The organism is Microbacterium hydrocarbonoxydans (assembly GCF_900105205.1).
Classification (GTDB): Bacteria; Actinomycetota; Actinomycetes; order Actinomycetales; family Microbacteriaceae; genus Microbacterium; species Microbacterium hydrocarbonoxydans.
The window spans coordinates 789,881-1,012,962 of sequence record NZ_FNSQ01000005.1; the positions used below are offsets into that span (position 1 = coordinate 789,881).

The 223,082-nt window shown below is 68.8% G+C and carries 232 protein-coding genes, 2 tRNA genes and 3 pseudogenes; 148 read left to right on the top strand and 89 right to left on the bottom strand.

Going from position 1 to position 223,082, the window contains the following annotated elements; all coding sequences use genetic code 11:
• Positions 1-24: 24 nt before the first annotated feature.
• Positions 25-1,755 carry a cation:proton antiporter domain-containing protein gene (locus BLW44_RS04025; protein ID WP_060927997.1) on the top strand — a complete coding sequence of 577 codons (1,731 nt, stop codon included), beginning with the start codon at positions 25-27 and terminating at the stop codon, positions 1,753-1,755.
• Positions 1,756-1,818: 63 nt separating this feature from the next.
• Here BLW44_RS04025 and BLW44_RS04030 read toward each other — a convergent pair whose 3' ends face one another.
• From BLW44_RS04030 to BLW44_RS04045, 5 genes are all read right to left on the bottom strand, one after another.
• The gene (locus tag BLW44_RS04030; protein WP_060927996.1) at positions 1,819-3,246 is read right to left on the bottom strand and encodes a dicarboxylate/amino acid:cation symporter; all 1,428 of its coding nucleotides are present in this window, start codon (positions 3,244-3,246) and stop codon (positions 1,819-1,821) included.
• A 139-nt stretch (positions 3,247-3,385) separates the two neighbouring features.
• Complete coding sequence (locus tag BLW44_RS04035) at positions 3,386-3,739, bottom strand: hypothetical protein (protein ID WP_060927995.1); 354 nt, start codon at positions 3,737-3,739, stop codon at positions 3,386-3,388.
• A 110-nt stretch (positions 3,740-3,849) separates the two neighbouring features.
• A complete protein-coding gene (locus tag BLW44_RS04040) occupies positions 3,850-4,080 on the bottom strand; it encodes a helix-turn-helix domain-containing protein (protein WP_060927994.1) in 231 nt (76 codons plus the stop codon).
• Positions 4,077-4,214, bottom strand: a complete 138-nt coding sequence (locus BLW44_RS17950) for a hypothetical protein (RefSeq protein WP_157519612.1) — start codon at positions 4,212-4,214, stop codon at positions 4,077-4,079. The genes BLW44_RS04040 and BLW44_RS17950 overlap by 4 nt, the downstream gene beginning before the upstream one ends.
• The gene (locus tag BLW44_RS04045) at positions 4,214-4,834 is read right to left on the bottom strand and encodes a DUF2975 domain-containing protein (protein ID WP_167347488.1); all 621 of its coding nucleotides are present in this window, start codon (positions 4,832-4,834) and stop codon (positions 4,214-4,216) included. Before BLW44_RS04045 ends, BLW44_RS17950 begins: the two co-directional genes overlap by 1 nt.
• A 214-nt stretch (positions 4,835-5,048) precedes the next feature.
• On the opposite strand from BLW44_RS04045, the gene BLW44_RS04050 reads away from it, so the two are divergent.
• From BLW44_RS04050 to BLW44_RS04065, 4 genes are all read left to right on the top strand, one after another.
• Complete coding sequence (locus BLW44_RS04050; protein WP_060927992.1) at positions 5,049-7,574, top strand: ATP-dependent Clp protease ATP-binding subunit; 2,526 nt, start codon at positions 5,049-5,051, stop codon at positions 7,572-7,574.
• A 290-nt stretch (positions 7,575-7,864) separates the two neighbouring features.
• On the top strand, positions 7,865-8,368 hold the full coding sequence (locus tag BLW44_RS04055; RefSeq protein WP_060927991.1) for an amino-acid N-acetyltransferase: 504 nt from the start codon (positions 7,865-7,867) through the stop codon (positions 8,366-8,368).
• Positions 8,369-8,377: 9 nt separating this feature from the next.
• Positions 8,378-9,034: a hypothetical protein gene (locus tag BLW44_RS04060; RefSeq protein ID WP_060927990.1), complete on the top strand. Its 657-nt coding sequence runs from the start codon at positions 8,378-8,380 to the stop codon at positions 9,032-9,034.
• A gap of 370 nt (positions 9,035-9,404) precedes the next feature.
• Positions 9,405-9,815 carry a hypothetical protein gene (locus BLW44_RS04065; protein ID WP_060927989.1) on the top strand — a complete coding sequence of 137 codons (411 nt, stop codon included), beginning with the start codon at positions 9,405-9,407 and terminating at the stop codon, positions 9,813-9,815.
• A gap of 562 nt (positions 9,816-10,377) precedes the next feature.
• Here the strand turns inward: BLW44_RS04065 and radA are convergent.
• Positions 10,378-11,745 (bottom strand): DNA repair protein RadA, encoded by a 1,368-nt coding sequence (radA, locus tag BLW44_RS04070; protein WP_060928742.1) that lies wholly within the window; start codon positions 11,743-11,745, stop codon positions 10,378-10,380.
• Positions 11,746-11,845: 100 nt separating this feature from the next.
• Between radA and BLW44_RS04075 the strand changes: the two genes are divergently transcribed.
• The 5 genes from BLW44_RS04075 (at position 11,846) to cydC (ending at position 18,521) form a co-directional block, all read left to right on the top strand.
• Positions 11,846-12,490, top strand: coding sequence for a helix-turn-helix transcriptional regulator (locus tag BLW44_RS04075; protein WP_060928743.1), 645 nt, complete (start codon positions 11,846-11,848; stop codon positions 12,488-12,490).
• Positions 12,491-12,597: 107 nt separating this feature from the next.
• Positions 12,598-14,013: a cytochrome ubiquinol oxidase subunit I gene (locus tag BLW44_RS04080; RefSeq protein ID WP_060928744.1), complete on the top strand. Its 1,416-nt coding sequence runs from the start codon at positions 12,598-12,600 to the stop codon at positions 14,011-14,013.
• Between the two features lie 14 nt (positions 14,014-14,027).
• Complete coding sequence (gene cydB, locus BLW44_RS04085) at positions 14,028-15,050, top strand: cytochrome d ubiquinol oxidase subunit II (RefSeq protein ID WP_060928745.1); 1,023 nt, start codon at positions 14,028-14,030, stop codon at positions 15,048-15,050.
• Positions 15,051-15,153: 103 nt separating this feature from the next.
• Complete coding sequence (gene cydD, locus BLW44_RS04090) at positions 15,154-16,857, top strand: thiol reductant ABC exporter subunit CydD (protein WP_060928746.1); 1,704 nt, start codon at positions 15,154-15,156, stop codon at positions 16,855-16,857.
• A complete protein-coding gene (cydC, locus tag BLW44_RS04095) occupies positions 16,854-18,521 on the top strand; it encodes a thiol reductant ABC exporter subunit CydC (protein WP_074731587.1) in 1,668 nt (555 codons plus the stop codon). The genes cydD and cydC overlap by 4 nt, the downstream gene beginning before the upstream one ends.
• 239 nt (positions 18,522-18,760) lie before the next feature.
• Here cydC and BLW44_RS04100 read toward each other — a convergent pair whose 3' ends face one another.
• Complete coding sequence (locus BLW44_RS04100; RefSeq protein WP_060928244.1) at positions 18,761-19,537, bottom strand: hypothetical protein; 777 nt, start codon at positions 19,535-19,537, stop codon at positions 18,761-18,763.
• A gap of 128 nt (positions 19,538-19,665) precedes the next feature.
• On the opposite strand from BLW44_RS04100, the gene BLW44_RS04105 reads away from it, so the two are divergent.
• Together BLW44_RS04105 and BLW44_RS04110 are read left to right on the top strand one after the other, a co-directional pair.
• Positions 19,666-20,712, top strand: a complete 1,047-nt coding sequence (locus tag BLW44_RS04105; RefSeq protein WP_060928243.1) for a hypothetical protein — start codon at positions 19,666-19,668, stop codon at positions 20,710-20,712.
• An 84-nt stretch (positions 20,713-20,796) separates the two neighbouring features.
• Positions 20,797-20,887 (top strand) — tRNA-Ser (locus tag BLW44_RS04110).
• 153 nt (positions 20,888-21,040) lie between these two features.
• Here BLW44_RS04110 and BLW44_RS04115 read toward each other — a convergent pair.
• Entirely contained in the window at positions 21,041-22,060 is a 1,020-nt protein-coding gene (locus BLW44_RS04115; protein WP_082724629.1) for a LacI family DNA-binding transcriptional regulator, read from the bottom strand.
• 126 nt (positions 22,061-22,186) lie between these two features.
• On the opposite strand from BLW44_RS04115, the gene BLW44_RS18070 reads away from it, so the two are divergent.
• From BLW44_RS18070 to BLW44_RS04130, 3 genes are read left to right on the top strand one after another with little or no spacing between them, the layout of a single operon-like run.
• Positions 22,187-23,677: an MFS transporter gene (locus tag BLW44_RS18070; protein ID WP_060928241.1), complete on the top strand. Its 1,491-nt coding sequence runs from the start codon at positions 22,187-22,189 to the stop codon at positions 23,675-23,677.
• 5 nt (positions 23,678-23,682) lie between these two features.
• Positions 23,683-24,699, top strand: coding sequence for a Gfo/Idh/MocA family protein (locus BLW44_RS04125; RefSeq protein ID WP_060928240.1), 1,017 nt, complete (start codon positions 23,683-23,685; stop codon positions 24,697-24,699).
• The gene (locus BLW44_RS04130; RefSeq protein ID WP_060928239.1) at positions 24,696-27,146 is read left to right on the top strand and encodes a glycoside hydrolase family 2 TIM barrel-domain containing protein; all 2,451 of its coding nucleotides are present in this window, start codon (positions 24,696-24,698) and stop codon (positions 27,144-27,146) included. The genes BLW44_RS04125 and BLW44_RS04130 overlap by 4 nt, the downstream gene beginning before the upstream one ends.
• A gap of 57 nt (positions 27,147-27,203) precedes the next feature.
• Here BLW44_RS04130 and BLW44_RS04135 read toward each other — a convergent pair.
• The 9 genes and pseudogenes from BLW44_RS04135 to BLW44_RS04175 form a co-directional block, all read right to left on the bottom strand.
• A pseudogene (locus BLW44_RS04135) lies at positions 27,204-27,461 on the bottom strand (DUF1214 domain-containing protein); the annotation flags it as partial.
• Between the two features lie 16 nt (positions 27,462-27,477).
• The gene (locus BLW44_RS04140) at positions 27,478-27,840 is read right to left on the bottom strand and encodes a hypothetical protein (protein WP_139305236.1); all 363 of its coding nucleotides are present in this window, start codon (positions 27,838-27,840) and stop codon (positions 27,478-27,480) included.
• A 45-nt stretch (positions 27,841-27,885) separates the two neighbouring features.
• Positions 27,886-28,470, bottom strand: coding sequence for a DUF6036 family nucleotidyltransferase (locus BLW44_RS04145; RefSeq protein ID WP_060928236.1), 585 nt, complete (start codon positions 28,468-28,470; stop codon positions 27,886-27,888).
• Positions 28,470-29,045, bottom strand: coding sequence for a helix-turn-helix domain-containing protein (locus BLW44_RS04150; RefSeq protein WP_060928235.1), 576 nt, complete (start codon positions 29,043-29,045; stop codon positions 28,470-28,472). Before BLW44_RS04150 ends, BLW44_RS04145 begins: the two co-directional genes overlap by 1 nt.
• A 125-nt stretch (positions 29,046-29,170) precedes the next feature.
• On the bottom strand, positions 29,171-29,824 hold the full coding sequence (locus tag BLW44_RS04155) for a hypothetical protein (RefSeq protein ID WP_060928234.1): 654 nt from the start codon (positions 29,822-29,824) through the stop codon (positions 29,171-29,173).
• Positions 29,825-29,930: 106 nt separating this feature from the next.
• A complete protein-coding gene (locus tag BLW44_RS04160; protein WP_060928233.1) occupies positions 29,931-31,565 on the bottom strand; it encodes an MFS transporter in 1,635 nt (544 codons plus the stop codon).
• 146 nt (positions 31,566-31,711) lie between these two features.
• Entirely contained in the window at positions 31,712-32,065 is a 354-nt protein-coding gene (locus BLW44_RS04165; protein ID WP_060928232.1) for a hypothetical protein, read from the bottom strand.
• Positions 32,066-32,131: 66 nt separating this feature from the next.
• A complete protein-coding gene (locus tag BLW44_RS04170; RefSeq protein ID WP_060928247.1) occupies positions 32,132-32,449 on the bottom strand; it encodes an NIPSNAP family protein in 318 nt (105 codons plus the stop codon).
• 25 nt (positions 32,450-32,474) lie between these two features.
• On the bottom strand, positions 32,475-33,488 hold the full coding sequence (locus BLW44_RS04175; protein WP_060928231.1) for a LacI family DNA-binding transcriptional regulator: 1,014 nt from the start codon (positions 33,486-33,488) through the stop codon (positions 32,475-32,477).
• Positions 33,489-33,624: 136 nt separating this feature from the next.
• Between BLW44_RS04175 and BLW44_RS04180 the strand changes: the two genes are divergently transcribed.
• From BLW44_RS04180 to BLW44_RS04195, 4 genes are read left to right on the top strand one after another with little or no spacing between them, the layout of a single operon-like run.
• Positions 33,625-34,968, top strand: coding sequence for an MFS transporter (locus BLW44_RS04180; protein WP_082724625.1), 1,344 nt, complete (start codon positions 33,625-33,627; stop codon positions 34,966-34,968).
• Positions 34,969-35,003: 35 nt separating this feature from the next.
• Complete coding sequence (locus tag BLW44_RS04185; protein ID WP_060928230.1) at positions 35,004-37,490, top strand: alpha-L-rhamnosidase; 2,487 nt, start codon at positions 35,004-35,006, stop codon at positions 37,488-37,490.
• On the top strand, positions 37,487-39,781 hold the full coding sequence (locus tag BLW44_RS04190) for a glycoside hydrolase family 3 C-terminal domain-containing protein (protein ID WP_074731592.1): 2,295 nt from the start codon (positions 37,487-37,489) through the stop codon (positions 39,779-39,781). Before BLW44_RS04185 ends, BLW44_RS04190 begins: the two co-directional genes overlap by 4 nt.
• Positions 39,778-41,271: an NAD-dependent epimerase/dehydratase family protein gene (locus tag BLW44_RS04195; protein WP_060928229.1), complete on the top strand. Its 1,494-nt coding sequence runs from the start codon at positions 39,778-39,780 to the stop codon at positions 41,269-41,271. The genes BLW44_RS04190 and BLW44_RS04195 overlap by 4 nt, the downstream gene beginning before the upstream one ends.
• Positions 41,272-41,349: 78 nt before the next feature.
• On the opposite strand, the gene BLW44_RS04200 is transcribed toward BLW44_RS04195, so the two are convergent.
• The 5 genes from BLW44_RS04200 to BLW44_RS04220 are packed head-to-tail and all read right to left on the bottom strand — an operon-like array spanning position 41,350 to position 45,615.
• Positions 41,350-42,306 (bottom strand): carbohydrate kinase family protein, encoded by a 957-nt coding sequence (locus BLW44_RS04200; RefSeq protein WP_074731594.1) that lies wholly within the window; start codon positions 42,304-42,306, stop codon positions 41,350-41,352.
• Entirely contained in the window at positions 42,303-42,611 is a 309-nt protein-coding gene (locus BLW44_RS04205; RefSeq protein WP_060928225.1) for a putative quinol monooxygenase, read from the bottom strand. The genes BLW44_RS04200 and BLW44_RS04205 overlap by 4 nt, the downstream gene beginning before the upstream one ends.
• Positions 42,608-43,408, bottom strand: coding sequence for an ATP-binding cassette domain-containing protein (locus tag BLW44_RS04210; RefSeq protein ID WP_060928224.1), 801 nt, complete (start codon positions 43,406-43,408; stop codon positions 42,608-42,610). The genes BLW44_RS04205 and BLW44_RS04210 overlap by 4 nt, the downstream gene beginning before the upstream one ends.
• A complete protein-coding gene (locus BLW44_RS04215) occupies positions 43,405-44,451 on the bottom strand; it encodes an ABC transporter permease (protein WP_060928223.1) in 1,047 nt (348 codons plus the stop codon). The genes BLW44_RS04210 and BLW44_RS04215 overlap by 4 nt, the downstream gene beginning before the upstream one ends.
• Before the next feature lie 54 nt (positions 44,452-44,505).
• Positions 44,506-45,615 (bottom strand): substrate-binding domain-containing protein, encoded by a 1,110-nt coding sequence (locus tag BLW44_RS04220; protein ID WP_060928222.1) that lies wholly within the window; start codon positions 45,613-45,615, stop codon positions 44,506-44,508.
• 116 nt (positions 45,616-45,731) lie between these two features.
• On the opposite strand from BLW44_RS04220, the gene BLW44_RS04225 reads away from it, so the two are divergent.
• Positions 45,732-46,772 carry a LacI family DNA-binding transcriptional regulator gene (locus tag BLW44_RS04225; protein WP_245647472.1) on the top strand — a complete coding sequence of 347 codons (1,041 nt, stop codon included), beginning with the start codon at positions 45,732-45,734 and terminating at the stop codon, positions 46,770-46,772.
• Here the strand turns inward: BLW44_RS04225 and BLW44_RS04230 are convergent, their stop codons facing one another.
• Together BLW44_RS04230 and BLW44_RS04235 are read right to left on the bottom strand one after the other, a co-directional pair.
• Positions 46,773-46,955 carry a hypothetical protein gene (locus tag BLW44_RS04230; RefSeq protein WP_139305237.1) on the bottom strand — a complete coding sequence of 61 codons (183 nt, stop codon included), beginning with the start codon at positions 46,953-46,955 and terminating at the stop codon, positions 46,773-46,775. It abuts the gene before it with no gap.
• 161 nt (positions 46,956-47,116) lie between these two features.
• Positions 47,117-47,557: a hypothetical protein gene (locus BLW44_RS04235; protein WP_139305238.1), complete on the bottom strand. Its 441-nt coding sequence runs from the start codon at positions 47,555-47,557 to the stop codon at positions 47,117-47,119.
• 111 nt (positions 47,558-47,668) lie between these two features.
• On the opposite strand from BLW44_RS04235, the gene BLW44_RS04240 reads away from it, so the two are divergent.
• Together BLW44_RS04240 and BLW44_RS04245 are read left to right on the top strand one after the other, a co-directional pair.
• Positions 47,669-47,917: a hypothetical protein gene (locus BLW44_RS04240; protein WP_060928228.1), complete on the top strand. Its 249-nt coding sequence runs from the start codon at positions 47,669-47,671 to the stop codon at positions 47,915-47,917.
• Positions 47,914-48,354, top strand: coding sequence for a BLUF domain-containing protein (locus BLW44_RS04245; RefSeq protein WP_060928218.1), 441 nt, complete (start codon positions 47,914-47,916; stop codon positions 48,352-48,354). Before BLW44_RS04240 ends, BLW44_RS04245 begins: the two co-directional genes overlap by 4 nt.
• Positions 48,355-48,374: 20 nt before the next feature.
• Here the strand turns inward: BLW44_RS04245 and BLW44_RS04250 are convergent, their stop codons facing one another.
• The gene (locus BLW44_RS04250) at positions 48,375-49,241 is read right to left on the bottom strand and encodes an alpha/beta fold hydrolase (RefSeq protein WP_060928217.1); all 867 of its coding nucleotides are present in this window, start codon (positions 49,239-49,241) and stop codon (positions 48,375-48,377) included.
• A gap of 98 nt (positions 49,242-49,339) precedes the next feature.
• On the opposite strand from BLW44_RS04250, the gene BLW44_RS04255 reads away from it, so the two are divergent.
• The 6 genes from BLW44_RS04255 to BLW44_RS04280 all read left to right on the top strand — a co-directional run bounded on the left by BLW44_RS04255 (position 49,340) and on the right by BLW44_RS04280 (position 57,023).
• Positions 49,340-50,305 (top strand): TIGR03885 family FMN-dependent LLM class oxidoreductase, encoded by a 966-nt coding sequence (locus BLW44_RS04255; protein WP_060928216.1) that lies wholly within the window; start codon positions 49,340-49,342, stop codon positions 50,303-50,305.
• Complete coding sequence (locus tag BLW44_RS04260) at positions 50,302-51,966, top strand: alpha-amylase family protein (protein ID WP_060928215.1); 1,665 nt, start codon at positions 50,302-50,304, stop codon at positions 51,964-51,966. The genes BLW44_RS04255 and BLW44_RS04260 overlap by 4 nt, the downstream gene beginning before the upstream one ends.
• Before the next feature lie 179 nt (positions 51,967-52,145).
• Entirely contained in the window at positions 52,146-53,459 is a 1,314-nt protein-coding gene (locus BLW44_RS04265; RefSeq protein WP_060928214.1) for an ABC transporter substrate-binding protein, read from the top strand.
• A 2-nt stretch (positions 53,460-53,461) separates the two neighbouring features.
• Positions 53,462-54,424, top strand: a complete 963-nt coding sequence (locus BLW44_RS04270; protein ID WP_060928213.1) for a carbohydrate ABC transporter permease — start codon at positions 53,462-53,464, stop codon at positions 54,422-54,424.
• On the top strand, positions 54,421-55,368 hold the full coding sequence (locus tag BLW44_RS04275; protein ID WP_082724623.1) for a carbohydrate ABC transporter permease: 948 nt from the start codon (positions 54,421-54,423) through the stop codon (positions 55,366-55,368). Before BLW44_RS04270 ends, BLW44_RS04275 begins: the two co-directional genes overlap by 4 nt.
• The gene (locus tag BLW44_RS04280) at positions 55,365-57,023 is read left to right on the top strand and encodes an amylo-alpha-1,6-glucosidase (RefSeq protein ID WP_060928212.1); all 1,659 of its coding nucleotides are present in this window, start codon (positions 55,365-55,367) and stop codon (positions 57,021-57,023) included. Before BLW44_RS04275 ends, BLW44_RS04280 begins: the two co-directional genes overlap by 4 nt.
• 8 nt (positions 57,024-57,031) lie before the next feature.
• Here BLW44_RS04280 and BLW44_RS04285 read toward each other — a convergent pair whose 3' ends face one another.
• On the bottom strand, positions 57,032-57,688 hold the full coding sequence (locus tag BLW44_RS04285; RefSeq protein WP_060928211.1) for a GntR family transcriptional regulator: 657 nt from the start codon (positions 57,686-57,688) through the stop codon (positions 57,032-57,034).
• A 147-nt stretch (positions 57,689-57,835) separates the two neighbouring features.
• Between BLW44_RS04285 and BLW44_RS04290 the strand changes: the two genes are divergently transcribed.
• The 6 genes from BLW44_RS04290 (at position 57,836) to BLW44_RS18185 (ending at position 66,093) form a co-directional block, all read left to right on the top strand.
• Positions 57,836-59,926, top strand: coding sequence for a beta-galactosidase (locus tag BLW44_RS04290; RefSeq protein WP_060928210.1), 2,091 nt, complete (start codon positions 57,836-57,838; stop codon positions 59,924-59,926).
• Positions 59,923-61,329 carry an aminomethyl-transferring glycine dehydrogenase subunit GcvPA gene (gene gcvPA / locus BLW44_RS04295; protein ID WP_060928209.1) on the top strand — a complete coding sequence of 469 codons (1,407 nt, stop codon included), beginning with the start codon at positions 59,923-59,925 and terminating at the stop codon, positions 61,327-61,329. Before BLW44_RS04290 ends, gcvPA begins: the two co-directional genes overlap by 4 nt.
• Positions 61,326-62,942, top strand: coding sequence for an aminomethyl-transferring glycine dehydrogenase subunit GcvPB (gene gcvPB / locus BLW44_RS04300; protein ID WP_060928208.1), 1,617 nt, complete (start codon positions 61,326-61,328; stop codon positions 62,940-62,942). The genes gcvPA and gcvPB overlap by 4 nt, the downstream gene beginning before the upstream one ends.
• Positions 62,939-64,072: an ATP-NAD kinase family protein gene (locus BLW44_RS04305; protein WP_060928207.1), complete on the top strand. Its 1,134-nt coding sequence runs from the start codon at positions 62,939-62,941 to the stop codon at positions 64,070-64,072. The genes gcvPB and BLW44_RS04305 overlap by 4 nt, the downstream gene beginning before the upstream one ends.
• 20 nt (positions 64,073-64,092) lie before the next feature.
• The gene (locus tag BLW44_RS04310) at positions 64,093-64,851 is read left to right on the top strand and encodes an SDR family NAD(P)-dependent oxidoreductase (protein ID WP_060928206.1); all 759 of its coding nucleotides are present in this window, start codon (positions 64,093-64,095) and stop codon (positions 64,849-64,851) included.
• Positions 64,852-64,932: 81 nt separating this feature from the next.
• Positions 64,933-66,093 (top strand): hypothetical protein, encoded by a 1,161-nt coding sequence (locus BLW44_RS18185; protein WP_254775114.1) that lies wholly within the window; start codon positions 64,933-64,935, stop codon positions 66,091-66,093.
• 62 nt (positions 66,094-66,155) lie between these two features.
• Here BLW44_RS18185 and BLW44_RS04320 read toward each other — a convergent pair whose 3' ends face one another.
• Positions 66,156-68,708, bottom strand: coding sequence for a LuxR C-terminal-related transcriptional regulator (locus BLW44_RS04320; RefSeq protein ID WP_060926957.1), 2,553 nt, complete (start codon positions 68,706-68,708; stop codon positions 66,156-66,158).
• A 123-nt stretch (positions 68,709-68,831) separates the two neighbouring features.
• Between BLW44_RS04320 and BLW44_RS04325 the strand changes: the two genes are divergently transcribed.
• From BLW44_RS04325 to BLW44_RS04335, 3 genes are all read left to right on the top strand, one after another.
• Positions 68,832-69,383, top strand: coding sequence for a hypothetical protein (locus BLW44_RS04325; protein ID WP_060926956.1), 552 nt, complete (start codon positions 68,832-68,834; stop codon positions 69,381-69,383).
• Between the two features lie 52 nt (positions 69,384-69,435).
• A complete protein-coding gene (locus BLW44_RS04330; RefSeq protein WP_060926955.1) occupies positions 69,436-69,771 on the top strand; it encodes a DUF7882 family protein in 336 nt (111 codons plus the stop codon).
• A gap of 324 nt (positions 69,772-70,095) precedes the next feature.
• Entirely contained in the window at positions 70,096-71,226 is a 1,131-nt protein-coding gene (locus BLW44_RS04335; RefSeq protein WP_060926954.1) for a carboxylate-amine ligase, read from the top strand.
• 33 nt (positions 71,227-71,259) lie between these two features.
• Here the strand turns inward: BLW44_RS04335 and BLW44_RS04340 are convergent, their stop codons facing one another.
• Positions 71,260-71,463, bottom strand: coding sequence for a hypothetical protein (locus BLW44_RS04340; RefSeq protein ID WP_060926967.1), 204 nt, complete (start codon positions 71,461-71,463; stop codon positions 71,260-71,262).
• Positions 71,464-71,530: 67 nt separating this feature from the next.
• Here BLW44_RS04340 and BLW44_RS04345 point away from each other — a divergent pair, with 67 nt between their 5' ends.
• The 8 genes from BLW44_RS04345 to BLW44_RS04380 all read left to right on the top strand — a co-directional run bounded on the left by BLW44_RS04345 (position 71,531) and on the right by BLW44_RS04380 (position 78,277).
• Entirely contained in the window at positions 71,531-71,905 is a 375-nt protein-coding gene (locus BLW44_RS04345; RefSeq protein WP_060926953.1) for a thiol-disulfide oxidoreductase DCC family protein, read from the top strand.
• 68 nt (positions 71,906-71,973) lie between these two features.
• Positions 71,974-72,267, top strand: coding sequence for a DUF7882 family protein (locus tag BLW44_RS04350; protein ID WP_060926952.1), 294 nt, complete (start codon positions 71,974-71,976; stop codon positions 72,265-72,267).
• A gap of 105 nt (positions 72,268-72,372) precedes the next feature.
• The gene (locus BLW44_RS04355) at positions 72,373-72,678 is read left to right on the top strand and encodes a DUF6098 family protein (RefSeq protein WP_060926951.1); all 306 of its coding nucleotides are present in this window, start codon (positions 72,373-72,375) and stop codon (positions 72,676-72,678) included.
• Positions 72,678-73,016, top strand: a complete 339-nt coding sequence (locus BLW44_RS04360; RefSeq protein WP_060926950.1) for a DUF7882 family protein — start codon at positions 72,678-72,680, stop codon at positions 73,014-73,016. The genes BLW44_RS04355 and BLW44_RS04360 overlap by 1 nt, the downstream gene beginning before the upstream one ends.
• Positions 73,017-73,067: 51 nt before the next feature.
• Positions 73,068-73,928, top strand: a complete 861-nt coding sequence (locus tag BLW44_RS04365) for a glycosyltransferase family 2 protein (RefSeq protein ID WP_060926949.1) — start codon at positions 73,068-73,070, stop codon at positions 73,926-73,928.
• Positions 73,929-73,986: 58 nt separating this feature from the next.
• The gene (locus tag BLW44_RS04370; RefSeq protein WP_060926948.1) at positions 73,987-75,624 is read left to right on the top strand and encodes a sodium-dependent transporter; all 1,638 of its coding nucleotides are present in this window, start codon (positions 73,987-73,989) and stop codon (positions 75,622-75,624) included.
• Positions 75,621-75,755, top strand: coding sequence for a methionine/alanine import family NSS transporter small subunit (locus tag BLW44_RS04375; protein WP_074731596.1), 135 nt, complete (start codon positions 75,621-75,623; stop codon positions 75,753-75,755). The genes BLW44_RS04370 and BLW44_RS04375 overlap by 4 nt, the downstream gene beginning before the upstream one ends.
• 140 nt (positions 75,756-75,895) lie before the next feature.
• The gene (locus BLW44_RS04380; RefSeq protein WP_060926947.1) at positions 75,896-78,277 is read left to right on the top strand and encodes a glycoside hydrolase family 65 protein; all 2,382 of its coding nucleotides are present in this window, start codon (positions 75,896-75,898) and stop codon (positions 78,275-78,277) included.
• Positions 78,278-78,363: 86 nt separating this feature from the next.
• Here BLW44_RS04380 and dinB read toward each other — a convergent pair.
• Together dinB and BLW44_RS04390 are read right to left on the bottom strand one after the other, a co-directional pair.
• Positions 78,364-79,559, bottom strand: a pseudogene (gene dinB / locus BLW44_RS04385) (DNA polymerase IV).
• Positions 79,560-79,609: 50 nt separating this feature from the next.
• Positions 79,610-80,272 (bottom strand): arsenate reductase/protein-tyrosine-phosphatase family protein, encoded by a 663-nt coding sequence (locus BLW44_RS04390; RefSeq protein WP_245647401.1) that lies wholly within the window; start codon positions 80,270-80,272, stop codon positions 79,610-79,612.
• Between the two features lie 116 nt (positions 80,273-80,388).
• Between BLW44_RS04390 and BLW44_RS04395 the strand changes: the two genes are divergently transcribed.
• The 4 genes from BLW44_RS04395 (at position 80,389) to BLW44_RS04410 (ending at position 82,601) form a co-directional block, all read left to right on the top strand.
• Positions 80,389-80,649 (top strand): DUF6458 family protein, encoded by a 261-nt coding sequence (locus BLW44_RS04395; protein ID WP_060926944.1) that lies wholly within the window; start codon positions 80,389-80,391, stop codon positions 80,647-80,649.
• 22 nt (positions 80,650-80,671) lie between these two features.
• Positions 80,672-81,346, top strand: coding sequence for a phosphatase PAP2 family protein (locus BLW44_RS04400; protein ID WP_060926943.1), 675 nt, complete (start codon positions 80,672-80,674; stop codon positions 81,344-81,346).
• Positions 81,343-82,155: a DUF1206 domain-containing protein gene (locus tag BLW44_RS04405; protein WP_060926942.1), complete on the top strand. Its 813-nt coding sequence runs from the start codon at positions 81,343-81,345 to the stop codon at positions 82,153-82,155. The genes BLW44_RS04400 and BLW44_RS04405 overlap by 4 nt, the downstream gene beginning before the upstream one ends.
• 89 nt (positions 82,156-82,244) lie before the next feature.
• The gene (locus BLW44_RS04410; protein WP_060926941.1) at positions 82,245-82,601 is read left to right on the top strand and encodes a hypothetical protein; all 357 of its coding nucleotides are present in this window, start codon (positions 82,245-82,247) and stop codon (positions 82,599-82,601) included.
• On the opposite strand, the gene BLW44_RS04415 is transcribed toward BLW44_RS04410, so the two are convergent.
• Positions 82,598-83,818 carry a multidrug effflux MFS transporter gene (locus BLW44_RS04415; RefSeq protein WP_060926966.1) on the bottom strand — a complete coding sequence of 407 codons (1,221 nt, stop codon included), beginning with the start codon at positions 83,816-83,818 and terminating at the stop codon, positions 82,598-82,600. The genes BLW44_RS04410 and BLW44_RS04415 overlap by 4 nt on opposite strands.
• A gap of 103 nt (positions 83,819-83,921) precedes the next feature.
• Here BLW44_RS04415 and BLW44_RS04420 point away from each other — a divergent pair, with 103 nt between their 5' ends.
• The 9 genes from BLW44_RS04420 to BLW44_RS04460 all read left to right on the top strand — a co-directional run bounded on the left by BLW44_RS04420 (position 83,922) and on the right by BLW44_RS04460 (position 91,405).
• Positions 83,922-84,824 (top strand): helix-turn-helix domain-containing protein, encoded by a 903-nt coding sequence (locus BLW44_RS04420; protein ID WP_060926940.1) that lies wholly within the window; start codon positions 83,922-83,924, stop codon positions 84,822-84,824.
• On the top strand, positions 84,824-85,549 hold the full coding sequence (locus tag BLW44_RS04425; RefSeq protein WP_060926939.1) for an SDR family NAD(P)-dependent oxidoreductase: 726 nt from the start codon (positions 84,824-84,826) through the stop codon (positions 85,547-85,549). Before BLW44_RS04420 ends, BLW44_RS04425 begins: the two co-directional genes overlap by 1 nt.
• A gap of 100 nt (positions 85,550-85,649) precedes the next feature.
• Positions 85,650-87,395: an MDR family MFS transporter gene (locus BLW44_RS04430; RefSeq protein ID WP_074731598.1), complete on the top strand. Its 1,746-nt coding sequence runs from the start codon at positions 85,650-85,652 to the stop codon at positions 87,393-87,395.
• Position 87,396: 1 nt separating this feature from the next.
• Positions 87,397-87,855, top strand: a complete 459-nt coding sequence (locus tag BLW44_RS04435) for a MarR family winged helix-turn-helix transcriptional regulator (protein WP_060926938.1) — start codon at positions 87,397-87,399, stop codon at positions 87,853-87,855.
• 194 nt (positions 87,856-88,049) lie between these two features.
• The gene (locus BLW44_RS04440) at positions 88,050-88,526 is read left to right on the top strand and encodes a MarR family winged helix-turn-helix transcriptional regulator (RefSeq protein ID WP_060926964.1); all 477 of its coding nucleotides are present in this window, start codon (positions 88,050-88,052) and stop codon (positions 88,524-88,526) included.
• A 96-nt stretch (positions 88,527-88,622) separates the two neighbouring features.
• Positions 88,623-89,198, top strand: a complete 576-nt coding sequence (locus BLW44_RS04445; RefSeq protein WP_060926937.1) for an NADPH-dependent FMN reductase — start codon at positions 88,623-88,625, stop codon at positions 89,196-89,198.
• A 16-nt stretch (positions 89,199-89,214) separates the two neighbouring features.
• Positions 89,215-89,841, top strand: coding sequence for a DUF1684 domain-containing protein (locus tag BLW44_RS04450; protein ID WP_060926936.1), 627 nt, complete (start codon positions 89,215-89,217; stop codon positions 89,839-89,841).
• Between the two features lie 74 nt (positions 89,842-89,915).
• Entirely contained in the window at positions 89,916-91,004 is a 1,089-nt protein-coding gene (locus BLW44_RS04455) for an alkene reductase (RefSeq protein ID WP_060926935.1), read from the top strand.
• Positions 91,005-91,060: 56 nt separating this feature from the next.
• The gene (locus BLW44_RS04460) at positions 91,061-91,405 is read left to right on the top strand and encodes a cupin domain-containing protein (protein WP_060926934.1); all 345 of its coding nucleotides are present in this window, start codon (positions 91,061-91,063) and stop codon (positions 91,403-91,405) included.
• 20 nt (positions 91,406-91,425) lie between these two features.
• On the opposite strand, the gene BLW44_RS04465 is transcribed toward BLW44_RS04460, so the two are convergent.
• Both BLW44_RS04465 and BLW44_RS04470 read right to left on the bottom strand, forming a co-directional pair.
• On the bottom strand, positions 91,426-92,826 hold the full coding sequence (locus tag BLW44_RS04465) for a threonine/serine exporter family protein (protein WP_060926933.1): 1,401 nt from the start codon (positions 92,824-92,826) through the stop codon (positions 91,426-91,428).
• Positions 92,827-92,836: 10 nt separating this feature from the next.
• Positions 92,837-93,175: a DUF7882 family protein gene (locus BLW44_RS04470; protein ID WP_060926932.1), complete on the bottom strand. Its 339-nt coding sequence runs from the start codon at positions 93,173-93,175 to the stop codon at positions 92,837-92,839.
• A 197-nt stretch (positions 93,176-93,372) separates the two neighbouring features.
• On the opposite strand from BLW44_RS04470, the gene BLW44_RS04475 reads away from it, so the two are divergent.
• Positions 93,373-94,557 carry a zinc-dependent alcohol dehydrogenase gene (locus tag BLW44_RS04475; protein WP_060926963.1) on the top strand — a complete coding sequence of 395 codons (1,185 nt, stop codon included), beginning with the start codon at positions 93,373-93,375 and terminating at the stop codon, positions 94,555-94,557.
• Position 94,558: 1 nt separating this feature from the next.
• Here BLW44_RS04475 and BLW44_RS04480 read toward each other — a convergent pair whose 3' ends face one another.
• The gene (locus BLW44_RS04480) at positions 94,559-94,996 is read right to left on the bottom strand and encodes an SRPBCC family protein (protein ID WP_060926931.1); all 438 of its coding nucleotides are present in this window, start codon (positions 94,994-94,996) and stop codon (positions 94,559-94,561) included.
• A gap of 160 nt (positions 94,997-95,156) precedes the next feature.
• Between BLW44_RS04480 and BLW44_RS04485 the strand changes: the two genes are divergently transcribed.
• Entirely contained in the window at positions 95,157-96,488 is a 1,332-nt protein-coding gene (locus BLW44_RS04485) for a cytochrome P450 (protein WP_060926930.1), read from the top strand.
• Positions 96,489-96,581: 93 nt separating this feature from the next.
• Positions 96,582-96,755, top strand: a complete 174-nt coding sequence (locus BLW44_RS17955; RefSeq protein WP_157519582.1) for a hypothetical protein — start codon at positions 96,582-96,584, stop codon at positions 96,753-96,755.
• Positions 96,756-96,864: 109 nt separating this feature from the next.
• On the opposite strand, the gene BLW44_RS04490 is transcribed toward BLW44_RS17955, so the two are convergent.
• Both BLW44_RS04490 and BLW44_RS04495 read right to left on the bottom strand, forming a co-directional pair.
• A complete protein-coding gene (locus BLW44_RS04490; protein ID WP_060926929.1) occupies positions 96,865-97,848 on the bottom strand; it encodes a cation efflux transmembrane domain-containing protein in 984 nt (327 codons plus the stop codon).
• A complete protein-coding gene (locus tag BLW44_RS04495) occupies positions 97,845-98,348 on the bottom strand; it encodes a type 2 periplasmic-binding domain-containing protein (protein ID WP_245647400.1) in 504 nt (167 codons plus the stop codon). The genes BLW44_RS04490 and BLW44_RS04495 overlap by 4 nt, the downstream gene beginning before the upstream one ends.
• Positions 98,349-98,483: 135 nt before the next feature.
• Here BLW44_RS04495 and BLW44_RS04500 point away from each other — a divergent pair, with 135 nt between their 5' ends.
• Positions 98,484-99,767 carry a hypothetical protein gene (locus BLW44_RS04500; protein WP_060926927.1) on the top strand — a complete coding sequence of 428 codons (1,284 nt, stop codon included), beginning with the start codon at positions 98,484-98,486 and terminating at the stop codon, positions 99,765-99,767.
• Positions 99,768-100,117: 350 nt separating this feature from the next.
• Here the strand turns inward: BLW44_RS04500 and BLW44_RS04505 are convergent, their stop codons facing one another.
• The 7 genes from BLW44_RS04505 to BLW44_RS04535 all read right to left on the bottom strand — a co-directional run bounded on the left by BLW44_RS04505 (position 100,118) and on the right by BLW44_RS04535 (position 106,326).
• Positions 100,118-100,675, bottom strand: coding sequence for a hypothetical protein (locus tag BLW44_RS04505; protein WP_060926926.1), 558 nt, complete (start codon positions 100,673-100,675; stop codon positions 100,118-100,120).
• Positions 100,672-101,382: a hypothetical protein gene (locus BLW44_RS04510; RefSeq protein ID WP_139305239.1), complete on the bottom strand. Its 711-nt coding sequence runs from the start codon at positions 101,380-101,382 to the stop codon at positions 100,672-100,674. Before BLW44_RS04510 ends, BLW44_RS04505 begins: the two co-directional genes overlap by 4 nt.
• 570 nt (positions 101,383-101,952) lie before the next feature.
• Entirely contained in the window at positions 101,953-102,732 is a 780-nt protein-coding gene (locus BLW44_RS04515) for an endo alpha-1,4 polygalactosaminidase (RefSeq protein ID WP_420811380.1), read from the bottom strand.
• Between the two features lie 29 nt (positions 102,733-102,761).
• Positions 102,762-103,460 (bottom strand): DUF899 domain-containing protein, encoded by a 699-nt coding sequence (locus BLW44_RS04520; RefSeq protein ID WP_174521355.1) that lies wholly within the window; start codon positions 103,458-103,460, stop codon positions 102,762-102,764.
• 77 nt (positions 103,461-103,537) lie between these two features.
• On the bottom strand, positions 103,538-104,944 hold the full coding sequence (locus tag BLW44_RS04525; RefSeq protein ID WP_060926923.1) for an MFS transporter: 1,407 nt from the start codon (positions 104,942-104,944) through the stop codon (positions 103,538-103,540).
• 37 nt (positions 104,945-104,981) lie between these two features.
• Positions 104,982-106,052, bottom strand: coding sequence for a carboxylate-amine ligase (locus BLW44_RS04530; RefSeq protein ID WP_060926922.1), 1,071 nt, complete (start codon positions 106,050-106,052; stop codon positions 104,982-104,984).
• Between the two features lie 7 nt (positions 106,053-106,059).
• Positions 106,060-106,326 (bottom strand): DUF7218 family protein, encoded by a 267-nt coding sequence (locus BLW44_RS04535; protein ID WP_060926921.1) that lies wholly within the window; start codon positions 106,324-106,326, stop codon positions 106,060-106,062.
• Between the two features lie 121 nt (positions 106,327-106,447).
• Between BLW44_RS04535 and BLW44_RS17960 the strand changes: the two genes are divergently transcribed.
• The gene (locus tag BLW44_RS17960; protein ID WP_167347464.1) at positions 106,448-106,612 is read left to right on the top strand and encodes a hypothetical protein; all 165 of its coding nucleotides are present in this window, start codon (positions 106,448-106,450) and stop codon (positions 106,610-106,612) included.
• Positions 106,613-106,660: 48 nt separating this feature from the next.
• Here BLW44_RS17960 and BLW44_RS04540 read toward each other — a convergent pair whose 3' ends face one another.
• The gene (locus BLW44_RS04540) at positions 106,661-106,867 is read right to left on the bottom strand and encodes a CsbD family protein (RefSeq protein ID WP_060926920.1); all 207 of its coding nucleotides are present in this window, start codon (positions 106,865-106,867) and stop codon (positions 106,661-106,663) included.
• Between the two features lie 220 nt (positions 106,868-107,087).
• Here BLW44_RS04540 and BLW44_RS04545 point away from each other — a divergent pair, with 220 nt between their 5' ends.
• The gene (locus tag BLW44_RS04545; protein WP_254775117.1) at positions 107,088-107,474 is read left to right on the top strand and encodes a four-helix bundle copper-binding protein; all 387 of its coding nucleotides are present in this window, start codon (positions 107,088-107,090) and stop codon (positions 107,472-107,474) included.
• Positions 107,475-107,498: 24 nt separating this feature from the next.
• Here the strand turns inward: BLW44_RS04545 and BLW44_RS04550 are convergent, their stop codons facing one another.
• Positions 107,499-107,846 carry a hypothetical protein gene (locus tag BLW44_RS04550; RefSeq protein WP_060926961.1) on the bottom strand — a complete coding sequence of 116 codons (348 nt, stop codon included), beginning with the start codon at positions 107,844-107,846 and terminating at the stop codon, positions 107,499-107,501.
• A 313-nt stretch (positions 107,847-108,159) separates the two neighbouring features.
• On the opposite strand from BLW44_RS04550, the gene BLW44_RS04555 reads away from it, so the two are divergent.
• The gene (locus tag BLW44_RS04555) at positions 108,160-108,645 is read left to right on the top strand and encodes an FBP domain-containing protein (RefSeq protein WP_060926918.1); all 486 of its coding nucleotides are present in this window, start codon (positions 108,160-108,162) and stop codon (positions 108,643-108,645) included.
• Between the two features lie 4 nt (positions 108,646-108,649).
• Here the strand turns inward: BLW44_RS04555 and BLW44_RS04560 are convergent, their stop codons facing one another.
• Genes BLW44_RS04560 through BLW44_RS04575 form a run of 4 tightly spaced genes read right to left on the bottom strand, consistent with a single transcriptional unit; the run spans position 108,650 to position 114,128 of the window.
• Entirely contained in the window at positions 108,650-110,953 is a 2,304-nt protein-coding gene (locus tag BLW44_RS04560; protein WP_082724530.1) for a beta-xylosidase/alpha-l-arabinosidase, read from the bottom strand.
• A 46-nt stretch (positions 110,954-110,999) separates the two neighbouring features.
• The gene (locus BLW44_RS04565; RefSeq protein WP_060926917.1) at positions 111,000-111,872 is read right to left on the bottom strand and encodes a carbohydrate ABC transporter permease; all 873 of its coding nucleotides are present in this window, start codon (positions 111,870-111,872) and stop codon (positions 111,000-111,002) included.
• Positions 111,869-112,852 carry a carbohydrate ABC transporter permease gene (locus BLW44_RS04570; RefSeq protein WP_060926916.1) on the bottom strand — a complete coding sequence of 328 codons (984 nt, stop codon included), beginning with the start codon at positions 112,850-112,852 and terminating at the stop codon, positions 111,869-111,871. The genes BLW44_RS04565 and BLW44_RS04570 overlap by 4 nt, the downstream gene beginning before the upstream one ends.
• Positions 112,833-114,128 (bottom strand): ABC transporter substrate-binding protein, encoded by a 1,296-nt coding sequence (locus BLW44_RS04575; protein ID WP_060926915.1) that lies wholly within the window; start codon positions 114,126-114,128, stop codon positions 112,833-112,835. Before BLW44_RS04575 ends, BLW44_RS04570 begins: the two co-directional genes overlap by 20 nt.
• Positions 114,129-114,294: 166 nt before the next feature.
• Here BLW44_RS04575 and BLW44_RS04580 point away from each other — a divergent pair, with 166 nt between their 5' ends.
• On the top strand, positions 114,295-115,296 hold the full coding sequence (locus BLW44_RS04580) for a LacI family DNA-binding transcriptional regulator (RefSeq protein WP_060926914.1): 1,002 nt from the start codon (positions 114,295-114,297) through the stop codon (positions 115,294-115,296).
• On the opposite strand, the gene BLW44_RS04585 is transcribed toward BLW44_RS04580, so the two are convergent.
• From BLW44_RS04585 to BLW44_RS04610, 6 genes and pseudogenes are all read right to left on the bottom strand, one after another.
• Positions 115,271-116,155: a PaaX family transcriptional regulator gene (locus BLW44_RS04585; RefSeq protein ID WP_082724527.1), complete on the bottom strand. Its 885-nt coding sequence runs from the start codon at positions 116,153-116,155 to the stop codon at positions 115,271-115,273. The genes BLW44_RS04580 and BLW44_RS04585 overlap by 26 nt on opposite strands.
• A pseudogene (locus BLW44_RS04590) lies at positions 116,145-117,433 on the bottom strand (kynureninase). The gene BLW44_RS04585 and the pseudogene BLW44_RS04590 overlap by 11 nt, the downstream one beginning before the upstream one ends.
• 1 nt (position 117,434) lies before the next feature.
• Entirely contained in the window at positions 117,435-118,535 is a 1,101-nt protein-coding gene (locus BLW44_RS04595; protein ID WP_060926912.1) for an amidohydrolase family protein, read from the bottom strand.
• A complete protein-coding gene (locus tag BLW44_RS04600; protein WP_060926911.1) occupies positions 118,535-119,389 on the bottom strand; it encodes a tryptophan 2,3-dioxygenase in 855 nt (284 codons plus the stop codon). The genes BLW44_RS04595 and BLW44_RS04600 overlap by 1 nt, the downstream gene beginning before the upstream one ends.
• A gap of 112 nt (positions 119,390-119,501) precedes the next feature.
• Positions 119,502-121,217, bottom strand: a complete 1,716-nt coding sequence (locus BLW44_RS04605; protein ID WP_060926910.1) for an amidase — start codon at positions 121,215-121,217, stop codon at positions 119,502-119,504.
• Complete coding sequence (locus BLW44_RS04610; protein WP_060926909.1) at positions 121,214-122,254, bottom strand: agmatine deiminase family protein; 1,041 nt, start codon at positions 122,252-122,254, stop codon at positions 121,214-121,216. Before BLW44_RS04610 ends, BLW44_RS04605 begins: the two co-directional genes overlap by 4 nt.
• A gap of 91 nt (positions 122,255-122,345) precedes the next feature.
• On the opposite strand from BLW44_RS04610, the gene BLW44_RS04615 reads away from it, so the two are divergent.
• Complete coding sequence (locus tag BLW44_RS04615) at positions 122,346-122,990, top strand: TetR/AcrR family transcriptional regulator (protein WP_060926908.1); 645 nt, start codon at positions 122,346-122,348, stop codon at positions 122,988-122,990.
• Positions 122,991-122,999: 9 nt separating this feature from the next.
• On the top strand, positions 123,000-124,373 hold the full coding sequence (locus BLW44_RS04620) for a pyridoxal phosphate-dependent decarboxylase family protein (protein ID WP_060926907.1): 1,374 nt from the start codon (positions 123,000-123,002) through the stop codon (positions 124,371-124,373).
• 141 nt (positions 124,374-124,514) lie between these two features.
• Here the strand turns inward: BLW44_RS04620 and BLW44_RS04625 are convergent, their stop codons facing one another.
• Together BLW44_RS04625 and BLW44_RS04630 are read right to left on the bottom strand one after the other, a co-directional pair.
• The gene (locus BLW44_RS04625; protein WP_060926906.1) at positions 124,515-125,570 is read right to left on the bottom strand and encodes an alpha/beta hydrolase; all 1,056 of its coding nucleotides are present in this window, start codon (positions 125,568-125,570) and stop codon (positions 124,515-124,517) included.
• Positions 125,571-125,700: 130 nt separating this feature from the next.
• Positions 125,701-126,228, bottom strand: a complete 528-nt coding sequence (locus BLW44_RS04630; protein ID WP_060926905.1) for a TetR/AcrR family transcriptional regulator — start codon at positions 126,226-126,228, stop codon at positions 125,701-125,703.
• 83 nt (positions 126,229-126,311) lie between these two features.
• On the opposite strand from BLW44_RS04630, the gene BLW44_RS04635 reads away from it, so the two are divergent.
• On the top strand, positions 126,312-127,037 hold the full coding sequence (locus tag BLW44_RS04635; RefSeq protein WP_060926904.1) for an MBL fold metallo-hydrolase: 726 nt from the start codon (positions 126,312-126,314) through the stop codon (positions 127,035-127,037).
• Positions 127,038-127,095: 58 nt separating this feature from the next.
• Here BLW44_RS04635 and BLW44_RS04640 read toward each other — a convergent pair whose 3' ends face one another.
• Genes BLW44_RS04640 through BLW44_RS04650 form a run of 3 tightly spaced genes read right to left on the bottom strand, consistent with a single transcriptional unit; the run spans position 127,096 to position 130,420 of the window.
• Positions 127,096-127,647 carry a cysteine hydrolase family protein gene (locus BLW44_RS04640; RefSeq protein WP_074731603.1) on the bottom strand — a complete coding sequence of 184 codons (552 nt, stop codon included), beginning with the start codon at positions 127,645-127,647 and terminating at the stop codon, positions 127,096-127,098.
• On the bottom strand, positions 127,644-129,089 hold the full coding sequence (locus BLW44_RS04645) for a purine-cytosine permease family protein (RefSeq protein WP_060927646.1): 1,446 nt from the start codon (positions 129,087-129,089) through the stop codon (positions 127,644-127,646). Before BLW44_RS04645 ends, BLW44_RS04640 begins: the two co-directional genes overlap by 4 nt.
• Before the next feature lie 47 nt (positions 129,090-129,136).
• A complete protein-coding gene (locus BLW44_RS04650) occupies positions 129,137-130,420 on the bottom strand; it encodes a M18 family aminopeptidase (RefSeq protein ID WP_060927647.1) in 1,284 nt (427 codons plus the stop codon).
• 191 nt (positions 130,421-130,611) lie between these two features.
• Here BLW44_RS04650 and BLW44_RS04655 point away from each other — a divergent pair, with 191 nt between their 5' ends.
• Positions 130,612-131,013 carry a GNAT family N-acetyltransferase gene (locus BLW44_RS04655; protein WP_245647443.1) on the top strand — a complete coding sequence of 134 codons (402 nt, stop codon included), beginning with the start codon at positions 130,612-130,614 and terminating at the stop codon, positions 131,011-131,013.
• A gap of 384 nt (positions 131,014-131,397) precedes the next feature.
• Positions 131,398-133,020 (top strand): HNH endonuclease signature motif containing protein, encoded by a 1,623-nt coding sequence (locus BLW44_RS04660; RefSeq protein ID WP_060927649.1) that lies wholly within the window; start codon positions 131,398-131,400, stop codon positions 133,018-133,020.
• An 88-nt stretch (positions 133,021-133,108) separates the two neighbouring features.
• Here the strand turns inward: BLW44_RS04660 and BLW44_RS04665 are convergent, their stop codons facing one another.
• A complete protein-coding gene (locus BLW44_RS04665) occupies positions 133,109-133,762 on the bottom strand; it encodes a response regulator (protein ID WP_060927650.1) in 654 nt (217 codons plus the stop codon).
• 266 nt (positions 133,763-134,028) lie between these two features.
• On the opposite strand from BLW44_RS04665, the gene BLW44_RS04670 reads away from it, so the two are divergent.
• Both BLW44_RS04670 and BLW44_RS04675 read left to right on the top strand, forming a co-directional pair.
• The gene (locus BLW44_RS04670) at positions 134,029-135,171 is read left to right on the top strand and encodes a histidine kinase (RefSeq protein ID WP_245647444.1); all 1,143 of its coding nucleotides are present in this window, start codon (positions 134,029-134,031) and stop codon (positions 135,169-135,171) included.
• Positions 135,172-135,691: 520 nt separating this feature from the next.
• Complete coding sequence (locus tag BLW44_RS04675) at positions 135,692-136,825, top strand: alcohol dehydrogenase catalytic domain-containing protein (RefSeq protein ID WP_060927652.1); 1,134 nt, start codon at positions 135,692-135,694, stop codon at positions 136,823-136,825.
• Positions 136,826-136,840: 15 nt separating this feature from the next.
• Here BLW44_RS04675 and BLW44_RS04680 read toward each other — a convergent pair whose 3' ends face one another.
• Entirely contained in the window at positions 136,841-137,350 is a 510-nt protein-coding gene (locus tag BLW44_RS04680; RefSeq protein WP_060927653.1) for a CinA family protein, read from the bottom strand.
• Complete coding sequence (locus BLW44_RS04685; protein WP_060927654.1) at positions 137,347-137,868, bottom strand: FHA domain-containing protein; 522 nt, start codon at positions 137,866-137,868, stop codon at positions 137,347-137,349. The genes BLW44_RS04680 and BLW44_RS04685 overlap by 4 nt, the downstream gene beginning before the upstream one ends.
• A gap of 192 nt (positions 137,869-138,060) precedes the next feature.
• Between BLW44_RS04685 and BLW44_RS04690 the strand changes: the two genes are divergently transcribed.
• The 3 genes from BLW44_RS04690 (at position 138,061) to BLW44_RS04700 (ending at position 140,417) form a co-directional block, all read left to right on the top strand.
• Positions 138,061-138,408, top strand: a complete 348-nt coding sequence (locus BLW44_RS04690) for a DUF7882 family protein (RefSeq protein ID WP_060927655.1) — start codon at positions 138,061-138,063, stop codon at positions 138,406-138,408.
• 152 nt (positions 138,409-138,560) lie between these two features.
• The gene (locus BLW44_RS04695; protein WP_082724578.1) at positions 138,561-139,445 is read left to right on the top strand and encodes an SDR family oxidoreductase; all 885 of its coding nucleotides are present in this window, start codon (positions 138,561-138,563) and stop codon (positions 139,443-139,445) included.
• 21 nt (positions 139,446-139,466) lie between these two features.
• A complete protein-coding gene (locus BLW44_RS04700; protein ID WP_060927657.1) occupies positions 139,467-140,417 on the top strand; it encodes an EamA family transporter in 951 nt (316 codons plus the stop codon).
• A 12-nt stretch (positions 140,418-140,429) separates the two neighbouring features.
• On the opposite strand, the gene BLW44_RS04705 is transcribed toward BLW44_RS04700, so the two are convergent.
• Together BLW44_RS04705 and BLW44_RS04710 are read right to left on the bottom strand one after the other, a co-directional pair.
• The gene (locus BLW44_RS04705) at positions 140,430-141,242 is read right to left on the bottom strand and encodes a YidC/Oxa1 family membrane protein insertase (RefSeq protein ID WP_060927658.1); all 813 of its coding nucleotides are present in this window, start codon (positions 141,240-141,242) and stop codon (positions 140,430-140,432) included.
• A gap of 62 nt (positions 141,243-141,304) precedes the next feature.
• Positions 141,305-141,577 carry a DUF6412 domain-containing protein gene (locus BLW44_RS04710; RefSeq protein WP_060927659.1) on the bottom strand — a complete coding sequence of 91 codons (273 nt, stop codon included), beginning with the start codon at positions 141,575-141,577 and terminating at the stop codon, positions 141,305-141,307.
• An 80-nt stretch (positions 141,578-141,657) separates the two neighbouring features.
• Between BLW44_RS04710 and BLW44_RS04715 the strand changes: the two genes are divergently transcribed.
• Positions 141,658-142,704 (top strand): NAD(P)H-dependent flavin oxidoreductase, encoded by a 1,047-nt coding sequence (locus BLW44_RS04715; protein WP_060927660.1) that lies wholly within the window; start codon positions 141,658-141,660, stop codon positions 142,702-142,704.
• 9 nt (positions 142,705-142,713) lie between these two features.
• On the opposite strand, the gene purU is transcribed toward BLW44_RS04715, so the two are convergent.
• Entirely contained in the window at positions 142,714-143,565 is an 852-nt protein-coding gene (gene purU / locus BLW44_RS04720; RefSeq protein WP_060927661.1) for a formyltetrahydrofolate deformylase, read from the bottom strand.
• A 74-nt stretch (positions 143,566-143,639) separates the two neighbouring features.
• Between purU and BLW44_RS04725 the strand changes: the two genes are divergently transcribed.
• A complete protein-coding gene (locus BLW44_RS04725) occupies positions 143,640-144,119 on the top strand; it encodes a hypothetical protein (RefSeq protein WP_060927662.1) in 480 nt (159 codons plus the stop codon).
• On the opposite strand, the gene BLW44_RS04730 is transcribed toward BLW44_RS04725, so the two are convergent.
• The 6 genes from BLW44_RS04730 to BLW44_RS04755 form a co-directional block, all read right to left on the bottom strand.
• Entirely contained in the window at positions 144,116-144,841 is a 726-nt protein-coding gene (locus BLW44_RS04730; protein ID WP_060927682.1) for a glutamine amidotransferase-related protein, read from the bottom strand. The two genes, BLW44_RS04725 and BLW44_RS04730, sit on opposite strands and share 4 nt — an antisense overlap.
• Positions 144,842-144,897: 56 nt before the next feature.
• On the bottom strand, positions 144,898-145,635 hold the full coding sequence (locus BLW44_RS04735; protein ID WP_060927663.1) for a LysR family substrate-binding domain-containing protein: 738 nt from the start codon (positions 145,633-145,635) through the stop codon (positions 144,898-144,900).
• 43 nt (positions 145,636-145,678) lie between these two features.
• Positions 145,679-146,086: a DapH/DapD/GlmU-related protein gene (locus BLW44_RS04740; RefSeq protein WP_053097570.1), complete on the bottom strand. Its 408-nt coding sequence runs from the start codon at positions 146,084-146,086 to the stop codon at positions 145,679-145,681.
• 81 nt (positions 146,087-146,167) lie between these two features.
• Positions 146,168-146,941 (bottom strand): DNA-formamidopyrimidine glycosylase family protein, encoded by a 774-nt coding sequence (locus tag BLW44_RS04745; RefSeq protein WP_060927664.1) that lies wholly within the window; start codon positions 146,939-146,941, stop codon positions 146,168-146,170.
• A complete protein-coding gene (locus tag BLW44_RS04750; RefSeq protein WP_060927665.1) occupies positions 146,941-147,768 on the bottom strand; it encodes an EI24 domain-containing protein in 828 nt (275 codons plus the stop codon). The genes BLW44_RS04745 and BLW44_RS04750 overlap by 1 nt, the downstream gene beginning before the upstream one ends.
• A 34-nt stretch (positions 147,769-147,802) precedes the next feature.
• Entirely contained in the window at positions 147,803-152,395 is a 4,593-nt protein-coding gene (locus BLW44_RS04755) for an ATP-dependent helicase (protein WP_060927683.1), read from the bottom strand.
• Positions 152,396-152,464: 69 nt separating this feature from the next.
• Between BLW44_RS04755 and BLW44_RS04760 the strand changes: the two genes are divergently transcribed.
• Positions 152,465-152,875, top strand: a complete 411-nt coding sequence (locus BLW44_RS04760; protein WP_060927666.1) for a DUF6157 family protein — start codon at positions 152,465-152,467, stop codon at positions 152,873-152,875.
• Between the two features lie 2 nt (positions 152,876-152,877).
• Here the strand turns inward: BLW44_RS04760 and BLW44_RS04765 are convergent, their stop codons facing one another.
• Together BLW44_RS04765 and BLW44_RS04770 are read right to left on the bottom strand one after the other, a co-directional pair.
• On the bottom strand, positions 152,878-154,584 hold the full coding sequence (locus BLW44_RS04765; RefSeq protein WP_060927667.1) for an ABC-F family ATP-binding cassette domain-containing protein: 1,707 nt from the start codon (positions 154,582-154,584) through the stop codon (positions 152,878-152,880).
• Positions 154,585-154,839: 255 nt separating this feature from the next.
• Positions 154,840-155,496 carry an alpha/beta hydrolase gene (locus tag BLW44_RS04770; RefSeq protein ID WP_060927668.1) on the bottom strand — a complete coding sequence of 219 codons (657 nt, stop codon included), beginning with the start codon at positions 155,494-155,496 and terminating at the stop codon, positions 154,840-154,842.
• A 113-nt stretch (positions 155,497-155,609) separates the two neighbouring features.
• On the opposite strand from BLW44_RS04770, the gene BLW44_RS04775 reads away from it, so the two are divergent.
• Positions 155,610-156,212 (top strand): DUF4916 domain-containing protein, encoded by a 603-nt coding sequence (locus tag BLW44_RS04775; RefSeq protein WP_060927669.1) that lies wholly within the window; start codon positions 155,610-155,612, stop codon positions 156,210-156,212.
• A 76-nt stretch (positions 156,213-156,288) separates the two neighbouring features.
• Here BLW44_RS04775 and BLW44_RS04780 read toward each other — a convergent pair whose 3' ends face one another.
• The gene (locus BLW44_RS04780) at positions 156,289-157,356 is read right to left on the bottom strand and encodes a threonine aldolase family protein (protein ID WP_060927670.1); all 1,068 of its coding nucleotides are present in this window, start codon (positions 157,354-157,356) and stop codon (positions 156,289-156,291) included.
• Between the two features lie 92 nt (positions 157,357-157,448).
• Between BLW44_RS04780 and BLW44_RS04785 the strand changes: the two genes are divergently transcribed.
• Positions 157,449-158,924 carry an MFS transporter gene (locus tag BLW44_RS04785; RefSeq protein ID WP_060927671.1) on the top strand — a complete coding sequence of 492 codons (1,476 nt, stop codon included), beginning with the start codon at positions 157,449-157,451 and terminating at the stop codon, positions 158,922-158,924.
• A gap of 29 nt (positions 158,925-158,953) precedes the next feature.
• On the opposite strand, the gene BLW44_RS04790 is transcribed toward BLW44_RS04785, so the two are convergent.
• Together BLW44_RS04790 and BLW44_RS04795 are read right to left on the bottom strand one after the other, a co-directional pair.
• A complete protein-coding gene (locus BLW44_RS04790; protein WP_060927672.1) occupies positions 158,954-159,595 on the bottom strand; it encodes an SDR family oxidoreductase in 642 nt (213 codons plus the stop codon).
• A gap of 108 nt (positions 159,596-159,703) precedes the next feature.
• Positions 159,704-161,143, bottom strand: coding sequence for a DUF6421 family protein (locus BLW44_RS04795; RefSeq protein ID WP_060927673.1), 1,440 nt, complete (start codon positions 161,141-161,143; stop codon positions 159,704-159,706).
• 72 nt (positions 161,144-161,215) lie between these two features.
• Between BLW44_RS04795 and BLW44_RS04800 the strand changes: the two genes are divergently transcribed.
• Positions 161,216-161,698 (top strand): Lrp/AsnC family transcriptional regulator, encoded by a 483-nt coding sequence (locus BLW44_RS04800; protein WP_060927674.1) that lies wholly within the window; start codon positions 161,216-161,218, stop codon positions 161,696-161,698.
• Between the two features lie 13 nt (positions 161,699-161,711).
• On the opposite strand, the gene BLW44_RS04805 is transcribed toward BLW44_RS04800, so the two are convergent.
• Positions 161,712-162,743: an ArsR/SmtB family transcription factor gene (locus BLW44_RS04805; protein ID WP_060927675.1), complete on the bottom strand. Its 1,032-nt coding sequence runs from the start codon at positions 162,741-162,743 to the stop codon at positions 161,712-161,714.
• Between the two features lie 57 nt (positions 162,744-162,800).
• Between BLW44_RS04805 and BLW44_RS04810 the strand changes: the two genes are divergently transcribed.
• The 4 genes from BLW44_RS04810 to BLW44_RS04825 are packed head-to-tail and all read left to right on the top strand — an operon-like array spanning position 162,801 to position 165,221.
• The gene (locus BLW44_RS04810) at positions 162,801-163,163 is read left to right on the top strand and encodes a cupin domain-containing protein (RefSeq protein ID WP_074731605.1); all 363 of its coding nucleotides are present in this window, start codon (positions 162,801-162,803) and stop codon (positions 163,161-163,163) included.
• A 37-nt stretch (positions 163,164-163,200) separates the two neighbouring features.
• Entirely contained in the window at positions 163,201-163,491 is a 291-nt protein-coding gene (locus BLW44_RS04815; RefSeq protein WP_060927676.1) for a DUF4287 domain-containing protein, read from the top strand.
• A gap of 60 nt (positions 163,492-163,551) precedes the next feature.
• Positions 163,552-164,196 carry a dihydrofolate reductase family protein gene (locus BLW44_RS04820; RefSeq protein ID WP_060927677.1) on the top strand — a complete coding sequence of 215 codons (645 nt, stop codon included), beginning with the start codon at positions 163,552-163,554 and terminating at the stop codon, positions 164,194-164,196.
• Positions 164,197-164,243: 47 nt separating this feature from the next.
• Positions 164,244-165,221, top strand: coding sequence for a 1,4-dihydroxy-2-naphthoate polyprenyltransferase (locus BLW44_RS04825; RefSeq protein ID WP_060927678.1), 978 nt, complete (start codon positions 164,244-164,246; stop codon positions 165,219-165,221).
• A 63-nt stretch (positions 165,222-165,284) separates the two neighbouring features.
• On the opposite strand, the gene BLW44_RS04830 is transcribed toward BLW44_RS04825, so the two are convergent.
• Together BLW44_RS04830 and BLW44_RS04835 are read right to left on the bottom strand one after the other, a co-directional pair.
• On the bottom strand, positions 165,285-165,569 hold the full coding sequence (locus BLW44_RS04830; RefSeq protein WP_060927685.1) for a DUF4229 domain-containing protein: 285 nt from the start codon (positions 165,567-165,569) through the stop codon (positions 165,285-165,287).
• A gap of 37 nt (positions 165,570-165,606) precedes the next feature.
• Complete coding sequence (locus tag BLW44_RS04835; protein WP_060927679.1) at positions 165,607-166,500, bottom strand: hypothetical protein; 894 nt, start codon at positions 166,498-166,500, stop codon at positions 165,607-165,609.
• 154 nt (positions 166,501-166,654) lie between these two features.
• Here BLW44_RS04835 and BLW44_RS04840 point away from each other — a divergent pair, with 154 nt between their 5' ends.
• The 5 genes from BLW44_RS04840 (at position 166,655) to BLW44_RS04860 (ending at position 172,532) form a co-directional block, all read left to right on the top strand.
• Positions 166,655-167,635 carry a glycosyltransferase family 2 protein gene (locus BLW44_RS04840; RefSeq protein WP_174521370.1) on the top strand — a complete coding sequence of 327 codons (981 nt, stop codon included), beginning with the start codon at positions 166,655-166,657 and terminating at the stop codon, positions 167,633-167,635.
• On the top strand, positions 167,632-168,987 hold the full coding sequence (locus BLW44_RS04845) for a polysialyltransferase family glycosyltransferase (RefSeq protein WP_074731607.1): 1,356 nt from the start codon (positions 167,632-167,634) through the stop codon (positions 168,985-168,987). The genes BLW44_RS04840 and BLW44_RS04845 overlap by 4 nt, the downstream gene beginning before the upstream one ends.
• A 5-nt stretch (positions 168,988-168,992) precedes the next feature.
• Positions 168,993-170,186: an acylneuraminate cytidylyltransferase gene (locus tag BLW44_RS04850; RefSeq protein ID WP_082724658.1), complete on the top strand. Its 1,194-nt coding sequence runs from the start codon at positions 168,993-168,995 to the stop codon at positions 170,184-170,186.
• A gap of 85 nt (positions 170,187-170,271) precedes the next feature.
• Positions 170,272-171,144, top strand: a complete 873-nt coding sequence (locus BLW44_RS04855; protein ID WP_060928668.1) for an N-acetylneuraminate synthase family protein — start codon at positions 170,272-170,274, stop codon at positions 171,142-171,144.
• Complete coding sequence (locus BLW44_RS04860; RefSeq protein ID WP_060928669.1) at positions 171,141-172,532, top strand: DUF6716 putative glycosyltransferase; 1,392 nt, start codon at positions 171,141-171,143, stop codon at positions 172,530-172,532. The genes BLW44_RS04855 and BLW44_RS04860 overlap by 4 nt, the downstream gene beginning before the upstream one ends.
• A gap of 132 nt (positions 172,533-172,664) precedes the next feature.
• Here BLW44_RS04860 and BLW44_RS04865 read toward each other — a convergent pair whose 3' ends face one another.
• Entirely contained in the window at positions 172,665-173,438 is a 774-nt protein-coding gene (locus BLW44_RS04865; protein ID WP_060928670.1) for an ABC transporter permease, read from the bottom strand.
• Positions 173,435-174,493 carry an ABC transporter ATP-binding protein gene (locus tag BLW44_RS04870; RefSeq protein ID WP_060928671.1) on the bottom strand — a complete coding sequence of 353 codons (1,059 nt, stop codon included), beginning with the start codon at positions 174,491-174,493 and terminating at the stop codon, positions 173,435-173,437. Before BLW44_RS04870 ends, BLW44_RS04865 begins: the two co-directional genes overlap by 4 nt.
• 61 nt (positions 174,494-174,554) lie before the next feature.
• Here BLW44_RS04870 and BLW44_RS04875 point away from each other — a divergent pair, with 61 nt between their 5' ends.
• Positions 174,555-175,538: a helix-turn-helix transcriptional regulator gene (locus BLW44_RS04875; RefSeq protein ID WP_060928672.1), complete on the top strand. Its 984-nt coding sequence runs from the start codon at positions 174,555-174,557 to the stop codon at positions 175,536-175,538.
• On the opposite strand, the gene BLW44_RS04880 is transcribed toward BLW44_RS04875, so the two are convergent.
• Entirely contained in the window at positions 175,527-176,492 is a 966-nt protein-coding gene (locus BLW44_RS04880; protein ID WP_074732031.1) for a hypothetical protein, read from the bottom strand. The genes BLW44_RS04875 and BLW44_RS04880 overlap by 12 nt on opposite strands.
• Positions 176,493-176,650: 158 nt before the next feature.
• Between BLW44_RS04880 and BLW44_RS17965 the strand changes: the two genes are divergently transcribed.
• A tRNA-Met gene (locus BLW44_RS17965) sits at positions 176,651-176,726 on the top strand.
• Positions 176,727-176,736: 10 nt separating this feature from the next.
• Here the strand turns inward: BLW44_RS17965 and BLW44_RS04885 are convergent.
• Positions 176,737-177,351: a TetR/AcrR family transcriptional regulator gene (locus tag BLW44_RS04885; RefSeq protein ID WP_060928677.1), complete on the bottom strand. Its 615-nt coding sequence runs from the start codon at positions 177,349-177,351 to the stop codon at positions 176,737-176,739.
• A gap of 71 nt (positions 177,352-177,422) precedes the next feature.
• Between BLW44_RS04885 and BLW44_RS04890 the strand changes: the two genes are divergently transcribed.
• On the top strand, positions 177,423-178,724 hold the full coding sequence (locus tag BLW44_RS04890; protein WP_245647488.1) for an MFS transporter: 1,302 nt from the start codon (positions 177,423-177,425) through the stop codon (positions 178,722-178,724).
• A gap of 32 nt (positions 178,725-178,756) precedes the next feature.
• Positions 178,757-179,197 (top strand): alternative ribosome rescue aminoacyl-tRNA hydrolase ArfB, encoded by a 441-nt coding sequence (gene arfB / locus BLW44_RS04895; protein ID WP_074731609.1) that lies wholly within the window; start codon positions 178,757-178,759, stop codon positions 179,195-179,197.
• A 37-nt stretch (positions 179,198-179,234) separates the two neighbouring features.
• Here the strand turns inward: arfB and BLW44_RS04900 are convergent, their stop codons facing one another.
• Positions 179,235-179,987: a hypothetical protein gene (locus tag BLW44_RS04900; protein ID WP_060927256.1), complete on the bottom strand. Its 753-nt coding sequence runs from the start codon at positions 179,985-179,987 to the stop codon at positions 179,235-179,237.
• Positions 179,988-180,101: 114 nt separating this feature from the next.
• Between BLW44_RS04900 and BLW44_RS04905 the strand changes: the two genes are divergently transcribed.
• Positions 180,102-181,172: a PQQ-dependent sugar dehydrogenase gene (locus BLW44_RS04905; RefSeq protein ID WP_074731611.1), complete on the top strand. Its 1,071-nt coding sequence runs from the start codon at positions 180,102-180,104 to the stop codon at positions 181,170-181,172.
• A gap of 24 nt (positions 181,173-181,196) precedes the next feature.
• Here the strand turns inward: BLW44_RS04905 and BLW44_RS04910 are convergent, their stop codons facing one another.
• The gene (locus tag BLW44_RS04910) at positions 181,197-182,174 is read right to left on the bottom strand and encodes an oxidoreductase (RefSeq protein ID WP_060927255.1); all 978 of its coding nucleotides are present in this window, start codon (positions 182,172-182,174) and stop codon (positions 181,197-181,199) included.
• A gap of 48 nt (positions 182,175-182,222) precedes the next feature.
• On the opposite strand from BLW44_RS04910, the gene BLW44_RS04915 reads away from it, so the two are divergent.
• Genes BLW44_RS04915 through BLW44_RS04930 form a run of 4 tightly spaced genes read left to right on the top strand, consistent with a single transcriptional unit; the run spans position 182,223 to position 185,658 of the window.
• Complete coding sequence (locus BLW44_RS04915; protein WP_074731614.1) at positions 182,223-182,687, top strand: MerR family transcriptional regulator; 465 nt, start codon at positions 182,223-182,225, stop codon at positions 182,685-182,687.
• A 53-nt stretch (positions 182,688-182,740) separates the two neighbouring features.
• On the top strand, positions 182,741-183,109 hold the full coding sequence (locus BLW44_RS04920; protein ID WP_060927254.1) for a PLDc N-terminal domain-containing protein: 369 nt from the start codon (positions 182,741-182,743) through the stop codon (positions 183,107-183,109).
• Complete coding sequence (gene menD / locus BLW44_RS04925; RefSeq protein ID WP_060927253.1) at positions 183,106-184,770, top strand: 2-succinyl-5-enolpyruvyl-6-hydroxy-3-cyclohexene-1-carboxylic-acid synthase; 1,665 nt, start codon at positions 183,106-183,108, stop codon at positions 184,768-184,770. The genes BLW44_RS04920 and menD overlap by 4 nt, the downstream gene beginning before the upstream one ends.
• 45 nt (positions 184,771-184,815) lie before the next feature.
• Positions 184,816-185,658: a polyphosphate kinase 2 family protein gene (locus BLW44_RS04930; RefSeq protein WP_060927252.1), complete on the top strand. Its 843-nt coding sequence runs from the start codon at positions 184,816-184,818 to the stop codon at positions 185,656-185,658.
• Between the two features lie 114 nt (positions 185,659-185,772).
• Here BLW44_RS04930 and BLW44_RS04935 read toward each other — a convergent pair whose 3' ends face one another.
• Positions 185,773-187,041 carry an isochorismate synthase gene (locus tag BLW44_RS04935; protein ID WP_060927251.1) on the bottom strand — a complete coding sequence of 423 codons (1,269 nt, stop codon included), beginning with the start codon at positions 187,039-187,041 and terminating at the stop codon, positions 185,773-185,775.
• Positions 187,042-187,100: 59 nt separating this feature from the next.
• Here BLW44_RS04935 and BLW44_RS04940 point away from each other — a divergent pair, with 59 nt between their 5' ends.
• From BLW44_RS04940 to BLW44_RS04965, 6 genes are all read left to right on the top strand, one after another.
• Positions 187,101-187,664 (top strand): DUF402 domain-containing protein, encoded by a 564-nt coding sequence (locus BLW44_RS04940; RefSeq protein WP_060927250.1) that lies wholly within the window; start codon positions 187,101-187,103, stop codon positions 187,662-187,664.
• Positions 187,665-187,720: 56 nt separating this feature from the next.
• On the top strand, positions 187,721-188,380 hold the full coding sequence (locus BLW44_RS04945; RefSeq protein ID WP_245647421.1) for a class I SAM-dependent methyltransferase: 660 nt from the start codon (positions 187,721-187,723) through the stop codon (positions 188,378-188,380).
• A gap of 43 nt (positions 188,381-188,423) precedes the next feature.
• Positions 188,424-189,485, top strand: coding sequence for a polyprenyl synthetase family protein (locus tag BLW44_RS04950; RefSeq protein ID WP_060927248.1), 1,062 nt, complete (start codon positions 188,424-188,426; stop codon positions 189,483-189,485).
• 57 nt (positions 189,486-189,542) lie between these two features.
• The gene (locus tag BLW44_RS04955; RefSeq protein WP_060927247.1) at positions 189,543-190,937 is read left to right on the top strand and encodes an FAD-dependent oxidoreductase; all 1,395 of its coding nucleotides are present in this window, start codon (positions 189,543-189,545) and stop codon (positions 190,935-190,937) included.
• A 64-nt stretch (positions 190,938-191,001) separates the two neighbouring features.
• Positions 191,002-192,045 carry a hypothetical protein gene (locus BLW44_RS04960; protein ID WP_060927246.1) on the top strand — a complete coding sequence of 348 codons (1,044 nt, stop codon included), beginning with the start codon at positions 191,002-191,004 and terminating at the stop codon, positions 192,043-192,045.
• A gap of 28 nt (positions 192,046-192,073) precedes the next feature.
• Positions 192,074-193,093 carry an alpha/beta hydrolase gene (locus tag BLW44_RS04965; protein ID WP_060927245.1) on the top strand — a complete coding sequence of 340 codons (1,020 nt, stop codon included), beginning with the start codon at positions 192,074-192,076 and terminating at the stop codon, positions 193,091-193,093.
• Here BLW44_RS04965 and BLW44_RS04970 read toward each other — a convergent pair.
• A complete protein-coding gene (locus tag BLW44_RS04970) occupies positions 193,084-193,719 on the bottom strand; it encodes a GntR family transcriptional regulator (RefSeq protein WP_060927244.1) in 636 nt (211 codons plus the stop codon). The genes BLW44_RS04965 and BLW44_RS04970 overlap by 10 nt on opposite strands.
• A 431-nt stretch (positions 193,720-194,150) precedes the next feature.
• Positions 194,151-194,639, bottom strand: coding sequence for a YajQ family cyclic di-GMP-binding protein (locus BLW44_RS04975; RefSeq protein ID WP_060927243.1), 489 nt, complete (start codon positions 194,637-194,639; stop codon positions 194,151-194,153).
• Positions 194,640-194,827: 188 nt separating this feature from the next.
• Here BLW44_RS04975 and BLW44_RS04980 point away from each other — a divergent pair, with 188 nt between their 5' ends.
• The 42 genes from BLW44_RS04980 (at position 194,828) to rpsK (ending at position 223,060) form a co-directional block, all read left to right on the top strand.
• Entirely contained in the window at positions 194,828-196,036 is a 1,209-nt protein-coding gene (locus tag BLW44_RS04980) for a sugar ABC transporter substrate-binding protein (RefSeq protein WP_060927242.1), read from the top strand.
• Between the two features lie 67 nt (positions 196,037-196,103).
• Complete coding sequence (locus BLW44_RS04985; protein WP_060927241.1) at positions 196,104-197,708, top strand: ABC transporter permease subunit; 1,605 nt, start codon at positions 196,104-196,106, stop codon at positions 197,706-197,708.
• A gap of 1 nt (position 197,709) precedes the next feature.
• Complete coding sequence (locus BLW44_RS04990) at positions 197,710-198,633, top strand: sugar ABC transporter permease (RefSeq protein WP_060927240.1); 924 nt, start codon at positions 197,710-197,712, stop codon at positions 198,631-198,633.
• Positions 198,634-198,711: 78 nt separating this feature from the next.
• Positions 198,712-199,044 carry a PadR family transcriptional regulator gene (locus BLW44_RS04995; protein ID WP_060927239.1) on the top strand — a complete coding sequence of 111 codons (333 nt, stop codon included), beginning with the start codon at positions 198,712-198,714 and terminating at the stop codon, positions 199,042-199,044.
• Entirely contained in the window at positions 199,041-199,697 is a 657-nt protein-coding gene (locus BLW44_RS05000; protein ID WP_060927238.1) for an HAAS signaling domain-containing protein, read from the top strand. The genes BLW44_RS04995 and BLW44_RS05000 overlap by 4 nt, the downstream gene beginning before the upstream one ends.
• Positions 199,698-199,759: 62 nt before the next feature.
• Positions 199,760-199,912: a hypothetical protein gene (locus BLW44_RS17970; RefSeq protein WP_167347474.1), complete on the top strand. Its 153-nt coding sequence runs from the start codon at positions 199,760-199,762 to the stop codon at positions 199,910-199,912.
• Positions 199,913-200,042: 130 nt separating this feature from the next.
• Positions 200,043-201,056 carry a hypothetical protein gene (locus tag BLW44_RS05005; protein WP_060927237.1) on the top strand — a complete coding sequence of 338 codons (1,014 nt, stop codon included), beginning with the start codon at positions 200,043-200,045 and terminating at the stop codon, positions 201,054-201,056.
• An 8-nt stretch (positions 201,057-201,064) separates the two neighbouring features.
• The gene (locus BLW44_RS05010) at positions 201,065-201,556 is read left to right on the top strand and encodes a hypothetical protein (protein ID WP_074731616.1); all 492 of its coding nucleotides are present in this window, start codon (positions 201,065-201,067) and stop codon (positions 201,554-201,556) included.
• A gap of 60 nt (positions 201,557-201,616) precedes the next feature.
• Entirely contained in the window at positions 201,617-202,264 is a 648-nt protein-coding gene (locus BLW44_RS05015; RefSeq protein ID WP_060927236.1) for a hypothetical protein, read from the top strand.
• Between the two features lie 306 nt (positions 202,265-202,570).
• Positions 202,571-202,939, top strand: coding sequence for a 30S ribosomal protein S12 (gene rpsL, locus BLW44_RS05020; RefSeq protein WP_013584051.1), 369 nt, complete (start codon positions 202,571-202,573; stop codon positions 202,937-202,939).
• Positions 202,940-202,944: 5 nt separating this feature from the next.
• Complete coding sequence (gene rpsG, locus BLW44_RS05025; protein ID WP_050722490.1) at positions 202,945-203,415, top strand: 30S ribosomal protein S7; 471 nt, start codon at positions 202,945-202,947, stop codon at positions 203,413-203,415.
• 84 nt (positions 203,416-203,499) lie between these two features.
• Positions 203,500-205,617, top strand: a complete 2,118-nt coding sequence (gene fusA, locus BLW44_RS05030; RefSeq protein ID WP_060927235.1) for an elongation factor G — start codon at positions 203,500-203,502, stop codon at positions 205,615-205,617.
• A gap of 147 nt (positions 205,618-205,764) precedes the next feature.
• A complete protein-coding gene (tuf, locus tag BLW44_RS05035; protein WP_053097508.1) occupies positions 205,765-206,955 on the top strand; it encodes an elongation factor Tu in 1,191 nt (396 codons plus the stop codon).
• Between the two features lie 175 nt (positions 206,956-207,130).
• Positions 207,131-207,343, top strand: a complete 213-nt coding sequence (locus BLW44_RS05040) for a hypothetical protein (protein WP_060927234.1) — start codon at positions 207,131-207,133, stop codon at positions 207,341-207,343.
• An 885-nt stretch (positions 207,344-208,228) separates the two neighbouring features.
• Positions 208,229-208,537 carry a 30S ribosomal protein S10 gene (rpsJ, locus tag BLW44_RS05045; RefSeq protein WP_017201594.1) on the top strand — a complete coding sequence of 103 codons (309 nt, stop codon included), beginning with the start codon at positions 208,229-208,231 and terminating at the stop codon, positions 208,535-208,537.
• Between the two features lie 8 nt (positions 208,538-208,545).
• Positions 208,546-209,205: a 50S ribosomal protein L3 gene (gene rplC, locus BLW44_RS05050; RefSeq protein ID WP_053097486.1), complete on the top strand. Its 660-nt coding sequence runs from the start codon at positions 208,546-208,548 to the stop codon at positions 209,203-209,205.
• A 2-nt stretch (positions 209,206-209,207) separates the two neighbouring features.
• Complete coding sequence (gene rplD, locus BLW44_RS05055) at positions 209,208-209,870, top strand: 50S ribosomal protein L4 (RefSeq protein ID WP_021201122.1); 663 nt, start codon at positions 209,208-209,210, stop codon at positions 209,868-209,870.
• Complete coding sequence (gene rplW / locus BLW44_RS05060) at positions 209,867-210,190, top strand: 50S ribosomal protein L23 (protein WP_017829206.1); 324 nt, start codon at positions 209,867-209,869, stop codon at positions 210,188-210,190. The genes rplD and rplW overlap by 4 nt, the downstream gene beginning before the upstream one ends.
• 20 nt (positions 210,191-210,210) lie before the next feature.
• Positions 210,211-211,050, top strand: coding sequence for a 50S ribosomal protein L2 (gene rplB, locus BLW44_RS05065; RefSeq protein WP_060927233.1), 840 nt, complete (start codon positions 210,211-210,213; stop codon positions 211,048-211,050).
• Between the two features lie 12 nt (positions 211,051-211,062).
• Entirely contained in the window at positions 211,063-211,344 is a 282-nt protein-coding gene (rpsS, locus tag BLW44_RS05070) for a 30S ribosomal protein S19 (protein WP_017201589.1), read from the top strand.
• 25 nt (positions 211,345-211,369) lie between these two features.
• Positions 211,370-211,768, top strand: coding sequence for a 50S ribosomal protein L22 (gene rplV, locus BLW44_RS05075; protein WP_060927232.1), 399 nt, complete (start codon positions 211,370-211,372; stop codon positions 211,766-211,768).
• Complete coding sequence (gene rpsC, locus BLW44_RS05080) at positions 211,768-212,523, top strand: 30S ribosomal protein S3 (RefSeq protein WP_060927231.1); 756 nt, start codon at positions 211,768-211,770, stop codon at positions 212,521-212,523. The genes rplV and rpsC overlap by 1 nt, the downstream gene beginning before the upstream one ends.
• Positions 212,523-212,942: a 50S ribosomal protein L16 gene (rplP, locus tag BLW44_RS05085; RefSeq protein ID WP_053097481.1), complete on the top strand. Its 420-nt coding sequence runs from the start codon at positions 212,523-212,525 to the stop codon at positions 212,940-212,942. Before rpsC ends, rplP begins: the two co-directional genes overlap by 1 nt.
• Positions 212,942-213,259 (top strand): 50S ribosomal protein L29, encoded by a 318-nt coding sequence (rpmC, locus tag BLW44_RS18415; protein WP_017829202.1) that lies wholly within the window; start codon positions 212,942-212,944, stop codon positions 213,257-213,259. Before rplP ends, rpmC begins: the two co-directional genes overlap by 1 nt.
• Positions 213,259-213,591: a 30S ribosomal protein S17 gene (gene rpsQ, locus BLW44_RS18420; RefSeq protein ID WP_060927230.1), complete on the top strand. Its 333-nt coding sequence runs from the start codon at positions 213,259-213,261 to the stop codon at positions 213,589-213,591. The genes rpmC and rpsQ overlap by 1 nt, the downstream gene beginning before the upstream one ends.
• Positions 213,588-213,956: a 50S ribosomal protein L14 gene (rplN, locus tag BLW44_RS05100; RefSeq protein WP_053097479.1), complete on the top strand. Its 369-nt coding sequence runs from the start codon at positions 213,588-213,590 to the stop codon at positions 213,954-213,956. Before rpsQ ends, rplN begins: the two co-directional genes overlap by 4 nt.
• A gap of 3 nt (positions 213,957-213,959) precedes the next feature.
• A complete protein-coding gene (gene rplX / locus BLW44_RS05105; protein ID WP_056312869.1) occupies positions 213,960-214,319 on the top strand; it encodes a 50S ribosomal protein L24 in 360 nt (119 codons plus the stop codon).
• Positions 214,319-214,909 carry a 50S ribosomal protein L5 gene (rplE, locus tag BLW44_RS05110; protein ID WP_060927229.1) on the top strand — a complete coding sequence of 197 codons (591 nt, stop codon included), beginning with the start codon at positions 214,319-214,321 and terminating at the stop codon, positions 214,907-214,909. Before rplX ends, rplE begins: the two co-directional genes overlap by 1 nt.
• Positions 214,910-215,029: 120 nt before the next feature.
• Entirely contained in the window at positions 215,030-215,428 is a 399-nt protein-coding gene (gene rpsH, locus BLW44_RS05115) for a 30S ribosomal protein S8 (protein WP_060927228.1), read from the top strand.
• A gap of 6 nt (positions 215,429-215,434) precedes the next feature.
• Entirely contained in the window at positions 215,435-215,971 is a 537-nt protein-coding gene (gene rplF / locus BLW44_RS05120) for a 50S ribosomal protein L6 (protein WP_060927227.1), read from the top strand.
• A gap of 2 nt (positions 215,972-215,973) precedes the next feature.
• Positions 215,974-216,333 (top strand): 50S ribosomal protein L18, encoded by a 360-nt coding sequence (gene rplR / locus BLW44_RS05125; protein ID WP_029260926.1) that lies wholly within the window; start codon positions 215,974-215,976, stop codon positions 216,331-216,333.
• A gap of 20 nt (positions 216,334-216,353) precedes the next feature.
• On the top strand, positions 216,354-217,031 hold the full coding sequence (gene rpsE / locus BLW44_RS05130; RefSeq protein ID WP_269454908.1) for a 30S ribosomal protein S5: 678 nt from the start codon (positions 216,354-216,356) through the stop codon (positions 217,029-217,031).
• Positions 217,031-217,216 (top strand): 50S ribosomal protein L30, encoded by a 186-nt coding sequence (gene rpmD, locus BLW44_RS05135; protein WP_042538783.1) that lies wholly within the window; start codon positions 217,031-217,033, stop codon positions 217,214-217,216. The genes rpsE and rpmD overlap by 1 nt, the downstream gene beginning before the upstream one ends.
• Positions 217,216-217,842, top strand: a complete 627-nt coding sequence (gene rplO / locus BLW44_RS05140) for a 50S ribosomal protein L15 (RefSeq protein WP_074731618.1) — start codon at positions 217,216-217,218, stop codon at positions 217,840-217,842. The genes rpmD and rplO overlap by 1 nt, the downstream gene beginning before the upstream one ends.
• 102 nt (positions 217,843-217,944) lie before the next feature.
• Entirely contained in the window at positions 217,945-219,267 is a 1,323-nt protein-coding gene (gene secY, locus BLW44_RS05145; RefSeq protein WP_060927225.1) for a preprotein translocase subunit SecY, read from the top strand.
• Positions 219,264-219,860 (top strand): adenylate kinase, encoded by a 597-nt coding sequence (locus tag BLW44_RS05150; protein WP_060927224.1) that lies wholly within the window; start codon positions 219,264-219,266, stop codon positions 219,858-219,860. The genes secY and BLW44_RS05150 overlap by 4 nt, the downstream gene beginning before the upstream one ends.
• Positions 219,861-219,871: 11 nt before the next feature.
• Complete coding sequence (gene map / locus BLW44_RS05155) at positions 219,872-220,720, top strand: type I methionyl aminopeptidase (protein ID WP_060927223.1); 849 nt, start codon at positions 219,872-219,874, stop codon at positions 220,718-220,720.
• Between the two features lie 152 nt (positions 220,721-220,872).
• A complete protein-coding gene (locus BLW44_RS05160; protein ID WP_060927222.1) occupies positions 220,873-221,541 on the top strand; it encodes a DsbA family protein in 669 nt (222 codons plus the stop codon).
• Between the two features lie 177 nt (positions 221,542-221,718).
• Complete coding sequence (gene infA, locus BLW44_RS05165; RefSeq protein WP_017201569.1) at positions 221,719-221,940, top strand: translation initiation factor IF-1; 222 nt, start codon at positions 221,719-221,721, stop codon at positions 221,938-221,940.
• A 64-nt stretch (positions 221,941-222,004) separates the two neighbouring features.
• Entirely contained in the window at positions 222,005-222,121 is a 117-nt protein-coding gene (rpmJ, locus tag BLW44_RS05170; protein ID WP_005050492.1) for a 50S ribosomal protein L36, read from the top strand.
• A gap of 134 nt (positions 222,122-222,255) precedes the next feature.
• Positions 222,256-222,630: a 30S ribosomal protein S13 gene (rpsM, locus tag BLW44_RS05175; protein ID WP_047524098.1), complete on the top strand. Its 375-nt coding sequence runs from the start codon at positions 222,256-222,258 to the stop codon at positions 222,628-222,630.
• A gap of 31 nt (positions 222,631-222,661) precedes the next feature.
• The gene (gene rpsK, locus BLW44_RS05180) at positions 222,662-223,060 is read left to right on the top strand and encodes a 30S ribosomal protein S11 (RefSeq protein ID WP_045253826.1); all 399 of its coding nucleotides are present in this window, start codon (positions 222,662-222,664) and stop codon (positions 223,058-223,060) included.
• The last annotated feature ends 22 nt before the right edge of the window (positions 223,061-223,082 follow it).

Consider the following 223,082-nt stretch of genomic DNA (forward strand, 5'->3'; position numbering starts at 1 on the left):
ACCGGGCGCAGTACCTTTAGGGGCATGGATGCCGAGATCTTCTACGTGCTCGTCGGTGCTGTCGTGGTGGCGGCGATCGCCCGCTGGCGCGGCTGGCCCGCGCCTCTGCTCGTCACGGTGGTCGCGCTCGCGGCATCCTTCCTGCCGTTCGTGCCCGATGTGGAGATCGACGGCCACCTGCTGCTGAACCTCGTGCTGCCGCCGCTGCTGTACTCGGCGGCGCTGGACGTGTCGTTCGTCGGTTTCAAGCGCAGCCTGCCGCAGATCCGACGCCTGGGCATCACACTCGTGCTGCTCACCGCGCTCGCCGTGGGGCTCGTCGCTTGGTGGATCCTGCCTTCGCTCACCCTCCCCGGCGCACTGCTGCTCGGCGCCATCGTCGCCCCGCCCGACGCCGTGTCGGCCGCAGCGATCGGCCGCAAGCTCAGGCTGCCCCGACGCATCATGACGGTGCTGTCGGGGGAGAGCCTGATCAACGACGCGACGTCGCTCACGCTCTACCGCGTCTTCGCCGCCATCATCGCCGGGGCGACTCTTACCGTGTGGAACGGCATCGGCCAATTCCTCCTCGCCGTCGGCGTGGGCGTCGCGGTCGGACTCGTGTTCGGCATCGTGCTGCACCAGCTGCGCATGCGCATCAGCGACCCCGTCGTGATCGGCACGTTCGGGCTGCTCGCTCCGTTCGGCGCATACGCGATCGCCGAGCACCTGCTCGGATCGGGCGTGCTCGCCGTCGTGGCGATGGGCCTCTACGTCGGCTACAACTCCCCGCGCACCGACTACACGACCCGACAGCAGGAGGCCCCGCTGTGGCTCTCGGCCGATCTGCTGCTCGAGAGCTTCGTCTTCGCGTACATCGGTCTGCAGTTCCCGCGTGTGCTCAGCGACCTCGGGGGAGAGGAGGTCGGCCGCATCCTGTTGCTGTCGGCCGCCGTCCTGGTGGTCGTCCTCGTCGTGCGCCCGCTCTACGTGTACCCCGCGAACCTCTGGGCCAACTTCCAGGACCGCAGACGGCTGCAGCGGTGGGATCGCACCGTCGAATCGGGTGCCTTCGACGAGCGGCGGCGCGACTCGAGGCGCTGGAAGCAGTACAGCGCCGAGGAGCTGAGGTCGAAGATCGTGCGAGATCGGATGGCCGGTCTGCAGCTCACCTGGAAGGACAACGCCGTCATCTCCTGGGCGGGGATGCGCGGCGTCGTCACGTTGGCGACGGCGCTCGCCGCCGCCGACCTCGCAGCACTCGACACGGAGCCCTCGCACGCGATCGTCGTCGTCGCGTTCGTCGTGACCGTCGGCACTCTGCTGCTGCAGGGACTCACCCTTCCGCTGCTCATCCGCCGACTGGGCATCGCGAGCGACGTCGATGAGGAAGAGGACGAGCGGGCGATCGCCGACGTCAAGGCCAAGAGCCGCGAGGCGGGCAAGGCGTTCCTCGCCGAGAAGCGCGTCGAGTGGGAGGCGAAGTACGGCGAGGCCGACCTCAGCGTCTTCGACGCCTTCACCAAGCGAATGACCAGGGTCGAGAGAGACACCGACGAGGCGCAGCAGGTCGAGGATGCCGCAGCCAGGCCGTCCTACGACGACCTGGTCGCACTGTCTCGGGGCTGGTTGCAGGTGCGCCGCGACATCCTGCTCGCAGAACGCGACGCCGGCAACCTCGACGAGGAGGTCATGCGCGAGCTGATGACGGCGATGGATGCCGAGGAGCTGGCGCTCGACACCCGCGGTGCCACGCGGCAGCCGGGCCGCGCGTAGCGCAGCGACGACGAACGCCCCGCCCCGAGAGTGGGGCGAGGCGTTCGATCGATGCGGATCGGGTCAGCGGGTGCTGGCGGGCTCGCTCTCGGATGCCGTGGCATCCGCCTCGGGTGCGTCGTCGTCTCCCGAGTCGTCGGCGAAGGGGAGTCCTTCGCGCGGCGCGTTGTAGAGGTCCTCGTCGAGGATGCCCTCGCGCTTCGCGACGATGGTCGGCACGAGCGCCTGCCCTGCGACGTTGACCGCGGTGCGTCCCATGTCGAGGATCGGGTCGATCGCGAGCAGGAGTCCGACGCCCTCGAGCGGCAGTCCCAGGGTCGACAGCGTCAGCGTCAGCATGACGGTCGCTCCCGTGGTGCCGGCGGTGGCCGCCGACCCGACGACCGACACGACGACGATCAGCAGGTACTGCACGAGGTTCAGTTCGATGCCGAAGAACTGGGCGACGAAGATCGCGGCGATGGCCGGGTAGATGGCGGCACAGCCGTCCATCTTCGTGGTCGCGCCGAACGGCACGGCGAACGAGGCGTAGGAGCGCGGCACGCCGAGGTTGCGCTCGGTCACCCGCTCGGTGAGGGGCAGCGTGCCGATCGACGAGCGGCTGACGAACGCCAGCTGCACGGCCGGCCAGACGCCCGAGAAGTACTGCCCGATCGAGAGTCCGTGCGTCTTGACCAGGACCGGGTAGACGACGAACAGCACCAGTGCGAGCCCGATGTAGACGGCGAGCGCGAACCAGCCGAGCGAGGCGAGCTTCTCCCAGCCGTACTCGACGACCGCGGCGCCGATGAGGCCGAACGTGCCGAGCGGGGCGATGCGGATGATCCACCACAGCACCCGCTGGATGACCTTGAGCAGCGATTCGGTGAAGGCGAGGAACGGCTCAGCCTTCTTGCCCGCCTTGAGCGCGGCGATGCCGACCGCGACCGCGATCACGATGACCTGCAGGATGTTGAAGTTGACGCTCGACGAGAACGTGCCGTCCGTCGCCCCCGGGTTCGTGCTGACGCTCAGGCCCAGGAAGTTCTGCGGGATCAGCCCCAGCAGGAAGTTCCACCACGTGCCGACCGTGTACGGCTCACCGGGCTCGAGGCCTTCGCCGGCGCGGTTGCCCGGCTGCAGCACGAGGCCGAGGGTGATGCCGATGACCACCGCGATGAACGCGGTGACCGCGAACCACAGCAGCGTCTGGCCCGCGAGGCGGGCGGCGTTCTGCACGCGGCGCAGGTTCGAGATGCTCGCGACGATGGCCGTGAAGATCAGCGGCACGACCGCGGCGCGCAGCAGCGTGACGTATGAGCTGCCGATCGTGTCGAGAGTGGCCGAGAGGCCGTTCGGGCTGTCGCCTGTGGCGCCGAGCTGGCGCGCGACGAGGCCGGCGGCGATGCCGAGGACGAGGGCCGCGAGGATCTGGAAGCCGAACGAGGTCAGCAGCTTCCGGACGGGACCGCGGGTGTCTGGCGCCTTGGTGGCGCGGACGGTGGTGCTCATTGGATCGGGGACTCCAGGATCGGTGCGCGCCCTGTGCGCGCTATCCGTCCACGCTAGGAGCGGCGCGGGAGTCCGGAGGCGGAGATGACGAAGGATGACGGATGCCGCGGCATCCGCCATCCTTCGAGGGCAGCTCAGATCACTCGGCGGTGGCGCAGTCGGCTGCGGCGTCGGTGATGGTCTTCTGGACCAGGGCGCCCTCGTCCTCGTCGGTCTGCGCGCTCGAGTCCCCCTTGGCGATCGCGTCGAGCGATTCGTTCGACACCTTCGAGTCGACGAGTGCCTCGGAGAGGCAGAGGATGACGGGCTCGGTGAGGGCGTCGCCCATGCCCTGGTCTTCGAGGACCTTCTGGAGGCCGTCGGAGACCTCCTCGGCGGAGGGCCGTTCGACAGCGGCGCCACCGCAGGCGGCGAGCGAGAAGGCGAGTGCCGCGATAGGCAGCGCCATGAGGAGGCGGGAAGGGGTGCGCAGGTTCCGGTCGTTGAGCTTCATGTCTCCGACGCTATCGGCTCACAGTGGATTCATAGCGCACCGCGCATGGGCAGAAATCCCCACGACCGCGCCGCCTCGGGTCCGAAGACGGCCGGAATCGCGGATCCGGGCTAGGCGAGCACCAGCAGATCCCCGACCTCGCAGTCGAGGGCGTCGCAGATCGCGCGCAGCGTCGAGTACCGGATCGCCCGCGCCCGGTCGTTCTTGAGCACCGACAGGTTCACGATGCTCACCCCGACGCGGGAGCTCAGCTCGGTCAGGGTCATCCCGCGCTCCGCGAGCAGCTCGTCGAGTCGGCAGTGGATGCCCGTGAACTCGTCGTCGTTCTCCGCCGGGCTCATACGAGGCCTCGAGTCCGGCTGCCGCGGCGGCGTCCGATCCAGACGACCAGCCCGATCACGACCGCGACGACGGCGAGTGAGATGCCGATGAGCCGCAGGGAGTCCCAGACCGAGTTCGAGCCGAAGGTGATCATCAGACCAGGCCCTCGGTGTCGCGCTGCAGGCGGTCGCCGATGGAGAAGACCGTGCTGATCAGTGCGATCACGAACGCGGCGAGGATGAAGGCGAACGGCTCGACGCTGATGATCGCGTTGTCGACGCCGTTGTCGGTGATCCGGGCGACCGTCGCGTTCGCGAGCATGTTGTCGAAGAACCGCACGCCGGCGAAGCCCACCAGACCGGTGATGCCTGCCGTCGAGACGAGGGCGGTGTTGCGGCGGCTGAAGACGCGCCCGGTGAGCACGCTCCGCGAGAGCAGGATCAGGCATCCGATCACCACGACGATCGTGATGATCTGCAGCACCTGCCCGATGATGCCGGGTACCGCGGCGATGGCAGGCAGCTCCGGGGCGGTGATCGTGGCGCTGTCGAGGCCCGCAGCGATGCTGCCGCCGCGGGAGAGCGGGAGATCGATGCCGGTGGTGGAGGGGACGAACTCCACCAGCACCGGCACGTCGACGCCGCGGGCGAGTTCGACGATGCGGATGACCGACATCACCGTGATGTAGGCGGCGATCAGAGCTCCCGAGATGCAGAAGCCGATCATCGCTCCCGCATCTGCCCGGGACAGCGTGCGGTTCTTCGTCGAGGTCATCATCCACTCCTTATCGATCTTCGTTATTACCGATAATCGTTAACATATCGACTGTCGATATGACCGTCAACCCCCGTCTGCCGAGCACTCCCGTCGCCGACAGTCACGGCGCTATGCCGACGGCGAACACGGGCATACAGCATCCGCACGGTGGTTACTCTCGATGTACAAGCGCTTCACGCGTCTTCGCCCCGTGCGAATAAGGAGTCACAGCATGTTCGAGAGATTCACGGACCGAGCCCGTCGAGTGGTCGTCCTCGCCCAAGAAGAGGCGAAGATGCTCAACCACAACTACATCGGCACCGAGCACATCCTGCTCGGCCTCATCCACGAGGGTGAGGGTGTCGCAGCCAAGGCGCTCGAAAGCCTCGGCATCTCGCTTGACGCCGTCCGCGAGCAGGTACAGGACATCATCGGCCAGGGTCAGCAGCAGCCGACCGGCCACATCCCGTTCACGCCGCGCGCCAAGAAGGTCCTCGAGCTGAGCCTCCGCGAGGCTCTCCAGCTCGGCCACAACTACATCGGCACCGAGCACATCCTGCTCGGGCTCATCCGCGAGGGCGAGGGCGTCGCCGCCCAGGTCCTCGTGAAGCTGGGCGCCGACCTCAACAAGGTGCGTCAGCAGGTCATCCAGCTGCTGTCCGGTGCACCGGGCCGCGAGCCGGCAGCCGTCGGCGCGCAGTCCAACGACACCCCGAGCGCCCAGGGCGGCTCGCAGGTGCTCGACCAGTTCGGTCGCAACCTCACCCAGGCCGCTCGAGACAACAAGCTCGACCCGGTGATCGGTCGCGAGAAGGAGATCGAGCGGGTCATGCAGATCCTGTCTCGCCGCTCCAAGAACAACCCCGTCCTGATCGGTGAGCCCGGCGTCGGCAAGACCGCTGTCGTCGAGGGCCTCGCGCAGGCCATCGTCAAGGGCGATGTGCCCGAGACGCTGAAGGACAAGCAGCTCTACTCGCTCGACCTCGGCTCGCTCATCGCCGGTTCCCGCTACCGCGGTGACTTCGAGGAGCGCCTGAAGAAGGTCACCAAGGAGATCCGTACCCGCGGCGACATCATCGTCTTCATCGACGAGATCCACACCCTCGTGGGTGCCGGTGCTGCCGAGGGCGCGATCGATGCGGCCAGCATCCTCAAGCCGCTCCTCGCGCGTGGCGAGCTCCAGACCATCGGCGCCACCACGCTCGACGAGTACCGCAAGCACTTCGAGAAGGATGCTGCGCTCGAGCGCCGCTTCCAGCCGATCCAGGTGAACGAGCCGAGCCTGCCGCACGCGATCAACATCCTCAAGGGGCTGCGCGATCGCTACGAGGCTCACCACAAGGTGCAGATCACCGACGGCGCGATCGTCGCGGCGGCCAACCTGGCCGACCGCTACGTCTCGGACCGCTTCCTGCCAGACAAGGCCATCGACCTGATCGACGAGGCCGGCGCACGCCTGCGCCTCAGCATCCTGTCGTCGCCGCCCGAGCTGCGGGAGTTCGACGAGAAGATCGCCGCCGTCCGCGAGCAGAAGGAGCAGGCGTCGGAGGATCAGGACTTCGAGAAGGCCGCATCGCTGCGCGACGAGGAGAAGAGCCTCCTCGCCGAGCGTCTGCGCCTCGAGAAGCAGTGGCGTTCCGGTGACGTCGCGACCGCCGCGGTCGTCGACGAGGGGCTGATCGCCGAGGTGCTCGCACAGGCCACCGGCATCCCGGTCTTCAAGCTGACGGAGGAGGAGTCCTCGCGACTCGTCTTCATGGAGAAGGCGCTGCACCAGCGCGTCATCGGTCAGGAAGAGGCCATCGCCGCCCTGTCCAAGACGATCCGTCGTCAGCGTGCCGGACTCAAGGACCCGAAGCGTCCCTCGGGCTCGTTCATCTTCGCCGGCCCCACGGGTGTCGGAAAGACCGAGCTCGCCAAGGCGCTCGCCGAGTTCCTGTTCGACGATGAGGCCGCGCTGATCTCGCTCGACATGAGCGAGTTCGGTGAGAAGCACACCGTCTCTCGTCTGTTCGGTGCCCCTCCCGGATTCGTCGGATTCGAAGAGGGCGGCCAGCTCACCGAGAAGGTGCGCCGCAAGCCGTTCAGCGTCGTGCTGTTCGACGAGATCGAGAAGGCGCACCCCGACATCTTCAACTCGCTCCTGCAGATCCTCGAAGAGGGTCGCCTGACCGACGGTCAGGGTCGCGTGATCGACTTCAAGAACACCGTCATCATCATGACCACCAACCTCGGTGCTCGTGATATCGCCGGTGGTCCGGTCGGCTTCCAGATCGAGGGCGTCAACGCCACGACCTACGAGCGGATGAAGGGCAAGGTCAACGAAGAGCTCAAGCGCAACTTCAAGCCCGAGTTCCTCAACCGTGTCGACGACATCATCGTGTTCCCGCAGCTGTCGAAGCCGGAGCTGGTGCAGATCGTGGATCTGTTCACGAAGCGCCTCGGCGAGCGTCTGCTCGACCGGGACATGACGATCGAGCTGTCGCAGGCCGCCAAGGAGCGTCTCATCGAGATCGGGTTCGACCCGGCGCTCGGTGCCCGCCCGCTGCGTCGCGCGATGCAGCACGAGGTCGAGGACCGTCTCTCGGAGAAGATCCTGCACGGCGAGCTGAACCCCGGCGACCACGTGAAGGTCGACGCGAAGGACGGCGAGTTCCTCTTCGAGCACGGCCCGCGCGGCGAGAAGGTCGCGGTCGGTGTCGCCACCGGCGGAGCGATCTCCGGCACCCCCGACCTGGCGGTCGCCAGCGGGGAGTGACCTGATCACTGAAGGGGCGGATGCTGCGGCATCCGCCCCTTCTGTGTGTCTGCCCCTTTCCCCCTGCCCCCTCCCCCTGCCCCTTTCCCGGGCACAGCTTCGGAGTGTGGGCGTGACACGCCGGGTTCGGCGCGACGGATGCGGCGTGTGGGGCCGGGTGGTCCGAAGCTGTGTCCGCGCATCCCGTGCATCCCGTGCATGCCGTGCATCCCGTGCATCCGGGGGTCGGATCGAGGGGCCACCGGGCCGGCTCAGCATCCCGGGAGGTGACGGGTTCTAGGCTGGATGCTGTGAGCGACTACATCGTCCGGCCGGCGCGCAGCGCCGACATCGTCGGCATCCGGAGCCTTCTGCAGCCGATGGTCGAGCAGCGCATCCTCCTCGGCAAGGACCTCGCCGTGCTCTATGGCGCGGTGCAGGAGTTCGTCGTCGCCGAGGCCGACGGCGAGCTGATCGGATGCGGGGCGCTGCACGTGTTCTGGGAGGACCTCGGCGAGGTGCGCACCCTGATGGTGCGGGACGACTGGCTGCACCACGGCGTCGGCGGCGCGATCGTCGGACGCCTGGAGGAGCAGGCGCGCGAACTCGGTCTGAGCCGACTCTTCTGCCTGACGTTCGAGGTGGAGTTCTTCGGACGCCGCGGATACACGACGATCGGCGAACAGGTCGTCGATCCCGATGTCTATTCGCAGCTGCTGCGCAGCGGTGACGCGGGTGTCGAGGAGTTCCTCGACCTCGCCCACGTCAAGCCGAACACGCTCGGCAACACCAGGATGCTGAAGAGCCTCAACTAACCTGGAGACATGCCCCGCCACTCCGCCGCCGTCTATCGCCGTCGGAGGCTGGTGCTGCTGGTCGCCCTCATCCTGTTCCTCGCGGCGATCGGCATCTCCGTGTGGCTGCTCGTCGCCCGCCCTTGGGCGAGTGCGGCGGAGCCTGCCCCTTCGCCGACCGCCTCGGAGTCGGGCGCTCCGACTCCTTCGTCGACGCCGGATCCGACGGCGGGAGAGTCGCCCTCGCCCGAACCGACGGGACAGGAGACCCCCGGCATCGTGGCGTGCGAGGCCCGCGACGTCGAGGTCTCCGCGGTCACCGACGCGGACTCGTACCAGTCCGGGGTGCTTCCGAAGCTGTCGATCTCGCTGACGAACAGGGGGGCGGCCGACTGCGCGATCGACGTCGGCTCGACCACCCAGGTGTTCACGGTCTCGAGCGGCTCGGACGTGTGGTGGCGCTCGACCGACTGCCAGGAGAACCCGAGCAGCATGATCGCCACCCTCGCCGCCGGCGCGACCGTCACGAGCAAGGTGCCGGTGGTCTGGGACCGCACCCGATCGAGTGTCGAGACGTGCGAGCAGGAGAACCGTTCCCGCGCTCCTGGTGGAGGCTCTTCGTATCACGTCTCCGTGGAGATCGGCGGTTTCAAGGGTGCGACGACGAAACAGATCCTGCTCTACTGACCGCGATCCGACGCAGATCTGACCTGCGGGCAGAGTCATCTGGCCAAAGGTCTTGAATACAGTCCTGCACTCAGTTTCGGTGCTGACATGACAAGCTCTTTGGGATACCATTGAGGTGACCCTCGCAGACTTGCGGCGCATGCCATCCCCAGTGGCGTCGAGCACAGCGTCCCCAGCGCTTCGACACTGCCGCCCGAGGGTCTGAGGGCCCTCTCGAGTACCCCAGTCCCCAATGGAGGACTCGAGAGGGCCCCAATCTTCTCCCGGCCTGGCTCGGCCCGGCCCGGCCGCGTTCGTTCGGGCCGCGTTCGTCCCTGCCGCGTTCGTCCCTGCCGCGTTCGACAGCTGCGCGGCTGAATATGCTGGACTCATGGCATCGAAGAAGGCGAAGTCCGCGAAGAGCAAGCCCGCGCCCGAGGACTTCCGGTCGGATGCGCTCGCCCATGCGCTCGAGAAGCAGGACATCGCCGCCGTGGCGCTGGCGCTTCGGCACGGCACCACGGTCGTCCCGCTCGTGAAGCCGGGAGCGCGGGACAACCCGCTCGACAGCGGCGAGGTGTGGACATACCGCGACCCGAAGACCGGCGATCTCGCGCTGCTGCTCTTCAGCGACGCGAAGAACAAGCCCGCGAACCTGCCGCCGGGAGTGGGCATCTACACGGCGGACTGGCTGCGGAAGTTCCTGGCCGCGCATCCGATCACCACCGTGTTCCTCGACATCGCAGGACCGCATCCGATGCAGGCGTCGCCGGACGAGATCCTCAAGGCGCTCGACGCCTGAGGCGCGGGGGCGGACCCGCTCGCCCACGCGACCGGCGCAGGTCCCATGGCCCGTGCCGGGTCACTTTCGCATCGGATGATCTGTGCCGGGTCAGTTTCGCATCCGATGATCTGTGCGGGGTCAGTTTCGCATTGGATGATCTCTGCGGGGTCAGTTTCGCATCCCGATCGCCCGTTTCCGGTGCGGAAGTGGCCCCGCTTGTGGTGCGGTGCGGAAGTGGCCCCGCTTGACGGTGCGGGGAGAGTGTGCGCTCGGTGGGGTTGAAAGCGCACCGGATGCGAGCGTTCGGGCGCATTCTCGACCCCGATCGGGTTTCGGAGAGGATGCGGAATCGCTGCGTGGCCGATGCGGGGTCATTTCCGCATCCGAATTACCCGTTTCGGGTGCGGAAGTGGCCCCGCATGACGGTGCGGTGCGGAACTGGCCCCGCGTCGGGTGCGGAAGTGGCCCCGCTTGACGGTGCGGTGCGGAAGTGGCCCCGCTTGTGGTGCGGTGCGAAAGTGGCCCCGCTTGACGGTGTTCGACCCGGCTGAGCGCGGGACAGGCGCTCGTCGCGGTCGACTCAGAACGGCGGGATGTCGGCTTCGTTCCGCCGCGTGGTGTTGCGCGCGCGGACGTCGTTCAGTGCGGCGCGCAGGGTCTTCGACCGATCGTCGACGACCTGGTCGTAGCCGAGACGCGAGGCCTCGGACCGCCGCTGAGCGGATTGGGTGACCGGGCGGATCTCGCCGGCGAGGCTGAGCTCGCCGACGGCCGCGACCGTGCGGGGCACCGAGATCTGCTGGATGGAGCCGGCGACCGCGATGGCGATCGCGAGGTCGGCGGCCGGCTCGGTGAAGCGCACACCCCCGACGGTCGAGACGTAGACGTCGAGGGTGCTCGTCTTGATCCCGGCCCGTCGCTCGAGGATCGCCAGCACCATGGCCACGCGCGACGAGTCGAGCCCGTGCACCACGCGACGGGGGTTCGGGGCGGTGGTGTTGATCGTGAGCGCCTGCACCTCGACGGGCAGGGCGCGCCGCCCCTCGAGCGAGATGGCGACGCAGGTGCCGGGCTCGGTGTCGCCCTGCGACAGGAACAGTCCGGACGGATCGGGGACCTCGGCGATCCCGCCGCCGGTCATCTCGAAGCATCCGACCTCGTCCGTCGGGCCGAAACGGTTCTTCAGCGCCCGGATGAAGCGCAGCGACGTCTGACGGTCGCCCTCGAAGTGGCACACCACGTCGACCAGATGCTCAAGCACGCGAGGACCGGCGACCGTGCCGTCCTTCGTGACGTGCCCGACGATGATGATCGGCAGACTGCGGTCTTTCGCGACCCGGATGAGGGTCGCTGCGACCTCGCGCACCTGGCTCGGCTGCCCGGCGGCGCCGTCGATGAGCGACGACGAGACCGTCTGCACGGAGTCGACGATCACGAGCTGCGGTGCCACCTCGTCGATATGACCCAGGATCGTGGCGAGGTCGGTCTCGCTGGCGAGATACAGCTCGTCGTGGAGTGCGCCGGTGCGCTCGGCGCGGAGCCGCACCTGCGCGGGAGATTCCTCGGCGCTGGCATACAGGACCCGGCGCCCCGATCGGGCGGCCTGGGCTGCGACCTCGAGCAGCAGCGTCGACTTGCCGACGCCGGGCTCACCGCTGAGCAGGATCGCCGCACCGGGCACGATGCCCCCGCCGAGGACCCGGTCGAACTCTCCGACACCGCTGGTCCGCCGCGGAGCGTCTTCGGTCGTGATCTCGGTGATCGGGCGCGCCGCCTTCGCGGCCGTGGGCGCGAGGGGTGTGATGCGGCTGAGGATGCCGGTCTGCACCCCCTGCTCCTGCACCGTGCCCCACTGCTGGCACTCCGCGCATCGACCGACCCACTTCGCCGTGGTCCATCCGCATTCGGTGCACACGTACGCGGGAGGAGCGGGTTTGCGGGTGGCCATGCAGCCAGGCTATCGCCGGGATCAGACATCCCTATCACCCCGGGCATTATTCACGGCCGAACGACCCCACCGCGCGAGAGGGCGGCGGGATACTGGATTCATGGCCAACGGCGGGCCCGTCTGCGGGCCGATCTCCACGTTCTCACGGGTGCGCATCCTGCACCTCGTGCAGAGTCGTGCGGAGCGCACGATCGGCGAGCTCTGCGAGGCTACCGGCCTGCATCCCAACACCGTTCGCGAGCACCTGCAGCGCCTGATCGAGGGCGGCTACGTCATCCAGGCCAGTGAGCACCGCACCACCCGCGGCCGCCCGCGCACCCTCTACAGCGCCGCCACCGGCACGGCCGACGCCTCCAGTCCCATCGCCCGCAACAAGGCGAAGGCGGCAGCGGAGCGCGGAGACCTGCTGCGCCGCGTCATCCCCACCTCCGCATCCGCCCTCGGTCGCGAGGCGACCTACCAGCTGGATGCCCTGATCGAGCACTTGGAGGAGAGCGGCTTCGAGCCCGTCGTCGACGACGAGCAGCTCACCGTCGATCTCAGCCCGTGCCCGCACGCCGCGGGTCGCGCCGAAGACCGTCCGATGCTGTGCTCCGTGCACCTCGGCCTCATGCAGGGGGTGCTCACCGAAGCCGGTGGACCGCTCGCCGCCGAGGCCGTGCGCACCCCCGCCCTGGCGGCGGGCTGCGCTGTGCCTGCGGACTGCGTGGTGCAGCTGCGTCTGACGGAGATGACCGCCGCCTAGGCGACCATCTGACTTATTCACGGTCGGCGGCCCCGCGGGGGCGTCCGGCCCGTGGTCAGCGTGCATCCAGGCGCTGAAGAACCAGAGCACGGAAGAAGGAGTGGCTCATGGAATGGCTCGACCCGCTGGTCCTGTCGCGATGGCAGTTCGGTCTCACGACCGTCTATCACTACCTCTTCGTGCCTCTGACGATCGGCATGGCGCTGGTCGCGGCGATCTTCCAGACCGCATGGGTGCGCACCGGCAAGGTGCAGTACCTCCACCTCACCCGGTTCTTCGGCAAGATCTTCCTGATCAACTTCGCCATGGGCGTCGTCACCGGCATCGTGCAGGAGTTCCAGTTCGGGATGAACTGGTCGGACTACTCGCGCTTCGTCGGCGATGTGTTCGGAGCCCCGCTCGCCTTCGAAGGGCTGCTGGCGTTCTTCTTCGAGGCGACGTTCATCGGTCTCTGGATCTTCGGCTGGGACAAACTCCCGCAGAAGCTGCATCTCGCCACGATCTGGTGCGTCTCGATCGGCAGCATCCTGTCGGCGTACTTCATCATCGCGGCGAACGCCTTCATGCAGAATCCGGTCGGCTACGAGTACAACCCCGTCACGAACCGGGCCGAGCTGGTCGACTTCTGGGCGCTGCTGACGAACCCGGTGGCGCTCGCCGCGTTCCCGCACACCATCTTCGGCGCGCTGATGTTCGCCGCCGGTGTCGTCATCTCGGTCTCGGCCTGGCACCTGGCACGCGGACAGCATTTCGACACGATGCGCATCTCGCTCAAGTTCGGACTCTGGGCGATGATCTTCTCCACCGCCGGCGTCGTGCTCACCGGTGACCAGCTGGGCCTGGCGATGTACGCCGCACAGCCCATGAAGATGGCGGCCGCAGAGGCGACCTTCAACACCGTCTGCGGGCCGGATGCCTCCTTCAGCCTCTTCACGCTCGGCACCCCCGACGGCAGCTCCGAGCTGTTCTCGATCCGCGTGCCGTACCTCCTGTCGCTGTTGTCGACGCACACGTTCGACGCCTGCGTGCACGGCATCAATGACCTCAACGCCGAGTACGCGTCGACCTTCGCCGACACCGGCCTGACCGAGTTCGCCCCGATCCTCTGGGTCACGTACTGGGCGTTCCGCTGGATGATCGGCCTCGGCATGGCCGCCGCCCTCGTCGCTGTCGTCGGCCTCTGGGTCACCCGCAAGAGCGCCAAGAACCCGCCGGCGCCGTGGATGTGGAAGCTCGCGATCTGGTCGTTCCCGCTCGCGCTCGTCGCCAACATCATGGGCTGGGTCTTCACCGAGATGGGCAGGCAGCCCTGGATCGTCTTCGGCCTGATGACCACGCAGGACGGTGTCTCGCCGGGAGTCAGCGGGGTCGAGGTGCTCATCTCGCTGATCGCCTTCACCGCGATCTACGCCGCACTAGCGGTGGTCGAGATCCGCCTCATCATCCGCGCGGCCCAGAAGGGTCCTGACACCGAAGAACAGCCCCACGAGGAGACGGCCCAGCTGCCGTCCGTCGTGTACTGAGAAAGGGAACAGTCATGGAATACATGTGGTTCTGGATCGTCGCCTTCCTCTTCGTCGGCTACTTCGTGCTCGACGGGTTCGACTTCGGCGTGGGCATGTCGCTGCCGTTCCTCGGCAAGAACGACGTCTCGCGTCGGCAGGTCATCAACACGATCGGCCCCATCTGGGATCTCAACGAGACCTGGGTCATCGTCGCCGGCGCCTGCCTGTTCGCGTCGTTCCCCGAGTGGTACGCGACGCTGTTCAGCGGGTTCTACCTGCCGCTGCTGCTGATCCTGCTCGCGCTGATCCTGCGAGGGGTGTCGTTCGAGTACCGGCACCAGCGTGAGGGAGCGCAGTGGAAGCGAGGCTTCGACCGGATGATCGTGATCGGCTCGGCCGTGCCGGCACTGCTGTGGGGTGTCGCGTTCGGCAACATCGTGCAGGGTGTCGCCATCGACGAGAACCACATCTATGTGGGCGGATTCTTCGCGCTGCTGAACCCGTACTCGCTGCTCGTCGGCATCACGACGCTGCTGCTCTTCTTCCTGCACGGCGTGCTGTTCGTCTCGCTCAAGACCGACGGGCAGGTGCACACGGACGCTCGTCGCCTGGTCAAGCTCGCCGCCGGACCGACGGTGCTCGCCGCCGCGGGCACCGTGCTCTGGACCATCGGCATCGCCTGGGATCGCGAGTCTCCGCTGACGCTCATGGTCATCGGATGCGGGCTTGTCGCCGCCCTCGCCCTGATCGCGTCGGTGCTCTTCTCGCTGCGCGGTCGCGACGGGCGGGCCTTCACGGCGGGCGCCGTCACCGTGGCATCCGCCGTCGTGATGCTGTTCGCGGCGCTGTTCCCGTACGTGATGCCGTCGACGATCGACCCGGCCTTCAGCCTCACGATCGAGAACGCCTCGAGCACGCCGTATACGCTGACGATCATGAGCTGGACCGCGCTGATCGCCCTTCCGCTGGTGCTCGCGTACCAGACGTGGACGTACTGGATCTTCCGCAAGCGCGTCACCCGCACGTCGATCGAGGGGGCTCCGGCGCACGCGTGAGAGGGCCCACTTCGCACACCTCGCCGCGGCCTGCACAGGTTCTCACCGATTCCCTGTGCAGACCGGGGCATCGTGTGCACCGTGACCATGGTGAGGTCGACGAATGAAGCCCGTCGACATCCGGCTGCTGCGCTACGCGAGCGCGGCGCGAGGATTCCTGCTGCTCTCCGGCGCGATCGGGGTCGTGCAGACCGCCGTGACGATCGCGTTCGCCTGGATGCTGACGGATGCCGTCACCGGCGCGCTCGCGGGGCGCGATGTCGCGGCATCCCTGTTCTGGCTGCTCGGACTCGCTGCCCTGCGGGGTGTGCTGATCGCGGCCTCGGATGCCGCCGGAACCCGCGCCGCCGCCAAGACCGGGATGCAGCTGCGGGCCGCGCTGATCGCCGCCGTCGGTCGACTCGGACCAGGCTGGCTCGCGCAGCGCAATCAGGCTGGACTCGCCGTCACCGCCGGGCACGGGCTCGAGGCTCTCGACGCGTACTTCGCCCGGTACATCCCGCAGCTCGTGCTCACGGTCATCGCGACGCCGGTGCTGCTCGCGGTCATGTGGTGGCAGGACTGGCCGAGTGGACTGACGGCGCTCATCACGCTGCCGCTGATCCCGCTCTTCCTGATCCTCATCGGCATCGCGACCCGGACGGTGCAGCGCACGCAGTGGCAGACTCTGCAGCGGTTGGCGGCACGGTTCGCCGACACCGTGCAGGGGCTCTCGACGCTGCGCCTGTTCGGGCGCGAGCGCCGGGCCGCCGCGCAGATCGAGCACACGGCGGACGAGTACCGCCGCGAGACGATGAAGGTGCTGCGGTTCTCGTTCCTGTCGGGGTTCGCGATGGAGCTGTTGGCCTCACTTGCCGTGGCGCTGATCGCCGTGGCGGTCGGATTCCGGCTGCTGTCTGGCGACCTCTCGCTCGAGGTCGGGCTGTTCGTGCTGCTGCTCGCGCCCGAGACGTTCCTGCCGATCCGGCAGGTCGGCGTGCAGTTCCATGCCGCCGCGGAGGGGGTCGCGGCGACCGAGGACGTGTTCGAGGTGCTCGATGCGGCGGAGGCTCGGGCGGAGGCTCGGGCGGGGGCTCGGGTGGGGGCTCGGGCGGAGGCTGTTCACGATTCAGCACGAGATGTCGGAGCGCGGGTATCAGGTGGGCTGACAGCCGGTCAGCGTGATTCTCATGCTGAGTTGCGAACGGCCAGCGCGCGAGACCTGGCTGTCGCCGACCTGCGGGTGCGTGATCTGCCGCCCGTCTCGTTCACCGCGACGCCCGGAACCATCACCCTGATCGAGGGCCCGAGCGGTGCGGGCAAGTCGAGTCTGCTCGGGGCTCTGCGCGGGGCGGTCGAGTTCGAGGGCGCGGCGACGGTCGGCGGCGTCGATGTGCGGGCTCTCGCTCCCTCCGAGTGGCTGGCCTGGAGTGGGCAGCGGCCGCAGCTGAGCCGCGGCACGATCGCGGCCAACGTCGCGCTCGGCGACGACGACCCCGATGCCGGCCGCATCCGTCGTGCCCTCGATGACGCGTGCGCGTCCGACCTCGATCCAGGGCTCGAGCTCGGCGTGCAGGGCAGCGGACTCTCCGGAGGGCAGGCGCAACGCGTCGCGGTCGCCCGCGCGCTCTACCGCCATTCCGCTCGACCGGACGTGGTGCTGGCCCTCGATGAGCCGTCCAGCGCCCTCGACCCCGACACCGAGGAACGGCTCTGGCAGTCGCTGCGGGCACGAGCGGATGCCGGGGCGACGATCCTCCTCGTGTCGCACCGCCGCTCGGCCCGGGCCATCGCCGACCGGGTCGTCGAGCTGGGGGTGATCGCATGAGCGCGGACTCCGCCCGGGTGCGTGGCATCCTGCGTCTGGCGCAGCCGCCGATCCGTCGCTTCCTCCCCGGCCTGATCTGGGGGTTCCTGTCGGCGGGTGCCGCGGTGAGCCTGCTCGCGGTCAGCGGCTGGCTGATCGTGAGCGCGTCGATCGTCGATTCCCTCGTGCCCCTGTCGATCGCGGTGGTCGGCGTGCGGTTCTTCGCGGTGTCGCGCGCGGTGACCAGGTATCTGGAACGGCTCAGCGGACACGATGCGGCGCTGCGTCAGCTCGCCTCGACCCGCGCCGACATGGTGCGGCGGCTGACGCCGCTCTCTCCGGCAGGTCTCGGCCGTACTGACCATGGCCGTGTCCTCTCGGCGCTCGTCGACGACGTCGAGAACCTGCAGAACCTTCCACTGCGCGTCGTGCAGCCGCTCGCGGTCGCCGGGCTGGTCGCGCTCGGCGCGGTCGGGTTCCTGGCGTTCGTGTCGGTGCCGGCCGCACTCACCCTCGCCCTGTGTCTGCTGATCGCTGCCGCCGCGGCCGTGGGCCTCGGCTGGCTGTTCGGGTCGCGCGCGGAAGCCGCGGTCTCGCGTCGGCGCGGCGATCTGTCGGCGGCGCTGACCGATTATTTCGGCGCACTGGATGTGCTGCTCGCCTACGGCGCAGAGCCGCAGGCGCGCGAGCGGGTGCGGAACGCGGATGCCGAGCTGCGCCGCGCGGTGGGCACGGCCTCCCTCGCGCAGGCCGTCGCCGCCGGCGTCGTCTCGGCTGTCGCCGGTGCCGCATCGGTGTGGGCGCTCGCCGTCGCCGCTCCCGGACTGCAGACCGGGGCGATCGACGGCCCCTGGCTCGCCGTCGCGGTGCTCGTGCCGATGGTCGTCTTCGAGGTGTTCGGGGCGGTGCCGATCGCCGCGGCATCCTGGCGGAGCGTGCGGTCGAGCGCCGAGCGGATCGTCGATGTCCTGCCCTCGGACGTTCCCGCCGAGCTGCGAACGGACGACGGGGAGGATGCCGAGATCGTCGGTGTGCCCGAGCTGCGCCTGCGCGGGGTGCGGGCGTGGTGGCCCGGCGGGTCACCCGCGCTGCGCGGAATCGACCTCGATCTGCGTCCCGGCGAACGGGTGCTCGTCTCGGGACCGAGCGGTGCCGGCAAGAGCTCTCTCGCGGCTGCGCTGGTGGGATTCCTGCGGGTCGAGGGGGAGTACTCGGTCGGCGGGCGGGATGCCGCCCTGCTGTCGGGGGCGGCGCTGCGCCGCACGATCGGCCTGTGCGAGCAGAGTCCGCAGCTGTTCGACGAGGACATTCGGCAGAACCTCCTCTTCGCCAGGGACAGTGCCACCGACGACGACCTGCTCGCCGTGCTCGACCGGGTCGGTCTCGGTGCCTGGGTGCGCGAACGCGGTGGTCTGGATGCCAGGGTCGGCGATCGCGGCGGTCTCGTCTCCGGCGGTCAGGCTCAGCGGCTTGCCCTGGCGCGGGCGCTGCTCAGAGGCTTCCCCGTGCTGGTGCTCGACGAGCCGACGGCGGGGGTCGATCCGGATGCATCCGATGCGCTGCTGCGGGATCTGCTGCAGGCCGCGGGGGAGCAGTCGGTGCTGCTGATCTCGCATTTCGCGCCGCCGGTGGGCACCGTCGACCGGGTCGTGCGGATCGAAGACGGTCGGACGGTGGCGGGATAGGTCCCGGTGCCGGGACGTCCTCGTCTCGGGGTCCCGCCGGGCGGGCACAGCTTCGGATGCGGCGGGCGGCGCGCCGTGGCATCCGCCCTCCGACCGGCGTGTCCGGGCTGGACTCCGAAGTTGTGCCCGGGGCGTCCGGGGCTGGACTCCGAAGCTGTGCCCGGGGCGGCCGGGTTGGACCCGGTGCGACCCGGTGCGACCCGGTGCGGCTGGGCTGGACTCCGAAACTGTGCCGGCGGTCAGACGTTGAGGTCGGCGCGCGGTTCCATGACGATGCCCTGCGCCTCGAAGACCCGACGGCGTTCCTCGATGCGGCGGTGCAGCTCGACCTGCGCGTCGTCGACGAGCTGCGCGTCGAGGTCGACCGTAGCCGGGTGCGGGTCGCCGTGGTTCGCCTCGATGTAGGCGTCGAGCTCAGGGCCCGACGTCCAGGAGGTGATGAGGGCGTAGCGCGGGGCGGTGCCGCGGTGCCAGACCGCGTGCCAGAAGCGCTGGGTGTCGACGATGATGCGGGATCCCTCGCGAAGCGGCAGACGGATCTCGGTTGCGGGGTCGAAGCGGTCCGAGCGCAGCAGCAGCAGCGAATCTGAATCGTCGGAGAGGTTGTAGTAGCCGCGCACGACCCAGCCGGTGCCGTCTTCGTTGAGGCGGTTGTTGTCGTCCTGGTGCAGGTTGTAGACGGCATCCGCATACTCGTTGGGCTGCAGCTCGATGACGCGGCAGCGGCCCACTCCGGCGCCCGGCTCGAGGGCGCGCCGCTGCAGGGTCGGGGCGATCGCGACCTGCGACTCGATCCACACGCCGTCCTTGTCGGTGCGGGGAGGGGTCTGGTTCCAGAAGCCGTTGCACTCGATCTCGCCGGCATAGCTGGCGAGCGGGGCGAAGCGGGTGACGCCCGACGAGCGCCAGCCGATGTACTCCAGATCGAGCCACTCGGCGGGGTCGGATGCCTGGTCGTGGTCGTCGAGGACGACGTAGCCGGTCTCTGCCAGCGCCTCCGATGTGATGAAGCCCATTGCGTCCCCTCCGTGCCTCGACTCCGTGGCTCATTCTGTGACGGATGCCTTTAGGACAGCCTAACTCGGAGGCGCGGCGTCCGCCGGAGAGGGCGCCGGTGAAAAGGCCGCGCCGATACCCTGGAAGCATGACTCAGCCGCAGGGTGCCCTCCTCGTGGGCAGCGTGAACTTCGACGACGCCGAGACCACGATGCGCACTGCCGCCGAGATGCTCGGCCCGCGGCTGCGTCGCATCCCCGACGGCGAGGTTGGCAAGCGATTCCACTGGATCATGTTCCAGCCCGACGTGCTCGGCGAGGCGGACGGCATCGAGCGCATCGGCGACGAGCCCATCCCGTTCAAAGCCGGGATCGACGCCCGCCCGCTGCGCATCGCCGACGGGGTGGACGCGTCGAGCATCCAGCTCCCGCCACTCGGCTATGCGGATGCCGCGCTCGAGTCGTACGCGGTCTTCACCCGACTCCGCGAGGAGGGTGTCGTGCCCACCGGGACGCGGTTCCAGGTCTCGCTGCCCACGACCGTCGCCGTCGTCTCGTCGTTCTTCTTCGGCGCTGACCGTGCCGCCATCGACCCGGTGTACACCGCCGCGCTGCTGCGCGAGGTCGACGGCATCCTCGCGGCCATCCCGCACGACGACCTCGCGATCCAGTGGGATGTCGCGAGTGAGATGGGTGTGATCGAGGCGGCGCCCGCGTTCGGACGTGTCATGGATGTGTGGTGGGAGGGCGACCCGTTCCCCGGGCTCGTCGCGCGGCTTGCGGCACTGATCGACGCCGTGCCGGCCGATGTCGAGGTCGGAGTGCACCTCTGCTACGGCGACGTCGCGGAGAAGCACTTCTTCGAGCCGACGGATGCCGCGAATCTCGTCCGCTACGCGAACGCCGTCACGGCGGCATCCGCTCGCCCGCTGACCTGGCTGCACCTGCCCGTGCCGATCGAGCGCGACGACGAAGCGTATTTCGCTCCGCTCGCGGGGCTCGAGTACGACGGAGAGCTCTACCTCGGACTCGTGCATCGCGAGGACGGCGCGGAAGGAGCCGAACGCCGCATCGCCACGGCCCGGCGCTTCGCGCCCATGTTCGGCGTCGCGACGGAATGCGGCATCGGTCGCGCACCCGAAGGCTCGACCGAGGGCATCCTGCGCACACACGCCGAGGTCGCCTCGGCCTGGTGACTCCCGGCGGACACCGCGCGCGCGGCTCGATCTGCGCTACGGCTCGATTCGCGCCGTGGCGCGGTGTGTCGTAAGCTAGTCCGCGGTGACGTGTCCGAGCGGCCGAAGGTGCAACTCTCGAAAAGTTGTGTAGGGTAACCCCCTACCGTGGGTTCAAATCCCACCGTCACCGCCATGGAAACCCCCGAGAAATCGGGGGTTTTTCCGTATCCGGGGTGGGGCGTGGCGCCCTTCGGTGCAGGTTTCGAGATGCCTGACGCCAAGTCCCGTCCGCAGGGGGCAGTGAAGACGTCCATTCCCTGCTCGGTGAGGTAGGCGCCGGCTAGAACTACGTCGTCTCCCCGCGGACGAGTTCCAGCACGCGACCGAGGTCGAGCTCGTGGGGCCGGGAGTCCGTATCCGCACGTCGCGTAGAGAGGCCGGCCAGTTCCTGGACGAGTGCATCCATGAGGAGAGGCTGATCGATCGCCACCGTGCTGAGCCGCGGGCTGACGAGTTGACCGACGGCCGTCCTGTCGACGCCGATGACGGCGACATCCTCGGGGACCCGCAGTCCGAGCTCGCGACTGGCGGCGACGACCGCGATCGCCACATCGTCGTTGTAGGCGCAGATGCCGAGAGGACCAGTGCCCGCCTTGTCGCGCACCTCCTTCAACGTCTTCGTGGCGCCGTGGACGTCGAGCGCGATGCGGGGGGTGAGCGGCATGTCGAGACCGTGCTCCCGTGCCTCGCGTCGGATTCCTTCGAGACGCGGCGGCCCGAACGGGTCGAGGCGCTTGTCCTCGAGCGCTGCGTAGACCAGGCGACGGGGGCCGTTCCGCAGCACTTCGCGCACCTGGATCCGCCCGATCTCGATATCGATCGGATCGGGGTCGGCGCCCTCGGAGGCGTACGCGCGCCGAGGGACGACGAGCGTCCCGGATGCCTCGATCCGCTCCCGCTGCTGCGAGGTGAAGACGCCGAAGTCGACGACGGCAGCCGGTCGCAGATCGAGCACCGAGGTGAGAGTCGTCTCGTCCTGCATCCTCGCGAATCGCACGACGACGCTCATGCCGGCGGTCGCGCTGGCGCCTGTGATCCGATCGACGGAGTCCTGCAGGTGAGGTCCGAAGGTCGCGTGGGGGACCACGAGCACGACGATGTCGCTGAGGCCTGTGACGAGCGCGCGCCCTGCCCGCGACGGACGGTAGTTCAGAGCTTCCGCGGCGGCCCGGACGCGGGCGCGGGTCTCGGCGGGGAACCGCTCGTCGCCGTTGAGGATCTGACTCACCGTCGAGCGGGACACCCCAGCACTCGCGGCCACATCTTTGCTCGTGGCTCGTCGAGCAGGCTGCAGGTCCACGGTCATGGCCCCAGTCTGTCACATCACTATTGACACGTGACACCCGCTGCGCTTACCGTGGTGTCGCGTGTCACTGACACGTGACACCACGGTAACTGTGACCGGTCCCATTTCATGACGAAGGAGTCAGCCATGGCCAAGGATTCGACCCGGACCTCGGCGGCGCAGCAGCGCGCCGCAGTGGCCGCGAGCGCCGAGGAGTCGGTGACGGCGTCGCTGGCCGCCGTGGCGGTCGGGGAGACGATCGGCGACCCGAGCGGTCAGAAGCTGAAGGTCCGCGAGCGGCTCGCGTACGGCGTCGGAGACATCGGCGGCAACCTGATCTTCGCGCCGATCTCCGCGTTCCTGCTCTTCTATTTCACCGACACGGTCGGGATCGGCGCAGCGATCGCCGGGACCCTCCTGCTCTTCGGTCGCGTGCTCGACGGCACGATGGATCTCATCCTCGGCACGTTCATCGACCGCACCTCCACTCGCTGGGGGAAGGCGCGACCCTGGATCCTGTTCTCCACTCCGGTCGTGGTCATCTCGTTCATCCTGCTCTTCAACGTGCCTGCCGGGCTCGGCGAGGGGGCCAAGGAGTTCTACGCCTTCGCGATGTACTTCCTCTGCCTCGGCGTCGGGTTCGTCGGGTCGAATCTGGCGTATCACACGCTGCTCTCGGTGATCACGAGCAACTCGAAGATGCGCGTCTCCCTGACTGTGATCCGCACGTTCTTCGCCCTGGTCACCACGCTGGTCGTGAACTTCGTCACGATTCCGGTCGTCACCGCGAACGGCGGGGGCCAGGCGGGCTGGACCATGATCTCGGTCGTCTACGGCATCATCGCCGCCATCACGTTCCTCATCGTGTTCTTCGGCACCAAGGAGCGCGTCAAGGCGACGATGAAACAGGATGACGGGAACAAGCTCCCGCTCGGCAAGTCCCTCCGCATCCTCGCCGGCAACCCGTACTTCTTCCTCGCATTCGGATTTTTCCTGCTCAACTACCTGCTCACGGGCACGGCGGGCGTGGGCATCTACTTCGCCAAAGACGTGCTCGGCGACCCGAACATCTACAGTTTCCTCGGCCTCGTCCAGCTCCTCCCTCTGATCATCGGCCTCTGGTTCATGCCCGCGCTCATCGCTCGCTTCGGCAAGCGCACGCTCATCCTGATCGGCGTCGTCGTCACCGTCATCGGCATCCTCATCTCGCTCATCGATCCGAGCAACATCACCCTCGTGATCGCCGGTGGACTCGTCCGCTCCATCGGAGGCATCCCCGCCGCGGCCGGTCTGTTCGCCCTCGTCGCCGACGTCGTCGACTACGGCGAGTGGAAGAGCGGCTACCGGCTCGACGGCATGACGTACGCCGCCGCGACCGCCGGGCAGAACTTCGGCGCAGGCCTCGGCGTCGCCCTCGTCGGCTGGCTGCTGGCGGCCGGCCGCTACGACGGTCAGGCGACGACCCAGCCGGCGAGCGCGGTCAGCATGGAGATCTTCCTCTACCTCTGGCTTCCGCTCATCGTCGCCGTGCTCATGGGTGTGATCATCTGGTTCCTCAACATCGACAAGAACCTTTCCCAGATCCAGCGCGACCTCGCCGCCCGCCGGGTCGCGACGGAATCCGCCTCGAACGACTGAGCGCTGTGACCACGCACGGTGCAGAGGTGAACTGGGCGGTCATCGGCACCGGCTTCATCTCCCAGTCCATCGCGGACGACCTCCGCCTCACTCCGGGAGCACGCCGCCAGGCGGTGTGCTCCCGGGATCCGGACCGAGCCCGCGCGTTCGCGGCGGACAGAGGGTTCGCCGTCGCCCACGGGAGCGTGGCCGCACTGCTCGACGACTCGACGGTCGACGCCGTCTACATCGCCACCCCGCATTCCACCCATGCGGCGATCGCGATCGCCGCTCTGGAGGCGGGCAAGCATGTCCTCATCGAGAAGCCGATGGCCGTGAGCGCGGAGCAGGGCCGGCAGATCGCGAGGGCTGCAGCAGCGACCGGGCTGTTCGCGATGGAGGCCATGTGGATGCGGTTCAATCCCGCATACCGCGATCTGGTCGCCGCAGCGCGAAGCGGGGCGATCGGCGAGGTCAGGAGCGTGCGCGCGTCCTTCGGACTGCCGTTCGGGCCCGCCGACTCCACCCGCTGGACCGAGGAGCGCGCCAGCAGCACGCTTCTCGACCAGGGCATCTATCCGGTCACCCTCGCGCTCGACGTGCTCGGACGACCCTCGCGGATACGCGCGACCGGTCGCGTCAGGGACGACGGCGTCGACCTCACCGTGCACGCCACCTTCGAGTACGAGGACCATCGATTCGCGCAGCTGAGCGCATCGATGGTCGAGTACATCGAGCCGACGGCATCCGCCAGCGGCTCCGACGGGTGGATGACGGTGCCCGCACCGTTCTGGGCTGCGGATGAGTTCACGACGCGCGTGGGGTCGATCGCTCGCGCCCTCACCGAGCAGCACCGCACGCACCACGAGCGCCGCGGCAACGGGTACGTCCCGATGCTCGAGGCGGTGACGCTCGCGATCGCCGAGCACCGGACCGAGCACCCCACCCATTCCCTCGCGGACAGCATCGCCACCCTCGAGGTGCTCGACGCCGTCCGCCACTCCCTGAGCAGCCCCACCGCACGACCGAAGGAGACCCGATGAAGCGCACGGCATTCAACGATGGCTGGCAGTTCCGACCGAAGCAGAACCCGTTCGCCGAGCTCGGCGGACTCAGCACGCCGTACACGGACGTCACCCTCCCGCACGATGCCCTGATCCACGAGGATCGCGATCCCGACGGAGAAGGCGCCGTCGCGTACTTCCCCGCCGGCGCGTATCAGTACCGCAAGACGTTCACCCCACCCGCCGACCTCGCCGGCCAGCGGATCGTGCTGGAGTTCGAGGGCGTCTACCGCGACGCGACCGTGCACATCAACGGGGCCTTCGCCGGCCAGCGTCCCTACGGCTACTCCCGGTTCACCATCGACGCCGACCGGTTCCTCCGCCCGGGCGAGGAGAACCTCATCGAAGTCGAATCGCGGCACGGCGGAGACTCCCGGTGGTACACCGGGGCGGGCATCTACCGCGACGTCTGGCTCCACGTCGGACCGGCCGTCCACCTCCCGGTCGACGGAGTCCGGGTCAGCGCGACGGACATCGAACCGGACGGCGCCGTGGTCGAGGTCGACGTGATCGTCGCGAGCACGAGCAACCGTCACGAGACGGTCGACGTGGCCGTCAGCCTCACCGATGCCGCAGGAGCCACCGTCGCACGCGGCACCGTCCCGGTGACCGTCGACGTGAACGGACAGTCCCGCAGCAGGCAGCGGCTCTACCTACCCACACCGCAGCTCTGGAGCGCCGAGAGCCCGACTCTCTACTTCGCCGCGGTGGAGCTGATCGTCGACGCAACGCGCATCGACGATGCATCCGCAGCTTTCGGCATCCGCCGGCTCCAGGTCGACCCCGTGCACGGGCTGCGCGTGAACGGCGAGGTCGTGAAGCTGCGTGGGGCCTGCGTCCACCACGACAACGGGATCCTCGGGGCGGCGACGTTCGCCGACGCCGAGGAGCGGCGGGTGCGGCTGCTCAAAGAAGCCGGTTTCAATGCGATCCGCTCCTCGCACAACCCGATGAGCGTCGCCATGCTCGAGGCATGCGACCGGCTCGGTGTGTACGTGATGGACGAGACCTTCGACATGTGGACCTCGACCAAGATGCCCCACGACTACTCCCTCCATTTCGCCGAGTGGTGGGAGCGCGACGTCGAATCGATGGTGGCGAAGGACTTCAACCACCCGTCCGTGATCATGTACTCCATCGGCAACGAGATCCCGGAGACCGGTTCGCCTGCGGGCGGACTCACGGGCCGCGCGCTCGCCGAGAAGGTGCGCGAACTCGACCCGACGCGGTACGTCACGAATGCGGTCAACGGGATGCTCGCGGTCATGGACGACATGAAGAAGCTCGCCGCGCAACGCGGAGACGAGGGCGGTGGCGATGCCGCCGGGATCAACACGCTCATGGCCGGCCCGGCGGAGTTCATGAACCAGATCGGCACCTCGCCGTTGGTCACGGAGAAGACCGCCGAGTCCTTCGGCGTGCTCGACATCGCCGGCATGAACTACCTCGACGCCCGCTACGTGATGGACAAGGAGCTGTTCCCCCATCGCGTGATCGTCGGCACAGAGACGTTCCCCACGCGCATCGACCACAACTGGGCCCTCGTCACCGAGAACGCGCATGTCATCGGCGACTTCACCTGGACCGGGTTCGACTACCTCGGGGAGGTGGGGCTCGGCCGCGCCCACCACCTCGCCGAAGGCGAGACGCCGAGTCTCAGCGGACCGTATCCCTGGATCGCCGCCTGGTGCGGCGACCTGGACCTGATCGGCTCCCGCCGCCCCGCCTCGTTCTATCGGGAGATCATCTTCGGACTCCGCACCAGCCCGTACATCGCCGTGATCCGCCCGGGCAATGAGGACAGGACGTTCTACGCGGGGCCCTGGACCTGGAGCGACAGCATCGGGAGCTGGACCTGGGCCGGTCACGAGGGAGCGCCGCTCGCGGTCGAGGTCTACAGCGATGCGGAAGAGGTCGAACTCGCACTCGACGGAGACGTGATCGGCACGGCCGCTGCGGGTGCCGAAAACCGCTTCAAGGCCGAGTTCACCGTCCCGTACCGCCCGGGCACGCTGACCGCCACGGCCATCCGGCGTGGCGAACGCGCCGAGACGTTCTCCTTCACCAGCGCCGGCGACGCCGCCCGCCTCGCGACGAGAGTCGAGGACGGCACCTCGGAAGACCTGGTCTTCATCGAGATCGCCGTCGTCGATGCGGACGGACGGGTCACCACCAGCGCGGACCGGCTCATCGACGTTCGCGTGGACGGAGACGCCGTGCTCGCAGCAGTGGGCAGCGGGAATCCGGCCCCGATGGACTCCTATGACGGACCGGAGGCCCAGACGTTCGACGGAGTCGCGCTTGCCGTCGTCCGCCGGACAGGGCCTGGGGCGGTGACCGTGACGGTCTCCGCCGGCGATGTGATCGCGCCGGCGACCGTCCTACTCGAGGAACTGGATCATCTCGGAGTGGCAGCCCGAACGTGAGGCCAAGGCGCGGCTAAGGGGGGACGGATGGGGTCGCGGGCGCACGCGCGCGGCCGCTCAGGGCGCGATGGATCCCTTGGGCGATCGCCAGGGCGACCCTTCAGTGCATCGCCTTCCGAGCCAGTTGGCGGTGTCGTCGGGCTGCTCTGCCTGGATGAGGAGCGTGAGACCACCATCGTCGTCGTGAGTGACGCCATCGGTGGCGGAGCCGATGGAGTATCGGCCGAAGTCGTTCGGGATGAAGAACTCGCCGGTGTCGTACATCGACAGGTTCCACAGCACGGAGACGGGAGGCAGCGCGCCCGGTTCGAACCTGAGCCGGTACTGCCGGTCACCCGTGAGCGGCTCTCCGTCGGCGTCGACGGTGGTCGACGGCTCGGACCAAGCCTCGGCGCGTCGCGTCCGAAAGGCTCTGCCACGCGAGACCCCCGCGCACGGTCAGACCGATCTGACGGAGCTGCACGACGAACGGATCGGCGAAATCGACGGACGTGGAGAGGTACTGAGTCATGGCGAACCCCAGTCGCTCGAGCATCCGCAGCTCCTCAGGGGCAGCGGGTTCGAACGCGGCGATGCCCTCCGACTGCGCCAGCCCCTCGTAATTCGCGCTGAGGCGCGCATCCTGGAAGACCGACAGTGGCAAACGGTCCGCCTCGCGGGCTGCCCGCGTTGCCGAGTACGTGGCGATGCTCAACCGGGGTGAAACCCTTCACTGAGAACGTCATCGCCCGCCGTGGCGTCAGAGGTCGATTGGTCCGGGCGAGGGAACCACTGTCGGCAGTCCGCCGTCGAGGATTCGCTCGACCATGCCGATAGCGCGGTCGGTGAGGCCGTCACCGGGATAGAAGTCCTCGTAGTGCTCCTCGACCTCCGCCAGCGTGGTGAGGCTGCACAGGGCGAGCAGTTTGCGGATGTCGTCCACGTCGCGCCCCGGGCGATTGGCGCGGAGCTTCATGGCGAGGAGCGCCTCCTTCGAGGCGACTTGGACGACAACGCTGTCGCGGTCGTAGATCGTCTCCCACTCGACGGGTCGCCGCCCGAACGTGGGCACCGAGTCTGCGTTCTCCACCGCGAAGTTGAACCAGCCGGCGCTCCATCCTCGTCGATCCGCCACACGCTCGGCTGCGGCGAGGATGGCGTCATCGCTTCCGGGGTGAATGTGAAGAGAATCGAGGTCTCCAGTGGTGCGCCGGTCGAAGTACCTGATGACGAGCGCGGCACCGCCGACGAGGCGTATGCCCGCGACTTCACGGGCCTTGTGGAGCTCACCGACGAGGTCGCGGAGGCCGGAGATGATGTCGTCGCGATCGAGCGAGTCGCCCATCAGACGCTCGCCAGAGTGTCTCGCCAGACGAGGACGCCACGCTCGAGGAACTCGGCGGGGACATCCTCGGGCGCCGGGATCGGGTCCGCAGGATCGACATCCAGGGTTCGAGGCGCCCGGAGCTGCCTGTTCGGAGCGTCAACCCATGCGGGAGAGGGGAGTCCCTCCTCGCTGAGACGAAGATCCACGAGTGCTGCAAGGGCCGCATCCCACGCGCGGTCACCAGTCGGCTCCGGCTCGGCGAGGCCGAGGACCCCGCGTACAAGGCCGTGTTCGGAGTCGAGGTTGTCACTCAACTGGATGAGCTCGCGAAGAGCACTGTACTTGTCGCCCGCACGCAGGTACCTACGGATCGCTGCGGCGATGGTCGCCGCGTCGTCCCGCCGCGTGGGTGCGGAATACAGTCGGTGGCCGGTGCCGCTGAGGAAGCGCTCGATGGTGCTGAACTCGGCCTCGCGACCGCTTTCGAATCGCGACACTCGGCCCTGGTCGACGTTGGTCCGTTGGGCGAGATCCTTCTGTGTGAGGCCGCGGCTCTTTCGAGCGGCGCGCAAGAGAACTGATGCGTTCGTCATGTCGCCTCCTCTCAGAAATGTTTTCAGAGCCATATTCTATCGGGTTTCGAGGCCGAGCGGGACCGACGCAGTGGCGCGGCATCCTGAGGGGTCAGGCGACCGGCTCTGACGCTGCGGTCCCGCGCTCAGGCGCAGGACTCGTACGGCGGCTCGTCGAGGGTCGTCGCCGTCACTGCCCAGATGATGTCGGTCCCGGCGGTGTAGGTCAGGAAGACCGAACCGGCACCGTCCTCCGACTCGATCTCGAGGTACCGGCGATCGCCGACGCTCTCGATCTCGGCCGCGTCGGGGTACGCGGCCAGCGCCTCATCCACCCGCGAACCGATGCCGATCCCTTCGCCGGTCACGGGGCCTGTGGTCGGCTTGCCTTCGAGGTCCTCGGGCGAGGCGGACACCTGCACGAGGTCGACCACCGCGGGGTCCTGTTCAGAGACTTCGGGGCGCTGGACGGTGAGCGTGTATCCGTCGGCCTCAACGGTGGCGAGCCAGGGGCACGCTTCCACCGGAGTCGCCCCCGCAGCCGCGACGGCTTCGTCGTAGGGCATCCCCAGTTCCACGTCTCCGATGCCTGACGGACTGGCGTCCGCCGTCGGAACGGAGGCGCTGGGCGACGGGCTCGGCGCGGGATCGGCGGATGCCGTCACCGTCTCCGTGACCGTCGGGGTCGGTGCAGGGGGTCCGGCGCAGCCGGCCAGGAGAGCCACGGCGGCGGCCATTCCGAACAGGGGCGAGAGGATGCGTGCACGGCGAGCGCGGGGTCGTCTGGTGTCGGTATCCATGCTTCGACGCTAACGGTCGGCCCGAGCGCCGCTCGTCGATTCCCCAGGGATTCCCAGATGCCCTCGGCATCCAGGGCTGAAAGGCGTCGTCCCTGTCTGACTCTGCTCAGCGGTGGAGCCTGATGCTCCCGCGGGGCGGCGACGGCTCGGGGAAATAATGCTTCTCGCGGGGCTCGGCGTCGCTGTGCGCCAGGGCGGTCGCCTGGATCTCACGGTCACGCCCGGTCTGTCTCTGCGTCTGCTGCCGTCGATATTCTCCCCAGGAGGGGACCATGAAGGATTCGAGCAGCAGGTCCTCCTCCTCGCCGCTGCGCAGCAGCGTCCAGCGATACCCGCCGGTCCGCCGCCGGGAGCTCTCCACCAGACGCATGGATTCTCGGAACGCGTCGATGTCGTCGGGGCGCACGGTGTAGGCGATCTGCACGAGGACGGGCCCGTCGGTCGGCTGAGGCTCGAGGACGAGCGTCGGTGTGGGCCACGACAGCGAGACGGTCCGGTCGACGGTGCCGGTGCCCGGCAGCAGCGGCAACCACATCACACTGGCTGCGACGACGACCAGCAGCGCCGCCGCCACCGCCAGCGACGTCGCCGTGCCGACGCCTCCGGCCAAGGCACCCCAGCCGAAGGACCCGACTGCCATCGTTCCCATGAAGACGAGGATGTAGATCGACGCTCCTCGCGACCGCACCCACTGCGGGAGGGTCAACTGGAGCGCGGCGTTGAGCACCGTGAGCGTGCCGATCCACGCGACTCCGGCCAGAACGAGAAGCAGCAGCAGGGGGACGAACGGCAGCCACGCCGCGGCGAGAGTGCCGGCCGCGAACAGCAGAGCACTCACCGCGATCACCGTGTTGTCCGAGAACCTCTTCCGGGCGACGGGCAGAACGAAGATGCCGAGCACGGCGCCGGCACCGAGTGCACCGAGCAGGAAGCCGTATCCGCTGGCTGCGAGGTCGAGCCGCTTGGCGGTCACGGGAAGCAGCGCCCACAGCGCGCTGGCGGGCAGGGCGAAGAGAGCGGATCTCAGAAGGATGCGCCGCACGAGGTGGGCGGATGCGACGTACCGAACCCCTGCGCGCAGCGCGGCTGTGAAGGGCTCCCGGTCGTCGAGCCCGCTCTGCGGCGGCCGTCGCCACCACAGCAGTGCGATGACTGCTGCGACGAAGCTGAGCGCGTTGATGCCGAAGACCAGGGGAGCACCGAACAGCGAGAGCAGGACTCCGGCCAGCGCGGGTCCTACGGCGCGGGCTCCATTCACCGTGACGCCACCGAGCGCCGAGGACGCACCGATGAGCGGGCGGGGCACGAGTTCCGGCTGGATCGCCTGCCAGGCCGGGGACGTGAGGGTCGAGGTGATCCCGAGGAGGAACGTGAAGCCGAGGATCGTCCACGGAGTCAGATCGTTCAGGAAGGCGATGACGGTCAGCACTGCGGCGATCACCGCGCTCGCCGCCGACCCCCAGATCAGCAGTCTGCGGCGGTCGAGGGAATCCGCCAGGACCCCCGCGGGGAGGGAGAACAGCACCGCCGGGGCCAGACTCGCCGTCTGCACGAGGGCGATGATGGTCGCGCCGGCCGCGGCATCGACGAGGTACCACTGCGCGCCGACGGTCTGCATCCAGGTGCCGATGTTGCTCCCCAGCTGCGCGAACCACAGCATCCGGAAAGCCGGGATGGCCAGAGGCGCCCAGGCGGAGACGGCGCCGGGTGTCGACGCATCGGCGGAGGAAGTCGCTGACATATCCGGGCTGTCCTTCCTCAGGGCGTATCGGCCTGACGGCTCGATGCAGATCGTACAACCGCCGATCGCTGTATGACGTCGATCGGCCGATGGTCGACTCCGCGATCGAGCAGCGTCAGCCCCGGCATCCGTCCCCGAGCGACCGCCTAGTCGCTGTCGGCGTCGATCAGTTCGAGGAGTTTGCGCAGCTCGTCACGGATCTCGTCGTGGTCGTACTGCCCGGCACGGCTCTCGCCGGAGATCACTCCCGACCGACGCACGGAGCGGAGATCGCCGAAGGGGAAGGAGTACGCCTTCTTCGTCTCGCGATTCTCGCTCTTGTCGATACCCAGGTGCCAATGGGAGAACTCGGTCCACCCGTGCTGATCGATGAAGCGATTCTCGTCGTCTGCGCTGGGGGCCGCTTCCGACCAGTCGTCGCGCTCGTCGCGGACGACCTTGCCGTCGCGGACCAGGGAGCGAGCGTACTCGAGGGCGGGGCGATTCAGTTCGATAGCCATGCGGAGACGCTAGGACCGGCGGCGGTGGCGCCGAACCCCCTTGACGCACCGCCGGGAGCGTCCTCGTCAGTCCGCGTCTGCGGAGAAGACGGGGCTGAGGAAGCGGCGCTCGTACCGACGGATGCACTGGGTCCTGCGCGCCAGCTCGAAGGCCTCCACGCATTCCGGATCGGTCTTCGACGCCGTGCGATAGACCTCGTAGTCGGCCAGCGAGGGGAACGTGAACAGCGCGAACGCTTCGTCGCTGTCGCCTTCGCTCGGCATGAAGTAGCCGTGGTGGGTTCCGCCGTGCTTCGCCACCAGTCGGATCCACGCCCGCCCGTACTCGGTGAAGTCTTCGAGCTTCTCGGGGTCGATCTCGTAGCGCAGGTGAACGGTGATCATGGCGTTCATCTTCTCAGAGCGCGTCTCAGCTTTCCGTCACTGCGGGTCGCACGCGGGTGGAGTCGCGTGGCACAAGAACCGCTTGGAGCTCTGGGCCCGCGCTGGGCGCTTCTCGCTCCTCGACCGCGCTGAGGGCGAGTTGAGCCAGATATCGTCCGAGCCCCATGGTGTTGAGTCTGATGGTGGAAAGGCGCGGCTCGAACATCGACGCGAGCGGAGTGTCGTCGTGCCCGATGATCGAGAGGTCTTCCGGCACGGCGACGCCATGTCGGAGAGCTGCTCCGACGAGGGTGCCGGCGACGTCGTCGTTGTAGGCGACGACTCCCGTCACTCCGGCTGCGCGCCATTCGTCGATCGCCTCCGTCGCTGACTCGTCCGTGAGGTCGATGTCTCTGGAGGCAAGAGGGGGGAGCCCCAGGCTGCTCGCGGCCTCTCTCGTTCGCCGGCGTCGCAACGCGACGAGGTCGGAGACCCGAGGGTCAGCGGAGCCTGCGAAGGCGATCGACCGGTGTCCGATGTCGAACAGGTGCTGGACCTGGAGCACGGGACCGTCCTCCGAATACTCGTTGTCTGCAGGTGATTCCGGATCGGGGATGAGTCGTGTCACCCCCGACGCGCGGATAGCCTCGGCCACGCCGGGCGCAAACTCCGTCATCGAGATGACGACATCCGGCTGAAGCGTCTCCCAGAGCGGTCGAGACTGGCCGGTCGGATGCGGAGTGTAGGTGATGAGTGCGTACCCGGCCTCGTCCAGAGCGAGCGAGGCTTCCTCGATGTTGCGACGCAGGCGAAAATCCAGCGGCCAGTCAGGCAGCACCAACAGCACGATGCGCGTGCGCCCGCTCGCGAGGGCACGCGCGGCGGTGTGCGGGCGGTAGCCCAGACGCTTGGCTTCATCGAGCACCCGCACCCGCGTTGCTTCAGAGATCGTCTGACCCGGGGTGTCGTTCAGCACGAAGCCGACCGTGGCTCGAGAGATCCCCAGTGAACGAGCGATGTCGGACGCCGTGACGCGGCGGGGGCTCGTGGTCGATGACATTCTCACGCCTCTCACTCGGGAACTTGCGCGCGCTAGCTCCTCAATGTAGCATCGTCGACACCCACTAGCACGCGCTAGTTGCGGTCGACCTGCTGCGACGCGAGTGCGCCGCGACCATCCTGACAATGGAGTCCCCATGAACGACGATGCACGGGAGAACGACCCGGTCGTGGTCCCCGTCCCCTCACCTTTCCCTACGGCCACAGTTCTTCCTGACTCGATCGACGCGGCGGAGATGACACCGCCGGAGGCGCCGCGAGTGAGCGCGCGCTACGTGTGGTTCATGGTGCTCGCCCAGTTCGGCGTGTTCATGGCCTTCATCACGCCGATCGCGATCTCACTCGCGGTGCGGCTCGCCGAGCTGGCGCCGAACAACCAGGAGTATCTCGGATTCATCACCGGAGCGGGCGCGCTCTGGGTCATGCTGACTGCTCCGTTCATGGGCATCTGGAGCGACCGCACTCGTTCGCGACTCGGCCGTCGGCGCCCGTTCATGATCGGCGGGATGCTCGTCGGAGTCGTGTCTCTGGTGGTGATGGCGTTGGCGCCATCGGTCCTGGTCCTGGGCGCGGGGTGGATCCTCGCCCAGTGGGGCTGGGGCACGGTGCTGGGCAACCTCCAGAACTCGACAGCAGATCGTCTCCCTGAATCGCAGCGTGGGAAGGTGGCGGGTCTGACCGGCTTCGCCACCCAGGTCGCCCCGGTGATCGGCGTGATCGCGACGATGGGGCTGACCGGAGACCCTCTGCTCCTCTTCCTCGTCCCCGGCATCGTGGGAGTCGTCTTCGTGATCCTGTTCGTCACTCTGGTCCATGAGGACGACAGCCGCGGCCTGCCGCTCGAGCGCATCGGGCTCGCAGGCGTGCTCGGCAAGTACGTGTTCAATCCGCGCAGGTATGCGGATTTCTCGTGGAACTGGTTGGGACGCTTCCTGTTCTACTTCGGCCTCACGCTCAACACGACGTTCACTGCGTACTTCTTCGCCGACCGTCTGGGCGTCTCCGTCACGGAGGTCTCGGGCATCATCGGCATCCTCGGCGCGGTGGGGGTGCTCGCCACGACCGCCGGCGCTCTCGGCGGTGGATTCCTGTCCGACCGGCTGCGCCGCCGCCGGGTCTTCCTCGTCATCGGCGGCTCGATCATGGCCGCGGGCATGGTCACCATGGCGTTGTCGTCAGACCTCGCGTTCCTTTTCGCGGGTTCGCTGATCGTGTCACTGGGTATCGGTCTGTTCTCTGCAGTCGACATGGCGCTGCTGCTCGACGTGCTTCCCGAGAGGCAGACCGACGCGGGGCGGTTCATGGGCATCACCGGTTTCGCGACCTCCATCCCGCAGGCGGCGGCCCCGTTCATCGCGTCGGCGATCCTGCTCATCGGTGTCACTGATGGCGCGAAGAACTACGGCCTCCTCTTCTTCGTCGCTGCGGCTCTCGTGTTCCTCGGCGGCCTCGTCATCCTTCGAATCAAGTCCGTCCGCTGACCCGTCTCCCACTCGAGGAACTGAGGAAAGACCCCATGACCACTGCCACCTTCATCACCCCCGTGACCCCGAGCGGACGGGAGGGGGACCCCGCGCCCTACTTCCGACGGGACTTCACGGCATCCGCCGGTCTGCAGCGTGCCACCTTGCGCGTGACCGCGATCGGTCTCGTGGAGGCATGGCTCAATGGAGCGCGGGTCGGCGATGAAGTCCTCGCGCCCGGCTGGACCTCCTATCGGCATCGCCTGGCGGTGTCCAGCCATGACGTCACCTCGCTCATCCGCGAGGGCGAGAACGCCCTGGGGGCGATCGTCGGCGAAGGGTGGGCTCTCGGACGACTCGGATGGGAGAACCGGCGCAATCATTACAGCGATCGCCCGGCGCTGTGGGCAGAGCTCGTGCTCGAGTACGTCGACCGGGTCGAGACGATCGGGACGGATGACTCCTTCCGGGTGTCGTCCGGTGCCATCCGCAGTGCCAGCATCTACGACGGCGAGATCGTGGATGCTCGACAGGAGCCGATGGGATGGAGCGCGCCGGGCTTCGATGAGAGTTCGTGGGGTCCGGTTGAAGGTCTCGACTGGCCGGTGGAGTCGTTGATCGAGCGGACCGCCGAGCCGATCCGTCGCGTCGAGGAACTCGTGCCGGTGGAGGTTCTCACGAGTCCGAGCGGACGCACCGTCGTGGACTTCGGACAGAACATCTCCGGCTGGGTACGGTTCACCGTGTCCGCGTCCACCGGCGACGTGATCACGCTGCGACATGCAGAGGTCCTCACGAACGGCGACCTCGATTACGAGACGATCCGGACCGCGCGAGCCACGGATGTGTACACCGCGCGTGGCGACGTGTCCGAGACCTTCGAGCCGCGTTTCACGTTCCACGGCTTCCGCTACGTCGATATCGAAGGCTGGCCCGGCCAGCCTTCCCCGGACGACCTGAGGGCGATCGTGGTGCACAGCGACATGACCCGTACCGGATGGTTCGAGACGTCGAGTCCGCTGGTGAACCGCCTGCACGAGAACGTCGTGTGGTCGATGCGGGACAACTTCGTCGGCGTGCCCACCGATTGCCCGCAGCGAGACGAACGGCTCGGCTGGACCGGTGATCTCAACGCCTTCGCACCCACGGCGGCCTTCCTCTACGACGTTCGCGGTGTGCTCGGCTCGTGGCTGGAAGATCTCTCGGCCGAGCAGGAGGAGAAAGGGTTCGTGCCGTGGGTCGTCCCGGACGTGCTGTCGACTCCTTCGTCACCCACCGCATTGTGGTCGGATGTCGCCGTGAGCCTGCCATGGGTCCTGTACCAGGAGTATGGCGACCCGGAGATCCTCCGTCGTGCCTACCCGTCGATGACCGCATTCATCCGCAGTGTGGAGTCGTCGCTCGATGAGCACGGTCTGTGGTCGAGCGGGTTCCAGTACGGTGACTGGCTCGACCCCGATGCCCCGAGCGACAATCCCGCGGGAGGGAAGACGGACCGTCACCTGGTGGCATCCGCCTACTTGTGCAAGACGACGCGCGAGCTGGCCGACACGGCAGCGCTGCTCGGTGAGGAAGCCGATGCCGCGCACTTCGCAGCGCTCGCTGACCGTGTGCGCGCGGCGTTCCGACGGGAGTACGTCACGGCCGCAGGGCGGATCGTGAACGAGTCCGCGACGGCATACGCACTGGCCATCGTGTTCGACATCCTCGACGCTGAGCAGCGGAAGCACGCCGGGGACCAGCTCGCAAACCTGGTGGCCAAGGCGGGGTTCAGGATCTCGACCGGGTTCGCGGGCACTCCGCTGGTGACCGACGCGCTGTCCAGCACCGGCCATCTCGATGAGGCGTATGCGCTCCTCACGGAGACCCAGTGCCCGTCCTTCCTGTATCCCGTCACGATGGGCGCGACGACGATCTGGGAGCGGTGGGACTCGATCCGCCCCGACGGGACGATCAATCCCTCCGGCATGACGTCACTCAATCATTACGCCCTCGGCGCGGTGGCATCATGGCTGCATCGCGTCGTCGGCGGCATCGAGGCGACCGAACCCGGATACCGGCGGATCCGAATCGCACCGCGGCCCGGCGGTGGGCTCACGTCCGCGAAGACCGGCCACACCACCGTGCGAGGCGAGATCGCCGTGTCCTGGCGTCACGAGAACGGGGAGATGGCCGTTGACGTCGTCGTGCCCGAGGGTGCCGACGCCGAAGTGGTGCTTCCGCTCCATCCGGACTCCCTGGCCGAGACCGTGGGAGCCGGCAGCCATTCCTGGCGGTACGAGGTCCCGGTCGCGCAGCGGGCCGAGTACTCGATGGACACGTCTCTGAATGTTCTGGCCGCCGACCCCGTCGTGTGGCGTGACGTCACTGCGGTCTTCGCGGAGCACCTACCGGGGATCCCGATCGACGGCACTGCCCCCGAGGCGGCCGTGATGAGCCTCGACATCGTTCTCGGGTACATCCCCGGAGCCTCCGACGAGCTGCGCGCCGATCTCGAGCGTGCTGTGACCGATTCGAATACACGAGGAGTACACGCATGACTGACACTCAGGCCGGTGCAGGTATCGCCCCGGATTCGTTCGATGAGAACGCCACTGAACCGGCCGCGCTGCTCAGCGGCAAGGACTTCTGGTCCACTCGCGAAGGACACGGCATCCGCTCGCTGGTGCTCACGGACGGACCACACGGCGTTCGTCGTCAGAGTGGCGATGCCGACCATCTCGGTCTCAACCAGAGCGTGCCTGCCACCTGCTTCCCGCCGGGAGCCGGAATCGCCTCGAGTTGGGACCCGACCCTCATGCGTGAAGTCGGTGAAGCGCTGGGTCGCGAGGCGCGCGCGCTCGGCGTCGACGTGCTTCTCGGGCCTGCGATCAACATCAAACGCTCGCCGCTCGGCGGGCGCACGTTCGAGTACCTCTCCGAGGACCCTCGCCTCACAGGCGCGCTCGCTGTCGAGTACGTGCGCGGTGTCCAGAGCACGGGGGTCGGCACCTCGGTGAAGCACTTCGCGGTCAACAACCAGGAGACCGACCGCATGCGCACCAGCGCGGAAGTCGACGCCCGCACCCTGCGGGAGATCTATCTGCCCGCGTTCGAGCGGGTCGTCAAGGAGGCTTCGCCGACATCGGTGATGAGCGCCTACAACGCCGTCAACGGCGTCTTCTCCTCTGAGAATCGATGGCTTCTCACCGAGCTGCTGCGCGAGGAGTGGGGGTTCGACGGCCTTGTGGTCTCCGACTGGGGAGCGATCAAGGACCGGGTCGTCGCCCTGGCCGCGGGTCTCGATCTCGAGATGCCCGGGACGGGTGACGCGGGCACCGAGGCGATTCTGCAGGCGGTGCGCGACGGACGTCTTGAATCGTCAGTCGTCGAAGCGAGTGTCGAGAGGCTGCGGACGATCGCCGAGCGCACCGCACCCTCCGGAGACGCAACAGAGATCGATCTCGACGCGCATCATCTTCTTGCGCGGCGTGCAGCGGCGGCATCGATCGTCCTTCTCCGCAATGAGAACGAGACCCTGCCGCTCCGGACCGGACAGCGGGTGGCGGTCGTCGGTGAGCTCGCCGTGGCACCGCAGTATCAGGGAGGTGGCAGCTCGCACGTGAACCCGACGAGGGTCGACCTTCCGCTCGACGAGCTGCGCGAGGCGCTCGGTGACGAGCACGTCGTCTACGCTCCGGGGTACTCGCGCACGCCGGACGAGGATGCGTCCGGACTGCTCGCCGAGGCACGTACCGCCGCCGCCTCCGCGGACGTGACCGTCGTGTTCGTCGGCCTCTACGAGGAAGACCAGTCCGAGGGGTTCGACCGCGAGCACATCGACCTGCCTTCGCCGCATCTGGCGCTGATAGAGGCCGTCGTCGGTGTCGCGAAGAAGACCGTCGTCGTGCTGTCGAACGGCGGGGTGGTCACGCTCGAGCCATGGCATGACCGGGTGGATGCCATCGTCGAGGGATGGGCCCTCGGCCAGGCTGTCGGCAGCGCCCTCGCCGACGTTCTCACGGGTGCGGTGAACCCCTCCGGACGCCTCGCCGAGACGATCCCCCATGCGCTGGCCGACACACCCGCTTTCCTGAACTTCCCCGGTGAGCAGGAAGTGGTGCGCTACGGGGAGGGCGTGTTCGTGGGCTACCGGTACTACACCAGTGTCGACCGCGCGGTCCGGTACCCGTTCGGCCACGGCCTGAGCTACACGAGCTTCAGTGTCGAAGCCTTCGAGGTCGAGGCCGATGGCGTCGACACCGCGAAGGTGCGTGTGACTGTCCGGAACGCCGGAGACCGAGCCGGATCGGATGTGGTGCAGCTCTACATCGCCCCTGCGCCGTCGCCAGTCCGTCGGCCGATCCGCGAACTCGGAGCGTTCGCGAAGGTCACGCTCGAACCGGGCGAGTCCACCACGGTTTCGCTCGCCCTCGAGCGCCGCGCGTTCGCGCATTGGGATGCCCGCGCCGCACGGTGGTGGGTGGACCCAGGCACATATCGCGTCGAGCTCGGCCGATCGGCCAGCGAGATCGTCGCCGTCCGCGAACTCTCGCTTGCCGGGGATGTCGAGCGCCCGGCCGCGCTGAGTCTCGAGTCCACGGTGAAGGAGTGGTTCGGACACGCCGTCGTCGGGCCCGTCCTGATGCAGAGCATGATGGCCGACGCGACGGCCGAGCAGCAGGCGGCGGCCGAGGCGAACGCGAGCGCGCTCAAGATGGTCGAATCGATGCCCATGGGGCAGTTCGCCCGTTTCCCTGGAGTGGACATTCCCGAGGAAGCGCTCGAACAGCTCGTCGCCCTGAGCGTCTCCGCCGCGATGCCCGATCCGGCGTCGGAGCCGGCGCTATGACTCGCGACCCCGGACGTCGGCGCGTCTTCCTGACGGGCGCGGCGGGAAACTGGGGACGGGCGATCCTGCGTGAGTTCGCGGAGCGGGCCGACGAGTACCAGGTGATCGCGCTCGTGCTTCCCTCGGCGAAGGATGCCGCGGCGATTCGTCACTTCGAGGACATGGAGAATCTCGACGTGGTGTTCGGGGACCTCACCGATTACGCAGCCGTCGAACGTTGCGTTCGGGGTGCCGACATCGTGCTGCACGTCGGAGCCGTCGTATCGCCCTTCGCAGACGAGCATCCAGAGCTCGCGCACCGGGTGAACGTCGGCAGCATCCGGAACATCATCCGTGCGGTCCGGGCGCAGCCGGACCCGGGAGAGATCGGTGTCATCGGTATCGGCACCGTCGCAGAGACGGGAGACCGGACGCCGCCCCACCACTGGGGACGCGTCGGCGACCCCCTGAGAGTGTCGCGGTTCGACGAATACGGTCAGAGCAAGGTCGTCGCGGAGAAGGAACTCGTCGACTCGGGCCTGCCGAAGTGGGCCTGGTTGCGCCAGACCGGCATCTTCCACCCGGGGATGCTCGAGATCCGCGACCCGATCATGACGCACTCGACCCTCGGCGGAGTCATGGAGTGGGTCACAGCCGAAGACGCCGCGCGACTCCTCGTCAATGCCTGCGATCCGGACATACCGGCCGAATTCTGGCGCGACATCCACAACATCGGCGGCGGCGCGGCATGGCGGCTCACGAACTGGCAGCTGCAGACGATGATCTCCGGTGCGATGGGCGTCCGCGACGTGCGGAGGTGGTACGACCGGAACTGGTTCGCCACCAGGAACTTCCACGGGCAGTGGTATACCGACTCCGACCGGCTCGAGATGCTCGTGCCATTCCGCCGTGACACCCCGTCAGAAGCGCTCGCGCGAGCGGTCGCCACGCTTCCCGGAGCCGTACGCTCCGCCGGGCTGATCCCTCCGGCGATCGTGAAGCACCTCGTGTTGAAGCCACTCGCTCACAAGCCCCGCGGGACCATGGACTACATCCGACGAGGAGACGACGAAGGCATCTCGGCATTCTTCGGCTCCCGAGAGGAATGGGAGCGCATCGGTGATTGGTCGACGTTCTGGCCGCCGCGTCCCGATCGATCGGCCACCCTGCTCGATCACGGGTACGACGAGACGAAGCACTCGTCGGAATGGAGTTCTCTCGACTACGTCGAAGCCGCGAGTTTCCGGGGCGGAGAATCGCTCTCGCCGGATGCTGTGCGCGGCGACATCGCGACGCCTCTTCAGTGGCGCTGTGCATTCGGTCATGAATTCGCCGGAAGCCCCCGCCTTGTACTCCGCGCAGGTCACTGGTGCCCTGACTGCATCACAGACGTCGTCGGCTATGCGAAGCAGGCGGAGCGCAACCCGTTCCTCGCGCAACTCGAGACTCTCGGGGGTGACTCGGAACCGGCTGCAGCGGACCTCCGGGCATCGGTGCAGTCGGTCACATGACGCCAGCGCGGGCGATCGGCATCCGCTTCCACCCCGCCGCCCTTCTCACCCAGCCACCCGTGCTTCACACAGCCGCCATCACGCGTCGACGGCGTCGCGGGTGCGCGCAGCCGCCTGATCCGGTCCGCCGAGCTCGCCGAGGAGCGGCGGGTCCGCCCCCGGGCGCGAGACGGTCACGGCGGCGGCGCGTGCGCTGAAGCGAAGCAGCTCGGCGAGCGAGTCGTCGCCGATGCTCTGCAGCGCCGCGCGCGATCCCGCGGAATCGAGGCCGAGATCGAGAAGGCCGTGGATGAGGGCGCTCATGAACGTGTCGCCGGCTCCGACGGTGTCCACGACGTCGACGGAACGTCCTCTGACCTGCGTCACGCCACCGCGGGTCACCCCGAACGCACCGTTCGCGCCCGTGGTGACCACGACCGCCGACGGCCCGCGCTGCAGCCAGGAGCGCGCGACCTCGAGCGGATCGACGCCGGGATACAGCCAGGCCAGATCCTCGTCGCTGGCTTTGACGAGGTCGGCGAGGGCGACGAATCCTTCGACGTCGTGCACTGTCTGCGGATGGTCAGGGAGAAGTGCAGGACGCACGTTGGGGTCATAGGTGACCAGGGAGGTCGCCCGCATCTCCGTGAGGAGGGCGCGTACCGCCGCCGCACCGGGAGTCATCGACGCGGCGATCGATCCCGTGTGCACGATCCCGATGTCGTCGTGGTGCGCCGCGGCGATGCCATCCCCCGACCAGGAGATGTCGAACTCATAGCGCGCCGAGCCGGATTCGTCGAGGTGGGCGGTCGCGGTCGCCGTGTGCGCAGCGGTCGAGGAGACGACCCGGACGCCCGCTTCCCTCAACCACTCGCGTATCCTCTCGCCGCGCGGGTCGTCGCCGAGCTGCGTGAGGAACAGGGCGGCATCCCCGAGGCGGCCGAGCGCGAGTGCGACGTTCGCAGGGCTGCCGCCGGGGCTCTCGTCGACGCGCCCATCTGCGCGATGGACGACGTCGACGAGAGCCTCCCCGACGACGAGGACGGTCCGGCTCATGATCGCCCGAGGGGCGTCAGGAACGAGAGGATGCTGTGCGGTTCGACGATTCTCGGCACGAGCTCGGCATTGAAGGCGCGTCCGGCTTCGGCACCGACATGCTCGTCGAACGCGGCCCGGTCCCGGTAGAGCTCGAAGACGACGAAGCGATCGGCATCCTCCGCCCGGCGGTACACGTCGAACACCCGGTTGCCCGGTTCCGATCGCACCGTCGCCGCGTACTCCGCGATCAGGGCCTCCACCTCGTCCGATGCCCCGGGGAGCGCCGTGAACTCGGCGTAGAGGGCGACGTGCTCGTCGCTCATGCCTGCGCGGCTCCGGTCATGATCGCCACGGCATCCGTCATGGTGTGCGACTGCGGCGTGATGGTCGCGGCGCGCTTGCCGAGACGCTGGATGTGAATGCGGTCGGCGACCTGGAACACGTGCGGCATGTTGTGCGAGATCAGGATGACCGGGACGCCGTTGCCGCGCAGATTCTCGATCAGCTCGAGCACCTGATTCGATTCGCGCACGCCGAGAGCGGCGGTGGGCTCGTCGAGGACCACGACCTTCGAGCCGAACGCGGCGGCGCGAGCCACGGCGACGGCCTGGCGCTGGCCTCCGGAGAGGTTCTCGACCGCCACGGTCACATCCTGGAGCGTGGAGATCCCCAGCTTCAGCACCTGATCGCGGGCATCCTGTCGCATTCCGGCCGTGTCGAGGGCACGGAACACCGAACCGAGGATGCCGGGCTTGCGCCGCTCACGGCCGAGGTAGAGGTTCGAGGCGACATCGAGCGCGGGGGAGACGGCGAGATTCTGGTAGACCGTCTCGATGCCGGCATTGCGCGCATCCTGGGGGCCCTTGAAGTGGACCTCCTGACCGTCGAGCAGCAGCTGCCCGTCGTCGGGGATGTAGGCGCCGGTGAGGCACTTGATGAGCGTCGACTTGCCCGCGCCGTTGTCGCCGATGATCGCGAGGACCTCGCCGGCATGCAGTTGCAGGCTCACGCCGTCCAGACCGACCACGCGACCGAAGGTCTTCACGAGGCGCTTGGCTTCGAGGACCGGCACCCCGGTGGGCGTCGGTGCGGGGGAGAGGGCTTCAGCTGTAGTGGTCACTTGCGTACCTTTCGAATCCACTGGTCGATGGCGACCGCGACGATGACGAGGATGCCGATGGCGAGGGTCTGGTAGAGACCGTCGACGCCGGCGAGGAAGAGGCCGTTGCGGAAGACTCCGACGATGACCGCTCCCAGCAGGGTGCCCCAGATGATTCCGCGACCACCGAAGAGCGAGGTGCCGCCGATCACGACGGCGGTGATGGAGTCGAGGTTCAGGTCGGCGCCCGCGTTGGGGCTGGCTGCGCCGGAGCGTCCGATCTGGATCCAGGCGGCGACGGCGAGGATGGCACCGGCCGCGATGTAGACGCTGAACAGCACCTTCTTGGTCGAGATGCCGGCAAGGCGCGCGGCATCCTCATCGTCGCCGACGGCGTAGACATGGCGGCCCCACGCGGTCCGGCCGAGGATGTAGGCGACGAGCGCGTAGAGCGCGAGCATGATGAGGACGCCGACGGTCAGACGCACATCACCGAGCGGGAGCGAGGTCGCGGTCCAGGTGAGCAGCTCGGGCATGTCGGACTTGCGGATCGTCTGGCCGCCGCTGTACAGCAGGGTCAAGGCGATGAAGACGTTGAACGTGCCGAGCGTCGCGATGAACGGGGGCAGCTTGACCCGCGTCACGAGCAGTCCGTTCAGCGCCCCGGCCGCCAGTGCGGCCAGTAGGCCGGCGAGCAGCGCGACAGGAGCGGGGAGTCCGTTGTTCGCCGCGGTCTGCGCCATCACCATGGACGTGCCGATCATCAGTGCGCCGACCGAGAGGTCGATACCGGCGGTGAGGATGATCAGGGTCTGCGCGATCGCGACGGTTCCGACCACCGACACCTGATCGAGCACGAGCGAGAGGTTCGCGGCCGCGAAGAAGCGAGGGTTGATCGCGCCGAAGACGATGACCGCGACGAGGAGCACCACGGCGGGGCTGATGGCCGGGTATCGGTGCAGGATGCCGCGGAGGCGATCGACCGGTGTGCGGTGGTCGAGGAACTCCGCCGCGAGATCCAGGGAGGATGTGGGGGCTGTATGCGTCACGTTGTCATTTCCCATGTTCGTTCCGGAGGCGCCGCGGGCAGGATGCTGCCCGCGGCGGCCACTGGCTGATTACTCGCCGCCCCAGCAGATGCCGGAGGCTTCGGCGGTGTCGATCGACTCGACGCCGTCGACGGGCTGATCGGTCACGAGCTCGACGCCCGTGTTGAAGAAGTCCAGGCCCTCGGAGTTCTCGGGCTTGGTCCCGTCGGTGACGAGGTCGACGATGGCCTGCACGCCGAGCTCGGCCATCTTCACCGGGTACTGCTGGCTCGTCGCGTCGATGATCCCGTCCTCGACCTGGCCGACACCGGCGCAGCCGCCGTCGACCGAGACGATGAGGACGTCGTCCTTGTCCTTGCCGGCCGCCTCCAGCGCCTGGTACGCGCCGTAGGCCGCGGGCTCGTTGATCGTGTAGACCACGTTGATGTCCGGGTTCTTGGCGAGCAGGTTCTCCATCGCGGTGCGCCCGCCGTCCTCGGCGCCCTGCGACGCCTCGTTGCCGACGATCGTGTAGTCGCCCCCGGCGCCGCCGGCGTACGAGCCCTCGGACTCCTCGTCGCCGTTGACCTGGTCGTCGCCGAGCTCGACGCCGAGTCCGTCGAGGAAGCCCTGGTCGCGGTTGTAGTCGACGCTCACGGCCTTGTCGTCGAAAAGATCGATCATTCCGATGACCGCCTCCTCGCCGTCGAGCTTCGCCGCGGTCCACTGGCCGATGTACTGGCCGGCGAGGAAGTTGTCCGTCGCGAAGGTGATGTCGACGGCATCAGCGGGGTCGGGGGCGGTGTCGAGGGCGATCACGAAGATGCCGGCATCGCGGGCCTTCTCGATCGCGTCGAGCACGGCGGGTCCGTTCGGCGTGATCAGGATGCCCTTGTCGCCCTTGGAGATGGCGGCCTCGATCGCCTGGATCTGCGTGTCCTCGTCGCCGTCCTCCTTGCCGGCGGCGAGGGTGAGCGTGACACCGTCCTTCTCGGCGGCGGCCTTCGCGCCGTCCTGCATGGCGACGAAGAAGGGGTTGGAGTTCGTCTTCACGATGAGCGAGACACCGATGGTGTCATCCGTCGAGCCGCCGCCCGATCCCGTGGCTCCGGAACATCCGGTCAGCGTCAGCGCCAGACCGGCGGACACCGACACCGCGGCGAGAAGCGCGCGGCTGAATCGTGGGGTGAGCTTCTTCATTGAGTTCCTTTCGGCCGTCGTCGCCCGGTTGACAACGATGTCAAGATGCAGTTCTAGTCGATCGCTGAAGTAGAGTCAAGTCACCCTCGACGAAAAGAGATCCAAGCGTGACAACGATGTCGACCCCGGCTGCACAACGACCTCGGGCGACGATGAAGCACGTCGCCGCACTCGCGGGCGTCGGAGTGAAGACCGTGTCGCGTGTCATCAACGATGAGCCCAACGTGACGCCGGCGACCGCCGAACGGGTGTGGAACGCGGTTCGCGAACTCGACTACCAGCTCGATCTGCAGGCGGGCAGCCTTCGCCGCGCAGACGGGCGGACCCGCACTCTCGGGCTGCTCGTGGGCAGCGTGGACAACCCGTTCGCCGGCGCCATCCACCGGGCGGTCGAAGACATCGCTGCGGCCCGTGGCGTCGCCGTCTTCGCCTCGAGCATGGATGACGATGCGGGGCGGGAGTCCGAAGCGGTACGGGCCTTCCTGCAGCGTCGCGTCGACGGTCTTATCCTGACCACGGCGAGCGATCATCCCGAGTACCTGTCGCTCCTGCGCGATCGGGGTCTGCCAGTCGTCTACGTCGACCGCGAGCCGATGGAGTCAGACGTCGACACCGTCGCGAGCGATAACCGGGCCGGAGCGGCCGCGGGCACCGCCCACCTCGTCGCGCACGGGCACCGGCGCATCGCACTGCTCACCGACCGCCTCGACCTGGTGACGGCTCGGGAGCGTCGTCTCGGCTACCTCGACGCGCTTGCGCAGGCGGGCATCCCTGTGTCCGAGGAGCTGATCGTCACGGGCTTGCACGACGCGAAGGATGCGGCGGCGGCGCTCGGCCGGCTTCTCTCGTCGCACGAGCCGCCCACTGCCGTGTTCAGCGCTCAGAACCTCATCACCATCGGTGCGCTGCACGCGCTCCGCGACGCCGGCCGCTCGCATTCGGTGGCACTCGTCGGCTTCGATGACGTCGCCCTCGCCGACCTTCTGGATCCTGGCGTCACCGTGGTCGCGCAGGACCCTCAGCAGATCGGTGCGCGGGCAGCGGATCGCGTGTTCGCGCGCCTCGAAGGCGTCGAAGATTCGCCCAGCAGGATCGTCGTGCCGGTCAGGCTCATCACTCGTGGCAGCGGGGAGATCGAGCCGCCCGAGCGCTCTTGATCACATCTCCCAGTCGTCCCACGGCACACCCCACGGAGGCTGCTCGGCCTCGGCGTGACCGGCCAGCACCTTCGAGATGACGACCGAGGTCGTGGGTCGGATGAGCACGCTGATCGCCTCACGATCACCGACGAGGGTGACGAACGCCGGAGGGTCCGCCGCGGCAGCTTCGATCTGCGCCATCACCGCGACCAGATCTTGGTCGTCCCCCAAGGGGAAGCTTCTGCCGTCGATTTCGATGTGAGTCGTCACGCGCCTTCCCTTCCGTTGCAGGGAGGCTACGCCTGTGGCGCGCACCCCCGAGGGGCCTTGCATGCCGGGCGAGCAGTCGCTAGGAGCGGTGATCAGCCGGCCGCGGCCGCGTCGCGCTCCTCCTCCGAGTTCGGAGTCCAGCCGTACCAGCCGCTCCCGGTGTCCATCACGCTCCAGTCACCGCAGGCGAACACGGTCTTCGCCTTGTACGGGTCAGGCGCGTCGTCGAGCACCCACGAGGGTGCCGAGTACCGCTCGACTTCGGCGCATTCCTCGGCGAGAGCCGCGTCGCTGGTGAGCAGGATGACGGCATCCGCGGCATCCTCGACCGTCGATGTCCGCACGGTGATGTCGGTCGCGTCGGCGGGTACCCACTCCGCATCGACATCTGCATCATTCGAGAACGCGTCGGCATCTTCGAACGTCGAGGTCGCCTGCTTGTGGACGAGGCTGTCGTAGGCCGAGCAGCCGGTGAGGGCGAGTGCCCCCGCGAGGAACAGGGCGGGGACGGCGACGAGGGTGCGAGTGTTCATGAGTCCAGCTTCGCCGGAGCGGCTCGCCGCGGCATCGTGCGCGCGATGCATCGGCATCACTCTGGAGGATGATTCGGAGCCCACCGCATCCGCGATATGTACGCTGGTGCCATGGCTGATCCATCGTCGTCTCCGTCTCGCCCGCTGTGGGCGAGCGTGGCCGACGGGTTCTACGTCGGCAGTCGGGACGGCACCTTCCTCGGCTACGTCGACCGGCTGGCGGACGGCGCCTGGCGTGCCTTCGATGCCGCGTCACGCGCGATCGGCGACTTCGCCGACCACCACGCCGCCATGGCCGCCGTGACGACGGTCGTGACAGTCGACGGAGGGGCCGGGACGCGCGGAGGGGATGCCGGATGACCGCTCAGAACCCGCTCGTCTCGCTGGTCTATTCCAGCAGTGCCACGCATCCGTTCGGCGACGATCAACTGGCCGAACTCCTGAGCGTGAGCCGCAGCCGGAACAGTGCGCGCGACATCACCGGGATGCTGCTGTACCGACGTGGCGAGTTCGTCCAGATCCTCGAAGGTGCGCGGTCGGATGTCGAGAGCCTGATGGCGACGATCGGCAGGGACCCTCGACACCGCGACATCCGGGTGCTCCTGGAAGAGCCGCTGCATGAGCGTCGGTTCGCGGAGTGGACGATGGGGTACCAGTCGCTCGCCGCCGCGGAGCCCGCGATGGCGGAGGGATACCGCGACTCGTTCGATGACCTCCGTGCGGGCGATCACGACATGATCGGACGGGCGATCATGGAGCTCACGCTGTGGTTCCGCGTGCGCGAGTCCGTGGGGTGAAGCCCGAGCCCTGGCGGGCATCACGACTGATCGAGGACGGCGCGGAGCTTCGCGGCGAACGCCTCCGGCTGGCCGGCGTACCCGAACTCGCCACCCATGAATCCGCCGTGATGGCTGGGGAAGACGGTCGCCTCCTGGCCGAGCTCCTTCGCGAGGGCCACCGCCGTGCGGCCGGTGTAGACCGCGAGGGATTCCTCTCCGACGGCGACCACGATCCGTGTGGGGGAGGCCCTCAGTGCATCGAGGTCCGGCGTGTAGAGCGGCACCGCCCATGAGCGGTCCGAGAGCAGCGGGTCGTCGCGCGAGCCGTCGTCCTCGGTCGGCAGCCCGAATGCCGCGGGGTCGGGCGCCGGCTGGGCGAAGTACTCGTCGGTCAACTCGCCCTCCCACGCGGTGAGGGCGATGAACCCTGCCATCCCGGCACCCCAGCCGCGCGCCTGGTACAGCTGCGTGTACGCGATCCTGGCGCGATGGACGGCATCCGCATCGGGGAGCACCGCATCGATCGGCGGTTCATGGGCGACGAGGGTCACGACGTCATCCGGATGCGCTGTGAGGAGAGCGAGCGCGGTCACCGCCCCGCCGCTGCTCCCGAACAGGTCGACCGGACCCACTCCGAGAGCCTCGATGATCGCGTGCACATCCTCGGACTGCGCCTCCGGCTCATTCGTCACTTCGCCGTCGGTGCGACGGCTCCGACCGAGGCCCCGCGGGTCGTACGTCACTACCGTGCGGTCATCGAAGAGCTTCACCTGAGCCTGGAAGCCGCTGGCGTCCATCGGCTGGCCGATCATCAGCAGGGGAGGCCGACCGTCAGCGGTGGGGAGCGGCCCGTGGACGTCGTAGACCAGCTCCGCTCCGGGTAGCTCCAGCGTGTGCTGCGTCATGGAAGACCTCCGAGGGGACGATGTCCGTGCATCTTCCCAGGCCGCGGACGAGGTGTCCACCTCTCCCGAAAGTCGCTCTTCCTTGGAAGACTCGACCCATGGTGTTCATCGGTTTTCATGCGTCGCACGAGCAGATCGCACCGAGCGCCCTGCTGGATGCCGTCATCGGCGCCGAGCGCGCGGGGTTCGACGGAGCGATGTGCTCCGACCACCTCGCGCCCTGGACGCGGGCACAGGGAGAATCGGGATTCGCGCTGAGCTGGATCGCCGCCGCGCTCGCGTGCACCGACTTCTCCATCGGCATGGTCAACGCGCCGGGCCAGCGGTATCACCCGGTCATGATCGCGCAGGCGTTCGCGACACTCGAGGAGATGTTCCCCGGCCGCTTCTGGGCGGCGATGGGCAGCGGCGAGGCGGTCAACGAGCACGTCACCGGCGAGGGATGGCCGGCCAAGAGCATCCGCAACGAGCGGCTGAGAGAGAGCGTCGACGTCATCCGTCGCCTGATCGCCGGCGAGGAGGTCGACCACGAGGGGTTGGTGCGCGTGCACCGTGCCCGGGTGTGGAGCCGGCCTGCGGAACCGCCGCCCCTGTTCGCGACGGCGGTGAGCGCCGAGACCGCCGAGTGGGCCGCGTCGTGGGCGCAGGGTCTCGCGACGGTCGCGCAGGAACCCGCCGCTCTGCGCCGCGCCGTCGAGGCCTACCGCGGTGCGGGAGGCGCGGGCCCCTGCATCCTGCAGGTGCATCTCAGCCTGGCCGAGAGCGATGACGCGGCGTTCGCCATCGCCCGCGACCAGTGGCAGAACGGGCTGCTGTCGCCACCGGTCACCTGGGATCTCGAGCAGCCGGAGGACTTCGAGGCCGCGGTCGCCGGGCTCGACCTGGAGGATCTGCGAAAGTCCGTCCTCGTCGATCACGACACCTCGTCGCTCGCTGACCGCATCGCCGAGCTCGTCGAGATCGGCTTCGACCGTGTCTATCTGCACCACGTGGGCACCGAGCAGGCAGGGTTCCTGGACGCCGCGGCATCCGAGCTGATCCCCGCCCTGAAGGAGCGACTGTGAAGATCACCGACACCAGCGACCTCTGGTGGAAGACCGCCGTCATCTACTGCCTCGACGTCGAGACCTTCCTCGATTCGAACGGCGACGGGGTCGGCGACCTGCAGGGGCTCTCGCAGCGCATCGACTACCTGGCGCAGCTCGGCGTCACCTGCCTCTGGCTGATGCCGTTCTACCCGACTCCCGATCGCGACGACGGCTACGACGTCAGCGACTTCTACGGCATCGACCCTCGTCTCGGCAACCACGGCGATCTGGTCGAGGTGATCCGCACCGCACGGGATCGTGGGATGCGCGTGATCGTCGACCTGGTCATCAACCACACCTCCGACCGGCATCCGTGGTTCGTCTCCGCTCTGCGCAGCGTCGATTCGCCCTACCGCGACTACTACGTCTGGCGCTCTGACGCGCCGCCGAAGGGCCAGAAGAACGCCGTCTTCCCCGGACAGGCCAACGGGATCTGGGGCAAGGACGAGAAGTCAGGGCAGTGGTACCAGCACAGCTTCTACGAGCACCAGCCCGACCTGAACCTTGCCAATCCGCGCGTGCGAGACGAGATCGCCAAGATCATCGGTTTCTGGCTGCAGCTGGGCATCTCCGGGTTCCGGGTCGACGCTGTTCCCTTCCTCCTCGAGATCCCGGAGGGGGTGGACATCCCCGAGCCGCACGACATGCTGCGTGACATCCGGCGGTTCCTGCAGCGGCGGTCGAGTGAGGCGATCCTCCTCGGCGAGGTGAACCTGCCGTACGAGACGCAGGTGGAGTACTTCGGTGGGGAGAACGGCGACGAGCTCACCATGCAGTTCGACTTCGTCGGGATGCAGGCGCTGTATCTCTCGTTCGCGCGCCAGGATCCGGCTCCTCTTATCGCCGCACTGCGGGATCGTCCCGTGCTCGGACCCGAGGTGCAGTGGGCGAACTTCCTGCGCAATCACGACGAGCTCACCCTCGACAAGCTCAGCGACGCCGAGAGGCAGGAGGTGTTCGAGGCCTTCGCGCCGGATGAGCGCCAGCGCGTCTTCGGGCGCGGGATCACCCGGCGGCTGCCCCCGATGCTCGGCGGCGACCCCCGCCGCATCCGCATGGCCTACAGCCTGCTGTTCACGCTGCCCGGCACGCCGGTGCTGTTCTACGGCGAGGAGATCGGCATGGGCGAGAACGCCGAGATCTCCGGACGTGAGGCCGTGCGGACGCCGATGCAGTGGTCGGCCTCCCGCAACGGCGGATTCTCGGATGCCGCCCCGCGCCGCCTCACGGCCAAGCCGCCGTCCGACGGCTACGCGCCCGAGCACGTGAACGTCGCCGCCCAGCTCGTCGATCCGGACTCACTGCTCTACTTCGTCCGCGCCCTCACCTCGCGCTACCGCATCTCGCCGGAGCTCGGATGGGGCACGTTCGAGGTCGTCGACCAGCCGGCCGACTCGCTTCTCGTGCACTCGCTCACGGCAGACGTCGGCCGGGTCATCGCCCTCCACAACTTCGCGGAGGTGCCGGTGACGACGACGTTCCGAGTGGCCGACGAGCCGGACGGCACCACCCTGCTCGACCTGCTCGAGCCCTCGCACATCCCCCTCGGCCCCGACGGCGCGGTGGAGCTGGAGGTCGCGGCGTACGGCTATCGCTGGCTGCGGGTCTCACGGCCCGGCGACGGCCGGGTCGTCTGAGGACCGAGAGACCTCGGGCTACCAAGCCCGAACGCTGACGCGACCCTGCACGCGTCAGGCCTTCGCCGTACCCATCCGAGCGAGCCCGCACCCTCGACATCTTGACAGTCCTGAGTTTTGTATACAGAATACCAACAGGTCTGAAGGCGTTTTCTTCCAATGATGAAAGAGGTAGCGAGATGGCACGTGCGAACCTGAAGCGATACCTGGCTCTGGGCGCAGCCGGCGCTCTGGCTCTGGGGCTCTCGGCATGCAGCGGAGGCGGCGGGGGAGGCGGCGGCGTCGACGCCGACGGCAACGCGACGGTGGTGTGGTCGACCTGGGGGACGGCCGACGAGCTCACCCGCTACGAGGAGTTCAACAAGGACTTCATGAAGCGCCACCCCGACATCAAGGTCACGCTGCAGCCCGTCGCGGACTACGGCGACTACCACTCCAAGCTGCTCGCGCAGCTCACGAGCAACACGGCTCCCGACGTCTTCTACGTGGGCGACGACAAGATCGGCCAGTTCGTCGACTCGAAGCGGCTGATGCCGCTGGGCGAGCTCATGGAGTCGAAGGAGAGCAAGACCAAGAAGGACGACTTCTTCCCCGGCCTCTTCGGAGCGGCCGAGCTCGACGGCGAGGTGTACGCCGCCCCGAACGACTCGAACCCCGACGTGTTCTGGTACGACAAGAAGGCGCTCGAGGCGGCTGGCATCACCGAAGATCCGGCGACCCTCGCCGAGAGCGGCGAGTGGACGACCGACAAGTTCCTCGAGATGAACGAGAAGCTGCACGACGCCGGCCTCACCGGAACGATGTACTGGAACTACTGGGCCACGCACTGGAGCTGGCTCTCGTCTCAGGGGCTCGACGCTCCCTATGACGAGTCCGGGGCGTTCGTCGCCCACGAGGACTCCGAGACGGTCGAGTCCGTGCAGCAGCTCGGCGATCTGTTCCAGGACGGCACGTTCGTCGTGGCCGACTCCCTGCCCGACGGCGCGGGTGCCGACAGTGTCTTCGTCACGCACAAGGCGGGCTTCTTCGTGCAGGGTCGCTACACGATCGGCACGGTCGACGCCACGGGCGAGCAGGACAGCTACGACATCGTGCCGTGGCCGACGCCCGACGGCGAGGCTGCGCCCACCGGAGTCGCGACGAGCTTCCTCGCGATCAACGGCAAGACCAAGGTGAAGGATGCGGCCTTCACGTTCTGGACCGAGTTCCTCTCCGCCGAGGGGCAGACGTTCCGACTGCAGGGCGGCGGCAACGCGGTGCCGTCGATCGAGGGCGCCGACGAGGTCGTGCTCGAGGGCGACTACCCGACCCACGCCCAGACGTTCCTCGACATGCGCGACATCGGGTTCGAGGACTACCCCGCCGAGGCGCGGGTGCCGGGTCTGCCGACCGCGGTGGCCGACGAATTTCTGAAGCTGTACCAGGGCAAGGCCGACGCCCAGGAGACCCTCGACGCCATCGCCGGCGTGGTCGAGGACCGGTCGGAGAAGTAGGAGTGAGCACTCTCATCGAGAACGGACGGATGCCGCAGGCGACCCCTGCGGCATCCGCCCCGCCCCTGCGCAAGGAGGCGCTGTGGCGTCGCCGCGACCGACTGTGGGGGTACGTCTTCGTCGGGCCGCAGATGATCGGCATGGGCCTCTTCGTCGTACTGCCGTTCGCGGCCAGCCTCGTGCTGGCCTTCGCCGACTGGGACGGACTCACCGACCTGACGTGGGTGGGGTTCGCCAACTTCGCCGACCAGCTGCAGGACCCGCTGCTCGGTCGAGCGATCCTCAACACGATGATCATCGCGATCGTCACGGTCCCGATCGGTCTCGGTCTCTCGGTCATCGTGGCCGTGGCGCTGGAGAAGCTCAGGACCCGCACCCTCTACCTCATCCTGTTCTTCGCTCCCGTGGTCACCTCCACGGTCGCAGTGGCGATGATCTGGCAGCAGATGTTCCGCTCCGACGGGCTGCTCTCGACCACGATCTCCCAGGTCTTCGGCATCACTCCACCGGACTGGCTGCAGGATCCGAAGCTCGCGCTCCTCGCCGTCTGCATCGTCACCATCTGGTCGTCTATGGGGCTGAACGTGGTGATCTTCCTCGCCGGGCTGCAGAACATCTCGCCGTCGGTCATCGAGGCGGCGCGGATCGACGGAGCGGGGCCGTGGCGGCTGTTCGCCAGCATCCGCCTGCCGCTGCTGTCGCCGATCGTGTTCTTCTCGTCCGTCGTGGCCTTCATCTCATCGCTGCAGACGTTCGACACCGTCTATGTGCTCGTACAGGATGCAGGACCGGACAACGCGACCCGCACGATCGTCTATCACATCTTCGATCTGGGTTTCGGGCGCTTCGAGTTCGGCCCGTCCAGTGCCGCGAGCATCATCCTGCTCCTGCTCACGCTCGTCATCACCGCCGTGCAGTTCGGCGCGCAGAAGAAGTTCGTCCACTACGAGGATGACCCCGCATGACTCTCCAGACGCCGCCGCTGACAGCGCCTCCCGGCCCCGCCACCGACTCGACCATCGCGATCACCGCCCCCGGCTACCGTTCCCGCGGTCGCGGCGGGCCGCGTGCCGACCGCGCACGACGGAGAGTCGGCTCGACGGCGCTGCACGTCGTGCTCATCGTCGCCGGGATCGGCATGGTGTTCCCGTTCGTCTGGATGCTGCTCACCTCGTTCAAGACGCTCCCGCAGCTGCTCCAGAACCCGCTCGAGTTCCTCCCGAGCCCGTGGACCTTCGACAACTACACGCAGGCCTGGAACGCGGTGCCGTTCGGCCAGGCGTACCTGAACAGCGCGTACATCGCGATCCTCGTGGTGGTCGGCACCCTGATCACGGCCTCGATGGCCGGCTATGCGTTCGCGCGCATCCGGTTCCGCGGCAGCCGAGTGCTGTTCATCGTCTTCCTCGCCACGCAGATGATCCCCAAGCAGGTCACTCTGATCCCGTTCTACCTGCTGATGTCGAACCTCGGCTGGGTCGACTCCCACCTCGCCCTGATCGTGCCGGGCATCATCGCGAATCCGTTCGCCGTGTTCCTGATGCGCCAGTTCGTGCTCGCACTGCCCAAGGAGCTGGAGGAGGCGGCGATCGTCGACGGTGCCGGGCGCTGGCGCATCTTCTGGAGCGTCGTGCTCCCGAACCTGCGCCCCGGCCTCGCCGCCCTCAGCATCATCGTGGCGCTGGACGTCTGGAACGCGTTCCTCTTCCCGCTCGTGCTGCTGAACTCGCCTGACCTGTTCACGGTGCCGCTGCTGCTGAACGCCTTCGAGAGTCAGCAGGGGTCGGTCAACTACGGCCTGGTGATGGCCGCATCCGCGATCGCCACGGTTCCGATGCTCATCGTGTTCGTCATCGGCCAGCGCAAGATCCTCAACAGCATGGCGGCCTCGGGGCTGGGCGGACGATGACGGATGCCGCGCGTCTCGCCGCTCTCGCCGGACGATACCTCGACCTGATCTCCGCGCCCTTCACCCTGCCCCGCTCGCGCGTGCTCGTCTTCCGCGCGGAGGACGGCGGGGGAGTGCGGGTGCACACCTCGGAGTACGAACGACGGCTCTCGGAGTGCCGGGTCCTCGACGCCCTGACGGTGTGGGACTCAGAGGGTGAAGAACTGGCGGTGGTGGGCGTCGACCCGGTGAGCGTGACGTTCGGGCGACACGGCTCCGACACGACGGCGAGCCTGACGTTCGCTGATCCGACGACGCTGAGCCTCGGCGGCGACCAGGGGCTGCGTGTGCACCTCCGGCACCCGGACGGCGCCGTCGAGGAGCATCCGATCGATCAGGGCGTTCGACTGCACGTCGGCCGCGATCGGTCCGTCTCGATCGGACCGGGCGATCATGCGGCGGCGCTCGCCGCGACCGGCGCGGTGTGGGAGGAGTGGTTCGCGAAGTGCCCGCCGGTCCGGGAGGATCTGCAGCCGATGACCGCCTTCTGCTGGTGGGTGCTGGGTGCGAACATCGTCGAGCTGCCTGCATTGGGCGACGCGCGAGCCATCGTGCCGTCGAAGATCGGATACGTGGGCCTGTGGCAATGGGATGCGTACTTCATCGCCGTCGGCGTGCGGCACGGCGATCCCGCTCTCGCCCGCGAGCAGCTCGACATCGCCTTCCGATTCCCTCAGCCGGATGGGCAGCTGCCCGACGTCGTGCACGAGCTCGGAGTGCTGGCGACCAGCGACGACCTCCCCGAGAGCGACCGCGCCACCCTCCGCAGGGCGGGGTCGCAGGTCGCCGACCCGAGCGCGCCCGTGCCTCTGACCAAGCCACCCCTCGCCGCGTGGGCGCTGCGCAAGGTGCTCGATGTCGAGGAGGCGCCGGATTTCGCGCGCACGCAGCTCGCGCGCATCATCCGCTCCCAGGACTGGTGGTTCGATCGCAGCGACCTCGACCACGACGGGATGCCGGAGTACGGCCATCCGTACTCCTCGGGTCTCGACGACAGCCCGATCTTCGACGGGCCGCTCCCGACCGCGTCGCCCGACCTCGGCGCGTACCTGGTGCGTCAGGATCTCGAGATCGCAGATCTGCTCGTGCGCTATGCGCCGACGATCGACGATGCGCCGTTCCGCGCGAGGGCGGCGGCCACGCAGCGGATGATGCTGACGATGTGGGATGCCGATCGTGGCCGGTTCCTCGCCTTCGGCGGTGGGGAGCCCCAGCTCAGCGACACGATCGTCGGGCTGATGCCGCTGCTCACGGGCACCCTGCCGGCGCCGATCGCGGAGGTGCTGGTCGACGCCACGGCCGACCCCGATCGCTTCGCTCTGGCATGGGGGCTGCCGACGGTCGCGGCATCCGACCCCGACTTCTCGGACGAGCGGATGTGGCGCGGACCGGTGTGGGTGAACACGAACGCACTGATCGCGGAGGGCCTCGAATCCTCGGGATATGTCGAGCGCGCGCGACAGCTGCGCGAGCAGACCGTGGCCCTCGTGATCCACGGCGGGGGTCCGCACGAGTACTTCAATCCGCACACGGGTCAGAAGGCGCGCACGGCCACGACGGCGTTCGGCTGGTCGGCCGCGCTGTTCATCGATCTGGCCGTGCAGCTGTCGCGGTGAACCGCGCGTCAGGCGGTGAAGTAGGAGCTCGTGGCGTTGTCGAGGATGCGCTGCATGCCGAGCATCCAGTTCAGCTTGAGCGCATCGATGGCGCCGGGGACGTCCCCGTCGGCGAGGTGCCGAGCGATCTCGGCGTGTTCCGCGGCGACGCGCTCGACCTTGACGTCCTCAGGAACCAGCAGCGACTCGTAGCGATGGAACGAGCTGCGCACGCTCTCGATCACGGCGAGCAGTCGTGTGTTCGGGCAGGCCGAGAGCATCAGGCTGTGCCACTCGTCGTCCTTCGTGATGACGAGCTGGTGCTCGACGAGCTCGTCGGCGAAGGCGTCGGCCATCTCCTTGAGGCGCCCGCCGATGCGGCGCAGCTCCTCGGGCGGGCTGAGTTCGAGGGCGAGGCTCTCGAGGGCCGCCATGACGGGCGCGAGGTCGCGGAACTCCGCGGCGCTGAGCGGCACGAATCGGAATCCCTTGCCGTTCTCGCTCTCGATCTGCCCCTCGGATTCGAGGGCGATCAGCGCCTCGCGCAGAGGAGTGCGACTGACCCCGAGCTCGGTCGCCAGCTGCACCTCGTTGATGCCCTCGCCGGGCTGCACGAGTCCCGCGCGCATCCGGGCCAGGAGTTCCTCGCGCACCTGCGATCGCAGGTTCTTGCGTTCGATCGCCATGGGTCCCCTCTTCTGCCGCCTGCCCGTCAGCCTATGGGTTGACGAGTTCCGGACGGCGACCTAGTGTGTTGTATACAGAATACAACGCCGATCACGGTTGCGCCAGCGCTCCGGATCCGTCTTCCGTCCACTCAGTGAGGAGAACCCGTGTCCGCACCCGACCGTGTCCGACGCGTCCGTCTCGACGCTCTCGCCTTCGGCGGTGACTACAACCCCGACCAGTGGTCGGAGCAGACGTGGCACGAGGACATCCGTCTGATGCGTGAGGCCGGCGTGAATCTGGTCAGCCTGCCGATCTTCAGCTGGCCGCAGCTGGAACCGGAGCCCGGGGTCTACGAGTGGGAGTGGCTGGACCGCATCCTCGACCTCCTCTGGGGCGCGGGCATCGCGATCGACCTCGCGACGGCCACCGCCACTCCGCCGTCGTGGCTCCTGCGTGCCCACCCCGAGATGGCGCCGTGGGATGCCGACGGCCACCGTCTCGAGTTCGGATCCCGCCAGACCTACTGCCCGTCGTCGCCGATCTGGCGCGAGAACGTCGCACGGATGGCGCGAGCGATGGCCGAGCGCTACGGCCGGCATCCGGGCCTTGCGATGTGGCACATCTCGAACGAGTACGGAGACCATGTCTCGCGCTGCTGGTGCCCCGAGTCGGCCCGGCACTTCCGTCGCTGGCTGCAGGACCGCTACGGCGACCTCGACGGACTCAACGAGGCCTGGGGTGTGAACGTGTGGGGCCAGCGCTACACCGCGTGGGAGCACATCGAGACTCCCAAGAAGGCGCCGGGTCCCGTCAACCCGACGAAGCTGCTCGACTTCGAGCGGTTCTCGTCGGATGCTCTGCTCGAGCTCTTCCAGATCGAGATCGACGTGCTGCGCGAGGTCACGCCCGACGTCGCCGTCACGACGAACTTCATGAGCATGTTCCGCGACCTGGACTACTGGGACTTCGCGGCGAGGGAGGACGTCGTGACCGACGACGCGTACCCCGAGCCCGCCGACCCCACCTCGCATGTCGGTGCAGCGCTGAACTACGGTCTGATGCGCTCGCTCAAGGGCGGACAGCCCTGGCTCCTGCTGGAGTCGTCGGCCAGCGCGACCAGCTGGCGCGACGTGAACGTGCCCAAGGCGCCGGGCAAGATCCGCGTCGAGAGCTTGCAGGCGGTCGCCCACGGCTCGGATGCGGTGATGTTCTTCCAGTGGCGTCAGGCCCGGTACGGCCAGGAGAAGTTCCACTCGTCGATGCTCGGGCATCGGGGCGAGCGCTCGCGCAGCTTCCAGGAGACCAAGGCCCTGGGGCTCGAACTCCAGAGGCTCGAGCCCGTGCGCGGCACGAGGGTGCGCTCGCGGGTGGCCCTCGTCGTGGACTGGGATTCCTGGTGGGGCACGAGCGCCGCGGAGTCGCTCCCGTCGCAGCGCCTCCAGTGGGCGCAGCAGGCCAGAGACTGGCACCGGGCCCTGTTCGTGCTGGGACAGCCGACGGACGCGGTCCGCGCGATCGGTCCGTTCGACGGCTACGACCTCGTCGTCGTGCCCAATCTGTACATCATCGAGCAGCCGCAGGCCGATGCGCTGCGGGCGTTCGTCGAGCGCGGCGGGCACCTCGTGGTCGGGCCGTTCTCGGCCGTCGTCGACGCCACCGAGAAGGTGCACCCCGGCGGAGCGCCCGGTCCGCTGCGCGACCTGCTCGGCATCGAGGTCGATGAGCAGTGGCCGATCGCCGACGGCATGAGCGAGCGGCTCGCCTATGCGGGCCGCGACCTGACCGTGCCGAGCTGGAGTGAATGGATCGAGGCGGATGCCGATGTGGAGGTCCGCGGGACCTATGCCGGTGGCGAGCTCGACGGCCTGCCCGCGGTCACGCGTCGCCCCGTCGGCGACGGCACCGCCTGGTACGTGAGCGCCACGGTGGAGCACGAGGGGATGCTGTCGATCTTCCGCGATGTGCTGCACTCCGCCGGTCTCGACGCACGCGAGCACACCGACCTCGACGTCGAGGTCGTGACGCGGTCCGACGAGACCACCGACTACACGTTCTATCTGAACCACGGGCGGGCTCCGGTGACGGTCGAGATCCCCCAGCCCGGCACCGACCTGCTCACCGGCATCCACCGGTCGGGGCACCTCGCGCTCGAGAGGTACGGCGTGGCCGTGCTCTCGACGCCGAGGTCCTCGCGCATCCAGTTCGCCCCCCTGGCTTCATCGCCTTCCGACACCGACCCCGAGGAGGACGCATGACGAGCGAGAGCTTTGTGCACCCCTACATCCCCAACACCGCACCCGCCTCGCGTGAGGCCATGCTCGCCGCCGTCGGCGCGGAATCCGTCGAGGAGTTCTACGCAGACGTCCCCCCGGCGCTGCGTCTGAACCGGCCGCTCGACCTGCCGGCCCCGCTCGTCGCCGAACAGGACCTGGCCCGGCACGTGCGCGGGATCCTCGCGAGCAACCGATCGACCGAGGAGCGGCTGAGCTTCCTCGGCGCCGGCACCTACAACCACTACGTGCCGGCCGTGGTCGACGAGGTCATCCGACGGAGCGAGTTCCTGACGGCGTATGCCGGCGAGCCCTATGAGGATCACGGCCGCTTCCAGGCGCTCTTCGAGTACCAGTCGCTGATGGCCGAGCTGCTCGCGATGGACGTCGTGAACGTGCCGACGTACGACGGGTACCAGGCGACGGCGACGGGGCTCGCGATGGCGGGGCGCCTCACCGGGCGCGGCCGGGTGCTGCTGGTCAGTGACGTGCTCCCCGAGAAGCTGTCGAAGGTGCGCGACTACATCCGGGCGAGCCTCGAGATCGAGACGGTGCCCGCAACGGCCGGGATCGCCGACGTCGAGGTCCTGCGGACCCTGCTCGACGGCGAGGTCGCCGCAGTGTGGATCGAGACGCCGAGCGCGACGGGCGCCATCGAGACGGGAATGCCGGCGATCGTCGAGGCCGCGCACGAGGCTGGTGCGATCGTCGTCGTCGGCACCGATCCGATCGGCTACGGAGTGCTCACTCCTCCGGCGGTGCAGGGCGCCGACATCGTCACGGGCGACATCCAGTCGCTCGGGCTGCACCAGTGGTTCGGCGGCGCCCACGCGGGCTTCATCGCGGTCCACGACGACCCGAGGTTCGTGATGGAGATGCCCTCACGACTGTTCGGACTCGAGTCCACCGACGTCCCGGGCGAGTACGGCTTCGGCGACGTCGCCTACGAGCGCACCTCGTTCGCCCAGCGGGAAGAGGGCAAGGAATGGGTCGGCACGGCAGCCGCACTGTGGGGTATCGCGAGCGGTGTGTACCTCTCGCTGATGGGTCCTGCAGGAATGGCCGAGCTGGGTGAGCTGCTGCTGGCGCGCACCCGCTACGCCCAGCAGGCCCTCGCCGCACTGCCCGGGGTGGAGCTCGGCGACTCGGCGGTGCATCTGCGCGAGTTCACGGTGACCTTCTCCGGCATCCGTGCGGTCGATGTGATCACGGCGCTCCGTGGCCAGGGCATCGAACCCGGAGTCGCGGTCGACGATCACACACTGCTGGTGTGCGTGACCGAGGCGACGAGCGCCTCCGACATCGATCGCCTCGCGGCCGCGATCGCGGGCGTCATCGAGGCCCCGACATCCCCGACGTCCCCCCTCACGAAGGAGCACGGCGCATGAGCCTTCCCATCGCACCCACGACCGGTCCTCGTCGTTTCCACCAGGCCAGCTGGAACGAGCCGATCATCTTCGAGCTGTCGACCCCCGGCGAGCGGGGCGTGTCGGTCCCCGCCGTCGAGCAGGTCGTGCGCGACGCCGTCGGAGATGTGGTGTCCGCTCTGCCGGAGGGCATCCGTCGACCCGCGCCTCCGGCACTGCCGGAGATCGCCCAGATGCGCGTCCTCAAGCACTTCCTGCGGCTGTCGCAGGAGAACCTGGGATCCGACCTGAACGTCGACATCGGGCAGGGGACCTGCACGATCAAGTACTCGCCGAAGATCAACGATCAGCTCATCGAGGTCCCGCAGCTGCGGGCGCTGCATCCCGCTCAGGATCCGGCAGACACCCAGGGGGCACTGGAGCTGATCTGGCGACTCGAGCAGATGATGGCCGAGATCTCGGGGATGGACGCCGTCTCGCTCGCCTCTCCCGGCGGCTCGGCCGGCATCTGGACCAACATCGCGATGATCAGGGCGTTCCACGAGTCCCGCGGCGAAGGGGACCAGCGCGACGAGGTCATCACGACCATCTTCAGCCACCCCTCCAATGCGGCGGCGGCGAAGGTCGCCGGGTACAAGATCATCACCGTCTATCCGGATGCCGACGGCTACCCCGACCTCGAGGCGCTGAAGGCCGCGCTGTCGGAGCGGACCGCCGCGATCATGGTGACCAACCCCGAGGACACCGGCATCTACAACCCGGCCATCAGGGAATGGGTCGACGCCGCGCACAACGTCGGGGCGCTCGCCTCGTACGACCAGGCGAATGCGGCCGGCATCCTCGGGATCACCCGGGCCCGCGACGCGGGATTCGACGTCTGCCAGTTCAACCTGCACAAGACGTTCTCGGCGCCGCACGGCAGCGGAGGACCGGGTGCTGCGGCGAACGCCGTCTCCGCCGACCTCGCGCCCTTCCTCCCCGGCCCGCGGGTCGAGAAGGTCGACGGGCGCTTCGTGGTCCGAGAGGCCGGGGAGTTGTCGATCGGTCACGTCGCCCCGGCGCACGGCGTGATCCTCCACGTCGTCCGGGCGTACTCGTGGATCATGGCACTCGGTGCGGAGGGACTGCTCACGGCATCCCAGATCGCGGTGCTGAACAACAACTACCTGCTGAAGCGGGTGCTCCAGATCCCCGGCGCATCCGCGCCCTACGCCAGCGGTCGACGCCGGATCGAGCAGGTGCGGTACTCGTGGCAGGAGCTGTTCGAGGACACCGGCATCACCTCGGAGGAGATCGGCATCCGGATGGCGGACTACGGCTTCCATTACTGGACCAGCCACCACCCCTACGTCGTGCCGCAGCCGTTCACGCTGGAGCCGACCGAGTGCTACTCGAAGACGGAGATCGACGAGTACGTCGCGGCGCTCGCGGCCGTGGCCCGGGAGGCGCGGGAGGATCCGGAGCTCGTCCGCTCCGCCCCGCACAACCAGACCGTGCACCACACGCACCACGACGACCTCGACGACCCGGAGCGCTGGGCGGTCACCTGGCGCGCCTACCGCCGCAAGTACTTCGGCGAGGTCCCCGCGGACGCCATCGACCGCCCCGTCCTCGAGGAGTCCCTCGCATCGTGATCGGCCTGGTCGTCAATCCTGTCGCCGGAGTCGGCGGGCCCGCGGGCCTGGCCGGCTCCGACGGCGCGGATGTGCAGCGCCTCGCCAGGGAGCGGGGCAGCCGCTCGCGCGTGCAGGAACGGGCGGGACTCGCTCTGACGACGCTGGCCGCACGGCATCCGGGGCTCGATGTGGTGACCGCCGCCGGCCCGATGGGAGCGGATGCGGTGGAAGCGGCCGGCCTGGTCGCCCGCATGGTGCATCGACCGGATGCGTCCACCACCAGCGCCGACGACACCACGCGTGCGGTCGCGGCGGTGGCCGCGGCGGGTGCCGACCTCGTGCTCGTCGTCGGCGGGGACGGCACACTCCGCGATGCCGCCGTCGCGCTGGGTGAGCAGCCGAGCACCGCGGTGCTGGGAGTCCCGGCGGGAGTGAAGATGTACTCGCCGGTCTTCGCGGTCAGCCCCCGCGCTGCCGGCGCGCTCGCCGCCGACTGGGTGAGCGAGGGCGGCCTCCCCGTCTTCGATCGTGAGGTGCTCGACATCGACGAGGCGGCCATGCGGCGCGCAGTCGTCTCCCCGACCCTCTTCGGGATGCTCCCGGTGCCCTCGCGCGTCGGACGTACGCAGGCCCGGAAGGCGGGGACGCCGGCCGGCGAGAAGGCGGCTGTCGAAGCCGCCGCGCGGGGCGCGGTCGCGCGCATGCGTCGCGGCATCCGCTACCTGCTGGGACCGGGCGGCACCACGGCGGAGGTCGCCAGACAGCTCGGTGTCGAGGGCAGCCCGCTCGGAATCGATGTGCTCCTCGACGGCGAGATCGTCGTGCGCGCGGCGAGCGAGCAGCAGCTCCTCGCGGCGGTCGCCGAGGGTCCGGCGAAGGCTGTCATCACGGTGATCGGCGGGCAGGGTTTTCTGCTCGGCCGCGGCAACCAGCAGCTCTCCGCCTCCGTGCTCCGCGCGCTCGGCGACGACCCCCTCCTAGTCGTGGCACCCGAGCAGAAGCTCATCGACCTGCACGGTCGGCCGCTCCTTGTGGACACCGGCGACTCCGAGCTCGATGCCAGGCTCGCAGGGCACGTCCGCATCGTCACCGGCCCCGGCGCGACGAGCCTGTACGCCGTGTCCGCCCCCGAACTCACCCCGCTCTGAACGAACTCGAAAGGAATCCCATGCGACTCACGAACAAGAAGGCCATCGTCACCGGCGGAGCCGGCGGTATCGGCCGTGCATCCTCGCTCGCCCTCGCTGCAGAAGGCGCCTCCGTCGCGGTCGTCGACCTGAACATCGAGGCGGCGGAAGGCGTCGCGGCCGAGATCCGGGAGGCGGGCGGTGTCGCGCTCGCGGTGGCGGCCGACGTGTCGGACGAGCAGGACATCGAACGGGTCGTCGCGACGGTGCTGGCGGAGTTCGGGGGAGTGGATGTGGTCTTCAACAACGCCGGCATCATCCGTCGCACCACCGCCGTCGAGACGACCGTCGAGGAGTGGGACCGCGTCTTCGGCGTCAACGTGCGATCCATCTTCCTGATGTGCAAGCACGTGGTGCCCGTCATGGAGTCCGCCGGCGGCGGTTCGATCATCAACACCGGCTCGGGCTGGGGCCTGAAGGGCGGCGGTCGAGCGCTCTCGTACTGCGCCTCCAAGGGCGCGGTGGTGAACATGACTCGTGCCCTCGCGATCGATCACGGTCCGGCGGGGATCCGGGTGAACTCGGTCAACCCCGGCGATGTCAACACCGGGATGCTGCGCGATGAGGCCCGCCAGCTCGCGCAGGACACGAGCTCTTTCCTCGCCGAGGCCGCCGACCGGCCGCTGCGCCGGATGGGTGAGCCGGAGGAGGTCGCCCAGGCCGTCGTGTGGCTCGCGAGCGACGAGTCCTCCTACGTCACGGGATCGGCGATGGTCGTCGACGGAGGCGGGATCGCCTGACCCGATCGGCGCAGGATAGACACCGGACGGGCCGCGCGCCAGTGGGATTCCGCTGCCGTCGCGGCCCGTCACACTGAGCCGATGAGGTTCTTCGTCGCTCGCGTCCTCGGCCAGGTGCTGCGCGCCGGGATCGCGCTGATCCTGCTCGTCCGTCGGCCACGGCCCATCCATTCGCATGGCATCGTCTTCGACGGGCAGCTCGTCCTCCTCGACGGCAGGGCGACGTCCGAGATCGGCTGGATCGACCGACGTTACGGCGACGCGGTGCCGGTCGTGGCGCGGGTATCGCGCGGCGCGGGGCTGCCGACGTGGCTGCCCGACGTCACGGGTCTCGGAGTGCGCTGGCAGCACGAGGGCAAGGATGTCGACCTCGAGCTCTCATCCACCGGCATCGGATTTCCGGGACGCTTCGTGCTGCTGCCTCGGCTCAGCCCCTCGCGGGCCACGCTGAGCAGCATCCTGCCGTATCGCACCGCGCGGGGACCCGTGCTGCTGTGCGCGCGCACCGTGCCGCCTCGGCGGCTTCCCGCTCCGCTGTCCGCGCTTCGTCGCGCGGTGGAGGAGGAGCCATGGCAGCTGCGTCTGTATTTCGCGTCTCCACGCGGCCGGTGGCATCCGTTCGCCGATTTGCGGCTGAGTGGGCCGCGCGGCGACGACCCGAGTCTGCGGCTCGACACCGACCGCAACGGCCTGCCCGGTACCGAGTCGTACGGCTGGGCGTTGGCGCTGCGGCAGCCGTCGTACCGGCTCGCGCAGCGCCCGCCGCGAGGGCGGCCGGACGATAGCGCCTCGTCGAGGAACGCTCAAGCCCCCTGCGACGAGACGGCGCCTCCGCGCACACTGGCTGGAGCGGCATCGCCCGGCTCTGCGAAGAGCACGAGCATCCAGCCGCCGAGCGAAAGGGATGACATGGAATCGACACCGTTCTCCACCGACGGCAGCGCCGACTCGGTACAGCCCCTGCGTGACGGGGACGCGACCGCGGTGGGCGATCCGAGCGACGACCCGGCGCAGGTCGAATGGGACCGCACCGAGGCGCTGGATGCCGGAGCCGACGAGGCCGACCTCGACCCTGCCACCGCGACCGGCGCCGACCCGGACGAGATCCCCTCCGATGACGACGAGGTCCCCGCGCAGGATCAGCCCCGGTCCACCCTGCAGCCGGAGAGCCAGGGCGAGGACCCGCTGATCGCCGACCTGGGCGAGGAGGGCGAGGGAGACCTCAGCCCGAACGACGCCTGACCGCCAGCAGACGAGCACGCGCGAGGCGGTGGACTCCGCCTCGCGCGTCGCTAAGTGCGGTATCAGTGCTCGGCCAGCAGGTCGTACACCGCGGCCTTCTCGATCGCCTCGGCCCGATTGCGCGCGTCGAGCTTGCGGTAGATGCTGCGCAGTTGGGTCTTCAGGGTGTTCGGCGACACGTTCAGATCCGCGGCGATCGACTGCAGCGATGCGCCGGATGTCAGCGCTCGCAACACGACACGCTCGCGGGAGGAGAGACGAGGTCGCTCCGAGGTCGCCGGGAAGACGCCCCGCCCCGGCACGGACTTCGCCCCGCGGTCGGTGAGGAACTCGCGCAGGAAGTCGACGTCATCCGGGTCGAGCAGCCCGACGGGCGTCGTCAGCTCCCGGTCGTCGAGTCGCACGAGAAGGGTCTCCGCCACCTTGCGGGCTGCCGCGTCGCCGGCGGTGCGGCGAAGGGCCGCGACCTGGACGGCGACCGTCTCGGCGCGCTGACGAGAGGTCGCCGGAGCGCGGCGCGTCTGCGCGAGCATCCGAGCCGCCTCCGACGCCTGCCCCTCGACGAGCGCGAGCCGCGCACGTTCGAGGAGGGTGTCGAAGGTGTCGGGTCTGGCATCCTGTCGCAGGACCTCGCGCGCTGCCGCCTGATCGCCGGCGGCGAGGTGCAGCAGTGTGCGCGCCCTGCTGAGCGTCTGCCGGGCGTGTGTGCCGGCGCCCTCCCGCCCGCGCAGCCGGCACAAGGAGTCCAGCTGTTCGAGACCCGCTGCGGCCCGGCCCTCGTGCAGGGCGACCCAAGCCTCGGCGATGCCCATGATCAGCCAGTGCTCGCTGGTCGAGCGATGCGGGCCGAACACCTGCACGTGTGCGCGTGCAGCGACGACGTCGCCGTCCTCGATCGACAGGAACGCCTCGGCGACGCGATAAAGGGTGCCGCGATACCCGTCGAGGTGCTCCTGGCCCCATGCCGAATCGTGGATCAGCTCGGCATAGTGCCGCGCCTCCGGCATGTCGCCGTTCAGCGCATGGATGCCGCTGAGCAGTGCGATCGCGTGATACGCCTTGACCATGTCGTGCGAGGCACCGAGGGACGCCGCGTACTCGAAGCACTCGACCGCGGCATCCTCGCGCCCGCCGTAGTAGAGAGAGATGCCCAGGTGGGTGCAGAGCAGCGGCATCTCGACGGCGTAGGGCTCCCAGATCGACTCGGGGGTCTCGCGGTAGAGGTTCAGCGCCTTGCCTGCGACCTGCGCCGCGCGCTCGGACATGCCGATCAGCCGCAGTGCGGCGCTCTCGGCCGCCCAGATGAAGACGCGTTCGGTGGGGCCGAGGCCGCTGCGGCGCGAGTTCGCTGCCGAGATCGCGACCCTCAGCAGCTGCAGGCCGCGCAGGCGCCGCAGCTTGCTCGCGATGTAGCAGATGGCCAGCAGCATCGCGATGAGCGGCTGGTCCCTGAGGCGCGAGACGGGAAGGCGGCGCAGCAGACGCACGGCCTCCGGGCCATGGCTCTCGAGCAGCTGCGTCCACCCCGACATGATCACGTGCGACGCCAGGGGGAGGTCGTCGTGCTCGACGGCGAGGCGCAGCGCATCCATCGGCGCCCGCCGCTCGAGTGCCCCGTCGACCGCGATGCGCATCAGCCCGGGAACCTCGTCTGCGCGAGCATCCATCAGCCCGCGGTGCAGCAGCGCCCTGGCGACCGGCACGAGGGAGAACACGCCGTCCGCCGACCGACGGCCGATCCCGAAAGTCTCGGCGTCGTCGAGGATGTTCTCGATGTCCTCCGCACCGGTGAGCGCTCGTGCCGTAGCGGCGTCGACGGCATCCGTGATGCTGATCCGAGTGAGAGCCGCCAGCGCGTCGGCGTCGACTCCCGACCGTTCGAGCCGGGGCCGCAGGTACTCCGCGACAGCGGGGGAGGCGGCCTCGAGCACCGACGACGGATCGCCGAGCACGCGCTGCTTCGATGCGGCATGGATGAGGGCGGGGAATCCGCCCGTCGCCGCGAGCACCTGGGCGGCTTCCAGCTGCCGGATGTGCAGCGCGCGGGAGATCTCGTCCTCGTCGAACAGCAGATCGTCGGGACCGATGACCGTGCGATCGATCATCAGGTCGAGACCGTCGCTGTCGAACGGGCTGCGCCGACTCGTGGCGACAATCAGACGCGCATCGGGCGCAGCGGCCAGGGTGCGGCAGATGTCGAAGACGCTCTCGCGATCCTGATCGGCGGCGTCATCGAGCACCAGGACGAGCGGATGCTGCACCTCCGCGAGGTGAGCGGCGACGACCCGCCAGGCATCGACGGCCCGGCCGGCAGCCGGGTCCGCCGGGAGCTCTGCGCTGGCGGCCGGCGCGAGTCCGCGGCGTGCGAGGGCACGCAGCACGGCCCGGGCGAGTGACGCGCTCGATCCGTCCTGGCCCGGAGCGACCCACACCACGGTCGAGGCCGAAGCCCTGGTCCACTCGGCCAGAGCGACGGTCTTTCCCATGCCGGAGGCGCCGCGCAGCACCGTCAGTGCATCGGTGCTCTCCAGTGCGGCGACGAGCCGGGGACGCGCGATGACGTCGCTCGGCACACGGGGCGCGTCAGAGCGCGAGAGCGCGGCGGATGGCTGCATCGTTCCCTCCCCCGGATCGTGTGCGTCTCTACGATATGCCGAAACATCGGATGTGGGGCGGGGAATGTCCCGGGCCCGGAAGCAGGGATCAGCACGTCGCACGCGCGGTTCTAGGCTGGACGGATGGATGAAGCACGCGTCGACCCTGCGAAGCGGATCCCGACGAGCGCACTGCTCGTCAGCGCCGCGTTCGGCACCGTCCAGGCGCTCCTCTTCGCGATGATCGTGCCGGTGACGACCGTGCTCGCCGTCTCATCGCCGCCCGCATACGCGCTGGTCGCCGCCATTCACAGCGCGATGCCGCTGCTGGCGCGCGTCGTCACCCGCACGCCGGGGATGGCGACCTTCACCGCCTTCGTCACCGGCATCCTCACCGTTGCGGTGTCACCGATCGGGCCGCTGGCGATGGTTCCGATGCTGTGTGCTGCGCTCACCTTCGACCTCGTCCTCCCGCTGCGCCGTGGAGTCGCGCCGAAAGCGCCGCACATCCTCCTCGCCGCCGTGGTGGCCGGCGTCGTCCTCTTTGTCGTCTCGCTGCCGGTGTTCTCGCCCGATCACATGGTGCCCGGCATCCTGATGGCGACCCTCGCCTGCCGCATCGTCGGCGAGCTGGCGGTGGCTGCCGGCGTCATCGGCATCCGTCGATTGCTGCAGCGTGCAGGAGCCGTGCGCTGACCGCAGCGTTCTGCCTCTGCCGCCCGCGGACGATCGCGCGTATCGTTCATATATGGGAAGACTCTTCTACGGGTCGTCGCATTCGCCGATCCTCATCGACGACAGGGCGCTGGCTCATCTCAAAGTCGTGATCGCGACGAAACTGCGCCGTCAGGAGAGCTTCACGCTGTCGTGGGTGCACAAGGACGGCGAGGCGCCCGGTCGCTCGACCATCTGGCTGCACCCGGCGATCCCGCTCCGTTTCGTGTTCGACGAGACCGAGGCGCCGCCGTTGAACCCACGATGGATCGAGGCGCTCTCGCAGACGCTCAGCAGCGCCGGGGGAGTGTGCCTGATCGATGAGATCATCGATCCGACCGAGGGTGATTCCAGCCCGAGCCAGCGCTGACAGGCACATGCCTCAGGTGAGTGACGGCGTACGCCATGCCGCTCCGATCGTCAGGCTGCGGGGGCCGTCTGGAAGGGCTGCAAAGGCCTTGCGTCGGGCGCGGCGCGGCGTCAGCGCCTCGATGCCGCATCCGTCTGGTCCGCGGTGCGGGCGAGACACCGAGACCACGCTCAGCGGGCCCTGAGAGCGTGTGCAGTTCGCACGCACGACGTGCGCGCCACCCTTGCGCCTTTCAGCGTCCTGTGGCGGAGTGCGGGGCGCTCGGATCGCGCAGCGAAAGTCAAGTCTCTGTGCGCGGAACGCGGTTCGAGGCTGAATACGACCATGAGAACTTTCGGGGTCGAAGAAGAACTGCTGCTGGTCGATGAACGCACCGGCCTGCCGACAGCCGCCGCGCCGCGCATCCTGGAATGGCAGGAAGACGAGGGCGCTCCGGCGCTCGAGGCGGAGATCCAGCAGGAGATGATCGAGGTCGTCGGCCCCGTCTGCACGACCGCGTCGCAGCTCGCACAGGGGATCGCCGACGGGCGTCGGCGGGCAGACGCCGAGGCCGCCGACGTCGGTGCGAGGGCGGTGCCGCTCGCCACGCCGCCGGTGGCCGTGCACCCGCATCCTTCCCCGTCGCCGCGCTACGAGGAGATGATGCGCCGATACGGCGTCACCGCCCGGCGCACCCTCACCTGCGGCTTCCATGTGCACGTCGGCGTCGACTCGGCGGAGGAGGGGGTGGCCGCGCTCGACCGCATCCGCGACTGGCTCCCGACCATCCTCGCCCTGAGCAGCAACTCGCCGTTCTGGGACGGAGCCGACACGGGCTACGCGAGCTACCGCAACGACGTGTGGAGCCGCTGGCCCTCTGCCGGCGCGAATCCCGTGTTCGGATCGGAGGCCGCGTACCGCGAGCACGAGCGTGCGCTGCTGGCATCGGGTGTGCTCCTGGATGCCGGGATGCTCTACTTCGACGCCCGGCTCTCGCGTCACCACCCGACGCTGGAGGTGCGCATCGCCGACCTGTGCCTGCGCGAGGAGGACGCGGTGACGATCGCCGCGCTCTGCCGCGGCCTGGTCGAGACCGCGATCATGGACTGGCGTCGCGACGTCGACCCGATCGGCACCGATCAGCGGGTGCTGAGGCTGGCGACCTGGCGTGCGGCCTTGAGCGGTGTGCGCGGCGAGCACGTGCATCCGCTCACCGGCCGACGCTGCGCTGCGGACTCGGCAGTGGCTGCTCTGCTCGATCACGTCCGACCGGGACTCGAGTTCTCCGGTGATCTCGATCGGGTGACCGAGGGGGTCCAGGCGATCCTCCTGCGCGGGACGGGTGCCGACTGGCAGCGCGAGCAGGTCGCTCGTCGCGGGCTCGTGGGCGACATCGTCCGGAATCTGACCGCGCGTCATGGTGGGTCGGATGATGCGCCGACGCCGCAGGAGGAGTCGGCGCCGGCGGGCGTCTGACGGTGCTGATCCTGACCCGCCGTCGGCAGCGCGTCAGCGCGCGGTGGGCGGGAGCTTGTCGACGCCGTGCCGACTCGGCTTGTCGGGCTCAGCGGCCGTCTCGGGAGAGGCGTGCGCCGAACCCGACGGCGGCTCAGAGGTCGGGTAGCTCGGCTCCTCGATCTCGATCGCCTTGTCGCGCTCGTCGAGGGGAGGCAGGTGGTCCAGGGGCTGTCTGATGTCGTCGGGGTGGCTCATGCGGTCAGGCTCCGCCCGCTGAAGCTTGCTCACCAGGGGCTTGACGACGGGGCGTAGGGTCGGGACCATGCGCACCGGACCTCTTCTCGTCTACGACGGCGACTGCGCCTTCTGCACCACCTGGGTGCGGCGGCTCGAGAAATACCTCGGCCGGTTCCCCGAGTCCCAGCCCTGGCAGTGGGTCGACCTCGCCGACCTCGGCCTCACCACAGAGGATGTGACCCGGTACGTCTGGCTTTTCGCGGGCGGGCGACGGTTCCGCGGACACGAGGCCTTCGCAGCGCTCTTGCGCATGCAGCGCGGGTGGGGCTGGCGCTTCGCCGGACGGATGCTGATCACACCGCCGTTCTCGTGGGCGGCGGCGCTCGGGTATGCGCTGATCGCCCGGTTCCGGCATCGACTGCCCGGAGGAACTCCCGCCTGCGCGATGCCTCGGGTGTGACAGCATCCGAACAATCGTCGGATGTCAACGCCCCTGGCTGTGTTCGCGCCCTGGCCTAGCATCGCGGGATGGGACGCCTGAGATACGACAGCACGCTCGAGCCGATCAACATCGACGACGTGACGCTCGCGCACATGAAGATCATCGTCGGCACGAAGCTGCGCCGACAGGAGAGCTTCATGATGTCGTGGGTGCCGGTGGATGACTCTGGCGACGGCCGGCTCACGGCATGGATCCACCCCAGCATCCCGCTCGTCCTGGCGTTCGACTCGACAGAGCCCGTGCCGGTCGATCCCGAACGGATCGCGCGCATGATGCAGAGCCTCAACGCACACGGAGAGCTCGTCATCGACGAGATCTGACGCGCGCCGGATACCTCGACTGAGACGCCTGCGGGCGCACTGCCGGGGATCGGCCGAGTTGTCAATACCCTGCGATGACCCGAACGGATTTTCTACGCTGACGTCATGTCCGACCTCACCGATGCGCCCCCGATCCCCACGGGGCCGCACCAGTCCCACGCGTCGCAGTCGCTGCGGCGCGTGTTCCACCTTGCCCAGCTCGTCGCCGTCGTGCGCGCCTGCCCCGGACTGCACGTGCGCTACTCCGCCCGCCCCGACGACGACTCCCGACGACACAGCATCGACACCGAGAGCGGTCTCGAACTGCCGGTCGCAGTCCTGACCGAGGAGCTGCTCGAAGAGGCGCGGGCACGGTGCGAGGAGAAGTTCGACGCCGGCCGAGGCCCCGCCGACGAGGAAGGGGCGGCCTGATGGGCAGGTTCATCTACGAAGGCACCACGCGTATCGAGGTCGAGGATCGGGCGCTCAGCCACCTCCAGCTGGTGATCACCGCCAAGCTGCGCCGCGGCGAGGCATTCAACTTCAGCTGGCGCGAAGATCAGAGCATCGGCGGAGGGCGGACGACCGTGTGGCTGCATCCGGGCTCGTCTCTGGTGTATCGGTTCCTGGGCAGTCGGCAGCCCTCGATCAACCGCCGGTGGATCGAGGCCCTCGCCTTCACGGCGAACGCACCGACCGGGCTGTACCTCGTGGCGGAGCCACCGGAGTCGTCGTCGGGCGTGAAGCTCGGAGTGCCGGCGGATCTCTAGCGGTTGTCAAGACCCGAGAGTCGGGCCTCGCCGCTCTCGTACCGTGCCGGCATGCAGCCGGTCTCATCTCCTCTCGACGTCGAGTACATCCTTCCCCTGCGCTGGGACGACGACGCGGACCTAGACGAACTCACCGACTATCTGACGGCGTTGCGGGCGTGGGCGGATGTGACCGTCGTGGACGGGTCCGACCCCGAGCGCTTCGCCGCTCATGCGGCGGCCTGGGCGGGGCTCCTCAGGCATGTCGCGGTCGACGAGCGCCCCGGCGCGAACGGCAAGGTACGCGGCGTGCTCACCGGAGTCGCCATCGCGCGGCACGAGCGGATCGTGCTCGCCGACGACGACGTGCGCTACGGCCGGCAGGCGCTGGATGCCGTCGTCTCGGCGCTCGACTCCGCCTCGCTCGTCATCCCGCAGAACCACTTCGATCCGCTGCCGTGGCATGCACGGTGGGACACCGGACGGACGCTGCTCAACCGGGCGGTCGGTCGGGACTGGCCGAGGACCTACGCCGTGCGTCGCTCGGTGCTGCGCACTGTCGGCGGCTACGACGCCGACACCCTGTTCGAGAATCTGGAGATGGAGCGGACGATCCTCGCCGTCGGCGGCATCGTGCAGGCGCGGCCGGACCTCTACGTCGCGCGCCGCCCGCCGACGACCCGGCACTTCCTGTCGCAGCGGGTGCGGCAGGCGTACGACAGCTTCGCGCGGCTGGCGCTCGAAGCATCCGCTCTCCCCGCGCTGTGCCTGCTCCGCCGGCGACCGGCCGCCCTCGCCCTGGTGGCGCTCGGCACGCGCCTGCGCGGCGGGGTCCAGTACGGCGGGCAGCGGGTGCCGGTCGCGGCGCACAGCGTTCGCACCATCAGACAGCGTCTCGAGCGGGAGAACGCCACCGGCATCGCTCGGAAGTGATGCGACGGGCGGCACGACCACGAGGTCGGACGACCGTGATTCCGGTAACCTCGTGCGCATGGCCACCGCAACGACGCAGTCCCCGAAGCGCGAAGCGTTCGGATCCCGCAACGTCTTCATCCTCTCGGCGATCGGCTCGGCCGTCGGGCTCGGCAACATCTGGCGATTCCCCTATGTCGCGTACGAGGGCGGTGGCGGAGCGTTCCTCATTCCGTACCTCTGCGCGTTGCTGACCGCCGGCATCCCGCTCCTCTTCTTCGACTACGCGATCGGCCACCGCTTCCGCGGCTCGGCTCCGCTCGCGTTCCGGCGGCTGCACCGTAGAGCCGAGCCGCTCGGCTGGTGGCAGGTGCTCATCTGCGTCGTCATCGCCGTCTACTACGCCGTCATCATCGCGTGGGCTGCGATGTACACCTGGTTCTCCGCGCAGCTGACCTGGGGCCCAGGCAACGAGAACGACTTCTTCTTCATCGACTTCCTGCGCTCTGCGGATGTCGCGCAGGTCGGCGTCTCGACAGAGTTCGTGCCGCAGGTGGGCCTCCCGCTCGTGGCGGTCTGGCTGATCGTGATCGTGATCATGGCGCTGGGCGTGAAGCGCGGCATCGGCCGCGCGAACATGATCCTGATGCCGCTGCTGACGGTGATGTTCGCGATCCTCGTCGTGCAGTCCCTCTTCCTCCCCGGAGCGATGGACGGCCTCAACGCCTTCTTCACGCCGAACTGGGAGGCGCTCGCCGACCCCGCGGTCTGGGCCTCGGCCTACGGGCACATCTTCTTCTCGCTCTCGGTGGCCTTCGGCATCATGGTCACCTACTCCTCGTACCTGAAGCGCAAGACCGACCTCACCGGTTCCGGCCTCGTCGTGGCGTTCGCGAACTCGGGCTTCGAGATCCTCGCCGGCATCGGCGTCTTCGCCGCCCTCGGCTTCATGGCTCAGGCGCAGGGGACCGAGGTCGCTGGCGTGGCATCCTCCGGCATCGGGCTCGCGTTCATCGCGTTCCCGACGATCGTGTCGCAGGCCGCGGGCGGATCCATCATCGGCGTGCTCTTCTTCGGCGCCCTGGTCTTCGCCGGGGTCACCTCGCTGATCTCCATCCTCGAGGTCATCGTTGCGGCTCTCCAAGACAAGCTGGGCTGGGCGCGCATCCGCACGACGCTGACGGTGTCGATCCCCCTCGCGGTCATCTCGATGGCGCTCTTCTCGACGACCACCGCGCTGTCGGTGCTCGATACGGCCGACGCCTTCGTCAACGCCTTCGGCATCATGGCGGTCGCCCTCGTCGCCGTGGTCGTGGTCGCCTGGCTCCTGCACAAGCTCCCGACGCTCGTCGAGCACCTGAACCGGCGCTCCAGCTTCCGGGTGGGGCGTTTCTGGATGCTGCTGGTCGGCGCTCTCGCGCCGCTCGTGCTCGGCTACCTGTTCGTCACCGAGCTGATCTCGAAGATCTCCGAGCCGTACGGCGGCTACCCGGGCTGGTTCCTCGGGGTGTTCGGCTGGGGCATGGTCATCGCGCTCGTCGTGCTGGCGCTGCTGCTGTCGGCGCTGCCCTGGAGCGGTCGCTCGCATGCGAAGGACGACCCCGAGTACGACGAGTTCCTCGTCGACGAGGCCTACGAACCGGACCGCGAGACGTCGGCGATCCCGATCGTCTCCACCTACGGGCCTGGCACGGCCGAGAAGGGAACGGGCGCATGACCACGACAGCGGTAATCATGATGATCATCGCGATGGTCACGATCTGGGGCGGTCTCATCGCCGCCGTCGTGAACCTCGCCCGGCATCCCGAGGCTGCGGACTCCGAGCCCGCCCCGCCGGTCGAGCTCTGAGTGAGGCGGGCCCGCCGGCTCGGACTCGCCTTGCTCGGACCCGCGTAGCCGGATGACGGAGCGGAATCAAGCCGCTCCTCGCCCGCCGACCTTCGGCGCTAGCGTCTCTCTCGACCCCATCGCGGACGGGAGGAGAGTCCATGGTCGAGAGCGGGCAGCACGGGTTCGACGTCGAGGAATGGAGTGTCGGCTCCGAGGGCGTCGACACCGAGCACCTCGCGCATGAGGAGTCGGTCTTCGGGCTCTCGAACGGGCACGTCGGCTGGCGAGGCAATCTCGACGAGGGTGACCCGCGCGGTGTTGCGGGCAGCTACCTGAACGGCGTGTTCGAGGAGCACCCCATGCCGTATGCCGAGGAGGGCTACGGCTACCCCGAGCACGGGCAGAGCGTGATCAACGTCTCCAACGGACAGCTGATCCGCCTCCTGGTCGGCGATGAGGCGTTCGACGTGCGCCGCGGCACGCTCGATTCCCACTCCCGTCGCCTCGATCTCCGCGCCGGGACCCTGCAGCGCGACCTCGGATGGACGAGCCCGGTGGGGACGCGTGTGCGGGTGCGCTCCACGCGGATCGTGTCGTTCGCGCACCGCTCGGTCGCCGCCGTCCGCTACATCGTGGAGGCGATCGATGCGACCGAGGTAACGATCGTCTCGGAGCTGCTCGCGAATGAGCCGCTGCCGATCACGCACGAGGACCCTCGAGTGCAGGAGCTGCTGAAGGAGCCCTGGGAGGCGGTGCACTCGACCGCACAGGGGGCGGCGGCGACCCTCGTGCACCGCACCAGGAAGAGCGGCCTGTCCGTAGCCGTGTCCATGGACCATCGCGTGGCGCATTCGGGGCGAGTAACCCCCGAGGTCGCGACCGACGTCGATCCGGCCGGTGATCGCGCTCGCACCACGGTGCACGTCGCGCTCGAGGCCGGCGAGACGATCGAGGTCGTGAAGCTGGTCGGACACGAATGGTCGTCCACCCTCTCGACGGCGACCCTCCGCGATCGGGCAGAGACCGCCGTCGCCGACGCCTTCCGCGGGGGCTGGGAGACGATCGCCGATGAGCAGCGATCGCGCCTCGACGAGTTCTGGGAGTGCGCCGACGTGCGCATCGACGGCCCCCAGCGTCTGCAGCAGGCGGTGCGCTTCGCGCTCTTCCAGGTGTTCCAGGCCTCGGTCAGGATGGAGCTCCGCTCCGTGCCGGGCAAGGGGCTCACCGGCTCGGGCTATGAGGGGCACACCTTCTGGGACTTCGAGGCGTTCGTGCTGCCCGTGCTCACCTCCACACTGCCGCACGCGGCAGAGCAGGCGCTGCGGTGGCGGCACTCCGTGCTCGATCATGCCCGCGACCGTGCGACACAGCTGCATCTGCGCGGCGCGGCTCTGCCGTGGCGGACGATCGACGGTCGAGAGGCCTCGGGGTACTGGCCGGCCAGCACCGCGGCCTTCCATATCAACGCCGACGTCGCGGGCGCGGTGCTGCACTACGTCAGGGCCACCGGTGATGAGGCCTTCGAGCGCGAGGCGGGAGTGGAGCTCCTCGCCGAGTCAGCCCGGCTCTGGATGTCGCTCGGGCGCTGGGACGCTCGGGGAGGGTTCCATCTCGACGGAGTCACAGGCCCCGACGAGTACTCCGCGATCGCGAACGACAACGTCTTCACGAACCTCTCGGCGCAGCTGAATCTGCGCGGCGCCGCGGCGGCAGCGCGACGGCATCCCGAGGTCGCCGAGGCGCTGTCCGTGACTGCGGACGAGATCGCCGGATGGGAGGACGCCGCGGAGGCGATGACGGTGCCCTTCGACGCCGAGCGGAGTATCCACCCGCAGTCCGCCGGATACACCGATCTCGAGATCTGGGACTTCGAGGCCACCTCGCCCGATCAGTACCTGCTGCAGAACCACTTCCCGTATTTCGACCTGTACCGCAAGCAGGTCGTGAAGCAGGCCGACCTCGTGCTCGCCCTCTGGTTCGCGCACGAGGCGTTCACCCCCGAGCAGAAGTCGCGGGCGTTCTCGTACTACGAGGCACTCACCGTGCGCGACTCATCACTCTCGGCCGCGGCACAGTCGGTCATCGCGGCCGAGGTCGGTCATCTCGACCTGGCGCTGGATTACCTCGCCGAAGTGGCCACCCTCGACCTCGATGATCTGCACGGAAACACGGGGGAGGGGCTGCACGTCGCGGCGCTCGCCGGGGTGTGGACGGCGATCACCGCAGGGTTCGGCGGCATGCGCGACGGCGAGACGGGATTGCGCTTCCGCCCGAGGCTGCCCGCGCAGGTGCACGGGCTGGAGTTCGGCGTGCGCATCCACGGCTGCATCCTCCGCGTCGAGATCACCCCGGCGTCGACCACCTACCGACTCGCCTCGGGTGCGCCGGTGACGATCACCCACTTCGACGAGGAGGTCGTGCTCGAACCGGGCCACCCGGTCACACTCGACACGCCTCCGCTCGGGCCGCCCGGTCCGCGACCGACGCAGCCGCACGGGCGAGCCCCGCGACCTGCGGCCGAGGCATTCGGCCGCAACTGACGTCGCACGCCGGCGATGCGCGAATCGGCGTCCCCGCCCTCACGGGGCTTGTCAGAAGTGCACTTCTGTGCAACTGCTCGGTGCGCTCATTCATGCTCGGGCAGGATCGGGCTCGACCATCCCGGATCCCGCCCCAGCAGGGCCGCGCGGGAGACGGATGCCGCGCCGAACCGGTCGCGCAGGGTGTCGAGCACCGAGTCGAGGCGCGGTTCGTCGCCCCAGTCGATCGGCAGCTCAGGCTGCACGCGATCGGCCTGGTCGAGGTGCGACAGGGAGACGCCGATCAGGGTGATCCCGCGCTCCGCGATCTCCGTCTGGGCCGCGGCGAGCAGTGTGTGCGCGACGGTCGAGAGGAGCGCAGTGCGGTCGGTGGGGAGCCGAGCGAGCGTGAGCGGGTGGCCTTCGCGAAGTCACCGAAGCGCAGTCGCAGCACGACCGTCCGGCAGACGCGTCCGCCGTCGCGCAGACGTCGGGCGAGCCGGTCGACGATCTGGGTGAGGATGAGCTCGAGCTCCTCGGTGGAGCGCTCGCGGGTGCCGAGCGCGCGCTGCGATCCGATCGATCCACGGCGGCGCGTCGTGTCGACGGGACGCGGATCGCGGAGGCGCGCGAGGGCATGCAGATGGGCTCCGACCGCCCTGCCCAGCATCCGCTCGGCTGTCGCCGCCTCCAACTCGGCCAGCTGTCCGACGGTGCGGATGCCGTAGCGGTGCAGCTTCTCCGCAGTGATCGCCCCCACGCCCCAGAGCCGTTCGACGGGCAGCGGCAGCAGGAACTCCTCTTCGCGATCAGGCTCGACCACGAGGAGCCCGTTCGGCTTGCTCACGGCGCTCGCGACCTTGGCGAGGAACTTCGTCCGCGCGACGCCGACCGAGATCGCGAGACCCACCTCGACCCTGACGCGCTCGCGCAGGCGCACCGCCACCTCCTCGGGGGTGCCGACGATCCGCCGGAGACCACCGACCTCGAGGAACGCCTCATCGATCGACAGGCCCTCCACGAGCGGGGTCGTGTCGCGGAAGATCGCGAACACGTCTCTGCTCGCCGCCGAGTACGCCTCCATCCGCGGGGGCACGACCACGGCATCCGGGCAGAGCTGCAGCGCCTGACGCCCGCCCATCGCGGTGCGCACGCCGCGTGCCTTGGCCTCGTAGCTCGCCGCCAGCACCACCCCGCCGCCGACGATCACGGGTCTGCCGCGGAGCGCCGGCGCGTCACGCTGCTCGACCGAGGCGTAGAACGCATCGAGGTCGGCGTGCAGCACGGTCGCTTCGCCCCGCATCCCGTTCTCCCGTCGACGTGCGAATCGTCGCACGGACCGGGGACACCGGCTCAGGCGGCGAGCAGGCGGGACGACAGCGCGCGGATCCGCTGCGACAGGGTGTCGAAGGCGGCGTCGAAGGCGGCGGGCGTGCCGAGCCGTGCGGGGTCGCGCACCGACCAGTGCAGGTCGTCGTCGGCGAGCAGCCGCTCGTGCGCGTCATCGCAGACCGTGATCACCAGGTCGCCCTCGGCCCGCACCTCGTCGAGATGCCGCGGTCGGCGGTCGGGGTCGATCACGAGTCCGTGCCGCGCGGCGGCGGCCGTGGCCTCGGCATTGACGACCGGTGCCGGGCGGGTGCCGGCGGAGGCGACGTCGATCGGGCTCGCGTCGCGCCAGATCACCTCGGCGAGCTGCGAGCGCGCGGAGTTCGCGGTGCAGACGAAGAGCACTCTCGCGGGTGCGGGGACGCTCGGCGGAGCGAGGGTCTCGAACACCTCGGGGCGCAGTCCGATGTAGCTGCGCCGTCGATCGAACTCGGAGCGGGTGCGGGTGATGATCCGTGCGGACTCGAGGACGCCCAGATGGTGTGCGATCAGATTCGAGCGCAGGTCCAGAGCGCTCCCGATCTCCGACGATGCCAGATCGCCGAGCGTGAGCAGATCGACGATGCGCAGGCGTGTCTGATCGGCGAGTGCGGCGAAGATCGCGGCGCGGCGTGCGAGATCAGTCATCGCCTCCATCCATACCACGCCGCGCTGACTGTGTCCACGACCATTGACTCAGTCGGGATTGACCCTATTCTGGTCGTCGCGAGACTGCGGACGCGGTCTCGGAGAGGAATGGACATATGGGTATCGGCAGCGGAATCGCGCTCTTCGTCATCGGAGCGATCCTCGTCTTCGCACTCAACATCGACACCGGCGGCTACGTCGATCTCGACCTCATCGGCTACATCCTCATGGGCGCAGGCGTCCTCGTCTTCCTGATCAGCCTCGTGCTGGTGATGCGCAGCCGCCGGACCGAATCCGTCGACCGCACCGCGGTGGACCCTGCCACCGGCGAGCGCGTGACGCGCCGCAGCATCCGCAACAACGACCCCATCGCGTGATGACCCGTCGCCCGATGGCGGAGTGACCGAGGCGTCGCGAGGCTCCACGGCGATCGTCGTGGGAGCCTCGGCGACCCTCGCCTTCGTCATCCTCCGCGCCGTCGTGGCGTGGGGCGGGCATGAGCCGCTGGCCGTCGACGTCTGGTGGCACGACCTCATGCTCGCCCTCACGAGCGACGTCTGGATCGTGGTGGCGTGGGTGCCTGCGGTCGTCGGCGGCACGGTCGGGATGATCGTGATCGGCGTGATCCTGATCGGAGTGCTCGTCTGGCGACGTCGGAGAGGGGATGCGGCGACCCTGGCTGTCGCGATGGTCGCCGTGGTCGCGATCGGGGCCACCATGGCCGCGGTGATCGGCCGCACCCGTCCGGCCGACTCGCTCGCCGAGAGCGTCGCGACCTCGTTCCCCTCCGGGCACACCGCCGTCGCCACCACGGTCGTGGTGATGCTGGGACTCCTGCTGCGGCGGCGTGCCGTGTGGGTCGCGGGTGCGGCGTGGGTGCTCCTCATGATGTGGAGTCGCACCTACCTCCAGGCCCACTGGCTCAGCGACGTCGTCGCGGGCCTGCTCGAGGGCGTGGCCGTGGCCACCCTCGTCTGGGCGTGCGCCGAATCGGTGCGAGCGCGTCGCCTCGCCCGGTCGCACCGCGCCGCCTCCCTCCCTGATGAACCGATCGAAAGCAGCGTGAATCCATGAACACCCGTGACTCGGCCGCCTCCACCGCGAGAGCCGCACAGGACTCGACGGCGTTCCGTCTCCTCGCCCGAGTGGGGTACGTGGTGCTCGGCATCCTGCACCTCCTGATCGGCGGCATCGCGATCTCGATCGCCACCGGTGGTGGGGGAGAGAAGGCCGATCAGGGCGGTGCTCTGCAGCAGATCCAGGAGTCGCCGGCTGGGGTCTTCCTGCTGTGGCTGATCGTGCTCGGGCTGTTCGCGCTCGCGATCTGGCAGATCGCCGAGGCGGTCGTCGAACGCGACCAGGACGCGAAGAAGAAGTGGGCGCACCGGGCGAAGTTCCTCGGCACGGCAGCCGCCTATCTCGCGATCGGAGCCACCGCTCTGGTCTATGCGCTGGGCGGGCAGTCGCAGTCGTCCGAATCGTCGCAGTCGTTCAGCGCCCGCCTCCTGGCCGTGCCGGCGGGCGTCGTGCTGCTCGTCCTGGTCGGCCTGGGCGTCGCCGCGGTCGGGGTCGCGTTCATCGTCCGCGGCGTCACCCGAGCTTTCATGGAGCACCTCTCCGTGCCCGGCGGGACGGCGCGGTCGGGCATCGTCGCCTTCGGCACCGTGGGATACATCGCCAAGGGGGTCGCGGTCGGTGTGGCGGGCGTGCTGTTCGTCATCGCGGCTCTGACTCACGATCCCGAGACCGCGGGGGGCCTCGACGCCGCACTGCGGACGCTCGCCGGGCTGCCCTTCGGCGCCGTGATCCTGTGGGTGGTCGGCCTGGGGCTCGGTCTGTACGGCCTGTTCTGCTTCGCTCGCGCCCGCTACGCGCGGATGTGAACTGAGCCTCCGGGTCGGACGCCTATCGAACCGCGGGCGTCGAGCGCAACCCTCCAGGGGCGATCCGAGGATCGGGCCAGGATGGACGCATGAAGATCGTCTCCTATGCAGGCCAGCAGCTGGTCACCACCGACGACGTCGCGGATTCGCTCGTCACCCTCGCCGCGGCGATCGCGAGCGAGGGGGAGTCCGACGCCGTCGAGATCCCGATCCTCGTGAATGGCGCCGAGGACTGTGCTGATCTCGTGGTGGGCGTCGGCAACGACCTGCTCGTCGGCCCGCACCACTCGGATGACCCGGAGCCCGACTTCTCGGCGCACGCCGCCCGATTGCAGTCGCACCGCCTGTACCCGGATCCCGTCGATGCCGACGGCGAGGACGGTCCCGGCGACTGGCACCTCGATGTCGACCTCGACCTCGACGGCTCGGCGTCGAAGCGGCACTAGCCGCGAACCGGCTCCGCGACCGGTCGTCGGGCGGACGAGATCAGGAGCGCTGACGCCGCGGCGAGCACGGTCGCGGTGATCGTGACGACGCCCAGCGGCAGGATGCTCAGAGCGCCGGCGACTCCGACCAGCGGAGCGGCGATGCCGCCGAATCCGAACCGGATCATGCCGAGCAGGGATGACGCGGTCCCGGCGATCTGCGGGTAGTCGACCAGCGCGAGCGTCGTCGCCGGCGGGGACGAGATCGACACGCCAGCGGCGAGTGCGAACAGCGCGGCGAGCACGACCCACAGCGGCATCGCCGTGAGGCCGGCGGCGAGGAGTCCGGCAGCTCCCAGGCCTGCGATCGCGATGCCGACAGCCAGCGTGCTCCGCACCCTCCCGCGCTCGGCGGACCGACCGGCGAGGTGTCCGAACGCCATGAACCCCGCCGAGTTCGCGCCGAAGGCGAGCGCGTACTCGACGGGAGAGAGTCCGTAGATGTCCTGCAGCACGAACGTCGCGCCGGACAGATAGGCGAACAGCGCCGCGTACAGGAAGCCCTGGTTCAGGATCGCTCCGACGAAGACTCGATCGCCGAGAAGCACACGGTAGTCGCGCAGCGTGCGGGCGAGGCCGCCGTCGGTGCGGTCAGCGTGGGGGAGCGTCTCACCGAAGCGCATCAGGGAGAGCGCCAGGATGCCCACGCCGATGAGCGCGAGGAAGAGGAACAGTCCGCGCCAGTCGACGACGGTGTTGAGGAGTCCGCCCAGCAGGGGGCCGATGACCGCCGCGAATCCGCCGACCACGGTCAGGCGCGCATAGAAGCGGATCAGCTCGCGTCCCGAGAAGACGTCCCGGCCGGCCGCCTGGGCGATCACGATGCCTACACCGCCGGCGAGGCCCTGCACGAACCGTGCCGCGATGAGCAGCTCGACCGTGGGGCTGATCGCGCACAGCACGGACGTCGCGATGTATGCGGCGATGCCGGCGAGCACGATGCCGCGCCGGCCGTACCCGTCCGAGACCGGGCCGGCGATCAGCTGACCGGCGGCGAGGCCGATCAGGCAGGCGGTGATCGTAAGCTGCGCGACGGAGGTCGCGGCATCCAGCTCTGCGGTCAGAGCGGGGAGCGCCGGAAGGTAGAGGTCCATCGAGATCGGCCCGAACACGGTGAGCAGGAGCAGCAGCGCGGGCAGCATGCGGCTCGGAGAGGTGCGGTCGGCTGTCGTGGTCATGCTCACCAGCCTCTTCGGTCGTGCGCGTGCGGGGGAGTTCCTGGTGAGGGGTGTACCGCGAGAGACTCCCTCGGGGCGCCGATCGGAGGGTAGCGTCCAGAGCATGGACAACAGATCCGAGGTCCGCGAGTTCCTCATGACCAGACGTGCCCGCGTCACCCCTGAGGCGGTCGGACTCGTCGCCGGAGGGAACCGCAGGGTGCAGGGGCTGCGTCGCAGCGAGGTCGCGTCACTCGCGGGCGTGAGCGTGGAGTACTACGCCAAGCTCGAGCGCGGGGCCATCGCCGGGGCGTCGGCGGCCGTGCTCGACTCACTGGCCGGCGCGCTGCTGCTCGACGAGGCCGAGCGGGCGCACCTGCTCGATCTCGCGCGCGCCGCCGACGGCATCCCCTCCAGCGGCCGTCCGCGGCGCCGGGCGTCGAAGCCGACCGCGTCGAGACCGAGTCTGCAGTGGGCACTGGCGTCCGTCACGGATGCCGTCGCGTTCGTCCGCGATCCGCGACAGAACCTGCTCGCGGTGAACGACCTCGGCCGCGCCTTCTACTCGCCGCTGATCGGCGATGGCGGGCGCACCCCGAACCTCGCCCGCTTCCAGTTCCTCGACCCGGCCTCGCGGGACTTCTACCCCGATTGGGACGTGTTCGCGGCGATGTGCGTCGCCATCATGCGGGCCGAGGCGGGGCGCGACCCGCACGACAAGGGACTGCAGGACCTCGTGGGCGAGCTGTCGACGCGCAGCGAGACCTTCCGAGCGCTCTGGGCCGCGCACGACGTGCGGACTCACGGAGCCGGGACCAAGCGGTTCCGGCATCCGCTGGTCGGGGAGATCGTCCTCGCCTACGAGGAGCTGGCGATCACGGCCGAGCCGGGCAACGTCCTGATGATCTACACGGCGGAGCCGGGGTCGCCGTCGGCCGAGAGGCTGGCCCTGCTCGCCTCATGGTCGCTGGAGCAGGTGGGTGCAGGTGCAGGTGCAGAGCCGAGTGACGAGGGGACGGCCGGCTGATGGCACTCGTGCTCGTCACAGGCGCCTCGTCGGGGATCGGTCTGCTCGCCGCGCGGGAGCTGGCCGCCGCCGGGCATGATGTCGTGGTGCATGCGCGTACCGCCGACCGGCTGCCCGCCGACCTCGCGCGGGCCGGAGAGGTGCTCGGCGACCTGGCGGACGCGGATGCCGTCGTCGACGTGGCCGCGGGCGCGCAGCGTTTCGGGCGGTTCGATGCCGTCATCCACAACGCCGGTGTGATCGACGGCCCCGACGTCTTCGCGGTGAACGTCGCGGCGCCGTACCTGCTCGCGGCCGCGATGACGCCGCCGGGGCGCACCATCGTGATCAGCAGCTCGCTGCACCGATCCGGATCCGCCGACCTGTCGGGGCTCGACCTCTCGCGTCCGGATCGCAGGGCCCGCCCGTACGACGATTCGAAGCTGTTCGTGACGGCGCTCGCCCTGCATCTGGCTCGCACGCGACCCGACGGGCTCGCACATGCCGTCGACCCGGGGTGGGTGCCGACCCGGATGGGGGGATCGCACGCGCCGGACGATCTGCGGGAGGGGAGTCGCACGCAGCAGTGGCTGGCGACGGCGCCCGCCCATGAGATCAGCCCCCGTACCGGCGGGTACTGGTTCCACCGCCGCATTCAGGAGCCGCATCCGGCCGCCACGGACCCGACGTTCCAACGCGACCTGATCGCACTCCTCGCCGCGCAGACCGGGGTGGCGCTGGATTGACGAGACGGCTCGATGGTTGCTCCGAGTAGATAGTTGCATTTACGCAACCAGTAGGCGTATAGTTGATTCTTATCAACTTTCTACACAGGAGCTTTCCACTGTGACTCACGTCTCCCCTTCCTCCGCACCCGAGCCCGTCCGCTCGCCGCGCGAGGTCTTCACCGCGATCTCCGGGCTCGTCGTCGGCATGTTCGTCGCCGTGCTCTCGGGCACCGTCGTGTCGACCTCGATGCCCGTCATCATCGCCGACCTCGGCGGCACCCAGTCGCAGTACACGTGGGTGATCACCGCCAGCCTGCTGGCCACGGCCGTCTCGACCCCGATCTGGGGCAAGCTCGCCGACCTCGTCGATCGCAAGATCCTCGTGCAGCTCTCGCTCATCCTCTTCACCGCAGGCACGGTGATCGCCGGATTCTCGACCGACACCAACATGCTCATCGCGGTCCGCGTGATCCAGGGCATCGGCGTCGGCGGCCTGATGTCGCTCGTCATGATCGCGGTCGCCCTCATCATCTCCCCGCGCGAGCGCGGCAAGTACATGGGCGTCGTCGGCGGCATCATGGCCCTCGGCACCATCGGCGGCCCGCTGCTCGGCGGCCTCCTCACCGACGTCTGGGGCTGGCGCTCCAACTTCTTCGTCGGCGTGCCCTTCGCGATCCTCGCCCTCGTGCTGCTGCAGTTCACGCTGCACCTGCCGAAGCCCCAGCGCGACACGAAGGTGTCGATCGACTACTTCGGCATCGTCCTGCTCGCGGTCGGCGTCTCGACGCTCCTCATCTGGGTGTCGATGGGCGGCAGCCAGTTCGACTGGGACTCCTCGACGAGCATCATGCTCGCCGTGATCGCCGGTGTCGCGATCGCCGCCTTCATCACGGTCGAGTTCTTCGTCAAGGAGCCGATCGTGCCGATGTCGCTGTTCCGCAACCGCACGTTCACGCTCTCGGTCATCGCCTCGATCGCCATCGGCGTCTCGATGTTCGCGACCTCCGTGTTCCTCGCGCAGTACTTCCAGCTGGCTCGCGGCGCCACGCCGACGGAGTCCGGCCTCATGACGATCCCGATGATCATCGGCCAGATGGGTGCGTCGATCATCATCGGCCAGCTCGTGAGCCGCTTCGGCAAGTGGAAGGGCTGGATGCTCACGGGCTCGGTCCTCACCACGGTCGGTGTGAGCCTCATGGCGACGCTGCGCTACGACACCCCGTTCCCGCTCGTCGCGGTGTACATGTTCGTCCTCGGCGCCGGCCTCGGCATGGTCATGCAGAACCTCACCCTCATCGTGCAGAACGACACGGCCCCGCAGCAGCTGGGTGCCGCCTCGTCGAACGTCAACTTCTTCCGCACGATCGCCGGAACCATCGGCGTCACGGTCATGGGCGCGATGCTCTCGACGAGCGTCGGGAACTACATCACGGATGCCCTGGAGGGCTTCACGCCCACCACTCCGGAGGAGGTCGACGCGCTGAAGCACCTCGCCTCGGGTGATGTGCCGAAGGTCGGCCAGCTGCCCGACACGATCCGCACGATCGTCGAGGGAGCATATGGACACGGCATCGCCGACTCGTTCATCATCGCCATCCCGCTCGCGGTGATCGCCATCATCGCGATCGCGTTCATCCGGAACAAGCCGCTGTCGACCAAGAACGCCGCGGAGCAGCTGCGCGAGCAGGCCGAGGAGTCGGTGCTCGAGGTGTCGGAGGCCGAGGTCGGCGCCACCATGTCGACCGGAGCGATCCGCATCGCCGGGGCCGAGGCGGCATCGCCGACCACGGGCTCCGTCACGGTGCTCGAGCGCGAGAAGCCCGACGAGAACCGCGGCGACGACGGCCGGGAGCCGAGGCGCTGAGATGATTACCCCCGACGTCGCCGCGACGCCCGCCGAGATCGACACCGCCCTCGGCGACCTCCAGACGCACCTGAACCTCATCTTCGCGAGGACCAGGACGCTCTGGAAGGAGTCGGCGGCGAGGATCGCTCCCGAACTGCAGGTGGGCGGCTACAAGCTGCTGACCTTCATCGACAGGGCGGGGACGGCGAGCGCGCATGAGCTCGCCGAGAGATTCGAGATGGACAAGTCGGTCATCAGCCGCCAGGTGCGGATGCTCGAGGAGCTGGGCCTCATCGAATCCAGGGCCGACGAACGCGATGGGCGGCTGCGGGTGCTGACGGCGACGCCGGTGGCCTGCGCCGCCCTCGCGGAGCTGCGCAGCGACCACGCCTCGCGGCTCCGCACGGTCGTCGCCGAGCTCACCCCGGACGAGATCCACGCGGCATCCAAGGTCTTCCGACTCCTCGCCGAGGTCTGACCGTCGGGAACCCGTGCACGGATGCATGCTCGGATCACGGATGCATGCTCGGATCACGGATGCATGCCCAGATCCGCAGATCCGGGCATGCAGCCGGGCATCCGGCATGCATCCGTCATCTCGACCTCGCCGAGGGCGAGGCCCGAAGCCCCGCCGGCCGACCGCCGGCGGGGCTTCGCCGTAAGCTGGCGGGCATGAGTGCCTCGCCCGCCGAACCCGCCGCCGAGCCCGGGAACCCGGAGTCCCCCGAGCTCGATGAGGCGATCTCTCGGGTCGAGCACGAACTCGGGCGGCTCTTCGCGCGGATCAGGGTGAGCTGGCGCGAGGCGGCGACGACCGTGCACCCCGACCTGCAGCCGCTCGGCTATCAGGTGCTCACCTCGATCGCGACGGGCAAGGCCACCTCGGCCGGAGCGATCATCGAGCGCCTGCAGACCGACAAGTCGGCGGTCAGCCGCCATGTGCGTCAGCTCGAACAGCTGGGCCTCGTGGAGAGCGTCCGCGACCCGGACGATCGCCGTGCCCGAGTGCTCGTCGCCACGGAACTGGCCCAGGAGCGAGTCGCGCTGGCGCGCTCGCGATACGAGGAGCGCCTGGGGGAGCGGCTGCGCCGCTGGTCGGCCGAGGACCTCGACCACTTCGCGGAACTGCTCGCCGCGTTCGGCGACTGACCGCATCCGGACTATCGGCGATCCCTCGTCGGAGGGTGGACGCGAGCGCGAAGCAGGACGAGACTTTCCTCACGCCTACAGGAATGAGGAGCAGTCATGGCATACCGGGTCGGATACTTCGTCGGCAGTCTCTCGTCCACCTCGATCAACCGCGTCCTCGCGACCGCGCTGATCGGGCTCGCTCCGGATGATCTGGAGTTCTTCGAGATCCCGATCAGAGATCTGCCTCTGTACAGCCAGGACTACGACGACGACTACCCACCGGTCGCCACGGCACTCAAAGAGGCGATCGCCTCGGCGGATGCCGTGCTCTTCGTCACGCCGGAGTACAACCGCTCGATCCCCGGTGGCCTCAAGAACGCGATCGACTGGGCATCGCGACCCTGGGGGCAGAACTCCTTCGACCACATCCCCGCCGCCGTCATCGGCGCCTCGGTCGGGGCGATCGGCACGGCTGTGGCCCAGCAGAGCCTGCGTGGTGTCCTCAGCTTCTGCAACGCGCGGCAGATGACGGCGCCGGAGGCGTACATCCAGTTCTCGCCCGACACGTTCGCCGCCGATGGCACGGTGACGAACGAGGGCACCGCGACGTTCCTCCGCGACTACCTGGTCGAGTTCCGCGATCACATACAACGCGTGCTCACCGTGCTGCCGCGCGACACCGACGGGTGAGCGTAGCCTGAACGGCATGACGCTCACGAAAGCCCGCACCGCCGCCGAGGTCGTCGACTGGCGCCGTCGCGTGTTCGCCCTGTACGACGCCGTGCGCAGCGCGGAATCCCCGCAGGAGGCGCACGAGCTCTGGCGCATCGAGCGCGACGACCTGTTGCTCCACCACCCGGCGACCCCGCTGCTGTCCGAGGACCGGCCGCTGTTCGAGGGGCTGCCGATCCCGTCGTACGACCCGCAGTGGCGCTTCGAGCTCCCGATCCTGGAGGCAGAGCCCGGCGGCTTCGACTTCGCCACCGGCACCGACGGGGTTGTGCCGTTCGAACGGATCGGCCGGGTGGAGATCCCCGACACCGGCTCGCTCGACGTGTGGCGGCTGACGACCTACGGCGGCGGACTCTTCATCCCCGTCCGCGATGCGCTGGCCGGGCGGCCTGGCGGCACCTACGGCGGCGGCCGGTACCTGATCGACACCATCAAGGGCGCCGATCTCGGATCGGATGCCGCGCGCGGCACGATCGTCCTCGACTTCAACTTCGCCTACAACCCGTCCTGCGCGTATGACCCTGCCTGGGCCTGCCCTCTCGCCCAGCCGGGGAACGTGCTGCCCGTGGCGGTGCCGGTCGGGGAGATGTACGAGGGCTGAGCGGGGTCCGCGGTCGGATCGGAGCGTTCCCCGCGCCGGGGAATAGCTCGGATGCCGTGGGCCTTGTCCTCAGGGTGAGTCTTTTCGAACCAGCCGTCTTCGGCGCCCTGCACCTGTCCAACCGCGTCGTCATGGCACCCCTCACCCGCACCCGTGCGGATGATGCCGGAGTCCCCACGGCGACGATGGCGGAGTACTACCGTCAGCGCGCGGGCCAGGGGCTCATCATCTCGGAGGGGACGTGGCCTGCGGCCGAGGGCAAGTCGTACTCCGGCCAGCCGGGCATCGTGACCGCGGCGCAGATCGAGGGCTGGAGGCACATCGCGGATGCTGTGCACGACGACGGCGGAACGATCGTCATGCAGCTGATGCACGGCGGACGCGTCTCGCACCCGGAGATCTCCGGCGAGCCCCGCGTCGTGGGGCCGAGCGCCCTCGCCGCCCCCGGTTCCACGCACACTCCGGTGGGCAAGCTCGACATGCCGGTGGCGCACGCGCTGACTCTCGACGAGATCCCCACCGTCGTCGAGCAGTTCGCCCAGGCGGCCCGCAATGCGATCGCCGCGGGGTTCGACGGCGTCGAGGTGCACGGCGCGAACGGCTACCTCGTGCAGGAGTTCCTGTCGCCCGCGTCGAACATCCGCGACGACCGCTACGGCGGATCGCCGGAGAACCGCGCGCGTTTCGCGATCGAGGTGACCCGTGCCGTGGCCGAGGCCGTCGGTGCCGACCGCACCGGCATCCGCCTGTCGCCCCAGCACAACATCCAGGGCGTCCTCGAGGAGGACGACGACGATGCGCTCGCGACCTACCTCGCCGTCGCCGAGGGGCTCGCCCCGCTCGGACTGGCCTTCGTCGACATCCTCAATGCCGCGCCGACGAGCGAGCTCGTGCAGCGCATCCGCCGCGCACTCGGCGCCCCGCTCATCATCAACTCCGGCTTCGGCACGCCGACCACCCGTGACGAGGCCGAGACGCTCGTGGCCGAGGGATGGGCGGATGCCGTCGCCGCAGGGCGCCCGGTCATCGCGAACCCCGACCTCGTCGAGCGCTGGCGTCAGGATGCCGAGCTCAACGACCCGCGCCCCGCGCTGTTCTACGGTCGCACCCCCGAGGGTTACACGGACTACCCGTCGTTGGAGTCGGTGCGCGCGGGAGCCTGATCGTCCGCCCTCAGGTGCCCCTGTCGGGGCGGTATATCGGGGCGTACAGTGACCGCATGATCACCGACGATCCCACCCTGACGAACCCCGACCACTACCGGACGCTGTGGGAGAACGACTTCGTCCGCGTGCTGGAGTACACCGACGAACCCGGCGACCAGACGACGCCGCACGACCACCCCAACAGCGTCATGGTCACGTTGAGCGACTTCTCGCGTCGGCTCAGCGCGGGCGATCGGGTGTTCGACACGGCACTGACGTCCGGACAGGCGGTGTGGCTCCCGGCTCAGCGGCACTCGGGGCAGAACACCGGCACGACGCCGACGCACAGCATCCTCATCGAGCTGAAGGGCGATGCGGCCGGCGAGCAGGACTCCGCAGTCCTCGGCCCGAGCGTGTGACCGAGCCCGGGTGCGACGCGTCAGCGCCGCACGCGCGCCCTGGTCTTCGCGACGCTGCTGAGGGTGGCCCGCACCGGCGTGCCGAGGTACAGGCCGAGGGATGCCCCTGAGGCCAGGCCGATCCCGATGACCACGGCGTCGACGAGGGAGCCGCCGACACCGACCACACCGCTGGCGGAGCCCGCGGCGTGGATCATCTCGAGCAGCCCCTGGAAGACCGCGACACCGGGGACGAGCGGCACGATCGCCGCCGTCGTGACCGCCACCGATGGCACATGCAGGTTGTGGGCGATCAGCATCCCGATGAAGCTCGCCAGCAGCGCCCCGATCGCGCTCGCGGCGGCGGGATGCAGCTGCAGCCCGACCATCGCTGAGTATCCGGCGATCGTGACGGCGCTCAGCAGCGCGCTCACCAGGATGATCCGGATGCCGGCGCCGTTGAAGACCGCGACGGCGATCGCGATGATGACCGCGCCGACGAACTGGTTCAGGAGCGGCCCGAACGGCGCGGGGTCGTCGGGAAGCCCCATCGTGAATCCGAGGACGCTGCCGAGTTCGAGCCCGACGAGGATGCCGATCACGACGCCGAGGGTCTGCATGGTCAGATCGAGGATGCGCCCACCGGCCGTCAGTGCGAAGCCGTCGATCGCGTCCTGCGCCGCACCGACCACGGTGAGCCCTGCGAGCATGAGGACGATGCCCGAGGCGACGATGATCGAGGGGCGGATGCCGTCGAACGGCTCGAAACCGGCCGCGCCGAGCGCCGTGACCGCGACGGCGACCACCGTGGTCACGAACCCTCCCGCGATCTGGCTGAAGAACAGCGGCACCCGGGCTCGCGCGAGGGCGGCCTGGGTGAGCGCTGCGCACAGCGCTGCGACGAAGGTGAGGGCCACGATGATGGGCGAGGCGCCGAGCATGATGCTGACGCCGACCGCGAGGAGGGCGCGCGCCACGATGACGACCGGCTGCTGGTATCGGAAGGGCACCTTCCGCAGCACCCGGAACGCGGTGCGGGCCGATTCGAGATCGAGTCCGTCGTCGATGTCGGCGACCAGCGCCTGCACCCGCTGCAGCTTGGCGTGGTCCGGTGCCGCGACGCGCACGACCCGCACCAGGGTCTCGGGCCAGACCTCCCCGCTCAGGTGGAACGAGACGGTGATCGAGTTGTACGTGACGTCGACCTGCACGTCCCGCATCCCGTAGGCCGCGCACACCCGGGTGATCGCCAGAGTGACCTCGTGCGCGGAGGCGCCGACCGCGAACATCGACTCGCCGATGCGCGTCGCGAGGTCGAGGACCCGCGGCACGGTGCGCTCGTCGATGACGGGCATCGCCTCGGTGTGGGCGACGGAGGAGGGGTCGGTGTGCAGGATCCTGCGCACCGAGGCGAGCAGTCGCCGCGGGGGGTTCGGGGACATGCCGCCGAGACTATGCGCTGGGCGGTGCGTCGACGTGACCGGAGGAGGCGCCCTCGGCGGGTTCCGGCACGAGGTACAGGCCGCTCGGCGCGCTCGCGGTGAACGCCAGTGCCTCGATCCATTCGCGGTTGATCGAGGGCTGGCGGCTGCCGCTGTACTTGAAGACGAGCGAGCTGCCCGCGTGCACCCAGACGGTGGTCCGGCCGCCGCCCACGCTCATGTCCTCACGCCACGTGAAGCCGAACGGCTCGCCGCGGCGCAGCTTCGCCGTGATCACGAGCTGCAGGTGCGTGAGCGCGCGATCCTCGATCTCGGCCTTGGTCGTTCCTTCATAGATCAGCTTGCCCACAAGGGTCTCCTCTGTTTGGCCACGGGACCCGTGCAAGCGGCGCGATCCGGGTGATCGACGGGTGGTGACTCCATCTTCCTATATTCCGGTGTGAGAGCGGAATGCTCGATCCTCAGCATCCGCCTGTCAACCCTCTGTCGTGTCGGTCCGTGCCGGGGGAGGGTGGCCACTCCACACGGTTCACGAGGAGGATGACGATGAAGGCACTCACCTGGCAGGGCACCCGCGACGTGGCGGTCGAGGAGGTTCCGGATCCGCAGATCGAGCACCCGACCGACGCGATCGTCCGCATCACGTCGTCGGCGATCTGCGGCTCCGATCTGCACCTGTACGAACTCCTGGGCCCGTTCCTCGACAAGGGCGATGTGCTCGGTCACGAGCCGATGGGCGTCGTGGTCGAGGTCGGCAGCGCCGTCAAGGATCTCGCGGTCGGCGACCGGGTCGTCGTGCCCTTCAACATCTCCTGCGGTCACTGCTTCTTCTGCCTGCGCGGACTGCAGTCGCAGTGCGAGACGACCCAGGTGAAGGAGTACGGCAGCGGCGCTGCCCTCTTCGGCTACACGAAGCTCTACGGGCAGGTGCCGGGCGGTCAGGCGGAGTACCTGCGGGTGCCGTTGGCCGACTACAACCACATCAAGGTCGCGTCCGACCTTCCGGACGAGCGCTACCTCTATCTGAGCGACATCCTGCCGACGGCCTGGCAGGGGGTCGAGTACGCGAACGTGCCGGACGGCGGCACCCTGGCCGTGATGGGTCTCGGCCCGGTCGGACAGTTCGTCGCGCGCATCGGCGCGCATCGCGGCTACCGCGTGCTCGCCGTCGATCCGGTCGCGGAGCGTCGTGAGATGGCGGCGCGGCACGGAGCGGAGGTCTTCGACCTCACGGACGACGTCGTGACCGAGCTCCGCGACCTCACCGGAGGGCGGGGAGCGGATGCCGTCGTCGACGCCGTGGGCATGGAGGCGCACGGCAACGGCGGTGCGGCGTTCGCCCAGAAGGCCGTCGGTCTGCTGCCGGATGCCGCAGCGCGCGCCCTCATGGACAAGGCGGGCATCGACCGGCTCGCCGCCCTGTACGCCTCGATCGACGTGGTCCGCCGCGGCGGCATGGTGTCGCTGAGCGGCGTGTATGCCGGAGACGCCGACATCCTGCCGATGAAGACGCTGTTCGACAAGCAGGTCGGCATCCGCATGGGCCAGTGCAACGTGAAGCGCTGGATCGATGACCTGATGCCGCTGGTGGAGGACCTCTCCGACCCGCTCGGCGTGATGGACCTCATGACGCACGACGCGCCGCTCGAGGACGCTCCCGAGCTCTATCGCACGTTCCAGCGCAAGGAGGACGGCTGCATCAAGGTCGTCCTGCGTCCTTCTGCCGTGTGAGTCAGACGGCTCCGCCCTCGGCGAGGTAGGCGAGACGGTGCAGGGTCTCCGAATTGCGCCAGCGCAGCATGGGTGTGGTGACGAGGCTCGGCACCAGCGTCGCGGGCCCCGAGACCGGCTCCTCGTCGATACGGACCATCGTGCCGCCGCCGTAGGAGCGCACTCGCAGGGTGACCCGCGCCTCGCCGATGGGCCAGCCGCGGGCGCGCATCACCATGCGGTTCGGCGGGGACCATTCCTCGACGACGGTGGTGTCGTCGAGCAGGAACGGCCATACGCCCACCGAATGATGCAGCTCGGCGCCCGGCTGCGGCCAGGTCGCGTCGACGTCGCGCATGCGCGAGGCCCCCACGACCCAGGCCGGGTACAGCCAGGCGTTGCTCAGCACCCGGAACACATCGTCGGGCCGGCAGTCCATGGTCCGCACGTTCTTCGCCATGTCGGCGCTCCTCTCTCGTCTGTGGTGATCGTGGCGGTGGGCGGCGATCCGCGTACAGGGGGTTGACGGACACCGCCCATCCGCTCCGACCATTTAGCACACGCACCCGTGATCGCGCCTCCCCCTGGAACTGCGCCGCCGCCTCTGCGAACGTCGGAGCATGGCACTCATCGACCTTCCCGTCAGGGCGGCGCACCGCCTCGCCGCACTCACCCACGACGATGCTCCGATGCTCCTCACCCGGGGCTACGACTTCGGCTCGAGGATCTGGCGCAGGGCTCGCCCCGGGGCGCGATCGGCGCCGATGCGGCTGCTCGGCAGCGATGCCGTATTCGTCCGCGGCGTCGAGGGCGTGGAGCTCTTCTACGATGCCGATCGCATCGCGCGATCGGGGGCGATGCCCTCCATCGTGCAGGAGAGTCTCTTCGGACACGGATCGGTGCACAGCCTCGACGGCGACGAGCACCGGCATCGCAAGGCCTCCTTCCTCGACGTCGCCTACGAGGACGAGCAGGTGTCGAGGCTCACGCCCTGGCTGGAGCGCGAGTGGGAGCACGAGCGTCAGGCATGGCTCGACGGCGGCACCCGCAGTGCATACGACGCGGCTGTCGGCGCGCTGGGCCGCGCGGTCATGGGATGGGCGGGCGTGCCGGGCACGCCCGCGGCGAAGACCCGGTGGTCGGCTCGGCTCGCGCAGATCGTCGACGGGTTCGGCTCCCCGTACTCTCCGGTCTACGTCGCGGCGCTCGCGAACCGGTGGTGGTCCGACCGTCACTCCGCCCGCCTGATCGAGGCGGTGCGCCAGGGCGCGCTGCGCGCGGAACCCCGCACGGCGCTCGAGGTGTGGGCGCACCACCGCGATCGCGACGGTGAGCTGCTGCCGTCGCAGGTCGCGGGTGTGGAGCTGCAGAACAGCATCCGCCCGATGATCGCGGTCGCGCGGTTCGTCGCGTTCGCGGCGAAGGAGCTGCAGGAGCGGCCGGACTGGCGCGAGCGGATCGCCGCCGAAACGGCGGAGCGGGGCGCGCTGGTCGGCGGGCCTCTCGCGACGATGTTCGCGCAGGAGATCCGTCGCACTTCGCCGTTCGTGCCGATGCTGCCGGGGTGGGCGACCGCCGACATCGAGATCGACGGCCAGCGCGTGGACGCCGGCGGGCGGGTCGTGCTCGACCTCCAGGGCACCAACACGGATGAACGGTTCTGGCCGAGGCCGCAGCGGTTCGACCCCGAGCGCTTCCGAGGTGTGGACGACTATGAGTCGCTCGCGGCGTTCGTCCCCCATGGCGGGGCCGACGTGGCGACCGGACACCGGTGCCCGGGGGAGAAGCTCGCCATCGCCGGCCTCGCCGGTGCCATCGCCGTGCTCAGCGACCCCGGGCTGCGCATCCTCGACGACGGCCTCGACGTGAATCGTCGACGGCTGCCAACCCGTCCTCGGTCCGGTGGGAAGGTGCGGTCAGCCACGGCATCCGGTCGCTGCCCGTTCCACTGATCGAGTGCTCCTGTGCGTTCTGTCAAGGGGCGCGCACGCGGATGGAGCGGCCAGGCATGCTGACCTGACCGAAGCACCGACGAAGGGAGCATCATGTCAGATCTCGAATCCACCCCGGACGACGGCCGAGCAGAATCGGATGAGACCCCGATGATCCCCGACGAGCTCGCCCCACGGCAGCAGTCGGAGGATCCGGTCCCGAACGATCCCGACCTCGCAGGTTCGTCGGACGAGGAGCGGGTCGAGGAGCGGGTCGACGACGTCTGACCCGCTCCACCAGCGGTCGGTCGTCGTAGGCGACCGGCCACGGCGCCCGCCGCACAGCTCCCCCTACCTGGTGCGGTGGGCGTCCCGCCTCGGCGGGAGGGGGCGGGCGTCAGCCTCGACCCGACGTGTCGACCCCGTCCGGCATCTCCTCGGTCGGGATGATCACGACATCCTGCACCTTCCAGTCGAGGCCGGTGATGCGTGCGGCGAGGTCTGTCGAGTCGCTGAGCGACACCTTCCCGCGGTGTGGGACGACGAACGCCTCGATGTGGAAGACCTGCCCCTGATCCCGCATCCGAACGCCTGCCTCCTTGACCCAGGGACGCGAGCGCATGGTCGAGATGACGTCGCCGGCCAGCGGATGCGGGTGCGCGCTGTCGTACGTCCTGGCGCGCTGGTCCATCAGGTCGATCACGGCGGTCTTGGTATTGCGCCAGCCGTCCCACACGATGCCGAGGGAGATCACGAGGGCAGCGGCACCGTCGAGCCACCACACTCCGGCGCCCACACCCAGCACGCCGACGATGGAGGCGACGGTGGTCTGCCAGTCCGCCTTCGCCATGTCGGCATCCGCGTAGAGCAGCTTGTTGTGCAGCACCGGGGCGAGCTTCGCCTTCGCAGGGCCGTACAAGAACACCGGGCCGACGATCACGACCGCCATCACGGCGACCATCAGCCATCCCAGCCAGATCGTCTGTCCGAACAGCTGCACGGTGCCGATCGTCGGATGCTCGCGTGCGAGGAGTCCCGTCACGGCCTCCACCGCCAGATTGAGTCCGACGGCGAGCAGGGCGACACCGGCGACGAGGTGCCCGATGCCCATGACGCGGTGGAGTCCGTACGGATGCTTCACGGAGGGCGCTCGCCGGATGAAGATCAGTGCCACGAGGAACGCGACCTGGGGGATGAGCGACAGCATGTCCTCGATCCAGGCGGTGCGCATCGCCTGGGAGTTGCCGACCACCAGCGCGATCACCGCGATGGTGACCGAGGTGTACGCGATCGTGAACCACTCCCACTTGATCGCCCGGCGGAGTGCATTCCGCTGCTCGTCCGGCAGCTCGGTGCGACCGATGCGCTGCAGGGAGGTCATCGCGAACCCACCTCTTCGTCGAGGTAGCGCTCCACCGCGCTGAGGAACGCGTTCTCGCCGAGCGGCACGAGCAGGACGATCTCGCGCCCGTCGGCGCCCTCGATCTCCGGATAGCCGCGAGTGATCCCGGCCTGGTCGATCCAGGGTGTATCGGAGGTGAACCCGCCGGCGACCAGGTCGAGGTCGCCGCGTTCGAGCATCCCGACGAGGGTCTCCTCCGATCCTTCGGTCCATTCGATCTCGGCATCGATGCTGTCGGCGAACCCCTCGACGAGGTCGGGGAGGCTGCCGGTCGGAGTGCCGCCGTCTGGGCCGCGGTCGGTGACGAGTCCTGGATCGGGCGAGACGCCGACGCGCAGTTCGCCATCGGACACGGCTTGCAGCGTTCCGTCGGGATCTGCGGGGATCGTCAGCCCTCCGCAGCCGGCCAGACCGATCACGGCGACGGCCGCGGCGGCGACGGCGGCGACGCGACGGAAGAGGGTCTTCGAGGCGTTCACGTCTCCCATCGTGGCGCGGTCGGACGTGGATCGGAAGCTGGTTGATCCTCGACGCGACTCGGAGTAAGCGGTCGGTTCGTCCTGGCGGAACGCAGCGGAGCGCCGGCTCCCGGACGACCGGCTACGGTAGGGCACATGACTCAGGCCCTCCGGACGTTCGGGCGCATCCTCGCCCGGCACTGGCCGGCGCTCATGGCCTGGTACATCGCGGGCGAGGCGCTGCATCGCGTGCTCATCGAGCTCGCAGGGTTCATCGGCGGACTCACCACCCTGGGTGGGCTCCTGCTGCTGCCGCTCGCGGTCGCCGCGCGTCTCGTCTCGTACGTCGCGATGTATCTGACTGTGCGGCCGTCGCTGCCGCACAGTCGCAGGACGGATGCCGGTGGAGTGCGCGAGTTCGGCTCCGCGACTCTGGCGGCGATCCTGCCCTTCTTCGCCTTCTACACGGCATGGGGGCTGCTCGACGCCGATCAGATCGAGTTCTACCAGATCGCGTCCGCCATCGCGCTGGCGGACTCCGGGTTCGAGCTCGATCAGGTCGGCGACCGTGGCGGCCTGATCTCGGTCGGGGCGCTGCCGGTCACGGTGCTCGTGATCGCCCTGATCGCACGGCTGCTGTTCACCCGCTTCGCCGCTCGCCTGCCACGGTGGACCGTCGTGCTCGCCGCGTACACCGAGGTTCTCTGGACCTTCATGCTCTTCACCCTCGTCGCCCGCTGGTGGAACGGCGTGCTGGACTGGTTCGCCGAGCGCCAGGCCGTGGGGTGGCTGCAGGGGATCGGCGACTGGTTCGCCGCGAACCTCGCCCCGATCGCCGTCATCTGGGAAGGAGCGACGTGGGTGTTCGGCATCCTCGTCGCCGCTCTCATCGTGCCGGCGGCCTGGCTGACGGTCGCCGGGGTGATCTTCGGCACCACGTTCGACTCCACCCCGTCGTTCGCCCGCTGGACCGGCGGCGTCGCGCGCGGCACGGCGATGAGCGTCGCCCGCACCCTGGTCATGCGCCTCGAGGGACTCGTCGCCGCCGTCACCGTCATCTGGCGCGGCGGCCCGCTGCTGTTCGGCGCGTATGCGCTGGCGTATGCGGCGTGGGGTCTCGCCGAGCAGACCGGCACCAGGGGAGCGTTGCTGCTCGTGGGGGCGCACGAGTCGTCCTTCTGGGCGGGATTCTTCCCCCTCATCACCGTGGCGGTGGCGGCCGTCGCCGAACCGCTCAGGGTCGCCATCGTGGCGACCGCATACGACGGCGTCATCGGTCGGCCGCATGCAGGGCTCGACACCCGACCCTCAGGGCTCGATGCGGAAGCGAGCGAGGTCCTGGTCGCTCCCCTCGATGTCGAGGACGAAGGGTCCCTCGGCGTCGTCGGGAAGCAGGAAGACGAGCAGGATGCGGTACGACGACGACTCGACGATGCATGAACTCTCGCCCTCGTCGTAGGGCACGTCGAGTGGCGCGCGGGCGCTGAGCCAGGTCCGCTCGGTGCTCGTCTCGGTGAGGCTCGCCTGTCCGCAGGTCTTCGCATCGAAGCCTCCGGTGGAACTCAGCCGCACGCTGAGCGTGCGCGAGCCGTCAGGGGCGTCGAACTCGTCCCACTCGACGGGTCCGAGGGTGAGCGTCTGCCCGGCGATGTCGACGCTCGACTCGGCCTCGATCACTCGATCGGTCGGACGGATGCTGGGCAGCACGTCGAGCCACACGGTCGCCCCGACCATCGCGATCCCCGCGAGGACGAGGGCGAACAGGGGCGCGCGCTGCCGCCGCCACCACGTCATGGCGTCCTCAGCTCGGGGTCGGCGAGCTCGGCGCTCGGCGTGCGGGGCAGCGAACCCAGATCGAGCGGGACGGCGATGATGTCGTCGAGCTCGGCGGTGAAGTACGACGTCGTCAGACGCAGCTCCGCCGACTCCGCGGTCACCTCCGGGGGGAGCTCGAAGGCGAGGGTTCCCTTCGTGTCGAGACCGAGGCGCAGCGGGGCGGACACCATGGTGGCCTGGGGGCGCTCGCTCGCCTGGAACACGCGATCGCCGACCACCAGGGTGGCGAGTCGGATCGCCGCGTCGACCTCCGTGCGCGGTGCGGACGCGACGACCGTCACGACGAGCCAGTTCCCTTCCGCGCTCCACTCGGCGTCGGGGACCGCGACCTCATCGGCGAAGGTCGCGTCGTCGACGGAGGCGATCAGGGCGCGGGATTCGACGGAGTCACCGACGGCCGCAGACTTCAGGATCGGGCTCACCACGGCATCGTCGTCCGGGGTGATCGCGGTGACGGCACCCGCGACGAGCACCAGCGCGCCGCCGAGGATCCACGGCAGGGTGCGCCTCACGGCGACTCCTCGGCGGGGATCAGGATGCGGGCGGAGGTCTCAGCGGCGCGCCAGGTGACGACACCGGACGAGAGGATCACCGCGCCGCGACGCACCTCGACCTCATGCACATCGAGCGTCACGACGCCGTCGGGGAAGGCATCCTCCGGCACGGTCCATGCGATCGTGACCTCGCTCGGCACGCCCGGCTGCAGGATGACCTGGCCCGCCGATCCGTCGCCGCGCCAGACGGCTGCACTGTCGACGGCGGTCGTGCCGACCAGGTCCAGGAGCGGGGCCTCGGTGTTGATGAATCCGGCCTTGGTGCGGTCGGCGGTGGTGCCGACACCGACGGGGGCGTCGGAGAGGTTCTGCATCTCGAGGGTCATCACGAGCAGCTTCTCGCCGGGCTCCGCTTCGAGGTACTCCGATTCCACCGCGTCGGTGAACTCGGCATCCTGCACTGTCACGGCGTACACCGAGGTGCGCGCCTCGCCTCCGGGGCCGAGTTCTGTCGGACTCGCCTGCGCCTGCGCGAGGCCGCCCATCGCGGCCACCACGACGACGAGGACGATGAGTCCGGCGGCGACGAACCACATCGCCCGCGGGATGTCGGCGAGCGCCTGTCTCGCGCGGAGGGCCGCTACGCGCACGACGGTGCCGCGCGTGGCGCTTTCGTGCACCGCGCCCTCGTGCGCCGTGCCTTCGTGATCCCCCGTCATACTCACGGGGTCAGCCTAGCGAGGGCACTCGCGAGGCGCCCACCACCCCGCATCCGCTCGTCCGTCCGTCCGTTCATCCATCCATCGCCGAGCCGCGATGCGTGGTCGATTCGCACCCGAGCCGGTGGGTGGTCAGTTTTGCATCCGAAAGGGCCGCTTCGGGTGCGTTTTTGACCACGGCAGAAACGGGGCGGGGTCCGCATTCATGGTTACGTCGCCGGGGCCGGTGCGTGGTCGATTTCGCACCCGAGCCGCGGTGGGTGGTCAGTTTCGCACTCGAGCCGCGGTGGGTGGTCAGTTTCGCATCCGCAAGGGCTTCCTCCGATGCGTAATTGACCACGGCAGGAACGGGGCGGGGTCCGCATCCATCCTTCCGCCACCCGAGCCGGTGCGGCGTCGATCTGGCACCGAGGCGCAGTGCGGGGTCAGTTTCGCGCCCGAGCTGCGGTGCGGGGTCAGTTTCGCGCCCGAAAGGGCCCCTTCCGATGCGTAACTGACCCCGGCAGGAGCTGGGCCGGGCGGGTGGCACGGCACGGCACGAGACGGGACGCGACGGGTCGGCACAGCGCGGCGGACTCAGCAGGTCTCGAACACGTACCCGTCGTCGGAGGGGGTGACCAGGTCGCGGTCGCGCAGCACCATCGACGCCGGCGCCTCGTCATCGGCGCACATCTCGGCGAACGATCGCGGCAGCTCGTCGGCGTACTCGATGTCGATCACCGCGTCTCCGTACACATCCGTGTATGCCGCGCATTCCCGATAGACGGAGCACTCCTCGACGACGGCGAAGTCGAATCCGGCACGCTCGCGCAGGACGGATGCCTCCTCGGCGGCGTTCTTCTGGCCTGCGGCCAGGCCCGCGTCGTGGGCGATGTCGACGAACGACGCCGCGAGCGCGAGATTGTCCTCGACGTCCAACGCGTCATCCGAGCGGGTGTAGGAGTCGAGGTTGTCGAACTCGACCGCGTCGAACCCTGAGTCCGCGCACCCCTCGATCCACGGACCCACGATCTCGGCGATGCGCTCGCGACGCTCCGGCGTCGACGTGTCGAGCAGTGCCTCGTCCGGCCAGTCCGGGTCGAACAGCGGCCCGCCGTCGCGGTGCAGCAGAAGGTCATCTGGCCAGCTGTCGAGCTCGCCCGGCTGCGTCTGGAACCCGTTCACGTAGCAGACCGAGTAGAGGCCCTCGGCGGGGTCGTCCGAGCGGTCCCGGCCCACGATGCCCACGCCGTCGGCCGGGTCGTATCCGCCGCCGAGCTGGTAATCGGGCGTCGCCCCGGCCGGCGGCAGGACGAAGGTCGACGTGGCATCCGTCTCCGTCGCGGCGCATCCGGTCAGCGCACACACCAGCAGCAGTGCCGAGACGGATGCGGCGCTCCTGCGCCTCAGCTGCCCGCCCCGTACAGTGCGGCGATCTCTTTCGAACCCATCCCTCGAGCATAGGTCTCGTGCTGCGGCCAGCCCGCCGGCGAGTCCTCCCATTCCTCCTGGCGCCCGTAAGGCAGCAGGTCGACGAGACCCTGCAGCTGGCTCATCCGCTCCGTCCCGCGTCCGCTCGTGTGCCAGGTGCGATAGACGCGGTCTCCGTCGCGGAGGAACACGTTGACCCCGAAGCCCTCGTTCGGTCCGGCATCCATGTCGGCGCCGAACGTGCTGTCGGAACTCGAGTACCACGTCATCCGATTGCCCACCCGATCGCGATAGGCGAGGGCCTCGTCGATCGGTCCGTTCGTCACGATCACGAAGCGCGCGTCGTAGTACCGCTCGAGGAAGTCGAGGCGCGTGAACTGCGACGTGAAGCCGGTGCATCCCGGGCACTGCCATTCATTGCCGTCCGTCCACATGTGGTTGTAGACGATGAGCTGCGACCGTTCGCCGAAGATCTCGGCAAGGCGCACGGGGCCGTCCGCGCCGACGAGCGTGTACTCGGGCAGCTCGACCATCGGCAGCCGTCGGCGCTGCGCCGCGATCGCGTCGAGCTCTCGCGTCGCCGCCTTCTCGCGCACGCGCAGCGCCTCGAGCTCGCGACGCCAGGTGTCGACGTCGACGACGGGCGGAAGGGGCGTCTGGGTCGTGCTCACGATGGACCTCCGGATGCTCGGGAGACGATGCCCCCAGTGTGCGCCCGGCCGCCGACATCGTCAACGCCCGCCGACACCCGTCACCCGATCGGCGACGGCGCTCCGTCCACGGCCGGAGCCTCGACCTCTTCAGCCGGATTGCGGCGGATGCCGATCCACGACACCACCCCGCCGAGGATGAGCAGGGCGGCCGTGACCCAGGCGGCGTTGTGGAATCCGCCGAGGTCGAGGGTGCCGCCGATGATGGTCGAGAGCATCGCGACGACGAGCAGACCCGCGACGCGCGAGACCGCGTTGTTCACGGCGGAGGCGATGCCGGAGCGCGACTCGTCGATGGCCCCGAGAATCGCGGAGGTGAGAGGCGCGACCGTGAGCGAGAGGCCGAGGCCCATCACGATCATGGCCGGGAGAACCTGCCACCAGTAGTCGAACGCCTCGCTGACGAACAGCAGCATCAGGGCGCCGACCGCCATGATCAGCGGGCCGACGGTCATGAAGATGCGCGGGCCGAACCGGCCGGCCCAGGAGCCGGCGCGGGAGCTGAGCAGGATCATCAGGATCGTCATCGGCAGGCTCGCGAGTCCGGCGGCGGTGGCCGTGAGTCCCGCGCCCTGCTGGAGGTAGACACCCACGACGAAACCGCTCAGCGAGAGTGCGGCGTACACGAAGAGGGTCGCGAGGTTGCCCCAGGCGAAGTCGCGCACCCGGAAGAGCGAGAGCGGCATGAGGGGCGAGGCCGACCGCTGCTGCCGCACCAGGAACCAGGCGAACATCCCGGCACCCACGATGCCGGGCAGCCAGATCGCCGGCGATGCCCAGCCCAGGTTCGGCTGCTCGATCAGGGCGAACACGACGGCGCCGAGCCCGAGCGCGCACAGCGCTCCGCTCACCCAGTCGACGCGCACGCCGCTCGGGCGCTCGCTGAGCTTCAGCCGCGAGAGCAGGACGAGCGTGACCGCGATCGGGATGACGTTGATGAGGAACACGAACCGCCACGAGAGGAAGTCGACGAACAGCCCGCCGAGCAGCGGACCGACGAGCTGGGCAGCAGTGGTGAAGGCGGTCCAGACGCCGATCGCCCTGGACTGCACGTCGGCGCGCATCGTCGCCGTGATCAGGGCGAGCGAGCTCGGTACGAGCAGGGCGCCGGCAGCTCCTTGCGCGGCGCGCGCGATGATGAGGATCAGCGGGTCGGGTGCGGCGGCGACGGCGACCGAGGCCACCCCGAACGCGATGAGTCCGATGCGCATCACGAGCACCCGGCCATAGGCATCCGACAGCGATCCGGCGAGCAGGATCAGCGCGCTGAGGGTGATCAGGTACGCATCCACCACCCACTGCTGTGTCGTGATGCCTCCGCCGAGCTCCTCGCTGATCGCGGGCAGGGCGACGGTCACGACGGTGCCGTCGAGGAATGTCACGAAGGAGGCGACGACGGCCACGGAGATGACGAGCCGCTGCAGCGGCGCGAAGCGAGAGGATGCCACACGCCGACACTACTGCCGTCCGGGGCGCCTCGGGTCGTCAGCGCGTACCGGTGCCCGAGAGGTAGAGATCCCGCAGACCCGCAGTGCCCTTCGCGGCATAGGCATCGCGCTGACGTCGCGCCCCGGTGCCGTCCGTACGAAGCCTCGCGATCCCGTCGCGCACCCGTTCTGCGTCGCCGAGTTCCTCGAGTGCCGGCTGCAACCGCGTCAGCAGATCCTCGACGATCGTCCACGCGGGGCGGATCTCGCCGTCCACCGGGTCCACGAGCCGAGCATCCGGTCCGTATCGGGCCGCCGTCCACAGTGAGGCGTCGATGCCGTCCATGCCCGTGCCGGCCAGGTCGTCGACCTCGTCGCTGCACAGCAGTGCCCGGGTCAGGGCGACCGCGAGCAGGGTGTCCTCGGTGGTGAGCTGGGCGTCGAACACACGCACCTCCACGGTCGGGAAGCGCTCCGACAGCCGCACGGTCCACGACAGCGAGCTCGCCTCCGCGATCGCGCCCATCGAGACCAGCTGGTCGACGTGCGCACGGTAGTCGGTGAGGTCGTGGAATCGCGGCGGCGTCCACGAGGAGGGCAGACGCCGGATCAGGATGCTGCGCCAGCTGTCGAAACCAGAATCCCTGCCGTGCGCGAACGGCCCGTTGCCGGTGAGCGCCAGCAGGGCGGGCAGCCAGGCGCGCACCCGATTGACGACGCGAACTCGCTCCTCGTCGTCCGTGACCTCGACGTGGATGTGGAGGCCGTTGACCTCGTGCTCGCGGGTGATCTCGACGAGCTGGGCGGAGACGGCGTCGTAGTGCGGTGAGGGAGAGACCCTGAACCGGTTCGGGGAGACGAAGGGCGTGCCGGTCGCGGCGACGAGTGCGCCCTGGTCCGCAGCGATCGTGTCGAGCATCCTTCGCGTACGCTCCAGCTGCTCACCGGCCTCCGCGAGCGTGCGGCACGGCTGCGTCGCCGACTCGAGCTGGCAGGTGAGGTACTCGGGTGTGAGGCCGGATCCGCGCTCGTCGAGGATGCGCTGCCTCGTCTCGGCGCTCAGAGCGGCCGGGACGAGAGTCTGCTCGTCGAGCAGGACGAACTCCTCTTCGACGCCGAACCGGGCCACGGCGGCCCTAGTGATCGCGCAGCGCGGAGATGAGCTCGGCCTTGCGCTTGCGGCTGTAGCCGGTCAGACCGATCTCCTTCGCCCGCTCGCGCAGCTCGTCGACGGTCCAGTCCTCGTAGTCGCCGTGCTTTCCGCCGCGGCGACCGACCGTGCTGCGGCCGTCTCGTGCGGCCGCATTCGAGATGCGTGCGGCCTTCTCCTTCGAGGCGCCGTCGTCACGAAGCTCTTCGTACAGCTCCGGGTCCTTCAGCGAATTGTTCCTGCGTCCTGGCATGTCATCTGCTCCTTTCGCACGGCGGGAAGCTCCGAGTCAAGGCCCTCTGGGGTGGGCGGTGAACGGGTCTAGGTTGAGTCACCGTAGACGGGCGCTCCGCGCCCCAGAGAAGGGAAGACCGATGAACATCCTGCTGATCATCATCATCGTGGTCGCCATCATCCTGGCCATCACCGGGGGGCTCGTGCAGTCCCTGCAGTTCCTCCTGTGGGTCGGCCTGGTGCTGCTCGCCATCGCGGTCATCGCCTGGTTGATCCGAGCGATCTCCGGCAGCCGCACCCGCTGATCCGAGGAGTGAGGCCCGCCCAGGCGGGCCTCACTCCTTCAGGCGGACCTACTCCTTGAAGCCGTCCTTGATGTTCTCGCCCACGTTGTGGGCGGCATCCTTCACGTTCTCTCCGGCCTGCTTGGCCGACGCCTTGGTCTGATCCCCGCGACCCTCGGCCTCGAGGCTCTCGTTGTCGGTGGCCTTTCCGACCCCCTCCTTGATCTTTCCGCCGGCCTTCTCGGCTGCGTTCTTGATGTCGTCTGCTCCACTCATGGCGCGATTCCTTTCATCAGTCGATCAATGGACCACCACCGTCGCATGCCCTCTCGATCCTGCACACGGGATTGACAACGGCGACTGCGCGTGACAGCACCGCACCGACCGTCGACGTGGGCGCCGGCGGCGGCTAGCCTGGCCCCAGGCGGGTGGTCCTGCCCGCTCTCACCTCGGCTGCGGTCGACGAAGGAAGCGGTGGAACATGGACTCGATGATGATGGACGCCATGCGCTCGAACATGACGTCGATGCCGGACATGGCGGCGATGGACATGAGCGTCCTCCAGGCGTGCATGGATGCGTGCGCGGCCTGCGAGCAGGCGTGCACGGTGTGCTCGACGCAACTCATGGACTGCGCCCCGGCGTGCATGAACTGCGCCGACATGTGCAACACCATGATGCGGTCGATGATGCGGATGCAGGGGATGACTCCGGCGTCGATGATGGCGATGCTCGACGCCTGCATCGCGATGTGTCAGAACTGCATGGACGACTGCATGAAGCACGCCGACCACAGCGAGGTCTGCCGGATGTGCGCGCAGACCTGCAAGGACTGCATGGACGCCTGCATGGCCGTCAAGGACATGATGATGGCGGCCGCCTGAGGGGCGGCTTCTGCGTCGCCCCGATCAGACGAGTGCGACGTTGAACTGCGTTCGTCCGACGGCGAGCACGCCGTAGCGGGCGTGCAGCGCGACCGGAGTGCCCGCGGGCGCTTCGAGGGCGGCACCGGCTCCGTTCCATGCGGCGTGCGCCGAGCCGTCGAGTGCGCGCACGACGAGTTCGCCCGTCGAGGCATCCGCCTGCTCGACGATCGCATCGACCCATCCGGCCGGAGTGGCCGAGGCGATGCGCGCCTGGATCAGGTGCAGGGCGTGTCCCGGCGCGAACGACGAGCACGCGAAACCGTGTCGGCACATGCACGCGGAACGCTCACGCACCGAGAGGGGCGAAAGGTGGTTCAGCGGCGTGGACACGGTGGTCTCCTTCGTGAGCGGACGTTCCGGCAAGAGTAGGTCGGGTCCGCGGGAGAGTGAATCCCGGCCGACACGGGGTGAAACAAATCGGCGTAGACTCGCCGGGTGCTGTTGTCGAAGAGTGCTCCCCGGGTGACGGAGCGAGCGCGGAACGGAGCCGTAGGCGCATTCAGCGCCGCGGACAGAGGCTGACGATCGGCCGGAGGCGGAACACCCGCCCCCGGAGCCGAGTCGTACCCGGCATCCCTCCGATGCCGCCTCTTCCCTCTTCCTCTGTCGCGGTGTCCGCGACCCGTACGAAAGCACTGTTCCCATGCGTCCCATCGACGAGCGCACGCTGCGCGCCTCCTTCCTCAACGCCTCCCGCAAAGAGGTGTCCGATCTGACCCTGCCTCCCGGCTTCGCCGAGCTCGAGTTCGAGAAGCTCGACTACGTCGGCTGGGTCGACCCCAGGCTGCCTCGCCGCGCCTATGTCGTCACCTGGGTCGACGACGTCGCGACGGGCGTCTTCCTGCAGCGTGCCGAGCAGCGGGTCATCGCCCGCGCGCAGTGCTCCTGGTGCGAGGACGTCACGCTGCGCAACGACGTGCAGCTGTACGTCGCCCGCAAGGCAGGGCCTGCCGGTCGCAAGGGCGACACCATCGGCACCCTCGTCTGCACCGAGTTCGGATGCTCGCAGAACGTCCGCGTGCTGCCGCCGCTGGCGTACGACGGCTACGACAGGGAGCTGGCTCGCGAGCTCCGCATCCTGAAGCTGCAGGAGCACGTCGCGGCGTTCATCGCCGCCGTGCGGGGCTGACGCCTCACACGACGTCGATCCTCGCGACCGTCTCCTCGTCGTCGCACGCGCCGCCGACCCACAGCCGGACGGCGCCGGACTCGACCCGGCGCACGCCGTCGAGTCCGGTGAAGGCGAGGCGGTCGATCGGCACGTCGAAGGACACGATCTCTTCGGCACCGGGCGCGAGCGCGACCCGTCGGTAGCCCACCAGCTGGGCGAGCGGACGGGTCACGCTCGCGACCTCGTCGTGCGCGTAGAGCTGCACGACGTCGGTCGCCTCGACGTCGCCGGTGTTGCGCACCCGCACGGTGGCCCGCATGGTCTCCCCGGCGCTGACGGTCGAGGGCGCCGTCAGATCGTCGTAGGTGAACGTCGTGTAGCTGAGGCCGAAGCCGAAAGGCCGCACCGGCGTCGGGTCGGCGCTGGTCACATCCGTGCGCCCGCCGAGCACCGGATGCAGGTACGAATACGGCTGCGCACCCCCCGATCGGGGGAGCGAGACCGGCAGACGACCAGACGGGGCGACGCGTCCGCTCAAGAGCGCGGCCAGTGCGGGCGCGCCCTCCTCGCCGGGGAAGAACGTCTGCAGCACCGCCGCCGGCAGCGGACCGGTCGCCGCGGTCGTCGAGACCTCGGCATCGACCGCTCCGAGACCGACGAGGGTGCCGGCAGCGCCGGCCCGCGGGGGCAGCGCCCAGTCGAGCACGTACGGCCGCCCGGTCATCGCGATCAGGACGACGGGGGTGCCCGTCGCGAGGATCGCCTCGACGAGTGCGCGCTGGATGCCGGGGAGCTCCAGGTCCTCGACGTCGTTGCCCTCGCCGACCGTGCCGCGACCGAACAGCCCGGCGCGGTCGCCGACGACCACGATCGCGAGGTCCGCGGCGGCGGCGGTCTCGACGGCCGCGGGGATGCCCGATCGGTCGTCGCTCTCGACGTCGCATCCGGCAGCCGAGGTGATCTCCGCCCGGGGGAACTCCTCGCGGAGCGCGTCGACCACGGTCGGCAGGGCGATGCCGGCCGGAGTGCCGGGATGATGCGCGAGGACGTGGTTCACGAACGAGTAGCAGCCCATCAGCGCCTCGGTGCTGTCGGCGTTGGGACCGATGACCGCGATCCGCGACGATGTCGACGGGTCCAGCGGGAGGGAGCCGTCGTTGCTGAGCAGCACGACGGACTCCTCGGCGAGACGCCGTGCGAGGGCGCGGTGCTCGGCCGGGTCGAGGTCGATCGCCGTCGGAGGCGTGCTGAAGTCGGCATCCAGCAGTCCGAGCTCCTCCTTCTGAGCGAGCACGCGGCCGACCGCTCGATCGAGGATGTCGGGTGACAGCCGGCCGTCGCGGACCTGTTCCGCCAGGGTGACGTAGGCGTCGGGGGAGGGGAGCTCGACGTCGATGCCGGCGGTCAGCGCGAGCCGAGCGGCGTCGGCGGAATCGGCCGCGACCTTGTGCATGCTGCGCAGGAAGTCGACCGCGAAGTAGTCCGAGACGACGACGCCGTCGAACCCCCAGCGCTCACGCAGGACGCCGGTGAGGTACCGGGGGTCGGCGGTGACGGGAACGCCGTCGATGTCGACATAGGAATTCATCACGCTACGGGCGCCGCCCTCGCGGATCGCCATCTCGAACGGCGGCAGCAGCACGTCCTCGATCTCCCGCTGTCCGGCGCTCACGGGCGCGTGATTGCGTCCCGCCTTCGACGCCGAGTACCCGACGAAGTGCTTCAGCGTCGCATGGACGCCCTCGCTCTGGAGGCCCCGGATGTACGCGGTGCCGACGGTGCCCACGACCAGTGGATCCTCTGCGATGCACTCGTCGACCCGTCCCCAGCGGGGGTCCCGGATGACGTCGAGCACCGGAGCCAGACCCTGATGGATGCCGAGCGTGCGCATCGACGCGCCCACCGCGCGCCCGACCTCCTCCACGAGGTCCGGATCGAACGAGGCTCCCCAGGCGAGCGGGGTGGGGAAGGTCGCGGCCTTCCAGGCGGCCAGACCCGTCAGGCACTCCTCGTGCACGATGGCCGGGATGCCGAGTCTGGTCTCCTGCTGCAGCCGACGCTGCTCGGCCCACAGCCAGTCGGCTCGCTCGACCGGATCCACCGGCCGGGTGCCGTAGACGCGGGTGAGGTGGCCGATCCCATGCGCCGCGGCGTCTTCGTACCGGGTGGAGCTCTTCTTCTCGCCGGCCATCGGGGCGACGACCTCGTCGCCCTGGTCGACCCAGAAGCCGACGAGCTGCGCCTGCTTCTCGTCGAGGGTCATCCGCGCCAGGAGCGCCTCGACGCGGGGGGAGTGGCCGGCGGCGCCGGGGGACTGCGACATCATGTTCTCTTTCTCGATCTCGGGTGTCATCTGCGCGTGCGCACCGGTGTCAGCCCTTGACAGCACCGGTGAGCCCTCCCACGATGCGCCGCTCGAACAGGCTGAAGAAGATCAGCGCGGGGATCATCGACAGCGAGGTGAACGCGAGCACCTTGGCCGTGTCGACGGAGTACTGGGACGCGAACGACTGCACGCCGAGCGGCAGCGTGAACGCCGAGGCGTCGTTGAGGATGAACAGCGGCAGCAGATAGCCGTTCCAGCTGCCGATGAACGCCAGGATGCCGGTCGTGATCACCCCGGGGAGGGAGAGGGGCAGCACCATCCGCCAGAAGAAGCCGAGCCGGCTGCATCCGTCGATGAACGCCGCCTCCTGGATCTCATCCGGGATGGCACGGAGGAACGGGACGAGGATGATGATCGTGGTCGGCAGGGCGAAGGCGATCTGCGGCAGGATCACTCCGCCGAGGGAGTTCATCAGCCCGAGGCTGCGCACCACGATGTAGAGCGGGGTGATCGCGACGGTCAGCGGGAACATGAGGCCCGCGGCGAAGAATGCGTAGAGCACTCCGCGCCCCGCGAACCGGTATCTCGCCAGCACGTAGGCCGCCATCAGTCCAAGGGCCACGACGCCGACGGTGGTCGCGAGGGCGACGATCGTGGAGTTGAGCACCTGGCGCCAGAACACGCCGCCCGTGAGCACGTCGAGGTAGTTCCCGATCGCCCACGGGTCGGGGAGACCTGCGGGGTCGGTCGTGATCTGGGCGTTCGTGCGGAAGCCCCCGACGATGATGTACGCGATGGGCGCCAGCATCAGGCCGACCGCGATCAGCGCGACGAAGTACACCGCAGGGTTCGCCCACGGCAGTCGGGGCTTCGGGGCGCGCCCTGGGCGCTGGGTGACGAGCACCGAGGTGGCGGTCATCGGACGGACTCCTTCTCGAGTTCGGGGGCGACCTGCGGGTCGGGGGCTGTGCGTGAGCGTCGACGTCCGGACGAGCCTGTGAGCGCGCCCTCGGTGTCGCGGCGCAGCACGGCGCGCTGGTAGATCAGCGCGACGACGAGCGAGATGACGAACAGTACGACCGCGACCGCGTTGCCGTAGCCGAAGTTCCCGGCGTTCCGGCCCTCCGAGACCATGTAGGTGGCCATCGTCGAGGTGCCGGCGGTCGAGGCGATGTACTGCCCCCAGATGATGTAGACGAGGTCGAACAGCTGCAGCGAGCCGATGATCGAGAGGAACGCCCAGATGCGCAGGGTCGGCGCGAGCAGCGGCAGGGTGATCTGCCACTGGATCTGCCAGTACGACGCCCCGTCGATCGCCGCGGCCTCGTGCAGCTCCTCGGGGATGCCCTGGAGGCCTGCGAGGAAAAGAATGACGGCGAAGCCGACGTACTTCCACGTGATGATGGCCATCAGGGTCCAGATCGCGATGCCGGGGTCGGACAGCCAGTCGGTCGCGAGCGCACCGAGCCCGATCTTCTCCAGCAGCGCGTTGAAGGCGCCGTTGGTCTGGAGCATCAGGCTCCACCCCGTGCCCACCACGACCTCGGAGATCACGTACGGGATGAAGATCAGCACGCGGATCAGCGACTGCCCCCGCATCCGCCGGTTCAGCAGCAGAGCGAGGAGGATCGCCGCCGGACCCTGCAGCACGAGCGAGAGCACCAGGATGATGCCGTTGTGCGCGAGGGCGTCGTGGAACAGCGGGTCCTGGAGGATCGTCAGGTAGTTCTTCAGGCCGACGAACTCGGTCGGCGGACCGTACCCCTGCCAGCTGAAGAAGCCGTAGTACGCGGCCATCAGCACGGGGAAGATCACGAACGCGAGGAAGACGACCAGGGCGGGCCCGGCCAGAAGGATCACTTCCAGCCGGGCGACCGCCTCACGCCTTCGCCGCGGCATCCTGAACGGCCTTGACGATGTCCTCCGGGGTGCCCTGGCCCGAGAGCATGGTCACCACGGCGACGTTCAGCGCGTTGCCGACGTTCTGGCCGTAGACGGTGTCCAGCCACTGGGTCGCGTAGGGCGCCGCGTTGTAGGCCTCGAGGATGTCCTGCAGGTACGGCTCGGTGACCGCCTCCTGGGCGACCGTGTTGACCGGCGGCGCGTTGAACGCCTTGTAGTACTCGGTCTGCACGTCGGAGGTGCCGAGGTAGTTGAGGAAGTCGACGCAGGCGTCGGGGGCATCCACCGAGCACGAGTACCCGTCGACGCCGCCCATCATCGAACCGGGTTCGCCGTCACCGCCCTCGACCTCGGGGAACGGGAACCAGCTGAGGTCGGGCAGCGGCTTCTGGTCGGGGGTGAGCGAGCCGATCACGCCAGGGTTCCACGCGCCCATCAGCTCCATCCCGGCCTTGTGGTTGGCGATCAGGCCCGCCGAGCTGCCGGCGCCCTGCTGGGCGGTGGTCGTCAGGAAGCCGGCGTTGAACGGCTCGGTCGCCGCGAACGCCTCGAGGTCCTCGCCCGCGCGGATCCAGCAGTCGTCGCTGAAGTCCATCTCGTCTGCGGCCGTGGCGAGCGTGTCCGAGCTGCACTCGCGCAATGCGAACCAGTAGTACCAGTGCGCTGCCGGCCAGGCATCCTTCGCGCCGAGTGCGATCGGGTCGATGCCGGCCGCCTTCAGGGCCTCGGTCGCCTCCTCGAGCTCGTCGAGGGTGGTCGGGTTCTCGGTGATGCCCGCCTGGTCGAAGAGGTCCTGACTGTAGAAGAGTCCGCCGGGGAGCACGGCGACGGGCATCGCGTAGACCTTGTCGTCCAGGCTGCTCGCCGAGTATGCGGCATCCGGGATCTCGTCGGCCGCCGGGCCGTCGATCGCCTCGGTGAGGTCCTTGAGCTGGCCGGCCTTGACCATCGCCGCCATCTTGCCGCCGCCGCGCTGCAGGAAGATGTCGGGAGCGTCGCCGGAGTTCAGGGCGGTCTGCAGCTTGCCGTCGAGGTCCTCGTTCTGGATCGACTGGACCTCGATCGTGACACCGGGGTTGTCGGCCTCGAAGTCCGCGACCGTCTTCTCCCAGAACTCGACGCCGGGACCGGTCGTGGAGTTGTGCCAGAGCGTCATCGAGGTGTCGCCGCCGTCGCCGGTGCCTGACGAGTCCGCGGTGCAGCCCGAGAGCGCGAGCGCTCCGACGGCCAGCACCGTGACCGCGGAGGCGAGGGGGAGCCTTCTGCTGTTCATGTGATCGTTCTCCTCATCGAGTTGCGCGCCGCGTCACTGCGGGGCGCCTGCGGACACTCGGGGGTGAGACCGCAGTGGGATGCAGTCTTCTTCCGCTCGCGACGATCGTCAAACGTTTTCGAAAACAGTTTCCACGCGGGCACGCGCGCGGCTACGCTGACGTCCCATGGGGGCACGCACCACGATCCACGACGTCGCGAAAGCGGCAGGGGTGTCGGTGTCGACCGTCTCCAAAGCGGTGAACGGCCGGTACGGGATCGCCGACGCGACGGTCCAGCGCGTGCTGGATGCCGTCAAGCTGCTCGGCTACGAATCGAGCCTCGTGGCGAGCAGCATGCGAGCCAGGCGCACCGGGGTGATCGGGGTGCTGCTTGCGGACTTCGAGCCCTTCAGCGCCGAGATCCTGAAGGGGGTCGGCACGGCGGTGCACGACACGGCCTTCGACCTCCTCGCCTACAGCGGCTCGCACCTCGGCGCGGGCGACGGCTGGGAGCGCCGGTCTCTGAGCAGACTGTCCGGGACTCTGATCGACGCGGCCATCATGGTGACCCCCACCGTTGTCAGTGCAGGCACCGAGATCCCGGTCGTGGCGATCGACCCGCACACCGGGCGGGCCGACCTCCCCACGGTGGAGTCCGACAGCTTCGGAGGCGCGCTCGCCGCGACCAGGCACCTGATCGAACTCGGGCACCGGCGGATCGGCTTCCTCGCCGGGCGGCCGGACCTGCGATCGGCGGGCCTGCGCGACGCGGGCTACCGACGTGCGCTCTCCGATGCGGGGATCCCGCTCGATCCCGCGCTCGTCGGGATCGGCCGATACGAGCTGGAGGCGACGCGCGCCTCAGCCCATGCGATGCTGAGCGCCGGGTCCCGGCCGACAGCGATCTTCGCGGCGAACGATCTGTCGGCGATCGCCGTGATCGACGTCGCGCACGAGCTGGGGCTGCGGGTGCCGGACGACCTGTCGGTGATCGGATTCGACGACGTCCCCGAGGCCACCAGGCGGGCGCTGCCGCTGACGACGATCCAGCAGCCGATGCGCCGGCTCGGAGCGGTCGCGGCGGAGATGGTCTTCACGCTGCTCGCCGGCGGCGAGATCGACGAGTTGAACGTCATCCTGCCGACCAGGCTCGTGGTGCGGGCTACGACCGCCGCGCCGCCGCGGTGACCGTGCGGACGTGCCGCCAGGCGGCATCCGACAGCTCCTCCGACAACCGAGCGAACTCCGCGAAGCTGCGTCCGCCTGGCCAGTCCGCCGGGAGCATCGACGGCGGGAGTCCGGGGTCGACGTACGGCAGCACCCGCCAGCCGTCGATCAGCTGCACATAGGCGGCGAACGGCGAGGAGGGGAGCGTCGCGATCGACGCCTGGAACCTCAGGTGCTCGGCACGCAGCTCGTCGAGGTCCCACCAGGCGGCCGCGGCTTCGGGGAGCGGCACGGGCGTCGACGGCGTGGACGCGGCGAACAGCGTCACCCAGGCTCGCGCGTCGAGGTCGGCGACGATCTCCTCGACTTCTCCGTGCAGGTGCCAGGGGCAGATCCACAGTGCGGGGGAGACGACCCCGGCGCCGATCCACTGCAGGCGTCGACGCAGCTGGTGTCGGACGCTCCGAGCGCTCTCGGGGATCGAGAAGGAGATGAGACACCAGCCGTCGGCATCCGACATCTCCCGCATCCGGAAGATGCGGCGATCGCCGCGCTCGAGCATGGCGACGGCGTTCGGATTCAGTCGGTAGCCGGCGGCGGGTCCGCGCTCGGCCAGCAGCAGGCCCTTCTGCTTGAGGCGTGCGATCCCGGTGCGCGCGGGACCTGCAGGGATGCCGAGGTCCCCGGCCAGCGTCACCAGATCCGCTGCGGAGATCCAGCCGTTGAGCGGGCGCAGGTACAGACCGACCAGCGTGCGCAGCAGGGAGGCCGTGCTGCCGGGGCGTGCATCGATGTCGTCGAGCACGGTGCCGGACTCGAGCACGGTGCCGGACTCGAGCACGGTGCCGGACTCGGTCACCTCCGTGCGGTCAGTCGTCATGCGAGAGCAGGGCGTCCCGCACGGCGAGCACCCCGGTGAGGGTCTCGAGGTGCGAGGTGCTGAGGGGCGAGAGCCCGAGCCGGATGCCGTCGGGGAAGCGGAAGTCGGGAATGATCCCCTCGCCCCAGAGGCGCTGCGTCACCGCGCGGAAGTCCGGGTGGCCGATGGTGACGTGACCGCCGCGCTGCACGGCGTCGCGCGGGCTCAGCATCCGGACCCCGAGAGGGGCGAGCACCTCGTCGTACGCCCGCACTGCGAAGTCGGTGAGCGAGAGGGACTTCTCACGGATCTCTTCGACGGTGGCCCGCTCGATCAGGTCGAGCATCCCCTGCATGGCGATCATCGAGGTCACGGGCGGGGTGCCGCTCAGGAGCTGACGGATATCGGCGGCCGGCACGTACTCCTGGCCCATCGCGAAGATGTCGGCGGCGCTCCACCACCCGTGGATCGGCTGTCGCAGCAGCCCCTGGTGCTCGCGTCGCAGATAGGCGAACGCGGGGAGCCAGGGCCGCCATTGAGGTACTTGTACGTGCATCCGACCGCCATGTCGACGCCCCAGGCATCGAGCTGCATCGGGATGATCCCCGCCGAGTGGCAGAGGTCCCACATCATCAGAGCGCCGGCGTCGCGCGCTGCGGCCGTGATCGCGGGCATGTCCGCGAGGGCGCCGGAGCGGTAGTCGACGTGGCTGAGCGAGACGAGGGCCGTCTTCTCCGACACCACGGCCTCGACGTCGGCGAGCTGCACGCCGAGCACCGGGTCGGGCTCGATCCAGCGCACGGTCATCCCGGTCTCGGCGGCGACGCCGTCGGCCAGGAAGCGGTCGGTGGGGAAGTTGCCCGCCTCGATCACGAGTTCGGTGCGAGACGGGTCGGCCGTCGCCGCGGCGCGCATGAGCTTGTAGATCAGGACGCTGGTGGAGTCCGCGACCACGGTCTGACCGGCTGCGGCGCCGAGCGTGAGGCGCCCGATGCGGTCGCCGAGCTCCATCGGCAGCGCCATCCACTGCTCGTCCCACGACCGGATCAGCCGGGTGCCCCAGTCGTCGCGCACGAAGGCGGCGAGCTTCTCGGGAGTGTCCCTCAGGGGTCGGCCGAGCGAGTTGCCGTCGAGATAGGCGCGCACGCCCGGTGCGTCGGCGAAGGCCTTGAGGTGGGTGCGCAGCGGATCGGCCGCGTCGAGCGCCTGGGCGAGGTCGACGAGCCTGCGATCGATGGTGGCGGTGGCGGTCTCGGTGGACGTGGCGGTGGACGTGGCGGTCTCGGGAGAGTCGGTCATGTCAAGCCTTCGGATCGGCGCTGGTCAGCGGTCGGGCGAGTGTCGGGTCGGCGTCGGTGCCGGGGAGGCACAGCAGCAGTGCGCCGGGGTCGAGAGGATTCTGCGGGGCGAGAGCGCGGAGCAGGTCCGTGCCGGTGACTCCCGCTTCTCGGAGAGCGGCGAGCTCGGCGGAGTTCAGGCCGACCGGCGTCGGGCCGTTGCCCATGTCGGTCCCGTAGAGCAGAGTCCCACCGGCCTCATGGAAGCGGCGGACGTTGTCGACGGCGACAGTCCGCTCCTCGCTGCCGGCGTCGTGGATCGCGAGAGTCGAGACCCAGGCGACGGATGCCGCCTGCTGCGCGATCGCGTCGTCGTCGAGGCGCTCGGTGAAGGGCGCGTGAGCGAGCCGGGTGGCCCCGAGGCGTGCGGCGCGCTGTGCCTCGCCCGCACCTTCGGCGTGGGCCACGACCGCGAGTCGGCGTCCGGCTGCGGCAGTGACGACCGCGCGGAACAGGTCATCGGCGAAGACCGGACCGGCAGTGGCGTTGCTCGCGACCTTGATGCAGGATGCTCCGGCATCCGCCATCTCGGTGACGGCGGCGTGCGCCATCTCGGCGTTCGCGATTTCGCGGAAGGAGCCCGCCGGTGCCCAGTCGCGGTCTGAGGGGTAGCCACCGATCGGGGTGAGGAACGCGCCGGCGAACTCGACCACGACCGCGTGCGTGGTCGAAAACGCATCGGAAAGCGGCGATTCGGATGTCTTCTTGACCACGCCAGGGTGGGTGGGTGCGTTTGTGACCACGCCAAGATGCGCGGGTGTGCTTTCGACCGCGCCAGGGTGCACGGGGGCGCGTTCGACCGCATGCAACTGCGCGGCGAGCCCGGCGATGACGGTTGGGTTCGCGCCGAGATCGAGCACTCGGCCGAGTGTCGACGAGCCGAGCAGCGCGTGGTCGACCAGCTGCAGGTGCACGTGGTGGTCGGTGAACCCGCCGACGATCACACCGTCGAGGCGCGGCGTTCCGGGAGCGGGGCGCTCGTCGCGCACAAGCATCCGCTGACCCCCCTGCATGAGGAGGCCGTCGCGCCATCCTTCGCCGTCGAAGAAGGTCGCCGCCTGCATCAGCTGCCGATCTCGGTGCGCACGGTATAGAGCTCCGGGAAGAACGTCAGGTCGAGGGCGCGCTGCAGGAACCCGACTCCGCTCGAGCCGCCGGTGCCGACCTTCATGCCGATCGTCCGCGCCACGGTCTTCAGGTGACGGAAGCGCCAGAACTGGAAGTTGTCCTCGAGATCGACGAGGTCTTCGCAGGCTTCGTAGAGGTCCCAGTGCTGCTGGTGGTTCTGGTAGATCTCTCGGATCGCGGGTACGAGTTCCGGCGTCTCGCGATACGGGAGGCGCACGTCGCGGTCGAGGATCTCGGTCGGGATCGGCAGCCCACGACGGGAGGCGTAGCGCAGGAACTCGTCGTAGAGCGTCGGCTTGTGCCATTCGGCGGTGAGCAGGGCGAGGTTGGCGGGGTGGTCGCCGAAGACACTGAGCATCTTCTCGTTCTTGTTGCCGAGCGCGAACTCGACCGCCCGGTACTGCACCGACTGGAAGCCGGAGGAGTTGCCGAGAGCGCCGCGGAACTGCGCGTACTCGGTCGGGGTGAGGGTCGCGAGGATCGCCCACTGCTGGGTCATGACGTCCTGGATGCGCTTGACGCGCGCGACTCGTTTGAGCGCCTCTCGCAGGTCGTCGCTCGCGAGCAGCTCGCGCGCGGACGACAGCTCGTGCAGCAGCTGCTTCAGCCAGAGCTCGGTGGTCTGGTGCTGGATGATGAACAGCAGCTCATCGTGATGCTCGGGGACGCTGACCGGATGCTGCGCCGTGAGCAGCTGGTCCAGCGACAGGTACGAGCCGTACGTCATGCGTCCGGACAGATCGGTGACGATGCCGGCCTCGAGCTCGCGCTCGTTCTTCTCGGTGGTCATGGGTCGCTTCCTGTCGTGGCGGACAGGAGAAACATATAACAATCGTGGCGACCGTCACAATAGTGACATATCCCGCTGATGCTTCTTCACGGAGGCGCGCTCGCCGCCGAGGTCAGAGCCTCGGCGTGCGCGGGGGAGGTGTCCGTCGCTCCCCGGGCGAGCCGATCGCCTCGAAGCCGGTCGCGAGACGCAGCAATGCTGAGTCGTCGTAGGCGCGACCCGCGAACGTCAGTCCGATCGGCATGCCGATGTCGGACATGAGTCCCATCGGCACGGTCACGGTCGGGATGCCGAGGTGCCGCACGGTCAGGTTGCCGTTCGCGATCCAGGTGCCGTTGCGCCACCCGAGGTCGGCCGATGCCTCGTTCACGTCCATGTCCGCCGGGCCGACGTCGGCGACCGCGGGGAACGCGACCGCATCGAGCTCGAGCTCGTCCATCCAGTTCTCGAGGTCGATGCGACGTGTCTTCTCGAGCCCGAGCAGACCGTCGGGGAGCTCGGGCATGTCCTCGATGCGGGCGGCGGGATTCTCGCGCACCCAGTCCGGGTATTCGGCGATGTCGTCGTCGAAACCGGTGTAGCGGTCGGGGAGCGCGCCCGCCGGATGCGGGAAGATCGCGGCTCCATCGACGTCGGCGAGGCTGCGGAGGCGCGGGTCGCCGTTCGCCTGCAGGAAGTCCTCCCACGCCCAGGCCGACAGATCGATGATCTCGCGGTGCAGATACTCCGCCGACACCAGGCCGCGGGTCGCGATCGTCGGTGCGCCAGGTCGGTCGCCCTCATAGCGCGACACCACGGGGAAGTCCACCTCGACCACAATGGCGCCGGCGGCCTCGAGGTCTCGACGGGCCGCGGTCCAGCGCTCGATCACGGAGGGCCGCGTCTCGATGCGCTGACCGGTCGGGCCGCCGATGCCCGGTGCGTCGGCCGTGCCGGCATCCGGGTCGGCGTTGATGTACATGCGCGGGATGCCGATGCGGGCGCCGCGAAGGGCGCTCGCCGCATCGCTCGAGAGTGCCGGGTAGGACTCCGGTCGCACCGCCGAGGCTGCGGGAAGGGCGACCCACGGCTGGGCGCGCCAGAAGTCGCCGCGCACCTCGGCGTCGTCCGCGACGATCACGTCGAGCACCTCGAGTAGGTCGGCCATCGTGCGGGTATGCGGCACCACGACATCCATGGTGGGCACGAGGGGCCAGTTGCCGCGGGTCGAGATCACGCCGCGTGAGGGGGTGTACGCGCAGAGGGCGTTGTTCGTGGCGGGCCCACGTCCGCTCGACCAGGTCTCCTCTCCCAGGCCGAAGGCGCCGAAGCTCGCGGCCGTCGCCGTTCCCGAGCCGTTCGAGGAGCCGGAGGCGAACGGCGCTGTGAGGAAGTCCGCGTTGTACGGGCTCTCGGCTCGTCCGTAGACACCGCGCTGCATGCCTCCGTTGGCCATCGGGGGCATGTTCGTCAGACCGAGGCAGATCGCTCCGCCCGCCCGCAGGCGCTCGACCGTGAACGCATCACGCTGCGCGACCAGTTCGGCGAATGCCGGGCTGCCGGCTGCCGCAGTCAGGCCGCGCACGAGGTAGCTGTCCTTCGCGGTGTAGGGGATGCCGTCGAGCGGCCCCAGCGTCTCGCCGCGTGCGCGGCGGGCATCCGATGCGTGGGCTTCTGCGCGCGCATCGGGGTTGAGGACGACCACGGCGTTCAGAGCCGTCTCCGTCTCCGACCCGTCGTACGCGGCGATGCGGGCGAGGTAGGCGTCGACCAGCTCGACGGCGGTCGTCGTGCCGTCTTCGAGTGCCCGTCGCAGATCGGCGATGGAGGCTTCGACCACGTCGATCATGCGGATGCCCCCAGGCTCGGCTGCTGCTGGGTGATGCAGTGGATTCCGCCGCCGCGATCGAAGAGCGGACGTGCGTCGACGGTGACGACCCTGCGACCCGGATAGGCGTCGGAGAGGATCGCCCGCGCTGTGGCATCCGCCTGCTCGTCGCCGAACCCGCAGGCCACGACGCCGTCGTTCGTTACGAGGTGGTTGACGTAGCTCCAGTCGACGAACCCCTCGCCGTCGCGCAGGGTCGGCGGCGCAGGCAGGTCGATGACCTCGAAGGGGCGGCCCGCTGCGTCCGTCTGCTGTCCGAGGTGTGCACGGAGCTCCTGCGACACGGCGTGATCGGGGTGATCGGGGTTCTGCTGGTCGTGCAGCAGCAGGCGTCCCGGCGCGGCGATCGTTGCGACGATGTCGACGTGCCCGTTCGTGCCGAAGTCGTCGTAGTCGCGCGTGAGTCCGCGGGGCAACCACACAGCGGTGGTGGCCCCGAGCGTCCTGGCCATCTCGGCCTCGACCCGCGCCCTGTCGGCGTAGGGGTTGCGGCGGGGATCGAGCTGCACCGTCTCGGTGAGGAGCACGGTGCCCTCGCCGTCGACGTGGATGCCGCCCCCCTCGTTGACGAGCGTCGAGCTCACCAGCTCGGCGCCGACGGCCGCGGCGATGATCCGGGCGTGCTGCGCGGCCTTCTGCCACTGCGCCCAGGCGGGCGCGCCCCAGCCGTTGAAGATCCAGTCGACCGCGCCCAGGACGTCGGGTCGCTCGACGTCGACCACGAACGTGGGGCCGGAGTCCCGCATCCAGAACTCGTCGACGGGCGCCTCGACGATGTCGATGCTGCGGCTCAGCATGCGGCGCGCGCGGGAGATCTCGGCGGGATCGACGATCATCGTGACCGGTTCGAAATCGGCGACGGCGTGGGCGACGGACGTCCAGGTGTCGTAGCCCTCCTCGCGCTCGGCGGCCGACTCGCCCAGCGTCGGGCCCTCGGCGGGGAACGCCATCCAGGTGCGGTCGTGGGGTGCGGTCTCGGCGGGCATGTGCCAGGCCATGATTGTCTCCTCGCTGCTGATCGCGACCTCGAGGATGAGGAACCGTGTTCGCTATTGAACAGGTGATCAACGAGTGATACGGTAACCCCTGATGGAGACCACGTCAAGAGCAGCCGCACCGCGCCGGCTGCCGCCCGAAGAGCGAGAGCGCTCGATCCTGCGGGGCGCCGTCGACCTCGCCGGCGAGAGCGGGCTCGAGGCGCTGACCGTGCGTGCGGTCGCCGCGAAGGTCGGTGTCACCCCGGCCCTCGTCGCGCACTACCGGCCGGTGATGGAGTCCTTCGTCGCCGAGGTGTTCACCGAGATCGTCGCCGCGGAGCGCGACGAGGTCATCGCCTCGTACGACCCCGACGTCGACCTGCGCACCAATCTGCTGCGGCTGATCGAGACGCTGCTCGACGACTCCCGCGACGACGTCGCCATGGTGTGGGTGCAGTCCTGGGCGCTCGGCGCACGCAACGAGGCTCTCGGCGAGCGGGTCCGCGTGGAGATGGACCTCTGGCACAGCGCGCTCGAGGACCTGATCGCCCGCGCGATCGCCGAGGATTCGAGGGTTCGGGTCGACCCTGGGTCATCCGCCTGGATGCTGCTGGCCATGGTCGACGGGATGAGCGCGCACTCCCTGGTGCACTGGGCGCCGCGCGACCGCGCCGATCTCGCCAGACGCACACTCGCCGCCGTGCTCGACGCACCGGCCGCACGCACACCGACATCGCTCGCAGAATCTCACAGTTAAGGACAGCTCATGGGAGCAGAACGCATGCACGCCGCCTCGGCCGAATCGACGGCGATCGTCGACGCGGTGCTCGACTACTCACGACGTCGCATGCTCGCGGCCGACGTGCCGCTCGACAAGCCGCAGACTCCGGCCGAGCTCAACCGGCTGGTCGGCGCCACCATCACCGATGCGGGTCTCGGATCGCAGCGTGCTCTGAGCGTGTTCGAGCACATCCTCGCGCCTGCATGCCTGACGACCAGTCACCCGCTGTACCTGTCGTTCATCCCGACCGCGCCGACGATGGCCGCGATCGCGTTCGACCTCGTCGTCTCGGCATCCGGGCTCTACGGAGGCAGCTGGCTCGAAGGTGCGGGTGCGGTGCACGCCGAGAACGAGGTGCTGTCGTTCCTCGCCGCGGAGTTCGGGCTGCCGGACACCGCCGGCGGAGTGTTCGTGCAGGGTGGCACGATCGGCAACCTCTCCGCGCTGGTCGCGGCTCGCGAGGCCGCCAAGGCGAAGCTGCTCGAGGCCGGCAAGGAGCTCCCGCGGCGCTGGAAGATCGTCTGCAGCGTCGAGGCGCACTCGTCGAACAAGTCCGCGGCGAAGGTCATGGATGCCGACGTTCTCCTCGTGCCGGCAGGACCCGACGGGGTGCTGCGAGCGGATGCCGTGCGCGAGGCGCTCGCCGAACACGGCGACGAGATCTGCGCGGTCGTCGCGACCGGCGGGTCGACCAACTTCGGCATCGTCGACGACATCGCAGGCATCGCCGCCCTCAAGGACGAATTCGACTTCTGGCTGCACATCGACGGCGCGTACGGCCTCACCGCAATGCTCGCGCCTGAGGCGCGGGGCATCTTCGCGGGCGTCGAGCGCGCGGACTCGGTGATCGTCGATCCGCACAAGTGGCTCTTCGCGCCCTTCGACTGCTGCGCGCTGATCTATCGCGACCCGGATGCCGGACGCCGCGCGCACACGCAGCACGCCGAGTACCTCGACACCCTCACCGACGGCGACGACTTCAGCCCGTCGGACTACTCGATCCAGCTGACGCGCCGGCCGCGAGGACTGCCGTTGTGGTTCTCGCTCGCCACATATGGAGTGACCGCGTACCGCGAGGCCGTCAGCTCGACGATCGCGCTGACGAAGCGGATCGCGGCCGAGATCGCCGCCCGCCCCGAGCTGCGACTGGTGCGCGACCCGCAGCTGTCGGTCGTCGTGTTCGAACGTGACGGATGGGAGAGAGCCGACTACGACCGCTGGTCCGACGAGCTCCTCGACTCGCAGCGCGCGTTCGTCGTGCCGAGCTCGCACGCGGGGCGCCCGAACACCCGCTTCGCGATCCTCAATCCGCTCACGACCTTCGAGGACCTCACCGGCATCCTCGACACCATGAAGTAGACCGGCTCGGTCCGGCGCCCGATCTGCACACGTTGCCCCGTTTCGCACACTTCTCGCGAGGCATCCGTTGCCGAACGGGACATCGTGTGCAGACCGGGACGGGTAGACCGGGCCGGTCGGACAAGCCGGCTGGGACGGGCCTCACCGGGTCGTATGGGCGTCCAGGAAGTCGATCGTCTGCTGCAGCGCCGTCCGGGCATCCGGCATGTCGAGATGGAACTGGTACTCGTGCGGAAGCTCGGGTTCGTGCGACGCCGGCCAGAACAGGGTCGTGACGTCGACCCCGAGAGCTTCCAGCCGCTTCGCCATCGGGATCGACTGCAGCCAGGTCAGGCCGTCGCCGTTACCGCCCGAGATGTAGGTGGTCGGGAAGTCCTCCGTCACCCAGTCGATCGTCGACATGGTGGCCCCGGTCGAGCCCTCGGCCCAGGTCTTGGTGCCTGCATACGCCCACATCGAGGTCTTGAGTCCCCAACCGACGACCCCGTCGAGGGCGGCGAGGGCGGCGAGATCGTACACACCGCAATTGAGCACGGTCGCCGCGACCTGCTCGGCCTTCAGCGCCGGCTTGACGTCCATGATCTCCGCGTACTCGGGGTTCGTGATGAGGGTGGCCATCTGGCTCGCGAGCTGCCCGCCGGCCGAATCGCCCGCCAGCACGATCTGGTCCGGATCCACGCCCAGCTCCGCCGCGTGCTCGTCGATGTAGGCGAGCGCGTCGTTGAGCTGATGCACGGCCAGCGGGTACACGCCCTCCGGGCCGATCGTGTAGTTGAGGCCGATGGTCGTGTATCCCTCGGCGGCGAGGATGCGCAGGTAGGGGTCGACGTTCTCCTTCTCGCCCGAGATCCACGCTCCGCCGTGGATCCAGACGACGGTCGGCAGAGGCCCGGATGCGGATGCCGGCGTGAAGACGTCCATCGTCGTGTCTGCGCCGCCGTCGGCGTACGCGACGTCGAGCTGCTCGGTGAGCTTCGTATCGGGGACGTGCTTCTCCATCTCGGCGGCGGTCTCGTCACCGCCCTTGGTGAACACAGCGCGGATCAGCATCGCCGAGGGCCACGGAGTGAGTGCTCCGATGACCGCCACGACGCCGGCGACGAGGAGGACTGTTCCGACCGCCACCTTCGTGCGGTGCCACGGTCGGCGAGCTCTCTTCGGACGGACGGATTCGTCTTCGTGCGCGCTCGTGGTCATGGAAACCCCTCTCCGCGCAACATCTTGGCAGTATTCCGGTCGGTGGCGTCGAGTCGGCGTCGAGTCGGCATCCTCGTCGCTCGCTGAGTCAGCGCCGATCCGGCACGTATTCGGCCGGCCGGGCGTGCGGTCAGTCTGCCGTCAGCCCGGCGACGATGCGGTCTGTCGCGTACTCGAACGCCGCGTCCACGTCGCCGCCCAGTCGGAAGGCTCCGGCGAGCTCCATCTGCAGGAATCCGGTCGCCCAGGCGGTGAAGAGCCGAGCGGCGTCGAGCGCGCGCTCGGGCCCGACGAGGTCGTCGCACGCCCGCAGCACCGCTGCGGACGCCCGGTGCAGGGCATCCTCGGGCGCGGACCCCGAGAACAGCAGTCGGAACGCCTCTGGATGCTCGCGCGCGAAAGACCGGTACGCGACGGCGAGACCGGAGAGGTCGTCGCCCGCGGCGTCCAGGCGACTCGTCAGCATGTCGGCGGAGGCCTCTGCGACGGCGGACAGCAGGGCTTCCCGGTCGCGGATCCGCTTGTACAGCGAGGGTGCCCGCACGCCGACGCGCTCGGCGACGGCCTGCATTGTGAGGCCGGAGGGCCCGGCGGATTCGAGGATGTCGCGGCCGGCGTCGACGATCGCGGTCAGCGAGGTTCGTTCAGGGGTCGGCATCCGGGCATTCCTCCATGGCTATTGACAATAGCTATGATAGCTACGTAACGTAGCCATCATAGACCACCGTGAAAGGGACGACCATGGAACTCGCACCGCACCTGCACCGACTCGGCAACGACGTCGTCGCGTCGTACCTGATCGATCTCCCCGAAGGGATCACGCTCGTCGACGCAGGCCTTCCCGGCCACTGGCACGACCTGCACCGGACGCTCACGGAACTCGGTCGTTCGGTCTCCGACATCCGCGGTCTCGTGCTCACCCACGGTGACGGCGACCATATCGGCTTCGCCGAGCGACTCCGCAGCGAGGCGGAGGTGCCGGTGTTCGTGCACGGCGACGATGCGCACCGGGTGCGCACGGGGGAGAAGCCGAAGACGGCGATGGGGCCTGCGCGCATCGGACCGACGCTCGGGTTCTTCGCGTACGGCCTGCGCAAGAACGCGCTGCGCACGCGGCACGTGTCGGAAGTCGTGACCGTCGTCGACGGCCAGGTGCTCGACCTCCCCGGATCGCCGGTCGTGATCGGGATGCCGGGTCACTCGCCCGGCAGCATCGCCGTGCACATCCCGGCGGTGGAGGCGGTCTTCGTCGGCGACGCCCTGACCACGCGGCATGTGCTGACGGGCCGCCGAGGTCCGCAGCCCGCGCCGTTCACGGATGAACCGGACGACGCCGACGCGTCTCTCGACCGCCTGGCCGCTGTGTCCGCATCCTGGGTCCTCCCCGGCCACGGAGCTCCGTGGCAGGGTTCGCCCTCCGACATCGCCACGGCCGTGCGGGCAGCGGGTCAGCGCGCCGCGAGCTAGCCGGCCACAGGGCTGGCCGGCCGCACGGCTAGCGCGCCGCAAGCTAGCGCGCCGCGAGCTAGCGCGCCGCGAGCACCGAGGACGTGTCGCTGATCGTGATCTGCGGCGGGTAGAGACCCATCACCTGCATCGCCGCCGCGTGGTTCTCGGCTGTCGATCCGGCGCAGGCGTCGGCCGCGATCGTCACATGCGCACCGGCATCCGCGGCCGCGAGGGCGGTCGAGATCACGCAGCAGTCGGTCGAGACGCCGGCGAGCACGATCCTCGCGCCATGCCCCACGATCGCCTCGATCTCCGGGCCCCACTTGCCGAACGTCGGCAGATCGAGGGTGGGGTGCGGCGACAGGCCGATGGCCTCCGGCACCAGGTCGAACAGCGGATCGGTCGGCGGCTGGTCCGCGAAGGGCCACGCGGCGAAGTAGGCGCCCCACGAGGTCGAGCGATCGGCGGTCGGCATCCAGCGCGTCACGAGCACGCGGTCGCCGAATGCGTCGGCGAGCTTGCGGATGCGATGGATCGCCTCGCCGAAGAAGGGCGAGCCCCAGGCGGAATCGGGCGAGGCGAAGATGGCCTGCGGGTCGATCACGACCAGCCAGGGGCTCTCGCTCACGCCGCTGCCTCCTGCGCGTGGATCCGGCGGGCTCTGGCGAACCACGTCACGACGAACGACAGCACCAGCGCGAAGAAGACGCCGAGGTTCGCATAGGCCCAGTCTCCGTCGACGCCGCCGACGAGCCCGAGGAGGTAGCCCTGCCAGTTGTTCCAGGGCGCAGCATCCGCGAACCCGTTGAGCACGAAGCCCCAGCCGATGACGCTCGCGACCACCATGGTGCCGATCGAGATCCAGTCCCACGCGCCGTAGCGGCCGCGGCTGTCGAAGAGTGCCTCGTCGTCGTAGTCCTTCTTACGACGCAGGATGTCGGCGATCAGGATGCCGGCCCACGAGGCGAGCGGCACGCCGAGCGTGATGAGGAAGCTCTGGAACGGGCCGAGGAAGTCCGTCGCGAAGAACACCACGTAGATCGTGCCGATCGTGAGGATCACGCCGTCGATCGCCGCCGCGGACGGGCGGGGGATGCGGATGCCGAGGCTCAGCAGTGTGAGGCCCGAGGAGTAGATACCGAGCACTGCGCCGGAGACGAGCGCCAGCACGGCGGTGAGGAGGAAGGGGACGAGTACCCAGAGCGGGAGGATGGCCGCGAGAGCCCCGATCGGGTCGGCTTGCACCGCGGCGAAGAGGTCATCGTTCGATCCGGCGAGCAGCAGACCGAAGACGACGAGGATCACCGGGGCGACCGAGCCGCCGATCGTGTTCCACAGGACGATCGCACCGTCGGATGCGGTGCGCTTCTGATACCGCGACCAGTCGGCGGCGATGTTGATCCAGCCGAGGCCGAAACCGGTCATGACCATCACGAGCGCGCCCGTGACCTGTCCGATCCCGCCGTCCGGACGGGCCATCACGGCCGCCAGGTCGATGCTGGGCGCGGCGAGGATGATGTAGAGCACCGTCACGATGCCGGTGACCCAGGTGAGCACCGACTGCAGCTTCATGATCGTGTGATAGCCGAGCACGGATGCCGCGACGATGAGCGCGGCGACGATCACGGTGGCGGTGATCTTCAGCGCGATGCTGTCGCCGTCGCCGCCGAGCTGCGTGATGACGGTGGCTGTGGCGAGCACGGCCATGATCGCGAGGAACGTCTCCCAGCCGATCGACGTCAGCCAGGACACGATTCCTGGCACTTTCTGGCCGTGCACCCCGAACGCCGCGCGGGACAGCACCATGGTCGGTGCGGATCCGCGCTTGCCGGCGATCGCGATGAGCCCGCAGAGCAGGAAGGACACGACGATGCCGATGACCGACACGATCGTCGCCTGCCAGAACGAGATGCCGAAGCCGAGCACGAACGACCCGTACGACATCCCGAACACCGACACGTTGGCCGCGAACCACGGCCAGAAGAGGTCGCTCGGCTTCGCGGTGCGCTCGGATTCGGGGATGATCTCGATGCCCGCGCGCTCGATGAGAGCAGGCTTGATGTCCGTCATGCCATCATCCTGGCACTGCCTGGGCCCCGTGAGGGCTCCCCGAGGGTTCAGCCCGCGAAGAAAGCTCCGGCGACGCGGGTGAGGTCGTGCAGGTCGGAGACCCCGGCGAGCTCCCGTGCGGAGTGCATCGACAGGATCGGGATGCCGACGTCGACCGTGCGGATGCCGAGACGCGTGGCCGTGATCGGGCCGATCGTCGACCCGCACGGCACGTTGTTGTTCGACACGAATTCCTGGGTCACCACGTCGGCGGACTCGCACCACGAGCGCCAGGCGGCGGAGCCGACGGCATCCGTCGCGTAGCGCTGGTTGGCGTTGAGCTTGAGGATGGGCCCCGAACCGAGCACCGGCTGCACCACGGGGTCGTGCTTGTGCACGTAGTTCGGGTGCACGGAGTGGCCGACGTCGCTGGACAGGCACCACGACGCGGCGAGGGCGCGTCGACGCTCGGACGCATCGGCGCCCAGGGCGTCGTAGACCCGACCCAGGATGTCTTCGAGGAACGGGCCGCCCGCGCCGGAGCGGGAGTTCGAGCCCAGTTCCTCGTGGTCGAAGGCGGCGAGGATCGCGATCGGTCCGCCGGCGGCGGTGTCGATCGTCTCGAGCGCGACGACGCCGGCGTGCACCGAAGCCAGGTCGTCGAGGCGACCCGAGGCGAAGAACGCGCGGTCCTTGCCGAAGATCGCGCCGCGCGCCGTGTCGGCGATCACGACGTCGTAGCCGCGGACGTCGGATGCCGAGACTCCGGCCGACCCGGCCAGCTCGGCCAGGATGTCCTCCTGGGTCGGGTCGCCGAGGCCCCACACCGGCTGCGTCTGGAACTGCTTGTCGAGCGCGAGGCCCGTGTTCGCCTCCCGGTCGAGGTGGATCGCGAGCTGGGGAAGGCGCAGCAGGGCTCCAGTGTCGGCGAGCACCACGCGTCCGTCAGCGAGAGCCAGTCGTCCGGCGAGGCGCAGCTCGCGGTCGAGCCACGAGCTCAGCAGCGGACCGCCGTAGACCTCGACGGCAGCCTGCAGCCAGCCCTTCGAACCGGTCGTGGGCTGCGGCTTGAGCTTGAATCCGGGGGAGTCGGTGTGGGCCCCGAAGATGTGCGCGGGCGTCAGTGCGGTGGCATCCGCCGGCACGGTCCACGCGATAGCTGCGCCGTCGCGCACGACGACATAGCGGCCTCCCGGCGTGACCTCCCAGGCGGCCTCCTCGTCGAGCCGCGTGAAGCCCGCCTTCTCGAGCCGCCCGGCGACCTCGGCTGCGGCGTGATAGCTCGAGGGAGAAGCGGCGACGAAGTCGGCGAGATCCTCGGCGTGGGCGAGAGCGTCCGGGGTGACGGGCATGAGTGGCCTTCCTGCTGGGGCGGTCCTTCGATCGTAATCGCCTGGGCCATGCCCGCCGCCGACGGACGGAGCGCGGATGCCGTTCACCTGCCGGTCGCCAGCGGCAGGTCCCGGGATGATCGAGTGATTGGATGGATGCTGTGTCAGTCAGGTGGAGCTTTCGAGCGAGCGATCCGTCGGATGCTCCATGGATGGCGGAGCTGCGGGCGGTCGTGATGCGCCCCGATCTGGAGCGCCTCGGCCGGTACGACCCCGTGCGCGTGCGGCAGCGGTTCCTCGATGCGTTCGCTCCGGAGAACACGCGCGTGATCGTCGTGGACGGAGAGGACGTGGGCCTCATCGCGGTCCGGGTCGAGCTCGACACGATCTGGATCGAGCACTTCTACCTCGCGCCCGACTCGCAGGGCCACGGCGTGGGGTCCGCGGTTCTCTCGGACATCTTGGCGCAGAGCCCTGCCAGCGATCAGCGGCCCTTCTGCCTCAACGTGCTGCAAGGGAGTCAGGCGCGCCGACTCTATGAAAGGCATGGCTTCCTCCTCGAGAGTGAGGACGCCGTCGACGTGTTCCTGAAGGCGGAGACGGCGCCGGGCTGACCCTCCGGTCACAGCGTTCACTCTCCCGCCGGTCCCGTTCGTCTCGCTTGGCCCCCGACAGGTCCCGCTCGCTCGTCTGGTCGGGGCCGTCCACCGGTCCGTTCCTCCTCGGTCGGCGGTCCCCTGTGCCTGTCTAGCCGAACGGTCCTATCTACCGGTCTCATTGGCCGGTCCTATCCACCTGTCTCATTGGCCGGTCCTATCCACCTGTCTCACTGACCGGCCCCGAGTCGCGTCACGTCTCGCGCCAGTTCCTCCGGGTGGACCTCGTCCGGGGGCATGCGTCGTCACACCATTCCGATAGATCGGAATACCATGCTGAACTGGGCTAATTCCGGGTCGATTCGACCGTCGAATGTCGGTGGCCTCGTGTTGAGTGGGGGTATGAACAGCACCGCGGAGCTTCTGGATCGGGTCATCGCCGACCTCGATACAGTTCTGTCCGCCGACGCGCTCGCGGCACTGACCGACGAGCAGCGGATCACAGTTCTGCAGGGCGCGGGGGCGGCGTTCCGACGCGTGGAGGCGGTGATCGTCGAGACCGTCGCGACGGGTGACATGGGTGACCTTCCGCACTCCGCCGGATGTCGGGGGCTGAACGAGCTGTTGCAGCGGACGGTTCAGGTGGATGTGCGGGGTGCCATCAGAGTCGACAAGGTCGTCGCCCTCGTGCGGCGACCGGTGAGTCTGGCTGGGGAGCGGATGCCGGCGCGATGGTCCGAGATGCGACTGGCTCTGCTGGACGGCGTGGTCGGTATCGCAGGATTTCTGGCGGCGACAGGGCCGATCGAGAAGGTGTGGGATCGACTCACCGTCGATCAGCGGCTGGCTGCGGACGTCGCATTGGCGGGCTGCGCCCGCGGGTACGGCATCGACACGGGCGTCGAAGACGCCGCGGATGCGGATGCGGATGTGGACGACCCGGGGAACGAGCAGCCCGGCCCCGCGCCGACGGCTCAGGATCTGAAGGCTCTCGCGGAGGACCTCGCGTCGATGTTCGATCCGGACGGTGAGGAACCGAAAGACGAGGATGCGCGTCGTCGGCGAGGGATCACGATCGGTCGTCTCAAGGACGGCGTGCATGCCATCCGCGGGTACTTGACCCCTGAGGCCGCGGCGCAGTTGCAGTTGATCATGGACGCGATCCTGAACCCCAAGGGCGACGGCCCGCCTGAGCCCGGCGTGCACTTCACTCCGAGCGACGGCACAGAAGCGGATGCCGATGCGGATGCGGATGTCGATGTCGATGTCGATGTCGATGTCGATGTCGATGTCGATGTCGATTCGGGCGCGGAGCGGGTGGATCCGTTCAACTCGGATCCTCGATGCGTGCTCGACGACCGCACCGCGGCGCAGAAGCGTCACGACGCTCTGATGATGGCTTTCGCTATCGCTGCCCGACACCGAGACATGCCCACCCTCGGCGGATCGTCACCGGTGCTCGTCGTCGCGGTCGATGCGGAAGACCTCTCCGCCCACTCCACAGGTGCCGCGTTCGGACGTGCAGCACACGGAACGCTCGGTGAGCACGGCAACGGCGGATGGGCGACGATTCCCGGATCCGGCGCCCACGTGCCCGTCTCGGTCGCCGCCCAGGTCGCCTGCGCGGGAGCGATTCAGCGGGTGCTCCTGGACGAGGGCCGGATCATCGGTATCACGACCACCGATCGCGTGTTCACCGTGCACCAGCGGCGGGCGATCATCGCCAGGGACAAGGAATGTCTGATCCCCGGATGCCACGTTCCGGCATCGTGGTGTGAGATCCACCACGTGACGGAGCATGCCAAGGGCGGGCCGACGCACACGGACAACGGTGTGCCGTTGTGCTGGTGGCATCACCGGTCCCTCGGTACCTCGGGATGGGAGATCCGGATGGACGCCGGCCTCCCTCAGGTACGGGGACCGAGATGGTGGGATCCCGAGCAACGATGGCGTGTCCCACGACGCAGCATCCCGCGACTCAGCACCCCGCGACTCAGCACCCGCGAATACGCCGCCGGTCGCTGAACCACCCTGGCCGCATCGGCTGAACCGCTGCGCGCATCAGACGATTCGGCGTGCTCGAACGCGGATCGACCACGGTCCGGCCAGCGGCTCAGCGGAATTCGACGAGGCCGGCGTGTGCGGCCGTCACGAGGATCTGCACGCGGTCCCGCACATGCCACTTCGACATGATGCGCCCGAGGTGGGCCTTCACGGTGCCCTCCGAGACGATGAGGGTGCGAGCGATCTCGGCATTCGACATGCCCTGCGCCAGCCGCTGCAGAACCTCCTGCTCGCGCTCTGTGAGCGGCTCGAGCGTGTCGTCGCCGCCGACCGGCTCCGTGTCGCGCACGTGCTTGATCAGCAGCGAGGCGATCCGCGGTGAGAGAGAGCTCGCACCGCTGTACACCTCACGCACGCCTTCGAGGATGCTCGCGGCACTCGAGTCCTTCAGCAGGTACCCGGACGCACCCGCACTCAGCATCGGCAGCACTGTGTCGCTGCCGTCAAGCGTCGTCACCGCGAGGATCTTCACCTCGGGCCACCGTTCGCTGATGACTGCCGTCGCCTCGATGCCGTTCATCTCCGGCATCTGCACGTCCATCATCACGACGTCCGGACGCTCGCGCTCCACCGCTTCGATTCCCTCGAGTCCTGACTCCGCCTCGCCGATGACGTTGATCTCCGGGTCGCGAGAGACGAAGTGGGAGAGGGCGGAACGCACCAGGGGGTCGTCATCGACGATGAGAACGCGGATTTCCGGCATGTGGAGAAGCCTAACTGGGGTCGACGTGCGGTGAGCATCCCTAGACCTTTGGCTAGCGAGGTCTGGACTTGAGGCAGATGTGACGCGGGCAGATCACCGAGAAGATGTAGTCAGACCTAAACAAAAGACCAACTCAGGAGGTGAATGGATATGACTTTTTGGCAGGGTGTCAGCAAGTTCTTTGGCTTTACTCGCTAATCTACCTGGCGAATAGGAGATACTGAAGCATGGCTTTAGGTCTGAGAAGCGAACGCGAGTCCCGCGTGATGCGTCTCGGCAAGGGTGAACGACTGGTCGCGATCGAGCGGATCTTCGTTCTCGCGATCATCGGAACGATCCTGGTGGTCGATGTCGTCGGACTTTTCCTCCCTTCGGAGGCCGGTCTTCTCGACACTGCGATCGGTATCGCCTCCACGGCGGTCCTCGCCCTCTATCTCTGGTCGCCTCTCTATGCGACATGTGCGCTCGCGCTCGTGTTCGCACTCTCGTTCCTCACCGGCACTGAGGCTTACGTCTTGACAGCCGCCGCTTTCGCGGCCGGACTGATCATGCGTCTGGGGTGGAATTCCCTGATCCTCTCGTACGCCGGGCTGTTCCTCCTCGCGACCTCACTCGTCGCGATGGTGGACACGGACGACCCCATCAACATCGCGATCTACCTCGTCACCGCAGCCGTCTCCGGGGCTGTCGGCTTCGCACTCCGCGCGGCCTTCGCCCGGGGAAGTCGGCTGGAGCAGCAACTGGCCGAGAAAGCCGAGCAGGAACGGCAGGCTGTGCTCGCCGAGCGACGCTGGATCGCCGGCGAACTGCACGACAGCATCGCGCACCACCTCACGGTGGTGTCGTTGCACGTGCAGATGCTCGACGACGATCGCACGAGCAGTGACTCTCAGGAAGCGATTCGGATCGCCGCCCGCAAGGCGATGACCGACCTCCGCTTCGTGATCGACCTCGCCGACGACGGCCCCCGCTCCGAGGGGATGCCGTCGGGCGACCTGGCCGCGTCCATCGACGAGGCCAAGGAGGAGTTCGAGTCCGCAGGACACTCCGTCGCGCTCAGCGGTGACCCCACCGACGAGCGCATCCCGCGCGCGGCCGAGATCATCCTCGCGCGCATCATGCGCGAGTCCGCCACCAACGTGCTCAAGTACGCGGGTCGCGGAGAGGTCGAGATCAGGCTCGACGTGGACGACGACGTGGTGGGGATGACGATCAGCAGCCCGCTGTCCGTCACCCCGCGTCGCGAGCTGTCCTCCAGCCGCACCGGCATCGGACGGATGGCGGAACGCGTCCTCGGTGCGAGCGGCGAGTTCGACGCCGGCGAAGTGGACGGCCGCTGGGTCGTATCCGCTCGGCTGCCACTGGTGCGGGCGCCCGAAGCCCGCGCCGAGCAGTCCAGAAAGAAGTGAACTCGATATCGGAATACCGGTATGCGATCTCGAACTCCCGCGGAATCCCGCGGGAGTCGGTCCCAACACTAGACGAAAGTCTATGCAAGGTCTCGACTATAGACCGTGTTCCATGGTGTAGTCGGCGGCTTACATTGGGTATACCCCAGAAATAGCGCATCCCCAGCGCTGTGATCGCGAGCGCGGTCTTGGAATCTGATCCCCATCGCGCTCGCGATCGGCTTCTCTCCTCACGGAGAACGTGCCGGTCCCGCTGTGGGATCATCGCCCGGTGGTCTGCAGCCTACGCGTCGGCGAACCCGTCCTGAACGCCCGGTGAACTTCGCCGCGGCGTGTGCCCGAGGCGCCTCACGCGGTGTCAGGGTTGCTCGAGAGCACTCGAACGACCTGAAGGACCCCATGACACTCCGCGCCGCAGCACCCGTCACCGCGGACGACCCTCGGCACCGTCTCCCGGTTCGAGGACGCGCGTCGCGCGGACCGTCGTCTTCCCGCCCCTCGACGTGAGAGAGCGTGCGACATGGGTACGCTTCTGATCCGTCCGCCAGGCCACCGGCGGGATGTGGCACTGCGACCCGCCGCGACGGCCATGGTGTGGATCGGAGAAGGGCACGCGCACGAGACGATCGCCGTTCCCGGGGTCGCGCTCGGCGACCATGATGCGCTCGTCGCCGTGGAGATGTCCACGGTCTGCGCGTCGGACGTGCGCACCGTGCTCGGGCAGGCTCCGAGTCCGACTCCGCTCGTGCTCGGACACGAGAGCGTCGGTCGGGTGATCGCGATCGGCGACGCCGGCGTGACGGCCGTCGACGGCGGTCCACTGCGGATCGGGGACCGGGTCGTGTGGTCGGCCACCGTGTCCTGCGACGCCTGCGACCGGTGCCTGGCCGGGCTCACGCAGAAGTGCCGCACGCTCGGAGCCTACGGCCGCGACAGGATCGGCATCCACGGTGATCTCACCGGGGCGTTCTCCACGCACATGCAGCTCCGCGCCGGGACGAGGATCGTTCGGGTCCCGGAGTCGTTGCCGGCAGCTGTGCTCTCGCCGGCGTCCTGTGCGACAGCCACCGCGTGGGCGGCGGTGTCCAGGGCGGCGCGCGACCACGATCTCGATGGCGCCGTCGTGCGCATCTACGGCGCAGGACTGGTGGGTCTTTCTGCCGCAGCGATCGCCGTCGAGCAGGGAGCACTCGTCGAGATGGTCGATCCCGACCCGGTCCGTCTCGCCTGGGCCTCGCGTTTCGGGGCGCGACACCACCGCGTCGAGCACGACCTCGATTCACCGGACGCATCGACCGGAGCTGATGCTGCGCCGGTCGTCGTCATCGAGACGTCGGGCTGTGCGGCGGCGAAGGCGATCGACAGCGTCGCCGCCGGCGGGATCGTGGTGCTGGCGGGCGAATACCTCCCCGCGTCTGTGCTCGGTCTCGACGCCGAGAGCCTTGTGAGCCGCCTGGTGACAGTCGTCGGCCTGCGTGGTTGCACCGGTGCGGACCTGGTCGAGGCCGTCGCGTTCCTCGCCGGCCGCGGGCGCGCGTATCCATTCGCGGAAGCGGTGGGAGACGTGCGATCGCTGGCCGAGATCGACGAGGCGATCGCCGCAGCATCCGCACCGGGCGCACCACTGCGGATCGGACTGGTGCCTGGGCGCTGAGCAGCAGCCGGACGGTCAGCCCGCGGCTGCTCCGCCGCGCCGGGGACCAGCGGGACGGATGGCCTCCGCATGGAACTCGAGCAACCGCGTCGCGGCGTCGACCGTCTCGTCGAGCACCTCGGTGGGTTCGCCGGTGAGCGCGAGCATCCGGTGTCCCACGCCCTCCGCCGTCGCCCATCCGAGGTAGACCGTCCCTGGCTCATGTCCGCCCTCAGGACCGGGGCCCCCGACGCCTGTCGTCGAGACGCAGACGTCGGCGTCGAAGAGACGGCGCCCGTTCTCGGCCAGCTGCTCTGCGCACTCCGGAGAGCACGGATCGGTGCCAGGGGTGAGACCCAGGAGGCGCTCCTTGACATCCGTGAGGTAGGCGACGACTCCACCGGCGAACCAGTTCCCGGCACCCTCGCCCGCGCCGACCGTGCTCGCCAGTCGTCCCGAAGTCAGGGACTCCACGACGCAGATGCGCAGACCACGCTCCTCGGCGACCTGGCTCAGACGCTCCAGAGCCGACTGATCGTCTGTCACTTCTCTTCTGCGGAGTCCGCGTGAGTCGGAGCGTCGGTCTCGACGCCCCCCTCATCGGAGTAGTCGGGGCGTTCGGGCTGCAGGGGCTGATCGGAGTACTCGCCGCCCAGGCGCCCGCCGTAGGGGCGACCGTGGTCGGCGAACTCCTCGCGGGCGTAGACCAGGGTCCATTCGCCCACGGTGAAGCGCGCACCGGTGCGGAGGGTCTGCATCCGCTCGCCGGGGTGGGTGGCGTCGGCATCCGGATTGGCGTTCATCTCGCCCTCGCCGTGCATGTCGAGCACGTACTCGTCACGCTCGTCGTGCGTGATCGTCGCGTGCACGGGGTCTGCGCCGTCGAGGCGCAGCTCGTTATCGGCGGCCGAGCCGATCCGCACGACATCCGCCTCCAAGGCGAACTCGGCGCGCTCGCCGTCGCGCGTGATGCGCAGGTGCGGATTGCCCGCGCCGAACTCCGCGTGGGTCGTCTCGGGGGTGTAGCCCTCGTCCGAGCGTTCGTCGATGTGTCGTGCGTTCATGGTCACGCCTCCTCGCATTCGAAGTCAGCTTACGGGTGCACGCGAGGTGGTCGGAGGGGGTTGACTTCGGCGTCTCCGATCCTCAGTCTCGGGAGGTCGGCGATCGCCCCGGCGGTCGAGACCGAGCGGCTGGAGCGAGCTCGGAAAGTTCCCATATGCTCGAAAGAGAGATTGTGCAGAGGAGGGCCTCACGTGGGCAAGTTCATCTACGAGGGCAGCGTCAAGACCGAGATCGAGGATCGCGCTCTCACCCACCTGCAGCTCGTCATCACAGCGAAGCTGCGCAGGGCCGAGCCGTTCCCGTTCAGCTGGCGCGAGGACGCGAGCGTCGGCGGCGGACGCACCACGGTCTGGATCCAGCCGGGGAGCTCTCTGGTCTTCAAGTACTTCGGCAGCCGGCAGCCGTCGGTGAACCGCGCCTGGGTCGATGCCCTCGCATTCACGGCCAACGCACCGAGCGGCCTCTACCTGGTGCCGGAACCGCAGGACAGCGCCGGCGCACCGGGTGCCGGTGAGGTTCCCGCCGCCCCAGGGCCCTGAGTCGACTCCTGCCCTGAGTCGACAGAGACCTTCGCTGCGCCCGCCTCGCGTTCGTCGATGATCGGCGTGCTTGTCAACCCCCTGCCGCCCTCTCCTGCCCGCCGCGAGTCTCGATGGACACCCATCACCGACCGCGAGGACGAGGAGACATCATGGCCGACAGCACGCCCGACCCCCGGAGCCAGCATCGCGAAGAGGGCTTCCCCGGACAGCAGCAGGATCAGCCCGGCCTGACGGATGAGACGCGTCCGGATCCCGACCACGGCGAGACGTCGTACGAAGGACACGGGCGTCTGCAGGGGCGCCGCGCTCTCATCACGGGCGGCGACTCGGGTATCGGTCGAGCCGTGGCGATCGCCTATGCGAGAGAAGGCGCCGACGTCGCGATCGTCCACATGCCGGAGGAGCATGAGGATGCCGATGCGACGCTCGACCTCGTCCGCGCCGAGGGCCGCACGGGTGTGGGCCTTGCCGGGGACCTGCGGGACGAGGGCTTCGCCACCGAGGTGGTCACCCGCACCAGGGAGGAGCTCGGCGGTCTCGACGTGGTCGTTCTGAACGCCGCGTATCAGCACGATATCGACGGTTTCGAGAACCTCGAGACGGAGCAGATGCGGCGCGTGTTCGAGACCAACCTGTTCGGACTCCTGTACTCCGCGAGGGCCGCCTACCCGCACCTCGAATCCGGCGCGAGCATCATCGTGACAGCATCCGTGCAGGCGTTCGAGCCGTCGCCCGGCCTGATCGACTACGCCATGACGAAGGCCGCCCAGGTGGCGTTCGTCAAGGCTCTCGCCGAGGAGGCGGGGGAGCGCGGCATCCGTGTGAACGCGGTCGCCCCCGGTCCGATCTGGACGCCTTTGATCCCGGCGACCGGCTGGGACGAGGAGCGACTGAACAGCTTCGGGAAGGACACGCCCCTCGGACGGGCCGGCCAGCCCGCCGAGCTCGCCGGCGCTTACGTGTACCTCGCCTCCGCCGAGTCGTCGTACACGTCCGGATCGGTGATCGCGGTGACCGGAGGCAAGCACCTCTGATCGCGCCGTAGGCTGGGCGGCGTGCAGCCGTCGTCGTCCCGTCCTCTGGTGGGCGTCGCGCTCGTCATCGGCTCGTGCCTGTCGCTGCCGTTCGGCGCGGCGGTCGCCGCCCAGCTGTTCCCGGTGCTCGGCCCGTGGGGTGTGACGTCGCTCCGCGTCGCGATCGCCGCACTGCTGCTCGTCGTCATCGTGCGCCCCCGCCCCGCGCGGTGGAGTCGGACGCAGTGGCTCGCTGCGGTGTTGTTCGGCCTGTCGCTCGCGGGCATGAACGGCTTCTTCTACGCCGCGATCGACCGCATCCCGCTGGGGCCGGCGGTCGCGATCGAGTTCCTCGGACCGCTGGTCCTCGCCGCCGTCCTCACCCGCCGCCTGGCCGATGCCGCCTGGGTGGGGGTGGCCCTGCTCGGCATGGTGCTGCTCGGCGTCGACGGATTGATCGGCGCGGAGCCTCTGGATCCGCTCGGCCTGCTGTTCGTCCTGGTCGCGGCCGCGTTCTGGGCGATGTACATCCGGATGAGCGCCCGTGTGGGGGCGCTCATCCCCGGCAGCAGCGGGCTGGCGGTGGGCCTCGTCGTCGCTGCCGTGCTGCTCATCCCGGTCGGGGTGCCGGCAGCGGTCACCCTCACCGGCGATCTGCAGCTGCTGCTGCTCGCCGCCGTGACCGCCGTGCTGTCGTCGGTGATCCCGTACAGCTTCGAACTGGCCGCGCTCCGCCGCCTGCCGCAGCGCGTGTTCGGTGTGCTGCTGAGCCTCGAACCCGCGTTCGCCACGCTCGCCGGGTGGCTGATCCTCGGACAGAGCGCGACCCCGCTGCGGATGCTCGCGATCGCCCTCGTGGTCGCGGCCAGCGTCGGCACCACGCTCGGCGTCCGGCGACGGCGTCGCCGCGCGGATGCCGAGCGCGCCGAGAGCGATGCCGAGCGCGACGACGAGGGCGGGCCGTTCACGGCTCCGATCCCTCTCCCCGACTAGACGAGCGAGGCCTCAGGCTGCGACCGCCCCCTTTCCGGCCCTCTTGTCGGCCCTGGTGCCGGATGTCGCCGTGCTCGGTGCGGACGTCGGCAGCGGGTAGCGCCGGCGCAGCAGCATCCGCTGGACCAGTGTCCAGACGACCGTCACGGTGAGGTACAGCGCGGCGGCGAGCGGCACGAAGGCCGCGAACACCGCAGTGAGGTAGTGCAGCGCTCCGGCGATCCGCACCATCGTCGGGGAGTTCAGCGGTGAGTCGTCCTCGGCCGGGGCCGGGCGGAACACCCGCCTGCTGATCTCCGCCACGGCGATCATCACGACGACGAGGGCGCCGAACACGATGAGCGTGGCCGCTGACGCGTCGCCGCCGAACACCGCTGACACGAGACTGGTGCCCAACGGAGCGCCGAACAGGTCATGGCTGAGCAGATCGTTCGGATGGCCGGCGATCTCGGTGCGGATGAAGAGGGTGTACAGGATGCCGACGATCGGCGCCTGCGCGAGCACCGGCAGCATGCCCGCGAACGGAGACGTGTTCTCGGAGCGATAGAGCTCGAGCATCTCCTTCTGCAGTCGTTCGGGGTTCTTCTTGTGGCGGCGCTGAAGCTCGCGCAGCCGCGGCGCGAGGCGCGCCCTGGTCTGCTCCGCTCGCGCCTGGGAGATCCCGACGGGGATCAGGAGGGCGCGGACGAGCAGGGTGACGAGCACCACGGCGAGGGCCGCGGCGGATGCGCCGGCGAAGGGTGCGACGAGGGTAGAGAGTCCGGCGAGAGCGCCGTACGCGCCGTCGAGGAGGGCGGCGAGGGGCGGGAAGGCGAAGATGTCCATGAGTGTCCGTTCGTGGGTCGGGAAGGGTCGGCGAAAGCCGCGCGGTCCCTCACGAGGACGGACTACGCGGCGACGGCGACTCCCGGCGCACGGGGGCGCGGGTGACCCGCGGCATCAGGATCGCTCTGTGCGAGCAGCGTCGAGACGTCGATCGCACGCTGAGGGTGCGGAGAGGTCCCCGCCGTCGGCGGCACGAGGCTCAGCGCGACGACGAGAGTGAGCGTTGCCAGGGCGACGAGGGCGATGGCGACGCCGACGGCTGCGGCATCCGGCAGCGCGACGAGGCCGAGCGCGGACGCGACGAAGCCGAGCATCCGCCCGAACCACTCACCCATGCACATCTCCTGATCGTTGCTTCGACGGTACCACCCGTCATCCCCGCCCGCTCCGGTCACGACGGGGATAGCCTCGAGGCATGGCTGATCTGCGTGCACTGCTCGGCATCGAGCATCCGATCGTCCTCGGCCCGTTCGGCGGTCTCTCCTCGATCGCCCTGACCGCCGCCGTCAGCGAGGCGGGCGGACTGGGCGGATACGGGCTCTACGGCTATGACGGCGACCGCATCCGCTCGACGATCGCTGCGCTCCGGGAGGCGACGAGCCGACCGTTCGCGGTCAACATCTGGCTGCCCACCGGCGACGAGGTCGAACCCAATGCGCAGCACACCGTGTTCGCCCAGACGCTGCAGCCCTTCTACGACGCCGTCGGCATCGACGTCCCTGCGCGGCCCGAGCGCTACCTGCCTCCGCTGGACGAGCAGCTCGACGCCATCTGGGAGGCGGCTCCGCCCGTGCTCAGCGTCGTCTTCGGCGTGCCGTCCGCCGACGTCATCGACGAGGCGCACCGACGGGACATTCGCGTCGTGGGCACCGCCACGACCGTTGCGGAGGCCGTGGCGCTCGCCGAAGCGGGTGTCGATGCGGTCGTCGCGACCGGGCTCGAGGCCGGTGGGCACCGCGTGTCATTCCTGCGCCCCGCCGAGGAGTCGCTGATCGGGACGTTCTCGCTCGTCCCTCAGGTGGTGGATGCGGTGGACGTGCCGGTGATCGCAGCCGGAGGGGTCGCCGACCGACGAGGAGTGGGTGCGGCCTTCGCTCTCGGCGCCTCCGCAGTGCAGGTGGGAACGGCGTTCCTCGCGACCGCGGAGTCCGCGGCGACCGCGGCGCACCGAGACGCCATCCGCTCCACTCCGGCAGATGCCACGGTGCTCACGCGCGCGATGAGCGGACGACTCGCGCGCGGCGCGCGCAACCGCGCCGTGCGCGCGATCGAGGCGAGTGGCACGATCGCGCCGTTCCCGATGCAGAACTGGCTCACCGGCCGGTTCCGCGCCGCCGCCGGCGAGCAGAACCTGGGCGGGCTCCAGTCGCTGTGGATGGGGCAGAGCGCCCCACTGGCCAGCTATCAGACCGCTGCGGAGGCGTTCGGCGAGCTGCTCGCCGGTGTGCCGGACGAGCGCTGATCCCGAGCGTCAGAGGATGACGGTCGACCGACCGTGCACGATCACGCGGTCCTCCGCATGCCACTGCACCGCGCGCGCGAGCACCAGGCGCTCGACGTCGGCTCCTCGGCGCTGCAGTTCTGCCGCCGACTCGGAGTGCGTGACGCGGGTGACGTCCTGCTCGATGATCGGACCCTCGTCGAGGTCAGCCGTGGCGTAGTGCGCCGTCGCCCCGATCAGCTTCACGCCGCGGTCCTTCGCCCTCGCATACGGGTTCGCCCCGATGAAGGCGGGGAGGAAGGAGTGGTGGATGTTGATCACGGGAGCGCCGAGCCCCTCGATGAAGTCATCCGTGAGGATCTGCATGTACCGGGCGAGGACCACGAGGTCGACGTTGCCGCGGAGCAGCTCGAGCTGACGCTGCTCCATCGACTCCTTGTCACCCGAGGGGATGTGAACGAACGGCACGCCGAACGAGCGGACGGACTCGGCGAGGTCGGGGTGGTTGGAGACGACCATGGTGACGTCGATGTCGAGCTGCTCCCGCTGCGTGCGCCACAGGAGCTCCATCAGGCAGTGGTCGTACTTCGACACGAAGATCGCGACGCGCTTGCGGCGGGCGGTGTCGTGCAGCGACCATTCCATGCCGAAGCGCTCGGCGACGGGCGCGAGGTCGGCCTCGAGAGCCGTGCGGGCGGCGGACAGGCCGGGCAGGTGGATCACGGTGCGCTGGAAGAACCGGCCGCCCTCGGAGTCGGTCGAGTGCTGGTCGAGCGAGATGATGTTCGCGCCGTGCGCGGAGAGCACACCGGCGACGGCGGCGACGATGCCGGGCTGGTCGTCGCAGGCGATCAGCAGGCGGGCGGTGTCAGGCTGGGACATGGGGGCTCCTCGAGGGTGTGCATCGATTCTGCCGTGGATGGGTTCAGCGGGCGAATCGCGCCTACCCTGGAGGGATGCAGCAGTCAGGTGAGTCCGCCGCACAGCTCCTCGCGGAGGCGCGGACCGCGCTCGCCGGTGCCCCGAAGGAGGGCCTGGGCGAGGAGAAGGACTCGCGGTGGCGCGGTCGACGCATCGTGCGGATCGGCGAGGCCTGGCACCTGGGCGTCCTGCTGCTGACGGACACGCACGCGCTGGCGACCGCGGAGGTCCTGCGAGCCGCCGACCCCGGACGGCGTGGGTACACGGCGGAGTCTGCGCGCGAGCGCGCGGAGCGGCGGGCGCTGGCACTGCGCGGCGGTTTCGGCGAGGGCGACGTGGTGCACGTCGGCTGGACGGTCATCGACGTGGACGCGGTGGATGCCGGGGGAGAGTCCGGGCCGCTCGCGATGAGGGACGGCCTCGCTTCGGTGAGGTGGAGTCAGGCCGGAGGATGGATGCCGTTGGCGGCATATCTGCGGGAGCGGGTCGAGCTCCTGCGGGCCTCTGCGGGCTAGCGAGCAGCCGCGAACGTCTCGGCGAAACGCCGCAGCAGCGCCGCACCCTCGGTGACCGAGGCCGAGAGGACCTGTCCCTGGACGAGATCGAACTCCTCGGGGTCGAAGTACCCGGTCGTCCGATAGAACGTCATGCGGTCGGCGAAGTCACGGGGTGTGGGTTCGGGGTGGAACTGCGCGGTGTACAGGTGCGTTCCCACCCGGTACGCCTGCACGGGACAGGCGTCGTTCGTCGCGAGCAGCACCGCCCCGTCGGGCAGGGAGGCCGCGCTCTCCTTGTGTGCCGTGAACACGGTGAGGGCGGGTGCACTCGGACCGAACACCGGGTCGGATGCGCCGGCCGCGGTCGTCTCGATCACGGTGGCACTGGCCGACTCCGGGGTCGACAGGGTGACGTCGCCGCCCAGCATCCGTGTCACGACGCCGATGCTGAAGCAGGTGAAGAACGCCGCGACCTCGGCATCCATCGCCGTGCGCGCGATGTGCTCGAGGTCGGCTTCGACGCGCAGCTGCACGGACGACTTCTCGACGTCGCTGACGTTGAAGGGCGAGCCGCCGACCACCACGCCCTGGTAGCGGGCGAGCCGTGCCGGATCCAGGCGCTCGGTGAGCAGGTCGAGGCGGTCGACGACGTCGACGCCGAGCGCCCGGCGGAACGAGGCGTGCTCGGCATCCGCCGCCCCGAGTTCGGGGCGCACACAGACGTAGAGAAGCGAGACCACCACGAGAGTCTAACGACGAGGCGGCGAGCCCGATGACGCGGGGCGTCAGAGCGACGTCAGCGGGACGAGTTCGAGGTGCGGCCCCGCACGATCCCGATGAACGTCTCGACGTCGGGCGTGGTGCGCTCCCGTCGCCACGCGAGGGCGACGGTCGACGTCGGGCCGTCCGCGAGAGGGCGGTGCTCGACATCCTTGCGATGGTGCAGGCGCGCCAGGGACATCGGGACGATGACGATCCCCGTGCCCGTAGCGACGGTCGCGATGGCCTCCGCGACCGGAAGAGGAGCGAACCGGGGCGCGACGGCTCCGGGGATGTCGAGCGGACCGAGCGGATCGTCGCTCGGGACCATCACCAGCTCGCCGGCGAGGTCCGCGATCGTGAGCTCGTCGGCGGCCAGCAGATGCGACTCGATCGAAGCCACCACCACCGGCACCTCGTCGTAGAGGGTGATCAGGTGCAGGGAGTCGTCGGCCAGAGGCAGGCGCACCAGGGCGGCGTCGAGGTCCTGGACCGCCGCGCGCTGCTCGGCGACCGTGATCGGGACGATCTCGACGGGAACATGCGGCATCCGCTGCTTCCAGGCGTCGACCCACTTGCCGGGGGTCGCACCCGGCACGACTCCGAGGCGGAACGTGCGCGGCTCCTCGGATTCCGTCTGCGCGTCGAACACGACGCCGGACGTCTTCTTGGGGGGCTTGGGGGCCGGGAACCGCTGCGCGGGGGCCGCCTTGTTCCGGCGCACCGGAGAGCCTTTGCCGGCGCGCCCCGCCGGTCGTCGTCCCTGAGTCGCCATGCTGTCCAGGGTACTCGTCGGGCCTCGGCCCGATCGCCCGCGGTCAGGCCGCGAGCCAGAGACCCTTCGGGTCGGTCGCGACGGTCAGTCCGGCGGCCACGGTCTCGTCGTCGCCGATGCGCGCGCCACGAACGATGCGCGCCCCCGCTCCGACCTCTGTGCGGACGCCGATGTGCGCTCCGTCTCCGACGGCAGCGCCCTGTCCGATGTGTGCGTGCGCGTCGACGTGCGCACCCTCGCCGATCACGGCATCCGGTTCGATCCATGCGCCGCGGGCGATGGTCGCCCCGGCGCCGATACGCGCACCGGGTTCGATGTAGGCGCCCGCTTCGATGTGCGCCTTCGGATGGACCTTCGCGCCATGCGCGACGAGACCGCGACCGTTGGCGTGCTTGCGGTATCGCAGCGTGGCGCCCTGGTCGTTCTCGATGTCGACGTAGTTCTTTCCCACGATTCCTCCCGTGTTCCGGAGTGCTCCGGATATATCAATAACCACGGGTGCCTCGAATTCATTCCCGAGCATGGATGCGGGTCAGCTCTGGCAGGTCGGACACCAGAAGGTGATGCGCTCGCGGGTCGGATCGGCACCCTGCTCGCCACGTCGGATGAGCGTGCCGCAGCGACGACACGGCCGCCCCGCACGGCCGTAGACCCACGTTCCCTGACCTGGGCGATCGACGCCGGTGAAGGTGCGATGGCGGCGGTCGCGGTTCATGCGGATCGTGCGCACCCCGAGATCGAGGAGGGCGGGCACATCGACCTCCTGCGCAGGGGTGGTGGGCAGGATTCCGCGGAGGAACAGGAGTTCTGCGGCGTACTCGTTGCCGAAGCCTGCGACGTTGCGCTGGTCGAGGAGAGCGACGTGGATGCTGCGGGAGTCGCCGCCGACCCGCCGGGCGGCCTCGACCGCGTCCCAATCGGGGCCGAGTGGGTCGGGCCCGAGATAGCCGACCAGTTCGTCCTCGTCGCGCGTGGGTACGACCTCGATCTCGGCGAGATCGATGCCGACGGCTTCGCGCTGGGCGGTGCCCACGATCGCACGCACCTTGAAGGCCGGATGCCGCCACTTCTCGCCGACGCGGTAGACGAGCCAGGCGCCGTCCATGCGCAGATGGGAATGGAGGGTGCTATCGCCGATGCGCAGCAGCAGGTGCTTGCCGCGCGCGATGGAGGAGCGGATCGGCTGACCGGTGAGATCGAGGGTCGCGAAGCGCGGCACGCGCAGGTCGAAGCGTGCGACCTCACCGCCGACCAGCGCCTCGTCGAGGCGCTTGGCTGCGCGGAAGACCGTGTCGCCCTCGGGCATCAGACAGGTCCTGGTGCGGTGGGCGCAGGGGGTGCCGTGGGGGGCGCGGGTGCCGGGGGTGCGGCGGGTGCTGGGGGAGGCGCGAGCTGCGGCAGCGGTGTCCGGTGCATCATGCTGCGCGCGAGCGTCGTCGCTCCGGCCACGGCGGCAGGCATGACAGCCACCGCACCGCCCGGGATCAGGAAGCAGAGCTGGGTCGCGACCCCGAAGCCGAGCACGCGCGCGCGGCTGCCTCGGAAGAGCAGGGCGCGGTCGGCCGGGCTGAGACCACGGGCGTCGAAGGCACGCCCCGTGAGCTCGCGGGCCAGCATCCGTCCCGACAGCATGACGCCGCCGACCGCACCGAGGAAGCCGCCGATGAGGGGGATGAGGCCGAGTAGCAGCACGAGGATCGCGATCAGGATGCCGAGCAGCACCAGGCGAAGGCTCTCGCCCACCGCCATCCAGAATCCGCCGCCGTCAGACGGAGGAGCGTCGCCGAGATCCGTCTCGACCGCCCGCCAGATGCGCTGGTAGAAGGGGTCGCCGATCGCGAGTGCGAGCGCGCTGAACACCGCGCTCGCGAGCGCGAGCGCTGCGACGAAGACGACGATGCCGACGGCGGCGCGCAGCGCCGAGCGCCAGGCCGGGATCCAGCCGTCGGCGAACGGGGTGAGTGCGTCGGAGATCGGGCCGAGCGACAGTGCCAGTGGCACGAGACCGGCGAGCAGCACCAGCGCGGCGATCACCCCGGGCACGAGGCCGAGGGCCATGAGCCCCGGTCGACGCCGCCACGTGCCGAAGCCACGCAGGAGGGTGCGGATGCCGTCGACGAACTCCCCGATCATGCGTCCAGCCTAGAAGCAGCGATCATCGGGTCGGTCAGATCGCCTTGCGCAGGGTGTAGCCGCGCGGTGTCGCGACGAACCCCGCCTCCTGCAGTGCGAGCGCGAGCTCGGTGCCGTAGACACCGTCTCCGTTGACCTTCTCGACCGTGAGGGTGTCGAGTCGGCGCGCGCGGGCGGTCGCCGCGAGGTCGGCTGCCGCGGCGCGCAGCACGTCGGCGTCGTCGGTGAAGCACAGCACCGTGCGGCCGCCGCGTTCGAGGTACAGCACGAGCGAGCCGTCGACGAGCACGACCAGGCCTCCGGCCTTGCGACCGGGGCGATGCGACACGTCGTCGCGCTTCGGCCATCCGAGGGCTGCGCCGTACGGGTTGGCAGGGTCTGTCGCAGCGAGCGTGACAGCGGCCCGCGGTGGCGGATCGGCGAGGCCGGCGAAGGTGCGCAGCCGGTCGACGGTCGCAGAGGCGGCGAACTGGGCGGCGCCGAGCCTCTCGATCACATAGCCGCGGCGGCAGTGCCCCGCCTCCTCGAAGCCGGCAAGCACGCGGTACGTCTGGGCGAATCCGCCGGGGACGCCCTCGGCCTGCACGGCACCGCGCGTCACCACCCCGTAGCGATCCAGCAGCAGGCCGGCGGTCACGGTGGCGCGACGAGCGGCATCCGTCTCGACCGAGGGGAGCAGCGACCAGCGTCCGCCGATCGAGGTCGGCCGTGGTGCGGTGCGGGCCAGTGACATGCCCCGGTAGGTACGCGTGCGGGGTGAGCGTCGCGTGACGCGGTGCGCTTGCGAACCGCCGGCGAGGAGAGAGCGAATGGGCGCGAATGTGTCGTTGGTCACGCGTCCAGCCCACGTCAGCGACCAGAGCGCCTCGAGCACGGACTGCTCGTTCTCGGCACCTGCCATCTCCTTCAGCTGCCCGGCGAAGTACGCACCCCCCGCCTCGAGCGCTGCGAGCACGCGGGCCTCGAGCGAGTCGGCGGCGATCTCGTCATCGGGCTCGGGCAGGGTGAAGGGGGCGAGGTCGGCCGGGTGCAGCGAGACCCAACCGTCCCGTCCGGGCAGCGTGCCGTGACCCGACCAGATCACCTCGCCCGCTGCCGTGAGCTCGTCGAGCAGGGCGGGGGAGTAGTCGCGCACCCGTGAGGGAAGAACGAGCGATTCCCACGCGCTCGCGGGGATGGGGACGCCGGCGAACTGCTCGATGACTGCGAGCACGCCGTCGAGGCCTTCCAGAGGCCGACCGAGGTGCTGCCAGTCGGGGAGGAACCGCGCGTACGCCTCGGGAGACACCGGTTCGACGCTGCCGCGGATCGCGGCGAGCGACCGCATCCGGAGTCGGCGCAGCACCTCGGTGTCGCACCATTCGGTCTCGTTCCCGGTGCCAGACGCCTCGGGCAGGAAGTACCCGCTCGTGAGTCGCCCCGAGTGCTCAAGACGCTGCAGGGTGTGGCGGGCCACGGCCGCACCGAGGCCGAAGCGCGTGGCGATCGCATCCGTCGTGAAAGGGCCGTGGGTGCGGGCGTACCGGGCGACGAGGTCTCCGAGCGGGTCCGCCAGCGGTTCGAGGAACGCGACAGGGATCCCCGTCGGCAGCGCTGCGCCGAGTGCATCGCGCAGACGGCCCGCGTCTTCGATCGCCGCGACGCGGGTCGTGCCGGCCACGGTGACCGGGATCGCGCGTCTCGCGGTGATCAGGGCGTCGAGGTGCGTGGACGCGTCGCCGGTCTCGGGGTCGAGCCGGGCGTCGATCTCGGAGGCGTCCATCGGACCGAGCATCCGCAGCAGGTCGGCCACGCCCTCGAGTCCGCGCGCGCGCCGCTCCGGGTCCAGGCGCTGCGCCTCCCGTTCGAACTGCGCGATGACCTCGGGATCGAGGAGTTCGCGGAGCTCGACCGTGCCGAGGAGCTCGCCCAGCAGCGCGGGATCGACCGACAGGGCGGCGGCGCGACGCTCGGCGAGAGGCGAGTCGCCCTCGTACATGAACGCGCCGACATAGCCGAACAGCAGATCGCGCGCGAAGGGCGACGGCTGCGAGGGCTGGGTCTCGACCAGGCGGATGCGTCGGTCGGCGATGGACACCGCGAGCCGGCGCAGCGACGGTAGGTCGTACACGTCCTGCAGCACTTCGCGCAGGGTCTCGAGGATCACCGGGAAGGTCGGATGCCGTCGTGCGACCTCGAGCAGCTGCGCCGACCTCTGGCGCTGCTGCCACAGCGGGGTGCGGCGGTTGGGGTTCGTCCGCGGCATGAGCAGGGCGCGGGCGGCGCACTCGCGGAAGCGGGAGGCGAACAGTGCGGACCCACCGACCTCCTGGGTGACGAGCTGCTCGAGCTCGTCGGGATCGAACACGAACAGCTCGGCACCCGGCGGCTCCGTCTCGGCATCCGGGATGCGGACGATGATGCCGTCATCGCTCGCCACCGCAGATCCCTCGACGCCCAGCCGCTCACGGATGCGGGCGTTGATCGCGAGCGCCCACGGGGCGTGCACCTTCATGCCGTACGGGGAATGGAGGATCACCCGCCAGTCGCCCACCTCGTCGTGACCGCGCTCGACGGTCAGCGTGCGGTCGGTCGGCAGAGTGCCCGTGGCCTCGCGCTGCTCGGTGAGATGCGCCATGAGGTTCGACCGCGCCTGCTCGTCGAGTCCGGCATCGATCAGCCGCTGTGCCGCCTTCTCGGGGGTCGCCGACGACACCTCTCGCGAGAACCGGCCGAGGGCCTCGCCGAGTTCGAAGGGGCGGCCGATCCCGTCGCCGTGCCAGAACGGAACTTTGCCGGGCTGGCCGTACGCGGGGATCACATTCACGCGATCATGCGTGATCTCGGCGATCCGCCAGCTCGTCGTCCCGAGCGTGAAGACATCGCCGACCCTGGACTCGTAGACCATCTCCTCGTCGAGCTCGCCGACGCGGGCGCCGGTCGTCTCGCCGGCCACGAACACGCCGAACAGGCCGCGGTCGGGGATCGTCCCGCCGCTGGTCACCGCGATCCGCTGCGCTCCAGGCCTGCCGGTTAGAGTGCCGGCATCCCGATCCCACACCAGCCGGGGCCGCAGCTCCGCGAACTCGTCGGAGGGGAAGCGGCCTGCGAGAAGGTCGAGCGTGGCCTCGTATGCCGAGCGGGGGAGCGACTGGAAGGGTGCGGAGCGTCGCACCGTCTCGAACCACTCCTCGACGCTGATCTCGCCCAGGGCGCTCGCGGCCACGGTCTGCTGCGCGAGGATGTCGAGGGGATTGCGCGGCACCTGGATCGCCTCGATCTTGCCCGCGAGCATCCGCTCGGTCACGATCGCCGTGTGCAGCACATCTCCGCGGTGCTTGGGGAACAGCGCAGCCCGGCTGATCTCCCCGACCTGGTGGCCCGCACGGCCGACGCGCTGCAGACCGGAGGCTGCAGACGGCGGAGCCTCGACCTGGATGACCAGATCGACCGCCCCCATGTCGATGCCGAGCTCCAGACTGCTCGTCGCGACCACGCAGCGCAGCACCCCGGACTTCAGCTCCTCCTCGACCTGCGCACGCTGCTCCTTCGACACCGAGCCGTGGTGCGCCTTGGCGAGCACCGGGTCCGCTCCCGCCGTGGCGCCGGCCTGCGCCATCATCGCCGCAGGGACCGTCGCGTCGGGCAGCGCGACCCCGATGCGCTCGGAGTAGATCTCGTTCAGCCGGCCGGTCAACCGCTCGGCGAGCCGACGGGAATTGGAGAACACGATGGTCGACTTGTTCTGCAGGATGCGGTCGACGATCGCCTCCTCGACATGCGGCCACACCGAGCCGGTGACCTCGGTGTACTCGGCATCCGGGCCTTCTCCTGCGTCGCTCGGTGCACCGGGAGGCGGCGGCGGATTCGTCATGTCGTCCATCGGGACGACGACTCCGAGCTCGAAGGTCTTGGATGCCGGCGGGGCGACGATCTCGACCGGCGCGGCTCCGCCGAGGAAGCGGGCGACCTCGTCGATCGGGCGGACGGTCGCCGACAGGCCGATCCGCTGGGCGGGGGACTCGTGCCCGTTGATGCGGCGCAGGGCGTCGAGCCGCTCGAGGCTCACCGCCAGATGGGCGCCGCGCTTGGTGGCCGCGACCGCGTGCACCTCGTCGATGATGACGGTGTGCACGTCGCGCAGCGTCTCGCCGGCGCGGCTCGTGAGCATGAGGTAGAGCGACTCGGGGGTCGTGATGAGGATGTCGGGCGGGTCGGCGACGAGCTTGCGCCGATCGCTCGAGGTCGTGTCGCCCGAGCGCACTCCGACGGTCACCGCCGGTGCCTCGACGCCGAGGCGGCGGGCGGACTGGCCGATCCCGATGAGAGGGGAGCGCAGGTTGCGTTCGACGTCGACGCCGAGCGCCTTCAGCGGCGAGATATAGAGGATCCGCGTGCGCGAAACGTCGGCGTCCTTCGTGCGCTTCGCAGCCGGGGTGGGCTGCTCGGTGCGCTCGCGGAAGACGCTGTCGATCGCCCACAGGAAGGCGGAGAGCGTCTTGCCGGAGCCGGTCGGCGCCACGACCAACGCATGCTTGCCCGCCGAGATCGCGTTCCAGGCGCCGGCCTGGGCGGGTGTGGGTGCGGGAAAGGCACCCCGGAACCAGTCTTGGGTGGCAGGGGTGAACCGTTCGAGCACGTCGCTCATCCCTCCATCATCGTCGGTGCCACGGACATCGGGGTCGCCATTGTCGGTGGCCACGGGCATCCTGTATGCATGGCGTCGCACACCACGAACTACGTGAGCACCTTCATCGAGGTGTCGGAGGACTGCCCGACCGATCATGCCGAAGAGCCGCCCTCGGGCGAGAACCCGACGATCGCGGCTCTGCACTATCGCCTGATCGCCGAAGAGCCGTATGCGCGGACGTCGGATGACGTGATCTTCGCCACGCACGCACTGCGGAACGGGATCGACCCCGACGACGTCGGCGCACGCGAGGCCTTCTTCGCCAAGGGGCAGCCGTGTCTGCGCTCGTCGCCGCTCGGCAAGCGCTACGGCTGGGGCATCGCCCATGACGCCGACGGGCGGGTCGCGCTGGTGCCGCGCGATTCGGAGGAGTACGCGCTTCTCGCCGCCGACCCCGCGATCGCCCATACCAGGGCGATGCGGAGCCGGCGGACCTGAGCTCAGCGCTCGATCACGGAGCCGTCCGGCTCGATCTCGAGCACGAGCCCGAGATCGAGCCTCGCGACGAACGCATCGTCGTGGCTCACGACGAGCACCGCACCGCGGTAGGCGCGCAGCGCCTCGACGAGCTGGTCGACCGTGTCGATGTCGAGATTGTTGGTCGGCTCGTCGAGCACGACCAGGTGCGGGGCTGGATCTGCGAGCAGCAGTTTCGCCAGCGCCACCCGGAACCGCTCCCCGCCGGAGAGCGCCGCGACCGGGCGTTCGGCCATGGCCCCACGGATCAGGAAGCGCGCGAGCCGGTTGCGCAGCTCCTTCTCGGGCACCTGGGGCGCCGCATCCGCGATGTTCTCGAACACGGACCGGTGCTCGTCCAGGCCGTCGACACGCTGCGGCAGGTAGCCGATGCGATCGGTGAGAGCTGTCGCGGTCAGCCCCGGTCGTTCCGGACCGGGCGCCAGTTGTTCCGTATTCAGCATCGAATCCGCGGCCGCGCCCTCACGCCGGTCATCCGGACCGATCGGCGGCATCTGTGCTGAATTGTGAACGCCGCCCGCGGCATCCGCCACCAGCCGCTCGAGCAGAGTCGTCTTGCCGACGCCGTTCCGACCGATCAGTGCGACGCGCTCGGGGCCCTGGATGATCCAGGATCGCTCCCCGTCGCCGATCGACGCGATACGACGGCTGCGCGAGACCTCCGGGTCCGGCAGCTCGATCTTCATCGAGGCGTCCGATCGGAGCCGCCGCCCTGCCTCGTCGAGCGCGGCCCTCGCGGCATCCTCCTTGGCCCCGACCTCGGTGCGCAGTCTGCCCGCCGATACTTCAGCAGCCATCTTGCGACCGTGCGCCACGATCTTCGGCACGCGCTTCTCGAGCTCCGCCTTCTTGGCTGTGCGAGCGCGATGCGCCAGCTTGACCTCGGCCTCGATCCGCTGACGCTTCTCCTTGCGGAACTCCTGCTTGGCTGTGACCTCCGCCTGCCGCGCCGCCTCCTGCTCGGCGTCCAGCCATGCCCTCCACTCGGAGTACGGGCCGCCGAAGACGCTCAGCGTCTGGGCGTAGAGCTCGGCCGTATCGTCCATCAACTCGAGGAGCGACAGGTCGTGACTGACCACGATGAGCGTGCCCTTCCAGGACCTGACCATCGTCGCGAGCGCGGCGCGTGCCGCGCGGTCGAGGTTGTTCGTCGGCTCGTCGAGCAGCGTGATCGGAGCCTTGCGAAGGCGGATGCCGGCGATGGCGACGAGCACGGCCTCGCCGCCCGACAACTCCCCGATGCGCCGGTCGAGGAAGTCGGGGGCGAGCCCAGCCTCCGCGAGCGACATCTCGGCGCGCGCCTCGATGTCCCAGTCGTCGCCGACCGCGTCGAAGTGCGCCTGGTCGACGTCGCCGGCACCGATCGCCCTGACGGCATCCAGTGCGTCGGCCACGCCCAGCAGCTCGGCCACGCGACGATCGACGTCGAGCGTGAGCTGCTGGGGCAGGTAGGCGACTTCGCCGGTCGTCGTGAGGAACCCGGAGGTCGGGCTGAGCTCCCCCGCGATGAGGCGGAGCAGAGTGGACTTGCCGGCGCCGTTGCGGCCGACGAGCCCGGTGCGGCCGGAGCCGAACGAGCCAGAGACGGAATCGAGCGCGGCCGTGCCGTCGGGCCAGGTGAAGGTGAGTCGGTCGAGAGTGACCGACGCGTGAAGAGTGGGAACTGACATGGTGTCTCCTGTCGAGTGCGGGGTGCACTGACACCGGTCGCCCGGGATCCCGTCTGAGCGGGGATGCCGTCGAGAAGAACGGCGGGCGAGGTCTGCCGTGGAGTCGGCGATCGTCGGGTCAGCGCGCGAGAGAATGAGCGCGGAGGCGACGGATCAGATCAAAGGACTTCCAGACACGGCGGACAGGACTCCACGACGATACCCGGGCGTGTCGGAGTTTCGCAACCCCGGGCGTGTCGCGCAGATCGTGGGGCCTCAGGATGCCGCGGAGCGCTCCAGCCACTTCGTGAGGAAGGTGTGCACGTCGCCCAGCTCGGCCTCGGAGATGCTGTGGGTGAGTCCTGTGTACACGCGGCCGGACAGATCCGAATGCGACGGGAGCCAGTCGGCGGTGTGGGCGATGCGCGCCGCGGGGATGACGTCGTCGTTCGTCCCGCGGCCCCAGAACACCGGCGGACGGGTCTCGGCGAGCACTTCGTCGCCCCCGAGAGTGCCCGATGCGACGTACCCGCTCAGCGCGACGACGGCGTCGACGCGCTCGGGTGCGAGGCGCAGCGATTGCAATGCGACGGCGGCTCCCTGCGAGAAGCCGAGGAGCGCCACGGACGGTGCGTCCCGGGCCGCGTCGGCGAGCCAGCGCAGGAATGCCTCTGCCGCGGCGGTGACCGTCGCGGGGTCGGGCTCGGTGAGGTCCTCGATGGCGTACCAGGAGCGCCCTGGCATCGGCCACGGGGGAGTGAGCGGAGCGGCGACGGATGCCACGGCGATGCCATCCGGCAGGTAGGGGAGCAGGCCGAAGAGGTCGTGCTCGTCGGCGGCATAGCCGTGCAGCAGCACGAGCAACGGCATCCCTGCGCGTTCGTTCGCCGACCAGCGCGTGAGGAGGCCGTCGATCACCAGTTCTTCGCTCACGCCTCCATCCTGCCAGCGGCCGACGACAGCGCGTCCTGCCGGCGGCGCGATCGTATGCCGGTCGCGGGCGTCGATCGGTGTCGGCTCGCGGGCACGGCTGGTAGAAAGGACACATGGCCGTCCGCACACCTGATCCCGACCCTGAGCCCGACGACGGGATCGAGGGCTTCGGCGATGCTCAGCCGCCGTCGCGCGACGCGAACCCCGGCTGGTTGAGTGAGTTCGAGCTCGCCGAGGCCCGGCGTCACCTGCCGATGCTCTACGTCGAGGCGATCCCGGTGCGCACCGACGGCTCGGGTCAGGTCACCGAGATCGGCATCCTGCTGCGCTCCACGCCGATGGGAGAGATGACCCGCACGATCGTGTCGGGGCGCGTGCGCTTCGGCGAAACGATCCGCGACGCGCTGTTCCGACATGTCGAGAACGACCTCGGTCCGATGGCCTTCCCGCTTCTGCCGCCGCAGCCGCTGCCGTTCACGGTCGCCGAGTACTTCCCGATCCCTGGGGTCAGCGCTTATCACGACGACCGTCAGCATGCGGTGTCGCTCGCCTTCGTCGTGCCCGTGACCGGAACCTGCGAACCCCGCCAGGATGCGCTCGAGGTGACGTGGTTCTCGCCCGAGGCTGCCGGATCGGATGCCGTCGCCGCCGAGATGGAGGGTGGGCGCGGCACGCTCATCCGACTGGCGCTCGCGAACCTCGGCCTGCTGCGCTGACAGCTTCAACCCCTGCATACGACGAGGCCCCCGACACCGGATCAGGTGGCGGGGGCCTCGTTCGTACGCGACACGCTCAGCGTGAGGTGAGCCTCGCGAGCTCTGCGACGAACGCGTCGACGTCCGACTCCTCTGTGTCGAATCCGCACATCCACCGCACCTCGTTGCGGGCGGCATCCCAGTCGTAGAAGCGGAAGGAGGCGCGGAGCTGGTCGGCGACGCCGTCCGGCAGCGCGGCGAACACGCCGTTCGACTGCGTCGGCTGGGTGAAGGTCACTCCGGTGATCTCGCCGGCGGCGATACCGGCGTCGATCGCCGAGCGCAGGCGCTGCGCCATGGCGTTGGCGTGCTGTGCGTTGCGCAGCCAGAGGTCGCCCTCGAGCAGCGCGATGAGCTGTGCGGAGACGAAGCGCATCTTCGACGAGAGCTGCATGTTGAACTTGCGCAGGTAGCGCAGGCCGGTCGACGCCTCGGGGTTCAGCACCACGATCGCCTCACCGAGCATGGCGCCGTTCTTCGTGCCTCCGAAGCTCAGCACGTCGACGCCGGCGTCGCGCGTGAAGGTGCGCAGCGGCACGTCGAGGGCGGCGGCCGCGTTCGAGATCCGCGCTCCGTCGAGGTGCAGCGTCATCCCTCGCTCGTGCGCGTGGTCTGCGAGCGCGCGGATCTCGTCGACCGAGTAGAGGGTGCCGAGCTCCGTCGACTGGGTGATCGAGACCACGAGCGGCTGCGCACGGTGCTCGTCGCCCCAGCCCCAGGCCTCGCGGTCGACGAGTTCGGGGGTCAGCTTGCCGTCGTCGGTCGGGACCGTGAGCAGCTTGAAGCCGCCGATCTTCTCGGGGGCACCGCCCTCGTCGACGTTGATGTGCGCGGTGGATGCCGCGATCACAGCGCCCCAGCGGGGCAGCATCGACTGCAGGCCGGTCACGTTCGCGCCGGTGCCGTTGAACACCGGGAAGGCCTCGACCCCCTCGCCGAAGTGCGAGCGGAACACCTCCTGCAGACGTTCGGTGTAGGCATCCTCGCCGTAGGCCACCTGGTGGCCGCCGTTGGCCGTGGCGATGGCCGCGAGGACCTCGGGGTGGACGCCGGAATAGTTGTCGCTGGCGAAGCCCCGAACCGCGGGGTCATGCTGAATAGTCACTGCACAAGCCTAGGCCCGGACGCCCCGCGTGAATGCCCGGGGCCGGCATACAGCACTTCCGAATGTCCGCGGCCCCGCCTACCCTCGGACCCATGGATCGCACCGCAGCGAAGACGGCGTTCGCCAACGTCCTCGTCAACACGCTCATCGCGAACGTGACGACGAGCTTCCTGTGGTTCGCGCTGACGTTCTGGGTCTACATCGAGACCCAGTCGGTGCTGGCCACGGGCATCATCGGCGGCGCCTACATGCTGCTCATCGCCTTCTTCGCGATGATCTTCGGCACGATCGTCGACCGCAACCGCAAGCACACCGTCATGCTGCTCTCGAGCGTGATCTCGGCCGTCGCGTTCCTCATCGCCGGTGCCCTGTACGTGTGGCAGCAGGAGGCCGCGCTGCTCGATCTCGGCGGCCCGTGGTTCTGGCTCTTCTCGGCGATCATCCTCTTCGGCGGTGTCATCGAGCAGCTGCGCAACATCGCGCTCTCGACCACGGTCACCCTGCTCGTACCCGAGGAGCGCAGGGCGAATGCCAACGGGCTGGTCGGCACCGTCCAGGGGTTGGCGTTCCTGGTGACCAGCGTCTTCTCCGGGCTCTCGATCGGCTTCCTGGGCATGGGGTGGACACTCGCGATCGCGATCGGCGCGATGGTGCTCACGTTCGTGCATCTGCTCTTCATCCGCATCCCGGAGGGGGCGCCGAAGCCCGACCCCGACGCGAAGAGCGCACTCGACTTCCGCGGCAGCGTGACGGCCATCCGTCTCGCGCCCGGGCTGTTCGCGCTCATCATCTTCTCGACGTTCAACAACCTCATCGGCGGCGTGTACATGGCGCTGATGGACCCCTACGGCCTCACGCTCTTCGATGCCCAGATGTGGGGCTTCGCGCTGGCGTTCGCGTCGACCGGATTCCTGATCGGCGGCGGGCTCGTCGCCAAGTTCGGACTCGGTCCGAAGCCCATGCGCACGCTGCTGCTCGTGGTGATCGCGATGGGGATACTGGGATCGGTGTTCATGCTGCGCGAGTGGTGGCCGCTCTACGTCATCGGCATGTGGGTGTACATGGCGCTCGTGCCGCCGGTCGAAGCCGCCGAGCAGACGATCATCCAGAAGGTCGTGCGCTACGACCGCCAGGGCCGCGTGTTCGGGGTCGCCGCCGCGATGGAAGCTGCCGCCGCCCCGGTCACGGCGTTCCTGATCGCGCCGATCGCAGAATTCCTGATCATCCCGTACATGAAGACGGATGCCGGGCAGCGGCGGTGGGAGTGGCTCCTCGGTGAAGGAGAGGCGCGAGGCATCGCCCTGATCTGCCTGTTCGCCGGCATCATCATGGTCATCGCGGCGACCCTGGCGTTCTTCACCAAGTCATACCGCCAGCTCACCGAGCTCTACGCGAACGCCCCGGAACAGGATCTCGGCGAGAACGGGCGCGAGAACGGAGGCGAGAACGAAGGCGCGGCCGAGAGCGGAGACGTGGGCGAGAGCGGGACGAGGAACGAGCGCGCCGAGCGTGGTTCCGAGGTGGAGGCGCCTCCACCCCTCCGCGGGCTGCCGCCGGAAGTCCGCTGACGCGCGCGGCGGAGATCGCAACCCGACGATCAGTCGAGCGTGATGACCTGGTCGTTGAGGGCCGCGGCGTCGACGTCCCAGAGAGCGAGCACCTGCGGCACAAGTGATTCCGGGTCCAGCGCCTTAGCGCGGAAGACGACCGAGGCTGCGCGCAGCGGTTCCCCGGCATCCCGCGCCGCCTTCGCGAAGCCCTGCGCGACCGCCCTCGTCCACGCTTCGCTCGCCGCCTTCACCGCGGCATAGGTCGCGCCGCCCGCCAGGGGACGACCGACCGCTGTCGAGGAGACGATCGCGAAACGGCCGGCATCCGAGGCGCGCAGCGCGGTGTCGAACGCACGACTGGTGGCACGCACTGCGTCGAAGGCCGGCAGGAGAGTGTGGAAGTCCTCATCCGTCTGCCCGGCCAGACCACCGCCACCGCGCCAACCGCCGATGAGCGGGAGCACCGCATCGACTCCGCCGAGACGGGCGGCCAGCTCGGTCATCGCCTCGAGCGATGTGGCGTCGGCGACCTCGACCCGTGCGCCGATCGCGCGCAGCGGTGCGAGGCGCTCTGCCGATCGCCCGGTTGCGACCACGCGTGCCCCGGCGTCGACGAGCGCGCGGGTGAGGGCGATGCCCGAGGCGCTGGTGGCCCCGGCGAGAAGGACGGTCCGGTCGGTGACGCTCATGTGCTCAACTCTCGTGTAGATACAGTTCTGCGGCCACCCCGAAGGATGGCCGCAGACGCTGTGTCCGGCCGATGCAGACGGCCGAACCCCAGAAATGCGCGACTCGAGTCAGTCGTCGGTGCCCCGGATGCCGACGGTCGACTCGATGACCGGCTTCATCTTCTTGTCGAGGGCTTCGAAGAACATGGACAGGGGGAACTCGTCATCCAGCACCGCGTCGGTGAACCCCTTGGGGGCGCCGGCGAGGATGTCGTCCGGCAGACCACGTGCCCAGCGCGAGGCGGGGTTCGGGGTCAGGACGGAGCGGACGAGGTCGTACGCGGCCAGCCAGTGCGCCGTCTTCGGACGATCGATCGAGCGCCAGTACAGTTCGTCGATCGCATCGCCGAGGGCGACGACCGCGTCGGGCACGGCCTCCCAGTCGAAGGCGAGCGCCGTGTCGGTCCAGTGCAGCACGCCGCGCTGGTGGAGCCACGCGAACAGCAGCTGACCGCCGAGTCCGTCGTAGTTGCGCACGCGGGAACCGGTGATCGCGAACCGGAAGATGCGGTCGAAGATCACCGCGTACTGCACGAGCCCGGCGTGGTCGAGCATCTCCTGCTCCGACGAGGTCAGCTCCTCACCGGCAGCGCGGCGGGCGTCGAGCGAGCGCTCGATCTTCACCGACTCGCGGAACGCGGTCAGGTCGCACCGCAGCTCCTCGAGCGAGTAGAGGAAGAACGGCATGCGCTGCTTGATCATGAACGGGTCGAACGGCAGGTCGCCTCGCATGTGCGTGCGGTCGTGGATGATGTCCCACATCACGAAGGCACGCTCGGTGAGCGCCTGGTCGTCGAGCATCGCCGCTGCCCGCTCCGGCAGGTCGAGCTTGGTAATCTCGGATGCTGCGCGGGTGACACGGCGGTAACGCGCAGCCTCGCGATCCTGGAAGATCGCGCCCCAGGTGAAGCTCGGGATCTCGCGCATCGCGACCGTCTCGGGGAACAGCACGGCCGAGTTCGTGTCGTAACCGGGGGTGAAGTCCACCAGCCGCAGCGAGACGAACAGCTTGTTGCCGTAGTCGCCCGCCTCGAGTGCGGCGATGAACTCCGGCCAGATGGTCTCGACGATCAGTGCTTCGACGAGGCGGTCGCTGGAGCCGTTCTGCGTGTACATCGGGAACACGACCAGGTGGCGGATGCCGTCGATCCGGTGCTGCTGCGGCTGGAAGGCCACGAGCGAGTCGAGGAAGTCCGGCACCCCGAAGCCCTCGGCGACCCAGCGGTCGAAGTCCGCGATCGAGGCGGCGAGGTAGTCGGCGTCGTGAGGGAAGGCCGGGGCGAGTGCCCGGATGCCCGCGGTGATCGCCGCGACCAGGTCGCGGGCGGCGGCGTGGTGTGCGGCATCTGGGATCGAGCCGTCCTTGATCTGCAGCTCGCGGATCGCTATGGCCGCATCCTTGAGCTGGGCCCAGGCGGCGCTCTGCTCGGCGACAGAGGCGTCCTCGACGACCTCGGGTTCGCCGACGATGGCCTGTGCAGCGGAGCTGTTGGCGGAAATGATGGACATCGGGACCTCCGATCGGAGACTTCTGACGGAAAGATTCCTGTGTAAACGGAATCCACACGATATTATTACACCATGGATGACTCTGTCGACCGCATGATCCTGTCCGAGATCTCCCGAGACGGCCGCGCGACGCTCTCGCAGCTGTCCGAGGCGGTCGGGTTGTCGGTGTCGGCCGTGCAGTCGCGGCTGCGGCGACTGGAGACGCGCGGGGTGATCGCCGGGTATCGCGCGATCCTGGATCCGGAACTGGTCGGCGCTCCGCTCTCGGCCTTCATCGAGATCACGCCGCTGGATCCTGCTCAGCCCGACAACGCGCCAGAGCTCCTCGAGCACCTGACCGCCATCGAGGCCTGTCACTCGATCGCCGGCGACGCGAGCTACATGCTGTTCGTGCGAGTCGCCTCCCCGCGCGCGCTGGAGGAGCTGGTCCGCGACATCAGAGGTGCGGCGAACGTGAGCACCCGCACGACGGTCGTCCTGCAGACCTACTACGAGCACCGCCCCATCGTCACGGTGACGCCGGACGAGCCCGAGGGCTCGGAGGCGTCCGACTAGCGATCGGCGGACGTCACAGCACCGCCCCGACCATCGCCTCGCCGAGCGGGGTGCGCAGGTGCAGCATCCGGGCGCCGGCGCGTTCGCTCGAGACGAGACCGGCATCGCGCAGCACGGTGAGATGGTGGGATGCGGTCGATGCCGCGATCCCCGCGTCCGTGGCGACCTGGGACGTGGTCCGCGCGGACCCGGCAGCGAGCAGGATCGACGCGCGGGCGGGACCGAGGAGCGCTCCGAGTGCGTCGGCCACGTCCTGCGCATCGCGCGCCCAGCCGGCGGTCACGCCGCGTGCGGGGTAGAACAGCGTCGGCTGGGCCGGAGGTTCGGTGAGCACCATGCATCCCCACGACGACATCACCGATGGCACCAGCACGAGACCGCCCCCGCGGCAGTCGACCCTTTCACTGTGGCGGCGAAGGGATACGCGCACCGCGCCGTCGCCCCAGCTCACCTTCGGGTGCAGGCCCGCAGACATCCCGGCGATCCCTGCGGTCGCGATGGTGCGGGAGCGCACCGAGATGTCGGCGCGCAGCAGTCTCTCCAGCTGGGGCCACACCGGGGCGAGCACGGCATCCCACACCTCCGACCACGCGTCGGCGATCATCGCGCGCGCCCGTCGGGGCCGTTCCTGCATCTCGCGCAGGATTCTCTGACGAGGACCGGAGGAGCGGAGCACCATCTTGCCGAAGTCGACGCGCATGGGGTCGAGGTCGCTGAGGCGCAGTGCCTCGAGTTCGGCCTCGGGTGTCATGTCCCACCGCGGTGTCGCGGTGAGGAAATCGGGGAGGTAGCCATCGTCCCCGATCACGGTGGCGAGCAGTCCGAAGCTCTCCCTGGGCAGGCGGTCACGTACCGCCCGCAGCCAGCCCCACTGCAGCGGGTGCTGCTCCGGCCGCAGCAGCACCCGCACGGCATGCGCGAGTTCATGCCCGGGGGAGATCCCGAACCGCACGGCCTGGATGTCTCCGGGGCTGAGATGGAACTCGACCCGGTGGTCCGGATGCTCCACGCCTTCGACCGGCCCGCCGACGCCCGGGCGCCTCATGTTTCGATCCACATCGAAACTCTAGGAGGACCGGACGCTGCTGTCGAGACTGGGCTCATGAACAGCAGGGCAGAGGGCGCGACCATCGTCGCAGACTCCGACATCCGCATCGCGAGCGGCCGCAGTCGGCGGTTCGAGGGCGCCGAGCACGAGGCGGACATCTCCTACTTCTTCGTCGAGAACCAGCCGGGCGAAGGTCCGGGGCTGCACTGGCACCCGTACTCCGAGACCTGGGTCGTGCTGGAGGGCACGGCGCGGATCACCGTCGGCGGGGAGACTTTCACCGCTCACGCGGGGGACACCGCGACCGGCCCTGCCTACGTGCCGCACTGCTTCGTCAACGCGGGGACAGGGATGCTGCGGCTCATGGGCATCCATGCATCTGCGACGATCATCCAGACGTTCCTCTCCGAAGACTGATCCACCACGCCACCCGACAACACACCCAGGAGCACCCATGTCCTTCCAGGCATACCTCGACAAGGTCGAGACCCAGACCGGCCTCACCCCTCGCCAGTTCATCGAGCTCGCGGCGGCGCAGGGATTCGACCAGACCACGAAGTCCACGGTGGTCCTCAACTGGCTGAAGGAGGAGTACGCACTCGGGCACGGCCACGCGCAGGCGATGGTGCACGTCATCCTCAAGGGGCCGAAGATCAGCGACAAGCACGTCGGCAAGCCGGGTGCGCACGGCGACAAGTCCGACACGCTGTGGCTGGACGGCAAGGACACCAACCCGAACGCCTGACCGGCCCGCACCAGCTTCCCCACCCCGATCCCGATCCCGTACCTGCACCAGGAGAACCACATGGCAGTCCGCGTCGATCTCAACGTGTCCCTAGACGGATTCGCGACCACCACCGACCAGACCGCGGAGAACCCGTTCGGCGAGGACTGGTCGCGCCTGGTCGCCGCGTACACCGCGACCCGCACCTTCCGAAGCCGGGTGCTCGGCGACGACTCGGGAGCCGGCACGACCGGTCTCGACGACCGGTACGCCCAGGAGTACTTCGAGAACATCGGCGCCGAGATCATGGGGGCGGGCATGTTCGGGCTGCACCAGCACCCCGACGATGCGGAGTGGCGCGGCTGGTGGGGCGACGAGCCGCCGTTCGAGGTCCCGGTGTTCGTCCTGACGCATTCGCCCCGCGACTCGATCGAGTTCGCGAACGGCACGGTGTTCCACTTCCTGTCCGCGACGCCGGAGGAGGTGCTGCAGCAGGCGCTGGCTGCTGCAGGTGAGGCGGATGTGCGCATCGGCGGCGGCGTCGAGACGGTGCGGCAGTTCCTGCACGCCGGGCTGGTCGACCGACTGCACCTCGCGGTGAATCCGCTCGTGATCGGCAGTGGCGAGCGGATCTGGGACGACCTGCGCGGCGTCGAGAAGGACTACGGATTCCGTGCGGAGGTCGCCGAGAGCGGCGTCACGCACGTGACCTTCCGCCGCGACTGAACACCGTGCGCGACGGGGTCCATCGACACCCCCAGTAGGATTCCTGCGTGGCAGCATCCTCGAAGCGCAAGAAGAACCAGCCCCGCGTGAGCGGCAACCCCGCCAAGCGGGCGAGCGGCAATCCGGCCAGACGCCCCGTCATCGAAGCGGGACCGGTGACCATCGGAGACTGGATCGGCGCCGCACGGCTGCGCACTCTGCCGCTCGCCGTCGCCCCCGTGGTGATCGGCACCGGCGCCGCGCGCAGCACGGGTCCTGAGTTCCACTGGGTCATCGCCCTCGCCTGCCTCGCCGTCGCCGTGCTGCTGCAGATCGGCGTCAACTTCGCGAACGACTACAGCGACGGCATCCGCGGCACGGATGCCGTGCGCGTCGGCCCCGCCCGCCTCACCGCCTCGGGGCGGGTGAAGCCGCGCACCGTGCTCGTCACCGCGCTGGTTTTCTTCGCGCTCGCCGCGGCGGTCGGCGTCGCCATCGTCGTGCGCACGGAGCAGTGGTGGATGCTGGCGATCGGCGCCGCGTGCATCATCGCCGCCTGGTTCTACACCGGGGGGAAGCGTCCGTACGGCTATTTCGGCCTCGGCGAGGTGTTCGTCTTCGTGTTCTTCGGGCTCGTGGCGACCCTCGGCACCACGTGGGTGCAGGCGTTCGCGCTGCCGCAGCAGGCCTGGCTCGGAGCGATCGCGGCCGGCCTGTTCGCCTGCGCCGTGCTGCTCGCCAACAACCTGCGCGACATCGATCAGGACCGGGTGGTGGGCAAGCGCACCCTGACCGTGTTGATCGGTCGCCGTGCGACACAGGTGCTGTTCACCCTGTTCGTGCTCGTGCCCTTCGGCATCCTGGCCTTCATCGCGCTGCTCTACCCGATCGCGTGGATCGGCCTGCTTGCGCTGCTCGCCGGCCTCCCCGCCGTGCTGATCGTCTGGACGTACCGCCAGGCGAAGGAGCTGGTCGTCGCTCTGGCGCTGACGTCGCTCACCGCCCTGCTGTACGCCGGTGCGCTGTTCTGGGCGTTCGTCGGCTGACCCGAGCGCTCACTTCCCGGGGCCCGCATGTGAGGGCCGGGGTCACCACCTGATGTCTGCGGCTCAGCGCCTGTCGGCGTCGTCGATCGCCTCGTCCTCAGCATCCGCATCGTCCTGTCCGGCCGAGCTGCGGCCCTCGCGGCGCTCGACCAGTCGCGTCGACGCGCCGGTCAGAGGTTCGCGGAGGAACAGCATCGAGATGCTGACGCCGATGAGGGCGGCGAAGATCGCGGCGAGCCACCAGAACTCCCGGAAGATCGGGAAGAAGAACCACATGATCGCCAGCGGCACGAGGAATGCCAGGAGGCGCAGCACGGTGTAGACGAGGAAAGGCGCGCGGTTCTTCACTCCCACAGTCTACGTTCGCGAGCTGAGGGGTCTGCTGTCAGCCCTCGACGCCGAGGCTCGAGAACGGGATGCCGCGCACGACGCGCTTCCACGGATGCTCCCCGAGCGACCACAGCATCTTCGCGTCGAGGTCGAGGGCCAGATCCTCGCAGCCGACCGGCAGCGGCACCCGGTCCCGCACGAGGGCGTCACGTGCCCCGGTCCAGAGCACGCCAGGGCGCATCCGGTCGGACTGCGAGACGAAGTGGCGCCCGCCCCACCGCACCGCGCCCTGCATCTGCCGGATGCCGGGGGTGAAGCGGGTCTCCTCGTGAAAGTCCTCGTCGTCGGAGGCCGGCACCGTGAACTCGGCTATCCGTCCCTTCTCGTCGCGGGTGTACTCCCCGATGAGCACGCGACGCAGCGGCGTGCCGTCGTCATCGAACACGCGCCCGAGGTACGAGCAGCGGATGTCGATCGGATGCACGCGACGCCGCACGGCGACGAGAGCCGTGGCGCGCAGACCGCGCCCGCGTGCGCCGGCGAGACGTCGTGCCTCCGAGCCCCGCACCCGTCGGATGCCACCGAGGTCGAACTCCCAGATGCCGCGTCCGGTCGCGGCGACGAACAGCCGGTCGTCGAACCAGGCGAGGCCGCCCGCGTGGATCTGCGCCGGCTGGAGCTCGCCGTCCTCCTCGACGGCGAGCAGCACGTCGAGGTGGCGTGACCTCTCGAGGTCCACGAAGGCGATGCGCGAGGCCAGATGGTGACCGTCGAGCTGCTGACGGAACCAGCTCACGGCGAGGGTGCGCCGACCGTGCCAGAGGCCGAGGTCGATGCCCTGCGGATACCAGCGGCGCGTCCACGACCGCGCACTGAGCCATCGCAGGTCCACGGTGCTGCGGCGCTTCTGCCGCACCGGGCGCCAGGTGGTTCCGAACGGCCAGAGCATGCTCCCATCGTCGCCGATCGGGAACGGCGGCGCGAATCAGCGTGCGCCGTCGCTCGGTGGGCGGCATCGCCGGTCACCGAGCGTTCACCCGCCCTTCCTCGACCGGCAAGGAACCCCTGAGAGCATGCCGGGACCGTCGACCCCGGGGAGATCCGTGCGCACACCGCTCGTCACCGTCATCCTGCCCGCCAAGGACGCGGGGGCGTACATCGCGACGACCCTGGAGACGCTGACACGGCAGTTCGACGATCCGACGGCGCTCAAGCTGGTGGCGATCGATGACGGCTCGCGGGATGACACCGGGACCCTGATGCGCAGGTACGCGGAGCGATTCCCCCATGCCGAGGTCATCGTCAATCCACGACCACGCGGCCTCGCGACGGCACGCAACCAAGGACTCGCACACGTCGAGGGCGACGCGTTCTGCTTCCTCGACGGCGACGACTGGATGCAGCCGCAGCGGCTGGCCGTCCTCGCTCGCAGCCTGCAGGAGCTCGACTGCGACTTCCTCCGCACCGACCACGTCACGGTCAAGGGCGGTGCGCGCGCGGTCGTGTCGGCGCCGTACCCCTGGCGCGGCACCGTCGCCTCTCCGCGGTCGGCGATCCTGCCCGAGAACGAGCCCACGATGGTCGACTATCCGTTCGCGTGGGCGGGCCTGCTGCACCGGCGGTTGATCGACGAGGGCATCGCCGACTTCACCCCCGGGCTCTTCACCGCCGAGGACCGCCCCTGGATCTGGCGGCTGCACCTGCAGGCCCGCTCGTTCGCCGTGGTCGACGCCCCCGCCCTGCTGTATCGCCGAGGGGTGGCGACGTCGCTGACTCAGGTCCGCGATCGCCGGCAGCTGGACTTCGTGCGGGCGATGGGGGAGGTGCTCGACCTGGTCGAGGCGGATGTCGAGGCCGACCGGTTCCTGCCGAAGGCGGTGTGGACCGTGCTCGCTCTCAGCTCGCGGCACCTCGTGCGAGCCCGCCGGATGACGCCGGGCCTGCGCGCGGAGATGCGTTCGGGCATCCGCTCGCTTCTCGGCCGGCTGCCCGAGGCGGAGGCATCGGCAGTGCTCGCCCGGCTCGACGGTCCGCGACGCCGCGTGCTCGCGCCGCTCCTGCGCACGGTGGGGCACGCGGCATGACCCAGCTCTTCGCCCTGCACAGCGCCTACGGCCTCGCCACGGCAGCCGCCGCGCTCGACGGCGACCTGCTCGGCGCACGGGGTGAGCGGATCCTCATGCCGTTCGTCTCGTCGACGGTGCCCGAGCTCTCGGTCGGCATCGCGCACGACCCGGCGCTCGCAAGCCTGCGTGCGCGGTTCGACCGCATCGAGGGGCTCGACACGGTGCTCGGACCGCTGCATCCGAGCTCCTGGCAGCCTGAGGGCGCCGAGCTGCCGGTGCTGCGTCGACTCCTGACCCGTGCCTGGGCGCTGGAGGACGACCTGGAGATCCTCGTCCAGAGTCCGCAGGTCGCACCGGCCCGCACTCTTCTGTCGCTCTTCCCGCACGCGCGCATCACGATCATCGGCGACGGGCTGATGACGTACTCGCCGATGCGCGTGCTGCTGCCGCACACGGTGACCGCCCGGATCGGCAGGGTCGTGCATGCGGATGTCGTGCCGGGGGTGACGCCGCTGGTCGCCGCGCCGACGGCGACACCGGTGCCGGTGCCACCAGCGCTGTTCGCGGCGGCGCTGGCCGAGACCGCGGCCGGCCTCGACGACACGGCCGGCCTCGAGAACCGGGTGCACGGTGAGCCGAGCGCGCTCGTGCTCGGGCAGTACCTGTCGGCCCTCGGTCTCGTGAGCGACCGCGACGAGATCGCGCTGCAGCAGCGGATGATCGACAGGGCGGTGGGGTACGGGGCGCAGCACGTCGTGTTCAAGCCGCACCCTGCGGCCCCGCCCCGCCTCGCCGACGCGCTGCGTGCCCGCGCCGAGGCGCACGGGGTCGCGTTCCACGAGTACCGGGGGGCGCTCGCCGCAGAGCTGCTGGCGGAGCGGATCGACGCGCAGGCCGTCATCGCGGGATTCTCCACGGCGCTCCCGACCGTGCGCACGCTGTTCGGCAGGACGATCGACGCGGTCGGCGCCGACACCGTGCTCGCGCGGCTCAGCCCCTACGAGAACAGCAACCGGATACCCGCGACGATCGTGGACGCTCTGACCCGGCCGGACTCGCCGTTCGCCGATCCCGAGCGGCTGCAGCTGCTGGTCGACGCCGTCGGCTACGCCATGCAGCCCGTGGTGGCCGCACACCTGCGTCCGCGGGCCGAGGAGCTGCTGGCCGGCATCAGCGCATCCGACCGCGACCGCTACTTCGCACCGGACCGCCTCGCCGAGCTGCGGCTCCCCGGGGCTCCGCGCGAGACCGTCGTGCGCCGCGCGCTGCGCCCGGTCGGAGGCATCGGCAGGATCGAGCAGCTGCGGCTCACGGCGGCGGGCGGCCGCCGCAGGATCGGGCGCGCATGGCGCGCCCTCAGAGGACGATGAGGATCATGGCGACGGAACAGCACAGAGCGGATGCCCAGCGGGTCGAGGACCACGGGATGACGGTGGCGATCATCCCGGCCCGTGGCGGGTCGAAGGGCGTGCCGCGCAAGAACCTGCGCAGGGTCGGCGGCGTGCCTCTGATCGAACGGGCCGTGCGCACCGCGCTCGCAGCCGACGGCATCGACCTCGTGGTCGTCTCGACCGACGACGACGAGATCGCCGCGGTCGCCTCGGCGGCCGGAGCCCGCGTGGTGCGTCGTCCGGCGGAGCTCTCGGGCGACACGGCCTCGTCGGAGAGCGCGATCCTGCACGCGCTCGACGAGCTCGAGGCAGGTGGCGACAGCATCCGGATCGTCGCGTTCCTGCAGGCGACCTCGCCCTTCATCCCCGCGGACGCCCTGACGGATGCCGTGCAGCAGGTCCGGGACGGTCACGCGGACACCGTCTTCGCGGCCCACGAGACCTACGGATTCCTGTGGGGGAGGGATGCCGCCGGCGCCGCCGTGGCACTCAACCACGACGCCGCCCATCGGCCGCGTCGACAGGACAGGGAGCCGCACCACCTCGAGACGGGGGCGTTCTACGTGTTCCGCGCCGACGGCTTCCGGGCGGCTGAGCATCGCTTCTTCGGTCGCATCCGCATCGCCGAGGTGCCGGAGTGGACGGCGATCGAGATCGACGACGAGCAGCAGCTGCGGATCGCCCGCGCGCTCGCCGCCCTGCACGAGAGCGAGGAGCGCATCCCCGTGCGCGCGATCGTGACGGACTTCGACGGCGTCCACACCGACGACACCGCGAGCGTGGATGCCGACGGCGTCGAGCGCGTGCGGGTGAGCCGGGAGGACGGGATGGGCGTTTCCCTGCTTCGGCGAGCGGGCATCCCGATGCTCATCCTCTCGACCGAGGTGAACGCCGTCGTGCGGGCCAGGGCGGACAAGCTCCGTGTGCCGGTGCTGCACGGCATCGACGACAAGGAGGCGGCGCTGCGCGCGTGGGCCGCGGAGTCCGGCATCCCGCTCGCCGACATCGCCTACCTCGGAAACGACGTCAACGACCTGCCGGCGCTGCGCATCGTCGGCTGGCCGGTGGCGGTCGCGAACGCGCATCCGCTCGTGCAGGAGGCGGCGAGGGTCGTGCTGCGCCGCAGCGGCGGTCATGGTGCCGTGCGTGAGCTGATCGAACGGGTGTTGCCTGGGTGACCGACTCCGGTAACCCTCCTGTCGCGCGCCGTTCACCCCCGGCGCGTACTCAGGGGAGAAGGCCATTTCGACGACCGGAGGAATCATGACTGTCAGCATCGGATCACGTGTGATCGGAGGCGGTCATCCCGCCTATCTCATCGCGGAGATCGGCCTCAACCACAACGGCGACGTCGACATCGCCAAGCGCCTGATCGACGTCGCGGCGAAGGCCGGGGCTGATGCCGTGAAGTTCCAGAAGCGGACGCCGGAGATCTCGACGCCGGAGCACATGCGCGACGTCCCGCGCGAGACGCCCTGGGGCACCATGAGCTACCTCGATTACCGCCGCAGGGTCGAGTTCGGCCGCGACGAGTACATCGCGATCGGCGACCACGCCACGATGCTCGGTCTCGACTGGTTCGCCTCCCCGTGGGATGTGCCGAGCGTCGACTTCCTCGAGGACCTCGGCGTCGTCGCGCACAAGGTCGCCTCGGCCAGCCTGACCGACACCGAGCTGCTGCTCGCGCTGCGCGAGACGGGCAAGCCGATCATCCTCTCGACCGGCATGTCGACGATCGAGCAGATCGACCGGGCGCTCGCGACGCTCGGCACCGATCGCGTCGTCCTGATGCACGCCACCTCGACCTATCCGCTCGAGCCGGAAGAGGCCAACCTGCGCGCGATCGCCACGCTGCGCGACCGCTACCCCGGTGTCCCTGTCGGGTACTCCGGTCACGAGCGTGGTCTGCAGATCTCCCTCGCCGCCGTCGCGATCGGCGCAGTCGCCGTCGAGCGGCACATCACCCTCGACCGCACCATGTGGGGCTCGGATCACGCCGCATCGCTCGAGCCCACCGGCCTCGAGCACCTCGTCCGCGACATCCGCGTGATCGAGACCGCACTCGGCGACGGGGTGAAGCGCGTCTTCGACAGCGAGCGCGCGCCCATGGCGAAGCTGCGTCGCGTTCCGGCATGACCGGCTCGGGGGCGCTCAGGGTCGTCGCGATCGCCGACGCCGACTCGTTCGTGAAGTGGTCGGCGTCGCTGCTCGGCAGCGTCCCCGGCATCCGTCGCCATCTGCTGCTGGTGCAGACGCCGCTGACGGCGAGCGTCGAGCAGCAGCGCACGGCCCTGTCCGGCACCGGGATGCTCGCCGAGGACGTCACCCGCGTGGCCTTCGCGCGAGCGGCCGGATGGCTCGAAGGGCAGCGTCCCGACGTGGTGCTGCTCGCCGGTCGCGGGCCGTTCGTGCGCCTGATGGGCCGGGTGGTCGACGGCCTCACGCACCGTCCGGTCGTCGTCGCCGGGCTCCCGGGCATGGCCATTCCCGCTCAGCGCGGCGCACTCGACTACCGCCGGCACACCGACCTGCTCGTGGTGCACTCGCACCGGGAGCAGCGGGCGTTCACCGAACTGGGCGAGCGCATCGGCGTGCACGTGCCGACTGCGCTCGCGACGCTGCCGTTCGCGCGGACCCGTTCCCGGGTGCTCGCCGGAGACCGGATGCAGGTGCTCTCCGCCGACGCCGTTCGGCCGACGGCGACCCTCGTCGCCGAGCGACCGGAGCAGCCGAGGTCCGTGCGGATGCCGGCGACCGACCTCGTGTTCGCCGCCCAGGCGCTGGTGCCGGTCGCGCGGGCCGAGCGCGCCGAGATCGCGGCGACCCTGGTGCGCGCCGCCGAGGCCGACCCCCGCCGCCGCGTGGTGGTGAAGCTGCGCTCGCGGCCGGGTGAGACCGAGACCCACCTCGAACGCGACCCGTACCTCGACCTTCTCCCCGCGCGACTGCCCGACAACCTCGTCGTCTCGTACGGCTCGATGGCGCAGGCGCTGTCGACGGCGGCAGGGCTCGTGACCGTGAGCTCGACCGCGGCCGTCGAAGCCGTGGCATCCGGTGTGCCGGTGATCGCCCTCGATTCGTTCGGGGTGAGCAAGAGCCTGCTGAACACCGTGTTCGTCGGCAGCGGTCTGCTCGGCGGGCGCAGCGAGGTCGTGGCAGGGCGCTTCCGGCATCCGCATCCGGCTTGGCTCCGCGACAACTACTTCCATCCGTCAGCGGAGTCGACGTGGTGGCAGCATGTGGAGCAGCTCGTCGCCCTGCGACGGGCGGGCGCGCTGCCGCACCGACGGGTGCCGGAGGCCAGGGGTGGAGCGCTTCACGAGGCGTGGCACCGGGCCAGCGTGCTCGGCTCCGAGGACCGGACGCTGAGCGGCACTGCCGCGCTCGCCGTCGGCGTGCCGGTCACGCGCGCGCTCGGTGTGCTGCGTCGGGGCCGTCAGTCTGCGGGCGGCGGCACCTGGGCGGATGCCAGCACCGATTTCACCCTCGAGCCGAACCCGTTCCACGACTCGATCCGGCGCTGATCCGGCACCGGTTCCGCGCTGGTCCCGCGCCATCCGCCGCCGGACGGAAACCGCGGACCAGTCACGCCGCTGTCGGCGAGTCGGATCCCGACTCGCCGACAGCGCGCTGCTTCGTCCGGGTTCTCCGTGCGATCAGCTGCTGCGACGGATCGCCCGCACACCGACCGCGAGCCCGACGACGGCCACGGCCAGCGCCGAGAGCCAGCCCCACAGCACGGTGATGTCGCCGAGGTCGCCCGCGAACAGCGCGCGCTCGGCCTGGACGACCCAGTTGACCGGGTTCACCGAGGCGACCGCCCGCATCCAGGCTGGGCCGTCGTCGAGGGGGAGGAGCATGCCCGAGAGGATCAGCAGCGGGAAGATCAGCGACTGCTGGACTCCCCAGAACAGCCACTCGCGATCCTTGGTGGCGAGTGCGAGCGAGTACGACAGCGAGCCGAGCCCGACACCGAAGACGGCCAGCAGGGCGAGTCCGATGAGCAGTCCGGGCAGGTTGATCGCGAAGCCGAACGGCCAGGCGATCAGCACGATGACGAGCGCCTGCACCACGATGGGCGCGATCTCCTTGAGCGCACGGCCGACGAGCAGCGACGAGCGGGCGAGCGGGGCGACGAGGGTCCGCTCATGTGATCCGGTCATCATCTCGTATTGGAGGTTCGAGCCGGTGGCGCCGGTGCCGAACAGCACGATCATCACCAGCACCCCTGGCACGAACCAGGCGAGGGTCTCGCCCGCGGGCTGACCGGATCCGCCGATCAGCAGCGGTGCGAACAGGCCGAGGAAGACCAGCGGCTGCAGCAGGCTGAAGATCAGGGTGAAGGGGTCGCGCAGCACCGGCCGGAGCTCGCGGGTGAGGACGTTTCTGGTGTCGCGCACGAGATTCGGGCGCACGAGCGTGTCGGTCATGAGAGGGCTCCTGTCTGGGCGGCGGTCTTGTCGGTCGCGACGGGGTCGGCGTCGCCGGCGGCGTCGGTGTCGGATGCGTCCGCTCCGCCCTCGCCCGCTTCGCGCAGCGTGCGACCGGTCAGCGCGAGGAAGACGTCGTCCAGGGTGGGTGGGACACCGGTGGCCCGACGGACGAGGATGCCCGCGGCATCCAGCTCCCGGACGACCACCGGAAGCAGGCGATCGCCGTCCGGCACGGCGAGGGAGAGCGAGTCGCCGTCCAGCGACACCTCGGCCGTGCTGAGGCGGGCGACGACAGGGCGGGCGTTCACGGCATCCGCCTCGCTCGCGAAGCCGAACGTGAGCACGTCGCCGGCGAGGGTGGCCTTGAGGGAGGCGGCATCGTCGTCGGCGATGATCCTGCCCTTGTCCATGACCATGACGCGCTCGGCGTACCGATCTGCCTCCTCGAGGTAGTGGGTCGTCAGGAAGACCGTCGTCCCGTGCTGGGTGCGCAGGTCGAGGATGTGCTCCCACAGGTTCGCCCTGCTCTGCGGATCGAGTCCGGTCGAGGGCTCGTCGAGGAAGATCAGCGGCGGGGCGTGCATGAGTCCGAGCGCGATGTCGAGTCGCCGCTTCTGGCCTCCGCTCAGCTGCTGGACCGACCGCGTCGCGAACGACGCGAGGTCGAGCGATTCGATCAGCTCGTCGGCACGACGGATGCTGTCGCGCCGCGTCATGCCGTAGAAGGCGCCCTGACTGAGCAGTTCGTCGCGCACCCGCTGCGAGAAGCTGCCGCTGGTGAGCTGGCCGACGTACCCGATGCGCGCGCGGACGCCTGCGGAGTCCGTGCGGATGTCCTGGCCGACCACGCGAGCGGTGCCGGAGGTGGGCGGGATCAGTGTGGTCAGCATCCGCAGGCTCGTGGACTTGCCGGCGCCGTTCGGGCCGAGGAAGGCGACGAGCTCGCCGCGGACCGCGGTGAAGGAGAGGTCGGTGACCGCGTCGACCGACTTCTTCTTGACGGTGAAGACCTTGGTCAGGCCCTCCGATTCGATGATGTGTTCGTGGGACATGAGGCGAGCGTAGGAAGGAACCAGGACAGATCCTGTCCGCGATGTCTGCCAATCTGGAGGCATGTCCGACACCACCACTCGCGCTCTCGCACTGCTCAACCTGCTGCAGACGCATCGGCACTGGCCGGGCGCCGAGCTCGCGACACGTCTCGGCGTCACCGAGCGGACTGTGCGGCGCGATGTCGACCGACTCCGGGAGCTCGGCTACCGGGTCGAGTCGATCCCGGGTGCCGCAGGTGGATATCGGCTGGAGGCGGGCAGCGCCGTGCCCCCGCTGCTGCTCACCGATGACGAGGCGGTGACCATGGCGATCGGATTGCGTGTCGCGGCGACGCAGCAGTTGGTCGGCGGACCCGAGGTGACCCTCACCGCCCTCGCGAAGCTCGAGCAGGTGCTCCCGTCGCCGTTGCGCCGCCGTGTCAACGCGCTCGCGGCTTCCGTGCAGTCCCCTCGTATGGGCGACGGGCCGGTCGTGTCGCCCGTCGTGCTGGGAGAGATCGCGCTCGCCACGCGCGACCAGGAGCGCCTGCGTCTGCGCTACGTCGACCGAGAGGGCTCCGAGAGCACGCGCCGGGTGGAGCCGCATGCGCTGGCCCCGTCTGGGCGCAAGTGGTTCCTGCTGTGCTGGGATCTCGACCGCGACGATTGGCGGACGTTCCGCGTCGACCGCATCGAGGCCGTCGAGCACACCAGGGTGCTGTTCGACCGCCGCCCCCTCACACCGGAGGAGATCGACGAGCGTGTGCTCATCGCCGCCTCATGGTCGCCGCAGAAGATCGAAGCGGATGCCGTGATGGAGCTTCCCTTCCCCGCCATGCAGGAGATCTTCGGGCCCTGGTCCGACGGTGCGACGCCGGACGGCGAGACCCGCACGCGCTGGCCCTTCGGCGGCTCGGACTGGCGGGAGGCGATGTACGCGCTGCTGTGGATCCCCGAAGGGGTCGAGTACACGACGACGTTCCCGGAACCGGAGCGCACCGCGCTCAGGGAAGCGCTGGGTCGGCTGCAGAGGGCGCTCGACGCACCGCCGTCGTCACGTCCGTGAGGACACCCGGCCGATGAGCGACGGCGCGTTCGGATCGTCCCAGCGCTGGAAGGTCTGCACCCACCAGAACGCGGCGAACAGCGCCAGCGCCACGGCCTCGCCGATCAGCACGACGGGAGTCTCGCCGAACACCTGCCGGAACAGCAGAGCGGCCACGAGCACCACGAGGTCGACGATGAGCAGGCCGGCGATCCAGCGGTAGATCGCGCGCTGGCGCGGCGAGGGCGGTGTCTCGCCCGGCTCCACCGGACCGCCGGCGTGCAGGATCGGAACGGCGGCGAAGACGCCGAAGAACAGCAGGGTCGCGGCGAAATGGATGCTGCCCACGGGCCAGAGGTTGAACGGGAAACCGTCCTTCAGGGCGGGGGAGAAGGCGAGTACGGTCACGGTGCCCGCGGTGACGAGCGCGATGATCGACACCAGTGTCGCCGACCGGGCACTGCCGCGGGCGGCGACTCCCGCGGTGTCGCGCGTGCGGGGGTGGCGACGGATCACGGCCATCGTGACGACCACGACGACGACCACCACGGTGTAGACGGCGATCCCGGCCTTGGCGCCGCCCACGTACTCGGTCGGGATGCATTCCGAGGCCGTCGGGCATGGGATCTCGCCGACCGCGCGGGTGTCGGCGATTCCTGTGGGCACGATCGCGATGAGCGGTGCGAAGATCGCACAGATGTCGAGCAGGGTCGTCGATCGACTGCGACCCGAGAGCGCGAGCAGGGCGATGGATGCCGCCATCAGCGTCCCGACGAAGACGTCGCGCGCCGGCGTGTAGAAGGCGTGGCTGATCGAGGAGAGCGGGCGCCAGCCGAACAGCAGCGGCTCCCACGACACGACGATGCTCTGCAGGGCGACGCTGAGAAGCAACGTGAACACGATCAGCACCAGCGACAGGCGCAGGTAGCGGTGGGTCTTCAGGCTGGTGGGGGCGAGGTCCTCAGCGACGGCCATGAGGCGACCGTACACCGCACGGACGACAGGGGCGGATGCCGAACCGATGGCCGTGCGGATGACGCCGCGTGACGGCATCCGTCATCTCGGGACTCACTGTGTCAACCCCCGCAACGTTCCTGGCCTTCCGGTCGGCCGGCCGGTAGCGTCGGTCTCATCGCGGCGATCCGGGCGGTCCCGGGCCACAGTTCATACCTGATGGCGTTGCGGGTTCGACTCCCGCCGTCGCGTCCACTTGCTCCCGTCAGGCGCCGCCCTCGGCGATCCGCGCCTCGATCGGGGCCCACCCGCCCTCGAGCACCGTGAAGCCGGCCTCGAGGATGCCGAGCGGGTCGTCGCTCTCGTTCACGAGCAGCTGCATCTGCAGCACGAATCGTGAGTACACGCGGATCTCAGGGGTCGCCTCGCTCAGTCCGAGCTCGTGCGCGATCGCGTCCGAGAGGGCGTCCTCGTGCCGCAGCCACATCTTCGCGGCGTACTCGCGCAGAGCGGGCGTCTCGTTGAGGAAGCGGGCGAAGACCCGCGACACGTCCTGGCCGTGCTCGGCGAGGTTCTCGCGGACTTCGGCGGTGTAGAAGTCGTGGATCGCCCGATTGACCGTGACGCCTGGCGCGCGGCCGCTGACCGCCGATACCAGTCGGTCGCGCTGCTCGTCGTCCTCGTCGAAGACGAGCGCCTCCTTCTGGGCGAAGTGCGCGAACACGGTCGTGGGGGAGACATCGGCGGCATCCGCCACCTCCCGGATGCTGACGTTGTCGAAGCCGCGCTCGAGGAACATCATCGTCGCGACATCCGAGATCGCCTTGCGGGTAGCGGCCTTCTTGCGTTCACGGCGTCCGAGTGGCACGGCATTCGTCATGCCCACCACCATATCGCGGATCCGATCCAGAACTGGTTTGACAACAAAACTGGTATTGATACAGTTTTGGAGTGACTTCACTTATAAACCCGCCTGCGCGCAGCGAAAAGCGCGCCTGGACCATGCTCATCGTCCTGACGATGCTCACCGTCGTCGGCATGACCGTCGTCCTCCCTGTCCTTCCCTTCGTCGTCCTGCAGTACGTGTCGCACGAGGGCGAACTCGCGCTCTGGGTCGGCGTCCTCGAGGCGATCAACGGCCTGTGCGCCTTCCTGGTCGCGCCGTTCCTCGGCCGCCTCTCCGACCGCTTCGGCCGACGGCCCGTCATCATCGGAGCCGCCTTCGGCGCCGCGTTCGCGATGGCGCTGTTCGGCATCGGAGGAGCGATCTGGGTGCTCGTCCTGGCTCGCGTGATCCAGGGGCTCACCGCCGGAGACCTTCCGGCGCTGTTCGCCTACCTTGCCGACATCACCCCACCCGAGAAGCGCGCGCAGCGGTTCGGCCTCCTCGGCGCCCTCTCCGGCATCGGCATGATGATCGGCCCTGCGATCGGCGGCCTGCTCGCGGCCGTGAGCCTGCAGCTCCCCGTCTTCCTCACCGCGGCCGTCGCGCTGACGATCGCCATCCTCAGCATCTTCCTGCTGCCCGAGAGCCTTGCGCCCGAGAACCGGATCGCGCGCATCTCGCTGCGTGAGATCCAGCCTTTCGGCGTCTTCCGGGAGGCCTTCCGGCGCACGGAGCTCCGAGGCCTGCTCATCGGATTCGCCCTGCTCGCCCTGCCGTTCGGATTCTTCGTCAACAACTTCAGCGTCCTCGCGCTGGATTCGATCCAGTGGGGTCCGACGCAGATCGGCCTCCTCACGGCGGCGGTCGGCATCATCGACATCGTCATCCAGGGAGTGCTGCTGGGCATCCTGCTGCCTCGCATCGGCGAGCGCGGCGTCATCATCAGCGGAATCGTCGCCCAGACGATCGGACTCACCGGCCTCGCACTGGTCGCCTCGGTCTTCACCCAGCCGTGGGTGTTCATCCTCGGCGCGCTGATGCTCGCCGCAGGGCAGGGCGCGGCCACGGCTGCCATGGACGGCGCGATGTCGAACGCCGTGGGTGCCGACGAGCAGGGATGGCTCGGCGGAGTCACCCAGTCGCTCAATGCGGCGATGAACACGGCCGCTCCGCTGATCGCCGGGGCGCTGTACGTTACCGTCAGCCATGCGGCACCGTACTGGCTCGGTGTCGCGCTGATGATCGTCGCGGTCCTCGTCGTCTCCCGTGCGCACATCGCGAACACCGCGAAGGCGGGGGCTCGAGAGTCGGGCGCTGACGCCGCGACCGGCGACACCGCGCCGGCGGCAGCAGAAGCTCGCAGCTGACCGGCGTCCGCCGCATCGGGGATGATGGATCCATGGCCGCCCCTCATCGCCCCGGACTGCGGATCTCGTCGGGTCTGACGATCCCCGAGGCCGAGCTCTCGTGGCGGTTCTCGCGGTCGTCCGGCCCGGGCGGGCAGGGCGTCAACACGGCCGACTCGCGGGTCGAGCTGCTCTGGGATGCGGCGGGGAGCTCCGCGCTCACCCCGCACCAGCGCGAGCGCATCCTCGATCGCCTCGGCGGCCGACTGGTGAACGGCGTGCTGACGATCGCCGCGTCCGAGCACCGCGCGCAGCTGCGCAACCGGGATGCGGCGCGGGAGCGGCTCGCCTCCCTGGTCGCCGAGGCGCTCCGGCCGCCGTCGCCGACGCGCCGACCGACGAAGCCGAGTCGTGGCTCGACGGAGCGGCGGTTGAAGGCGAAGCAGCGACGCACCGACGTCAAGCAGCTCCGCAAGCCTCCGCGCGAGGGCTGAGATCGGATGCGGGTGCCTGGGCAGCGGGTCTTCCTGCTCAGCGTAGTGACCGGCGGGCGACTTCCGGCGTGCTGCGCCGGGGGACGTGATGATTCCACGCCCAGCGGAAGCCCACACCCCCGAAGGTCATGAAGCCTGCCGCGAGCAGCACGCCCGCGATCGAGCCGAAGGTGACCGCGGCCGCGAAATCTCCCCCGCCGGCGATGATCGCCGACCCGACGAGGAGACCCACGACGCACGCGTTCACGACGATCAGCAGCATCACCGAGCTGCCGAGAAGGATGCTCACGCCGCGCGGTCGCAGGAAGGAGTAGGTGCGCTTCATGCCCGGTTCGTCGTCGAACGGCGACGCGAGGAACACCTCCTCCACGACCGGATCCAGGTCGACGTACGCGCCGCGGATGCGGTTCATCGCGACGACGTACATCATGTCCTCCTCCGAGACGTTCATCACCCGCACCTGCGTCATGAAGCCGATGAGGGAGAGGAAGGCGAGGATCGCGAGCGAGGCGCCGCCGAACCACCCGCGGAAGTCGGACGCCTGCCCGAGGAGCCCGATCGTCACGAGGCCTGCGGAGACCAGGGTCAGGAAGATCGTGATCCGCGACAGCACCTCGCTCTGTGCCGTGCTGCGGGCGGCGAGCAGGCCCCAGTGCTCGGTCGCGAGCAGCTGGGCGCGCCGCCCCAGCGCCGCATCCGATTCGCTCGGTGGCGGTGTGCTCTCGTCATCGGATGCCGGGGGCTGCCCACGTCCGGGGGTGGGGTGCTCCAGCGAAGAGCCGTCGCTCATATCGGTATTGTGCTCCTCGCGGCGCCGCGCCGATACGGCCTGTCTCGACGGCGATCTTCCGCGCTCGCCGCAGCAGCGCTGTCGCTCGACAGCGATCCGGCGTTGGATGGACGTATGCCGCTCGCTCCCTCGTCCGCCGCCGCTCGTCCGCCTCGTCGCGCGGTCCTCGCCGCGGCATCCGTCCTCGCCCTGATGGCTCTGGCCTCGTGCTCCACCGAGCCGACCGCCACATCAGTGCCGGCGCCGGAGTCGTTCGTCGAGGGCCTCGACGTGCCGTGGTCGATCGCGTTCCACGACGGTGTGGCTCTCGTCAGCGAGCGCGACAGCGGCCGCGTGCTCGAGATCGCCGAGGACGGCGAAACGCGCGAGGTGGGGATCATCGACGGCGTCACGCCGGGAGGCGAGGGAGGTCTGCTCGGGCTCGCCGTGCACGACGGGGAGGTGTACTCGTACTCCACCGCGCGCAGCGGGAATCGCGTGGAGCGCCGACCGCTCTCCGGTGCCCCGGGGGATCTGTCGCTCGGCGCCGCCACCACGGTGATCGACGGCATCCCCGCCGCCGGGAACCACAACGGGGGTCGGATCGCCTTCGGCCCTGACGGGATGCTGTACGTCACCACCGGCGATGCCGGAGACCGGGAGAGCGCGCAGGACCTCGATTCACTCGGCGGGAAGATTCTCCGGCTCACTCCCACGGGCGGGATCCCCGACGACAACCCGTTCGAAGGGTCACCCGTCTACAGCTACGGGCATCGCAACCCGCAGGGCATCGCCTGGGATGCGGAGGGCAGGATGTTCGCGACCGAGTTCGGACAGGACACCTGGGACGAGCTCAACGTCATCGAGCCCGGTGGCGACTACGGCTGGCCCGCAGTGGAGGGCATCGCGGAGGACAGCGCGTTCATCGATCCCGTGCAGCAGTGGCGGCCGGACGCAGCGAGTCCGAGTGGCATGGCGGTGACCGGGTCCGACATCGTGATCGCGAACCTGCGCGGCGAGCGCCTGCGCATCGTGCCGCTCGACGACCTGACCGCGAGCACGGAGCAGTTCACGGGGGAGTTCGGACGACTCCGAGACGTCGTCGTCGGTGCCGGCGGCACGTTCTGGATCCTCACGAACAACACCGACGGGCGGGGCAGTCCCGCCGAGGGGGACGACCGCATCCTCCGCCTCGGCCGGGACTGAGCAGCGCTCAGCTCAGCAGACGCCTCAGAACCCGTCGACTCCGGTGGCCGTGACCGACAGCGCCCAGAGGCGCTCTGCCGCCTCGGGATCGATCGCCCACTCCTTCACCCCGCCGGTGGTCATGTCGCTGTGCTCGGGCGGGACGATCCCCTTGATCGAGCAGTCTTCGCAGTACGCCCCGCTGCGAGGCGCGAGCTCGGCGGCGGTCGCCGCCCAGAGACCGGTCGACGCTCCCTGCTCCGGCGTCTTGAAGCGCGGGTTCGGGGTGCCGTCCTCGTCGATCCAGCCGCGCGAGAGCAGCTCCTCCCGGGGGACGTGCCGCTGCAGCTCGGTCATGATCCCTCCGGGATGCACGGAGAATGCGAGGATGCCGCGTTTCGCTCCCCGCCGTGCGAGTCCGATCGCGAACAGGGCGTTGGCGGTCTTCGACTGCCCGTAGGCGACCCAGGGGTCGTACGGCGTCGTGGCGAAGTCGATGTCGTCGAAGCGCACCGGCGAGCGGAAGTGGCCGCCGGAGGAATAGGAGATCACCCGGGCGCCGTCGGACAGCAGGTCGGCGACCCCGCCGACGAGCGCGAAGTGGCCGAGATGGTTGGTGCCGAACTGGGATTCGAACCCCTGAGCGGTGTGCGCGAACGGAGTGGCCATGATCCCGGCGACGTTGAGGACCAGGTCGATCGGCCGACCGTCGTCCCGCACGGATCGGGTGAACGCCGCGACCGAGTCGAGGTCGCCGAGGTCGGCGGCCCTGACCTCGACGTCGGCGATCCCCGTCAGAGCCTGCTGTGCCACCTCCTGCCGACGGGCCGGGACGATCACGTGCACGCCGGCATCCGCCAGTGCTCGCACCGTCTCGAGACCGAGACCGGAGTATCCGCCGGTGACGATCGCGGTTCTGCCGGCGAGGTCCGTGCCCGCGATCACCTCGGCGGCGGTCGAGCGGTATCCGAACGGCGAGGCGAGCGGCTGCTGACGGGCGATCATGTCGAGAGGAGCTGTCATGATCCGACCGTACGATCTAGAGTGCACTCGAAGTCAAGGAGGCCACGGATGGACGAACCGATCGATGCCGCACGCACCTACAGCATCGGCGAACTCGCCCGGCTGGCCGGTGTCTCCGTGCACACGCTGCGGTGGTACGAGTCCGAGGGGCTCTTCCCGCGCGACGTGCCACGCACGCCCGGTGGACGCCGGGAGTACGCCCACGACTCTCTCGCGTGGCTCGCTCTGCTCGGGCGGCTGCGCGAGTCGGGGGCCCCGATCGCGGTGCTGCGCGACTATGCAGCGCTCGTCCGTGCCGGCAGCGGGAACGAGACGGACAGGCTCGCTCTGCTGCGTGCCCACGAGCGCTCGCTCGACGCGCAGATCGAGACGCTGATCGCCTGCCGCGAGGTGATCCGCGGCAAGAGCCTGGCGTACCAGGACGCGCTGGTGGCTCGGGGGATCGATCCGTTCGGTGCGGCGGGATCGGCCGTCGACGAGGGTGTGGACGGCGTGGTGGCCGCCGCCGGCTGAGTCTCAGTCGTTCACGCCGAGCCGGAGCGCCCTGGCCCGCCTACACTGGAGAGGTGGCGAGACTGTTGATCGTGGGCGGCTTCCTGGCCGCCATCTTCTGGGTGTACAGCATCGTCGACTGCGCGGTGCAGCCGGCGACGCGGCACCGCGGCGTGCCCAAGGCCGCCTGGATCGCCATCGTCGTCATCATCCCCGTCATCGGCGGCATCCTCTGGTTCACGATCGGCCGCCGTCGAGCGAACGACTCCAGCGGCGAGATCCGGCTCATCGCTCCCGACGACGACCCCCAGTTCCTCCGCAGCATCAGCAAGAGCGAGCAGGATGCCCGCATCCGTCGGCTCGAGGAGGAGCTCGCCCGCCTCGAGGACGAGACCGACGACGGAACCACGCACGACGGCACCACGCCGGATCCGCGTCCGTGACGGCATCCCCGGCGACGGATGCCGCGGCATCCCTGATCGCAGACCTCATCGGCCACGGGGTGCGCGACCTCGTGCTCTCACCGGGGTCGCGATCGCAGGCACTCGCACTCGCCGCTGTGCATGCGGCGAATGAGGGGGCGCTGCGTCTGCACGTGCGCATCGACGAGCGCGTCGCCGGATTCACCGCCCTCGGCCTCTCGCGGGAGACCGGGGTACCCGCTGCGGTGCTCTGCACGTCTGGCACGGCGGCGGCGAACCTCCTCCCTGCCGCCATGGAGGCCTTCCACTCCGGCATCCCCCTGCTGCTGCTCACCGCCGATCGTCCGCCGGAGCTCCGCGGGGTCGGGGCGAACCAGGCGACCTCTCAGCCAGGGATGTTCGGCCTCTGGGTGCGGGAGCAGATCGACGCTCCGGTACCGGGCGAGGCCGACTGGTCGGGTCTCGCCGCTCGTGCCGTCGCGGTCGCTCTGGGCGCGGATGCGCCTTACGGGTTGCCCGGTGTGCGCGGCCCGGTGCATCTGAACCTGCCGTCCCGCGAGCCGCTGTCCGGTGACTTCCCCGTGCTCCCGCTCGTACCAGGCGAGCCCCCCAGCACGAGCGCCGCCGAGCCGCTCGTGCTCTCCCGCGGACCTCGGACCGTCGTCATCGCCGGGGCGGATGCCGGAGCGGATGCCGAGGAGATCGCCCACGTCGGCTCCTGGCCGCTCATCGCAGAGATCGTGAGCGGCGCCCGGTTCGGGCGTCAGATCGTGCACGGCTATCGCGCGCTGCTCGACGACGACGAGCTCGGCGGTCGAATCGAGCGCGCGGTCGTGCTCGGTCACCCGACGCTGAGTCGTGAAGTGGCCCGACTGCTCTCGCGTACCGACGTCGACGTGATCGCGCTGCGGCGGGGCGGCGAGGAGCTGAATCTCAACGGTCGCACCACGCCGACGGCATCCGTCTCCGTGGCTCCCGGACCGGCGGACCGCGAGTGGCTCGGGGCATGGATGGTGGCGTCGGCTGCGCAGGTGGTCGACCTCAGCGAACGCGCTCCGGACACCGAGGGGCTCGCCTCCAGCGACTTCACTGCGCGGCGCGACGCCGTCAACGCCGAGCTGGACGCCGTGCGCCGCCCGCTGAATCGCGCCCTCCTCGTCGACGCCGTGTGGCGAGCGACCTGGCCGCACGATCGCCTCATGTTCGGCTCGTCGAGGCTCGTCCGCGTGGCGGACGCTCTGCTCGGCGGCAAGAAGGTGCCGGTGCACGCCAACCGCGGCCTCGCCGGAATCGACGGGACGATCGCCACCGCGACGGGGATCGCACTCGCGAGTCAGGCGTCCGGCGCGCCGGGCGTGACCCGAGTGCTGCTCGGCGACCTCGCGTTCCTGCACGACGTCGGCGCCCTGCTGCTGCCGCCGGACGAAGCGGAGCCGCGGCTCCAGGTCATCGTCGGCAACGACGGCGGTGGCACGATCTTCGACGGTCTCGAGGTGGGGGAGACAGCGGCGCGGGCCGACCTCGACCGCGCGTTCTACACGCCGCACACCGTGCGCCTCGAGCAGCTGGCCCTCGCCTACGGGTGGGAGTATCACCGCGTCACCACGCGCACCGCGCTCGATCAGGCACTGACGACGCCCGCCGCCGGCCGCCAGCTGATCGAGGTTCCGCTCGACCGCTGATCCCGCCACTGCCGCCGTCGGGGTGCGCGGTGGCAGGATGAACGCATGACAGCGCATGAGTGGGCCAAGATTCTCCGGGTCGGCGAGGGATTCCAGCTCTCGGAGGTGGACCCGCGGAGCACCCCCGGGTACTCCGGGGTGAAGGCCGACGGGAAGCGCGACCTCCAGGTGGGGCTCGACGAGCTGAACGAGCTGCAGGAGCGGCTGTTCGCGGAGAGCCGCGTCGGGGTCGCCCAGGACTCGGTGCTGCTGATCCTGCAGGCGATGGATTCGGCCGGCAAGGGCGGGATCGTGCGTCACGTCGTCGGAGGGGTCGATCCGCAGGGCGTGGCGCTCACCGCGTTCAAGGCACCCACCGAGGAGGAGCGCCGGCACGACTTCCTGTGGCGGATCGAGCGGCGACTTCCCGAGCCCGGCTTCATCGGCGTCTTCGACCGTTCGCACTACGAGGACGTGCTGATCGGGCGGGTGCGATCGCTGGCGTCGGCCGAGGAGATCGAGCGCCGTTATGACGCGATCAATGCCTTCGAAGCCGAGGTCGCAGCCGCGGGGACGAGGATCGTGAAGGTGATGCTGCACATCTCGCCGGAGGAGCAGAAGGCGAGGCTGATGGAGCGGCTCGAGCGGCCGGACAAACACTGGAAGTACAACCCCGGCGACGTCGACGAGCGGATGCTGTGGGACCAATACATGGCCGCATATCAGACGGTGTTCGAGCGGACCTCGACCGCTCAGGCGCCCTGGCACGTGGTGCCGGCCGATCACAAGTGGTTCGCCCGCCTCGCTGTGCAGGAACTGCTGCTCGACGCGCTGCAGCAGATCGATCCGCAGTGGCCGGCCGCCGACTTCGACGTCGAGGCCGAGAAGAAGCGCCTCGCCGCGAGCTGAACGGTCGAGTCGCGTTCACGATTCAGCATGAGCGCGGTCGAGGAGACCAGAAGCGGCCACGCGAGCCAACTCGCCCATATCCATGCTGAATCGTGAACGCGACGGGGCCGAGACTCAGGCGAGCGCGTCGACCAGCGGGCGGAACTTCACCCGTGTCTCGAGGAGTTCCGATTCCGGATCCGAGCCCGCCACGATCCCCGCACCGGCGTAGGCGGTGACGGCGATGTCCTGCGCGGCGGGGGAGAACTGCGCGCAGCGCAGTGCGATCGCCCATTCGCCGTTGCCGTCCGCATCGACCCAGCCGACCGGTCCTGCATAGCGTCCGCGGTCGAACGGCTCGAGCTCCCGAATGGCGGCGATCGCCGCTGCGGTCGGAGTGCCGGCCACGGCAGCGGTCGGATGCAGCGCGCCGATGAGGTCGAGAGCGGAGCCGCCGTCGGCCAGCTCCCCCTCGACGTCGGTGGCCAGATGGAAGAGGTTGGGCAGCTTCAGCAGGAACGGCTGCTCGCTCGCCGCGAGCGCCCTCGTGTGCGGGCGGAGCGAGGCGAGCACGCTCTGCACGGCGTACTCGTGCTCATCCAGATCCTTGGTGCTGGAGGCCAGATGAGCGGATGCCGCGGTGTCGGCGTCCGCATCCGCGCCGCGGCCGATCGTGCCGGCCAGCACGCGGGCCGTGACCGTGCGCTGCTGTACGGTCACGAGCGTCTCGGGGCTCGCGCCGATCAGTCCGTCGACCGCGAATGCCCAGGTGTCGGGGTAACCGGTCGACAGCGCCCGCACCAGCCGCCGCAGATCGGAGCCGGCAGGGATGCTGCCAGTGAGGTCTCGGGCGAGCACGACCTTGCTCAGCTCGCCGTCCGAGATGCGTCCGAGCGCGCGGCGGACCGAGTCCTGGTAGCGCTGCGGGCTCTGCGCCCCGGGGCCGACGGTGCCCGCCCAGTGCGGACCGTAGGGTCGGACTTCGGGAACGGCGGTCGGGACCGCGGTGGCGTGGGTGGCTGCGGGCGCGCGGCGGATGCGGGTCATCCAGCTGCGTCCGCGGTGTCGGCCGATCACGAGCGCCGGCAGGAGCAGGATGCTGTCGGCCGCGGAGGACTCGTCGAACGTCAGCGCGCCGAAGGCGACCAGGCCGGTGCCGGGCAGGGCCAGCGGGTCATCGATCTCCGCGCCGTCGGCCAGGTCGCGCCATGCCGCCGCGATCGTCGCGGAGCGAAGCGACTCTGCACCCGCTGACACGCGGATCGTCTCGACGACGTCATCGCCCACGGCGACGATCCCGTCCCCCCGTCGCAGCCACGCGAGGGGCCGTGCCGGATCGGCGAAGGCCAGGAGATCCTCGATCGGATCGATCTCACGGGTCTCGACGACCAGCCTGCTGCTCACGCCTCCAGCCTAGTTCGTCGATGATCCGGCACGTCCCAGGCGGTGCCTAGGCTGTGTCCATGAACGAGGCGCGGCCGGCCCCCGGCACCGAGATGGTCTTCCAGTGGCGCAAATGGGACGGTTCCGAGCATTGGCGGCATGAGTGCGTCTACCTCGGATCCGACGAGTGGGGCGACTGGATCGGTCAGCCGGTGGGCTGGCGCAGCGCCCGCCCCGGGGCGTCCTTCGTCGCGGCGGGGCCGAACGTGACCCTCGTGCCGAGACAGACGGACTTCGCGCTGACCGTGAACCGCAACCATCCGAAGGGCATGCGGATATACATCGACCTCGGATGGGACGTCCGCTGGTCGGATGACCCGTTGCTCGCGGTGGGCATCGACATGGACCTCGACGTCGTGCGGGTCGAGGGGGAGCGCGGCACCTGGGTGGACGACCGTGACGAGTGGGCGGAGCACAGCGCGCAGCACGCCTATCCCGCAGCTGTCATGCGCACGCTCGAGGACCTCGCTCTCGACCTCGAGCAGCGCGTGCGCGATCAGGTCGCCCCGTTCGACGATGCCACCGCAGATCCGTGGCTCGACCGCCTCGAGGCGCTGCAGCTCGCGCCTAGACTGGACTCGTGACCCCGAACGAAGCAAACCGCGCCGACCTCGGCAAGGACCCCGCCCGCGTCAGCGGCATGTTCGACCAGGTCGCCAAGGGCTACGACCGCACGAACACGGCGATGACCGTCGGCAACGACGCGCTGTGGCGTGCCGCCACGACCCGCGCCGTCGCGCCGAAGCCCGGCGAGAAGATCCTCGATCTCGGGGCAGGGACGGCATCGTCGTCGGCATCCCTCGCCCGCAGCGGCGCCGAGGTCGTCGCCGCAGACTTCTCGCCCGGCATGCTCGCCGAAGGGCAGCGGCGGCACGGCGGGATGCGCAACCTCTCCTTCGTGCAGGCGGATGCGACCGATCTGCCCTTCGCGGACGGCGAGTTCGACGCGGTCACCATGTCGTATGCGCTGCGCAATGTTAACGACCCGAAGAAGGCGCTGCGCGAGCTCCTCCGCGTCACCAAGCCGGGCGGTCGGCTCGTCATCAACGAGTTCTCCACGCCGCCTGGCGCGCTGTTCCGCACGGCCTACCGCTTCTACAACTCGCAGGTGCTGCCGCGCGTGGCCCGCGTCGCGGGCACCAACGGCGACGCCTACGACTATCTGAACGAATCGATCCGCGAGTGGCCGGATCAGAAGAAGCTCGCGGCCTGGATCCGCGAGGCGGGGTGGACCGAGGTCCAGTACCGCAACCTCTCGTTCGGCATCGTCGCGCTGCACCGGGCGTTCAAGGCCGCGTGAGCGCGCGGCGAACCGGTGTCCCCGACGACGGTAGGCTGAGATCGTGACTTCGAGCCGCGTTGCCCCGGGTTCGCGACTGGCGAGCCGTCTCGGTTTCAGCGACCGTGTCTTCATCGGCACCGCCGGCCGGCGTATCGCCCAGGCGATCGAAGACGGACTCGAGCGTGTCGAGACGGGCCTCGCCGACGACGTGCGCGTCGCCGATCCGCTGGCGGATGCCGCGAGCCGCTACCTCTACGAGGCCGGAGGCAAGCGCATCCGGCCCGTGCTGACGCTGCTCGCCGCCCAGCTCGGCGACGGCAACACCGAGCAGGTCATCGACGTGGCGAAGGCGCTCGAGATCACCCACCTCGGCTCGCTGTACCACGATGACGTCATGGACGGCGCCGACCGCCGACGGGGCGTCCCGGCGGCGCAGACGGTGTGGGGCAACAACATCGCGATCCTCACGGGAGACATCCTGTTCTCGCGGGCGAGCCAGCTGATGTCCCGTCTGGGCGAGCGGGCGATCCGCCTGCAGGCCGACACGTTCGAGCGTCTGGTCCTCGGACAGATGCACGAGACGATCGGCGCTCAGCCCGACGACGATCCCATCGAGTTCTACATCCAGGTGCTCGCCGACAAGACCGGCTCGCTGATCGCCGCGGCGACGCAGGGCGGCGTCATCTTCTCCAATGCCCCGGCCGAGTACGAAGAGCCGCTGCGCGTCTACGGCGAGAAGATCGGCGTGGCCTTCCAGCTGCTCGACGACGTCATCGACCTGTCGGCGAAGCCCGAGGACACCGGCAAGGTGCCTGGCACCGACCTGCGTGCCGGCGTACCGACAATGCCGTATCTGCTGCTCAAGGCGCAGCGCGACGACGCGTCGACCGATCTCGCCGTCCGCATCGATGACGGCGTCGCCCGCATCGCCGACGGCGAGGACCCGGCGATCCTCGACGGGCCGCTCACCGAGCTGCGTGACCACGCCAGCACCCAGAAGACTCTCGCGCTCGCGCATTCCTGGACCCAGGATGCGATCGACGCGCTCGCCCCGCTTCCGCGCGGCACCGTGCGCGAGGCGCTCACCCGCTTCGCAGAGACCCTCGTCGAACGCTCCAGCTGAGGTGCCGCGGCCGACATGCCGCGCCGCCGGACGTGACGGCATACGAAAGGACCCCTTATGACCAAGCTCAGACTGGCCATCGTCGGAGCGGGCCCCGCCGGCATCTACGCCGCCGACATCCTGCTGAAGGCGGAGCGCAAGTTCGACGTGTCCATCGACCTGTTCGAGCAGCTCCCCGCACCGTACGGCCTCGTGCGCTATGGCGTGGCGCCGGATCACCCGCGCATCAAGGGCATCATCAACGCGCTCCGTGACGTGCTGGACCGCGGCGACATCCGCCTCTTCGGCAACGTGCGCTTCGGCGAGGACATCACCCTCGACGACCTCAAGAAGCACTACAACGCGGTGATCTTCGCCACCGGAGCGATCCGCGACACCTCCCTCGACATCCCCGGCATCGACGCCGTCGCCTCGTACGGTGCGGCGGACTACGTCAGCTGGTTCGACGGTCACCCCGACGTGCCACGCGAGTGGCCACTGGATGCGGCATCCGTCGGCGTGCTCGGCAACGGAAACGTCGCGCTCGACGTGGCTCGGATGCTGGCGAAGCACGCCGAGGATCTGCTGGTCACCGAGGTCCCCGAGAACGTCTACGAGGGGCTCAAGGCCAGCGCGGTCACCGACGTCCACGTGTTCGGCCGCCGCGGCCCTGCTCAGGTGAAGTTCACGCCCCTCGAGTTGCGCGAGCTCGGCGAGCTCCGCGACGTGGACATGGTCGTCTACGACGAGGACTTCGACTACGACGAGGCATCGAAGGATGCCGTCGCCAGCAACAAGCAGGTCATGGTCATCGACCGTATCCTGCAGTCGTGGCGCAAGCGCCCGTCCGTCAATGACGCCAGAGGCGACGGCGAGAACGTCGGCGGTACGGCATCCCGTCGCCTGCACCTGCACTTCTGGGCACGCCCGGTGGAGGTCCGCACGGACGAGGCCGGCCGGGTGGCGGCCCTCGTCTACGAGCGCACCAAGCCCGACGGCCAGGGCGGCGCCGTGGGAACCGGTGAGATGCGCGAGGTCCCGCTGCAGGCGCTCTACCGCGCGATCGGCTACTTCGGCTCGCCGCTTCCGGGAGTGCCCTTCGACAAGAAGCACGGCGTCATCCCGAACCGTGAGGGCCAGGTGCTCGCCAAGGATTCCAACCAGCAGATGACCGGCATCTACGCGACCGGCTGGATCAAGCGCGGCCCCGTAGGACTCATCGGGCACACGAAGTCCGACGCGATGGAGACCGTACGCCACATCATCAACGACCAGGGGTCGTGGTGGCACCCGGAGGACCCGTCGGAGGAGGCGATCCCGGCGTTGCTGCGCGAACGCGGGGTGCGCTGGACCGATCTCGAGGGCTGGCATCGCCTCGACGAGCACGAGGTGGCCCTGGGCGCCCCGCAGGAGCGGGCCCGCGTCAAGGTGGTTCCCCGCGACGAGATGGTGCGGGTCTCCCGGGCGGAGTGACCGTCACCCGATCGTTGTCGTCCGGATGCGGGGCGGAGTGAAGGCTCGACTCTAGGCTGAGCGCATGCGACTGCGCTCTCTGCTCGTCCTCGGCACGGCTGCTCTGCTGCTCGTCTCCGGGTGCACAGCCGAGCCGACTCCGAAGCCGACGGCGACCTCGTCTGCGACGGCGTCACCCACGCCGACGCCGACGCCGACACCGGAACCCCTCGCCGACCCGGACGCCGCGTTCGATGTGACATGTGACGATGTCGCGGACGCGATGGCCGCGCTCGTGGGCGAGCCGCCGACTCCGGTGCAGCCGGTCATGTCCATCATCTCGACGATGAGCTGGCTCCCCGGGCCGGCGCAGCACATGTTCCAGCGTGCGGGCGGCATCGCCTGCTCCGCGGGTGATGATGCGCGGAACTGGGAGGTGACGATCGTCCCTGACGCGCAGGCGGTGATCGACGGTGCGGCGGAGCGTCAAGGATGGTGGGGCGAGAGCGCCGATTGCAGCGAGGGGATGTGTCGGTTCGAGATCGTCGACTCGGACGTGCTGCTCTCGGCGTTCGTCGACGATCCCGCGCTCGGGGCCGATGACACGGGCCGCATCGAGGAAGGGCTGCGACGACTGGCAGCACGGGCTGCGGCGACCGGGCACGCGGTCGAATACGTCGACAGCGACATCGTCGGTCTCGCGTGCGATCGCTTCATCACGGTGGAGCAGGTGGCCGAATCAGTGGGCGAAGGCGTGGTGCTCTTCGCTGACTTCGGGGGGTGGGGGATACCCGCAGAGATCTACCACTACGTCAACGGCTCTCGCATCTGCTACTACACCTCCACTGAGGGGAACAGCGAGTCCCTGAGGAGCTATCTCATGCTCACGACACTTCCCGCGGGAGCCTGGGCGTTCGAGAAGCTCGAGGGGGACCCGGTGGAGGTGCCAGGAGCGGATGCTGCCAAGGTCAGCGCCGGCGAGCACGGTCAGAGGGTACTGGACCTGCGTGTCGGCCCCGACTGGATCCGGCTGATGACCTACGACAACGGCGCGGGGGCCGACGACCCGCTCCCGCTCGCGGAGACGGTGGTGCGCAACCTCACGGTCGGACACACCGCTCCCGAGTAGCCCGCAGGCCGTCGGATAGCCTGGCGGCATGCCTGACTGGATACCGGACGTCCTCGGCGACGAGTTCGAGCAGTTGACGCTCGAGCTGGCGGAGGACGACGAGGGGCCGGTCGTCGCGACCCTCGTCCGTGCGCTCCCTGCGCGGTCGCGCTGGTGGGAACGCCTGACGCGGGAGCGTGGCGCGCTGGAGGATGTCGACGTCCTCTACATCCACGGCTGGTCGGACTACTTCTTCCAGAAGCGGCTCGCGAGGTTCTGGACATCGAGGGGTGCGCGATTCTTCGCCCTCGACCTCCGCAAGTACGGGCGCAGCCTCCGCGACGGCCAGACCCCCGGGTACATCACCGACCTCGCCACCTACGACGAGGACATCGCGGCAGCACTGCACGCCATGGGGCGCGGCGGTGAGGGTGCTGCATCCGACCGACGGCTGATACTCCTCGGACATTCCACGGGCGGCCTCACCCTCAGCCTGTGGGCGTCCAGACACCCGGGGGCGGTGGATGCCCTGGTGCTGAACAGCCCCTGGTTGGAGTTCCAGGTCGCGTCGGCGCGGCCGCTGATCGCACCGGTGGCGGAGCTCCAGGCGCGCTGGGCGCCACGGGAGGTCGCGCCGCAGGTCGATCTCGGCTTCTACACGCGTGCCCAGCAGGAGGTCTCCGATCCGGATGACCCGGTCGAGGTGAACCTGCTGTGGCGCCCGGCTCAGACCATGGCTGTGCACGCCGGGTGGTTCCACGCGATCCTCAGCGGTCACGCCAAGGTCGCCGCCGGGCTCTCGGTCGACGCACCGGTGTGCGTGCTGCTCTCGGCGCGTTCGGCGACTCCGACGCGGTGGTCCGAGGACCTGACCCGTGCCGACTCGGTTCTCGTCGTCGACGACATCGCCAGAGCCGCGCTGAAGCTCGGCCCCTCGGTCACCGTCGAGCGAATCGATGGTGCGCTGCACGACGTCTTCCTCTCCCGCCACGAGGCGAGAGAGGAAGCGTATCGACGTCTCGACCGGTGGGTCAGAGCGTGGTCCGCCGTGCGCGAGCGTCAGACGTAGTGCATGAGGCGCGCGAAACGCTCCGCCTCGTCGGCGTCGCCACGCAGCACCGCGTCGTGGAAGTCCCGATAGACCTGCAGCATCCGCTCCCGGTCGTCTTCGGGAACGCTCCACCCGCGCAGGTTGCGGAACAACGCCATGCTCGCGTCGTTGATCAGCACCTGATGCTGCAGGTTGCGGCTGCGCTCGCTCAGGAAGGAGAACACCGCCCACCGCGTGTTGGAGATGTGCACGTCGTCATCGAGCCTGGTGTACATCTGCTCGATCAGCGACGCGAGACTCTGTCGCTCGTGCGGCGTCATCCTTGCGACGCCCATACGGGCCGCCATTCCCGCCTGATACCCGGCGAACTCGAGCGTCTGCTCGACGATCTCCGGCGTCACCGCGGTGACCTCCGTGTAACGGCTCGGGTACATCGTCACGAGTCCGAGGCGCTCGAGGCGCTGTAACGCCTCTCGCACCGGAGTTCGTGACACATGCAGCTCTTCCGCGACGTCGACATCGCGGATGCGATGTCCAGGCTCCAGCACACCTTCGACGATCTGTGCGCCGATGTGCTGGAAGACCTCCTCCGCTAAGAGCTGCTTGCTTTCTCGAATGCTCGTCAATGAGCTGTTGTTGCTCATGGATTGCCCCCAGTTGCTTTCCAGATCCGGGCCCCCCATGATGTGCCCGGACGGCCACTACATCACGAAGTAGATCGCGATGCCAACAATCCACAGATGCACTTTCGGCGGGTGCCGCACACCCCCCGGCGGTGCGTCATCGCGGGATTCGATACGGATGACTCTCCGGCTCTCGAGTCGTCACACTCGTCGGCCGGTGACGGCGGCGCGCCGAGTGAGCCCTACCGCACTCCACGCCGACATGGCGAAGGCCGCACTCGTGCGGGCGCGCGGGAAGAGGCTCGGCAGTGCCATGGATCGCCGGATCGTCTATCGCATCGGGACGCGACAGCATCCAGTCTCGGGCACTGACACCCATATATCGGAATGCGATCCGCTGAGTACAGCGAAGGGGGCGGATGCCGCGCATCCGCCCCCTTCGTCGCACGCCGTCAGCGGTAGTTGATGAACTGCAGATCGAGATCGAGGTCGGCGCCCTTGAGCAGTGCGATCACGGACTGGAGGTCGTCGCGGCTCTTGGACTGCACGCGGAGCTCGTCGCCCTGGATCTGGCTCTTGACGCCCCTCGGGCCCTCGTCGCGGATGAGCTTGTTGATCTTCTTGGCGTTCTCGGACGAGATCCCGTCCTTGAGGGAGGAGACGATGCGGAACTCCTTGCCGCTGGCGAACGGCTCGCCGGACTCGAGGCTCTTCAGCGAGATGCCCCTCTTGATGAGCTTGGTCTGGAAGACGTCGAGAACGGCCTTCGCGCGTTCCTCGGTGCTGGCGATGATGAGGATCTGCTCGCCGCTCCAGGCGATCGACGCTCCAGTGCCCTTGAAGTCGTATCGCTGCTCGATCTCCTTGCGGGCCTGGTTGAGAGCGTTCTCCGCCTCCTGGTGATCCACTTTCGAGACGATGTCAAATGAGCTGTCAGCCATACCGAAAGTGTATCGACACGGAGGATTCCACGCTCGCATGGAAGCGTTTCCATGTCCTTGCACGCGAGAACTCGCGGTCACAGCTTGATATCGAAGCGCGTTTGCATTGCGAACCTCAACGTTCTCGTTGCATACTGTAAGCGCTTGCAGTCCTTGCAGGCCCACTGTACTCAGAGAGGCACACACCAATGAAGGTGAACAAGAGGGGCATCGTCGCCGCCGGCGTGATCGCGATCGTTTCGACTCTTTCCCTGGCCGGCTGCTCGACCGCGACCGAGGGCGGCGACTCGTCCGACGCCGAGGGCGGCGGCACGCTGACCGTCTGGGTCGACGCCGAGCGCGTCGATGCGCTGAAGAGCGCAGCCGAGTCCTACGAGGACAAGACCGGCGTCAAGGTCAAGCTCGTCGGCAAGTCCGTCGACGACATGAAGGACGACTTCATCCAGCAGGTCCCCACCGGCAAGGGCCCCGACGTGGTCATGGGCGCGCACGACTGGCTGGGCGAGCTCTCCACCAACGGCGTCGTCGCCCCGCTCGAGCTCGGCGACTCCTCGGGGGACTACCTCCCGGTCGCGCTCCAGGCGGCCACCTACGACGGCACCGTCTACATGCTCCCGTACGCGGTCGAGAACATCGCGGTGCTGCGCAATGCCGACATGGTCCCCGAAGCCCCGTCGAGCTTCGACGACATGGTGTCCCAGGGCACGTTCGTGGTCGAGCAGGGTGCCGAGGGCAACCCGTACCACCTCTACCCGTTCCAGACCGCCTTCGGTGCACCGGTCTTCGGGACTGACGACAGCGGCAGCTACGACTCCTCCGACCTCCAGCTCGGCAGCGAGGGTGGCACGGCGTTCGCCGACTGGCTCGCTGCGCAGGGCGCGGCAGGCACGCTGAACACCGACATCGACGGCGAGATCGCCAAGCAGCAGTTCCTCGACGGCACGGCGGCCTTCTGGCTGACCGGTCCGTGGAACGTGGGTGCAGCGACCGACGCCGGCATCAACGTCGCCATCGACCCCGTGCCCAGCCCCACCGGTGAGACGGCATCGCCGTTCGCCGGCGTGAAGGGCTTCTTCGTCAGCTCCGAGTCGAAGAACAAGGTCGCGGCGAACGACTTCCTGGTCAACTACATCGGCACGGAAGACGTCCAGCTCGAGCTGTTCAAGGCCGGGAACGTTCTTCCCGCACTCACCGCGGCCGCCGACTCCGCGGCATCCGACCCCATCATCGCCGGCTTCCAGGCCGTCGGTGCGGACGCGGTGCCGATGCCGGCGATCCCCGCGATGGGCTCCGTCTGGGAGTTCTGGGGTGTCGCAGAGGCAGCCATCATCAACGGCTCCGACCCGGCGACGACGTGGCAGAAGCTCGTCGACGACGTGACCGCGGCGATCAAGTAACACACTCACGCACCAGCCCTGCCGGGGCGGACCTCGTCCGCCCCGGCAGCTCGACGACGGGGACGAGATGACAGAGACCGCTGAGCCCACGGCTCCACTCACCAGGCGCCAGCGCCAGGCCACCAGGATTGCCGAGGCGGCGTCGGGGCCGATCGGCTGGATGCTGCTGAAGATCCTGCTGCTCGCCGTCGTCGATGCCATCGCGCTGTACGCGGTGTTCGTGCTCGTCGGCCAGCACGAATGGCTCGTGCTCGGCCTCGTGGTCGCGGTCACCGTGCTGGTGAACTACATCTACTTCTCGCGGAAGCGGGTGCCCGCCAAGTACCTCACCCCCGGGATCATCTTCCTGATCATCTTCCAGGTCTTCACGCTCCTGTACACCGGCTACATCGGCTTCACGAACTACGGCACCGGACACAACGGCACCAAGGATCAGGCGATCTCCTCGCTGCTCGCCTCCGCGCAGGAGCGCGTCGAGGACTCCGCGACATACCCGGTGACGGTGGTCGAGCAGTTCGGCACCTACGGACTCCTGGTGACGGATCCCGAGTCCGGAGAGGCCCTGCTGGGTACGGCGGAGCAGCCGCTGCAGGAGGTGGACGCCGAGTTCGCGAGTGGCCAGGCGATCTCCGTCGACGGATGGACCACGCTGCCGCTCGCGAAGGTCTTCACCCTCTCCGAGCAGCTCGAGAAGCTGTCGGTGCAGTTCAGTGAGGACCCCAACGACGGGGCCCTGAGAGCGCCGGACGGCCAGAAGGGCTACCTCTACATCTCCACCCTCGAGTACGACGCGGACGCCGACACCATCACCGACACCACCTCGGGCGTGGTGTACTCCGACACGGGTGAGGGCGCATTCGCGGCCGAGGACGGCACGGAGCTCCTGCCGGGCTGGCAGACGACCGTCGGGTTCGACAACTTCGTCCGCGCGGTCAGCGACGAGTCGATCCGCGGGCCGCTCATCTCGGTCACGATCTGGACGTTCGTCTTCGCCCTGCTCTCCGTCGCCACGACGTTCTTCCTCGGGCTCCTGCTCGCCCTGGTGTTCAACAACACCCGGATGCGGTTCCGCAACGGCTACCGGATCATCCTGATCCTCCCGTACGCGTTCCCCGCCTTCCTCTCCGCCCTGGTGTGGGCCGGCATGATGAACGAGAGCTTCGGATTCATCAACCAGGTGATCTTCGGCGGAGCCGAGATCCCGTGGCTGACCGATCCGACCCTCGCGAAGGTGTCGGTGCTGCTGGTGAACCTGTGGCTCGGGTTCCCGTACATGTTCCTCGTCTGCATGGGGGCACTGCAGGGCATCCCCGAGGATGTGAACGAGGCCGCGGTCATGGACGGCGCCAATCCCTGGCAGGTCTTCCGCCGCATCAAGCTGCCGCTGCTGCTCGTGACCGTCGCGCCGCTGTTGATCTCGTCGTTCGCCTTCAACTTCAACAACTTCAACCTGATCTACATGCTCACCAAGGGCGGTCCCCGCTTCGACGACGTGAGCATCCCGGTAGGACATACCGACATCCTGATCTCGATGGTCTACAAGGTCGCCTTCACGGGGCAGACCCGCGACTACGGACTCGCCTCCGCATTCACGATCCTGATCTTCATCGTGGTCGCGACGATCTCGATCGTCAGCTTCCGCAAGACCAAGGCCCTCGAGGAGCTGAACTGACATGAGCACCACGGACATCAGGGCCGCAGCCACGACGACGCCCGAACGCCGCATCGCCCCTCGTCGCCGAAGTGTCGGCGCCTGGTTCGCCGACACCGGGTGGCGTCACGTCGTCGCGATCATCGTCAGCGCGTTCGCGCTCTTCCCGCTGCTGTACGTGTTCTCGGCCTCCCTCAACCCGAGGGGAACGCTGACCGGCTCGAACCAGCTCTTCTCGGCCTTCGGCATCGACAGCTACGTGCGGATCCTGAGCGATCCGCAGAACCCCTACGCGAAGTGGTTCCTGAACACCCTGATCATCGCCGTCGTGACGGGCGCGGTGACCGTGTTCATCGGGGCGCTGGCCGCGTATGCCTTCTCGCGCATGCGCTTCGCCGGACGTCGGATCGGCCTCGTGACGATCGTGGTCGTCCAGATGTTCCCGCAGCTGCTCGCCGTGGTCGCGATCTTCCTGTTGATGTCGACCCTGGGGGACTGGTTCCCGGCCATCGGCCTGAACACGCACACGGGCCTCATCCTGGTCTACCTCGGTGGAGCCCTCGGCGTGAACACGTACCTGATGTACGGCTTCTTCAACACCCTGCCGATGGAGCTGGACGAGGCTGCCCGCATCGACGGCGCGGGTCATGCCCGGATCTTCTTCACGATGATCCTGCCGCTGGTGGCGCCGATCCTCGCGGTCGTCGCGCTGCTCTCGTTCATCGGGACGGTCAACGAGTACGTGATCGCGAGTGTCATGCTCGTCGACGTCGACCAGCAGACCCTGGTCGTCGGCCTCACGAAGCTCGTCGCCAACCCCCGCTACGCGGACTGGTCTGCGTTCTCGGCGGGCGCGGTCATGGCGGCCATCCCGGTGATGATCCTGTTCCTGTTCCTGCAGCGCTACATCGTGGGCGGCTTGACCGCCGGCGCAACGAAGGGCTGAGCAGGCGCGACGCGAGACGCCGTCACGGCATCGGTCGGCGGCTCGCGGTAGCATGCGTCGCATGCTAGCTTGTGACGCATGACAGTCGACATCGGTGCGCAGATGCGCAAGGGCGTCGTCGAGTACTGCGTGCTCGGCCTGCTCGGGCGTGAGCCGATGTACGGCTGGCAACTGTCGGATGCGCTGACGCAGGCGGGGCTCATCGCCAGCATCGGCACGCTGTATCCGTTGCTCGGTCGGCTGCGGGACAACGGCTGGGTGACAACCTTCGACCGGCCGTCGGAGAGCGGCCCGGTCCGCCGGTACTACCGGCTCACGGATGCGGGGATCGAGCAGCTCGCTCGCTTCCGCGCGCAGTGGGCCCCGTTCGCCCGTGTCGTCACGGGCATCGTCGGAGAGGCACGATCATGACCCGGACCGCGAACAGCATGCGCGACGACTACCTCGCGCGTCTCGACGAGGCGATGCGAGGCCTTCCGCACGGCGTCGCCGCCGACATCCGGGGCGGGATCGCCGAGGAGCTCGAAGGACTCGACCAGGCGACGACGGCAGAGCGCATCGCGCGGTTGGGGAATCCGGAGGACATCGCGAGGGAGGCGCATCACGCGCAGTCGGTGGACGCCGTCGCGCCGGTCCCCGCCGTGGGTGTGCCGCAGACTCCCGTCCCCACGACGAGGACCCGCGGGTTCGCGATCGCCGCGGCCCTGACGCTCAGCTTCGGCGGATTCGTGCTGCCGCTGGTCGGGTGGTTCGTCGGAGCGGTGCTGGTGAGTCTGAGCAGCCTGTGGAAGGCGGGGGAGAAGGTCGTCGCGATCGTCGTGCCCTTCGTGCTGTGCGCGCTGTCCGGCCTCCTCGTGTCCGCGATGGGGTTCTCGTCGTGGACGAGCACGGGCGGTTCCGATTCGAGCGGCACCGGCTCTGGTGGCGAGTTCGAGGCGATCAACCCCCTCATCCCCGCCTGGTACGACCTGGTCTGGTTCGGCGTGATGCTCCTCGGCGTCGTCCTCATCCCGCTGTCCGGTCTCTGGCTGCTCTGGCGTCTGCGCGGTCGCGCAGCGCGCTGACTCCGGCGTTGTCGTCGGCGTTGCGCCTCGGCGCGGATGTCCACCGGCTCTAGCCTGGGAGCATGGCACGGGTCGCAGGGCGCAACGTGGCGATCGCCTGGATCGCCGGGGTCCTGTGCGCGGGCGTCGTGCTCGCACTGGTCTGGTTGTCGATGCCGATCGTCCCGGTGATGGCGTCCTTCGTGGGAGATGCTCTGCGCTCCGCCCTCCCGTGACGCCGGGCGCCCGGTGACACCCCTGAACAGGCGGGGGCATGGGCTCGGCGACACGTCGGCACGCCTCCCTTCGGGGGTGGCGAGGCGGCGGTAACCTCGCAGAGCACACTTCCGATGAGAGGCGCACCCCATGAGTGACCCCGAGGTTCCACAGCCCGAGCGGCCGAAGGACGTCAACGACGTCGTCGACAGCGCGAACGCTGGACTCGACGCCGCCGCCGCCGCGGGTGCCGGCGTCCCCGGCGCAGCCGCACCGGCAGCCGCAGACGCCGATCGTCCGACCACGACCGAGCCGGCTGTCGACCCCGATCTCGCCGCCTTCGAGGCCGCCGAGAACGAGCACCCTGGCACCTTCGCGACGCCGGAGCTCAACGACCCCAAGTACCTCGACGACGACACCGACACCAGGGCGTCGTCGTGGAACTCGGATGCCGATGCGACCGCGGTCTACACGCCTCCGGCCGCACACGAGCAGTCCGCCATGGCAGGGGCGGCCTACTCATCGGCCGACGACACCGAGACGCGCATCGTGCCCTCGGAGCCCGCGGCGTCCGAGCCGATCGTCGCCCCGGTCCAGCAGCAGCCGATCTTCGTCCAGGCCCCCGAGCCGCCCCGTGAGCGGGGCAACCGGGGCACGGCAGGCGGCATCGGCCTGCTCGCCACGCTCGTGTTCGCGATCCTCTACCTCGGAGCGACGCTCGGTCTCGGCGCGATCGCCGGTGACGTCGACGGCACGAACATCGGCGAGGCCGCACTCGCGCCGCTGACCACATGGGGCTTCTGGGTGCCCGTCGTCGTGTTCTTCCTGGGCTTCTGGCTGCTCGGTGCCTTCATCAACCGTGGTCGTTGGGGCCTCTGGGTGGTCTTCGGCATCATCGTCGGTCTGATCGCCTACGGCGGGCACATCCTCGGCGCTCTGTTCGAGGCTCCGTTCTGGCTCCTCACGGCCAGCGAGGGCAACGAGCTCGTCGGATCCCAGCTGTTCCACCCCCTCGCCATCGCCGCTTTCGTGTTCGGGCGCGAGCTCACGATCTGGTTCGGTGCCTGGGTGGCTCGCAGCGGAGCACGCAAGACCGAGCTCAACGCCGAGGCGCAGCGCGAGTACGAGCGCACGCTCGAAGCGGGCCCCACTCTCTCGAGGTAGTCACGGCCATGTCCTCCCAGAACCCCCGCGGGCCCGAGTCCGCGGGGGTTTCTGCCGTCCTCGCGGTGGTGCTCGCCACGATCGGCTTCTTCGCGCTGGCCGTGTTCGGCCTCGGCGCGGTGAGTGTGGCGACGGACCGCGACATCATCTCGGTGCCGGGCCTCGGACCCGTTCCCGGAGCCGTCGGGATGCTGGCGGCCGTGCTGGTCTTCGCACTCGGGCTGGGAGTCGCGCTGCGGCGATCGCCCGCGACCTTCCTCTCGGTCCCCGGTATCGCCCTGGCGACCGCGCTGGGTCACCTGGCGGCCCTCTGGATCGGCGTGGCGGTCGCCAGCGGCGACCTCATCGTCGCCACGGCGGTCGCCGGGGGACTGGTGGTCGGAGGCCCGAGCGCGGTGATGCTCGGCGCTGCTGCGATCGCCGCGTGGGGCGGCATCGCCCTGCGGCGGACGAGGGCCGAGCATCCGCAGTGGCCCTGGGAGCGGGACGACGACGAATAGCGCCCCGCCGCGAGCGCGGAAATCGAGGCGTGGGGCGCACCGGCACCGTACGCTCTAAGGGTGGAGCGCTCGTTGGAGACGCAGGTGGGCCAGGCCGTGGAGGCCTGGTTGCGCTGGGTGCCGCGCTGGGAGCCGGCCACCCACCGAGGTCGGGTCGCGCCATGTCGCCGCTGCCTCGGGTCGCCCATCCTGTCGGCGGCGGGGATCGGCTCGAACACGCCGCACGGGGTGCAGCACGGTCTCTCGACGCGGATCAAGACGATCGTCGACCACGCGGTCGCCGAGTACACGGCGCGGAATCTGCCGATGCTCCAGCGGGAGCTCGACCAGCAGGCCGCCCGCAACCGTGCCCGCAGCTATCGGCCCGGTGACGGACTCGACCCCGAGTTCGACGGCCTGCCGCTCGATCCGGAGCCGGTGCCCGGCGCACCCTTCCTGTTCACCATCGCGGGCATGGCAGACGACGCGGTCGCCGACCTGCCGCCGCTACCCCCGCTGAGCGACGAGGCGAAGGTGGCGCTCCGCCAGGAGGTCGCGCTCGCCGACGAGTACGCCAACATGGTCGGGCGGGAGATCTGCAGCATCCTGCTTCGGCACCGCATCCACATCCAGGCGGCGATCTCGCAGCACGTGGAGCCGCAGATCGAGGCGCTGCTGGCCGAGCTGACCGACTCGCTCGACTCGCCCTTCGACCCTGACGTCTCCTAGCCTGCGGATCCGCTGGGGGGATCCGCCTCCGCGCGGCGCACTCGCCGCGCGCTTCCTGCTCAGCCTGGTCGTGCTTCCCATCGAGAACGGGGCCGTCGGTCCCACGCTCATTTGACCGCCACGTTACGCGGCATTACACTTGATCAGGTGTGTGCACGTCTCGACGTGCGCGCTGGGCGTCGGCACCATGCCGGTCCGCCCCCACGGCATACCCACCACCACAAAAGCTCGTCGATTCCGGCGTGCCGGTGGGTCATGATGTGAAACCCATCACGCTGTCACCGTGCAGCATTATGAGGAGAGAACGTGCCAACCATTCAGCAGTTGGTTCGCAAGGGTCGCTCGCCCAAGGTCTCGAAGACCAAGGCGCCCGCACTCAAGTCGAACCCGCAGCAGGCCGGGGTCTGCACCCGCGTCTACACCACCACCCCGAAGAAGCCGAACTCGGCGATGCGCAAGGTCGCTCGTGTGAAGCTCCGCAACGGGACCGAGGTCACCGCGTACATCCCCGGTGAGGGTCACAACCTGCAGGAGCACTCGCTCGTGCTCGTGCGTGGAGGCCGTGTCAAGGACCTCCCCGGTGTCCGTTACAAGATCGTCCGTGGCGCCCTGGACACCCAGGCCGTCAAGAACCGTAAGCAGGCTCGCAGCCGCTACGGCGCGAAGAAGGGCTGAGTCCAATGCCTCGTAAGGGTCCCGCCCCCAAGCGTCCCGTCGTCAACGACCCGGTATACGGCGCTCCGATCGTCAGCCAGCTGGTCAACAAGATCCTGGTCGACGGTAAGAAGTCGCTCGCCGAGTCGATCGTCTACAACGCCCTCCGTGGCGTCGAGGCGAAGAACGGCCAGGACGCCGTCGCCACTCTCAAGAAGGCGCTCGACAACGTGCGCCCCACTCTCGAGGTCAAGAGCCGCCGCGTCGGTGGCTCGACCTACCAGGTGCCGGTCGAGGTCAAGCCGCACCGTGCGAACACCCTCGCGCTGCGCTGGCTCGTCAGCTACGCCAAGGGTCGTCGTGAGAAGACGATGACCGAGCGTCTCCAGAATGAGATCCTCGACGCGTCGAACGGTCTCGGTGCAGCGGTCAAGCGCCGCGAGGACACGCACAAGATGGCCGAGTCGAACCGCGCGTTCGCTCACTACCGCTGGTAAACAGTTTCGCCCGCCCCCGATCACACATCGGGGGCGGGCACCCCCTCTTCGCAGTACGACTGCACAAAAGATAAGGACACTCCTGTGGCACAAGACGTGCTCACCGACCTGAACAAGGTTCGGAACATCGGCATCATGGCTCACATCGATGCTGGCAAGACCACCACGACCGAGCGCATCCTGTTCTACACGGGCGTCAACCACAAGCTCGGCGAGACCCACGACGGTGCATCGACCACCGACTGGATGGAGCAGGAGAAGGAGCGCGGCATCACGATCACGTCTGCCGCCGTGACCTGCTACTGGAACAAGAACCAGATCAACATCATCGACACCCCCGGTCACGTGGACTTCACGGTCGAGGTGGAGCGCTCGCTCCGCGTCCTCGACGGTGCCGTCGCCGTCTTCGACGGCAAGGAGGGCGTCGAGCCCCAGTCCGAGACCGTGTGGCGTCAGGCCGACAAGTACAACGTCCCTCGCATCTGCTTCGTCAACAAGATGGACAAGCTCGGCGCGGACTTCTACTTCACCGTCGACACCATCATCAACCGCCTCGGCGCCAAGCCGCTGGTCATCCAGCTGCCCATCGGCGCGGAGAACGACTTCATCGGCGTCATCGACCTCGTCGAGATGCGCGCGCTCGTCTGGGCGGGTGACTCCAAGGGTGACGTCACCATGGGCGCCTCCTACGAGATCCAGGAGATCCCGGCCGACCTCAAGGAGAAGGCAGACGAGTACCGTCAGCAGCTCCTCGAGACCGTCGCCGAGACCGACGACGCTCTGCTCGAGAAGTTCTTCGGCGGCGAAGAGCTGACCGTCGCCGAGATCAAGGGCGCGATCCGCAAGCTCACCGTCGCTTCCGAGATCTACCCGGTGCTCTGCGGTTCCGCGTTCAAGAACCGCGGTGTGCAGCCGATGCTCGACGCGGTCGTCGACTACCTGCCGAACCCGCTCGACGTGGGCTCGATCCAGGCGCACGACCCCAAGGACTACGACACGATCATCGAGCGTCACCCCGACGCGAAGGACCCGTTCGCAGCTCTCGCGTTCAAGGTCGCCGTGCACCCGTTCTTCGGTCGCCTCACCTACGTGCGCGTCTACTCGGGTCAGCTCGACTCCGGCGCCCAGGTCATCAACTCGACCAAGGGCAAGAAGGAGCGCATCGGGAAGATCTTCCAGATGCACGCCAACAAGGAGATCCCCGTCCCCTCGGTCACCGCCGGCAACATCTACGCGGTCATCGGTCTGAAGGACACCACCACCGGTGACACCCTGACCGACCCGGCCTCGCCGGTCGTCCTCGAGTCGATGACGTTCCCTGAGCCCGTCATCGAGGTGGCGATCGAGCCGAAGACCAAGGCCGACCAGGAGAAGCTGGGTGTCGCCATCCAGAAGCTCGCTGAGGAGGACCCGACCTTCCGCACGGAGCTCAACCCCGAGACCGGTCAGACGACCATCAAGGGCATGGGCGAGCTGCACCTCGACATCCTCGTGGACCGCATGAAGCGCGAGTTCAACGTCGAGGCCAACGTCGGCAAGCCGCAGGTCGCGTACCGCGAGACGATCCGCAAGGGCGTCGAGAAGTACGACTACACGCACAAGAAGCAGACGGGTGGATCGGGTCAGTTCGCGAAGATCCAGTTCAACATCGAGCCGCTCGACCTCGACGACGAGAAGACGTACGAGTTCGTCAACGCGGTCACCGGTGGTCGCATCCCGCGCGAGTACATCGGCTCGATCGATGCCGGCTTCCAGGACGCGATGAACGTCGGCGTGCTCGCCGGCTACCCGATCGTCGGCGTCAAGGCCACGATCGTCGATGGTGCGGCCCACGACGTCGACTCCTCGGAGATGGCGTTCAAGATCGCAGGATCGATGGGTATGAAGGAAGCCCTTCGTCGGGCGAACCCCGCGCTGCTCGAGCCGCTCATGGCGGTCGAGGTGCGTACTCCCGAGGAGTACATGGGCGACGTCATCGGCGACCTGAACTCGCGTCGTGGCCAGATCCAGTCGATGGAGGACGCCGCAGGCGTCAAGGTCGTCCGTGCACACGTCCCGCTGTCCGAGATGTTCGGCTACATCGGCGACCTGCGCTCGAAGACCTCGGGTCGCGCGGTCTACTCGATGGAGTTCAACAGCTACGCTGAGGTGCCCCGCGCCGTGGCCGACGAGATCGTCCAGAAGCACCAGGGCGCCGAGTAACACTTCCTGGGGGCCGGGTTCCGGCCCGGCTCCCAGGTCCCCTACAACTTCACATTCCCTCTCTACTAAACTGAGAACCTAACCCGTAGAGATCCGGTCGCAATCCAGTGCCCGGTGACCTCTACACGACGTCCTGAGGAGGACCAAGTGGCTAAGGCCAAGTTCGAGCGGACCAAGCCGCACGTCAACATCGGAACGATCGGTCACGTCGACCACGGCAAGACCACGCTCTCCGCAGCGATCTCGAAGGTGCTTGCTGACAAGTACCCCTCCGACACGAACGTGCAGCGCGACTTCGCTTCCATCGACTCGGCGCCGGAAGAGCGCCAGCGTGGAATCACCATCAACATCTCGCACATCGAGTACGAGACCCCGAAGCGCCACTACGCGCACGTCGACGCACCCGGCCACGCCGACTACGTCAAGAACATGATCACCGGTGCTGCGCAGATGGACGGCGCGATCCTCGTGGTCGCCGCCACCGACGGCCCGATGGCTCAGACGCGTGAGCACGTGCTGCTCGCCAAGCAGGTCGGCGTTCCGTACCTGCTGGTCGCGCTGAACAAGGCCGACATGGTCGACGACGAGGAGATCCTGGAGCTCGTCGAGCTCGAGGTCTCCGAGCTGCTCGCTTCGCAGGGCTTCGCCGAGGACGCTCCTGTCGTCCGCGTCTCCGCTCTGAAGGCACTCGAGGGTGACGAGAAGTGGACGCAATCCATCCTCGACCTCATGGAGGCCGTCGACAACAACGTTCCCGACCCCGTGCGCGACAAGGACAAGCCGTTCCTGATGCCCGTCGAGGACGTCTTCACGATCACCGGTCGTGGAACCGTCGTCACCGGCCGCGCCGAGCGTGGCACGCTGGCCATCAACTCCGAGGTCGAGATCGTCGGACTCCGTCCGACCGTCAAGACCACGGTCACGGGTATCGAGATGTTCCACAAGCAGCTCGACGAGGCATGGGCCGGCGAGAACTGCGGTCTCCTGCTCCGTGGTACGAAGCGCGAGGACGTCGAGCGCGGTCAGGTCATCGTCAAGCCGGGTTCGGTCACGCCGCACACCGACTTCGCTGGCACCGCGTACATCCTGTCCAAGGATGAGGGTGGGCGTCACAACCCGTTCTACACGAACTACCGCCCGCAGTTCTACTTCCGCACCACCGACGTCACCGGCGTCATCACGCTGCCCGAGGGCACCGAGATGGTCATGCCCGGCGACACCACCGACGTGACGGTCGAGCTGATCCAGCCGATCGCCATGGAGGAGGGCCTCGGCTTCGCCATCCGTGAGGGTGGACGCACCGTCGGCGCCGGTACGGTCACGAAGATCATCAAGTAAGCATCTGCTTCACTGGCACAGGGGTCGGACCTTCGGGTCCGGCCCCTTTGTCGTGCCCGGCGCGACACGCCCGTGCGACGTCGTGTTCCCCGTCCCTTCCGCCGACGCCCGGATCCGTGCAGAATGAACGTGCGCCGGACCTCCGGCGCCATCTATCGCATACAAGGGGGCCCGCATGGGTATCGAGGACACGGTCAACAAGGGCAAGGACCTTTACGAGCAGAACAAGGACAAGATCGCCGAGGCCGTGAAGAGCGAGCAGGCCGAGGACATCAGCGACAAGGTGCTCGACGGCGTCGCGGACTTCGCGAAGAAGATCGCCCCCGGCGCAGCGGACAAGATCGACGAGATCCGCGACGGCGCCGACAAGGCCGTCGGCAACGAGTAGCAGTCGGGTCCGGCACCCAGAGCGGCGGCTTCTCCGAAAGGGGAGCCGCCGCTCTTCTGCGTCCGGGACCAAGTATTCGCCGTCCCGGTATCGCGTTTCACAGGGCTGTTCGCGTACAATGGGATTCGATCGCCTGGGGAACTTGCGATCAGGGACAGTCGAAGGGGTTCGACTTCCCGAATTCACGCGGTCAACCGCGTCAAACTGGGGAATACGATTTTGGGGATCATCGTGCGACGCGCGCACTCTGTGCGCTCTGACGTCTTCCCGCCTGCGCGGCGGTTGCTCCGCCGCGCCCTCGGTCGAGGATCCCGGCGTCCCTTCACGCCGGATTCCTCGCGTTCGGTGTGCCCCCTCGCACTGAACGCCCTCCCCAAGCGGGGCGAGGCATGGGGATGCCTCGCCCCGCTCTCACCTGCATCCTGACCCGCGTCCTGACTCGCATGGTCGTCGGCATCGAAGCCGTCTTCGACCGCGCAGCGCACCCGTGACGATGGACGCACAGGGGATGCTCAGCCCCCGCGACACGCCCGGGTTTGCACAAGTGAAATCGGCCGTGGCAGAATAGACAGGTTCGACATTCCGGCGCGCTCAGCGAGGCCGGATCACCATCACGGCAGTGCATAGGCGGCGCAGACGCGCAGGGACCTAGGCCGCGGGTGGCAGAACGATCCCGACATCTTCATCACGAGGGCTCCGCCGTGCGCGGCGGAGGTCGGCACCCGCCCGTCTCAGGGCGTGCGGGATGACAGCAGAACAGTGGTGCAGCAGATCGACTCGCGAGAGCCGTTCGAGTGCCGAGGCGCGAACAGCGCCGACGTGCGTCCAATGCCCCTGGGTCACCCGGCCCAGGACGGTAAGACGCCTAAAGAGAGAGAGCAGACAATGGCGGGACAGAAGATCCGCATTCGCCTGAAGTCGTATGACCACGAGGTCATCGACACGTCCGCACGCAAGATCGTCGACACCGTGACCCGTGCGGGCGCGACCGTCGTCGGCCCCGTGCCCCTTCCGACCGAGAAGAACGTCGTGTGCGTCATCCGGTCGCCCCACAAGTACAAGGACAGCCGCGAGCACTTCGAGATGCGCACCCACAAGCGTCTGATCGACATCGTCGACCCGACGCCGAAGGCTGTCGACTCGCTGATGCGTCTCGACCTGCCTGCCGATGTCAACATCGAGATCAAGCTCTGAGGTCGGACATGGTTGACATCAACTCCAAGATTTCCAAGGGCATGCTCGGCACCAAGCTCGGCATGACCCAGGTGTGGAACGAGAACGGCAAGCTCGTTCCCGTCACCGTCATCGAGCTCGCCTCGAACGTGGTCACGCAGATCCGTACCCCCGAGAAGGACGGCTACAACGCCGTGCAGATCGCCTACGGCCAGATCGACCCGCGCAAGGTGAACAAGCCGCTCACCGCCCACTTCGAGGCAGCCGGCGTCACGCCGCGTCGTCACGTCACCGAGATCCGCACCGCGGATGCCGCTGACTACTCGCTGGGCCAGGAGCTCACGGTCGACGGCACCTTCGAAGCCGGCCAGCTCGTCGACGTCGTCGGCACGAGCAAGGGCAAGGGCTTCGCCGGTGTCATGAAGCGTCACAACTTCAAGGGCGTCTCGGCTTCGCACGGTTCGCACCGCAACCACCGCAAGCCCGGCTCGATCGGCGCATCGTCGACCCCGAGCCGCGTCTTCAAGGGAATGCGCATGGCCGGCCGTATGGGTGGCGAGCGCGTGACCGTCCTCAACCTCACGGTGCACGCCGTCGACATCGAGAAGGGTCTGCTGCTCGTCAAGGGCGCCGTCCCCGGTGCTCGTGGCCGTATCGTCTACGTCCGCAACGCAGTGAAGGGTGCCTGATCATGGCTGACTCCACTCTCGCGCTTGACGTCCTCAAGGCAGACGGCAAGAAGGCAGGCTCGATCGAGCTTCCCGCCGCGCTGTTCGACGCCAAGACGAACATCCCGCTCATCCACCAGGTCGTCGTCGCGCAGCTCGCGGCGGCTCGCCAGGGCACGCACTCGACCAAGCGTCGTGGCGAGGTCTCCGGTGCCGGCCGCAAGCCCTTCAAGCAGAAGGGCACGGGTAACGCCCGTCAGGGTTCCATCCGCGCGCCGCACATGACCGGTGGTGGAATCGTGCACGGCCCGAAGCCGCGCGACTACTCGCAGCGCACCCCCAAGAAGATGATCGCCGCCGCCCTGCTGGGCGCGCTCAGCGACCGCTTCCGCGGTGACCGCATCCACGCCATCGAGTCCTTCGGGATCGACGGCACGCCTTCGACCAAGACCGCGGTGAACTTCCTCACCAACGTCGTCTCGTCGAAGAACGTGCTCGTCGTGATCGAGCGCAACGACGACGTGACGCTGAAGAGCATCCGCAACCTGTCGAACCTGCACGTGCTGACGTTCGACCAGCTCAACGCCTACGACGTGCTCGTCTCCGACGACATCGTCTTCACCCAGGCCGCGCTCGAGGGCTTCATCGCCTCCAAGTCCGGCGCCAACCAGGAGGTCTCCGCATGAGCGAGCAGGCATCTGTTCTCCAGACGGCCCTGAACAAGGACCCGCGCGACATCATCCTGAAGCCCGTCGTGTCCGAGAAGAGCTACGGTCTCATCGACGAGGGTAAGTACACCTTCCTCGTGGACCCGCGCGCTTCGAAGACCGAGATCAAGCTCGCCATCGAGAAGATCTTCGGCGTCAAGGTCGCGGGGGTCAACACCCTGAACCGCGTCGGCAAGGCTCGTCGCACCCGCTTCGGCACCGGCAAGCGCAAGGACACCAAGCGCGCCATCGTGACCCTGAAGTCGGGCACCATCGACATCTTCACGGCAATCGGCTGATCCGGGGGATAAGGACAATCATGGCTATTCGCAAGTACAAGCCCACGACCCCGGGCCGTCGCGGCTCGTCGGTGGCTGACTTCGCCGAGATCACTCGATCGACGCCGGAGAAGTCGCTGCTGCGCCCGCTCTCGAAGACCGGTGGTCGCAACAACCAGGGCCGCATCACGACCCGTCACATCGGTGGTGGCCACAAGCGCCAGTACCGCGTCATCGACTTCCGTCGCAATGACAAGGACGGCGTGGACGCCCGTGTCGCTCACATCGAGTACGACCCCAACCGCACGGCTCGCATCGCGCTGCTGCACTACTTCGACGGCGAGAAGCGCTACATCCTCGCGCCGGCGAAGCTGAAGCAGGGCGACGTCGTCGAGTCGGGTGCTGGTGCCGACATCAAGCCGGGCAACAACCTCCCGCTGAAGAACATCCCGACGGGTACCGTCATCCACGCGATCGAGCTCCGCCCCGGCGGCGGCGCGAAGATGGCACGTTCGGCCGGTGCATCCGTCCGTCTCGTCGCCAAGGATGGCAACTACGCCCAGCTGCGTCTGCCCTCGGGCGAGATCCGCAACGTCGATGCGCGCTGCCGCGCGACCATCGGCGAGGTGGGCAACGCCGAGCAGTCGAACATCAACTGGGGCAAGGCCGGCCGTATGCGCTGGAAGGGCGTCCGCCCGACCGTCCGTGGTGTCGCGATGAACCCGGTCGACCACCCGCACGGTGGTGGTGAGGGCAAGACGTCCGGTGGACGTCACCCCGTCTCCCCGTGGGGTCAGGCTGAGGGTCGCACCCGTCACGCCAACAAGGAAAGCGACAAGTACATCGTGCGTCGTCGTAACGCCGGCAAGAAGCGCAAGTAGGAGTAAGAGAAGATGCCTCGCAGTCTTAAGAAGGGCCCCTTCGTCGACGAGCACCTGCTTCGCAAGGTGGTCGTGCAGAACGAAGCCGGCACGAAGAACGTCATCAAGACCTGGTCTCGCCGGTCCATGATCATCCCGGCCATGCTGGGTCACACGATCGCGGTCCACGACGGTCGCAAGCACATCCCCGTGTTTGTGTCCGAGACCATGGTCGGCCACAAACTGGGCGAGTTCGCGCCCACCCGCACCTTCCGCGGCCACGAGAAGGACGACAAGAAGGGCCGCCGCCGCTGACGCGGTGGCGATAGAGGAGAGAGAAATGGTGGAGTCCATCGCACGCGTGCGACACATCCGCGTGACCCCTCAGAAGGCTCGTCGTGTCGTCGCGCTCATCAAGGGCAAGCAGGCCCAGGAGGCTCTGGCGATCCTGAAGTTCGCACAGCAGAGCGCCAGTGAGCCGATCTACAAGCTTGTCGCGTCGGCCATGGCCAACGCGCAGGTCAAGGCGGATCGTGACGGCGAGTACCTCGACGAGCAGGACCTGTACGTGGCTAACGCCTACGTCGACGAGGGCACGACGCTCAAGCGTTTCCAGCCCCGTGCACAGGGTCGCGCTTTCCAGATCAAGAAGCGCACGAGCCACATCACGGTCGTGCTCTCGACGCCCGAGGCGGCTCCGGCCGCTGCAGGCGACAGCAACAAGAAGGCGAGCAAGTAATGGGACAGAAAGTAAACCCGTACGGCTTCCGCCTCGGCATCACCACGGACCACGTGTCTCGTTGGTTCTCGGACTCGACCAAGGCCGGTCAGCGTTACGCCGACTACGTGGCTGAGGACATCAAGATCCGTAACCTGCTGAAGACTCAGCTGGACCGCGCCGGCGTCTCGAACATCGAGATCGAGCGCACCCGTGACCGCGTCCGCGTCGACATCCACACCGCCCGTCCGGGCATCGTGATCGGTCGTCGTGGCGCCGAGGCCGAGCGCATCCGCGGCGACCTCGAGAAGCTCTCGGGCAAGCAGATCCAGCTGAACATCCTCGAGGTCAAGAACCCCGAGGCCGACGCTCAGCTGGTCGCACAGGGCATCGCCGAGCAGCTCTCTGCTCGTGTGGCGTTCCGTCGTGCGATGCGCAAGGGTCTCCAGGGCGCGCAGCGCGCTGGTGCCAAGGGCATCCGCATCCAGGTCTCCGGCCGCCTCGGCGGCGCCGAGATGAGCCGTTCCGAGTTCTACCGCGAGGGTCGTGTGCCGCTGCACACGCTGCGCGCGAACATCGACTACGGCTTCTACGAGGCGAAGACCACCTTCGGCCGCATCGGCGTGAAGGTCTGGATCTACAAGGGCGACCTGACCAACAAGGAGCTTGCTCGCGAGCAGGCCAACGCACCGAAGTCCCGTCGTGACGACCGTGGTGGCGACCGCCGCCGCGCGCCGCGCAACGAGGCCCCTGTCGCAGAAGGAGCGTCTGCCTGATGCTTATTCCCCGCAAGGTCAAGTACCGCAAGCAGCATCACCCCAAGCGTGATGGCCAGGCCACCGGTGGCACGAAGGTCTCCTTCGGCGACTTCGGCATCCAGGCACTCACCCCCGCTTATGTGACGAACCGTCAGATCGAGTCCGCTCGTATCGCCATGACGCGTCACATCAAGCGTGGTGGAAAGGTGTGGATCAACATCTACCCCGACCGCCCGCTCACGAAGAAGCCTGCCGAGACCCGCATGGGTTCCGGTAAGGGTTCCCCCGAGTGGTGGGTCGCGAACGTCAAGCCGGGTCGCGTCCTCTTCGAGGTCGCAGGCGTCAATGAGGAGCTCGCTCGCGAGGCCCTCACCCGAGCAATCCACAAGCTGCCGCTCAAGGCACGCATCATCAAGCGCGAGGAGGGCGACGCGTAATGGCGATCGGCACCAAGGAGCTCGCTCCGGCAGAGCTCGACACGTTCGAAGACCAGCGCCTCGTTGAGGAGCTGCGCAAGGCCAAGGAGGAGCTGTTCAACCTCCGTTTCCAGTCGGCCACCGGCCAGCTGGAGAGCCACGGCCGCATCCGCGCCGTCAAGCGCGACATCGCGCGCCTCTACACCGTGATCCGCGAGCGCGAGCTGGGCATCCGTGCGACGCCCGCTCCGGTCGAGGCTCCGGCCAAGAAGGCGACCAAGTCGAAGGCGAAGAAGGCGGACTCCGCTGACGACGCCGTGAAGGAAGAGGCTGAGTGATGGCCACCAAGAAGGAAGCAGCCGTCGAGGCGCAGTCGGCAGGACACGAGTCCTCCGAGCACGACGTCCGCGACGACAGCGCTCGCGGATACCGCAAGTCGCGTCGTGGCTACGTCGTCAGCGACAAGATGGACAAGACCATCGTGGTCGAGGTCGAGGACCGCGTGAAGCACCCGCTTTACGGCAAGGTCATCCGCCGCACTTCGAAGGTCAAGGCGCACGATGAGGCGAACTCCGCCGGCATCGGCGACCTCGTCCTGATCAACGAGACCCGCCCGCTGAGCGCCACGAAGCGCTGGCGTCTGGTGGAGATTCTGGAGAAGGCCAAGTGATCCAGCAGGAAAGCCGCCTCAAGGTCGCCGACAACACCGGCGCGAAGGAACTGCTCACCATCCGTGTCCTCGGTGGCTCGCGCCGCCGGTACGCGGGACTCGGTGACACGATCGTCGCGACCGTCAAGGACGCGATCCCGGGCGGCAACGTCAAGAAGGGCGATGTGGTCAAGGCCGTCATCGTCCGCACGGTCAAGTCCACGCGTCGTCCCGACGGCTCGTACATCAAGTTCGACGAGAACGCCGCCGTGATCCTGAAGAACGACGGGGAGCCCCGCGGCACCCGTATCTTCGGACCGGTCGGTCGCGAGCTTCGTGACAAGAAGTTCATGAAGATCGTCTCGCTGGCGCCGGAGGTTATTTAAGTCATGGCGAAGATCAAGAAGGGTGACCTGGTTCAGGTCATCACCGGAGCCACGCAGGAGCGTGGCGGCGACCGCGGCAAGCAGGGCAAGGTCCTCGAGATCCTGGCCGACAAGAACCGCGTCATCGTCGAAGGCGTGAACTACGTCACCAAGCACACGCGCGTCGGTCAGACGCAGCGTGGCACCAAGACGGGCGGCCTCGAGACTGTCGAGGCCTCCATCCACATCTCGAACGTCGCACTCGTCGACCCCTCGACCAAGAAGCCGACCAAGGTCGGCCACCGGGTCGAGGAGCAGACCAAGGACGGCGTCAAGCGCACCGTCCGCGTGCGGTACGCGAAGAAGTCAGGTAAGGACCTCTGATGGCAACCACCGACGCTGCGGTGGCTGGCAAGATCCAGCCCCGCCTGAAGGCGAAGTACAAGGCCGAGATCCAGCAGAAGATGCAGGATGAGTTCGGCTACACCAACGTGATGCAGATCCCCGGTCTGGTCAAGGTCGTCGTGAACACCGGTGTCGGTGAAGCGGCCCGCGACAGCAAGGTGATCGACGGCGCGATCGACGATCTCACCAAGATCACCGGTCAGAAGCCGCTCGTCACGAAGGCTCGCAAGTCGATCGCGCAGTTCAAGCTGCGTGAGGGCCAGGCCATCGGCGCACACGTCACCCTCCGTGGTGACCGTGCGTGGGAGTTCCTGGACCGCCTCGTCTCGCTCGCTCTGCCCCGCATCCGCGACTTCCGCGGTCTGTCGAGCAAGCAGTTCGACGGCAACGGCAACTACACCTTCGGTCTCCAGGAGCAGAGCGTGTTCCACGAGATCGATCAGGACAAGATCGACCGGGTCCGCGGTTTCGACATCACTGTCGTCACCACGGCGAAGACGGACGACGAGGGCCGCGCACTCCTGCGTCATCTCGGCTTCCCCTTCCGCTCGGAAGACGCCCAGGCGTAAGCGGTTTCGGGCGGGGCGCACGGCGCCCCGCCCGATCCCGTACAATTGAAGATTGCGTGTCATCGCAGGCCGTCTGTCGTGTAACGGCAGCCGGAACCTCATGAACAAAGGAAAACAACAATGACAATGACAGACCCGGTCGCAGATCTGCTGACCCGTCTGCGCAACGCGAACTCGGCGCATCACGACTCCGTGACCCTGCCGTCGAGCAAGCTCAAGACGCACATCGCCGAGATCCTCCAGCAGGAGGGCTACATCGCAGGCTGGGAGACGACTGACGCTCGCGTCGGGACGAACCTGACCCTGCAGCTGAAGTACGGCCCCAACCGTGAGCGTTCGATCGCGGGCATCAAGCGCGTGTCGAAGCCCGGCCTCCGCGTCTACGCGAAGTCCACCGAGCTCCCCAAGGTCCTCGGCGGCCTCGGCGTGGCCATCCTGTCCACCTCCTCCGGTCTTCTCACCGACCGTCAGGCAGAGCAGAAGGGCGTGGGCGGAGAAGTTCTCGCCTACGTGTGGTAATCGAAAATGTCGCGTATTGGACGACTTCCCATCGACGTTCCCGCGGGCGTGACCGTTTCGGTCGACGGCCGTGAGGTCGCGGTGAAGGGCCCCAAGGGTGAGCTCACCCTGACGGTCGCAAACCCCATCGAGGTCGCGGTCGAGGAGAACCAGGTTCTCGTCACCCGCCCCGACGACGAGCGCGAGTCCCGGTCGCTTCACGGCCTGACCCGCACGCTCATCAACAACAACATCATCGGCGTGACCCAGGGCTACACCAAGGGTCTCGAGGTCGTCGGCACCGGTTACCGCGTCGCTCAGAAGGGCAGCTCGGTCGAGTTCGCCCTGGGCTTCTCGCACCCGGTCCTCATCGATCCGCCCGCCGGCATCACGCTCACGGTCGAGGGCAACAACAAGCTCACCGTCAGCGGGATCGACAAGCAGGCTGTCGGCGAGGCAGCTGCCAACATCCGCAAGATCCGCAAGCCCGAGCCGTACAAGGGCAAGGGTGTGCGCTACGCCGGCGAGATCGTGCGTCGCAAGGCCGGAAAGAGTGGTAAGTAACCATGGCTCTCAAGTCAAAGTCTGACGCCCGCGCGCGTCGTCATGCCCGCCTTCGCAAGAAGGTCGTCGGCACCGAGGTGCGTCCGCGCCTCGTCGTCAACCGTTCGGCTCGCCACGTCTTCGTGCAGCTTGTCGACGACAGCAAGGGTCACACCGTGGCGTCGGCTTCGACGCTCGAGACCGACCTGCGCTCGCTCGAGGGTGACAAGACCGCCAAGGCCCGCAAGGTCGGCGAGCTTCTCGCCGAGCGTGCGAAGGCTGCAGGCGTTTCCGAGGCAGTGTTCGACCGTGGCGGCAACCGCTACGCAGGTCGTGTCGCCGCCATCGCCGACGGCGCCCGCGAGGGGGGTCTGGCACTGTGAGTGACAACAAGGAGAACGAAGTGACCGAAGCGGCTGCTGCCACTTCCGAGACTGCTGCCGGCACGACGCAGGCAGAGCCGTCTCGCGATCAGCGCGACGGCCGCCGCGGCGGCCGTGGTGACCGCAACCAGGGTGGTCGTGACCGCAACTCGCGTGACCGTGGGGACAACCAGTTCCTCGAGCGCGTCGTCACCATCAACCGCGTCTCGAAGGTCGTGAAGGGTGGTCGTCGCTTCAGCTTCACCGCTCTCGTGGTCGTCGGTGACGGCAACGGTCTGGTGGGCGTCGGCTACGGAAAGGCCCGCGAGGTGCCTCTGGCCATCTCGAAGGGTGTCGAAGAGGCCAAGCGCAACTTCTTCCGCGTCCCGCGCGTCGGCAGCACCATCCCGCACCCCGTGCAGGGTGAGGCTGCAGCAGGCGTCGTCCTGCTCCGTCCGGCCGCTGCCGGTACCGGTGTCATCGCCGGTGGTCCGGTCCGCGCCGTCCTCGAGTGCGCCGGCATCCACGATGTGCTGTCGAAGTCGCTCGGTTCGTCGAACACGATCAACATCGTGCACGCGACGGTGACCGCCCTGAAGCAGCTCGAGGAGCCCCGTGCGGTCGCCGCGCGTCGTGGCCTCGAGTTCGACCAGGTGGCTCCCGCGCGTCTCGTCCGTGCGGAGGCTGACGCCATCGCCGCACAGAAGGTAGGTGCCTGATGGCTGCGCGCCTGAAGGTCACGCAGGTCAAGTCCAAGGTGAGCGAGAAGCAGAACCAGCGTGACACGCTGCGCAGCCTCGGTCTGAAGCGGATCGGTGACAGCACCGTTCGCCCCGACGACGCGCAGACGCGCGGTTACGTCAAGACCGTCGCCCACCTCGTCAAGGTTGAGGAGATCGACTAATGGCTGAGAAGAACGAAGCCGTCGAGGCCGAGAAGGCCCCGAAGAAGGCTGCCGCTCCCAAGGCCGCAGCCGAGAAGAAGCCTGCTGCCAAGAAGGCACCCGCGAAGGCGTCCGAGGCCAAGGCCGAGACCGCCAAGAAGCCGGCTGCCAAGAAGGCAGCGCCGAAGAAGGATGCTCCGGCATCCCGCCCCGGCGTGCTGAAGGTGCACCACCTGCGTCCGGTCCCCGGAGCCAACACCGCGAAGACCCGTGTCGGTCGCGGTGAGGGTTCCAAGGGTAAGACCGCTGGTCGTGGCACCAAGGGCACCAAGGCTCGCAACACCGTTCGCGTCGGCTTCGAGGGTGGGCAGATGCCGCTGCACATGCGCACCCCGAAGCTGCGCGGGTTCAAGAACCCGTTCCGCGTCGAGTACCAGGTCGTGAACCTGGAGAAGCTCGCGGAGCTGTACCCCCAGGGCGGCGACGTCACCACGAGCGACCTGGTCGCCAAGGGTGCCGTTCGCAAGAACGAAAAGGTCAAGGTTCTCGGAAACGGCGACATCGCCGTGAAGCTCACCGTCTCGGTCGACAAGGTCTCGGGTTCTGCCGAGCAGAAGATCGTGGCGGCCGGCGGATCCGTCAAGTAACCACTTCATGAGAGGGGTCGGAGATTCTCCGGCCCCTCTTATGGGTTAGCCTGTTCTTTCAGCCGTCCTCCAAGGACGGCAACCTTTTCAGGAGGAACGTCCTTGTTTAGCGCCATCGCGCGGATCTTCCGCACGCCCGACCTGCGTCGGAAGATCGGTTTCACCCTCGCCATCGTCGCCATCTACCGGCTTGGCTCGAACGTCCCTGCTCCGTTCGTGAACTTCCCGAACGTCGAGGAGTGCCTGGCTCAGAACTCGGGCACCGAAGGACTCCTCGGGCTGGTCAACCTCTTCTCCGGCGGGGCGCTCCTCCAGCTGTCGATCTTCGCACTGGGTGTGATGCCGTACATCACGGCCACGATCATCACCCAGCTCCTGCGAGTCGTCATCCCGCACTTCGAGGCGCTGCACAAGGAGGGTCAGTCCGGGCAGGCCCGTCTGACCCAGTACACGCGCTACCTCACGATCGCACTCGCGCTGCTGCAGTCGACCACCCTCGTCACGGTGGCCCGCAGCGGACAGCTGTTCGGCACGACGGATGTCGCCGCCTGCCAGAACCTCCTCACCAACGACGTGTGGTGGGCACAGCTGCTCATCATCATGGCGATGACCGCCGGTACCGGACTCATCATGTGGTTCGCGGAGCTCGTCACCGAGCGCGGCATCGGCAACGGCATGTCGCTGCTGATCTTCACCTCGATCGCCGCCACCTTCCCCGGCGCCATGTGGCTGATCTGGGAGAGCAAGGGCTTCGAGGTCTTCCTCCTGGTGCTCCTGGTGGGAATCATCGTCATGGCGCTCGTGGTGTTCGTCGAGCAGTCCCAGCGACGGATCCCCGTGCAGTACGCGAAGCGCATGGTGGGCCGTCGCACCTACGGCGGCACCAACACATACATCCCGATCAAGGTGAACATGGCGGGTGTGATCCCCGTGATCTTCGCCTCGTCGCTGCTGTACATCCCGGCCCTGATCGCACAGTTCAACACTCCGCAGGACGGGTCTGAGCCCGCGGCGTGGGTCACCTGGATCAGCGCGAACTTCACCACCGGCAACAGCCCGATCTACATGGCGGTCTACTTCCTGCTGATCATCGGGTTCACCTACTTCTACGTCGCGATCACCTTCAACCCGGTCGAGGTCGCCGACAACATGAAGAAGTACGGCGGCTTCATCCCCGGCATCCGCGCCGGTCGCCCCACCGCCGAGTACCTCGACTACGTGCTCACCCGCATCACGCTGCCTGGGTCGATCTACCTCGGTCTGATCGCGCTCATCCCGCTCATCGCCCTCGCCACCGTCGGCGCGAACCAGAACTTCCCGTTCGGCGGCGCCTCGATCCTCATCATCGTGGGTGTCGGTCTCGAGACGGTCAAGCAGATCGATGCGCAGCTGCAGCAGCGTCACTACGAAGGGCTCCTCCGATGACAGCATCCGCTCGTCTTCTCATCGTCGGGCCGCAGGGCTCCGGCAAGGGCACCCAGGGCATCCGCATCGCCGAGTCCTACGGGATCCCTGTCGTCTCGACCGGAGACATCTTCCGCGCGAACATCAAGGAGGGGACGCCGCTCGGCCAGCAGGTCACGGCGATCCTCGACAAGGGTGACCTGGTCCCCGATGAGCTGACCAGCGAGATCGTCCGCGATCGTCTGACTCAGGATGACGCGGCCAACGGATTCCTGCTCGACGGATACCCCCGCAACACGGCACAGGTCGCACATCTCGACGAGTTCCTCGGCGCTCGGGGTGAGTCCCTCGACGCCGTCATCCTCCTCGACGTCCCGCGCGAGGAGAGCCTCGAACGGCTCAAGCTCCGCGCGGCGGAGCAGGGACGCTCGGATGACACGGACGAGGCGATCGCACACCGTCTCGACATCTACGAGCACGAGACCGCCCCGATCCTCGAGGTCTACGGACCGCGCGGCATCGTCGACCGCATCGACGGCGTGGGTTCGCTCGACGAGATCACCGAGCGCGTGTTCGCCGCGCTGACCGCCCGCGGTCTCCGCCTCGCGGCCTGACCCGCACCACCATGTTCCGCAAGTCGATCTACAAGAACGCCGCGCAGCTGCGCGCGATGGTTGAACCGGGGCTCATCACGGCTGCGGCGCTGGATGCCGTCCGCCCGCTGATCCGTCCTGGTGTCACCACGCTGGAGCTCGATGCCGAGGCGAACCGGGTCATCCTGGCGCGCGGTGCCGAGTCGAACTTCCAGCTGGTCCGCGGCTACCGCCACACCACCTGCATCTCGGTGAACGAGGAGGTCGTGCACGGCATCCCGGGTGAGCGCGTGCTGCAGGGCGGCGACATTGTCTCGATCGACTGCGGTGCGCAGTACCAGGGCTGGAACGGCGACAGCGCCATCACCGTCGTCGTCCCCGACGAGACGCGCCCCGAGCTGGTCGCACAGCGCGAGGAGCTCTCCCGCGTGACCGAGGGGTCGATGTGGGCGGGGATCGCCGCGATGGCATCCGCCTCGCACCTCGGCGACATCGGTGCCGCCATTCAGGGCTACATCGAGGCGCAGGGGCCCTCCGCCGTGTCTGGGGAGACCTATGGCATCCTCCGCGAGTACGTCGGCCACGGCATCGGACGCAAGATGCACGAAGCACCCAGTGTCTTCAACTACCGCACGCCCGATCCGGGCGCGGAGGTCAAGCCCGGCCTCGTCCTCGCGATCGAGCCCATGGTGACCGCAGGCGGCGACGAGACGTTCGTCGAAGACGACGACTGGACGGTCTCGACGGTCGACGGGACCGACGGCTCCCATTGGGAGCACAGCGTCGCTCTGCACGAGGGTGGCATCTGGGTGCTGACCACTGCCGACGGCGGCGCAGCGGGCCTCGCCGCGTTCGGCATCACGCCGACCCCGATCCCCTGACATCGCGGATCACTCGGTCCGCGTCGTCATGCAGAACGCCGTCACAACGCGCGCATAGGTTTCTCCGGGCACAATGGTGGTACGGGTGCGCGTGCACCCCAGGACTTCAGGTCGTGCCCGACGGGGGCAGGCCTCGACAGAAACGGAACGCAATGGCAGCTGCGAAGAGCAACACCAACTGGTTCGTGATCGGCGTCTCGGCGGCAGTGGTGGTCGTTCTGGCCGTGCTCGCCATCGTGGTCGTGAACCTCAACAACCAGGCGACCAGCCCGGGCGCGACGCCCAAGGCGAACGACACGTTCAACTCCGAGACCGGAGCTGTCTCGTTCGGAGACGGTGACGACGAGGTCTCGATCTTCGTCGACTTCCAGTGCCCGGTCTGCAAGAGCTTCGAGGACCAGTACGGGGAGGCGCTGCAGTCTGCGGCCGCCGAGGGGGAGATCACTCTCTCGTACCACCCGATCGCGATCCTCGACCGTTACTCACAGGGCACGGAGTTCTCGTCTCGCTCGGCCGGCGCCGCCGTGTGCGTGGCAGAGTCGGCCCCGGACCTGTACCTCGATTACGCGCAGGCGCTCTTCGACAACCAGCCCGCGGAGAACACGAGCGGTCTCACGACCCAGCAGCTCGCCGACTTCGCCACCCAGGTGGGCGCCGATGACGCGGTGTCGTGCATCACGGACGAGACCTATCGCAAGTTCGGCAAGGCTCAGGCGCAGAAGAACGAGGTCAACGGCACGCCCACCGTGGAGGTCAACGGCAAGCGCCTCGATCTGCAGGATGCGGCGGACTTCAAGACCTTCACCGATCTCATCAGCTGATCGACGATCTTCCGACGGGAGTTCCGGCATCCTGCTCAGGTTGCCGGAACTCCCGTTGTCGGATAACATAGATCTTTGGTGCCTTGTGCCTTGATTCGGCGTGTCTGAATCGGCGCGGCATCGCAATTCCAACCACCCACCGCAGATCGACCGGTCTGCAGAAGCGTCAGCGAGGCTATGGCTAAGAAAGACGGTGTCATCGAGATCGAGGGAGTGATCTCCGAGGCTCTGCCCAACGCGATGTTCCGCGTTGAGCTCTCCAACGGACACAAGGTCCTTGCAACGATCTCAGGCAAGATGCGGCAGAACTACATCCGTATCATCCCGGAGGACCGTGTGGTCGTGGAGCTCAGCCCCTACGACCTGACCCGCGGCCGGATCGTCTACCGCTACCGCTGATCGGTCGAGAAGTAACACCCCAGGCACTCCGCCTGCCCGGTGAAGACAGCGAACAGGACACATCATGAAGGTCAATCCCAGCGTCAAGCCCATCTGCGATCACTGCAAGGTGATCCGTCGTCACGGCCGCGTCATGGTGATCTGCAAGAGCAACCCGCGCCACAAGCAGCGCCAGGGCTGATCACTCTTCTGATCTGACTCACAACTCAATACACACAACGGCAGGATCAGATCCCACGCGAGTGGGGGACACCTCGGGGCGGAGGCCCGAGCACCGATCCTGCTCCACACCTCCACAACATCCAGGAGAACCGCATGGCACGTCTTGCCGGCGTTGACATCCCGCGCGATAAGCGCGTGGTGATCGCCCTTACCTACATCTACGGCGTCGGCCGTACCCGCTCGGTCGAGATCCTCAAGGCTACGGAGATCGACGAGAGCATTCGCGTGAAGGACCTCAGCGACGACCAGCTGATCGCCCTCCGCGACTACATCGAAGGCAACTACAAGGTGGAGGGTGACCTGCGCCGCGAGGTCGCCGCAGACATCCGCCGCAAGGTCGAGATCGGCTCCTACGAGGGCATCCGCCACCGTCGTGGCCTCCCGGTCCGTGGTCAGCGCACCAAGACCAACGCCCGTACCCGCAAGGGCCCGAAGCGCACCGTCGCCGGCAAGAAGAAGGCCCGCTAAGCGCGGCCCCAGGGACTAGGAGAACACTTTCATGGCTGCACCCAAGGCCGCCGCGCGCAAGCCGCGCCGCAAGGAAAAGAAGAACATCGCGCTGGGCCACGCCCACATCAAGTCGACGTTCAACAACACGATCGTCTCGATCACCGACCCGTCCGGCGCTGTCATCAGCTGGGCATCGTCGGGTGGAGTGGGCTTCAAGGGCTCGCGCAAGTCGACCCCCTACGCCGCTGGCATGGCCGCCGAGTCGGCCGCCCGTCAGGCGCAGGAGCACGGCGTCAAGAAGGTCGACGTCTTCGTCAAGGGACCGGGCTCGGGTCGCGAGACCGCGATCCGCTCGCTGACGGCCGCCGGCCTCGAGGTCGGCTCGATCCAGGACGTCACCCCGCAGGCGCACAACGGCTGCCGCCCGCCGAAGCGCCGCCGCGTCTGATCCGGCTTGTTGAGCCGCTCGT

Coding starts and splice junctions, on each gene's coding strand:
- BLW44_RS04025 (WP_060927997.1), top strand. CDS start 25: ATGGATGCCGAGATCTTCTACGTGCTCGTCGGTGCTGTCGTGGTGGCG.
- BLW44_RS04030 (WP_060927996.1), bottom strand. CDS start 3,246: ATGAGCACCACCGTCCGCGCCACCAAGGCGCCAGACACCCGCGGTCCC.
- BLW44_RS04035 (WP_060927995.1), bottom strand. CDS start 3,739: ATGAAGCTCAACGACCGGAACCTGCGCACCCCTTCCCGCCTCCTCATG.
- BLW44_RS04040 (WP_060927994.1), bottom strand. CDS start 4,080: ATGAGCCCGGCGGAGAACGACGACGAGTTCACGGGCATCCACTGCCGA.
- BLW44_RS17950 (WP_157519612.1), bottom strand. CDS start 4,214: ATGATCACCTTCGGCTCGAACTCGGTCTGGGACTCCCTGCGGCTCATC.
- BLW44_RS04045 (WP_167347488.1), bottom strand. CDS start 4,834: ATGACCTCGACGAAGAACCGCACGCTGTCCCGGGCAGATGCGGGAGCG.
- BLW44_RS04050 (WP_060927992.1), top strand. CDS start 5,049: ATGTTCGAGAGATTCACGGACCGAGCCCGTCGAGTGGTCGTCCTCGCC.
- BLW44_RS04060 (WP_060927990.1), top strand. CDS start 8,378: ATGCCCCGCCACTCCGCCGCCGTCTATCGCCGTCGGAGGCTGGTGCTG.
- BLW44_RS04065 (WP_060927989.1), top strand. CDS start 9,405: ATGGCATCGAAGAAGGCGAAGTCCGCGAAGAGCAAGCCCGCGCCCGAG.
- radA (WP_060928742.1), bottom strand. CDS start 11,745: ATGGCCACCCGCAAACCCGCTCCTCCCGCGTACGTGTGCACCGAATGC.
- BLW44_RS04075 (WP_060928743.1), top strand. CDS start 11,846: ATGGCCAACGGCGGGCCCGTCTGCGGGCCGATCTCCACGTTCTCACGG.
- BLW44_RS04080 (WP_060928744.1), top strand. CDS start 12,598: ATGGAATGGCTCGACCCGCTGGTCCTGTCGCGATGGCAGTTCGGTCTC.
- cydB (WP_060928745.1), top strand. CDS start 14,028: ATGGAATACATGTGGTTCTGGATCGTCGCCTTCCTCTTCGTCGGCTAC.
- cydD (WP_060928746.1), top strand. CDS start 15,154: ATGAAGCCCGTCGACATCCGGCTGCTGCGCTACGCGAGCGCGGCGCGA.
- cydC (WP_074731587.1), top strand. CDS start 16,854: ATGAGCGCGGACTCCGCCCGGGTGCGTGGCATCCTGCGTCTGGCGCAG.
- BLW44_RS04100 (WP_060928244.1), bottom strand. CDS start 19,537: ATGGGCTTCATCACATCGGAGGCGCTGGCAGAGACCGGCTACGTCGTC.
- BLW44_RS04105 (WP_060928243.1), top strand. CDS start 19,666: ATGACTCAGCCGCAGGGTGCCCTCCTCGTGGGCAGCGTGAACTTCGAC.
- BLW44_RS04115 (WP_082724629.1), bottom strand. CDS start 22,060: ATGACCGTGGACCTGCAGCCTGCTCGACGAGCCACGAGCAAAGATGTG.
- BLW44_RS18070 (WP_060928241.1), top strand. CDS start 22,187: ATGGCCAAGGATTCGACCCGGACCTCGGCGGCGCAGCAGCGCGCCGCA.
- BLW44_RS04130 (WP_060928239.1), top strand. CDS start 24,696: ATGAAGCGCACGGCATTCAACGATGGCTGGCAGTTCCGACCGAAGCAG.
- BLW44_RS04145 (WP_060928236.1), bottom strand. CDS start 28,470: ATGGGCGACTCGCTCGATCGCGACGACATCATCTCCGGCCTCCGCGAC.
- BLW44_RS04150 (WP_060928235.1), bottom strand. CDS start 29,045: ATGACGAACGCATCAGTTCTCTTGCGCGCCGCTCGAAAGAGCCGCGGC.
- BLW44_RS04155 (WP_060928234.1), bottom strand. CDS start 29,824: ATGGATACCGACACCAGACGACCCCGCGCTCGCCGTGCACGCATCCTC.
- BLW44_RS04160 (WP_060928233.1), bottom strand. CDS start 31,565: ATGTCAGCGACTTCCTCCGCCGATGCGTCGACACCCGGCGCCGTCTCC.
- BLW44_RS04165 (WP_060928232.1), bottom strand. CDS start 32,065: ATGGCTATCGAACTGAATCGCCCCGCCCTCGAGTACGCTCGCTCCCTG.
- BLW44_RS04170 (WP_060928247.1), bottom strand. CDS start 32,449: ATGATCACCGTTCACCTGCGCTACGAGATCGACCCCGAGAAGCTCGAA.
- BLW44_RS04175 (WP_060928231.1), bottom strand. CDS start 33,488: ATGTCATCGACCACGAGCCCCCGCCGCGTCACGGCGTCCGACATCGCT.
- BLW44_RS04180 (WP_082724625.1), top strand. CDS start 33,625: ATGAACGACGATGCACGGGAGAACGACCCGGTCGTGGTCCCCGTCCCC.
- BLW44_RS04185 (WP_060928230.1), top strand. CDS start 35,004: ATGACCACTGCCACCTTCATCACCCCCGTGACCCCGAGCGGACGGGAG.
- BLW44_RS04190 (WP_074731592.1), top strand. CDS start 37,487: ATGACTGACACTCAGGCCGGTGCAGGTATCGCCCCGGATTCGTTCGAT.
- BLW44_RS04195 (WP_060928229.1), top strand. CDS start 39,778: ATGACTCGCGACCCCGGACGTCGGCGCGTCTTCCTGACGGGCGCGGCG.
- BLW44_RS04200 (WP_074731594.1), bottom strand. CDS start 42,306: ATGAGCCGGACCGTCCTCGTCGTCGGGGAGGCTCTCGTCGACGTCGTC.
- BLW44_RS04205 (WP_060928225.1), bottom strand. CDS start 42,611: ATGAGCGACGAGCACGTCGCCCTCTACGCCGAGTTCACGGCGCTCCCC.
- BLW44_RS04215 (WP_060928223.1), bottom strand. CDS start 44,451: ATGGGAAATGACAACGTGACGCATACAGCCCCCACATCCTCCCTGGAT.
- BLW44_RS04220 (WP_060928222.1), bottom strand. CDS start 45,615: ATGAAGAAGCTCACCCCACGATTCAGCCGCGCGCTTCTCGCCGCGGTG.
- BLW44_RS04225 (WP_245647472.1), top strand. CDS start 45,732: ATGTCGACCCCGGCTGCACAACGACCTCGGGCGACGATGAAGCACGTC.
- BLW44_RS04230 (WP_139305237.1), bottom strand. CDS start 46,955: ATGGCGCAGATCGAAGCTGCCGCGGCGGACCCTCCGGCGTTCGTCACC.
- BLW44_RS04235 (WP_139305238.1), bottom strand. CDS start 47,557: ATGAACACTCGCACCCTCGTCGCCGTCCCCGCCCTGTTCCTCGCGGGG.
- BLW44_RS04240 (WP_060928228.1), top strand. CDS start 47,669: ATGGCTGATCCATCGTCGTCTCCGTCTCGCCCGCTGTGGGCGAGCGTG.
- BLW44_RS04245 (WP_060928218.1), top strand. CDS start 47,914: ATGACCGCTCAGAACCCGCTCGTCTCGCTGGTCTATTCCAGCAGTGCC.
- BLW44_RS04250 (WP_060928217.1), bottom strand. CDS start 49,241: ATGACGCAGCACACGCTGGAGCTACCCGGAGCGGAGCTGGTCTACGAC.
- BLW44_RS04255 (WP_060928216.1), top strand. CDS start 49,340: ATGGTGTTCATCGGTTTTCATGCGTCGCACGAGCAGATCGCACCGAGC.
- BLW44_RS04265 (WP_060928214.1), top strand. CDS start 52,146: ATGGCACGTGCGAACCTGAAGCGATACCTGGCTCTGGGCGCAGCCGGC.
- BLW44_RS04275 (WP_082724623.1), top strand. CDS start 54,421: ATGACTCTCCAGACGCCGCCGCTGACAGCGCCTCCCGGCCCCGCCACC.
- BLW44_RS04280 (WP_060928212.1), top strand. CDS start 55,365: ATGACGGATGCCGCGCGTCTCGCCGCTCTCGCCGGACGATACCTCGAC.
- BLW44_RS04285 (WP_060928211.1), bottom strand. CDS start 57,688: ATGGCGATCGAACGCAAGAACCTGCGATCGCAGGTGCGCGAGGAACTC.
- gcvPA (WP_060928209.1), top strand. CDS start 59,923: ATGACGAGCGAGAGCTTTGTGCACCCCTACATCCCCAACACCGCACCC.
- gcvPB (WP_060928208.1), top strand. CDS start 61,326: ATGAGCCTTCCCATCGCACCCACGACCGGTCCTCGTCGTTTCCACCAG.
- BLW44_RS04310 (WP_060928206.1), top strand. CDS start 64,093: ATGCGACTCACGAACAAGAAGGCCATCGTCACCGGCGGAGCCGGCGGT.
- BLW44_RS18185 (WP_254775114.1), top strand. CDS start 64,933: ATGAGGTTCTTCGTCGCTCGCGTCCTCGGCCAGGTGCTGCGCGCCGGG.
- BLW44_RS04320 (WP_060926957.1), bottom strand. CDS start 68,708: ATGCAGCCATCCGCCGCGCTCTCGCGCTCTGACGCGCCCCGTGTGCCG.
- BLW44_RS04325 (WP_060926956.1), top strand. CDS start 68,832: ATGGATGAAGCACGCGTCGACCCTGCGAAGCGGATCCCGACGAGCGCA.
- BLW44_RS04330 (WP_060926955.1), top strand. CDS start 69,436: ATGGGAAGACTCTTCTACGGGTCGTCGCATTCGCCGATCCTCATCGAC.
- BLW44_RS04335 (WP_060926954.1), top strand. CDS start 70,096: ATGAGAACTTTCGGGGTCGAAGAAGAACTGCTGCTGGTCGATGAACGC.
- BLW44_RS04340 (WP_060926967.1), bottom strand. CDS start 71,463: ATGAGCCACCCCGACGACATCAGACAGCCCCTGGACCACCTGCCTCCC.
- BLW44_RS04345 (WP_060926953.1), top strand. CDS start 71,531: ATGCGCACCGGACCTCTTCTCGTCTACGACGGCGACTGCGCCTTCTGC.
- BLW44_RS04350 (WP_060926952.1), top strand. CDS start 71,974: ATGGGACGCCTGAGATACGACAGCACGCTCGAGCCGATCAACATCGAC.
- BLW44_RS04355 (WP_060926951.1), top strand. CDS start 72,373: ATGTCCGACCTCACCGATGCGCCCCCGATCCCCACGGGGCCGCACCAG.
- BLW44_RS04360 (WP_060926950.1), top strand. CDS start 72,678: ATGGGCAGGTTCATCTACGAAGGCACCACGCGTATCGAGGTCGAGGAT.
- BLW44_RS04365 (WP_060926949.1), top strand. CDS start 73,068: ATGCAGCCGGTCTCATCTCCTCTCGACGTCGAGTACATCCTTCCCCTG.
- BLW44_RS04370 (WP_060926948.1), top strand. CDS start 73,987: ATGGCCACCGCAACGACGCAGTCCCCGAAGCGCGAAGCGTTCGGATCC.
- BLW44_RS04375 (WP_074731596.1), top strand. CDS start 75,621: ATGACCACGACAGCGGTAATCATGATGATCATCGCGATGGTCACGATC.
- BLW44_RS04380 (WP_060926947.1), top strand. CDS start 75,896: ATGGTCGAGAGCGGGCAGCACGGGTTCGACGTCGAGGAATGGAGTGTC.
- BLW44_RS04390 (WP_245647401.1), bottom strand. CDS start 80,272: ATGACTGATCTCGCACGCCGCGCCGCGATCTTCGCCGCACTCGCCGAT.
- BLW44_RS04395 (WP_060926944.1), top strand. CDS start 80,389: ATGGGTATCGGCAGCGGAATCGCGCTCTTCGTCATCGGAGCGATCCTC.
- BLW44_RS04405 (WP_060926942.1), top strand. CDS start 81,343: ATGAACACCCGTGACTCGGCCGCCTCCACCGCGAGAGCCGCACAGGAC.
- BLW44_RS04410 (WP_060926941.1), top strand. CDS start 82,245: ATGAAGATCGTCTCCTATGCAGGCCAGCAGCTGGTCACCACCGACGAC.
- BLW44_RS04415 (WP_060926966.1), bottom strand. CDS start 83,818: ATGACCACGACAGCCGACCGCACCTCTCCGAGCCGCATGCTGCCCGCG.
- BLW44_RS04420 (WP_060926940.1), top strand. CDS start 83,922: ATGGACAACAGATCCGAGGTCCGCGAGTTCCTCATGACCAGACGTGCC.
- BLW44_RS04425 (WP_060926939.1), top strand. CDS start 84,824: ATGGCACTCGTGCTCGTCACAGGCGCCTCGTCGGGGATCGGTCTGCTC.
- BLW44_RS04435 (WP_060926938.1), top strand. CDS start 87,397: ATGATTACCCCCGACGTCGCCGCGACGCCCGCCGAGATCGACACCGCC.
- BLW44_RS04440 (WP_060926964.1), top strand. CDS start 88,050: ATGAGTGCCTCGCCCGCCGAACCCGCCGCCGAGCCCGGGAACCCGGAG.
- BLW44_RS04445 (WP_060926937.1), top strand. CDS start 88,623: ATGGCATACCGGGTCGGATACTTCGTCGGCAGTCTCTCGTCCACCTCG.
- BLW44_RS04450 (WP_060926936.1), top strand. CDS start 89,215: ATGACGCTCACGAAAGCCCGCACCGCCGCCGAGGTCGTCGACTGGCGC.
- BLW44_RS04460 (WP_060926934.1), top strand. CDS start 91,061: ATGATCACCGACGATCCCACCCTGACGAACCCCGACCACTACCGGACG.
- BLW44_RS04465 (WP_060926933.1), bottom strand. CDS start 92,826: ATGTCCCCGAACCCCCCGCGGCGACTGCTCGCCTCGGTGCGCAGGATC.
- BLW44_RS04475 (WP_060926963.1), top strand. CDS start 93,373: ATGAAGGCACTCACCTGGCAGGGCACCCGCGACGTGGCGGTCGAGGAG.
- BLW44_RS04480 (WP_060926931.1), bottom strand. CDS start 94,996: ATGGCGAAGAACGTGCGGACCATGGACTGCCGGCCCGACGATGTGTTC.
- BLW44_RS04485 (WP_060926930.1), top strand. CDS start 95,157: ATGGCACTCATCGACCTTCCCGTCAGGGCGGCGCACCGCCTCGCCGCA.
- BLW44_RS17955 (WP_157519582.1), top strand. CDS start 96,582: ATGTCAGATCTCGAATCCACCCCGGACGACGGCCGAGCAGAATCGGAT.
- BLW44_RS04490 (WP_060926929.1), bottom strand. CDS start 97,848: ATGACCTCCCTGCAGCGCATCGGTCGCACCGAGCTGCCGGACGAGCAG.
- BLW44_RS04500 (WP_060926927.1), top strand. CDS start 98,484: ATGACTCAGGCCCTCCGGACGTTCGGGCGCATCCTCGCCCGGCACTGG.
- BLW44_RS04535 (WP_060926921.1), bottom strand. CDS start 106,326: ATGCCAGGACGCAGGAACAATTCGCTGAAGGACCCGGAGCTGTACGAA.
- BLW44_RS17960 (WP_167347464.1), top strand. CDS start 106,448: ATGAACATCCTGCTGATCATCATCATCGTGGTCGCCATCATCCTGGCC.
- BLW44_RS04540 (WP_060926920.1), bottom strand. CDS start 106,867: ATGAGTGGAGCAGACGACATCAAGAACGCAGCCGAGAAGGCCGGCGGA.
- BLW44_RS04545 (WP_254775117.1), top strand. CDS start 107,088: ATGGACGCCATGCGCTCGAACATGACGTCGATGCCGGACATGGCGGCG.
- BLW44_RS04555 (WP_060926918.1), top strand. CDS start 108,160: ATGCGTCCCATCGACGAGCGCACGCTGCGCGCCTCCTTCCTCAACGCC.
- BLW44_RS04560 (WP_082724530.1), bottom strand. CDS start 110,953: ATGATGTCGCAGTCCCCCGGCGCCGCCGGCCACTCCCCCCGCGTCGAG.
- BLW44_RS04565 (WP_060926917.1), bottom strand. CDS start 111,872: ATGACCGCCACCTCGGTGCTCGTCACCCAGCGCCCAGGGCGCGCCCCG.
- BLW44_RS04570 (WP_060926916.1), bottom strand. CDS start 112,852: ATGCCGCGGCGAAGGCGTGAGGCGGTCGCCCGGCTGGAAGTGATCCTT.
- BLW44_RS04575 (WP_060926915.1), bottom strand. CDS start 114,128: ATGAACAGCAGAAGGCTCCCCCTCGCCTCCGCGGTCACGGTGCTGGCC.
- BLW44_RS04580 (WP_060926914.1), top strand. CDS start 114,295: ATGGGGGCACGCACCACGATCCACGACGTCGCGAAAGCGGCAGGGGTG.
- BLW44_RS04585 (WP_082724527.1), bottom strand. CDS start 116,155: ATGACGACTGACCGCACGGAGGTGACCGAGTCCGGCACCGTGCTCGAG.
- BLW44_RS04595 (WP_060926912.1), bottom strand. CDS start 118,535: ATGCAGGCGGCGACCTTCTTCGACGGCGAAGGATGGCGCGACGGCCTC.
- BLW44_RS04600 (WP_060926911.1), bottom strand. CDS start 119,389: ATGACCACCGAGAAGAACGAGCGCGAGCTCGAGGCCGGCATCGTCACC.
- BLW44_RS04605 (WP_060926910.1), bottom strand. CDS start 121,217: ATGATCGACGTGGTCGAAGCCTCCATCGCCGATCTGCGACGGGCACTC.
- BLW44_RS04610 (WP_060926909.1), bottom strand. CDS start 122,254: ATGGCCTGGCACATGCCCGCCGAGACCGCACCCCACGACCGCACCTGG.
- BLW44_RS04615 (WP_060926908.1), top strand. CDS start 122,346: ATGGAGACCACGTCAAGAGCAGCCGCACCGCGCCGGCTGCCGCCCGAA.
- BLW44_RS04620 (WP_060926907.1), top strand. CDS start 123,000: ATGGGAGCAGAACGCATGCACGCCGCCTCGGCCGAATCGACGGCGATC.
- BLW44_RS04625 (WP_060926906.1), bottom strand. CDS start 125,570: ATGACCACGAGCGCGCACGAAGACGAATCCGTCCGTCCGAAGAGAGCT.
- BLW44_RS04630 (WP_060926905.1), bottom strand. CDS start 126,228: ATGCCGACCCCTGAACGAACCTCGCTGACCGCGATCGTCGACGCCGGC.
- BLW44_RS04635 (WP_060926904.1), top strand. CDS start 126,312: ATGGAACTCGCACCGCACCTGCACCGACTCGGCAACGACGTCGTCGCG.
- BLW44_RS04645 (WP_060927646.1), bottom strand. CDS start 129,089: ATGACGGACATCAAGCCTGCTCTCATCGAGCGCGCGGGCATCGAGATC.
- BLW44_RS04650 (WP_060927647.1), bottom strand. CDS start 130,420: ATGCCCGTCACCCCGGACGCTCTCGCCCACGCCGAGGATCTCGCCGAC.
- BLW44_RS04655 (WP_245647443.1), top strand. CDS start 130,612: ATGGCGGAGCTGCGGGCGGTCGTGATGCGCCCCGATCTGGAGCGCCTC.
- BLW44_RS04660 (WP_060927649.1), top strand. CDS start 131,398: ATGAACAGCACCGCGGAGCTTCTGGATCGGGTCATCGCCGACCTCGAT.
- BLW44_RS04665 (WP_060927650.1), bottom strand. CDS start 133,762: ATGCCGGAAATCCGCGTTCTCATCGTCGATGACGACCCCCTGGTGCGT.
- BLW44_RS04670 (WP_245647444.1), top strand. CDS start 134,029: ATGCGTCTCGGCAAGGGTGAACGACTGGTCGCGATCGAGCGGATCTTC.
- BLW44_RS04675 (WP_060927652.1), top strand. CDS start 135,692: ATGGGTACGCTTCTGATCCGTCCGCCAGGCCACCGGCGGGATGTGGCA.
- BLW44_RS04685 (WP_060927654.1), bottom strand. CDS start 137,868: ATGAACGCACGACACATCGACGAACGCTCGGACGAGGGCTACACCCCC.
- BLW44_RS04695 (WP_082724578.1), top strand. CDS start 138,561: ATGGCCGACAGCACGCCCGACCCCCGGAGCCAGCATCGCGAAGAGGGC.
- BLW44_RS04705 (WP_060927658.1), bottom strand. CDS start 141,242: ATGGACATCTTCGCCTTCCCGCCCCTCGCCGCCCTCCTCGACGGCGCG.
- BLW44_RS04710 (WP_060927659.1), bottom strand. CDS start 141,577: ATGGGTGAGTGGTTCGGGCGGATGCTCGGCTTCGTCGCGTCCGCGCTC.
- BLW44_RS04715 (WP_060927660.1), top strand. CDS start 141,658: ATGGCTGATCTGCGTGCACTGCTCGGCATCGAGCATCCGATCGTCCTC.
- purU (WP_060927661.1), bottom strand. CDS start 143,565: ATGTCCCAGCCTGACACCGCCCGCCTGCTGATCGCCTGCGACGACCAG.
- BLW44_RS04725 (WP_060927662.1), top strand. CDS start 143,640: ATGCAGCAGTCAGGTGAGTCCGCCGCACAGCTCCTCGCGGAGGCGCGG.
- BLW44_RS04735 (WP_060927663.1), bottom strand. CDS start 145,635: ATGGCGACTCAGGGACGACGACCGGCGGGGCGCGCCGGCAAAGGCTCT.
- BLW44_RS04745 (WP_060927664.1), bottom strand. CDS start 146,941: ATGCCCGAGGGCGACACGGTCTTCCGCGCAGCCAAGCGCCTCGACGAG.
- BLW44_RS04750 (WP_060927665.1), bottom strand. CDS start 147,768: ATGATCGGGGAGTTCGTCGACGGCATCCGCACCCTCCTGCGTGGCTTC.
- BLW44_RS04755 (WP_060927683.1), bottom strand. CDS start 152,395: ATGAGCGACGTGCTCGAACGGTTCACCCCTGCCACCCAAGACTGGTTC.
- BLW44_RS04760 (WP_060927666.1), top strand. CDS start 152,465: ATGGCGTCGCACACCACGAACTACGTGAGCACCTTCATCGAGGTGTCG.
- BLW44_RS04765 (WP_060927667.1), bottom strand. CDS start 154,584: ATGTCAGTTCCCACTCTTCACGCGTCGGTCACTCTCGACCGACTCACC.
- BLW44_RS04775 (WP_060927669.1), top strand. CDS start 155,610: ATGGCCGTCCGCACACCTGATCCCGACCCTGAGCCCGACGACGGGATC.
- BLW44_RS04785 (WP_060927671.1), top strand. CDS start 157,449: ATGGATCGCACCGCAGCGAAGACGGCGTTCGCCAACGTCCTCGTCAAC.
- BLW44_RS04790 (WP_060927672.1), bottom strand. CDS start 159,595: ATGAGCGTCACCGACCGGACCGTCCTTCTCGCCGGGGCCACCAGCGCC.
- BLW44_RS04795 (WP_060927673.1), bottom strand. CDS start 161,143: ATGTCCATCATTTCCGCCAACAGCTCCGCTGCACAGGCCATCGTCGGC.
- BLW44_RS04800 (WP_060927674.1), top strand. CDS start 161,216: ATGGATGACTCTGTCGACCGCATGATCCTGTCCGAGATCTCCCGAGAC.
- BLW44_RS04805 (WP_060927675.1), bottom strand. CDS start 162,743: ATGAGGCGCCCGGGCGTCGGCGGGCCGGTCGAAGGCGTGGAGCATCCG.
- BLW44_RS04810 (WP_074731605.1), top strand. CDS start 162,801: ATGAACAGCAGGGCAGAGGGCGCGACCATCGTCGCAGACTCCGACATC.
- BLW44_RS04815 (WP_060927676.1), top strand. CDS start 163,201: ATGTCCTTCCAGGCATACCTCGACAAGGTCGAGACCCAGACCGGCCTC.
- BLW44_RS04820 (WP_060927677.1), top strand. CDS start 163,552: ATGGCAGTCCGCGTCGATCTCAACGTGTCCCTAGACGGATTCGCGACC.
- BLW44_RS04835 (WP_060927679.1), bottom strand. CDS start 166,500: ATGCTCTGGCCGTTCGGAACCACCTGGCGCCCGGTGCGGCAGAAGCGC.
- BLW44_RS04845 (WP_074731607.1), top strand. CDS start 167,632: ATGACCCAGCTCTTCGCCCTGCACAGCGCCTACGGCCTCGCCACGGCA.
- BLW44_RS04850 (WP_082724658.1), top strand. CDS start 168,993: ATGGCGACGGAACAGCACAGAGCGGATGCCCAGCGGGTCGAGGACCAC.
- BLW44_RS04855 (WP_060928668.1), top strand. CDS start 170,272: ATGACTGTCAGCATCGGATCACGTGTGATCGGAGGCGGTCATCCCGCC.
- BLW44_RS04860 (WP_060928669.1), top strand. CDS start 171,141: ATGACCGGCTCGGGGGCGCTCAGGGTCGTCGCGATCGCCGACGCCGAC.
- BLW44_RS04865 (WP_060928670.1), bottom strand. CDS start 173,438: ATGACCGACACGCTCGTGCGCCCGAATCTCGTGCGCGACACCAGAAAC.
- BLW44_RS04870 (WP_060928671.1), bottom strand. CDS start 174,493: ATGTCCCACGAACACATCATCGAATCGGAGGGCCTGACCAAGGTCTTC.
- BLW44_RS04875 (WP_060928672.1), top strand. CDS start 174,555: ATGTCCGACACCACCACTCGCGCTCTCGCACTGCTCAACCTGCTGCAG.
- BLW44_RS04880 (WP_074732031.1), bottom strand. CDS start 176,492: ATGGCCGTCGCTGAGGACCTCGCCCCCACCAGCCTGAAGACCCACCGC.
- BLW44_RS04885 (WP_060928677.1), bottom strand. CDS start 177,351: ATGACGAATGCCGTGCCACTCGGACGCCGTGAACGCAAGAAGGCCGCT.
- arfB (WP_074731609.1), top strand. CDS start 178,757: ATGGCCGCCCCTCATCGCCCCGGACTGCGGATCTCGTCGGGTCTGACG.
- BLW44_RS04900 (WP_060927256.1), bottom strand. CDS start 179,987: ATGAGCGACGGCTCTTCGCTGGAGCACCCCACCCCCGGACGTGGGCAG.
- BLW44_RS04905 (WP_074731611.1), top strand. CDS start 180,102: ATGCCGCTCGCTCCCTCGTCCGCCGCCGCTCGTCCGCCTCGTCGCGCG.
- BLW44_RS04910 (WP_060927255.1), bottom strand. CDS start 182,174: ATGACAGCTCCTCTCGACATGATCGCCCGTCAGCAGCCGCTCGCCTCG.
- BLW44_RS04915 (WP_074731614.1), top strand. CDS start 182,223: ATGGACGAACCGATCGATGCCGCACGCACCTACAGCATCGGCGAACTC.
- BLW44_RS04930 (WP_060927252.1), top strand. CDS start 184,816: ATGACAGCGCATGAGTGGGCCAAGATTCTCCGGGTCGGCGAGGGATTC.
- BLW44_RS04940 (WP_060927250.1), top strand. CDS start 187,101: ATGAACGAGGCGCGGCCGGCCCCCGGCACCGAGATGGTCTTCCAGTGG.
- BLW44_RS04945 (WP_245647421.1), top strand. CDS start 187,721: ATGTTCGACCAGGTCGCCAAGGGCTACGACCGCACGAACACGGCGATG.
- BLW44_RS04955 (WP_060927247.1), top strand. CDS start 189,543: ATGACCAAGCTCAGACTGGCCATCGTCGGAGCGGGCCCCGCCGGCATC.
- BLW44_RS04960 (WP_060927246.1), top strand. CDS start 191,002: ATGCGACTGCGCTCTCTGCTCGTCCTCGGCACGGCTGCTCTGCTGCTC.
- BLW44_RS04965 (WP_060927245.1), top strand. CDS start 192,074: ATGCCTGACTGGATACCGGACGTCCTCGGCGACGAGTTCGAGCAGTTG.
- BLW44_RS04970 (WP_060927244.1), bottom strand. CDS start 193,719: ATGAGCAACAACAGCTCATTGACGAGCATTCGAGAAAGCAAGCAGCTC.
- BLW44_RS04975 (WP_060927243.1), bottom strand. CDS start 194,639: ATGGCTGACAGCTCATTTGACATCGTCTCGAAAGTGGATCACCAGGAG.
- BLW44_RS04980 (WP_060927242.1), top strand. CDS start 194,828: ATGAAGGTGAACAAGAGGGGCATCGTCGCCGCCGGCGTGATCGCGATC.
- BLW44_RS04985 (WP_060927241.1), top strand. CDS start 196,104: ATGACAGAGACCGCTGAGCCCACGGCTCCACTCACCAGGCGCCAGCGC.
- BLW44_RS04990 (WP_060927240.1), top strand. CDS start 197,710: ATGAGCACCACGGACATCAGGGCCGCAGCCACGACGACGCCCGAACGC.
- BLW44_RS04995 (WP_060927239.1), top strand. CDS start 198,712: ATGACAGTCGACATCGGTGCGCAGATGCGCAAGGGCGTCGTCGAGTAC.
- BLW44_RS05000 (WP_060927238.1), top strand. CDS start 199,041: ATGACCCGGACCGCGAACAGCATGCGCGACGACTACCTCGCGCGTCTC.
- BLW44_RS17970 (WP_167347474.1), top strand. CDS start 199,760: ATGGCACGGGTCGCAGGGCGCAACGTGGCGATCGCCTGGATCGCCGGG.
- BLW44_RS05005 (WP_060927237.1), top strand. CDS start 200,043: ATGAGTGACCCCGAGGTTCCACAGCCCGAGCGGCCGAAGGACGTCAAC.
- BLW44_RS05010 (WP_074731616.1), top strand. CDS start 201,065: ATGTCCTCCCAGAACCCCCGCGGGCCCGAGTCCGCGGGGGTTTCTGCC.
- rpsG (WP_050722490.1), top strand. CDS start 202,945: ATGCCTCGTAAGGGTCCCGCCCCCAAGCGTCCCGTCGTCAACGACCCG.
- BLW44_RS05040 (WP_060927234.1), top strand. CDS start 207,131: ATGGGTATCGAGGACACGGTCAACAAGGGCAAGGACCTTTACGAGCAG.
- rpsJ (WP_017201594.1), top strand. CDS start 208,229: ATGGCGGGACAGAAGATCCGCATTCGCCTGAAGTCGTATGACCACGAG.
- rplC (WP_053097486.1), top strand. CDS start 208,546: ATGGTTGACATCAACTCCAAGATTTCCAAGGGCATGCTCGGCACCAAG.
- rplD (WP_021201122.1), top strand. CDS start 209,208: ATGGCTGACTCCACTCTCGCGCTTGACGTCCTCAAGGCAGACGGCAAG.
- rplW (WP_017829206.1), top strand. CDS start 209,867: ATGAGCGAGCAGGCATCTGTTCTCCAGACGGCCCTGAACAAGGACCCG.
- rplB (WP_060927233.1), top strand. CDS start 210,211: ATGGCTATTCGCAAGTACAAGCCCACGACCCCGGGCCGTCGCGGCTCG.
- rpsS (WP_017201589.1), top strand. CDS start 211,063: ATGCCTCGCAGTCTTAAGAAGGGCCCCTTCGTCGACGAGCACCTGCTT.
- rplV (WP_060927232.1), top strand. CDS start 211,370: ATGGTGGAGTCCATCGCACGCGTGCGACACATCCGCGTGACCCCTCAG.
- rpsC (WP_060927231.1), top strand. CDS start 211,768: ATGGGACAGAAAGTAAACCCGTACGGCTTCCGCCTCGGCATCACCACG.
- rplP (WP_053097481.1), top strand. CDS start 212,523: ATGCTTATTCCCCGCAAGGTCAAGTACCGCAAGCAGCATCACCCCAAG.
- rpmC (WP_017829202.1), top strand. CDS start 212,942: ATGGCGATCGGCACCAAGGAGCTCGCTCCGGCAGAGCTCGACACGTTC.
- rpsQ (WP_060927230.1), top strand. CDS start 213,259: ATGGCCACCAAGAAGGAAGCAGCCGTCGAGGCGCAGTCGGCAGGACAC.
- rplX (WP_056312869.1), top strand. CDS start 213,960: ATGGCGAAGATCAAGAAGGGTGACCTGGTTCAGGTCATCACCGGAGCC.
- rplE (WP_060927229.1), top strand. CDS start 214,319: ATGGCAACCACCGACGCTGCGGTGGCTGGCAAGATCCAGCCCCGCCTG.
- rpsH (WP_060927228.1), top strand. CDS start 215,030: ATGACAATGACAGACCCGGTCGCAGATCTGCTGACCCGTCTGCGCAAC.
- rplF (WP_060927227.1), top strand. CDS start 215,435: ATGTCGCGTATTGGACGACTTCCCATCGACGTTCCCGCGGGCGTGACC.
- rplR (WP_029260926.1), top strand. CDS start 215,974: ATGGCTCTCAAGTCAAAGTCTGACGCCCGCGCGCGTCGTCATGCCCGC.
- rpmD (WP_042538783.1), top strand. CDS start 217,031: ATGGCTGCGCGCCTGAAGGTCACGCAGGTCAAGTCCAAGGTGAGCGAG.
- rplO (WP_074731618.1), top strand. CDS start 217,216: ATGGCTGAGAAGAACGAAGCCGTCGAGGCCGAGAAGGCCCCGAAGAAG.
- BLW44_RS05150 (WP_060927224.1), top strand. CDS start 219,264: ATGACAGCATCCGCTCGTCTTCTCATCGTCGGGCCGCAGGGCTCCGGC.
- map (WP_060927223.1), top strand. CDS start 219,872: ATGTTCCGCAAGTCGATCTACAAGAACGCCGCGCAGCTGCGCGCGATG.
- BLW44_RS05160 (WP_060927222.1), top strand. CDS start 220,873: ATGGCAGCTGCGAAGAGCAACACCAACTGGTTCGTGATCGGCGTCTCG.
- infA (WP_017201569.1), top strand. CDS start 221,719: ATGGCTAAGAAAGACGGTGTCATCGAGATCGAGGGAGTGATCTCCGAG.
- rpmJ (WP_005050492.1), top strand. CDS start 222,005: ATGAAGGTCAATCCCAGCGTCAAGCCCATCTGCGATCACTGCAAGGTG.
- rpsM (WP_047524098.1), top strand. CDS start 222,256: ATGGCACGTCTTGCCGGCGTTGACATCCCGCGCGATAAGCGCGTGGTG.
- rpsK (WP_045253826.1), top strand. CDS start 222,662: ATGGCTGCACCCAAGGCCGCCGCGCGCAAGCCGCGCCGCAAGGAAAAG.